The organism is Streptosporangium amethystogenes subsp. fukuiense (assembly GCF_042665875.1).
Lineage (GTDB): Bacteria > Actinomycetota > Actinomycetes > Streptosporangiales > Streptosporangiaceae > Streptosporangium > Streptosporangium fukuiense.
This window is the reverse complement of the sequence record NZ_JBHTEE010000001.1, coordinates 8,960,618-9,191,303: the sequence shown is the minus strand read 5'-3', so window position 1 is coordinate 9,191,303 and position 230,686 is coordinate 8,960,618. Positions and strand designations below refer to the sequence as shown.

Sequence of the window (230,686 nt, the reverse complement as noted above, 5' to 3'; positions counted from 1 at the left end):
CCCCGGCCTGCTGACGCTGTACGCCAGCTTTCGCCCGTCCGGTGAGGCGGCCAGCACATCAAGCGTCTCGGTTCGCAGATCGGCGGGGAGCGACAGCGCGACCCGCTCACCGATCTCGCCGTCCGATGTCAGGGTGATCCGATAGAACCGCAGCGGGGCACCCTCCCGCTCTCTCCCGGCCATGAAGAAGGTACGGCCGTCACCGAGTCCGGCGACCTGGCTGTGGGCAAGCGCGGGCAACCACGCCGTACGTTCACCGGTCCTGCTGTCGTAGACGCCCAGCGGGCCTCGGGTCGAGCTGGTGTGCGTCGCGTTCTTGGTCTCGACCGTGGAGGAGGTCACCACGGCCGCGACATAGAACGGCGGCGCGGGGGCGATCGCGGGCGCGAGCACCGGCGGCCGTCCGCTCTCCCCGCCCCGTAAGGTCACCCCGATTCCGGCCACTACGGCAACGGTCGCCACCGCGACCGCGAGCGGCAACGTCCACCTCCCCCACAAGGGGCGGCGCGGTCCGGGGAGAGGCGGGGGTGGACCATCGTCCCGCACGGTCCATGCCCTGGCGGCCATCGCGTCGCGCAGCCGGTCCTCGATGATCCTGCTCATGCGTTGCCTCCCAGCTCGCGGTGGAGTCTTGCCAGTGCCCTGACGGTCGTGGACCGGACGGTACTCGCCCTGACGCGCATGGTCCGGGCCGTCTCCGACTCGGACAGGTCCAGGTAGTAGCGGAGCACCAGAGCCTCTCGCTGCCGCTTCGGCAGCCTGCCCAGCGCGTCCAGCACCTCCCGGCGCGACTCCCCGAGCAGCACGGCCGTCTCCGACGAGTCGAGCGCCTCCTTGCCCCTCTCCGTCCAGCGCGACTCCACCATCCGTCGTCTGAGCACCGATCTGGAGCCGTTGAGCACACATGTTCTGACGTAGGCGAGCGTGAGAGTCTCAGGCCGGCGGCCGTGCAACCGGGCGAACACGTCCTGAACGATGTCCTCGGCTGTCTCCCGATCGCCGACAAGGAGTACCGCGAGCCGTATCAGGTCGAGCCTGTGGCTGCGGTAGAGGGCCGTCAGCAGCGCCTCAGCCGGGACCGCGGGCAGGCCCCGCGCCCGGGACGCCCATTTCGCCAGCCGCGATATCTCAGCGTTCATACTCTAGGAACGCTTGCCCTTCCCGATCCGCTGCTTCCCGGGACCGCTCAGTTCGTCGTTCGTCACCCCCTCGATCCCGCGCCCCGGAGATGCCTGCCCCGAGCTCTTCGGCGGCTTCCTGATCACCGAACTCTTACGGCTGTCGGCGAGGGGTGATCCACCTGCTTTCACCCTGCGATGGTGCAGGCCATGGCGGACAGCGCGGTTTCAAGGCATTGATCGGGCAGGGCGGTGTGAGCGGTGCGGGTCATCGCCGCGGTCGGGGTCCGGTCAGGGGATGCCGCCGACGAACCAGGCCGGCTCGCCGTGGCTGAGTCGTTCGGCGGTCTCGGGGAGAGCGAAGCAGAGCCGGCGCAGCGACTCCAGCGGATCATCGGCCATGGCCGGACGCTACTCTCCGGTGAGAGAATCGTGGATCATGATCGACAACCGCGTTGACCCTCCCTTCATCGGCGACGAGCGCGCCATGCTGAACAACTTCCTCGACTGGCACCGCGAGACCCTGGCCGTCAAGTGCGCGGGGCTCTCCCATGAGCAGCTCCGTGAACGCTCCGCGCCGCCCTCGCCCCTGTCGCTGCTCGGCCTGGTCCGCCACATGGCACACGTGGAGCGCGTCTGGTTCCGTCACGTGCTGAACGACGAGGACGTCCCCCTCCTCTACAAGACCGACGACCCCGACGCCGACCTCAACGACGTGGACACCGCCTCCGCTGAGGAGGCCTTCGCCACCTGGCGGGCCGAGATCGAGCACGCCCGCAAGCTCTCGGCCGAGGTATCGCTGGACGCCATCGGAAAGCGGAAACGCCACGGAGAGGACTGCTCCCACCGCTGGATCCTGGTCCACATGATCGAGGAGTACGCCCGGCACAACGGCCACGCCGACCTGCTGCGCGAGCGAATCGACGGCGTCACCGGCGAGTAGGGCGGCGCCCCTGCCGCTTCAGGCGTAGGCCGACTCCTCCGCCAGCTTCACCTTGTCCCGCCAACCACGCCGACCGGTTCCGGCCATGTACCCCTCCTGGCTTCGTGCGGTCGCCGGCCGGGGACGCCACGCCGGTGTTCGGCGATGCCGGGCCGATGACGGGACGTGCGGCCACCGCCGCCGGGTTGCGGGCGTTCTTCTCCACCATCGGCGGCCTACGGCACCGGTTCGCCGACCACCTGGTGGCGATGAAGGCCGGTCGCGTCGTCGCGGAGGGAGCCCCCGCCGACATCGTCGACGCCGAACTCATCGAAGAGGTCTTCGACCTGCCCTGCGTCGTCGTGCCCGACCCGGTCACCGGCACCCCCATGGTGGTGCCGACCGCCTGAGTTCCCCGTCAGTTCCAGGGATCCCAGAGGTCGTGGTCGACGATGGCCGGCGACGGTACGAGTTCGACCGGACGGTTACCGTATCCGGCGGGAAGGACGCCCCGCAGCAGGGCCAGCAGCTCCCTGTGGGTGAGGTCCGTCGTGGTGGCCCGCCACAGGACGCGCCCGCCGCTCAGCCGTACGACCGGCCGCTCCCCCTCCAGGGTCAGCTCCAGCCGGAGCACACCGTCCCCCGGGTGCTCCGGCAGCGCCGAGGCGAAGGCGGCGCGTACCGCGTCGAGCCCGCCCTCGCGGACCGCGGCCTCGGCCCGTTCCCTGTCGGCCAGTTCGGCGACCGCGGCCAGGACCGACTCCAACGGCGGCACCTGGGCCGGAGCCAGCGGGACCAGTTCCGCGCATTCGAGCGACCGTTCGTGCCGCGCCTCGGCGTGCCGATGGTCGTAGACGGAGTGGTGGGCGTACAGCGCGTCCCCCTCGACCCGGTACACCGTCACGTACAGCTCGTCCTCCAGCGAGAACATCCGGGTGTCGTACACCCGGTGCACCGCTCCCGAGGAGTCCAGCGCGTAGTAGGTGCGCACTCCCCCGCCGCCCGGGTCGACGGGCTCACCGCCGAAGACCTCGCGGAGGCCGGGTGGACCGGCACCCCACGGCTCCACCGGCCCGGCGACCAGCGTCCGCCCGTCCCGCGTTCGCCAGCCCCGGGCGAGCCCCGCCCGCCCACCGGCGGAACGATCGACCATGACGACACCTCCAGGTGAGCGGTGCGATCAGCTCGCCTTGAGCTGTTCGGCGCCACCGACCTTGTAGGTGTGGTCTCCGAAGTCGGCCACCAGATCGAGACGTCCGCCCAGCGCCTCGACATAACGGGCAATGGCCTCGACAGTGAAGACCTTGCCCTGCTCGATCTGGGAGACCCGGCCCTTGGTCACCCCCATCCGCTCAGCGAGCTGGGCCTGCGTGAGACCAGTCTGCTTACGGATCTCCGCAAGTTGGTAGGCGTCGACACGGGCGGTGACAGCACGATGCCTGCGTTCGGCCTCTTCGGCCCCTCCGACACGTTCCACGTAGGCATCCGGATCCCACCTGCTGTAACTGCTCATGGCCTGTCCTCTTCCGCGCGTTCCTTCACGTAGATCTCGTAACGATCTTCCGCTAGCGGGATCGCCGTGCGATACCACCTTCGCCAGTTTCCAGCCTTATCACCGGCTACGAGCAGGATGACCGATCGCCAGGGGTCGAACACAAAAAGGATACGAACCTCGCTGCGCCCCGAGGAACCGGGACGCAGTTCTTTCATGTTGGGCACCCGAGAGGATTCGATCTTACCGACCAGCGGTCGTTTGAGAGCAGGGCCTGTACGGCTCAACGCATAGATCGCGTCATCGATGAGTTCGAAGGTCTCCGGATCCGTCAGGCGCAGACCGTTGATCCAGTCCCGAACCTCATTGACGTGATAGACCTGCCAGTGACCATCCACGTCAGAAGGATAGCGATTCCTATACTTCATGTTCGCCGAACAGAGCACCCCGACAGCGGTTCCACCGCTTCAGGCGTGGGGCACGACGAGTCCCGACTCGTAGGCGTAGACGATGGCCTGGGCGCGGTCGCGCAGGCCGAGTTTGGCCAGCAGCCGGGCGACGTGCGTCTTGACGGTGTGCTCGGTGACGACCAGCTCCCCGGCGATCTCGGCGTTGGACAGACCTCTCGCGATCAGCCGCAGCACCTCCAGCTCGCGGGGGGTGAGGTCGGCGGGAGGGTGCGAGCGGGATCGCTGCCGGGCGAACTCGGCGATCAGCCGCCTGGTCACCTGGGGAGCGAGCAACGCGTCGCCCCGCGCGATCACCCGGACCGACTCCACCAGATCCATCGCCCTGACATCCTTGAGCAGGAACCCGCTCGCCCCCGCGGAGAGCGCGTCGTACACGTAGTCGTCCAGGTCGAAAGTGGTGATCATGAGGGCGCGGGTGGGCAGGTCGGCGACGATCCGGCGGACCGCCTCGATGCCGTTCAGCTCCGGCATCCTGATGTCCATCAGCGCCACGTCGGGCCGGAACTCCCTGGCCAGCCGTACCGCCTCGGCCCCGTCGGCGGCGGTGCCCACGACGGTCACGTCCGGCTGGGCGTTCAGCACCGCGGCGAAACCGTGCCTGACGCTCCTCTGGTCGTCGGCGACCAGGACACTGATCACGCCGCCGCCTCCACCTGCGTCAGCGGAAGGCCCGCCTCGATGAGGAAACCCCCCTCGGGCGCCGTACCGGTGTTGAGCCAGCCGCCCAGCATGACCACCCGTTCCCGCATCCCGATCAGGCCGTGGCCGCCCGCGTTCGGGGAAGGTCCGGGGCCGTCGTCGCTCACCCTGATGGCCAGCGTGTCCTGCAGGTAGGCGAGCTCGATGCGCACGTTCGCGTCCGGCGCGTGGGAGCGGGCGTTGGTCAGCGCCTCCTGCAGGATTCGGTACGCCGACAGGTCGACGGCCGTGGGCAGCGGGACGGCATCGCCGATGACATCGAGATCGACCGTCCCCCCTGCCTTGCGGTGCTCTTCCAGCAGTTCGGGTACGCGTGCCAGGCCCGGTTGCGGCGAGGTGCCGCCCGCCCCGCCGTCGGTGCGCAGCACGCCGAGCAGCCGCCGCATCTCCACCAGCGTCTCGCGGGCGGTGGTCGCGATCTGCTCGAAGCCCTCGCGCGCCGGCTCGCCGAGATCCTTGATCGTGTACGGGGCGGTCTCGGCCTCCACCGCGATCCTGGAGATGGAGTGCGCCACGATGTCGTGCATCTCCCGCGCGATCCTGGCCCGCTCGGCCATGGCGGCCTGCTCGCGCTGCGCGGCGATCATCTGCTCCATGCTCTCCTGGCGGACCTCCTTGACCTCGCCACGGGCGCGGGCGAGGTCGGCCAGGAGCGCGACACCGCCGACACAGAACGCGATCATGGGCACCGCGGTAAGGGCGAGTTCGAATCTGCCTCTCCAGAGCAGCAGCATGCCCAGTATGAACAGCCCGGCCAGGATAGTCCCGGTCACCCCCCAGGCCTGCGCCCGCGGCAGCGGCCTGAACAGGGTGTAGAGGGCGAGGGCGGCGGACGTGGCGATCGCGAGGTTGGACAGGGGATGGATCCCGCTGAGGAGCAGCCCGACACCGCCGACAGCCGTCGCGACCAGCGCCGCGGGCGGGTTCACCCGGCGGAAGGCCAGCGGCAGGGTCGCCAGCAGCAGGAACGGCACCGGCACGTCGTAACCGTTCCAGGCCGACCCGACGGCCCAGAGCGCGAGACCGATCGCGACGGCCGCATCGAGGACGGAGACCGGGCCGATCTTTCTTTCCAGTAGCAGGTCGCTCGAAGTCATGCCCAGAATTGTGCGGGCAGCCGAGGAGCGCCCGCGTCACTCGAAGGATTGACATTCACCCGCGCAGCGACGCGCCGTTCCCCGGCACATGCCTAAGGGGGCGGCGACCCGGGCGTACGGAATGGATGAGGCGGATATGGATCTACAGCCCTTCGCGATGACGCACGCGGCCACGGTCGCGAGCTGGCCCACCTCGTCGCGGGAGGTCGCGATGTGGTGCGGACGGCAGGAGTTCCCGCTGCCGGCGCGGGTCGTCGCCGACTGGCAGCGGGGGGAGGACGTACGGACCCACCTGCTCGTCGAGGGCAGCGACCCGCTCGGCTACGGGGAACTGTGGCTCGACGCCGAGGAGGACGAGGTCGAACTGGCCCACCTCATCGTGGCCCCGGCCGCCCGCGGCAGGGGAATCGGGCGGGAACTGGTGCGCGGGCTGACCGCGCTGGCCTGGGAGGCGGGCCGCGCGAACGTCTTCATGCGCGTGCACCCGGACAACGACCGAGCGCTGCGCTGCTACCGGGGAGCCGGTTACCTGCCGGTCGACGCCCACCTGGCCGCGGAGTGGAACACCGCCCAGCCGGTCGACTACACCTGGCTACAGCACAGGTGAGGGAGTCAGCTCCGCATCGCCGCCCCGAGTGAACGAAGTTCCGCGTCGACACCGTGCATGGTCGGCCTCCAGCCGAGTCCTTGTTCGGCGGCAGCGCTGGACAAGCGCTGGGAGTACGTCAGGGCCTCTGCGAACGGCCCCATGACGGCGAGGGCGGTCTGCAGGGGCAGTGAGGCGACGGCGCCGCCGGCGCCAAGTGCGGAACTCGCCCGCATGGCGAAGTCCCTGAAGGACAAGGATTCACCGTTGGCCGCCAGATACAGGGCGCCGGCCGGCGCTGCCTGCAACGCGCGGGCACACAACGTCGCCAGGTCCTCGACATGTACGAAGGCCAGCAGGTTGTCGCCGGCACCGACGTAGTGCGTCCGCCCGGAGGTTTTGACCTCGGCGAGAAGAGATCCCGCGATGAAGCCGTCGGTACGCCCGTACACCATGGGGGCACGCACGACCACCGACCGGACACCGCTGTGGGAGGAGCGGCGGATCTCGGCTTCGAGGTCGGAACGCCAGCGAAGAAAAGCCGGGGGGTTGTCAGGTGTGTCGACGTCGACCTCGACATCCGGACCGGTATCACCCGTACCCAGTGAGCCCGTCACATAGATGAACGCCTTTCCGCTGCCGGTCAGCCGGGCAAGCACCGCCCGAACGGCAGCGATGTCCATGTCCCGGAACGCATCGGAATCGGGTGCCAGCCAGGCGAAGACCACCGCATCGGCCTCTCCGGCCCTGTCGACCCACTGCGAGAGGTCCCCGACCTCACCTCGATGCGCTTTCACGCCCTTCCGGCGAAGGGCTTCCGCCGCTTCAGCCGATCTGGCGAGCCCGACAACCTGATGTTCCTGCTCGATGAGCTTGTCAGCGATCGCACCGCCGACATATCCGCTGGCACCGACAATGAAAACTTCCACACAGACCTCTCACGTCAGAAGGTGAAACCCGGCGAATCCCAGGATCGGGCAGGCTACCGCCGCATCCCGGGCACACCGAGCGGCTGAGAACCGCCATACGCGAAGCTAGACCTTGACGTTGACGTCAACGCAAGCCGGTGCGTCGCTCCAGCTCATCCGCGTGGGCGGTCAAACCCGACATTCGCCCGTACCCTCCCGCGGCAGGCGGCCTGGCTAGGCCGTCCGAGCCGTCATGGTGCGCCAGCCGAAGGTGGCGGTGCCGAGCAGGGTGAGAACCACACCGGCTACGGCGATGCTCCAGTCCTTCCACACAGGCGCCAACGCGACGAAGTGCACCCCGACCACGAACGCCACCCAGGCCACGTTGGTCTGCTCAGGACGTTCCCAGGCGGCGAGCACCCGGAGTCTGCCGAAGAGCAGGATCGCCTCGGCGGCGACGACGATCAGGTAGCCGCGGCCGAACATGTTCCGCTGCCGATCGGGGCGAACCCGTTGCTGTCCAGGATCGACCCCCGGCACGGGCCGCGGTTGTCGGCGTTGTCGTGCGACCTCGTGTGGGCGACGACATGGATGGCCGACGCGAACGAGGTGATCGGCCCGTTGCTCGGGCTGCCCGAGTTACCGGTAGTGGACTGGCCGGACTCGGAGGAGAAGGGCCCGCTGCACTGGAAGACCCGCGGCCTGGTCGACTGGGCGGCCGGACGCTCCTTCGTCTGGGTCGACGACGAGATCACCGACCCCGATCGTGCCTGGGTGTCCGCACACCATCACGGGCAGGCGCTCCTTCATCGCATTGATCCTCGCCGTGGCCTCACGCACACCGACTTCGTCGTCATCGCCGACTGGTTGGCACGGCTGTAGCCGATCCGGTCGCTGACTCGACCGGTTCGTTTCGCCGCCGCGGTAGATGGAGCCGTACAGGTTGGACACGACGTGAGGAACCCGTCATCACCGAGGCGGGGTGAGCTGAACGTGACCGACCCCCTTGGTGAGTTCCCTGGCAGGATGAATGAGAACTATCGTGACCAGCATGGAAAATCCCCCTCAGCGTAGGGACTCCCAGATGTCGCACCTGCGCGCCTCGGACAGTAACAGGGAGCAGGTCAGCACCCTGCTCGGTGAAGCCCTGAGCACCGGCCAGCTGAGCCACGAGGAGTACTCCGAGCGCCTGGACAGGCTCTACCAGGCCAAGACCGTGGGAGAGCTCGAAGTCCTCACCAATGACCTGCAGGTCGAGCGGCAGCGTCCGGCCGCGAACCCGGTGTCCTACCTGCCGGGGGCGAACTCCGAACCCGAGAACATCATCGCCATCTTCGGCGGTTCCGAGCGCAAGGGCCGCTGGCGGGTGCGGCGGCGGACCAGAGCGCTGGCCGTCTTCGGCGGCCTGCGGTTCGACCTGACCGACGCAGAGTTCGAGGCGAAAGAGGTCGAGATCACGGTTAACGCGATCTTCGGTGGGGCCGAGATCATCGTGCCCGAGGGGACGGAGGTGCGCTGCCATGGCGTCGGCATCTTCGGCGGTTTCGACGTGCACGGCAGCTCGGACGTCGACCCGTCGGCGCCGGTGGTCGTGGTGAGGGGCCTGGCGTTGTTCGGCGGAGTGGGCGGTAAGACCCGACGCCGGCGCGAGCGCTGAGCGACACGCCCGGGGCGCTCCGAAGGCGCCAGGACGTGATCACGTCCTGGGGCACCGCGATCGTCCGGCACATTTGCCGACACCGGCGTTCGCGGCCAGTCCGAGATCGTCTACCGGCGTCCACGGGCATCAGGCGGAGAGAGACCACGGTGCCCCACTTCACCGCCGTCACGCCGGTTTCATCGGTCGGCCTCCTCGAACTCGTCGGCGCTGTCCGCTCGGGCCGGTAGGAGCAAGGCGGTGACGACCACGACCACGGACAGCACCGCGCCGATGACGAAGGCCAGCCGCATGCCGTCCAGGTTGGCGAGCACCTCCGTGGCTCCCGCGGATCTCAGCGCCTCGGCTCGCGCGCTCATCACGGTGATCACGAGCGCGGTGCCGACGGCCGCGGAGACCTGTTGCAGCGTGCTCAGGATCGAGCTGGCGTGGGAGTAGAGCGGCGGTGGGACCGCTCCGAGCCCGAGGGTGAACACCGGGGTGAAGGTCGCGGCCAGGCTCACCATCAGCAGCGCGTGCAGACCGAGAAGCTGCCAGAACGGCATGGTCATCGTGACCTGGGTGAAGCCGGTGAGCGCGAGCGTGATCCCGATCGCGCCGGGGATGACCAGAACCCGGCCACCGAACCGGTCGAACAGGCGGCCGACGGTCGGACCGAGCAGCCCCATCGCGAGGCTGCCCGGCATCACGAGGAGTCCGGTCTGCAGGGGGCTGAGCTCGCGGACGTTCTGCAGGTACAGCGGCAGCAGGATCATCGAGCCGAGCATCGCCATGAAGGCCACCGACATCAGGATCAGCGCGACCGTATAGGTGCGGTGGCGCAGGGTACGCAGGTCCAGCAGCGGTACGCCGCGCTTCTGCAGCGCCAGCTGGCGGACGACGAAGACGGCGATGGCCACCAGGCCGACCGCCACGATCGCGACGGCGACGCGGACGTCACCACCCTCGAACCAGCTGAGCCCGTAGACCAGACCGCCGAAGCCGACGGCGGCGGTCACCACGCTCAACCAGTCGATGGTGCTGAACCGGGGCTCTCCGACGTTCTTGAGCTGCTTCAGGCCGCGCCATGTGATCACGGCGGCGATGGGGAGCACCACGGCGAACAGCAGCCGCCAGGACCCGAACTGGAGGATCACCCCCGAGACCGTCGGGCCCATGGCGGGCGCGACCGAGATGGCCAGGGAGACGTTGCCCATCACCCGGCCCCGGTCCGTCTCGGGCACCACCTGCATCAGCGTGGTCATCAGCAGCGGCATCATCACAGCCGTCCCGGACGCCTGGATGATGCGGGCGCCCAGCAGCACCTCGAACGACGGCGCGACGGCGGCCAACGCCGTGCCGAGCAGGAACAGGCCCATCGCGGTGGTGTACGCGCTGCGGGTGGACACCCGCTGCAGGAACCATCCGGTGATCGGGATGACGGCGGCCATGGTCAGCATGAAGGCGGTCGAGAGCCACTGTGCGGTCTGCTCGGTGATGTGCAGCGCCTCCATCAGCCGCGGGATCGCGTTGATCATGATCGTCTCGTTGAGGATGACCACGAACGTGGCGAGCACCAGCAGCCGGATCACGGCCGGGGTGCGACCTGAGACGGCGGTCGCGGGCTTGGCTGGTGAGTCGAGCTGTGGGCTGAGCACGGCACCTCGATCGGGGTTGTCGGACACGACGCGGTCATGGCTGGGCCGGCGCCCCGGCCTTGGGTCTCGCGAGAAGTCGTGGTTATGCAAAGACTGACGGACGCCACCGACAAAACTCATCGCCCGTCCCCAGCATTGCGGCAGGCGATGCGAGATGTCACCCGATTTTCACCGGCGGACGACGACCTCCAGATCGCCGGAAGGAGCCCTCGTATCGCTCCATGACCTGGGCGAACACCTCAGAGGACTGGGCCACCCCAGTGGCAGGCACCACGAACCGGGAAGGGCCGTCGCCCGCACCCGCGGTCGAACAACCTGATGATCCTCTGTAGTGGGGAACGGCCATCGACCGGCCAGGCCGACGGCCTCCTCACGGGTACCGGCGTGTGCCCGAGGGGCGACCGGAACCGTTCGTCCTCCTCGGTAGGGCACGGCCGGGTGGACCGTCACGGTCGCCGGCGCGTCTGCTCCTGTGAAGCCAGGTCCTGCTTCGGCGTCTCCGGGCGTTCGATGCGGGTGGGGTTGCCGCGTACGAGCTCGTCGTGGACGCGGCGGCGGGCGGTGGTGACGGCGCGCCCTGCCGTCTCGTCGCCGTCCTCGATGCGCTGTCGCAGCAACCGCATGGCGATGCGGCGGTTGAGGCTGAACCGCCGCTCGGTGTCGACCACGACGACGATCCCCGAGGGCCGGTGCGTCGCCCGTACCGCCGTGCTGGCCTTGTTCCGATGTTGACCGCCGGGGCCGCCGGTGCGGCAGGCGACGATGTCGACGTCCGCCTCCGCGAACGTCGTGCGCGGAATGTCGACCTGGCACGGTTGGGCGATGACGTACCAGTTCTTCCGGCCTGTGCCGGCCCGGTAGGGGCTGGGGGCCTGCCAGCACAGGGTTCCGGTCCACGAGGCGGCGAACGCCTCGGCACCGGCTCCCGATATCCGGATCAGGACCGATCGGTAGGTGCCGGGCCGGTCACCGGGAACGGTCTGGGCCCGATGGGTCTCCAGGTCCTGCCGGGTGGCGTCGGCTTCCAGGCGGCGCAGCAGCCGGGCCAGCGCCCAGGCGCACTCCTGCGGGCCACGCCCGGCCGACAGGAGCAGGTGGACGCTCACCGCGCGCCTCGCTCGCGGCGCCGGTCCCGCCGGGGCGTGGACCCGAGATCGGGCGTCTTGTAGGTGACCAGAGGGACCGTGGTGGCCACGGGCGTGGCCAGGTCATGGTCGACGAGGTCGGCGATCACCTGCTCGATGCGCTTGTAGGCCGTCGGCGCCTCCTCGAAGAGCAGTTGGCGGTCTCCGCACACCACCAGCGACCCCACCGGTGTGCGGCGCAGCTCCTCGACCGTGTGCTTGGCCCGGCCCCGGCGCAGGGCGTCCGCACGCGACATCTTGCGGCCCGCGCCGTGCGCGACGGAATGGCCGGCGTCCGGCCCGGCGTGGGCGGCCACGAGGTAGGAGGGGGTGCCTCGCGTACCGGCGATGAGCACGTCGCGGCCGTCACCCGGCGCCGCCCCCTTGCGGTGCAGGTAGACCCCGTCGCGCACCTCGACCAGGTTGTGGCACTGGTCGACGAGCGGCTCGGCGGGCTCGGCCCCCAGGGCATGGGCGACCCGGGCGGCCATCAACCGCCGGTTGAGCGATCCCCAGCGTACGGCGTCGTCGTGCATCGCCAGGTAGGCGCCGGGGTCGGGGGCGGGGCCCGCGCCGCAGGCCGCGGTGTGCGCCCGCAGGATCCGTTCGCCCAGCCCCCGGGAACCACTGTGGACGATGAGAACCAGGTCGCCGTCGGCGAGTCCGAGACGGCTCGCGTGGCCCGGATCGAAGACGGTCCCGATCCGCGCCAGCTCGACGAAATGATTGCCCCGGCCGACCGTCCCGAGGCCCTCGACGTGACCGGCGGGGATGTCGCCCTTCACCACGGCCCAGGCCGGGTCGTCGGCATCCTGCTCGGGATCCAGCGCGCGATCGAGGTCGGGGAAGCGGGCGGCGAGCTTCTCGGGTACGGCGCGCTTGAGCTTCATGGGGAACACGGCGATGCCGCAACCGATGTCGGAGCCCACCAGGAACGGGTACAGCACGGTCGACGCCATGGCGGCACCGATCGGGGCGCCCTTGCCGGGGTGCAGGTCCGGCATGGCGGCGACGTGCACCATACCGTCGAGGGCGGCCACCTGGTGGCACTGCGCGAGGGCGTCGGACTCGATCCAGCTCGCGGGGGAGGCGAACACGGTGACGGTGGCCGGACCCGTGGCCGTGGTGGACGGCGGCGGGGACTCCTGCCGGGAGTGTTGCTGAGACAAAAGGCTCTCTTCCCTAAAAGGGGTATGGGGTGACAGCGTTGCGGGGCGCGTCGGCGCCGTGGCATCTCGGAGTGGCGGGGTGCTGTCCGTCAGAGCGTCATGGACACCACGTTCCCCGAGCCCACCACGCGAGGCAAGCGATTTTCGGCCGTACCGGGCTGTACGCCTACACTCACCGCCATCTCATGAAGACGGTCCACGGCTTCGAGCCATCAGGCGTCACCGGCCGTGGCGCGGAACGTCGTACTCGATGAGTACGGACACGGCGACACGCCCTGACCGACAATCCCCGGCCATGCTCGTGCCGGCGCCGTGGATGCCCGTCATGGCCGGGTCGGCGATGAAGCCGGCCATGCGACGTCGTCGATCGCGAGCCACGGCGCGACGGCCACGGCCGTGAGTGTGAGCCCGGCGAACGCCTTGACCTCGCGGTGGAGATGCGACTGGTCGACGTAGCCGGTCCGGGTGGCGACGCCGGCCGCGGCGTGACCCGCCGCGAGAAGGTGGGCGGCGTGGTCGAAGCGCACGAGTCGGGCCCCGCGTTTGGGGGTGATGCCGAGCTGGGACCGGAAGCGGGACCACAGGCGCTTGCGGCTCCAGCCGACCTCGTCCGCCAGGCCGTCGATCCGCACTCGCCCCCGGCCGGCGAGTGTCCGCCGCCAGGTGTGGGCGACCTCCGGGTCGACCGGCGGGCGGTCGCCCAGCCGGCGGTTGAGGATTTCGACCGCGATCGTGAACCGTTCGTCCCACGACGCGGCGGCGCGCAGCCTGTCCTCGGCTCGCCCGGCGTCACGGCCCCAGACATCCTTGAGGGATACCACCGTCCCACTGAGCTCGGCCGATGTGCCGAGCATCGCACCCGCCACGACCGGCTCCAGCCGGATCTGGAGGCACTCGCCGGCCCCGCAGCCGGCTGCCCGAAGATCGCCGGGAAGGAGCCCGACGACGACACTGCCGCGCTCGCGCCGGCCATGGACGTCGTAAACGATGCCTTCTCCCTCGCTCAGGTCGACGATCAGGGTGACGGACGGGTGCGCGACCATGGCGATGTCCATGAGTCCGGGGGCACGATGGCGGAACCCGGCCATGGTGACCCCCGGCAGCCGACCTGACGGGCGCGGGACTGCGACGTCCACCGCCGCCCAGGGGAATGGCGTCCCGGTCGACAACACGTGACCAGCCTAGGTCTCAGGGATCATGGGCGGGCTGTCAGCGGCCGTTGTCGTGAAGCCCAGCAGCAGTTCGCCGGTCGTCTCGGGCGCTTCCAACATGGGTAGGTGCCCGACGCCGGGCAGCAGCTCGACCCGCGCGTTCGGCACCGCGTCGTACTGGTGCGCCGACGACGGCTCCCAGCGGGGGTCGGCAGCGCCGAAGATCACCAGCACGGGAACCCGGAGGGCGGCGAGACGCTCGGGCACGCCCCGCTCGGCGATGTACGCGGTGTTCCGGCGCAGCACCGTCCTCATCACGCGGTAGGTGATCCCCCGCACCTCGGCGACCACATCGTCCGGGACGTCCACCGGGCGAGCGGCCGTCGCGCTGATCCCCCTGCGGATCATCGCATCCGAACGCCTCGACCACAGGAGCGGGCCCAAAGGCGGGGCCAACAGGACCCGAAGGATGAACGGCTGCCGAAGGAGCGCATCAGGACTCGGGCCGCTGCTGATCAGTACGAGCGAACCCACCAGGTCGGGACGTTGTTCGGCAAGCGCGGTGGCGACGTAGCCGCCGCTGGAGTGCCCGACCACGGCGACGTGACGAAGGCCGAGCCCGTCGAGCAGCGCCGCCACCCGGCCCGCCTGCGCGGGCACGTCGTACGACGGCGCGGGCGGAGACTGGCCGCAGCCCGGCAGGTCGACCCGGATGACGTGATGACGGTCGGCCAGTGCCGGGACCATCGGGCTCCAGGTGCCGCTCGAGGCACCCGATCCGTGGATGAGCAACAGCGGCCGCGCCTGCCGAGGGCCGTCGTGGACCACGTGCATCCCATGCGAACGCTCAACGTCGTACTCACTCATGCGGAGAATATGCACGGGCGGTCGACTATCGGTCTTGGACAAATGTTCCCGCGCCATCACGAACCCGGGAGAATCGGTAGTCTGCGGCAATGTCATTCGATCATCGATCTATTGGCGCGACAGCGCTGATGGTGGCCGCCTCGCTCACCACAGCCGCCCCCTCGGCCGCGCGGGCGCACGAAGCGCCCACGACCACGGCGGATCGCGTCTTACGGGTCTACAACAACAACATCGAGAATCTGGTCAGGAACAACGCCGACGGCTCGTGCACCCGGGTCTCGGGTCCGGACCACCTCACGTCGATGCTGGTCGACGACAACGGCAAAACCGGCACCTCAGACGTGCAGGCACCCGACCTCCTGATCGTGCAACAGGTACGTGGCACCGGACAGGCCACGGCGTACGCCGATCAACTCTCGGCCAAGTTCGGCTATCCGGCGGGCACCTACAAGGCGATCGTGGCCTGGGACGACCCCGAGGTGTGGGGCGGCACGCACAAGTGCAGCCAGCAATCGCTCGGCGACCTGAAGAAGAAGCAGACCAACGGGATCCTCTACAACACCAGAACGCTGAGCCTCGCGGCGGGCGACATCTCGAAATACTGGAGCGCGGGCTGGCTGAAGCCCGGAACGTCCTACCGCGACGGGGCCGGGTGCACGCTGTACAAGCCGCCGAGCAACGACGCGAGCAGCGCCGACCAACACAAGTGGAAGCGCACCAGCGCCATCGCCGCGAAGTTCACCATCAAGGCGACCGGAACACCGGTGTTCGCCGCGACCATGCACCTCCCGGAACAGAACGGGGCGAACGCCTGCGCGGGTGCGGGCTCCGCGGGCATCGCGAAATCCGGCATCCATATCGGCGCGGACGCCACGAGCCTGATGAACGCATCAACGATCCGCGTGATCGGGATCGACGCCAATCGCACGGGCATCGCCCCGACAACGCTCGGCGGCTTCGGCATGACCGGTTACGGAACGAAGGCGACCTCCGGCTCCAGAAAGATCGACTACCTGTTCGTCAAGGGCACCGTGCAACCGTCGAGCATCGGCCACACGGTAGGCAGCACGAAGTCGAACCATCTCGCGCTGTACGGATTCGTGAAGTTCTGAATGGGTGAACCCGCAGGTCCTCCTGCAGGTGACCGCCGCCCCATACTCGGGCAAGGCGGCGATTGGACACGTACGTGCGCACCTCGTGCCGAGTTCGAAGCCGAAGGGCACGACACCGAGCCGGGCGCGGCGGCGCAGCACGCCCCGCGGTATATGCCGGGCATTCTGTGGAAGCGGCAGCCGGCGCCGCGGCCGCGCGACGCCGGAGCCGGTGGTACGGGACGGGGATATCTTCTTCACCATGAGTGCCCAGCACGCATGGTCTGAACGCTTCCCCGCAAGGCATCCGGTGACCAAAAGTTCTGATCACCCGGCGGTCGGTCCACTCGGCGATCTGTATCCCCCGGCTACCGAAGCAGAGGTCCGCCGGCTTGAAGAGCGGCTGGGTGTGGAGCTGCCACCGAGTTACCGGCGGTTTCTCCTGTTCGCCAACGGGTGGGGCAGCGACGACGACTGCTGTCTGCTGCGTGTCGAGGAAGTCGGCTGGCTCCGTGATGTCGATCCCTCGATCGCCGAGAGCTGGTCGGCACCCAAGCAGGAGAACTCATGGAGCGTGCCCGACGAGCTCTACTTCGTCTACGGACAGGAGCAGGACTCCATCCATTACAGAGGGGAGTATGTGCCCGACACCCTTCTGATCGGGTACTGGGATGACGGAGTGGCTCTCCTTAATCCCCACGTCCGCACCGCCGAAGGTGAGTGGGAAGCCTGGTATCTCGCGCCATGGCTGGCCGGCGCCAACCGTTACAGGTCCTTCTGGGACCTCGCAATGGACGAGCTGAGAATGCGATACGCGCGTTGATGTCCCTTTCGTCGTTGCGGTGTGACCTACGTTCCGCGTAACTCGTACTTGCTGGAGCCAAAGTAACCCTTGATCGGTTGTGACCGATCAAGGGTTACGCGGAAAGGTCCGGTGCCTGGGTGCCGAATTCGACACCAACCTCGAATCCGGTACCCAGCAGTGCGCCGACCACTATTCGGTCATCACCCAGAAAGAGTTCTCGTCGCCGACTCTGAGTTCGGCATAGAAGCATTGCCCTGGTCCTGGTTTTCCTTTGCTCTGATCGCACGGATTGAGAAGTCCCAGCCGGTACCCGCAGCCCCTCCAATGTATTCTTGAATGGATACTCATCGCAGTTCAGATCCTTGAACCCGACCTGGGCGATATATTTTTCCCACTGTGGGTCACTCGCGCCGAATGCGAGGCTGTCGCAACGGAAGTGAGGCATCCATCGTGTCAGGTCTCATGATCGGGTGATGGGCTGGGCGGTGGCGTGGTTGTGGCCGAACGGCAGCGCTCAGTGCCAGGAGGCGCTGAGCGATACCTGGTCCCTCGCACCGAGTTCGGGGTACGGGCGCGCCGACCTTACAGGGTGCCCTGTCGGTCCCAGGAACCCTCGATAATCTTCGGATGCCGCGATTACTCGTGATGCTCCTGATGTTGACTCTGCTCGTCAGCGGCGGCCACCTCCTCGTCGGACGGCTCACCTTCGATGACCACGCCGCCCGCGCCGTCTGGACCTGGCGGGCCAGCGGCGCGGCGGAGATCTGGCGCAACGGCTTCGTCCCGACGGAGGACCTGAGCAAGATGCCGCACGACGTGGAGCAGCGGATCTCCAGTGACGAGGAGTACGGCTTCGCCGTGGCCGGCCCGCTCCCCCCGACCCCGGACGAGGCGCGGATCCGCTGGGACGACGGTTCCACCACGCAGGTCCCCGTGATCAGCGCACGCCAGGCGCTGATCGCACTGTCCCCCTACGAGGAGGAGGCCTCCAGCCAGGACGATCGGGCGTACAAGATGACCGCCGCCACCTTCACGACCATGCGCCTGCGGACCCTGCGCGGCATGGCCACCGTCCCGGCGTGGCGGCTGTACTTCTCCAACCTGCCCGGCCCGATCGACCACGTCGCGGTCGACCGGGCCACGCTCGGCACCGTCGAAGACGCCATCGGTGACCACCTGTCCCCCGACGTCAGAGGCTTCGAGGTGCTCGACGAGCGCACGCTGCGGGTGAGCTACGACTACGGCGTCTGTCTCGGCCGAAAGATGCCGACCGTCCACCTGCGGGCCGACGAGCGGCCCGACGTCGTGGTCCTCGGAATCGAGGTCCACGAGCGCATCGGCAACGGCCTGTGCATGGGCGTCGGCGCATCCGGCAAGAGCACCGTCCGGCTCGGGGAACCGCTGGGCGACCGGGTGGTACTGGATGCGAAAAGTCGACTTCCCATCTGCCTCCATTGGTCGGCCCCCTGCCGCATCGGGTGACCTACGGGCGCAACCGGGCCACCGCCCAATCCATCACTCGATCAACTGATCGGACTTAGGACCTACTCGTTTAGGGGGAGGAACCCGTCCTGCGCGTCCGTGTAGAGCTCCGCCGCGCAGATCTCCCCGGTCTCCAACCGAAACACGCCCAAGGCTCGCGCTGCTCCTCGGGTACGTCGTCCGACGCCTCAAGCCGGATGCTCACGCGATCGGTGTCCGCGGAGACACGGCAGCAGTTCGTGACCGCTCCGAACCAGCCGCCGCCCGGGAAGTCGCCTATTCGTCCCTTTATCAGAACATCGAGATGTGCACGTGGTCGATGTGGTTGGCGGTGTTGCCGCCTCGGTTGGACATCATCTTCCAGCCGGCGCCGGTGCGGACGTCGTAGTACTTCTGCTGCCAGATGATGTACATGACCCCGTACTTGTTGCCGTTGTCGATGGCCCACTGGGCGAGGCGGTTGCCGCGCTCCAGGGCGTCGGGAGTGGGGACGCGGCCACCGGTGCTCATCATGAAGTCGCAGGCCCGGCCGGTGCCGTGGTCGCCCGGGTCGCCGGGGCGGAGGCAGCCGTAACCGTAGGGCATGGGGAAGGTCTGCAGCACGACGTTGCGCATGGTGACCGTGCGGGGGGTCAGGCCGCCGTTGCCCGAGGGGGTCTGGAAGCCGTACTTGGCCAGCAGCCCCTCGATCCTGACCCGCTGGCGCTTGAGGTCGGCGATGTCCTTCTTGAGCGCGACGATCTTCGCGTCGGCGGTCTTCTCCGCGGTCTTGGCCTTCTTGATGAGGTTCTTGACCCGGTTGAGCTGGGTGGCACGGCGGCTGGCCAGGTAGGACATGGTGGCGGCCTGGCTGAGGGCCATGGTGGGGTCGCCCTGGAAGCTCAGCAGGCTGCCGTCGTCCAGGGCACCGCCCATGTAGGCGGTCTGGGCGAAGCGCACGATGTCGGCCTCGGCCGCCGCCAGGGCGCGTTTGAGGCTTTTGGCGTTGACGGTGGCCTTGCTGGCCTGGACCCGGGTCTCCTCCAGGCTCTGCACCTGGCCGCGGTAGTTCTTGTTGATCTCGGCCGCCTCCCGGGTCAGCCTCTTGAGCTCGGCCTCCGGGTTGGGCTTGGCCGCGCGGAGCGGGGCCGCCCCCGCCACGGCCGGCGACAGGAGCAGCACCGCGAGCAGGGCTGCCAGGATCGCCGAGCGAGTCGGTCTCACGCTTCGCTCACCTCCGGCGCCCCCCTCATGGACGGAGCGAAACTATAGAAGACGATCTTGAGGCTCGCCACCGGAACGGAGGAACTCGCGCACCATTGACGAACCATCTGCCCATTTAGGGTGATTTGAGTAAACATTTCCTGACGTGTCACTGGTTTAACCCTGATGAATCCTCGCACAGGGCACCCCACCCCGCCCATCCGGCAGAGACTTCCGTCACCCTTGCCATCGGAGACAGAACATGATTCGGTCTCAAGCAGCGGTGGGGCTTGTGGCGCCCTTCCCCACGGATGACACACTGTCCAAGCAAGCATTCGCTCAAATTGTGACTCTGGCCCGCCACCAGGAGGCAACACATCATGCGCCAGCACGACACGCTCTTCATCGGGGGCGACTGGGTGGCCCCCGCCGGGACCGGCACCATCGACGTCATCTCCCCGCACACCGAGGAGGTGGTCGGCCGGGTCCCCGACGGCACCGCCGCCGACATGGACCGGGCGGTGGCCGCCGCCCGGCAGGCGTTCGACCACGGCCCGTGGCCCCGGATGACGATGCCCGAGCGCGCCGCCGTCCTGTCCAGGCTCGCCGAGCTCTACGCGGCCCGCCAGGGCGAGATGGCCGAGATCATCACGCTGGAGATGGGCTCCCCGATCACCTTCTCCCAGATGGCCCAGGCCCCGCAGCCGCTCGGCATGCTCCAGTACTACGCCGAGCTCGGCAAGACCTTCCCCGTCGAGGAGGAGCGTCCGGGCACGTTCGGCTCCGTGACCGTACGCCGCGAGCCGGTCGGCGTGGTGGCCGCCGTGGTCCCGTGGAACGTCCCGCAGTTCGTCATCATGATCAAGCTGGCCCCCGCCCTCCTCGCGGGCTGCACGATCGTGGTCAAGCCCGCGCCGGAGACCCCGCTCGACGCCTACCCGCTGGCCGAGATGGTCAAGGAGGCCGGTATCCCCGACGGCGTCGTCAACATCGTCGCCGCCGGACGCGAGGCGGGCGAGCACCTGGTCTCCCACCCGGGCGTGGACAAGGTCGCCTTCACCGGCTCCACCGCCGCCGGGCGCCGCATCGCGGCGATCTGCGGCGAGCAGCTCAAGCGCTGCACGCTCGAACTGGGCGGCAAGTCCGCGGCGATCATCCTGGACGACTGCGACCTGTCCGCCGCGATGGGCTTCCTGTCGATCGCCTCGCTGATGAACAACGGCCAGGCCTGCATCGCCCAGACCCGCATCCTGGCCTCGCGCAACCGCTACGACGAGGTCGTGGACGCGGTCTCGGGGATGGTGCGGGGCATGCAGGTCGGCGACCCGTCCGACCCGGCGACCGGTATCGGCCCGCTGGTCGCCAAGCGGCAGCAGGAGCGGGTCGAGGGCTACATCAAGATCGGCCTTGACGAGGGGGCCAAGGCCGTCGTCGGCGGCCTCGATCGCCCCCACGACCGCGGCTGGTACGTGGCCCCGACCGTCTTCGCCGGGGCGACCAACGAGATGCGCATCGCCCGTGAGGAGATCTTCGGCCCGGTCCTGGCGGTGATCCCGTACGAGGACGAGGCCGACGCGATCCGGATCGCCAACGACAGCGACTACGGCCTGGCCGGGACGGTGTGGACCGCCGACACCGAGCACGGCATGGACATCGCCCGCCAGGTGCGCGCCGGCACCTACGGCGTCAACCTCTACATGGTCGAGACCAGCTCGCCCTTCGGCGGTTTCAAGAGCAGCGGCCTCGGCCGCGAACTGGGCCCCGAGGGACTGTCGTCCTTCCTGGAGTACAAGTCGATCGCCCGCCTGGGCTGATCCGGAGCCTTCGGGGGTGCCCGTAAGCCGTACGGGCACCCCCGCCGGACGTACGGCCCAGCACGCCCCCGCGACGCTGGGCGACCGCCTGACCGTCCCACGGCCCGTCGAACGACGGTCCGTGTCCCCGGAGCACTCCCGGCGGATTTCGCACGTCCACCATGGGTAGACGTGCCCTATCCCCCGTTGGTTCGCGAAACCACCAGCAGAGTTTGCCTGGCGATCTCGAACTCCTCGTCCGTGGGGATCACCGCGACCCGCACACCGCCTCCGTCGGGGGAGATGATCGTGCCGCCCCGCACGTTGCGCGCCGGGTCCACGGTGATGCCGAGCGCCCCGAGACCGGCCAGCGACCGCTCCCTGACCAGCGCGGAGTTCTCCCCCACCCCTCCGGTGAAGGCGATGACGTCGACGGTGCCGAGGACCGCGTAGTAGGCGCCGACGTACTTGCGGAGCCGGTGGCAGTAGACCGACATGGCCAGCTCGGCGTCCGGGTCGCCCTCGCTCACCCGCTCCGCCACCGCGCGCAGGTCGTTGTCACCGCAGAGGCCGAGCATCCCGCTGCGGCGGTTGAGCAGCACGTCGATCTCGTCGAGGGACATGCCTCCGGCGCGCGCCAGATAGAGGACGATCGCCGGGTCCAGATCGCCGCTGCGGGTGCCCATGACGAGGCCCTCCAGCGGGGTCATGCCCATGGACGTGTCCACGCACCGCCCCGCGGCCACCGCCGAGGCGCTGGCCCCGTTGCCGAGGTGCAGGACGATCACGTTGGCCTCCGGCCGGTCCGTGAGGAGCGCGGCCTGGCGGGAGACGTACGCGTGTGAGGTGCCGTGGAAGCCGTAGCGCCGCACACCCAGCCGCTCGGCCACCGCCTGGTCGATCGCGTACGTCGAGGCGGCCGGGGGGATCGTCGCGTGGAAGGCGGTGTCGAAGACGGCCACCTGCGGCAGATCGGGGCGGAGCCGCCGCGCCACCTCGATCCCGGTCAGGTTGGCGGGGTTGTGCAGGGGGGCGAGCGGGATGAGCTCCTCGATCTTCCTGACCACCTCGTCGGTGATCAGCGTGGGCTCGGTGAAGGTCGTGCCGCCGTGCACCACCCGGTGCCCGATCGCGACGAGCTCGGGAGAGTCGAGCCCCAGCCCCTCGGCGGCGAGCAGGTCGGCGACCACCTTCAGGGCCGCCCGGTGGTCGGGCACCGGGGAGCCGAGCTCGCCGATCCGCTCCACCACTCCCGAGGCCAGGTGCTCGGCACCGCTCAGCAGCCGGTACTTCACCGAGGACGACCCGGAGTTGAGGACCAGCACCCGGCTCACAGCGTGACCTCCTGTGCCTGGATGGCGGTGATGGCGACGGTGCTCACGATGTCGTCGACCAGGGCGCCGCGTGACAGGTCGTTGACCGGCCTGCGCAGCCCCTGCAGGACCGGCCCGACCGCGACGGCCCCGGCCGAGCGCTGCACCGCCTTGTAGGTGTTGTTGCCGGTGTTCAGGTCCGGGAAGATCAGCACGGTCGCCCGGCCGGCGACCCGCGACCCGGGCAGCTTGGCCGCGGCGACGCGGGCGTCCACCGCCGCGTCATACTGGATGGGCCCCTCGACCAGCAGGTCCGGCGCGCGCTCGGTGACCAGGGCGGTGGCGGCGCGGACCTTGTCGACGTCGGCGCCGCTGCCCGACTCGCCGGTGGAGTAGGACAGCATCGCGACCCTCGGCTCGATGCCGAAGCGCTCCGCCGTACGGGCCGAGGAGATCGCGATGTCGGCGAGTTGCTCGGCGTCCGGGTCGGGGTTGATCGCGCAGTCGCCGTAGACGAGCACCCGGTCGGCCAGGCACATGAAGAACACCGAGGAGACGATCGAGGTGCCGGGGACCGTCCTGATGACCTGGAAGGCGGGCAGGATCGTCGCGGCCGTGGTGTGCGCGGCCCCGGAGACCATGCCGTGCACGAGGCCCCGGTGCAGCATCATCGTGCCGAAGAAGTTGGCGTCGGCGAGCACGTCCACGGCCCGCTCGAAGGTGATGCCCTTGTGCGCCCGCAATCCGGCGTAGTCCTGGGCGAACGACTCGCGCAGCGGCGAGGTCAGCGGGTCGACGACGGCCACACCCGACAGGTCGAGGCCGAGGTCGGCGATCCGCCGCCGCACCACGTCCTCCCTGCCCAGCAGGGTGATGTCGACGATGCGGCGCCGCAGCAGGATGTCCGCCGCCCGCAGGATGCGATCCTCCTCGCCCTCGGGCAGCACGATGTGCCGCCGGTCGGTCCGCGCCCGCTCCAGCAGGGTGTGCTCGAACATCATCGGGGTGACCCGCTTCGAGCGGGTCAGCTCGATCCGGTCGGCCAGGGCGGCGGCGTCCACGTGGGCGTCGAAGTGGCCCAGGGCCGTCTCGATCTTACGGGGGTTGTCCGCGGTGAGCCGCCCCTCCAGGCCCGCCAGGACGGTCGCCACCTCGAAACTGCCCCCGTCGGCCGCGAGCACCGGCATGCTGGGCGCCAGACGGGCGGTGAGCGCCCGTACGGTCGTCGTGGGCCGCTCCCCCACGGTGAGCACGACCCCGGCCGGTCTCACCGTACCGGCCGCCTCGGCGGCCAGCGAGACCAGCAGCAGGTCCGCGCGGTCGCCCGGCGCGATCACCAGCGCGCCGTCGGCCAGGTGCTCCAGGAACACCGGGAGCGTCGCACCGCCGAACACGAATCCGAACACGTCGCGGAGCAGGCTGTCCTCGTCGCCCTGGATCAGCTCCGCGTCCACCGCCCGCATGACCTGCCCGACGGTCGGCGCCGACAGCGACGGCCGCTCGGGGATGGTGTAGCAGGGGACCGGGAGCGCACAGTCGACGACCGTGCCCTCGGGCACCCGGTTGGCGATCACCGCGAGCACGGTGCAGCCCAGATCGGAGAAGACCTGGTAGCCGGTGCGCATCTCGGCCGCGATCTCCTCGGCGGCGTCGCCGTGCGCGCCCACCACCACGATCACCGGGGCGCCGAACTCGGCGGCCAGGCGGGCGTTGAAACCCAGCTCGCGCGGCAGGTCGTCGGTGTCGAAGTAGCTGCCGAGCACCAGCAGCGCGTCACACTCCCGCTCCAGCGTGTGGAAACGGGCGACCAGCCGGCCGACGAGATCCTCGACGCCCCGCTCCGCGTAGATCTCCGCGGCCTTCTCGGCGCTCACCCCCGTCGCCGCGGCGGCGGGCCGGTACCTGCTCCTGAGCAGGTCCAGGATGCGGTCCTCGCCGTCCCCGGTGATCGGCCGGAACACCCCCGTGCGACCGGCCCGCCGGGTGAGCAGCTCCATCAGGCCGAGCTCGACGATCTGCCTGCCGTCTCCCCGCCCGAGCCCCGCCACGTAGATGCTCCGCATGCGCCCCGTCCCCCGCTGTGACCGATCCTCAAGAGGAGTAAACACCCTCCGGCGGACCGAAACGGGCGACGGCCCACCCACCGATGCGGCGGACCAGCTCCGGGGTGGCCGCCGACTCCGCGTGGCCGTACCCGGGCTCGATCCACAGTTCCTTCGGCTCGCCCGCGTACCCGTAGATCTGGTACGCGTGGTCGAGGGGGAAGAACGGGTCCGCGTCCCCGTGCACGACGAGCAGCGGCGCCGGTGAGATCTGCGCGGCCGCCGCGTACGGCGCCAGCGGCAGCGGGTCCCACACACCCCTCATGATCCGGGTGTTCTTGCCCAGCCGGGTGAACAACCGCCCGACCGGCCTCTCGATCGCCCAGTGCACCTGGCGCATCGGCCTGGTCCCCCGGTAGTACCACCGCGCCGGCGCGCTCACCGACACCACCGCGTCCACCCCGCCGAGCACCCCCGCGTGCCGCAGGGCCACCGCCCCGCCCAGGGAGAACCCGACGGTCACCACTTTGCGGTAGCCGATCGCCCGCGCGTGCCGCACCGCCGCGTCCACGTCGAGGATCTCCAGGTCGCCCACCGTCGACAGTCCCCCCGAGCGGCCGTGCCCCCGGAAGTCGAACGCCACCACCCCGCCGAACCCGCTGAGCACGTGGGCGATGCGGCGGGTGGCGCGTTCCCGGTGCGATCCGGTGAAGCCGTGGGCCAGCACGATCCCGAGGTCGGCCGCCCCGCGCGGCGGGGTGTGCGCGGCGTCGATCCGCAGATTGTCCCGGGTCATCAGCATCACGGGGAACGACGGTGCGTAAGGCATGGAACCGAGCTTAGGGATCGCCCGTCCGGCGGCCGGTCGCGACCGGCCTCATCAGGCGGAAACAAGGGGCTCGGAGCGTGAATTGCCGCACTTCATCTGTCAGAGGCGTGAGAGCGATTGTCCGGATCAACTAAAATAGGAGGGCCGCAGGTTCCGCGGCCGCCTCCACGATCACAGAGTGAGACTCCATCATGCCTTTGAACAGCCGCGACGACCTGCGGAACATCGCGATCATCGCGCACGTCGACCACGGCAAGACCACTCTCGTGGATGCCATGCTCTGGCAGTCGGGCGCGTTCCGCGTCAACCAGGACGTGGACGACCGTGTCATGGACTCCAACGACCTCGAACGCGAGAAGGGCATCACCATTCTCGCGAAGAACACCGCGGTCAAGCACGGCGGTATGACGCTCAACATCATCGACACCCCCGGCCACGCCGACTTCGGCGGCGAGGTCGAGCGGGGTCTGTCCATGGTCGACGGTGTGGTGCTGCTGGTCGACGCCTCCGAGGGCCCGCTGCCGCAGACCCGGTTCGTGCTGCGCAAGGCGTTCGCCGCCAAGATGCCGGTCATCCTGTGCATCAACAAGGTCGACCGCCCCGACGCCCGGATCAAGGAGGTCGTGGACGAGGTCTACGAGCTCTTCATCGACCTGGACGCCACCGAGGAGCAGATCGACTTCCCGATCGTCTACGCCTCGGCCAAGGCCGGCCGCGCCTCGCTCAACCGTCCCGAGGACGCCGCCATGCCGGACTCCGAGGACCTGGAGCCGCTGTTCGAGGTGATCAAGAACACCATCCCGGCGCCGACGTACGACCCGACGGCCCCGCTGCAGGCGCACGTCACCAACCTCGACGCCTCCTCCTACCTGGGCAGGATCGCGCTCTGCCGCGTCCACCAGGGCACCATCAGGAAGGGCCAGCAGGTCGCCTGGTGCCGCACCGACGGCACCATCCAGCGAGTGAAGATCACCGAGCTGCTGATGACCGACGCGCTGGAGCGCAAGCCCGCCGAGGAGGCGGGTCCCGGCGACATCATCGCGATCGCCGGCATCCCGGACATCATGATCGGCGAGACCCTCGCCGACCCCGAGGACCCGCGCCCGCTGCCGCTCATCACGGTCGACGAGCCCGCGATCTCCATGACCATCGGCACCAACACCTCGCCGCTGGTCGGCAGGGTCAAGGGTTCCAAGGTCACCGCCCGCATGGTCAAGGACCGGCTGGACAAGGAGCTCGTCGGCAACGTGTCGCTGCGCGTCCTGCCGACCGACCGCCCCGACGCCTGGGAGGTGCAGGGCCGCGGCGAGCTGGCGCTGGCCATCCTGGTCGAGCAGATGCGCCGCGAGGGCTACGAGCTGACCGTCGGCAAGCCGCAGGTCGTCACCAAGCTCGTCGACGGCAAGGTGCACGAGCCGGTCGAGCGGGTGACCATCGACTGCCCGGAGGAGTACCTCGGGGCGATCACCCAGCTGCTGGCCGTCCGCAAGGGCCGCATGGAGCACATGACCAACCACGGCACCGGCTGGATCCGGATGGAGTTCGTGGTCCCGGCCCGCGGCCTGATCGGTTTCCGCACCGAGTTCCTGACCGAGACCCGCGGCACCGGCATCGTGAACCACGTGTTCGAGAACTACGAGCCGTGGTTCGGTGAGCTGCGCACCCGCAACAACGGCTCGCTGGTGGCCGACCGGCCGGGCCCGGTGACCCCGTTCGCCATGCTGAACCTGCAGGAGCGCGGCGTGCTGTTCGTGCAGCCGACCACCGAGGTCTACGAGGGCATGATCGTCGGTGAGAACTCGCGCTCCGACGACATGGATGTGAACATCACCAAGGAGAAGAAGCTCACCAACATGCGCTCCTCGACGAGCGACACGACGGAGACGCTGATCCCGCCGCGCCAGCTCTCGCTGGAGCAGGCGCTGGAGTTCATCCGCGAGGACGAGTGCGTGGAGATCACGCCGGAGAACGTGCGCATCCGCAAGGTCGTCCTCGACGCCTCGACCCGCGCCAGAACCACCGCCCGCGCCAAGCGCGCCAACTGATCACCACCGCCCCTGTCCGGCCCGCGTCACCACGCGGGCCGGACCTGTCCGGGGCCTGTGGCACCGTCACCCGCCGCCTTCCGGGTCCGGTGCCAGCGGGAGTACGGCGCCGAGCTGCCGTCGGCTGTGGACGCCCAGCTTGTGGTAGGCCCTCCCCAGGAGATTGGTCACGGTACGCACCGAGACACCGAGGTTCGCGGCTATGGCGGAGTCGCTGAGCCCCGCCGCCGCCAGCTCGCACATCTCCCGCTCCCTGCTGGTCAGGGCCGTGGCGTCCGCCGAGGACGGGGGCCACGGGGGACGGTGGCCGTCGCAGCGCTCGACGAGGTCGTCGAGGCGCCGCCGTGCCGCGTGGCCGCCGCCGGGCGCCGCACTCGCGGCCTCCAGGGCCAGTCCCAGGTAGCCGAGCTCGGCGAACCGGTCGGCGATGCCGCGCAGCACCGCGCCGTCGCGCGCGGTCAGCGCCTCGGCGTGGTCGGCGAAGAGTTCGAAGAGCGGGCTGTCGCAGGCGCCCGCTGCCTCCCGAAGGCGGGCCGCGGCCCTGGACGACGGGTGGAGCCGGACGTGGTAGTAGGCGCACTCGACCCCGGTGGTGAGCCGCGAGTCGCGTAGGTAGCGGTCGGCGAGCCGGTTGGCGAGATCGGTGGCGTGGGCCAGCCTGCCGGAGTGGGCGAGCAACCGGATCCGGCTGAACTCCAGCCTGTCGCGCAGTCCCAGGTCGCCGGGTATCAGCTCGCGGAGCCGATCCAGCTCCTGGAACGCCTCCTGCGAGTGTCCGAGGGCGGCGACGCACACGGCGTACTCGCAGCCGATGAAGACCCGCATCGGAAACGGTATGTGCTCGTCGACCAGCGCTCGTGCCTCCCGCAACGGGGCGAGCGCCCGCCGCGGTGAGCCCGCCCACAGCCGGCAGTGACCCCGCACGTGCCCGACGATGGCGACTTCCGACGGCTCCGCGCGTCGTACGGCCTCCTCGTAGTAGGTGTCGACGAGGAGAAGCGCCTCGCGGAGCCTGCCCGCCAGGACGAGCGCGTGAACGTGACAGGCCGCGGCCGAGCCCCGCATGGCGGGCCACCGCGCCGGCAGTCCCAGCGGTCCCCGGTCGAAGTCCTCCGCCGCCCGCGCCGGCCTGCCGCGGAAGGTGAGCCGGTAGGCCCGCAGGACCGTGGCGGCGTCGGCGACCAACGGGTTCAGCGGGCCGTGAGCGGGGGCCTCGGGCGGCCCGGCCCCGGACGCCGCCCCGTCGGGGAGCACCGCGGGCCCGGCCGCCGAGGTGGCCCTGGTGAAGAGCGCGAGTCCGAGTTCGGCCACGCGGAGGTCGGCGGATCGTTCCGTGCCCGGATGGCGTGCCATCGTCTCGTGCGCCTCACCGGGCCGGCTGAGTCCCCAGAACAGGTTCAGCGAGCGCAGCGCCACCGTCTCGGCGGTGCCTCCCCCGTGGTCGGCCAGCAGGCGTTCGCCGTCCGCCGCCCGTCCCTGGGCGATCAGCGCCTGGCCTCGGAGGACCGCGCCCGGCGCGCCGGGGACGTGATGGGCGAGACTCTCGGCGAGCACGGGGTCGCCCGAGGCGAGCGCGCGCCCACCCGCCACGAGCGCCTGTGACGCCGGGACGTCGAGGTCGGCCTCCAGTCGCCAGAGCACCGCCGCCGGGTCTCCGGGGTCGGGCACACCCGCCTCGCCCGCGGCTGCCACCAGCTCCCGGTATCTCTGCCTTCGCCGCAGGGGCCCGATCCCGGCGAGCAGGGCCTGCCGGTGAAGCGGATGGGACATGGTGACCTCGTCCGTCCCCCCGCGCGGGGTGAGGGTGATGACGGCCCGATGCGCCAGTTCCCCGACGATCGCCGGTCCGGCCAGGTGCTCGGCCGTCGCCCGGGGCAGGGAACCCGTCAGGGCGACGTATTCCAGCGCCTTCGTCTCCTCCGCGCCGAGTGTGGCGAGGTCGGCCGCGACGAGCTCGTGCAGGCGGGGATGGCCGCCGGGAGACCCGCGCCAGGACCAGACCTCGCGCGATCGCGCGAGGTCTCCGGTTTCGAGGCCGATGCCGACGACGCGCCGGAGCAGCAGCGGGTTCCCGCGGGTGATCCGCCACAGCACGTCGGCGGTGAGCCCGTCGACCGGCCCTTCCAGGACGTCGGTGAGCAAGTGGAGGACGACGGCGCGGGAGAGGTTCGCCACGGGCAGGACGACCAGCGGCCCCCTGCCGCACACCCGGGCGAGGGGTCCGTCGAGAGGCGCCCCGGAGCGCGCGGTGAGAAGCAGCGTGACGCCTCCGGTCCTGACAAGGTCGCCCACGACGGCGGCCGAGGCCGCGTCGAGCTGGTCGGCGTCGTCGATGCCGAGCACCACCCACCGGGCCGACCCCTCCCCCTCTTCCAAGGCGGCGTCGTGAACGCCCCGCGGAGCACCGGCCAGCAGGCCGGAAACAACGGAAAGCCCGGAAGGGGAACCGGTGGAACCACCGGAGACCCGCAGGCCGGCGATCCCCACCCCGGAGATGCCCCGGGTGGCCTCGGTCGCGGCACCCCGGATGATCAGGGCTCCCGCCGCGGCGGACAGGTCGAGGACGAGGTCCGCGAGGCGGGTCTTGCCCACCCCCGGTTCACCGGTGAGGAGCACCCCCGATCCCGGCGGCATCGCCAGCGCCGCGAGGATCTCGCGCACCTCCTCCTCCCGGCCGACCGTGGGCCATCCCCCGCCGGCGACGGGCCCAACGGCGTCGATGGCTCCGGAATCGTCGATCATGACCTCCGGATGTCCGGGCTTACTCCCGTCTGGCCGTTTCCCCGCCGATCGGTCCCCGCACCGGCTCCAGGCTCCGGTGAGTTGGATTATTCATGGCCGTCCACGGATTCCAAGCGGTATCCCGACCATAATCATGGGTAAAGGTCGATTCCTGATGAACTTCCGGTGTCAAGGAGGGTCAGGTGCGCCCGTACGGCGACGCGACGGAGGCGATGCCCCACGACGGGCCCCACGACGGGCCCCACGACGGGCCCCACGACGGCCCCGACGACGGACGCGGCGCCGGTGACCACCGCCCCGCCTGGCCCTTCGTCGGACGGGCGGCCGAGGTCCGGGCCGCCGTGGCCCGGCTCGGACGGCAGGGCGAGCCGGGCGTGCTGCTCGTCGGCGAGGCGGGAGTCGGCAAGTCCCGGCTGCTGGACCCGATCGTGCTCCGCTGCCGTGACGAGGGCATGCACGTCGCGGTGACGGCCGGGGCCGAGGCGTCGAGCGGCCTGCCGTTCGCGACGATGGCGGCCCTGCTGCCCGAACAGGTCCACCGGGACACGGCGAACGTCTTCGCCGCCGCCGCCGGCGCGCTGCGCGAGGCCGCCGGCGACCGCACGTGCGTCGTGGTCGTCGACGACGCGCATCACCTCGACGAGGTGTCCGTCGCCCTGGTCCAGCATCTGGCCGCCACCACGGGGGCGCGCGTCCTCGCCACGGCCAGGACCGGCCACACGGACGCACCGGCCGTCGCGGCGCTGCTGCGCCGTCCCTTCGTCCAGACGTCGACGGTGGAACCGCTGGACCGCGCGACGGTCGGCGCCCTGCTCGGCGCGGCACTGGACGGGCCGGTCGACGGGCTGACCGTCGACCGGCTGTGGCGCGTCACGCGAGGCAACCCGCTGTTCCTCCGCCATCTCGTGGAAGCCTGCCTGACCTCGGGAACCCTGCGCCGGGTCGGCGAGATGTGGCGGTGGAAGGGCCGGATACCGTCCCAGCACCGGCTGCGCGACCTGGTCTCGGGCCTGCTCGGCGGCCTCACCGGTGACGAGGCCCGCGCGCTGTCGTATGTGGCGCACGCCGAGCCGGTGTCGCTCGACGTGATCGAGGCGCTCGTGGACACCTCCGTACTGGTGGAGCTGGAACAGCGCGCGCTGATCGCGGTCGAGCGGGTACGTCGCGACCTCGTGGTCCGGCTGGGACATCCGCTGTACGGCGAGACCGTCCGGGCCCGATCCGGCGAGGACGAGCGTCGGGGCGTCTACCGCACGCTCGCCCGCGCGGTGCTCCACGGCCGGGTGCCCGTGGACCAGGCGCGGCTGCGAGCGGTGACGTGGCAACTGGCAGCGGGCGACCCGGTGCCCGGCGACCAGGTGGTGGGCGCCGCCTCCGACGCGCTGGCACGCTGCGACGCCCCGCTGGCCGAACGGCTGGCACGCCACGCCGGCACCACGGCGGGCACGGACCTGCTGGCGCGGGCCCTGGTCGCCCAGGACAAGGCGGCCGAGGCGGAGTACCTGCTGGGCAGGCGCATGTCCGGCGGGACCGGTTCGCCGGACGAACTCGCCAAGGTGGCGGCGTTGCGCGCGCTCAACCTGTTCTGGAACCTGCGGCGCCCCGCCGAGGCGGCGGAGATCGTCCGGCAGGCCCGCGCCGCGGGGCCCCTGGGCGAAGAGGCCACCGCCGAGCTGGCCGTCGCCGAGCTGGCGCTGATCGCCTTCGGCAACGGCGCGACGGGGCTCGTCTCCGAACTGGTCCCGGCCGACCTGGCCCGGCTGTCCGCCGGGGTGCGGGACGGCGTGATCGCGAGCGTCTGCGACCCGCTCCAGGCATACCTGAACATCTACCTCGGCCGGCCCTCGCAGGTGGCCGACGGTTACACGGCGGGGCGGCTGGGCGCCCCTCGGGTGTGGGGCGCGATGGGTGCCGCCACGGCGGCCTGCCACGTGCAGGCCCTCGCCCTGGCGGGCCGGCTCGACGAGGCGTTCGCCGTGGCCCGCTCCGGCTACCGGGCGGCCGTCGAGCAGGAGGTCTCGGCCGAGGCCGCGCTGCTCACCTTCGAGCTGGGCATCTGCGAGGTGTGGGCGGGACGGCCGAGCCGGGCGCTGCCCCACTTCCGGGAGGCCCGTACGCTCCTCGACCGCAACGTGCCCTTTCCGATCCAGATCTACGTCTTCGCCGAGCACGCCGCCTGCCTGGCCGCGGTGGGCCGGTTCGACGAGGGGCGCCGGACGCTGGAGGAGATCACTCGGCGGCTGCCCGCCACGTCGAACCTGCACAACCACCTGGAGCTGGCGAGGCTCCGCGTCGACGCCCTGGCCGACGGGAACCGGGCGGAGAGCGGGACCGGCGGAGAGACGGAGGCCGAGGCGGACCGGGCGAGGGTCGCGGCGGCCGGGGCCTCGCTGGGCACGCGTTACCGGTCGGCGGGGTGGTTCACCAAGGCGGTCGAGGCGTTCTACCACTCGGTACGGCTGCGCCCCTCGCACGCCGTCGCGGAGGCCCTGCACGAGGTCGTCGCCCGCTGCGACAGCGAGCTGTTCACCCTGTTCGACCGGCACGGCCGGGCGGCCGCCGGCGGGGACGTCGACGGCCTGGTCTCGGTGGCGGGCGAGCTGGCGGAGCGCGGGTACAACAGCCTGGCCAGGGAGGCCCTGTCGACCGCGACCGACCTCGCCGCCCGGCGGGGCGCGGACCGCCTGGCGGCCCGGTTACGGATCCAGGGGCGTGGCCTGGCCCGGCTGTGCGAGGGATACGGGCCGCCGTGGGCGGTGCGGGCCGAGCCGCAGGCGGCGCTGAGCGAGCGCGAGCGCGAGACGTGCGAGCTCGCGGCGGGCGGCATGACCAACGACGCCATCGCCGAGCACCTCGGCCTGTCCAGGCGGACGGTCGCCAACCACCTGCAACGCGCCTACGGCAAACTCGGTGTCCGCGGCCGGGAGGACCTGGCCGAGGCCCTCGGCCTGCCACGGCCGGTACCGCCGGTGGGCCTGACCTGGCTCTCACCGGATCCGCCGGGCGACGCGACCGGCCCGGACCGGCTCCCCTTCCCCTGACAGGACCGCCTCCTGGCGACGGGACCTCGGACGACCCCCACGGCCGGACCGGCAGCGGCGGTCCCTGATAGGGGAGGCCGGGCGGATGCCGTGACGGAACCCGGCCGCGGACTCCGCGGCGGGACCGGGCGGGTCAGCCCAGAGGGGCGGGGGACTCCGCGTCGGGGACCAGCAGGCGCGCGCGGCCCCCGCCGTCCGCGGGAACGGCCCAGACGTCGGAGTGCCGCGCGTCCCGCGTCACGCCGTACATCACCGTGCGGTCGTCGAGCCAGGCGGGCTGGTCGTCGACGGGGCGCGTCTCGGCCAGCGGGGTCTCGGACATGGTCGCCAGGTCCAGGACGGCGGGCCGCCACGTCCCGTCCGGCTGGGGTTTCTTGAAGGCCAGCCGGGTGCCGTCCGGCGACAGCGAGGGACACTCCACGTTCCGGCGGAGGGTCCGCACGCGCCGCGCCGCGAAGTCGCCCTCGACGAGGTAGGTCCGGCCGCCGGTCGACATGGTGGCGTAGAAGCGGTTGTCGTCCGCGGCGAACGTGACGCCCCAGAAGTTCACGTCGGCGGCCTCGTACGGGCGGCCGTCACGGGTGACGGCGAAGGTCTCCAGGGTGCCGGCCACGTCCCCGGTGCGGGTGTCGAGGATTCCCGAGCGGGTGGAGAACGCACCGGCGTCGCTGTAGGAGTCGCCCTGGACGAACACCGTCCACGACACCATCCGCCCGCTCGCCGACACTCTGGCGCGGCTGGGCACCCCGGCGAACGGGCTGGACCAGGTCTCCCGCAGGCGCGCGTCGAACAGCACGGTCTCGTAGGAGCCCGGCGCGTCCGCCTCCTCGCGCAGGCAGACGCCGGTGCCGCCCGCCACGTACGCGCGGACGCAGGCCAGGGCCAGGACGTCGCGCCGGCCCTGGCCCGCGACGACGAGCCTGCCGTGCTCCGGCCCCTCGGCGGTGCCGCGCACCAGCACGCCGGGCCCGGCCGGCAGGCCGGTGACGGGCGAGGAGGCCGGCGGCGCGGTGGGGGAGGCGGTGAACGGTGTCGCGGGCGCGGCCGGCCGCGCGGCGCCGGACAGCAGCGCGAACCCGACCGCCACCGCCGCCAGGACGGCGGTGGCCAGGATCGCGACGGCGACGCGGGCCCTCATCGCAGCCACCGCCCGCACAGCGGGAGCGCGAGCGCGACGGCCCCGGCGGCGGCCCAGCAGGCCGGGGCCGGTCCCCACATCTGCCACACCGCGCCGAAGGCCGCCGAGGAGACCAGGTAGGCCAGTGCCTGCCCGGTCTGCACGACCGCCATCCCGCTGGTACGCCACCGTTCAGGCACGACAGGCCCGGCGCACGCCATCAGTACCCCGTCCGTCGCGGCGTAGAAGGTCCCGTAGAGCAGCAGGACCAGCGGGATGGACCCGCCTCCCGTCGCGAGCAGCACGTACACGCCGAGCAGGGCCCCGCAACCGGCCATCACCGTCGTGCCGCGGCCCACCCGGTCGGCGAGCCAGCCCATCGGCGCCGCCAGCAGCAGGTAGGCCAGGTTCGTCCCCACCGCCAGCAGGGGGAACCACATGATCGACAGATCCTCGCGGCGCTGCAGGATCAGGTAGACGAACCCGTCACCGATCGTGACCAGGCCGAGGAGCACCGCGGCCGACCAGACCCGCCGCGTCCCCGGGGCCCGGAGCAGTTCCCACGGTGAGGTCCGGGCCCGCCGCTCGGCGGGCGGAGCCGGCTCGCGCCGGTCCCGGACGAACAGCGCCAGCAGCAGCACGCCGAGGGTCGCGGCGCAGAAGCTCGCCACGAACACCGCCGGGAACGCCTGGCCGGAGCCCGCCAGGGCCAGCACCCCGAGCGCGGCCAGCGGCCCGAGAAAGGCTCCCACCGCGTCCATCGTGCGGTGGACCCCGAAGGCCCGCCCCAGCATGGGTTCCGGAACCGACAGAGTGATCAGCGCGTCGCGCGGCGGGGTGCGCAGTCCCTTGCCGATCCGGTCGGCCGCCAGCGCGCCGCCGATCCCCGCCACGGACGACCCCGCCGCGAGCAGGCCGAGCCTGGCCAGGGCCGACAGGCCGTACCCGAGACCGGCGACCGCCTTGCGCAGGCGCCACCTGTCGGCCGCGTAGCCGCCGGCGAGCCTGAACACCGCGGTCATGCCGGCGTGGAGCCCGTCGAGCACGCCGTACTGGACCATGCCGAGGTGCAGCCCCAGCACGAGATAGGCGGGCAACACCGCGGTCACCATCTCGGCGGAGACATCCGTCACCAGGCTGACCAGGCCCAGTGCGAGCACGTTGCCCGACAGCAGGCGACGGATCGGGCCGCCCTCCCGTGCCACGGGCGCGGACCCGACGGTCGACAGGTACACGTGGAACCGCCTCCTCTGCGAGCGGTGCAGCGGTGACCGGGCCGGTCACCCGCGGGTGAGGACCTGGTCAGTTGCAGGAGACCGGACCCCCGCTGTCGAGGACCGCGCCGTCGTACCGCACGAACTGCCACGAGTAGCCGCCCGCGGCCAGGGTGAGCTTGAGCACCCCGTTCGCCAGCAGGCGCTTCTCGCTGTTGGCCCGGATCGTGCCGAAGGGTTTCGTCGACGCGCCTCCGGTGCCGACGATGAACTGCCGGATCCCCGACGAGGAGGGCTCGGCGGTCGGTTTCTGTTTCGCGAACCGCTCGTAGTCGTGGTCGTGACCGCTGAGCACCAGGTCCGCGCGGACGCCGTACAGGGCGTCCCAGAACGGCCTCATGTTGGGGAAGTCGCCGTGCGAGGAGCCGGAGCTGAAGAGCGGGCGGTGCCAGTAGGCCAGCACGCAGGGTTTGGTGTTGCGGGCGAGGTCGTTCTGGAGCCAGGTGACCTGCTCGCTGCCCGCGGTCCGGCTCGTCTCGGAGTTGAGCGAAACGATGTGCCAGTTGCCCAGGTCGAAGCTGTACCAGCTCTTCCCCGCGGGTTTGGCCGCCGCGCCGAAGTACTCGAAGTAGCCCGCCGCTCCGTCGCCGAGCCCGTACTCGTGGTTGCCCGGCGTCGGCTTGGTCCTCGCCTTGAACCGGCCCCAGGTCGGCGCGTAGTAGCGGGTGAACTCGTCATAGGTGCCGTTCTCGTACTGGTTGTCGCCCAGGGTCAGCACGACGGCGGGGTCGATGGCGAGGACCCTGTCGGAGGTGCGCGTGTGCGCGCATCCGCTGCCCTGGCAGGTGGTGACCATGTCACCCGCCGCCACGACCACCTGCTCGCCGCCCTGGCCCCCGTCGGGGCCGAGCGCGGCGGTCTCACTGACGCTGGCCCAGGAGCCCTCCAGGCTCTGCCAGAAGGAGATCCGCACGTAGCGGGCGCTGACCGGCGCGGCGTACGGGTAGCTCTCGAAGCCCGCGGTGCTCCCGGAGCTGCGGCCGGCCCAGACCTTGGTGTAGGCCGCGCCGTCCGGCGAGGTGTAGATGTCGAAGTCGTTCCACCGCAGGTCGCCCCGGTGCCAGGCGATCTTCAGGCCGCACATGGTGCGCGCCTGGCCCAGGTCGAGCACCAGGTTCGCGCCGAACCCCTCCCCCGACCACCTGGTGGAGGTGTCGCCGTCGACCGCCTGCCGCGGCGGGTTCACCGGCTCCCAGGTACTGGCCGTCACACCGGAGACCGGCTGGGCGGTGGTACACCCGGGAATGACCGGGACGACGTCGGAGGGGACGGCGACGGCCCGGCCTCGAACCTGCTCGTCGGCCTGTTCGTCGGCCTGCGCGGTGCCTCCGGCGCCGAGCGCCGACAGCAGCAGGAGGGCGCAGAGCGCGGCCCGTACGGGTTTCCTTCGTGACATATGTGATCTCCCTGTCGGCGGTGGGGGCCGCCCGGACCCCGGGTCGCGGAACACCGGCCGGGGTCCGGAAGGCGCGGGCGTGACGGTTCGAAGAGCACGGACGCGGGGATCAGGAGGCGCCGACGGCGGTGGCCTCGGCGATACTGGCCCAGCCGTTGCCCGCGGAGCTGTTCCACCACGAGATGCGGACGAACCGGGCCTGGTGCCGCGGGAAGCGGTACGGTTCCGCGTTCAGGGTGGTGCCCGAGCTGCGGCCCTCCACCACCTTGGTGTAGGTCACGTTGTCCGGCGAGGTGTAGACGGTGTAGTCGTTCCACCGTTGGTCGCCCTGGTACCAGGCGACGTCGACCCCGCACACCGGCCGCGAGGCGCCCAGGTCGAGCACCAGGTTCGCGCCGAACCCCTCCCCCGACCAGCGCGTCGCCGGCTTCCCGTCGATCGCGTTCGCGGGCGGGTTGGCCGCCTCCCAGGTGCTGGCGGTGGCACCGGCGGGGGTGAGTCTCACCGAACAGGGTTCCGCCTGGCCGGCGGGGTCGATCTCCCGGACGCTGAGCCTGCTCACGTCGACCCTGGTGGCGTCGTCCCAGCGGAACGCCGCCTTCGGGCCGCCCCAGGTCACCTTCTCGGTACGGGTGCCGCCGCAGGGGTTGTCCGTGTCGATGGACCATCCACCGGTGTCGTCACGGGAGGTGACGCGGGTCCAGGTGTTGTTCCCCGCCCGGTCGAGGTACGCCTCCACCCGCACGCCGCCGGGGATGTCGTACATGACGACCTTGAAACCGACCGTCTTGCCCTTGATCGAGGCACCGCCACCGGTGTAGGTGCCGTTCGCGTATCCGTCGCCCTTGCGGTGGTAGATCTCCTTCTCGATCTTGACGGCCCCGTCGGCGTAGCGCAGGTCCGCCTTGTAGGCGGTACCCCAGCACGCCTCGGGAGTCTGGCCGCTGCCGGTGTGCCGGGCGCCGCGGGCGTACCAGGTGAAGGCGTCCCCGTCGTCGGTGCCGCTGACGTAGCGGACGTATCCGGTGATCTCCACGTTCCGCCAGTCGTTGCGGTCGTGCATGAAGCCCCGCGAGCGCAGGTCGGGCTGGCGCCAGACGAGGTCGTCCTCGTGCTCGTCCTGGTCGTAGGTGGTCGTGGAGACACCGATCCGGGTGGCGGTGTCCCGCACGGTGAAGGTGCCGTCCGAGTTGGGCGCCAGGGTCGCCCCGTCGAGGCGGGGGTCGGCGGCGGGGGTCTTCGACAGGTGCCAGACCTGTCCCCCGGCCCTGGTCGGATAGATCATGGTCACCCCGTCGACGGGGTCGGGGCCGGCCAACGACGCCGGCGCCGGGGTGGGGGTGGAGGTGGGGGCACCGGTGGTGAACCCGGTGGTGGACAGGGTGCCGGCGGCGGCCAGCGCGATCATCAGGGAAAGGGGGCGGGGTCGTCGCATCGGGAGTCGCCTCTCCGTGGGGGGAATTCACCGGGGGAGCTCCCGTGCCGCGCGGCGGCACGGGAGCGGTGGGATCGCGTGGGACACCGGTCAGGAGCCGAGGACGGCCGCTTCGGTGATGCTCGCCCAGTCGTTCTGCGGGTTCTGCCAGAAGGAGATCTTCACGTACCTGGCGTCACGCGGACCGTTCGTGAACAGCTTCTGCTCAAGCCCGGTCGTCGTGCCCGAGCTCCGGCCCTCCCACGCCTTGGTGTAGGTCACGTTGTCCAGCGAGGTGTAGACGGTGTAGTCGTTCCACCGTTGGTCGCCCAGGTGCCAGGCGACCCGGGTGCCGCACGTCCGGCGCACCGAGCCCAGATCCAGGAACAGCGAGGCGCCGAAGCCCTGCCCCGACCAGCGGGTGGACAGGTTGCCGTCGATGGCCTGGGCCGGCGGGTTGATCGGCTCGAAGGTGGTCGCGGACGCGGACGCTATCGGGAGGGTGGCCGTACCGCAGTCAGTGCCGCCACCGGCCGGGTTCACGTCCTGGTAGCCGGCCCGCTCGTCGCCCAGCCGCAGCGCGTCGTAGAACATGACCCGCTGGGTGGTGGTGGACTGTGACTGCTCCTTGTTCCAGTCCCACTTGTAGATGCCGAACTTGAAGTACGGCGAGTACGGGCCTCCCGCGTGCGTGGCGCCGGTATACGACGGCATGGCCGGCTGCCCGTCGCGCCACACCTCCAGCACTCCCTTGTCGTCGGCGCGCCACTTGACGTGGAAGACCCAGTCGGTCCACCTGCCGGTGGCGTAGGGGCCGAGGTCGATGATGTTCCCCCGGAAGTCGATCTTCCAGTGTCCCTCGTCGGTGAGCAGTGCCAGCGGCGGCGAGCCCTTCGGGCAGTTGCTCTCGTCGCACTGGTGCCACTGGCTCACGATCTCGGCCGAGGGGTCGTGGACCCAGCTGCTGGGCAGGTTGATGCTGAAGCCGTACCACCGCTCGGCGTTGACGGGCTGCTTGTTGCTCTGGCTGATCTCGGCGCGCTTGCCGTTGGAGATCAAGGGATCGCTCTTGTTGAGCTGGAAGCGCGCCGCGTAGGAGCCGTCCCGCACCGGGCTGGTCACGGTGGTGGCACCGTGACTGCTCACCCACTGCTTGATGAAGCCGGGCGGCGGGGTTCCCGGTATGGTCCGGTCGGCGGCGTTCTCCCAGTTCAGGGTCCTGAAGACGCCCGCGGGATCGGCGCTCGCCGACTGCGCGGACAGCGTCGAGCCCCCGAGCGCCATCGCCAGCGCCGCCGCGGTCAGTGCCGCGGCCCTCTTCCAGATCACTGTCATCAGCTCCCCAGTGGCAACCCGTGCCCTCGCCACTCCGGCGCGGGCCGCGCGCTTGCCGGTATTCGTTGAGCACAGCGTTCCGGAGCACTCAGTGGCGGTCATGAGTAGGCAATGCTCAATGCCCGATGACCGCCTGTCAGGGGCTCCGGTAAGGCCGAAACCGCGAAAGCGCGGCGTGGTGACGCGGGCGCCCGCCCTTCCTGGGATATGAACCTGTGCTGGGGCCGCTCCCCTCCACAGCGGGGAGCCCGGGAACCGTACGGGGGATCTCTCATGTTTCGCAGGACCTGTCTCGTCCTGGTCGTCGCACTCGGCACGTCGGTGGTCGGCAGCGGCGCGAACGCTCAGGCGACCTCAGACGTACCGCGCCGGCCCTGGCCGTCGGCCGAGGCCGTCATCAAGGACACGGCCGGAAAGAATGTCGGCTTTCTGAGCATCGACCACAGGCTGTACAACAAGTCCAGGCTCACCGTCACCGTCAGCGGCCTGAACGCCGGCTATCACGGCTTCCACGTCCACACCCGGGGCGTCTGCGATCCCAAGGCGGTCGACCCGGTCACCGGCAGCCCCTTCTCCAGCGCGGGCGCGCACTTCGCCATCCACCCGGCCACGCACGGCGAGCACTCCGGCGACCTGCCCAACCTCCTCGTCGCCGAGGACGGCACCGGCGAGACCACGGTCGTGACCGACCGCTTCCGGGTGGGCCAGCTCTTCGACTCCGACGGCAGCTCCATCGTCATCCACACGCTGCCCGACAACCACGCCAACATCCCGGACCGCTACCGCCCCGCCGACCCCGGCGACCCGGCCGGCGGCAGCGGCCCGGACGCGGAGACCCTCAAGGCCGGGGACTCCGGCGGACGCGTCGCCTGCGGCGTGATCACCAGGAACTAGGATCCGCCGCCCGACGCGTTGTCGCCGGTCGCAGGCTCCAGCGGCTTCCAACCGTCCTCCAAGAGCGGCCGGGCAGGATTTCCCATGGAAAGGGGGATCATCGCCATGCAGGTCATGACCGGCCGGATACATCTGGCCCTGCTGCTCGCGTGGGCGGCCTTCGCCGCGCTCCTGCTACTGCTCACCTGAGCACACACCCGGTACGGCCTCCGCCCGGGGGGACGGAGCCGTACCGGATCCGTCAGGGGCTCTCGTGCGGCAGCTCGACGGTGATCGTCAGGCCGCCCTCCTCCCTGGAGCCGGCGATCACGACACCACCGTGCGCCTCGGCGACGACCCGGACTATCGACAGTCCCAGACCGCTGCCGCGATCGGAGCGCAGCCGGTCGCCGTGCAGCCGCCGGAACGGCTCGAAGATGGTCTCGATCTCGTAGTGCGGTACGGGCAACCCGGTGTTCGCCACCACCAGCTCCACCCGGTCGGCGCGCTGCCGAGTGGTCACCCACACCTGGCCGCCATCGTGGTTGTGCCGGATCGCGTTCTCCACGAGGTTCTGCACGAGCCTCTCGACCAGCACCGGCTCACCGGCGGTCGGCGCGGGGTCCAGCAGCCGGTGGATGGTCACCCCGCGCTCTCCCGCCTCCTTGCCCGCCAGGTCGAGCACATGCTCGACCACGTCGGTCAGGTCGAAGGGACGGCGGTCCAGGACCGCCTGCTCCCCCTCGGTCAGGGCGAGCAGGCCGTCGATCAGCCGCTCGTGGCGGGCGTTGACCAGCAGCAGGGACTCACCGAGCCGCTTGACGTCCTCCGTCGCATCGGGCCGCCTGACCGCCACGTCCACCAGGGTGCGGTTGATGGTGAGCGGGGTGCGCAGCTCGTGGGAGGCGTTGGCGACGAAGCGCCGCTGGCCGTCGAAGGAGCGGGCCAGGCGGCCGACGATGATGTCGACGATGTCGACGAGCTCCTTGACCTCGTCGTCCCGCCCGGCGTAGGTGATGCGCCCGGTGAGATCATGACTCTGGGCGATGTACCGCGCGCTCGCGGTGACCTCCCCGACGGGGCGGAGCGCCCAGCCTGCGGCCCGCCAGCCGACCGCCGTCGCGATCCCGGCGGCCACGAGCACCGCGAGGCCGCCCACGGTGAGGACGTTGTTGATCGTGTCGGCCTGGTAGACGCGCCTTACCTGCGCCACCCGCTGCTCCGCCACCCGGTACTCGGGATGCTCCGGCCTGTAGTAGAAGCCCGCGACCCGGATGTGCTGGGGATGCCGCAACCCGTCACGGGGCTCCAGGCTCTGCCGTACGAGGAAGGCGAGTCCCGCGACCAGAACGGCGCCGATGTAGAGGACCACCGTGCCGCAGACGACGGCCAACCGGAAACGAACGCTCATCCTCATGGAATGCGGTATCCCACTCCCGTGACGGTCTCGATGACCGGTGGATCGCCGATCTTACGGCGCAGCTTCATCATCGTGGTCCGCACGGTGTTGGTGAACGGGTCGGTGTGCTCGTCCCACACCTTCTCCAGGAGCATCTCGCTGGAGACCACCGCCCCGTCCGCGCGCAGCAGTTCGGCCAGCACGCCGAACTCCTTGCGGGCGAGCGGCACGTAGCGGCCGTCGCGGAACACCTGCCGGTGCGCCCGGTCCAGGCTGATGCCGGCCCGTACCAGCAGCGGCGGGTCGGCGGGGCGCACCCGGCGGCCCAGCGCGTGGACGCGGGCCGTCAGCTCCTCGAAGGCGAACGGCTTAGGCAGGTAGTCGTCGGCTCCCAGGGCCAGTCCCGCCACCCGGCAGCGCACGTCACCCGCCGCGGTGAGCATGATGATCCGCACCAGGCCGCCCTCGGCGACCACGGCCCGGCACACGTCGTCGCCGTGCAGGCCCGGCAGGTCCCGGTCCAGGACGAGCACGTCGTAGTCGTGGATCCGCAGCCGTTCCAGCGCCGCCTCCCCGTCGTAGGCGACGTCGACGGCGAGCGCCTCCCCGCGCAGCCCCTCCGCGATCGAGTCGGCGAGCATCCTCTCGTCCTCGACCACCAACACCCGCAAAACGTGCCTCCCCTGGCTCCGAGTCGCGCCAGCGTGCCACAGGCGGCATAACGCGGGCGTAACCGGATTCGGTGACGTCAAGGTTATCGATCACTCGCTGGACTGCTCCCACCGTGCCGGGAACCCCCCGGCCCCGGAACGGGGGAACCATCCATGCTCGCCTCACCCGGCGCCGTCACGACCGTACCCACCACGCCCGGCCGGAGCGGGCCGCGCGACCGGCTCCTCGGCGGTCACCTGCCGTTCGCCGTCGCGATCGCGACGGCGGCGGGGCTCCGCGTCCTCGTCATGCTCGGCTACGACACCGCCCAGCTCTACTGGTACGACTCCTTCACCTATCTGAACACCGCGGTCCATCTGGAGCCCTCCGGCGCGTTCCATCCGGCCGGGTACCCCTTCCTGCTCCGGCTGCTGCTGCCCTTCCACAGCGTCCAGCTCATCGCGGGTCTCCAGCACCTGATGGGCCTCGGCACGGCCCTGATGATCTACCTGGTGCTGCGCCGCCACGCACTCCCCGGGTGGGGGGCGGCCCTGGCCACCCTGCCGATCCTGTTCAACCCCGCGTTCCTGCGGCTCGAACACGCCGTGCTCTCCGACACCCAGGTCATCTTCCTCGTCACGGCCGCCCTGACGGTGCTCATGTGGCGGGAGCGCCCTTCGGCGCGGGCGGCCGCGGCCACGGGCCTGCTGCTGGCACTGGCCGGGCTCACCCGCACGGTCGCGGTGCCCCTGTTGGGGCTGGTCCTGCTCCACCTGCTCCTGCGGCGGGCCGGTCGGCGGCGGGTGGTCGCGCTGGTCGTCGCCGGGACGTTGCCGCTCGCCGCCTACGCGGGCTGGTATCAGCAGCATCACGGGCGGTTCGCGCTCAGCGGCTCCGACGGTGTGGCGCTGTGGGCGCGCACGATGACGTTCGCCGACTGCTCGGTGATCAGACCACCGGCCCGGGAGGCGGTTCTCTGCCCGAACGGCACGGTGGTCGACGCCGCGTCAGAGTACGTCTGGGCCGCCGGCGCCTCGCTCAACAGGTTGCCCGGAGGCCGGTTCGCCCACAACGACCTGGCCAGGTCCTTCGCGCTGCGTGCCATCGCCGCGCAGCCGCTCGACTATCTCCGCGAGGTCGCCCGCGACACCTCGCTCGCCTTCGCGGCGACCCCGGTGCGTCATCCCCTGCGGGTCTCCCCCGCCCTGACGTTCCCCGTCGGTTCCTGGCCGCTGCCCGCCTTCCCGCTGATCGACCAGGTGCGCCGGGAGTACGACGGCGGCATCCGGGGGATGTCGTCGGTCGAGCCCTACGGAAACCTCCTCGGCGGCTACACCTACCCCGGGGTCCTGCACGGCCCGCTGCTCGGCGCGCTCCTGCTGCTGGGCGGCCTCGGAGCCGTCGGGCGGCGGCGCCCGGCCCTGCTGCCGTGGGCGACGGCCGTCTTCCTGCTCGTCGCCCCGATCGCCGCGCTGGACTTCGACCACCGCTATGTGCTGCCATCGATCCCGATGGCCTGCCTCGCCGCGGCCCTGGCCGCGGCGGGTCTCAGCCACCGAGTTCGTGCCTGCGTCGCAGCAGGGCGGCGTGGTCGGCGCGGGCCCTGAGCAGGAACGTCACCGCGAGCATGGCCAGCGTCGCGGCGACGGCGACCCCCGCCGCGCCGGCCCAGGTCCCCCTGGTGATCGCGATCGCGGCCGTTCCCGCCGTCAGCAGGACGGTCGCGGCCACCGCCAGCCAGGCGGCGACCACCCGGTCGAGGGCGAACAGCGGCGTCCTGCGGGTCAACGCCCAGGCTCCGTAGCCGGCCCAGGCCAGGCCGAGCGCGACCATCGCGCCGAAGGCCAGGTGCGTACGACCCGGCAGGGTGGGTTCCGTGGCCCACAGCAGACCGGTGAACAGCGCCCCGCCCAGCCCGCCGAGCAGGGCCACGACGTTGCCGATCCGGCGGCGCAGCGACAGCGGCCCGGACAGCCTGCCGATCATGTCGTCGGGGTTCATTCTCGATATCCCTTCTCCGTGAGCCGGTCGCGCAGCATGCGCCGCGCGCGGGACAGGCGTGACTTGACGGTGCCGACGGGGACGGCGCAGATCTGCGCGCAGTCCTCCAGGGAGAGGTCGTGCAGGTAGAACAGCACGAGGATCTCCCGCTCCCTGACCGGCAGCTCCGACAGGCCCGCCAGCAGGCCGGCGCGGTCCGCGAGGGCGTCGGCCGGGTCGCCGGTCGCGCGTTCCTCCTCCGTCAGGACCTCGGGTCTGGCGTACTCCTCGCGGAGCCGGTCGGCCACCGCACGCCTGGCGATCGTGAACAGCCAGGGCGCGAACCTGCCCGGCTCCCTCAGCCGCGGCAGCCCGCGCACCACGGCCACCCAGACCTCCTGGGCCACGTCGTCGGCCTGCGCGGGTCCCAGCATGCGCCGCACGTAGTTCCAAACCGGATCGTGCCAGGCCCTCACCAGCTCGGCGAACGCCTCGCGCTCGCCGAGCCGGCACCGGACCACCAGCAGTTCGTCAGTCACCCTGCCTCCTCGAGGAGGAACAGTCGGGAAACAGGCGCGGGAGGTTCACGCTCCGCCGGACCCCCATCCGGCACGAGGGCCGGCTCGGAGGATCTCAGAAGCCGCTGTCGACGGGGTACTTCCTGCCCGACACCAGGCGCCTCCCGTACAGCTCGGAGAGCGTCACCAACCGGTAGCCCCTGGCGGCGAAATGGTGCAGCAGCCGCGGAACGGCCTGGACGGTGGAGGCATGGATGTCGTGCATCAGCACGATGGAGCCCGGTGTCGCCTCGGCCGCGCGGCGGGCGACGATCGAGGAGTCCCTGTCCCGCCAGTCGAGCGTGTCGACGTCCCACAGGATCTGGGCGAGCCCCAGGTGGCGGCTCTCCGCGGCGACCCGGGCATCGGTCGCCCCGTACGGCGGGCGCATGAGGTCCATCGTCACCCCCGTCGCGCGCTTGACGATCCACTGGGTACGGTTCAGCTGCTCTCTGATACCGGCCTCCGACAGCCCGGGCAGCTCCGGGTGGCTCCAGCTGTGGTTGCCCAGCTCGTGTCCCTCGGCCACCATCCTGCGGAGGATCCGCTCGCCGTCCCCGGGCACCATCTGCCCGACGACGAAGAAGGTCGCCCTGCCCCGGTGCCTGGCGAGCATGTCGAGCAGGGCGGCGGTGTAGGCCCCCGGACCGTCGTCGAAGGTCAGCGCCACGCATCTGACCCGCTCGCAGTTGATCCTGCGTGCCGGGCGCGGAACGGGGAAGTCTCCCACCGGCCAGTCCGGCCGGGCCTCGGCCTTCCTCGCGCCCGCCGTCCCCGAGGCGGTCGCCGAGGGCGCGCCGGCGGCGGGAGCGCCGGCAGGGGCACCGGCGGGCGCGGTACGCCCCGGGGGTCCGGTCGGCCCGGCGGGCACGATGGGCACGATGGGGGCGGTCGGCTCGTTCGGCCCGATCGGCGTGGCCCGCCCGGTGGGCGCGATGGTCGCGGTAGGCGGGGGCGCGCCTGTCGTGGTGATCGGAGAAGCGCACCCAGCCGCTGCGAGCAGCAGGGCCATCGACACCATCCGTACCCGCATGCTTCCCCCCGAAAGCAACGCGAGGACGGCGAGCGGCCCCGGCCGCGTCCCCCGCAAGGTCATAGCCGGGTCTTTCCCAGGATGGGACATAGACCGCCGATTAGCCTGTACCGACGCGCCACTTCGACGCCACATCGAATGAGATGCGCACCCGGGGGCGACGTCTCATCTGATGAGACCAGTTAGAGCCTTAAAAAGGCTCTTTCCAGCGGACATCTCATATCGGTCAGCGATCCGGCGTCTCGCGGGGCTCGGTCACGACCATCACGAACCGCAGCGGGACGTCCCCCTCGTTGGCGTACCGGTGCGGGCGGTCGGCGTTGAACACGACCGCGTCCCCCTCCTCGGCGATGTGGCTTCTGCCGTACACCGAGAGGGTGAGCCGCCCCTCCAGCACGGTCAGCATCTCGCGCGTGCCCGGTGGGTGGGCGTCGCCGTCGTGGTGGTCGCCGGGGGCCAGCCGCCAGTCCCACAGCTCCAGGATGGCGGGCGCGTCGGTGCCGACCAGCAGGCGCGCGGTGCTGGAGTCGCCGTGCGGGAAGGTGACCACGTCCGTGCTGTGGACGATCCGGACCACGGGTGTGTCGGAGACCTCCACCATCCGCGCGACGGTCACCCCGAGCGCGTCGGCGATGCGGGTGAGCGTGGTGATGCTCGGATTGGTCCTGCCCTGCTCGACCTGGACCAGCATGCCCCGGCTCACCCCGGAGCGCGCGGCGAGCTCGTCGAGGGTCATCTGCCGGTGCGCCCGCTGGGCCCGCACGTTGTTGGCGACCGCGGCGGTGATCGTCTCTGGGTCCATGAGTTCAGTCTAGTTAACTCGTTTTGCACTCTATTGCACTCCATATATTGTACTAGGAGTACATTTCATTGAACTGAGGTGACGTATGACCGCTGTGGTGCTGGCAACGGCCTGCGCGATGGTTTACGGCACCGCGGACTTTCTGGGCGGCATGGCCACCCGCCGGTCGCGGGTGCTCGCCGTGGTGGTCCTCTCCCAGATCACGGGGCTGGCCGTGGCCGTCGTGCTGCTGCCGATCCTGCCGGGGACCCCCGCGCCCGTGACGCTGGCCTGGGGTGCGGCCTCCGGGCTCTGCGGCGCGGCGGCGGTGGTGCTGTTCTACCGGGCCCTGGCCACCGGTGTGATGTCGGTGGTGGCGCCGATCACCGCGACCGTCTCGGCGGTGCTGCCCGTGCTGTTCGGGCTGGCCGTCGGGGAGCGCCCCGAGCCGATGGCGCTGGTGGGCGTGGTCCTGGCGCTACTGGCGGTGCTGCTGGTGAGCCGCGACTCCTCCGGCGGGGGAAGCGGCGGCGGGTACGGCCCGATCCTGGCCTCCCTCGCCGCGGGCGCGGGTTTCGGCGGCTTCTTCATCCTGCTCGCCCAGGCCCCCGCGGAGGGCGGCGCGTGGCCTCTGGTCGGGGCGCGTCTGGCCTCGGTCACCCTCATCGCCCTGCTGGCCCTGACCACCGGCCGCACCCTGCGCCCCGGGCCGGGCACGCTGCGCGTCATCATCGCGGCCGGAGTACTCGACATGGTGGCCAACGTGCTGTTCATGCTGGCCCAGCAGCGCGGGCTGCTGAGCCTCGTCGGCGTCCTGGTCTCGCTCTACCCGGCGAGCACGCTGCTGCTGGCCCGTCAGGTGCTGGGGGAGCGGCTCAACACCGTGCAGACCGTGGGCATCGGCTTCACGCTCGCCGCGGTCGCGCTGATCGCATCCGGCTGACCCCTTCGCCCCGTCAACGACTCAGACCGGCCGGGCCCGCTGCTCGATGGCCGAGCCCGGCAGACCCGTCCGCCCCATCGCCACCGCACAAACGACTCAGGCCACCTTGGCCTGCTCGATCGCCGAGCGAAGACCGCCCTCCTCGCGCGCGTAGCCCTCAAGCATGGTGCGGAGCTGGCGGCGACCCCGGTGGAGGCGGGACATGACCGTGCCGATGGGGGTGCCCATCCGTTCGGCGATCTCCTTGTAGGCGAAGCCCTCGACGTCGGCCAGGTAGACGGCGACCCGGAAGTCCTCGGGCAGGGCACGCAGGGCGTTCATGACCGCGCTGTCCGGCAGCTGCTCCAGCGCCTCGGTCTCGGCGGACTTGAGACCGCTTGACGTGTGGGACTCGGCGGCGGCGAGCTGCCAGTCCTCGATCTCCTCGGCGGCCGAGAGCTTGGGCGAGCGCTGCTTCTTGCGGTAGTCGTTGATGAAGTTGTTGGTCAGGATGCGGTGCAGCCACGCCTTGAGGTTGGTGCCCTCGCGGAACTGGTGGTAGGAGGTGAACGCCTTGGTGACGGTCTCCTGGACCAGGTCCTCCGCATCGGCGGTGTTGCGGGTCAGGCGCATCGCGGACGCGTAGAGCTGACTGGTGACCGGCACGACATCGCGCTCGAACCAGTCCTGGCGTTGCTCTTCCGTCATCGTGATCATTGGATCCCCCTCGTGCTTTTCCCCCCGCTACCGCCCGGCGAGACTGCGCTACACCCTTTCTGACGGCGTAGCCGATGCTCGCAGGCACCCCGTAAGGGGGCCGTTAAAAGCCCTGCGCGATCGGGAGACTGCTCGCTGACTGCGCCAACGGCGGGTACGACACGCCCTACAGCCGAACAAGTATCAATATCGTAACATCGTTCTCCAGATTCAGTCGAAGGTGTGTCTATCATCACATAACCCCAGGTAGCAGCAACTTTCGGGTTAGGAAAGATGTCAACCGCCACGCCCCCTGGACCCGTCACCGGGTCGGGGCCCGCGCCCGCAGAAGTTCCGAGACCCATCTCCACGTCTCCCCGCTTCCCACGCGTCGCGGAATTAATCACCACCTGGAAGACGGCCCGGCACCCCCTGGCGGTTCACCGCCCGCTTCCCCTGGCGGACACGGCTCGTACCGTGTTCGCATCCGAGTATGTGATGTGCGGGTACCCGAAATCGATCAGTATTTGAGAAGACCACGCCCGGGGGGGCGCCCCTGTCGCGGACCGGCCGCGACGCGCAGGGACCGGCACGGCTCGTCGAGCCCGTGCCGGTCCTGGCATCGGAAGGCGGGACAGGCGGCCCGCCCCTCCCGGCCGGTCAGCCGGCCCGGGCCGGGTCGACCTCGAAGATCTTGGCGAGGTCGTCGAGGATGGCGTGCGCGCCCTGGATGCCGACGGCACTCATCCAGACGGTGTCGTTGACGTCGTGCTTGGCGCCCTTGAGCTTGCCCCAGAGCGGGTTGGCCTCGAACTTCTCCTTGACCGGCCCGACCGCCGGGTCCTCGTAGGCCGCGACGAAGATGTGGTCGGCGTCGAGCTGGGAGATGTTCTCCTGGCTGATCGGAACCATGATCGCGTCGGTCACGGTCGGCTGGTCCTCGGGACGCGGGAAGCCGACGTCCTTGAGCACCAGGCCCGAGTAGGAGTTCTCCACGTACAGCCGGACCGTCGGCTCACCCGCGAAGCGGGCGATGGAGACGGTGGGCAGCTCGCCCTCCTTGGCCTTGATGGACTCGCCGATCTTACCGGCGCGGTCCTGGTATTCCTTGATCTTCTGCTCGGCGAGGTCCTCCTTGCCCAGGGCCTGGCCCACGAGCTGGAGGTTCTCCTTCCAGATGGCCCCGGTGGTCTCGCTGAACACCGTCGGCGCGATCTGCGACAGCTTGTCGTACAGCGCCTCGTGGCGAACCTTGGCCGAGACGATCAGGTCGGGCTTGAGCGCGAGGATCCGCTCCAGGCTGGGCTGTTCCAGGGTCCCGACCGAGGTGGCCTCCTTGGCGTGGCCGAGGACCGGGGTCAGGTAGTCGGGGAGCTCCCCTTCGATCCCCCGGTAACTGGTGAAACCGACGACCTCGGTCTCCAGGGTCAGCACCGCGTCGACGAAGCTCTGGTCGAGGGCCACGACCCGCTTGGGCTGGGCGGGGATCGTCGCCTCCCCCATGACGTGCTTCACGGTCCTGGGGAAGGCCGCCGCGTCGCTCGCCGCGGGAGCCGCGGACGCGCCGGAGGCACCGGTGGCCTCCGGGGTGCTCGACCCGCAGGCGGCGAGACCCGCGGACAGCACGGCTCCCGCCACCCCGACGGCCAGGGCGCGCAATGCTCTCATGATTCCTGGATCTCCTCACAAAGTTTAGGTAACCCTTATTTAGCTTAGCTATACCTAAACTGGCATACTCAGCCTCGATCACGCAAAAAAGGGGAGGTCAGGTGATCAATGCCATGTCCGTTCCACGGGCCGCCCCGCCCGGCACCATCCGGAGAATCCACCACCGCCGCCTCCTCGTGCTGGGTGGACTGCTCGCTCTCCTGGCGTCGGCGGTCACGCTGAGCCTCGCGTTCGGGGCCAAACCGATCCCGCCGGCCGACGTCTGGCACGCGCTCACCGGCCCCACGGGTACCGAGAACGACATCATCGTCCGGTCGCTGCGCATCCCCAGAACCGCCATCGGCGTCATGGCCGGGATCGCCCTCGGTGTCGCGGGCGCCCTCATGCAGGGCCACACCCGCAACCCGTTGGCCGACCCGGGACTGCTCGGCGTCACCCAGGGCGCGGCCTTCGCCATGGTCCTCAGCATCGTGGTCCTGGGGGTCGGCAGCCCGTACGGCTACATCTGGTTCGGCCTCGCCGGAGCCCTCGTCGCCAGCGCCGGGGTGTTCGCCCTCGGCATGGCCGGCGGCCGGGGCGGCCCCACGCCGGTGACCCTGGCCCTCGCCGGCACCGCCGTCAGCGCCTTCCTCTACGGGCTCACCTCGGCGCTGGTGCTGCTGGACGAGCAGGCCATGGACACCTTCCGCTTCTGGCAGCTGGGGTCGATAGCGGCCAGGGGCGCGGACGTGGCCTGGCAGGTGCTCCCCTTCATCGCCGTCGGCCTGATCGTGGCCCTGGCAGGCGCGCCCGGCCTCAACGCGCTCTCCCTGGGCGAGGACGTCGCCCGCGCGCTCGGCCAGAACGTCGCCGTCACCCGTGCCACCGGCATCGCCGCCATCACCCTGCTCAGCGGCGCCTCCGTGGCGGTCTGCGGCGCGCTGGCCTTCGTCGGCCTGATCGTCCCGCACCTCACCCGGCCGCTCTCCGGCCCCGATCACCGCTGGCTGCTGCCGTACTCCGGCCTGGCGGGCGCCTCGGCCCTGCTCCTCGCCGACGTCATCGGCCGCGTGGTGGCCCATCCCGGCGAACTGGAGGTGGGCGTGGTCCTCGCCCTCGCGGGCGCGCCGTTCTTCATAGCCCTGGTACGGCGCAGAAGGCCGGTGCGGCTGTGACCTCGACCGCGCCCCCTCGCCTCAGCAGGCGGGCGCTGCGCATCGGTCCCGCCTCCTGGCTGTTCCGGCCGCGCTCCGTGGCCGCCGCACTGGTCCTGCTGGGCACAACGGTGCTGCTCATGGCGCTCAGCATGCGCCTCGGCGACATCCCGATGAGCGTCTCCGAGGTCCTCCGCGCCATCACCGGCGACGGGCCCGACCATTTCGTCGTCATGCAACTCCGGCTTCCCCGCGCGCTGACCGGCGCCGGGGTCGGCGCGGCGCTCGCCCTGTCCGGGGCGATCGTCCAGGCCATCGCCCGCAACCCACTGGCCAGCCCGGACATCCTGGGCGTCACCACCGGGGCCAGCGTGACCGTGGTCGCGGTCATCGTGGCGGCGGGAAACACCTGGGGCGGCGTGAGCGGCGTCCTCGCCGAGGCGGGCGTCCCCGCGGCGGCCCTGCTCGGCGGTCTGGTCGGCGCGCTGACCGTCTACCTGCTGGCCTGGCGCAAAGGCATGGACGGCTACCGGCTGGTCCTGGTCGGCATCGGCGTCTCGGCGATCTGCACCAACCTCAAGTTCTGGCTGCTGACCGTCGGCGACGTCAACGACAGCAGCCGGGCCATGGTCTGGATCAGCGGCTCGCTGAACGGCCGGGGCTGGGAGCACGTGACGCCGGTCGCGATCGCGCTGGCCCTGCTCGTCCCACCGGCGCTGCTCGGCACCGCCTCGCTCGGCGCACTGCGCTTCGGCGACGACACCGTGACCGGCCTGGGGGTGCGGATGAACCTCACCAGGGGGCTGATGATCCTCGCGGCCGTACTCCTCGCGGCGACGGCGACCGCCTCCGCCGGGCCGATCGCGTTCGTCGCCCTGGCCGCACCGCAGATCGCGCTGCGCCTGGCCGGGGTGGCACAACCCCCGCTGGTCGTCTCGGCCCTGGCCGGCGCGGTCCTCACCGTCGGCGCGGACCTGGTCGCCAGGACCGCGTTCAGCCCCGTCGAGCTGCCGGTGGGCGTGGTCACCGGAGTCATCGGCGCCCCCTACCTGATCTATCTCCTCATCCGTGTGCGCAGGAAGGCCCGTACGTGAGACTCCAGGCCGTTGACCTCAAACTGGGGTACGGGGACCGCGTCGTCGTCGACGGCCTCGACCTCGGGATCGAGGCCGGGACGGTGACCGCCGTCATCGGGCCGAACGGGTGCGGCAAGTCCACGCTGCTGCGCGCCATGGGGCGGCTGCTCAAGCCGTCGGGCGGCGAGGTACTGCTGGACGGCAAGCGCATCGACAGGATGCCCGGCAGGGAGGTCGCCAGGGTCCTGGGCGTGCTGCCCCAGTCCCCCTCGGCACCCGAGGGGCTGACCGTCGCCGACCTGGTCTCCAGGGGACGGCACCCGCACCAGACCTGGTACCGGCAGTGGTCGTCCGACGACGAGTCCGCGGTCGGCGCGGCCCTGGCCATGACCGGCCTGCTCGACCTGGGCGACCGCCCGCTGGACGAGCTGTCGGGCGGGCAGCGGCAGCGGGCCTGGATCTCCATGGCCCTCGCCCAGGGCACCGACCTGCTGCTGCTCGACGAGCCGACGACCTTCCTCGACCTCGCCCACCAGATCGAGGTGCTGGAGCTGGTGCGCAGGCTCCACCGCGAGCTGGGCCGCACCGTGGTGATGGTCCTGCACGACCTGAATCTCGCCGCCCGCTACGCCGACCGCCTGGTGGCCATGCGAGACGGCAGGGTCGTCGCCGCCGGGTCCCCGTCCGAGGTGCTCACCGAGGCCCTGCTGGCGGAGGTCTTCGAGCTGGACGCCAAGGTCATCGAGGACCCGGTGGCCGGCACCCCGCTGGTCGTCCCCATCGGCACCCGGTCCCACGCCCCGCACTGAGAGCGAGGCTCGATCTCCGAGACCTCGGGATCGAACCGGGCCACGCCGGTCGGCCTCCCCCGAGACCGACCGGCCCGGCGGGGCTCACCCCCCGAGGAGCGTGTCCACGAAGACCTCGGGATCGAACGGGGCGAGGTCGTCGGGACCCTCACCGAGGCCGACCAGCTTGACCGGCACGCCCAGCTCGCGCTGGACGGAGATGATGATGCCGCCCTTGGCGGTGCCGTCGAGCTTGGTCAGGGCGATGCCGGTGATGTTGACCACCTCGGCGAACACCTGGGCCTGGCGCATGCCGTTCTGGCCCGTGGTGGCGTCGAGGACGAGCAGGACCTCGTCGACGGTGGCCTTCTTCTCGATGACGCGCTTGACCTTGCCGAGCTCGTCCATCAGGCCGGTCTTGGTGTGCAGCCGCCCGGCGGTGTCGACGATCACCACGTCGGCCTTCTCGCTGATGCCCTCGGCGACGGCGTCGAAGGCCACCGAGGCGGGGTCGCCGCCCTCCGGGCCGCGTACCACCGCGGCCCCGACCCGCTCTCCCCAGGTCTGCAGCTGGTCGGCGGCGGCGGCACGGAAGGTGTCGGCGGCGCCCAGCACGACCTTGCCGCCGTCACCGATGAGGACGCGCGCCAGCTTGCCCGTGGTGGTGGTCTTGCCGGTGCCGTTGACCCCGACCACGAGGACCACCGCGGGACGCTCACCGTGCGGCTTGACGTGCAGCGTACGGTCCATGCCGGCACCGATCTGGGTGAGCAGCTGCTCCCTGAGCAGGGCGCGCGCCTCCTCGGGTGTCCGGCTGCCCAGCACCTTCACCCGGGTACGCAGCTCGTCGACCATCGCCCGGGTCGGCGCCACGCCGACGTCCGCGGTGATCAGGGTCTCCTCGATCTCGTCCCAGGCGTCGTCGTCGAGACGGTCACGGGAGAGCAGCTCCAGGAGCCCCTTGCCCAGGGTGCTCTGCGACCGGGCCAGCCGGGCGCGGAGCCGCACCATCCGGCCGGCGGACGGCGGCGGGATCTCGATCTCCGGGATGACGACGACCTCGGGCTCGACCGGCCTGGCCGGCGGCGGCACGGTGGTCGTCGCCTCGTCGTCCATGACCGCGCCCTTGCCGGGGGCCCGCGTCTCCTCGGGGGCCGGCGGCGCCTCGGGCGCCTCGACCCGCGGCGGCGCGCTGGTGCCCCCCCTCCTGAACAGCAGGAGCATGCCGCCTGCCGCCAGCAGGGCGACGACGACGATGATCGCGATTATGCCGAGATAGGCTTCCACAAGACCACAGTTTTCCAGACGCCCCGGGATGCTCCGACCTCAAGGGGTCCGGACGGGTTCGCGGTTCCTCACCGTCGGTCACCATCTCACCGCGCGAACCGTCCTGGTTCGTCCTCGAAAACACGGTTTCGAGCACCGGAGCGGGCTCACGACCGCCCGGCCCCGCACCGGCCCTCCGGAACCGTCCCCGGAGACCCGGGCAGGCTCACGACCTCCCACCGCTCCGTCCCGGAGGACGCCCCCGGAGCACCGCCCGGCCTCTCCGGGAACCCGGGAGGTTCAGGCGGACTCGTTCTCCCTCAGGCGCTGGCTGATGACCTGGGTGACGCCGTCCCCGCGCATCGACACGCCGTACAGCGCGTCGGCGATCTCCATGGTGCGCTTCTGGTGGGTGATGATGATGATCTGCGAGGTCTGCCGGAGTTCCTCGAAAAGGGTGAGCAGGCGCTGGGTGTTGGTGTCGTCCAGCGCGGCCTCGACCTCGTCCATCACGTAGAACGGCGAGGGCCGCGCCTTGAAGATGGACACGAGGAACGCCACCGCGGTCAGCGACCGCTCGCCACCGGACAGCAGCGACAGCCGCTTGACCTTCTTGCCCGGCGGCCGGGCCTCGACCTCGACACCGGTGGTCAGCATGTCCTCCGGGTCGGTGAGCAGCAGCCTGCCCTCACCGCCGGGGAACACCCGCGTGAAGATCGTCTCGAACTCGCGGGCCACGTCCGCGAAGGCGGCGCCGAAGACCTGCTCGACCCGCTCGTCGACCTCCTTGACCACGAGCAGCAGGTCGCGGCGGGTCTTCTTGAGGTCTTCCAGCTGCGAGGTGAGAAACGAGTGCCGCTCCTCGAGGGCCGCGAACTCCTCCAGCGCGAGCGGGTTGACCTTGCCGAGCTGGGCCATCTGCCGGTCGGCCGCCCTGGCCCGTTTGAGCTGCTCCTCGCGGTCGTAGGGAACGGGCTCGCCGTCCGCCGTCGGAATCGGCTCACCGGGGCCGTACTCGGCGATGAGGGTGTCCGCCTCGACGCCGTACTCCTCCACCGCCCGCCCCTGGAGCTGCTCCAGGCGGAGCCGCTGCTCGGTGCGGGCCACCTCGCTGCCGTGTGCCCGGTTGACCAGCTTGTCCAGTTCACCGGTGAGCTCACGGACCCGGACCCGGATCGCCTTGAGCGAGGCGTCGACCTGCCCGCGGGCCCGCTCCGCCTCGTCGCGCTCTCCCGCGGCGGCGGCCAGGGAGGCCTCCAGCGTGCGCAGCGCCAGCTCCGCGCCCCTGACGACCGCCTGGGCCACCCGAGCCTGCTCGCGCCGCCGCTCCCTGCGCTCGGCCGCCCTGGACCTCTCCTCGCGCTCACGCTCCGCGGCGCGCGTCAGCTCCTCCGCCCTGCCGTCGATGCCCCTGACCCGCTCCTCCGCCGTCCGTACCGTGAGGCGGGCCTCCATCTCGTCCTGCCTGGCCGCCGCGCAGATCTCGGCGAGCTCGTCGCGCAGGTCGGTGCTGGGCTCGATCTGTCGCTCCTCGGCGGCCACGGCCGCGGCGAGCCGCTCCTCCAGCTCGGCGAGACCGGCCGCGTCGCGGTCCCGCGCCTCCTCGGCGGCCCGTACGCCCGCCGCCAGGCGCTCGCATTCGTCCCGGGCCGCCCTGGCGGCGGCGTCCAGCTGGGCGAGCCTCCTGGCCACCGCGGCGACCTTCTGGTCCGCGTCGCGCTGCCTCGCCCGGACCTGGTCCAGGACGGCCTGTGCCGCGTTGACCCCGGCCTGCGCGTTCTGCACTCCCGTCTGCGCTTCGGCGATCCGCGCCTGGGCGTTCTCGACCGCGAACTGCGCCTCCCCCTCGGCCTCCGCGGTCTCCTCCAGCTCCGTCGCCGCGAGTTCGGCGGCGACCCTGGCCTCGGCCAGGTCGGCGGTCGCCTCGTCGAGCGCGGCCCGCATCTGAATGGCGGAGGTGGCGCCCGCCGAACCGCCGCCGGCGGCGGCGTGGGCCCCCAGCAGGTCGCCGGAGCGGGTGACGGCCCGCAGCCCGGGATACTGTTCGACCGTCTTCCTCGCGGTCGCGAGGTCGTCCACGACCAGCACGTCCGCCAGCAGGTGGGTGGCGGCGGCCCGCAGCTCGGTGGAGACCGTGACCAGGTCGATCGCCCACTCCGCGCCCGCCTGCGGCACCTGGCCCGGCGGGACCGCCGCTTCACCGGCGGCGATGACGAGGCCTGCCTGGCCGCCGTCGCGGCCCCGGAGGAACTCGATGGCGTCGGCCGCGCTCTGCAGCGACTCGACGGCCACGGCCTCGGCGGCGGCCCCGAGCACGGCGGCGACGGCCACCTCGGCACCGGGCCGCACCGACAGCATGGTCGCCACCGGCCCGAGCACCCCGGCCAGGTCGGCGGCGAGCAGCGCGGCACCGCCGTCGGCACCGCCGGCCAGACCCATCTCCAGCGCCTCGAACCTGGCTTCCAGCGCGGCCACCTGGCGCTGCGCCTGCTGGTCGGCCTTGCGTGCCGCGGCGAGGGCGGCCCTGGCGGCGCCGAGCGCGGCGTTCGGGCCCGCGACGGCCGCCTTGGCCTCCTCGACCCCGGCCCTGGCCGACTCGACGGACTCCCTGGCCTGCTCGACCGTCTCCAGGGCGATCTCCAGCTCCTCGGCGAGGGCCGGATCGGCGGCCGGCTCGGCCGTCTCCTGGCTGTCGTGCTCGGCGCGGGCCTCCTCGGCGCGCTGTTCGGCCTCCTCCAGCGAGCGCCGCAACCGGCCGATCTCCTCCTCGGCGGCCCCCGCCCGGCTGCGCGCCGCCCCGGCCTGCCCCCTGATCCTGGCCAGGCCCTCGCGCCGGTCGGCGGCGGCCCTGGCCTCCGCGGCCAGCCGCCGCTCCTCCGCGGCGAGCGCGGCCTCGGTCTCGGTACGCCTGGCCACGGTTTCCGCGAGCGACTCCCGCTCCCCCTCCAGCAGCTCGACCAGGACCCGCTCCTGCTCGCGGACCTCCTCGGCCTCACGCTCGAAGTCCTCCGGGTCGCGCCCCCGCCGCTCCACCGCGGTGTCGACGGCGTGCCGGTGCCGCTCGGCGGCGAGGCCCGCCAGGCCCCTGAGGCGCTCGCGGAGGGAGGAGAGCCGGAAGAACGTCTCCTGCGCGGCGGTCAGGCGCGGCTGGGCCTCGGCATCGGCGGCCTCCAGCTCGGCCTCGGCGGCCTGGCCCTGCTCCAGCTCGGTCTCCACCGCGGTGCGGCGGGCGAGGACCGCCGCCTCGTCGGCCATCTCCCGTTCCAGGGTGGTCCGCAGGGTGAGCACGTCGTCGGCGAGCAGCCGGAGCCTGGCGTCGCGGAGGTCCGCCTGGATGACGGCGGCCTTACGGGCGATCTCGGCCTGGCGGCCCAGCGGTTTGAGCTGGCGGCGCAGCTCGGTGGTGAGGTCCTGTACCCGGGTCATGTTGGCCTGCATCGCGTCGAGCTTCCGCAGCGCCTTCTCCTTGCGCTTGCGGTGCTTCAGGACGCCCGCGGCCTCCTCGATGAACGCCCGGCGCTCCTCGGGTCCGGCGTGCAGCACCTGGTCGAGCTGGCCCTGGCCGACGATGACGTGCATCTCGCGGCCGATGCCGGAGTCGGACAGCAGCTCCTGGATGTCGAGCAGGCGGCAGGTGTCGCCGTTGATGGCGTACTCGCTCTGGCCGGCCCTGAACATCAGGCGGCTGATCGTCACCTCGGTGTAGTCGATCGGGAGCATGCCGTCGGTGTTGTCGATGGTCAGCGTGACCTCGGCGCGGCCCAGCGGTGCCCGCGAGGAGGTGCCGGCGAAGATGACGTCCTCCATCTTGCCGCCGCGCAACGACTTGGCGCTGTGCTCCCCCATGACCCAGGCCAGGGCGTCGACCACGTTGGACTTGCCGGATCCGTTGGGGCCGACGACCGCGGTGATGCCCGGCTCGAAGCGGAGCGTGGTGGCCGAGGCGAAGGACTTGAAACCGCGCAGGGTAAGGGTCTTGAGATACAAGGAGAACCCCCCATTCACGGTGTGGTCGCGCCGGTCCGCGTGTCGCGCCGTGCCCCCGGGCGCCGATGAACGCGTCTTCCCCCGTCAGCCCACGGCTTCGCCAACGCGGGAAGACTACCGTTCTTCACCCGCACCCGCCCGCACACCGCCTATGGTGCCCTGCATGAACGCGGAACGCGGTGCTGACGGAGCTCCGTCACGCCCATCGGGCGGCAGGGGTCATCTCGGGCGGCGTGCCTTCCTGGTGGGCGGCGGGCTGACCGCGCTGGGCCTCGGCGGCGCCGCGCTGGCGGCCGGCCCGGACGGCATCAGGGGGGCGTACGCCCAGATCGTCTGCGGCGCGGTCCCCGTGCCCCCGGTGACGTCTCCTGGAACGCTCCAGCGCAGCCGGGTCGACCGGCGCCGGGTCATCGTCGGGATGCCTCCGGGGGCGACGGACGGGCTGCCTGTGGTGATCATGCTTCACGGGGCCGCGGGTGACGCGCGCACACCGTTCGACGTCTACGCGATCGACCGCTACCTGGCCGCCGGGGGCGGGCGCTTCGCGCTGGCCGCCATCGACGACTGGCCCTCCGCCGACATCCCGGGAACCCTGCTGCCCTACCTGAGCATGAACGGGATGGACACCGCGAAGATCGGGCTGATGGGCTGGTCGGCGGGTGGCGCGGGGGCGCTGAGGCTGGCCGCGGAGCTGGGCCCCGCACAGGTGGGGGCGGTCGTCGCGGCGTCGCCGGCGGTGAGCGCGGCGCAGGCGCCGCTGCGCGAACTCGTGAACATCCCGGTCTGGCTGGGATGTGGGGAGCGCGACGCGTGGGCACGGCAGACCCAGACCATGCTGAAGGCCCTGAAGGCACTGGGTGCCACTGCCGAGGGAGGGATCAGCGAAGGATGCCAGGACACGGCCTACCGCCGCAGGGTGTTACCCGAGCAGCTGGCCTTCCTCGCACGACATATATGACATATATGACAAGGGACGCCCCGGTGAGGCGTCCCCGGACAGTGTTTCCGCCCCGACCCCGTTAGGTGAGAGCCGGCTCGCGATCCTGCAGACGGTTGAACTCCTCGTCGCGGGCGCTTGCCGCGAGTTCGTCGTTCTGGGCCTGGAGCCGGGTGAGCTCTCCCTCGAGATCACGGATGCGCTGCTGGAGACGACGCATTTCCGAGACCATACGAGGGTCGGGACCGCCGACGTGGCCTAGTAGAGCCTTCGCCATAGTAAAGGGTCCTCCACGCTGAGTGACCAGACTGGTTCGCGCACTTCTTTGCCGCGGGAGGGGTGCGCGTGGTTCTTTGTCAAGAGTCGCACCGGTGAGGGAGACGGTCAAGCTGAACGCTCCGAATGGATGCACCAGTAGGCACTCTCGACAGTCAACTATACCGTATTTTGGGCGGTTTAGGAAAGTGGTCAGCGCTCGACAAAACCCTCGAGACCGCCTTTGACCTCGCTCCAACGTTCGACGACCCCGTCCACCCTGCCGGGCGTCTCACCGCCCCTGAGCAGCTCGAGCAGCATCGCGCAGGACTTCTCAGCCCCCTGCGCGACCACCTCGACCCGGCCGTCGGCCGTGTTGCGCGCCCAGCCGACCAGGCCGAGCTCCAACGCCCTGGACCGCGTCCACCAGCGGAAACCCACACCCTGCACGCGACCCCTGACCCAGGCGGTCAGCCGCACGTCCGTCACGCCGCGGCCCTCCTCGGCCTGGGCTGGCAGCGAGGGCAGCTGTAGGAGGAACGGTTCATGAACGACTCGCGAACGATCGGGGCGCCGCACCGCGGGCAGGGTTCGTCACGCCTGCCGTAGACCGCGAGGGAACGGTCGAAGTAACCGCTCTCACCATTGACATTCACGTAAAGACTGTCGAAGGATGTGCCGCCCTCGGCCAGCGCGGCGGACATCACCGCCCTGGCGGCGCCCAGCAACTCGGAGATCTTCGGCTTGGTCAGCGTCCCGGTGGGCCGGGCGCCGTGCAACCTGGCCCGCCAGAGAGCCTCGTCGGCGTAGATGTTGCCGACACCGCTGATCAGCGACTGGTCCAGCAGCGCGCGCTTGACCTCGGTCTGCCGGGCGCGCAACCGGCGGGCGAACGCCTCGTCGTCGAAATGCTCCTCGAACGGGTCGGCCGCGATGTGCGCGATCGGCTCGGGCACCGCCCGGCCGCCGGCCCGGGTCATGGCGGTCACCAGCACGTGGCCGAAGGTCCGCTGGTCGACGAAGCGCAGCTCCGGGCCACCGTCGGTGAAGCCGATCCGGACCCGCAGATGCTTCTCCGGTACCGTGTCCGGCTCCACGACCAGCAGCTGGCCGCTCATCCCGAGGTGCGCCAGGATGGCGTCGGGGCCGTCCAGCGGCAGCCAGAGATACTTACCCCTGCGCTCCGCCGCACCGACGGTGCGGCCCTTCAGCCGGGTGGAGAACTCCTCCGCTCCGGGAAGGTGCCGTCTGATCGCCCTCGGGTGGAGCACCTCGGCATGGGCGACGACCCTGCCGGAAACCCACCGCTCCAGGCCACGGCGTACCACCTCGACCTCGGGCAGTTCGGGCATGCACCCCTCCTTGGGCGACGGTCAGCCGGCTTCGCGCCTGTCGCGGTCCTGGCGGATTCTGTTCCAGGCCGCCTCCGCCGCCTGCTGCTCGGCTTCCTTCTTCGAGCGGCCGGATCCCGAACCGTATCCCTCTCCGCCGACGCGAACGACCGCGGTGAAGGACTTGGCGTGGTCGGGGCCGCTCTCCTCAACATGATATTCGGGCACGCCGAGCGACTCCGAGGCGGTGAGCTCCTGCAGGGAGGTCTTCCAGTCGAGCCCGGCGCCGAGCGAGGCGGAGCGGGTGATGAGGGGGTCGAAGAGCAGGTGGACGACGCGGAACGCCTCGTCCAGCCCCCTGTTCACGTAGATCGCGCCGATCAGCGCCTCAAGGGTGTCCGCGAGGATCGAGGACTTGTCGCGCCCCCCGGTGCCCTCCTCACCCCGGCCGAGCCGCAGGAAACGGCCGAGACCCAGCGAGCGGGCCACGTCGGCGAGGGCGCGCATGTTCACCACCGCGGCCCTGAGCTTGGCCAGTTGCCCTTCGGGCAGGTCGGGGTGGTTGCGGTAGAGGGTGTCGGTGACGACCAGGCCCAGCACCGAGTCGCCCAGGAACTCCAGGCGCTCGTTGGTCGGCAGGCCGCCGTTCTCGTACGCGTAGGAGCGGTGCGTCAGCGCACGCTCCAGGATGGCGACGTCCAGACGCACCGACAGCAGGCGCTCAAGCTCGTCCTTGACGAACTCGACGGCGACCGGTTTGACACTCGTACCCACGGCTTCTCCTCGCACGCTCTCTCATCGAATGCGCGATGGCGAAGAAACGAGAGATGCCCGAAGATGTGGTGGGCGCCGGGAGGGCACGCGTTCTACCGCGAACCCCGGCGTCCACCACAACCGCGGGCGGACCGCCATCGCAGGGTGGGCGGACGGTGACGCCGACCGGGCCGGAAAGGACCCGGCCGGCATCCGTCTGTCAGACTGCGATCAGGCGGAGGGCTCGATCACCTGACGGCGGTTGTAGGTGCCGCAGGTCGGGCACGCCACGTGCGGACGCTTCGGCGAGCGGCACTGGGGGCAGCTCACGAGCGAAACCGCGGCGGCCTTCCACTGCGACCTGCGGGAGCGAGTGTTGCTCCGCGACATCTTGCGCTTGGGGACAGCCACGTCAGCTCTCCTGATCGTTGTTATGTTCCGGAATCAGACCCTGCAGCTTCGCCCAGCGGGCGTCGATCACCTCGTGGCCGTGGTCAGGCCCGGCATCCGCCAGCCTGACCCCGCACTCCACGCAGAGCCCGGCACAGTCCTCACTGCAGACCGGGCTCAACGGCAGTGTGAGCACCACCGCGTCGCGAAACGCGGGTTCGAGGTCGAGAAGTTCACCGTCGAGAAGCGAGTCACCCTCGGCAGCATCCTCTGCCGAGTAGAAGAACAGCTCCTGGAAGCCCACCTCGGCTCGCGAGATGACCGGCTCCAGGCAGCGTGCGCACTCCCCCCGCAGCGGGGCTTGCGCAGTGCCCGTGACGAGCACACCCTCCATGACCGCCTCAAGCCGGATGTCCAGCTCGACTTCGGCGTCCTTGGGAACGCCGATCATGTCGACGCCGATGTCCGCCGGTGCCGGGAGAACGAGGTCCATCCGCCGCATCGACCCTGGTCGTCGCCCCAGGTCATGGGTAGAGATCACCCATGGGGCTCGGGGGTCAAGGTTGGGATGAGTCATTTCGCTCTCGTTAGGCATGGCGCATCATCGCCATCGTGCAAGGCCGAAACAAGAGAATAGCAGGGCCTAGCCCCTGAGCCGTTCGACCAGGAGCTCCTGGACAAGATCGGGAACTAGCCCGGCCACGCTCCCACCATACTTGACGATCTCCTTGATGCGGCTGGAGGACAGGAAGGAGACCTCGGGCCCGGTGGCCATGAACAGGGTCTCCACCCCCGACATCCGGTAGTTGAGCTGCGCCATCTGGAGCTCGTAGTCGAAGTCGCTGATCGCGCGCAGGCCCTTCACGATGGCGGGGATCTCCTGCTGCCTGCAGTAGTCGACCAGGAGGCCGTGGAACTTGTCCACGCGGACGTTCCCGTACTCCTTGGTGACCGTCTGGAGAGTCTGGATACGTTCGTCCACCGTGAAGAGGCTCTTCTTCTCGATGTTGATCAGTACGGCCACGACGACCTCGTCGTACTGCCGGGAAGCCCGGCCGATGATGTCCAGATGACCGTTCGTGACGGGATCGAAGGATCCCGGACAGACAACGCGACGCAAGGTGGACTCCCTGCTCTTAAGGATTCCCGGCGGCGCGACCGTACCAAACGGCCGCTTCACCGTAACGACGGACCCTCTCCTCTTCGTACCCCGCCGGCCAGCGGAGGTCCCCTCCCCGGCTCTCCCTCTCCACCGCGACGAGCGCGTCCTCGGCCAGCCAGCCTCGGTCGCGCAGCAGTTCGAGCACCGTCCCCACCTCCTCGTCGCCCAGCGCGTACGGCGGGTCGGCGAGGACGAGGTCGTACGGCTCCCCGCTCTCTCCGACGCCCCTGGCCAGCAGCCGCTCGACCCTGTCGGCGGCGACCTCGGCCCCGGGCAGCCCCAGCGAGGTGACGTTCTGCCTGATCGTCCGGATCGCCCTGGCGTCCGACTCCACGAGAAGCACCCGGGCGGCCCCCCGGGAGAGCGCCTCAAGCCCGAGCGCGCCCGAGCCCGCGTAGAGGTCGAGCACCCGGCACCCCTCCAGCGGGCCGATCAGCGACCCCACCGTGGAGAAGATCCCCTCCCTGGCCCTGTCGCTCGTGGGGCGGGTCCCCCGCCCCGGCGGCACTGCCAGCCGCCGTCCTCCTGCGCTTCCCGCGATGACTCGGCTCACCCGGCCATCCTCTCAGTGCCATCGCGCGGCGCCACCGCGCGATGGCACCGCACGGTGCCGCCGCCCGTCCCCGGCGCCTGCCCCCGGAGCGGCCCGGGTGCGCCACACGCAGCACGGCGTGTCGCGACGCATCACATAACCGCAGGTCAAAAGGGTCCTGGTAGGTGATCTAGGTCAAGAGTGGGCAAGGAGTGGCGACGAAAGCGTAAGGGTCGTTCCGTCAGGTGCCGGTCCCTTGCATGATGATTCCTGCGGCCTCCAAGTGACCCAGGGGGAGGCCGACCGGCGTGATCGTGAGCCCTTCCGCACGCCGGTGCTCTCGGCACCTGACCCGGGAGTGGGCCCAGGCGGGGACGGCATTCGGGGGGAGGCCGTCCCCGCAGTTGGGCACGGCGCGTCCGCCGGCCCCGGCCACGAAGCCCCGCCGGGCATCGCCACCGTCGGCCCTCAGGTCTTCTCCAGGTACTCGGCGCGCTCGTCCGCCAGGAGCCTGTCGATCTCCGCGCGGAGCACGGGGTGCCCCGCCAGCTCGAGGTCGGCCTCCAGCATCGCCTCGGCGTCCAGGCGCGCGGCGTGGATGACGTCCTCGTCACGGAGGAGCCTGAGCATCTTCAGCGACGACCTGCGTCCCGACTGGGCCACCCCGAGCACATCACCCTCCCTGCGCTGTTCCAGGTCGACACGGGACAGCTCAAAGCCGTCCAGGGTGGCCGCCACGGCGTCGAGCCGCGCCCTGGCGGGCGTGCCGCCGGGAGAGTCGGTCACCAGCAGGCAGAGACCGGGCAGCCCGCCGCGGCCGACCCGGCCGCGGAGCTGGTGGAGCTGCGAGACGCCGAACCTGTCGGCGTCCATGATGACCATGACCGAGGAGTTGGGGACGTCGACGCCGACCTCGATGACCGTGGTCGCCACCAGCACGTCGATCTCTCCCCTGGTGAACGCCTTCATCACCGCGTCCTTCTCCTCGGGAGGGAGCTTGCCGTGGAGCACCTCCGTACGGAGCCCCAGCAGCGGCCCCCGCGAGAGCGTCTCCGCCACGTCGAGCACCGCCAGCGGCGGCCTGCGCTCGTCGTCGGACTTCGACATGTCGCCCTCGTCACCCTCCAGGTCGCCGATGCGCGGGCACACGACGTAGGCCTGGCGGCCCAGCCCGATCTCCTCGCGCAGCCGGGTCCAGGCGCGGTCGAGGAAGTGCGGCTTCTCCGCGGCGGGAACCACGTGCGTGGTGATCGGGGCACGCCCGGAGGGCAGCTGGGAGAGCGTGGAGACCGTGAGATCGCCGAAGACCGTCATGGCGACCGTGCGGGGGATGGGGGTGGCGGTCATGACGAGCACGTGCGGGCGGCCGGCCCCGGCCTTCTCGCGAAGCGCGTCGCGCTGCTCGACGCCGAACCTGTGCTGCTCGTCGACCACGACCAGGCCGAGATCGGCGAACTGGACCCGCTCCTGCAGGACCGCGTGGGTGCCGACGACGATGCCCGCCGTGCCCGAGGCCACGTCGAGCATGGCCGAGCGGCGGGCCGCGGCGCCCAGCGAGCCGGTCAGCAGGGCGACCGCGGTGCCGCCGAACATGCCCCCGCCTGCCAGGTCGCCGAGCATGGCCGAGATCGACCTGTGGTGCTGCTGGGCGAGCACCTCGGTGGGCGCCAGCAGCACGGCCTGTCCCCCGGCGTCGACCACCTGGAGCATCGCGCGCAGCGCGACGACGGTCTTGCCCGCCCCGACCTCGCCCTGGAGCAGCCGGTGCATGGGGTGGGCCATGGCCAGGTCGGCCGCGACCTCCTCGCCCACCTCGCGCTGCCCCTCGGTCAGCTCGAACGGCAGCCGCTTGTCGAAGTCGGCGAGCAGCCCGTCGGAGATCGCGGGCCTGGGGGTGGCGGGCCAGGAGGCCGCGGCCATCCGGCGCTGCAGCAGCACCGCCTGGAGCAGGAACGCCTCGTCGAACCTGAGCCGCTTGCGCGCCCTGGCCACGTCGGCGTGGTCGCGCGGCCGATGAACGGCCAGCAGCGCGTCCGACAGACCGGGGAGCCTGTGCCGGGCGCGCAGTTCCTCGGGAAGCGGGTCGTCGAGTTCGCCCATCGTGTCGAGGACGACGCCCAGCGCCCTGCGGATGGCCCAGGGCGTCACGTCCTTGCCCGCCGGATAGATCGGCACGAGCGCGGCGGCGAACTCCTCGGCCCCCGTCTCGTGCTCCTCGATCATCTCGAACTCGGGGTGGGAGAGCTGCCACTTGCGCTTCTCGCCCTGGCCGAAGGCGCCGACCTTCCCGGCGAACATGCCGCGCCTGCCCGGCCGCAGCCGCGTCTCCGCGATGTGGGACGCCTTCCCGAAGAACGACAGGTAGATCTTGCTGCGGCGGGCGTCGACGACCTCGACCTCCAGCCAGGTGCCGCCCTTGTTCCGCATCGGCCTGCGCATCGCCCTGGTCACCTCGCCCACCACCGTGACGTGCTCGTCGACCCGCAGGTCGTCGAGGTCGGTCAGCTCACCCCGCTCGGCGTAGCGCCGCGGGTAGTGCCGCAGCAGGTCGCCGACGGTGCGCAGGTCGAGAACGCTCTCCAGCAACTTGGCGGTTTTGGGGTCCAGCGCCTTCGCCAGCGGCTCGTCGAAGCTCGTCACCCCAGCTTTCTACCGTGTGCGGGGGACAGAAATCGCCCGGCCCGGCCCACGGAACGGTTCACGCGCGCCTGTCGGCGAACCCACGGCGCCCGCTCACCCACCCGGTTCACTCGACGCCGATGAGCAGCGGGTAGCCGCCCTGGCCGCCCTCGTACAGCACCACCTCGATGTCCGGCCTGGTCTCGGCCAGGTGGTCCAGCACCGCGCGCGCGAGCCCCTCGGGGGCGTCGACGCCCTCCAGAACGGTCACCAGCTCGCTGCTGGAGGACACCATGCGGCCCACGACCTCCAGGGCGGTGGCCCCGAGGTCCCTGCCGATCAGCGCGGCGTCCCCGTCGACCACCCCCAGGACGTCACCCGGCTCGGCCAGGCCCGCGCTCGTCATGACCTCGCGGTCGGCCACCCAGACGTGCCCGTGGCGGGTGTGCGCGGCCGCCTCGGTCATGGCCACCACATCGTCGTCGAAGCGGCGCAGCGGGTCGTGCACGGCCAGCGCCGACAGGCCCTGCACCGAGGCCCTGGTCGGCAGGACGCCGACCACCAGGCCCTCCTCCCTGGCCACCTCCGCGGCGGCCGCGGCGACCTCGCGCGTCCCGCTGTCGTTGGGCAGGACCACGACCTCCGAGCCGGCCTCGCGGATGGCGGCGAGCACCGCCGCCAGCGGCGGGCTGGAGCCCGGCTCGCGGCGGACGACCACGGCCCCCGACTCCTCGAACAGCGCGGCCAGCGCGGGTCCCGCCGCCACGGCCACCACTCCCCTGCCCCGCGCGGCCGGGTGGGTCCTGTCCGCGCCGACCAGATACGTCACCCTGATCCGGTGGGGCCGCCCCAGCCGGACCGCCGCCTCGATCGCCGCGCCCGCGTCGTCCACGTGAACGTGCACGTTCCACAGGTCGTCCCCACCCACGATCACCAGCGACTCGCCCAGCGCGTCGAGTTCCGCGCGAAGCGCCGCGACCTGTGCCGCTCCGGCCTCCAGGAGGTACATGACCTCGTAGCCGGGCCCGTCCGCGCTCTCCCCCGCGACCTCCGCGCCGATCCGGTGGGCCGGGGCGGGGATGTCCACCCGCCCGGTGTAGGAGTCGGTGACGATCGCGGCGAGGCTCTCCAGAATGATCGTCAGGCCCGCGCCGCCCGCGTCGACCACCCCGTTGCGGGCCAGCACGTCGAGCTGCCCGGGGGTACGGCGGAGCGCGGAGCGCGCCTCCTCGGCCGCCCTTCTCGCGATCGAGGCGAGATCTCCGCGGCCGTCGCGCACCGCCGCGGCGACCGCGGTCAGGACGCTCAGGATCGTGCCCTCGACCGGCCTGGCCACCGCGGCACGGGCCAGCTCGGCGGCTCTGACCAGGCCACGGCAGAGGTCCGTGCCGCGCCCCTCGGCCTCTCTGAACACCTCGGCGAGGCCGCGTAGCACCTGGCTGACGATCACCCCGGAGTTGCCCCGCGCGCCGAGCAGCGCTCCCTGCGCGAGCGCCTGCCAGGTGGCCGCCGTCCCCGCGTCCGCGGGCAGCCCGTCGAGCGCCTCGGCCGCGGAGAGCATGGTCAGGTGCAGGTTGGTACCGGTGTCGCCGTCGGGCACCGGGAAGACGTTGAGCGCGTCGATCTCCTCGCGCGCCTTCCCCAGCGTCTCCGCGGCCAGCCGCGACCACCTCCGCACCGAGGGCGGGTCGAGAACCTGCAGCATTCCTGCCCTCCTGCTCCTGCTCGCCCTCGTCGATCCCACCGGTCTCCCCTGGCAGATCCCGATGCCGCGACCGGTGGTCCCCCGTCCGCACAACCCGTCCGCACAACCCGTCCGCGCAGCCCGTCCGGCCCGGCCCGCACCGGCCGATCGCCGCCCGCCGGACGCGACCCGCCATGGCGCGTCCCGGGATGCGCTACGGTTGCCTCCGGAGATTATCCCCGTTCGACCGTTCACGGCGGCTCACGTTCGCCTGTAGGGCCGAACATCGGGTATCCTCGTGTGGCCAGCCGGTCGTCCCGGCATGCCCGATGACCGCCCGCCAGTGCGGCGGATCGAGCCTCTCGACTGATCTAAGGAGCGAACCGTGGCTTCCGTCTGCGACGTTTGCGCTAAGAAGCCGACCTTCGGCAACAACGTCTCCCACTCGCACCGCCGCACCCGCCGCCGCTGGAACCCGAACATCCAGCCCGTGCGCGCAGTGGTGAACGGCACGCCGAAGCGGCTGAACGTTTGCACCTCCTGCATCAAGGCCGGCAAGGTCACCCGCTAGTCGGACTTCCGCGAAGCCCGCCGCCCCTCTACGGGGTGGCGGGCTTCGCCGTTCCCAACGGGTCTCGCCGCCGGGGACGGGCCTGCCCGCCGAGGCCGGCTCTGCCGCGTTCGGTACGGCTCCACCGCGTTCGAGGCGGGTTCTCCGCGTTCAGCGGAAGCGCAGCCGCCAGGCGTGGTCCACCGGGCCGATGCCGGCCCCCAGGGGGAAACCGTGCTCGATCGCGCCGGTGACGTACGCCTTCGCCTTCTCCACCGCGGCGGGGACGTCCTCGCCGAGGGCCAGGTGGGAGGCTATCGCGGAGGCCAGGGTGCAGCCCGTGCCGTGGGTGTGCCGGTTGTCGTGGCGCTCCGCGGTGAAGCGGAACTCCCGCGTGCCGTCGGTCAGCAGATCGACAGGAGCCCCGGGAAGGTGGCCGCCCTTGATGAGCGCCCACTCGGGCCCGAGCGCCAGGACCGCGTCGGCGGCCCGGCGCAGGTCGGCTTCGTCGGTGACCTTCACACCGGTGAGCTGGAGCACCTCCCACAGGTTGGGGGTGACCACCGTGGCCGTGCGCAGCAGGCTCGACCTGACCGTCTCCACCGCCTCCGGGGCGAGGAGCGCGTCACCGTGCTTGGAGACTCCCACCGGATCGACCACGACGGGCACGTCCAGCCCTGCCAGCACCTCGGCGACCGTCTCCACCAGTACGGGCGAGGCGAGCATGCCGGTCTTGACCGCCTGGGCACCGATGTCACCGAGCACCGAGTCGAGCTGGGCGCGGACCGCCTCCGGGGGAAGCTCCCAGTAGCCCTGCACGCCCAACGAGTTCTGTGCGGTCACCGCGGCGATCACGCTCATGCCGTGGACGCCGAGGGCCAGCATGGTCTTCAGGTCGGCCTGGATGCCCGCACCACCTCCGGAGTCGGAGCCGGCGACGGTCAGCACGCGAGGGGGAGCCAGAACGGTCATGCCCCCATCCAACCAGCCCCGTGCCGACCGGCTGAGCACCCCCGTCCACTTCCCGCCACGCCTTGGCCGCGTGGAAGAGCCGCGGCGGCACCGGCTCGGGCGACCGAGGCCCGACCGGGCCGGATCCGACGGCACCGGCCTGGTCCGGGACGCCGGGTCAGACGCCGGGTCAGACGCCGGGTCAGACGACGGCGCACTCTCCCCGGTCGCTCCGACAGGTCTCCGGAATCCCCGCGTCACCGCTCGCGGTGAAGACGACGACGAGTTCCTCGCCCGCCTCCAGCCCCTCCGGCGAGTCGATCACCAGGCTGTCGTCGAGTTGCTCCCAGTCGGCTCCGTGCACCGAGGAGACCGTCCCGTTGACCGGCACGCTCACCCTCAGGTTCTCGACGCTCTCGTCCGCGGCGACCACGAGCCTGACCGTGTACGACTGTGCCCTGCTCTTCACGAGGGCGGCGCCCACCATGATCACGGCGCCTCCCGCGGCGGGCGCGGGCGCCTCGAAGGTGGCGGTGGGCACGGGGACGGGCGCCGTGGTGCTCGGGGACTGCTCGGGAGCGGGTGTTCGGTGGTTACCGACGACGAGGGGCTCGGAGGTGGGCGTGGGCTCCGGTTCGCCGGTGGGCGACGGCTCGTCGGAGGCCAGGGGCGCGCGGGTGGCCTTCCTTGTCGTGGTGGGCCTGGGGGTGGAGGTGACTCCGCCTTCCCTGCGGGTGGAGGCGGGAGTCGGGACGGGCGTGGCCTCCGTCGTCTCGTCGCCCGCCTCCTCGGGCTCGTCGGCCGGTACGGGGTCCTCGGTGGGCTCGGTCTCACCGACGGGGTCGGGCAGCGGTTCCGGCTGGTTCGACACCGCCGTGGCGCAACCGGCGACCGGGCAGTCGGCGGCGGAGCTCTCGGAGCCGGTCAGCGTCCGGATCCCGAACGCGGTCCCGCCGAGCACCACCGCCACCGCGGCGACGATCAGCAAGGTCATTCTGGTCCGTCCGCCGGACCTTTCCTCGTCCTCCGGCCATGTGACGGACGGCTCGGACTCCGACGTCCATCCCGAACCCAGGAAACCCGTCTGGGGCTCGGTGACCATCGACTCCTCGGGACGGAGCCGGCGCCCGATCGGCTCGTCCCGGTGACCGGGTGCCGGATCGGGCCCCGGCCCGCGTTTCCCCCGGTCCGGGGAAGCCGCTTCCCCGTTTCCACCATGGCGGCCCATATCGCCCCTTTCTCGGAGGGAATCTCGACCGCCCAACTTCATACCAGTTCAATAACCGTTTGTGGCAATTTTCGCAGATGTAACAACGAGTGGTAAAGGTCACTCCCGGAAGTGATCCCAGCCGCCACGGTCCAGCAACATGCCTTTGACCTGCACTCCCTCACCCTCGATGACATGGCCCACCACACTCCAGCCCTCCGGGAGCCGTACCCGGGCCGGGAAGGTCGCGGCGAGGGCGTGGTCGTCGCCGCCGGAGAGCACCCACTCCAGCGGGTCCGTGCCGAGCAGCCGGGCGGCCTCCCGCATCACCGGCGGGATGTGGAACGCCTCCGGGTCGAGCACGAGCGCGGTTCCGGCCGCGGCCGCCACGTGGCCGAGATCCTGAAGCAGGCCGTCGCTCACGTCGAGCATGGCGGTGGCCCCCAGTGCGGCGGCCTCGGGGCCGCGCGGGTAGGGAGGGCACGGGCGGCGGTGGGCGTCGATCAGCTCCACCGGCCCGGCCAGGCCCGCACGGAGCAGCGCGAGGCCCGCGGCGGCGTACCCGAGGCGGCCCGCGACCGCGACCACGTCACCGGGCCTGGCCCCGGACCTGGTGACCGGCGCCCGGCCGCCGAGGTCGCCGAGGGCGGTGACGGCGATCACGACGAGGTCGCAGCGGGTGATGTCGCCGCCCACCATGCTGGCGCCGACGAGGTGGCACTCGTCGCGAAAGCCGTCCGTGAGGTCGTCCAGCCAGCCGGTGGCGGCGTCGGCGGGCAGCCCGAGGCCGACCACGAGGCCGGTGGGGTCCGCTCCCATCGCCACGACGTCCGAGAGATTCTGCGCCGCGGCCTTGCGCCCGATGTCGTAGCCACTGGACCAATCACGGCGGAAGTGCCTACCCTCGAGTAACAGGTCAGTCGTCACGACGACCCGCCCGTCGGGAGCGCTCACCACCGCGGCGTCGTCCCCGGGACCGAGCAATACGGTCCCTCCCTGCGGCAAGCGTCCGGCAATACGTGCAACAACTCCGAATTCGCCGAGATCTCCGACTGTGATGACACACCTCCCGTTCATCACAGGGTACGGTGGCCCTTCGGCACTGATCCAATCGCCCCGGAGGTCGTTGTGGTGCAGGCCTACATCCTTATTCAGACCGAGGTCGGCAAGGCCGCGAACGTGGCTTCGGAGATCTCCGGCATTCCTGGTGTCACCCAGGCCGAGGACGTCACCGGACCCTACGACGTGATAGTGCGGGCGGAGGCCCGCAACGTCGATGAGCTGGGAAAGCTCGTGGTGGCGCAGATTCAGGGTGTGGAGGGGATCACGCGTACACTGACGTGTCCCATCGTCCATATCTGAGTCCGTATCTGACCGTCGGGAACGTGACATGCCACTGCGGTCCATCCGCCTGGCGGGGTGCGCCTGCGCCCTGCTGATCCTGGCGGGATGCGGCGGCGCCGTCCGGGTCGAGCCGCCCGTCCCCGAGGGACCCGCCGCCGCCGCGTGCCAGGCGCTCGCCGAGCGGCTCCCGCGGAGACTCGACGGCGCGGACCGGGTCGAGTCCACCCCCGCCTCCCCCTACGTCGCCGTGTGGGGGCAGGGCCGCATCGCGCTGCGCTGCGGGGTGCCGCGGCCGGTGACGATGTCGCCCACCGACCAGGTGCCCGAGATCAACGAAGTGGCGTGGTACGCCGACCCGGCCCGACCGACGCTGTTCACGTCGGTCGGCAGGGCGGCCTACGTCGAGGTGACGGTCGCGCGGGAGCACACCCCGCAGAACGTGCTGGTCGATCTCGCGGCACCGATCAAGGCAGCGCTACCGCAGACCGGGTGAGCGGCGCAGCGCGAGCTGGATCAGCCGGTCGACCAGCTCCGCGTAGGGCACCCCGGTGGCGGCCCAGAGCTGCGGTGCGACCGACATCGCGGTGAAGCCGGGCATGGTGTTGATCTCGTTGACGATCAGTCGCCCGTCGGTGGTGTAGAAGAAGTCGACCCGCGACAGGCCCTCGCAGCCCAGCGCCTCGAAGGCGCGCACGGCCATCGCCCGCAGCTGCTCGGCCGTCTCCTCGGGGATGTCCGCGGGCACCGACAGGGACATGTCGTCCCCGAGGTACTTGGCCTCGAAGTCGAAGAACTCGTGGTCTCCGTGAACCAGCACCTCACCGGGCATGCTGGCCCGGGGCGCCTCGTCGCCCGGCGACTCCAGCACGGCGCACTCGATCTCGCGGCCGGTGATCGCGGCCTCGACCAGCACCTTGGGATCGTGCTCGCGGGCGAACTCGATGGCCCGCTCAAGCTCCTCCAGGTCGGCGGCCTTGGAGATGCCCTGGCTGGACCCGGCGCGGGCGGGCTTGACGAAGACCGGCCAGCCGAGCTCCTGGACCTCCTTGAGCACCCGGCCGCGGTCGGTCCGCCAGTCGCGGTCGCGGATCGCGACATACGGCCCGACGGGCAGGCCCGAGGCGGCGAGGACCATCTTCATGTACGCCTTGTCCATGCCGACGGAGCTGGCCAGCACCCCGGAGCCGACATAGCGGACCCCGGCCATCTCCAGCAGCCCCTGGATGGTGCCGTCCTCCGCGAAGGGGCCGTGCATCACCGGGAAGACGACGTCGACGTGGCCGAGCTCGACGGGAATGCTGCCGGGGTCGTACGCCACCAGCGAGCCACTACCGGATGTCAGCGCCAGCGTCGCGCTCGCCGCGTCGACGGCGGGAAACTCGCCGCTCTCGATCCCATACTGCTGCTCCCCGGAGGCGAGCACCCACCGGCCGTCCTGGGCGATCCCGATCGGGACCACCTCGTACTTGGACCTGTCGATGGCCTCCAACACGCTTCCCGCTCCGAGAATGGAGACGGCGTGCTCGGAATTGCGACCGCCGAAGACGACGGCGACCCTCGGTAGAGGTTCGTGCTGCTCACTCATGATGCTCGAATCTACCCCCTGTTAGGGGGCAATCCGGCTGTTAGACGCGCCTATCTACTCGATGCGGGTAGTGAGTCGAGTGCCTTGGTCACGTCCATGATGAGATCTTCCGCGTCCTCGAGCCCGATGGAGAACCGGACGGCCGCCTCGTCGATCCCCGCCGCCCCGCCGAGCCGCCGGTGGGTGGTCGAGGCCACGTGCGCGGCCTTGGTGTGGATTCCTCCGGCGGAGGGGGCGATCGAGGCGAGCCTGAGGGCGTCGGCCAGGGCCACGCCGGCGTCGTAGCCACCGCGCGGAGTGATCGTCACGCAGGCGCCGTACCTGGTGCCCTCGGGTCCCGAATCGAACAGGTGCCTGGCGAGCTGGTGTCCGGGGTGTCCCGGCAGCCCCGGGTAGTCGACCCGGCGCACGGCGGGGTGCTTGGCCACGGCCGCGGCGAAGACCATCGCGGTGGAGCACATCCGGCGGACCCGCAGCGGCAGGGTCGCGAGCCCCCGGCGGAGCAGGAAGGCGTCGTCGGGGGAGAGCGTGCCCCCGGTGTCGATCCTGACCTCGCGCAGCTGGGCGATCAGGTCGGGACGGCCCACCGCGACGCCCCCGGCGCAGTCGTCATGGCCGCCGAGGTACGTGGTCGCGGAGTGGATCACCAGGTCGGCGCCGTGTTCCAGGGGACGGCACACGATCGGGGTGGCGAAGGTGGAGTCGACCACCAGCAGCGCCCCCGCGGCGCGGGCGATCCGGTAGAGGCCGCGGATGTCGGAGACCGCCATGGTCGGGTTGGAGAGCGTCTCCGCATAGATGATCTTCGTGTTGGGCCTGATCGCCGCCTGCACCCCGGTCAGGTCGCCGTAGCCGACGAAGTCCGCGCTGACCCCGAACCTGGACAGCACATTGGTGATCAGCGAGTGGGTCCCGCCGTACAGCGGGGTGGGCGCCACCAGATGCGCGCCCGCGCGCAGGAACGTCATCAGGACGGCGTTCACGGCGGCCATCCCCGAGGCGAACGCCTGCCCGGCCACGTCCTCGGGCGCCGCGGCCCCCTCCAGGGAGGCCACCGCCGAGGCGAACGCGGCGGTGGTGGGGTTGTCGATCCGGCCGTAGACGTGGCCGGACCCCTTCTCCTCCAACACCTCGGCGTACTCGGCGGAGTCGCCGAAGCCCCAGGCGGAACTGCGCCACACGGGGAGACCGAAGGGTCTCTGCGGGGGCGGCTCGGGAGCCGGCAGGTGCACCGACCGGGTGTTCTCCCCCCTGCGCCTGCGCATCCGTCTGTTCATGGGCCACACCGTGTCTTCACAGGCCGTACCGTTCCGGCTTGGGAGTCCGCGACATCAGGAGCACCGCGGCCTCGCTGGGAGGCATTGCGTCATGGACGACGGCCACCACCACTTCGGTGATCGGCATCTCCACGTCGTGCTTTCTGGCCAGTTCGAGCACCGACTCGCAGGATTTGACCCCCTCGGCGGTCTGTTTCGTGGCGGCGATGACCTCGGCCAGGGTCATACCCCGCCCAAGATTCTCCCCGAAAGTACGGTTCCGCGACAATGGGGAGGTACAGGTCGCCACCAGATCGCCCATGCCCGCCAGCCCCGCGAAGGTGTGCGGGTCCGCGCCGAGCACCGTGCCCAGCCTGGAGATCTCGGCCAGCCCGCGCGTCATCAGCATCGCCCCGACGTTGTCGCCCAGCCCCATCCCCGCCGAGATGCCGACCGCGAGGGCGATCACGTTCTTGACGGCCCCGCCGAGCTCGACCCCCACGACGTCGGGGTTGGTGTAGGGGCGGAACCAGGGCGGCAGGTAGCAGGCCTCCTGAAGGCGCTCCATCGCCCGCTCGTCGGTGCAGGCGACCACGGTGGCGGCGGGCTGGCCCCGGACGATCTCCCCGGCCAGGTTGGGGCCCGACACCACCGCGACCCGCTCCTGGGGCACCCCGGCGACCTCGCAGATCACCTCGCTCATCCGCTTGGTGGTGCCCAGCTCGATGCCCTTCATCAGGCTGACCAGCACCGCCTCCGGCGGCAGGTGCGGCTTCCAGCGGGTCAGGTTCTCCCTCAGGGTCTGGGAGGGCACCGCGAGCACCACGAAGTCGGCGCCGTCGAGAGCCTCGGCCGGGTCGGTCGTGGCGCGCAGCGTCTCGGGCAGCACCGCGCCCGGCAGGTAGACGGGGTTCTCGTGCCGCCGGTCGATCGCCTCGACGACCTCCGCGCTGCGGCCCCACAGGACCGTCCGGGTACCCGCCCCCGCGAGGATCATGCTGAAGGTCGTCCCCCACGATCCCGTGCCGAATACAGCCGCCTTGGTCATCGGTTCTCCTTGGGCGTGGAAACCTCCGCCTCCGGGCGGGGGAGAAGACACGGCGCGACGCCGTACGGTTCGGCACCGTGTCCGGCGGTGGCGACAGCCGGGCCACTACGAGTGTGACCGGCTAGGTCCTCACCGCCGGGCTGGCGGAGAGGTGAAACGCCTGTGGAGCTGGTGTAGGACCTCAAGGGATTTCTCCTGGCGGGCGACCGGCGGTGATTCAGGAACTCTCACGGGCGACCGTGGGAATCCCCTCCCTTCGGGGAGGGGAGGATGTCAACACCGTACGCCGAAGTCAGTTGTCGGAAGGTCGCTTGAACGGCGCCTTGGGCGCCTTCTCCCCGCGGAGTTCGGCCAGCTGGGCCGTGATCGCCGACATGATCTCGGTCGTCGCGGAGCGCAGCACGTCGGCCTGGAGCGGCTGCCCCCGGTACTTCGACAGGTCGACCGGTGGCCCGGTCAGCACGCGGAAGGTCTTGCGCGGCAGCAGGCTGGGCCTTTTGGCACCGTACGGCAGGATCTCCTGGGCGCCCCAGTGCGCGACGGGGATCACCGGCGCGCCGGTCTCCAGCGCCAGCCTGGCCGCGCCGGTCTTGCCCTCCATCGGCCAGAAGTCCGGGTCGCGGGTGCAGGTACCCTCCGGATAGAACATCACGCACGCCCCCGCGGCGAACCGGCGCCGCGACTCCTCCAGCGAGCGTCCCGCGTCGGAGCTCCCCCGGTAGACGGGAATGACCTGGAGCGCCCTCAGCAGGGGGCCGAGCAGCGGCACCGCGAAGAGACCCGACTTGGCCAGGATCACCGGCCAGCGGCCGTTGTTGTAGAGGAAGTGCGAGATGAGGATCGGATCCAGCCACGACAGGTGGTTGGTCGCCACGATGATTCCGCCCGTCCTGGGCAACCGGTCGCTGCGACGCCAGTCCTTCTTGACCAGGAGCCACGAGATCGGCTTGACGATCGCGACGGCGAAGGCGACCCAGAATCGTGAGGGCCAGCCGGGGCGTCTCATGGGCTCCTCCGTATGAGCGGTTTGCGCACCAAGTCTCCCGGTTGGCTCCCCGAGATGTCGAGACGGGATGCTTAACGCTATGCCTGCTCAGGAAAGTTCCGCCTGGACCCTTGTCGTCCCGGTCAAGACGCTGGTCGCCGCCAAGACCCGCCTGTCTGCGGCGGCGGGCCCGCACCGGGCCGCGCTGGCCGTGGCGATCGCCTGCGACACCGTCGAGGCGGCGCTGAGGTGCGCGCTCGTCACGCGGGTGGTCGTGGTGACGGGTGACCCCGTGGCCGCCGAGGCGCTCGGCGGGGTCGGCGCGCACGTGGTCGGCGACCCGGAGGCGGGGCTGAACGCCGCCCTGCGGCACGGCGCCCTGGAGGCGGCCCGGCTGGCGCCCGGCGACGCCGTCGGCGCCCTCCAGGCCGACCTCCCCGCCCTCCGCCCCGCGGAGCTGGCCCGCGTGCTGACCGCCGCCGCGGAGTTCGACCAGATGTTCCTGCCCGACGCCTCCGAGATCGGCACGACCTTCTACGGCGTACGGCCCGGCACGCCGTTCACGCCGGGGTTCGGCGGCGAGTCGCGGGACCGGCACCTGCGGCGCGGCGCCAAGGAGCTCTGTGTGGCGGGCGTGGAGTCGGTCCGCCATGACGTGGACACCCCGGACGACCTCCGCCAGGCGCTGGTCCTGGGCGTCGGCCCCCGCACGCTGGCCATGGCGGAAAGGATCTCGGTGTCCGGCGGCCCTTCGCGGCCGGAGGAACGCGACAGGGACCGATAGTCCCGGGTTGGGGCGGGATTCCCGTCCGGGGGCTACCCTGGGCGTGTGCAGGCGACGGTGCGGAGCTTCGAGGAGGCGACCCGGTCGGGGTCGGTCTTCCTGGACGACGGGACCGAGATCCCGTTCGGCGCGGCGGCCTTCGACGCGGGGCCGCTCCGGCTGCTCAGGGCGGGTCAGCGGGTCAACATCGTCATGAACGGCGACGACGTCTCCTACATCACCCTCTCGACTTTCCCCGTACCCGGCCGGTGAGGCGGCCGGGTAACCGGCTTCCCCGGCGGTCCGAGCCGCGATCATCTCCGCGGCGCCCCGCCGACGAGTCCGTCGAACGTGGCGGAACACTTTTCGACGGCTCCGGCCGGGCGTCCCGATCCGGCGGCGCCGGTCGGAAAGCCGGACGCCCGGGCTCCCGCTTCGGGAGTCCGGGCGTCTACGCCGAGACCTATTTCTTCTTCGATGCCTTCTTGCCGCCGTTGTTGACGAGTTCCTTGAAGTCGGAACCGGGCCGGAATTTCGGCCCCCAACTCTCGGCGACGTGGATCTCGGCACCCGTCGAGGGGTTGCGGGCGGTGCGGGCCGGCTTGTGCACCATCTCAAAGGCACCGAACCCCGTGATCGAGACCTTGTCACCACTCGCGACGGTGGTCTGGATCGTGTCGAGCACCGCGTTCACGGCTTCGGTGGCCGTCTTCTTGTCGCCCACCCGATCCGCGATGGCGTCGACGAGTTCCTTTTTGTTCATAAGGTTGCTCCCCCTGCTTACCGATGTCCGGGAGTGGGTCACGGGGCAGAAAACCCGTCTCACCCGATTTGTCACGGCGAGGGGTCTCATCACAGATCTCTCATCAACGATCACGATGAGAAACCCCCTGCTCGCTTGAAATTAGGGGACGGAGCCGTATGACTCAATCACCTTCCGCAATGTTTCCAGTGCTCGGCGTATCTGAAACCACGACATCAATACTGAGAAGGAACAAATCAAGACGCCCTGTGGCGTGATCGAGGTCGCGCTTGGCCATATCGCAGATGGCCAGCAGGCGCCTGGTGAGACGTTTTCTCTCCTCGACGGAGACAGGCAGGGACCGGACGCGGCGGTGCGCCTCGCGCAGCCGCCACGCCAGCTCGTCTTCTGAACTCGTCAGACGGTCGTCGGCAGCCATGGCTGCCGACCATTCTCGTATGTCCCGATGGCGTCGGCGTTGCGCAGGGTCAGCCCGATGTCGTCCAGGCCCTCCATCAGCCGCCAGCGCGTGTAGTCGTCGATCTCGAAGGCGGCGGCCTCCGTGCCCCAGCGGACCTGACGTCCTGCCAGGTCAACGGTTATCTCAAGGGTCGGGTCCGCCTCGACCGCGGCCTGCAGCGCCTCGACGATCTCGCCCGGCAGGACGACCGGGAGCAGGCCCATCTTGGTGGAATTATTACGGAAGATGTCTCCGAAACGGGCCGCGATCACGACGCGGAAGCCGTACTGCTGCAGGGCCCAGACCGCGTGCTCCCGGGAGGAGCCGGTGCCGAAGTCGGGGCCGGCCAGCAGGATCGAGGCGCCCTCGTGAACGGGGTCGTTCAGGACGAAGCCGGGGTCCTCGCGCCAGGCGGAGAACAGGCCGTTCTCGAACCCGGTCCTGCTGACCTGCTTGAGCCAGACGGCGGGGATGATCTGGTCGGTGTCCACGTTGCTGCGGCGCAGCGGCACGGCCCGGCCGGTGTGGGTGGTGAACGCTTCCATCGCGAGGGCTCCTTACAGGTCGGCGGGCGCGGTGAGTTTGCCGGTGACGGCGGTCGCGGCGGCGACCTGCGGGGACACGAGGTGGGTACGGCCACCCTTGCCCTGCCGCCCCTCGAAGTTGCGGTTGGAGGTCGAGGCGCTGCGCTCGCCGGGGGCGAGGGTGTCGGGGTTCATCCCCAGGCACATGGAACAGCCCGCCTCGCGCCATTCGGCGCCCGCGGCCTTGAAGACCTCGTGCAGCCCCTCCTGTTCGGCCTGGAGCTTGACCAGCATCGAACCGGGCACGATCAGCGTGCGCGTCACGACCTGGCGCCCGCGCAGCACCTCGGCCGCGGCGCGCAGGTCCTCCAGCCTGCCGTTGGTGCAGGAGCCCACGAAGACCGTGTCGACCTTGACCTCGCGGAGCGGGGTGCCCGCGGTCAGGCCCATGTACTCCAGGGCACGCGCGGCGGCGGCCGGGTCCTCGGTGTCCTCGGGACGGGGCACGGACGTGCCCAGCGGGGCGCCCTGACCCGGGTTGGTGCCCCAGGTGACGAACGGGGTCAGCGTCGCGGCGTCGATCTCCACGACGGTGTCGAAGACCGCGTCCTCGTCGCTGACCAGCGACCTCCAGTACTCGACCGCGGCGTCCCAGTCGGCGCCGGACGGCGCGTGCGGACGGCCCTTGAGGTATTCGAAGGTGGTCTCGTCCGGGGCGATCATGCCCGCACGGGCGCCCGCCTCGATGGACATGTTGCAGACCGTCATCCGGCCCTCCATGGAGAGCTTGCGGATGGCCTCGCCCCGGTACTCGACGATGTGGCCCTGGCCGCCGCCGGTGCCGATCTTGGAGATGATCGCCAGGATCAGGTCCTTGGCGGTGACGCCGGGGGGCAGCTCGCCGGAGACCTCGATGGCCATGGTCTTCGGCCGGTAGGCGGGCAGTGTCTGGGTGGCCAGCACGTGCTCCACCTCGGAGGTGCCGATGCCGAACGCGATGCCGCCGAAGGCGCCGTGGGTGGAGGTGTGAGAATCACCACACACGATCGTCATGCCGGGCTGGGTCAGGCCGAACTGCGGGCCGATGATGTGGACCACGCCCTGCCCCGCGTCGCCCATCGGGTGCAGCCGGACGCCGAACTCCGCACAGTTCTTGCGCAGCGTCTCCACCTGCGTCCGCGACACCAGGTCGTTGATCGGACCGCGTACGGTCGGGACGTTGTGGTCCTCGGTGGCGATGGTGAGGTCGGGCCGCCTGACGGGGCGACCCGCCATGCGCAGGCCGTCGAACGCCTGCGGGCTCGTGACCTCGTGAATGAGGTGAAGGTCGATGTAGAGCAGGTCGGGCTCTCCCTCCGCACGTCGCACGACGTGCTGCTCCCAGACCTTCTCCGCGAGCGTGCGGCCCATGTCGCCTCCTTGCGATCGGCTATCCCGCACCCACTTGCTTTCTCATATGTCGAGACGGCAGTATCGGTGTATGGACAACTCTAGCGGAGTCGGCGTACTGGACAAGGCCGTCCTCGTGCTCAACGCCCTTGAAGCCGGCCCGGCGTCCCTCGCACAGCTCGTCCACGCCACCGGCCTGGCCCGTCCCACCGCCCACCGGCTGGCCGTAGCCCTGGAGCACCACCGCATCGTCTCCCGCGACACCCAGGGTCGTTTCGTCCTGGGCCCCCGCCTGTCCGAGCTGTCCACCGCCGCCGGCGAGGACAGGCTGCTGGCCGTCGCCTCACCGGTTCTCACCCAGCTGAGGGACCTGACCGGGGAGAGCGCGCAACTCTACCGGCGGCAGGGTGACGAGCGGGTCTGCGTGGCCGCCGCCGAGCGTGCCAGCGGGCTGCGCGACACCGTACCGGTCGGCTCGGCCCTGCCGATGCTCGCGGGGTCCGCGGCGCAGATCCTGCTCGCCTGGGAGGAGCCCGACCGCCTGCACCGGGGCCTGCGCGGGGCCAAGTTCACCGCGGCCACGCTCGCGAGCGTGCGGCGCAGAGGCTGGGCGCACAGCGTCGGCGAGCGCGAGCAGGGTGTGGCCAGCGTCTCGGCGCCGATCAGGGGCGCGGGCGGCAAGGTGGTCGCCGCGGTGTCGGTCTCCGGCCCGATCGAGCGTCTGACCCGCACCCCCGGCAGGCTGCACGCCGCCCCCGTGGTCACCGCCGCCGAGCGGATCACCGAGTCGATGCGCCGCGCCAACTGACCTCCGCGGCGACTGACACCGAGCGACCTGTGGGCGATCTGTGGGCGATATGAGGAGGCGAGCACCCCTGCGGCCCCCTAGGCTGGGCAGGTGACAGATCGCATCGAGGCAGCCGCGGCTGAACTGCGTCCCCTGCTCCAGAACTTCATCCTGTGGGCGCGTGAGAACGCGCCCGGCAGCGATTCCAACCTGGTCGGCTCTGTCGCGCTGTGGCACCGGCTGATCGCCTCCGACGACGTCGGCCGGTGGAGGCAGTCCGACCTGCGCACGGTTCTCCTCGATCGGATGCCCCAGGTCGTCGAGGACCCGGACGCCGCCGCCGACGGCATGGTGCCCGCGGTCCGCGCCTATCTGACCTTCCTGTCGGAGTCCGACCGCCTGGCCAAGGGCTCCGCGCCGCTGGGGGACCTGCTCGCCGAGCTCGACCGCCTTGAGGACGACTTCGTCGACGCCATGGAGGATCTCGTCGTCGAGGAGGACGAGGACGACGAGTACGACGAGGAGGAGTCCGAGGGGCTCGGTGACTTCGAGCCGTTCGCCGACGAGCTCTCCGAGCTGCCGACGATCAGGCTCCGCCCGGACTCCGAGCTGGCCGAGGCCACCCGCAGGACACCCCTGATCTCCAAGGCCCGCGACCTCGCGATCTGGGTCGGCTCGGAGCGCCGGGTGGGCGAGACGAGCCTGCTCGACGACGCCGAGATCACCGAGGCCCTGGCCGTCCTCGGCATCCCGGTTCCCGAGAAGGGCGACAAGTCGCTGGCCGACTCCGTCCCCGCGCTCTGGAACATCTGGAACCTCGCGATCGACCTCGACTTCCTCCAGCCCGAGGGGGAGGACACGGTCAGCATCGACGCCGACACCGCGGAGTGGCCCTTCGAGGAGGACGACGACGCCCTGGACGCGTGGATGGCCGGTCTGCACTCCATCGACTACGGCGACCCGGAGCTGGCGGACGAGGAGGCCACGATCGCCCTGTCCGGGCTGACCAGGGCGCTGCTGGTCCGGGTGCTGCTGGCGACCGGCTCCAAGCCGCTGGCCGAGCTCCGCACCGAGCTGGCCGAGGCCGCCGCCGAGTACGACGACCTGGGCGCGGAGGCCTGGGCCGCCGCCACCGCGCAGTACGGCGACCCGCTCAACCCGGTGCTCGACTGGCTGGCCGGGTACGGCATGGTCGAGGTCGAGCACGACCAGGTGCGGCTGACCCCGCTCGGCATGGAGGGCGTGGTCCACCTCGTGGACGAGGCCGACATCGAGCTGGACGCCCGGCCCGCCATCGACGCGATGACGGCCCTGGACCTGCTCTCCTTCGGCTCCGAGCTGCCCGAGGAGGAGGCGGACGCCGAGTTCGAGGCCTGGATGGAGCTGCGCGCCCCCGAGCAGGCCGCCAGGGACCTGCTGGAGGCCGCGGCCGAGGACGACGCGAACGCGCTGATCCGGGTCCAGGCGGCCAGCATGGTCGGCTCGCTCGGCGAGGTGGCCGTCACCGCCTGGCGGGAGGCCCTCGACGAGCCGTCCCTGCGCCCGTACGCGGCCACCCACCTGGCCCAGCTGGGTGTCGAGGACGCTCCCACGCCCACCCAGGCCGACACCCACTGGCTGATCCTCGACATGCTGACCATCTCCGCCGGCCTGGGCCGTCCCGAGTTCGTCAGCAGCCTGGACGACATCGGCAACGTGCCGAACCTGGTCAGCCTGCTCGAAGTGATCTGGAAGGTGCCGCACCCGCACCTGGAGGAGCTGCTGGAGGCGATCGGCAAGGCGCATCCGGACAAGCAGGTGGGCAAGGCCGCCAAGCGCGCCCTGTTCAAGGCCCGCTCGGGGCAGAACTAGGAACGGAACCGGAAAGGGACGGGGCGCCGCCCCGTCCCTTTCCGGTTCCACCGTGGCAGGAGCGTTCAGGCGTCACCTGGCCGTACACCGGGAGTGGAAGGCGATCTGAGAGATTCACCTGTCAGGCGGGCTTCATATGCCCCTGAAACGACAAAAACCCCCGGGAACCGTTGCTCCCGGGGGTTTCGCACTTGTAGCCCCGACCGGATTCGAACCGGCGCTACCGCCTTGAGAGGGCGGCGTCCTAGGCCACTAGACGACGGAGCCTTGCGAGAGACAGTGGTAGTCCCGACCGGATTCGAACCGGCGCTACCGCCTTGAGAGGGCGGCGTCCTGGGCCACTAGACGACGGGACCCTACACACTGTCATCAGATTCGGAGGGAGCCGAATCTGCGGCATCTTCCTGAGAAGATGCAGCTGGGGTACCAGGACTCGAACCTAGAACAACTGAACCAGAATCAGCCGTGTTGCCAATTACACCATACCCCACCGCGCTGGACTCCCTTGCGGGACTCGCTGGCGCCTCCGAAAGAATAGCCCAGGTTGGGGGTCAAGACCAAAACGATTGCCGGCGGCCGAATCGCGGTATCACCGGGCTGCCGCAACGAAGGTCGGTTGTGTAACCCTGCTGAGAGATCCGTCCACCCGAGAGGAGTCCCAGCCTTGGCCGAGAACCCGTTCTTCGAACCCAGCACGCTGCCGTACGGGCTGCCGCCGTTCGCCCTGATCAGGGAGGAGCACTACCTTCCCGCCTTCGAACGTGGCATGGCCGAGCAGCTGCGCGAGGTGCGGGAGATCGCCGACAACCCGGAGCCCGCGACGTTCGGCAACACGATCGAGGCCCTGGAGCGCTCGGGCCGGATTCTCAAGCGGACCGTGACCGTCTTCAGCAGCATCTCCGCCTCCGACACGACCGACGGCATCCGGGAGATCGAGACCCAGGTCTCCCCCCGGCTGACCCAGCACGCCGACTCCATCCGCCTGGACCGCTCCCTGTACGCCCGGATCAGACAGGTGGCCACCGACGACCCCGAGGAGGCGTGGCTGCTGCAGAAGTACCGCGTCGACTTCGTCAGGGCCGGCGCGGACCTGTCCGAGGACGACCAGGATCGCCTCAGGGCGCTCAACGAGGAACTGACCAGGCTCGCCACGACCTTCTCCCAGAACCTGCTCACGGCCTCCACGGCCTCCGCGCTGGTCGTCGAGGACGTCAAGCTGCTGGACGGGCTCGCCGAGAGCACGATCAAGGCGATCGAGAAGGACGGCAGGTACGTCCTGCCGCTGTTCAACTACACCAACCAGCCCGCGCTGGCCGAGCTGACCGACCGGGAGACCCGCAGGAGGCTGTACGAGCTGTCCATCGGCCGGGCGCCGGAGAACTTCGAGCTGGCGGCCAGGATGGCGGCGCTCCGCGCCGAGCGGGCGGCCCTGCTCGGCTTTCCCGACCACGCCGCCTACTCCGTCGCCGACCAGACCGCCAAGACCACCGACGCCGTCGAGGAGATGCTCGGCAAGCTGGTGGGCCCCGCGGTGGCCAACGCCCGCCGGGAGGCCGAGGCGCTGAGCGAGCAGGCCGGCTTCCCCCTGGAGCCGTGGGACTGGTCCTTCTACGCCGAACGGGTGCGCAAGGCCCGCTACGACTTCGACGCCGCCGACCTTCGCCCCTACTTCGAGCTGGACCGGGTGCTGCGGGACGGTGTCCTCCACGCCGCCGGCGAGCTGTACGGGATCACCTTCGCCGACCGGGACGACCTGGCCGGGTACCACCCGGACGTCCGGGTCTTCGAGGTGTCCGACGCGGACGGCTCACCGCTCGGCCTGTTCCTGTTCGACCCGTACGCCCGGCCGACCAAGCGCGGCGGCGCCTGGATGAACAACCTGGTCACCCAGTCGCACCTGTTCGGCGAGCTGCCCGTGGTGATGAACAACCTCAACATCACCAAGCCCTCCGAGGGTCCGACGCTCCTGACGTTCGAGGAGGTCAACACCGCCTTCCACGAGTTCGGCCACGCCCTGCACGGCCTCTTCTCCGACGTGCGCTTCCCCCGGGTCTCCGGCACCGACGTGCCGCGCGACTTCGTGGAGTACCCCTCGCAGGTCAACGAGATGTGGGCCACCTGGCCCTCGGTCCTCGCCAACTTCGCCAGGCACCACGAGACCGGTGAGCCGGTACCCGCGGAGCTCCTGGAGAAGATGAGGGCCGCGGAGAAGTTCAACCAGGGCTTCGCCACCGTCGAGTATCTCGCGGCGGCGCTGCTGGACTGGGCCTGGCACAGGCTGGCCGCGGGCGAGACCGTCGAGGACGCCGAGGCGTTCGAGAACGCGGCCCTGGAGCGCGCCGGGATCGCCTACGACCTGGTCCGCACCCGCTATCGGACCAACTACTTCGCGCACATCTTCGTCAGCGGGGTGGGCGGCTACAGCGCCGGCTACTACTCCTACATCTGGAGCGAGGTGCTGGACGCCGAGAGCGTCGACTGGTTCACCGAGAACGGTGGCCTGACCCGCGGCAACGGCGACCACTTCCGCTCCACCCTGCTGTCGGTCGGCGGCTCGCGGGACGTGATGGACGCCTTCCGCGACTTCCGCGGCCGCGACCCGCGTATCGAGCCCCTGCTGAAGCGCCGCGGCCTGCTGGTTTAGCCCTTCCTCCCGCTGTGGGGTGCGGGAAACCGCACCCCACCCGGGTACGTGCCCTCAATGCGCTTCGCACGGGCGGTACACACACTGAACATCGTGAAACGACCATGGAAATGGAACATGACGGGCGCCGCGCTCGTATCCGGCCTGGCCTGTGCCCTGCTGCTGGTACCGGGGGCCGCGGGAGCCGGGGCCGCGGCGGCACCCGCCGGCACCGCGCCGCCGGGGGGCGCGGCGCCGGCCACCGCGGGCGGCGCGAACCCGATGACGGTACGTACCGACTCAGGATGGGTGCGGGGCAGGGCCGGTAAGGATCACCTGTCCTTCCAGGGCATCCCGTACGCCGCGCCACCTGTCGGTGAGCTGCGCTGGCGGTCGCCGCGGGCCGTCACCCCGTGGCAGGGAGTGCGCGACGCCACCGCGCCGGGCGACCGGTGCGCGCAGACCGCCGACATCTGGGGCCTGCCGGGAAGCGAGGCGGAGGACTGCCTCTACCTCGATGTGACCGCCCCCGCGGGCGGCAAGCGGCCCAGGCCGGTCATGGTGTGGCTGCACGGCGGGAGCCTCACCAAGGGGGCCGGCAGCGACTACGACGCCCGCAGGCTGGCCGTACGGGGCGATGTCGTGGTGGTGACGGTCAACTACCGGCTGGGCGTCTTCGGGTTCTTCGGGTATCCCGGGCTGGAGAACCCGGGAGCGTTCGGGATCGAGGACCAGCAGGCGGCGCTGCGCTGGGTGCGGCGCAACGCGGCGGCGTTCGGCGGCGACCCGCGCAACGTCACGCTGTTCGGCGAGTCGGCGGGGTCGCACTCGGTGTGCGCGCAGCTCGCCTCCCCCTCCGCGGCGGGTCTGTTCCACCGGGCGATCACCCAGAGCACCCCGTGCGGGACCGGGACCTTCGAGGGCACCGCGCTGCGGCCGGTCCTGGACATCCCGCTCTGGGTGCCCCGGGCCGCCCACGACGGCCACGGACAGGCTCTGGCCGCCGCGCTGGGGTGCGCGGACCCCCAGACCGCGCTCGCCTGCCTGCGGGACAAGCCGGTGGCCGACCTGCTGGCCCAGCAGCCGCTCCCGTTGCCCGCGTACGGTAACGCGGTGCTGCCCGAGGATCCCTCGAAGGTGTTCGAGGAGGGCCGCTTCCACCGCGTGCCCATGCTGACGGGCATCACCAGGGACGAGGGCACGCTGTTCACGTCGCTGCTGTTCCCGCCGATGACGGCCGAGGAGTACGAGGCCGCCGTCAACGACAGGTACGGCGCCGCGGGACCCGACATCCTGGCGCGTTACCCGCTGAGCGCCCACGGCGGCTCGCCCCTCCAGGCGATCTCGGCCATCATGAGCGATCTCGACTGGGCGTGGCCGGCGCGCGACACCGATCTGCTGCTCGCCCGGCACGTGCCGACCTTCTCCTACGAGTTCACCGACCGTACGGCGCCCGAGCTCTTCCCGTTGCCCAACGGGATCAGGCCGCTCGCCTCGCACGGCTCCGAGCTGTCGTTCCTCTTCGGGGTCGGCTGGGAGTCCGCCCCGCTCACCCCCGAGCAGCGGCGGCTCGGCGACACGATGATCGACTACTGGTCCAGGTTCGCCGCCGCCGGCGACCCGAACCGGCCGGGACTGCCCGTCTGGAAACGCGTGCGTCCCGGACACGGCACGCCGTACGTGCAGGAGCTGTCCCCGGGACGGGACGGTATCAGGCCCTTCGACCGCGCCTCGGCCCACAACCTCGGCTTCTGGGACGAGCTCGCCGGGCGGGGCACGAAGCAGGGACGTCCCTCGGGCTCCCCGTCCTGAGGCCCTTCCCGTGGCCGCGGTCACGGGAGAAAGTGGTGGCCCGCCCCGGGCAGAGACCAGGGCGGGCCGTCATCCTTTTCAGGCCGTGCAGGCCATGCAGGCCGGAAGCCTCTCCAGAGCCCCGGGCTCGGCCGGGCCTGGGACCTCTTTCTCTTCCGGGCCCCTCGAGACATCCGATCGGGTGCGAAAGCCCGCTCGAAGCCGCGAAGCCCGATCAGGCCTTGAGCCTCGCGAGGGCGGCACGGAGACGCTCGATGGAGCGCTCACGGCCGAGGACCTCGATCGACTCGAACAGCGGCAGGCCCACGGTCCGGCCGGTGACGGCGACGCGTACGGGCGCCTGGGCCTTGCCGAGCTTGAGGCCCTGTTCGAGGCCGACCTCCTCCAGCGCGGTCTTCAGCGACTCGGGATCCATGTCGACCGTCTCCATACGGTCGAGGTAGCCGGTGAGGATCTCCACGGCGGAGTTCTTCATGGCCTTGTCCCACGACGCCTGGTCGAAGACGGGCTCGTCCAGGAAGAGGAAGTCCACATTCGCGGTGATCTCGGACAGGACCGCGATGCGGGTCTGGGCGAGTTCGGCGACCTTGGCGAAGGTCTCGCGGTCCCAGCTCGGGTCCAGCCACGGCTCGCAGCGGGTGACGAACTCCGCCAGGGGCAGCGCCCTGATGTACTCGCCGTTGAACGCGCGGAGCTTCTTCTCGTCGAAGAAGGCCGGGGAGGGGTTGACGTCCTCCAGCCTGAACAGCGGCACCATCTCCGACCAGGGCATGATCTCCCGGTCGTCGCCGGGGCCCCAGCCGAGCAGCATCAGGTAGTTGACCATCGCCTCGGCCAGGTAGCCCTCCTCGCGGTAGGACTCCAGGGCGACCTTGTCGCGGCGCTTGGACAGCTTCTGGCGCTTCTCGTTGACGATGACCGGCACATGCGCCCAGGTGGGCGGTGCGACGCCGAGCGCCTCCCAGAGCAGCTGCTGCTTGGGGGTGTTGGACAGGTGCTCCTCGGCGCGGACCACGTGGCTGATCCGCATCTCGACGTCGTCGACGACGTTGGCCAGCACGAAGAGCGGGGAGCCGTCGCCGCGCGCGATGACGAAGTCCTCCATCGCGTTGTTGGGGAACTCGACGGTGCCGCGGACCAGGTCGGAGATCACGGTGACGCCCTCGTCGGGGGTGCGGAAGCGGACCGCGCCCTCGGACAGGCCCCGGTCGCGGCAGAAGCCGTCGTAGCCCTGGTGCTCGGACCCGGTACGGGCCTTGACCTCGTCGCGGGTGCACGTGCAGTAGTAGGCCCGGCCCTCGGCCAGCAGCCTGGCCGCGGCCTCGCGGTGCTGCTTCTCGTACGAGGACTGGAAGTAGGGTCCCTCGAAGGCCGGGGCGCCGTCGTTGATCCCGATCCAGGCCAGCGCCGAGATGATGCCCTCGGTCCATTCCGGCCGGTTGCGGGCGGCGTCGGTGTCCTCGATGCGGAGCACGAACCTGCCGCCGGCCCTCTCGGCCAGGGCCCAGTTGAACAGCGCGGAGCGGGCGCCGCCGACATGGAACATGCCGGTCGGCGAGGGGGCGAAACGAACCCTAATCACGGGAGACCACCCGGTTGCTGAGAGTGCCGATTCCTTCGATGAAGACGCTGACCTCGTCGCCGACGCTGAGCGGGCCGACCCCTTCCGGCGTCCCGGTGAGGATGACGTCGCCGGGGATCAGGGTCATGACCGCGCTCACGTGGGCGATCAGCGCGGGGATGTCGTACATGAGCTTGGAGGTACGCGAGCTCTGCTTGACCTCGCCGTTCACGGACGTGACGATGCCGACGTCGCTCGGGTCGAGCTCGGTCTGGATCCACGGGCCGAGCGGGCAGAACGTGTCGAAGCCCTTGGCCCGGGTGAACTGGACGTCTTTCTTCTGCAGATCCCGCGCCGTGACGTCGTTGGCGCAGGTGTAGCCGAAGATGACCTCGTGGGCCCGTTCCCGGGGCACCTCCCGGCAGAGTCTGCCGATCACCACCGCCAGCTCCCCCTCGTAGTCGACCCGCCGGGACAGGGTCGTCGGGTAGGCGATGGCCTCACCCGAGCCGATCACCGAGGTCGACGGCTTGAGGAAGACCAGTGGCTCGTCGGGAACCTCGCCGCCCATCTCGTGGGCGTGGTCGGCGTAGTTCTTGCCGATCGCGACGACCTTGCTGGGCAGCATGGGCGCGACCAGCTTGACCTGGGAGAGCGAGTGACGCTCACCGGTGAACTGGATCGGCCCGAACGGATGACCGGAGATCGCGGAGACGAACTCCTCCCCTGGGCCACCCTCGACCACCCCGAACCCGACACCGTCTCCTGTGGAGAACCTCGCTATACGCACACGACAAGGCTAGTAGGGCTCGGGGTCTCGGCTGACCGCACCCGCGTCTCCGGGAGGTTCGCGCCCCCGCCCGACCGGTCCCTCCACCACACTGCCGAGCCCTCTGGGCTATATACAGCCAAAAATACCTATAAAGGCCATTTTCCCGATACGACCATGATTGAGTTAAAAATAAGTATGTCATGGTTAGTGGCAATATGAGGGGTATGACCGTTTCTGTCAGCACCGGGGAGGCCAGCAGAAGGTCTTCCCTCGGGGGAAGGAACGGACGTGACTGAAGCCAGCACGGCGAACAGGCTCAAGGGCGAAGAGATGCCTGTGCCCCGGGCACGCACCGACAGCCCCGGGTCCCAGGGTGGCCTGGTCACTCCCAAGGGAACCACCACCATCGAGAGCGGCGTCGTAGCGAAGATCGCGGGCCTGGCGGCCAGGGAGATTCCCGGCGTGCACAACATGGGCGCGAGCACCGCGCGAGCCATAGGCGCGGTACGCGGCATGGTCGGCGTCGACCAGAACATCACCCAGGGGGTCTCCGTCGAGGTGGGCGAGCGTCAGGCCGCCGCCGACCTCGAAGTGGTCGTCGAGTACGGCATGGCCATTCCCGACCTGGCCGCCGCCGTACGCCGCAACGTGATCACGGCGATCGAGCGCATGTGCGGGCTCGAGGTCACCGAGGTCAACATCAAGGTCTCCGACGTCCACATGCCCGGCCAGGACAAGGACTCCGCGGAGGAGTCGTCCGAGCCGGGGCCGCGCGTCCAGTGAGAGATCCGGCGCGCGGGCCCGGGGATCCGGCCCGCGAGGAGACGACGCGTCCGGTGACGGCGGGGTCCGGCCACCGGATGGCCGCGCCCGCGAACGACCCGGGCGATCCGGCCCGCCGGCCGCCCACCTCGGCCCCGGCGACCGCCGCGCCCGCGCACGGACCGGAGCATCCGACCCCGGCGACCGCCATGCCCGCGCACAGGCCGGAGCACCCGGTCCACCCGCCCGCCACCCAGGCCCCGGCCGGGGCCGTACCCGCCCAGAGACCACGGGCCCCGGCCCGCACGACGGCCGCCGCACCGGGCGAGACGGGTCCGCCCCGCGAGGAACCGGCCACGGCCGCCGAGCGGGAACCGGTCCGCCGGGGGGCGGGTCTCGCGCACGGGATAGCCGACGCCGTACGGCGCTGCCCCGATGTCGTCGACCTCTCGGGCGGCCCGTTCGGGACGGTGGCGACCTACCTGCCCGGCGAGAGGGTGTCCGGCGTCGCGCTGCACGAGGACGGGATCGAGATCTCGGTGGTCGTCAGGCTGGGGCGCCCGCTGCCGGAGATCGCCGACGAGGTACGTGCGGCGGTCGCCCCGCTGGCGGATGACCTGCCGGTGAATGTCCATATCGGAGGTTTGACATGAACAATTTCCCAGTGTGGTCCGTGCTCGGCACGATCGTCGGCGTTCTGCTGGGCTTCGCCGGAGCCTTCGGCGGCTTCTGGGCGTTCCTGCTGGTGCTGGTGCTCGGTGCCATCGGATTCCTGCTCGGCCACTTCGCCGAGGTCGGCGAGGTCAACCTGTCCAGGATCTCGGCGAGACGGCGATGAACACCCCCGTCGAACACCGCGCCTCCTCCTCGGAAACGGCCGCGGACTCAGGCGGCCTGCCCGCCGAGCGGGCGGGCTCCGCCCCCGCCGGAACCGGGCGGTCCGCGCCACCCGCCGTACCCGCCCAGCCGTCACAGCGGGCCGTACCGGCCGAACTGCGTGGCAGAACCGACATATCCGACCGGGTGGTGTCGCGTATCGCGGCCGGTGCGGCCAGGGAGGTGGCACGGGTGCGGAAGGTCGGCGAGCGTGGACCGCTGTCCCTCCGCGGAGGCACCCGCGCCGCCGTCGACGGCACGCTCGCGACGCTCCGGCTGGACGTGACCATGGAGTACCCGGCCCCGATCCGCGAGGTGGCCGACGAGGTCCGGCGTCACGTCGCCGAACGGGTCACGACGCTGACCGGCATGGACGTCGGCCACATCGACATCGACGTCACCAACGTGATCCGCGCTCCGGAGAGCCCGCCCGAGACCTCGTACGAGGTCTCGCGTGAGACCTCACCTGAGACCTCGCCCGAGACCTCGGGGGCCGAAGGCGGGAGCCGGCCCGACTTCCGGACACCGGACGCGGCGGCCCACGGGACCGACGTCCCGTCGCGGGAGGAGGAGCGATGACCTCCCAGACCCCCGACCCGGCCGAGTCCTTCTCCGGCAATGTCTCCGAAGTCTCCGAGACGGGGCCGACCGAGGAGATTCCGGCCGCACCCGGCGCGGCGTCCGTGGCGCCGTCCGCGCCGCGGGCACCCGACGAGGTGGTGAGGAACGCCTCCGCCGACCGGGCGGCGGTCAGAGCCTTCCGCCCGCGCCGGGTGATCCCCGCCGTCATCACCGCCGTGGTGATGACGGCGATCGGCGTCCTGGTGGCGCTGGAGGTCATCTCCGCCCTGGTGGGCCACCCGCTGCGCCTGCTGCCCTACGACCGGATGCTCACCTGGGCGTCGTCGACGCCGTGGAGCGACCGGCAGGTGATGGCGGGCGCGGGCCTGGTCGGCCTGCTGGGCCTGCTGCTGGTGCTGTTCGCGCTCATCCCGGGGCGGCCCACGCTGATCCCGGTGCGGACGGGCGACAAAGACCTGGTCATCGGCATGCAGCGCCGGGGCTTCGCCCGGTCACTGGCCCACGCGGCCGAGCGGGTGCGGGGAGTGGACCAGGCCAAGGTACGGCTGGTGGGAAAGACCGTCCGAGTGGACGCCCACAGCGCCGTCCGGGACACCACCGGACTGGCCGACGCCGTACGGGAGGCGGTGACCGCGCGGATCGCCGCGCTCTCCCCCGTCTGGCACCATCCCGTCCACGTGCACCTGCGAGGGAAGTGAGCGCCATGGACGACAAGACCGCCCGGGGCAACCGGCTGGGGCTGCTGCTCGTGGGACTGGCGCTGATGGCCCTGAGCGCCCTGGTGATAGCGCGCGGCGCGGGGGCGTTCCCTCAGGCCGTGGCCTCCGCCCGCGGACCGCTCGTGGACGCCCAGACGCGTGCGGCGTTCGCCCGCTACGACCCGTGGTTGTGGTGGGTGGTCGCCGCGGCGGCGATAGTGCTCGCGCTGTTCGGCCTGCGCTGGCTGCTGGTCCAGGGACGCAGCCGGAGGCTGAGCGGCATCCGCCTGGACGGCGGTCCCGCCGGGATCACCGAGGTGGACGCGCACAGCGTGACCGACGCGGCGGCCGCCGAGGCTGGCTCGCATCCCTCGATCATCGGCGCCACCGCCGCGATGACCGGCACGAGCGAACACCCCGCCGTACGGATGCGGGTGGCGATCGTCGAGGACGCGCCGATGAGCGCGGTCCGCGAGCAGCTGAGCGGGGTGGTCATCCCGCACATGCGCCAGACCCTGGAGACCGAGCGCATACCCGCCGTCGCCCGGGTGAGCCTGGGGGACGCGCCGCACCCCCGCAGGACCGTCACCTGACGGAGCGCCGCATAGGGTGATCGAGGAAACCAACGCTTCGAGGAGACGATGTGCCTTCGGTCGTGAAGATAAACGTGCTGACGGTGTCCGCGGAGATGCGCGAGGAACTGGAGCGCCGCTTCTCGGGACGGGCGGGAGTGGTCGAGTCCGCGGACGGGTTCGAGTGGTTCGAACTGCTCCGCCCGGTGGACGGCACCGACCGCTACCTGGTCTACACCCGCTGGCGTTCCGATGAGGACTTCAAGCGCTGGACCGAGAGCCAGGCCTTCCAGCGGGGTCACGCCCAGGCCACCGCCGAGGCCGGCCAAGGCCAGGGTCACGGGCACGGGCAGGAGGCGGCCGGCCCGGCCCAGGGGCACGGCCACGGGCAGGGCCCGGCGGCCTCCGGGGCCGAGCTGTGGTCGTTCGAAGTCGTACAGAGCACCGGGCCCGCGCCCGGAGCCTGATCGCTCGCCGAAGGGCGCCCGGCCGGCCCCGCTCCCCTCGTTTCCGGGAGCGGGGCCGGTGCGCTCAGCGGTCCAGGGGGTTGGCGGCGATCCGCTCGGCGATCCCCGAGCGGACGAACCGCCCGGCCAGGCTGTCCGGCTTGCGCGCGGCCTGGTCCGCGAAGCATCCGGCGAACTCCGGGCCGATCCCCAGCCTGGGGTAACGCTCAAGCACCTCGGCCCGGAGCCCGGCGGGGAAGTCCTCCGACCGCCGCCCGGAGATGTCCAGCCCGGTGGACAGTTCGAGCAGGTGCCCCTCGGGATCCGCCCCGGGGTCCACGCTGTCCCACATGTGGCGTACGACGATCTCCGACGCGCGCACGCGACGCTCGACGGGCCACCCGGCCCCGGCGGCGAAGACCCAGGCGACATGGCCTCCCGCCTCCTCGAACGGCACGGTGTGGCTGTCGAACTCCTTGACCAGGCCGATGTCGTGCATCATCGACGCGACGTACAGCAGCTCGGCGTCGAAGGCGATGTCGTTCATCGCACCGTAGGCCGCCGCCCACAGGTAGGCGCGCACGGAGTGGTTGAGCAGGGCGGGCGAGCAGTAGGCGGTCGCCACCTCCAGCGAGCCGCGGGCGGCCGGGGTGTCGGGGATCGCGATGTCGGCGAGTCTCATGCCGCTCAGCCTGCCGAAACGCGGCGGCGCCCGCGAGAGGCGGCCGGGACATCGACCGGCAGGATCAGGCCACGCGTGCCGGGAAACCTGGGAAACCCGCATCTAGTTGCTAACGATGTCCCGGAAGCACCCATCCCGACTTGACCGGTTTGGTGGGATTCGGACAGCATGATCCGCCCTCTTCGTTTGGCCCGGAAGGAACTGGCGTGCGCCGCCGCACACAAGCACTCGCTCTCTCCCTTGTCCTCCTGACGACCTGCGGCGCCACAGTCGGCACCGCGGAGGCACGGGAGGTAAAACGCACCGCCGAGTGTCAGGGGGACTGGCTGCCGGCCACGCCCACGGCGACGGACATCATGAACGGCGAGGTCGCCTTCCTCGACCTGGCCCCGGTGAAGATCGGCAAAAACGTCGACTGGCGCACCGACCCCTACCGGAACCGCTCCTGGAGCATGGTCTTCCACTCGCTGCGCTGGATGGGCCGTCTCGTCGCCGACTACGAGACGAACGGCAACGAGGCGTACCTGACACGGGCCACCGAGATCGCCAAGGACTGGGTCGCCGACAACCCACGCGGCGGCGCGGGGGCCAGCCCGTACGCCTGGCAGGAGCACCCGATCGCGCTGCGCGCCCCCGCGCTGGTCTGCCTCAGCAAGCACGTCAACGAGTCGTGGCTCTCCCGCAGCCTGGCCGAGCACGCCAAGATGCTGTCGGACCCGAAGCTGTACGAGAAGGGCCACAACCACGGCATCGACCAGGACATCGCGCTGCTCGGCATCGGCTGCCGCTACGGCCGGGACCAGTGGTCCAGCCTCGCGATCAGGCGGCTCACCGAGACCGTGAAGCTCGACGTCGACTCCCAGGGCGCGCTGCGCGAGCAGGCCCCCCGCTACGCGATCTACGTCTACGAGCGGCTGAAGGTCGCGATGGAGAACATCAAGTCGTGCGGGCGGAAGGTGCCCGCCGACATCTCACGCCGCTGGGAGTCGCTGGAGGACTTCATCTCCCACTCCACCCAGCCCGACGGGTTCATGGTCCCGATCGGTGACGGCGGCGCGGACGTGCGGCCCGTCGGCTACTCCCACCCGAAGAAGACGGTGCGGGTGTTCGGCAACGGCTACGTCTACGGGCGCACCGCCTGGAACAAGCCCGAGTCGGCTTTCTACTCCATCCGCTTCGGGCCCGGCATGAAGTACCACGGCCACGAGGACCACCTGGGCGTGACCTACTACGCCCAGGGCCGCGACGTCCTGGTCGACGTCGGTTTCGACTCGTACGAGAACAGCGGCTACCGGCACTGGACGATGTCGGCCGAGGCGCACAACACCTCGGTCGTGTCCGGGGCCAGGTTCCGCGGCAAGACCGCCACCACCCTGAGCAGATCCTCGATCGGGTCCGAGCGGCAGAGCTACCGGCTGACCGACCGGGCCTACGGCGTGCCCAGGACCCGCTCGGTGCTCGTCAACCACGAACGGGACCTGATGGCCGTGCTGGACACGGTCCCCAAGGGCTCCTCGGTCCGCAACCTCTGGCACTTCTCCCGTGACCTGTCCACCGTCTCGAACAGCGGCGGCCAGGTCGTGGTGAAGGACAAGGCCGGCTGGAAGGCGACGCTCGTGCAGGTCTCGATGCCCTCCTGCAAGCCGGTCGGCGGGCTCAAGGTGGTCCGCGGCCAGAAGAACCCCTACCAGGGCTGGGTCTCCTCCGCCTACCTGCGGCGGCACCCCGCGCCCGCGGTCGTCGCACCCGCCTCGGGCGACTCCGTGCTGACCGTGCTGGTGCCCGGCACCGACAAGCCGTCGCTCTCCTGCTCCGGCGGCAAGGTCAGCGTGGAGACCTCCGAGGGCCCGGTGAGTTTCCGCGTCGGCGGCGCCGACCTCTCCTGACGACCTCGCCCCGGCGGGACCGACCTGGCCCGCCAGGTCGGGAGGGCGGTCCGGGGGGCACCCCCCGGACCGCCCTCCGGCTCTCTTTCGGGTGCCGCCTCAGCCGGTGTGGCCGGCGCGCAGCAGACCGTAGGTGACGGCCTGCTCCAGCGCCTGCCAGGACGCCTCGATGATGTTCTCGTCGACACCGACGGTGGACCACTCCCCGGCCGCGTCGCTGGAGGTGATCAGCACGCGCGTGACGGCGTCGGTGCCGTGCGTGCCCTCCAGGATGCGCACCTTGAAGTCGATCAGCTCGACCCCCGCCAGCTCGGGGTAGAGCCGCTCAAGTCCCTGCCGTACGGCCCGGTCGAGGGCGTTGACCGGGCCGTTGCCCTCGCCGGTGGCGACGATCCGCTCGCCCTTGGCGTGCAGCTTCACGGTGGCCTCGCTGACGACCTCGCCGCCGCGGGTCCGCTCGACGATCACCCGCCAGGACTCGACCTGGAAGTGGCGCCTGCGCTCGCCCGCGACGGTGTCGCGGAGCAGCAGTTCGAAGGAGGCGTCGGCGGCCTCGAAGGTGTAGCCCTTCGACTCCATCTCCTTGACCCGCGTCACCAGCTCCCGCGAGGTGTCGGCAGCCAGCTCGTAGCCCAGCTCGCGGCCCTTGAGCTCGACCGAGGCGCGTCCGGCCATGTCGGAGACGAGCATCCGCATGTCGTTGCCGACCTCGGCGGGGTCGATGTGCTGGTAGAGGTTGGGGTCGACCTTGATCGCGCTGGCGTGCAGCCCGGCCTTGTGCGCGAAGGCGGAGACCCCGACGTAGGGGGCGTGGGAGTTGGGGGTGACGTTGGTGACCTCGGTGATCGCGTGGGCGATCCTGGTCATGTCGGCCAGCGACTCCCTCGGCACCAGCTCGAACCCCCGCTTGAGCTGCAGGTTGGCCACGACCGTGAACAGGTTGGCGTTGCCCGAGCGCTCCCCGTATCCGTTGGCGCAGCCCTGCACGTGCGTCGCGCCCGCCCGCACCGCGGCCAGGGAGTTGGCGACCGCGCAGCCGGTGTCGTCGTGGCAGTGGATGCCGATCCTGGCGGACGTGCCGACGGCGGCCTGCACGACCTCGGCCAGCTCGTCGGGGAGCATGCCCCCGTTGGTGTCGCAGAGCGCGACGACCGAGGCCCCCGCCTCGGCGGCGGTGCGCAGCACCTCCAGCGCGTACGCCGGGTTGGACTTGTAGCCGTCGAAGAAGTGCTCGGCGTCGAGGAAGACCCGCTGCCCCTCCGTGTGCAGGTGGGAGACCGTGTCGCGGATCATCGCGAGGTTCTCCTCCAGGGTGGTGCGGAGGGCCAGTTGCACGTGCCGGTCGTGACTCTTGGCGACAAGGGTCACGACCGGCGCGCCGGATTCGCGCAGCGCGGCCACCAACGGGTCGTCGGCTGCCTTCACACCTGCCCGGCGGGTCGCGCCGAACGCGGCGAGCTGCGCGTGCTTCAGGTCGAGCTCTGTTTGAGCTCGCCGGAAGAACTCTGTGTCCTTGGGATTGGCCCCCGGCCAGCCACCCTCGATGAAACCGACGCCCAGGCCGTCCAGGTGACGCGCGATGGCCAGCTTGTCGGCCACCGTGAGGTTGAGCCCCTCCTGCTGGGCCCCGTCACGGAGGGTCGTGTCGTACACGTGGAAGCGGTCGTCGGCCATGTCGTTCTCCTTCGCGGTTCGATGATTCGCCGCGCGCTCATTCGGCTTCGAGAAACAAAAAAACCCCTCACGGACGTGAGAGGTCTGCGCGCTGGCGGTGTCCCTTTTCAGCCAGCGCGCCTGCCGATAATGAGCAGACCGTAGAACATGATGCTCTGGAGTCTGCCACACGCTGACAGCATCTGACACATCGATCTTAGGATTCGAGACTCGCGACCTGCCGACACGGCTCGGCTTCACCCCCCGCGACCATCTCCCACCGACCAGAATGGGGCTCATGAAGGCGACCTATCTCGACCCCGCCGTGGGGCAGTATCTGCTCGCGCACACCACCCTGCCCGACGACGTCCTCGACGCACTCGCCGTCGAGACCCGCGAGCTGACCGGCGACAGCGCGGGAATGCAGATCTCTCCCGACCAGGGGCGGTTCCTCACCATGATCGCCCAGATCGGCGGCGCCAGGAACGCGGTGGAGGTGGGCACCTTCACCGGCTACTCCTCCATCTGCCTCGCCCGCGGGCTCGCCCCCGGCGGCGGGCTCACCTGCTTCGACGTGAGCGAGGAGTGGACCGCGATCGCCCGGAGATACTGGGAGAAGACACAGGTCTCGGACCGCATCGAGCTGAGGATCGGCCCGGCGGCCGAGCGGCTGCACGAGCTCCCCGAGCATCCCGCGGTGGATCTGGCGTTCATCGACGCCGACAAGGTCAACTATCCCGTCTACTACGAGATCCTGATGTCGCGGCTGGCCCCCGGCGGGGTGATCCTCGTCGACAACACGCTGTGGAGCGGCCACGTCGCCGATCCCGCCAGGGACGACGAGACGGTCAGGCACATCCGCGAGTTCAACGACATGGTCAGCGCCGACGTGCGGGTCACCTCGATCATGCTCCCCATCGCCGACGGCCTCACCATGATTCGAAAGCACTGACGAGAACTTTTCCGAATCCGGGGCGGGCGGGAATCTTTCCGATTACTTTAAGCGATGTGGCAAACACGTTGCGCCCACCTGTACGGAGGGAAGGATGACCACATGGCCAAGACCTTGGACCGTCGCGAGGCAAAGCCCATGTCCGCCAACCACCAGGAGCTCGAACGGCACTATCAGAAGACCTGCGATCAGTGGCCTGACCGCAAGGTCGAAATCATCAACGGCCGGATCGTGGTGAGGGAGTTGCCCACACTCAACCACGCCAAGAGCATTCTGCAGTTGCTGATTCAGCTCATCCCGTTCGCCACGGAACAGGGCTGGCATCCCGTATACGACGTCAAGATCTTCTTGGGCGTCCAGAAAGATCGTTACCGACCCGACCTTCTCGTTCTCCCGAAGTTTCCCCGTATGTGGGACGACGAGAACGTTTACGCCGAGGAGGCCCTTCTCGTCGTGGAAGTCGTGTCTCCCAGCAGCCGAGACGACGACCATGTCACCAAGCCCCAGAACTGCGCGATCGCGGGTGTCCCGCTCTATCTGGTGATCGACGCCACTCAGAACCTCGTCCGATTGCTCAGCCATCCCGGGGAGAGGGGCTACCAGCAGCAGCACCAGGTAATCATCGGAGAACCACTTGAGTTGCCCGCACCGTGGAATCTCACGATCGACACCGGCAAGCTGAGCGAAGGATAGGCCCGCTCACGGAGGAGGCCCGGCCAGTCGGAGGCCGGACCTTCTCCCGGGGGCCATCGCGGTGACCGACCGTAAACGTGTTGACCGGGTCTCTTCGCACCCTTGGCGGCACCTGTGAGGCGACGTCGCAGTTCAGATGCCGGATGAGAGCCAGGATCGCGGGTGACCGCCCGGATCGACCGAGGCCGTACCCGAAACGCGGGACTAGCAGATCTTGTGGACCCAGTTGTGCGGGTCCGGGCGGGAACCGTACTGGATGCCCACCAGCTCCTCGCGGATCCTCCCGGTGACCGGCCCCTGGGTGCCGTCACCGATCGTCCAGGCGCGGTCGGCGCCCTTGACCGAGCCGACCGGGGTGACCACCGCGGCGGTGCCGCAGGCGAAGACCTCGGTGAGCTCGCCCGACTCGCAGCCCCGCTGCCACTCCTCGATCGACAGCCGCCCCTCCTCCGCCCGCAGGCCGAGGTCGGCGGCCAGGGCGAGGATCGAGTCGCGGGTGATGCCCGGCAGCAGCGTGCCGGTGAGCGCCGGGGTCAGCAGGCGGTCGCCGTAGACGAAGAACAGGTTCATCCCGCCCATCTCCTCGACGTAGCGGTGCTCGCTCGCGTCCAGCCAGACCACCTGGTCACAGCCCTGCTCGACGGCCTGGCGCTGGGCCACGAAGGCCGCGGCGTAGTTGCCGCCGCACTTGGCGAAGCCGGTGCCACCGGGGGCCGCGCGGGTGTACTCGGTGGAGAGCCAGACGCTGACCGCCTGCCCGCCGCCGAAGTAGGCCGCCGCCGGAGAGGCGATCACCATGTACTTGTAGGTCCTGGAAGGGTAGTTGACCCCGAGCGCCGGCTGCGTGGCGATCATGAAGGGGCGCAGGTAGAGGCTGTGTCCGGGCGTGGTCGGCACCCACTCGCGGTCGGTCTGGACGAGCAGTTCCAGCGACTCGACGAACGTCTCCTCGGGCAGCTCGGGCATGGCCATCCGCAGTGCGGAGGTGTTGAAGCGGGCGGCGTTGGCCTCGGGGCGGAACGTCACGATCGCACCGTTCTGCTGGCGGTACGCCTTCATGCCCTCGAAGAGCTCCTGCGCGTAGTGGAAGACCGCGGTCGCGGGATCGAGGCTGAGCGGGCCGTACGGCATGAGCCGGGCGTCGTGCCAGCCCTCGCCCTCGGTGTAGTCGATCGAGATCATGTGGTCGGTGAAGACCTGGCCGAACCCCGGAGCCGCCATTACCTGCTCGCGCTCGGCCGCGGTGCGCGCGTGGTCGGAGAGCTGCACGTCGAAGCTGAGCTTCTGAGCGGTGGTCATGACGCGGATCCTTACCTTGGTGTCTGGCTTACCCTTGGGTCCATTGTGCGTTGGACCGGGTAACGGGAAACTACTGCATCCATGCCGAAAACCGGCAGTGCGTGGGAAACAAAAACGCGCCCGGCGGCTCGGAGGAGCCGCCAGGCGCGTCGGGGTCGAGGGGGCGGCTTCCTCAGCCGGCTACTCGCGCGGTGATGTCGTCACCGATCTCCTGGGTGGTCCGGCCAGCCCAGCCGGCCAGCCGCTCGAGCAGGTCGTCGGCGACGGCCTGCTCGACCCGGGCCGCCTCGTCGGCCAGGCCCAGGTGGTCCAGGAGCATGGCGACCGACAGGATCGTGGCGGTCGGGTCGGCCTTGCCCTGGCCCGCGATGTCCGGGGCGCTGCCGTGCACCGGTTCGAACATGCTCGGCGCGGTGCGGTCGGGGTTGACGTTGCCGCTGGCCGCCAGGCCGATGCCGCCGGCGATCGCCGCGCCGATGTCGGTGAGGATGTCACCGAAGAGGTTGTCGGTGACGATCACGTCGAAGCGCTCCGGCTGGCTGACGAAGAACATCGAGGCCGCGTCGACGTGGCAGTAGTCGGTCTGGACCTCGGGGTACTCCACGCTGATCCGGTCGAACGTGCGGGCCCAGAGGTCACCGGCGTAGGTGAGCACGTTGGTCTTGTGGACCAGCGTCAGCTTCTTGCGGGGGCGGGCCACCGCCTTCTCGAAGGCGTAGCGCACCACGCGCTCGACACCGTAGGCGGTGTTCAGCGACTCCTGGGTGGCGATCTCGTGCGGCGTGCCGCGGCGCATGACCCCTCCGGCACCGGCGTATGGGCCCTCGGTGCCCTCCCGGACGACGATCATGTCGATGTCCTCGGGGCGGGCCTTGCCCAGCGGCGTCTCGACGCCGGGGAAGAGCTTGACCGGGCGGAGGTTCACATAGTGGTCGAGCTGGAAGCGGAGCTTGAGCAGCAGGTCGCGCTCCAGGATGCCCGGGGGCACGCTGGGGTCGCCGACCGCGCCGAGCAGGATCGCGTCGTATCCGCGTAGCTCGTCGAGCAGCGGGTCGGGCAGGGTCTCACCGGTCTCGTGGTAGCGCTTGGCCCCGAGGTCGTACGTGGTGGTCTCCACCTTGGTGCCGACCGCTTCGAGGACCTTCAGGCCCTCGGTGACGACCTCGACTCCGATCCCGTCCCCGGGGATGACCGCCAGGCGAATGTTACGCGAATCCATGCAGGCACCTTACCTGTCCGTCTCGGTGATCGAACACCGATCTCACCCTTCGGACGTGTCCGCACGTCCGCCCGTGTGATCACTTTGTCCTTTTTTGCTCCCTATTGACCGTTTCGTGAGGTTTCGTTATCGTCCTCCCCATTCACATTGATGCCTAATCCGTACGGACCATCCCCCTACCGGCCCGTACGGAGCCGGGGAACCACTTTTTTCGGGATCCACCGGGCCCCCGGGAACCTCGCTCCGCCCCGGAGCGCGTTCCCGGCTGCCATCACGGGATTCCTTGGGGCGAATCGGTGCGCTTTCGCGCCGTAGGGCGGCCTCCACGCCCGAGCCCGACAGCTCACCCGGCCGGCCTTATGGAAGGAATCATCCTGTCCGGCAAGATGTACTCTCGCGTCCTGTCCCTCCTCGTCTCAGGCGCCGCGGTGTTCGCGGCCTCGGCCATGGCGCCGACGGCGGCACTGGCCGCCTCCCCTCTCCCCTCCCCCGAGGCTCCCACGCTCGGCACCGTCAGGTTGAAGGCGGCACTGAAGAGCGCGGCCCCCAAGCCCGCCTGGCAGACGGCCGTCAAGTGGGCCATGTCCAAGCGCGGCACGCCCTACGTCTGGGGTGGCACCGGCAACGGCGGCTTCGACTGCTCGGGCCTGATGCTCCGCGCCTACGGCGCCGCCGGGATCAAGCTGCCCCGTGTCACCAACGACCAGTACGCCGCCTTCTCCAAGAAGATCGCCTGGAAGGACCTCAAGGCCGGTGACCTGGCCTTCTTCAGCGGTCTCGGCCATGTCGGCATGATCACCAGGCCCGGCTACATGGTCCACGCCCCGCGGAGCGGCGACGTGGTCAAGGAGGAGAAGCTCAGCGCCTGGCGCCGGTCCTCCTTCGTCGGCGCGGTGCGCCCCGATCCGCAGGGGGTCAGGTTGACCGAGCAGATCAAACTAGCGACCGACGGATGAGACACGCCGGCTGATCGGCCGAGGGAACCCCGTCGGCGCCGGGAACCGGTTCAGCGGATGGGAGAACCACCGTTGTCCCGGCGGTCCAGGGCGGTCTGGAGCGCCTCGGCGGCCTCGTCCTTGACCTCTTCGGCGTGGTTCCAGGGATACATGTCGTACATGGCGAATCTCGTCTCGGTCGGATGCGAGCAGGGCGATGGTCGAGACTCCGATCAGGGCTCCGACCAGGCCTGATGTCACGGGTCCGGATCACGGACCGGTGATCTGGGCGTGGCACCGGAGAGTCGCCGGCCCACCCCTGTCAGACCCCGTCGCGGCAGGTTGGGACCTGGCGCATTTCATCTCAGGCTACCTGGCGGCCGGAACGCCGTCTCGCCCGGCGTACACACTTCTCACATATCGAGACGAAAGGTGGCCGTCGCCCCGCGGTGCGGGGCGACGGCCACCTCGGTGAATCCTTTGCCTGCCGCTAGTCGGCCAGGTCGACCGAGCGGCCGCTGTCGGCGCCGATCTCCGCGCCGATCTGGTCGATCACGTCGGCCGGGATGGCGGTGTCGACGGTGAGCGCGATGAGGGCCTTGCCGCCCTTGACGTCCCGGGCCACCTGCATCGAGGCGATGTTGATCGAGTGGTCGCCGAGGATGCGGCCGACCACGCCGACGACGCCGGGGCGGTCGGTGTAGGTGAAGAACGACAGGTGGTCGGTCGGCTCGATCTCCATCTGGTAGCCGTTGACCTCGACGATCTTCGTGATCTGCCTCGGACCCGACAGGGTGCCGGAGACCGAGACCGCGCGGCCGTCGGCGAGGACGCCGCGGACCGTCACCACGTTGCGCCAGTCGGGGCTCTCCGCGCTGGTGACCAGCTCGACCGAGACGCCGCGGTCCTTGGCCAGCAGCGGGGCGTTGACGTAGGTGACGGAGTCCTCGACCACGTCCGTGAAGACACCCTTGAGCGCGGCCAGCTCCAGCACGCGGACGTCGTGGGCGGCGATCTCGCCGCGCACCTCGACGTCGAGCTTGGTGGCGACCTCGCCCGCGAGGGCCGTGAACACCCGGCCGAGCTTCTCGGCCAGCGGCAGACCCGGCTTGACGTCCTCGGCGACGGCGCCGCCCTGGACGTTGACCGCGTCGGGCACGAACTCCCCGGCGAGGGCGAGCTTCACGCTACGCGCCACCTGGGTGCCGGCCTTCTCCTGGGCCTCGTGGGTGGAGGCGCCCAGGTGCGGGGTGACGACCACCTGGTCGAGTTCGAAGAGCGGGCTGTCGGTGACCGGCTCCTTCGGGAACACGTCGATGCCGGCGCCGGCGACGCGGCCCTCCTTGATCGCGGAGTAGAGGGCGTTCTCGTCGATGATGCCGCCGCGGGCGACGTTGATGAGGCGGACGTTCGGCTTGACCGCGTGCAGTTCCCTGTCACCGATGAGGCCGATGGTCTCCTTGGACTTGGGCAGGTGCACCGTGATGAAGTCCGCCTCGCGCAGGGCCTCCTCCAGCGTGACCAGGCGGACGCCCATCTGCGCGGCGCGGGCCGGCTGCAGGTAGGGGTCGTAGGCGATCAGCTCGACGCCGAACGGCTGGAGGCGCTGCGCGACCAGCTGGCCGATCTTGCCGAGACCGAGGATGGCGACGACCTTCTCGTCGAGCTCCACGCCGGTGTACTTCGAGCGCTTCCACTCGCCGCCCTTGAGCGCGGAGTGCGCCTGGGCGACGTTGCGGGCGGAGGCGAGGATCAGCGCGACGGTGTGCTCGGCGGCGCTGGTGATGTTGGAGGTCGGCGCGTTGACGACCATGACGCCCGCCTTGGTGGCGGCCTCCACGTCGACGTTGTCCAGACCGACACCGGCGCGGGCGACGACGCGGAGCTTGGGCGCGTGGGCGATCGCCTCGGCGTCGACCTGCGTGGCGCTGCGCACGATGAGCGCGTCCACGTCGGCGAGCGCGGGCAGGAACTGGGCACGGTCGGCGCCGTCGGTGTGGCGGACTTCGAAGTCCGCGCCCAGGACCGCGAGACCGGCCTCGGAAAGTTCCTCGGCGACCAGTACGACGGGCTTGTTCACAGGCTGGATCCTTACTAGGCGGTGAGGGTGCACGGACCTCACGTAGTCTATCGACGCTTGTGAACGTATTCACGAGTGTCCCGAGATGCGAGACGCGACCGCCCCATGATCCAGCACGCCGGTACCCGCTCCTGACACATCCCATGCACCAAAATTCAAGTTGGTCTTGATCCTAAGAAAACTTCCCGATTACCCTGATAAGCCGTGGGTCACTACCTATCGTTCCTCATATGAGCATCGGGAACCCCGCTCTCGGCAACGTACTCGCGCAGCACGGCGAGCCACACCGGCTGCTGGCGGCGCTTGCCGAATGGGGACTCCTGGTCGCCGTGCGACCTGACCGCTCCGTCGTGCTCGGCACGACGCAGGCCGGTGAGCGTGTCCTGCTCGGATACACCTCGGCGGACACCTACGCGCGGCACCGTGGCAGCCACTCGCTGTCGGCGTGCGACGCCGACACAGTCCTCGACATCCAGCGGGTCACCGGCGTGCGGGAGATAGTGATCGACGCGGCGGGACCCGCGGCCGCGGCCGTACCGATCGAGGATCTCCAGCGGTACCTGCTCTCGAAGCGCAGCGGCCCCGCGCCCGTGCTGTCGAGCACGACGCCGACGGCATACGCGACCGGGGCGATGGCCACGGTCTCGCGTCCCGCGCCGGCGCGCCCGCAGAGAACGCCGGTGCCCGCCGCGCCCGCCCAGCCGTGGATCCCCGCGCCCCGGCCCCACCTGTCGGGGCCGATGCAGATGGTGGATCCCGGCTACCGGCGGTGCGAGCACCCGATCCTGCCCGCGCTGCGCGCCGCGATCTCGTACCTGCTCGTCGACTACCCGCTCGTCCATCACGTGTGGATCTCCGAGGCCAGCACCTCCTCCGGCGCTCCGGGAATCATGCTGCACGTGAAGGTGCACATGTCGGCGGCCGAGGACGTGGTCAGGGACATCCATCGCGGGGTGCGCGCCCGGTTGCCGCAGCTCGCCGCGAGCGAGGCGCCGATCCTGATGGCCAGGGTCGCCGACGCCCGCAGCGAGCAGCGGATGATCGAACTGGGCGCCCACGTGGTCTGCGCCGACGTCACCGACTGAACCGGTCCGCGGGGCACGGGCGCTGAGCACCCGCCCCGCGGGCCGGCCCGGCTACCCCAGCCGCCGGGTCGGTGTCACCCTGGTCCTGGCGGACGCCATCGCGATCAGCGCCGCCAGCAGCGGCAGGCCGATGCCCACCACCAGCAGCGTCTGCCACGGCACGCTGAGGATGACGCCCAGCTTCTCGAACGGGACCCCGTTGAGTGCGATCTCACGCTCGGCGTCACGCCGCAGGCTCACCTGACTCGCCAGCGCGAGCCCGGGGACCAGCCCGGCGAGTAGTCCCAGGGGCACACCGAATCCGGCGACGACCGTCGCCTGCCCCGCCGCCACCAGCCTGCGTGTCAGGGGACGCGCCCCGACCGCCGAGAGCGTGTCGAGGTCGGGACGGGCGTCGGCCGCGGCCAGCCCGGAGGCGGTGAGCGTTCCGCCGAGCACCACCAGCGAGGCGAGGCCCGCCATGACCCACATGATTCCGGTGACCCTGTCGGCTCTGTTCCGCCGGACCCCCCGTTCGGTCTCGACCGCGACGTTGGGGGTGACGGCGCGCACCGGCCCGCTGAGCCGCTGCTCCTGCTCCGGGGTCAGCGATGCGACCGCCGGATCCACAAGCAGGTGGCTGAGCTTGGGGATGAACCCCGCCCTGGTGATCGCGGCGACCGGCAGCACACCGCGCACGTTGAACGGTCCCGGAACGGTGACCAGCACCGCGGGCACGGTGAGGACCTGCTCCTTCTCCTGGTCGCTGCCACGTGTCCAGGTTCGGAGACGGAGCCTGCCGTCCCTGATCGCTTTCGGATTGAAGACCACGGCCTTCCCCTCCGCCAGCGCCGCCTCGGCCGCCCGGTCGGTGCGGCCCAGCAGGAGGCGGAGCAGGTCCGGCCCGCCCACGGGGATCTCGTTCAGCGGGCCCGTCGAGGTCATGCAGCGGCTGCATTTGCCATCTCGCGCGCGGAAGTCCACCGTCCTGCCCTTGGCGTCGATGGGCCGGTAGGTCTCCACCAGCGGCACGCCGGGAAGCGTCCGATCGACGATCTGCCGGATCTCCTTCCAGGACTCCTCCGTCACGTCGTCGCCGTGGATCGCCGTGGTGCCCGTCGGATAGGCCGGCCGGTAGTACTCCTCCGACGCCCGCTCGCTGCTGGCGACGCCGACGGCGACCGTGCTGAACGCCGCCGCCGCGGCCAGCACCGCCACGACGGCGGGAGCCGTACGGCCGCGGTTGCGGGAGGCGTCGCGGACGGCCAGCCGGAGGGGCAGTGGGAACCCTCCGGCCAGGCCGCCGATCCGCCGAATGAGCCATGGCGTCACCATGACCAGGCCGAGCAGCCCGAGCACCGCGCCGAAAAGGACCACCGCGTCGGTCGACCGGACCCCGTAGACCATGGCCCCGGCCCCCGCCGCCAGCAGGACCAGTCCGAGCAGCGGCCATCCGGTCCGGTCACGAGCCTCAACCCGCCGGCCGGCGAGTGCCGCGACCGCGTCGGCCCGGGCGGCCTGTACGGCGGGCACCACGGCCGCCGCCACCCCGCTGACCACGGCGAGCGCCGCGACCAGCACGATCTGCCCAAAGGGAATCTCGAACGCCCCAAGACCACCGGCCGGCCAGATCCCCGCCCAGGCCACGATCCCCCTGGCGACGGCGATCCCGAGGGCGGCTCCCAGCACGGCGGCGGCCAGGCCCAGGGTCAGCCCGTCGGCCAGCACGACCAGCCTGAGGTGGCGGGCCGAGCCACCCTGGGCGGTGATGAGCGCGAGTTCCCTGCGCCGGCGCCGCAGGCCGACGGCGAAGGCGGGCCCGGCCAGCAGCACGACCTCCAGCACGGCCAGGGTCACCCCGGAAACGGCTGCCAGGACGCCGCTGCGCGTGATGGTGGATCTCGTCCCGGGCTCTTCGACCGCCTGGTCCGGACCGCCTCCCACGGGCGGCGGGTTCTCCAGCACCGCCCGCGACAGCACGGTCACCCCCGCCTGGTTGAACCGGCGTGTCTCGGTCCAGGTGACCGGCGCCGGAGCGTCCAGCAGCCAGGACCGCTCGGCGTCGGTCACCCCCGAGCCGGGGTTCAGCGAGCCGGGCAGCCCGATGATCGCGCGCCTGCGGTTGCCCGGCTGCGAGACCACCGTTCCCACCACACGCTTGGGCACGTCGTCACGGGTGTAGCGGAGGGTCGAGCCCACGGCCGGCTCCATGGAGTCGGTGACGACCACCTCGTCGGCGGCCTGCGGGTAGCCCCCCCGGACAAGCGGGAACATGGCGCCCGCCATCGGGTCGCGCAGGTCGACCTCCAGGACCTGCGCGAAACCGTAGGCGGTTCCCGTCCAGTATTCCGCTGAGCCGCTGTTCATCGGGATGATCCGGCTGCCGGGTCCGGCCAGGGCCAGGATCTCCGCCCGGGACCGTGGCGACCCACCGTCCTTTCGAGGTCGCCAGTCGTAGCCCGTCGCGTCCTGCCTGATCGGCCCGGCGGCCCCGGTGTCCGTCAGCTTGGCGTCGGCCGCACCCAGGTCCATGGTCAGCCGCTCCTCCGGCCGGAGGTTCTCGGTCGCGGAGAAGGTGAGCACGGCGGTGACCGCGAGGACGGGCAGGCCGATCATCACGATGATGAGCGCGCTACGCGCCTTCGCCCGGATGATGCTCCGGCGGGAGATCCGCAGTGCGGCGAGGAGGGCGCTCATGCCTCTCCTCCGCTCCGCGGCCCCGAGGTGGGGGTGCGTTCCGCGCTCAACCGAGCACTCTCCAGGGGCGTGGCGGTGGAGTCGGCGATCTCGCCGTCGCGCAGGAAGACCACACGGTCGGCCCAGGCGGCGTAGCGGGGTTCGTGCGTGACGAGCAGCACGGCGGCTCCCGCGTCGCAGCGGACGCGCAGCAGCTGGAGGATGTCGTCGCCGGTAGGGGTGTCGAGGGCGCCGGTGGGTTCGTCGGCCAGGATCAGCCGCCGCTCCCCGACCAGGGCACGGGCGATCGCCACTCGCTGGCGCTGGCCGCCGGAGATCTCGTCGGGGAAGCGGTCGGCGACGTCGGCCAGACCGACCTCGGCGAGGGCGTCCCCCGCCTCGCGGCGGGCCTGCCCGGCCCTGACGCCGTCCAGCTCGCGCGGGAGCATGACGTTCTCCGCCGCGGTCAGCGACGGGATCAGGTTGAGGTCCTGGAAGACGTAGCCGACATGGCGGCGGCGGAGCCCGGCGAGCCCCCCGGCGGTCATGCCGGAGAGCGGCGTGCCCGCCACCACGACCTCACCCGAGGTGGGCCGGTCCAGGCCGCCGGCGAGGTTGAGCAGAGTGGACTTGCCTGACCCCGACGGCCCCATCACCGCGACCAGCTCGCCTGCGGCGATGTCCAGGCTCACCTCCCGCAGCGCCGGTACGGCCTGCGGCCCGTCTCCGTGTACGCGGCTCACGTCCATGAGCCGTACGACCGGATCGAAACTCATTTCTGCTTCTCCTGCGTCTGGGGGGAGGCAGTGAGCACTGCCTCGCAGTGGTCGAGCCAGCGCTGCTCGGCCTCGGCCTGGAAGATCATCGAGTCGAGCACCAGCCGCTGGGCGGGACCCTCGACGTTCGCCCGCTTGGCTCGGACGAACTCCTGCAAGGTGCGCATGGTCGCGGTGCGCTGGGCCTGGATGATCGGCCGTATGTCCGCGGCGGCGGTGACCGCCATCGCGAGCTTGATGACCAGCTCGTCCCGAGGCCGGTCCGACTGGGCGACGGGGGTGCCGAACCATCGCTCCATCTCGGCCAGACCGGCCTCGGTGATCGAGTAGACGACCCGGCCCTGCTCGTCCTGCTCGCCGGGGCTCACCAGGCCGTCGCGTTCCATCCGGGAGAGCGTCGTGTAGATCTGGCCGATGTTGAGCGGCCAGGTCGCCCCCGTCGACGCCTCGAACTCGGCGCGCAACTGGTAGCCGTAGCGAGGTCCCTGGCTCAGCAGGGCGAGGAGCCCGTGTCGGATCGCCATGCATACTGAGTATGCATACTCAGTATGCCCGCTGCAAGAGATCTGCATATTCTGGACAGGTTCCACCCTTGGGGCCGATACTCGGAGGATGAGCTCGACGCATCCCCCGTCCCGCGCCTCCGACGGGGATCGCGATCGTGCGATCAACGAGCTCCGTGACCGTGCTGTCGAGGGGCATCTGTCGCACGACACGTTCCTCGGCCGCGTCGACATGGCCCTGCGTGCGCGCAATCAGGGCGAACTCGACAATCTCGTCGCCGACCTGCCGCAACGCGGCCGGTTCCGCCGCATGGTCACCGAGGTCGTCGCCTCGGCCTCCGACTTCACCAAGCGGGTGGAGTCGGCCTGGCGGCGTCCCAGGCTGCCCAGGCTGGCACTGCCCGCCGACGACCGGACCCGCTACGTGGTGGGCCGGGGCTCCGCCTGCGACCTGGTCCTCGCCGACCTGACCGTCTCCCGGGTGCACGCCGAGCTCCGCCGCGACGAGGACGGCTGGGTCCTCGTCGACCTCGGCTCGTTGAACGGCACCCGGCTGAACGACTGGCGCCTGGTGGGCCCGGCGAAGGTCCGGCCGGGCGACGTCGTCTCCTTCGGCGACTGCGGCTTCCTGATGATCACGCCTCAGCTGCTGTCATGACCTCGCGGCCGAAAGCGCTCAGCGGAGCCGGAGCCCGGGGGCTCCCGGCGGACGCTCCCTGAGGGGTGCTCCGAACGGCTGCCCTCGACCTCACACCATGATCACCCCGAGGCCGTTCCTGCCCCTGGCCGCGCCTCAGCCGTTCTGGGTCTCTGTCGCTCCGGTCTCGGCCGCCCCCGCCCCGGCCTTCCTGAGTTTCTCCGCGGTCAGGGTGTAGCGCGTGGTCAGCACGATGCTGACCACCATCAGCAGCGCGGGCAGCAGCGTCGTGCCGTACAACACGGCCGTGGTCGCCGACTCGGGCTGCGCGACCGGCGTGGCGGGGTCGGACTCCACGAACCCGGTCGCACCGAGCAGCCAGCCGAGGATGAACGCGCCGAACGCGAAGACCACGGTCTCGGCGGCGGTCCACAGCCCGGTGAACACTCCGGCACGCCGCTTTCCGGTGACCAGCGTGTCGTGGACGATCACGTCCGAGAGCATCGAGAACTGCAGCAGCTGGAACCCCGCGTAACCGATGCCGACGAGAAGCACGCAGGCGTGCGCGTACGCCGAGCCGAGCGGTCCGGAGAAGGCCATCCCGACGGTGCCCACCGTGAACAGCGCCGACGACAGGATCATCGCCCCGCGCTTGTCGTAACGCTTGGACAGCCAGACCCAGAGCGGCATGGTGATCAGCAGCGGGCCGACGATGCCCAGGAAGAGCGTGGTGGTCGCCGCCGGATCACCCAGCGTGTAGGTGGCGAAGTACGGTGAGCCGGCCAGCATGATCCCGGCCGCGAGCATCTGGGCGCAGCTCAGGCCGAGCAGCACCATGAACGTCCGGTTCGAGCGGGCGGCGGTGAACTGGGCGCCGAGCGACGACTCCGCCTCGGCCCGCGCGACCATCGGGGCGCGGGCCGTGCCGAAGAAGGCGGCGAGCATCGACAGCAGCAGCACCCCGCCGACGACCAGCCCCATGGTCCGGTAGCCGGAGACCTCGGTGCCCGCGATCATCGGCGCGACGGCCCCGGAGAGCAGGATCCCCAGGCCGACGAAGACCATCTTCCACTGCAGCAGGGAGGAGCGCTCGTGGTAGTCGTCGGTCATCTCCGCAGGCATGGCCTTGTACGGCACCTCGTAGAAGGCGTAGGCCGTCGCGGTGAGGAAGTAGCAGAGGCCGACGTACAGCGCGGCGGACAGGCCGGTGAGCGGAGGGCCCGCGAAGGTGAGCGTGAAGGTCACCGGCAGGGTGAGCGCGCCCAGCAGCATCCACGGGCGGCGGGCCCCGAAGCGGGAGACCGTCCGGTCGGAGCGCTGGCCCACCCAGGGGTTGATGAACATGTCCCAGAGCTTGGGGAGGAAGGCCACCACCCCGGCGATCCAGGCGGGAACCGCCAGCACGTTCGTCATGTAGAAGAGCAGCAGCAGGCCGGGGACGGTGGAGAAGGTCGCGGTGCAGATTGAGCCGACACCGTAGCCGATGCGCACGCCGCGCGGCACGGTGACGACGGCGGGTGAGGGCGCCGGGGAGATCATGCCACATTCAATCGCAGCGAGTGACCGCTTGGTAGGCCCAGGGAACGTGAATATTTTACCTTCCCCGCCGGGGAGCCCCCTTCGCCTCACCCGGCCCAGTCGATCTTCATACCGGCTGATGTGATGAATGTCCAGCTCAGGCAGGCCACAAAGGGACTTCCTGGGGGGGAGATGAGCCCCGACTTGGACCGGTGCATCGTCAGCCCCAGACGCCTATGTGATCACTCTGGTTTACCTGGAGCCCGCAATTAATGTCGGTAATGTGCTGACAAAGCCGACCTGCCCCCGACAGAATGCGGAACCGTCCAGCGTCTCACCAACTGGAGGAACCGACATGCGCAGACCACTAGGGGTACTGCTGTGCCTCGGGAGCCTGGCGGCCCTCAGCACGCCGATCGCCACCGCGCACGCCGCGTCCGCCCCCTTGGCCGAGTGTCGCGTGTACGCCGCCAAGCCCTACGTCACCGCGGCGGGACGGATCCAGGCCTCCGCCGCACGGCTGGGCTGCGACGACACCGCGCTGGTCCGCGTCCGCATCAAGCGCGCCGTGGCCGGCGCCGACCCGGTCGTCAAGAGCGCCTCCCTGCGCGGGACCAACGGGCGGGTGACCGTGAGACTGTGGTGCGCTCCCGGCGTCTACTACTCCGTCGCCACCGACTACCGGGGCAACGTCAGCCGTTCCAAGGCCGTCAGGCTCGCCTGCTCCCCCGCGGCCACCCCGGCCCCGAACCCCACCTCCACCGCCCCGACCCCCGGCCCGGTCCCCACCCCGACGGCCACCACCAAGCCGACACCGGCTCCGACCTCCACCGCTCCCACCCCCGCACCGGGAGGGTCCACCACCTCCGAGGAGGTGGTGCGCCTGACCAACGCCGAACGGCAGAAGGGCGGCTGCGCCCCGCTCGTCTCCGACCCCCGGCTGCGCTCGGCCGCGCAGGGCCACTCCGACGACATGGCGGCCAAGAACTACTTCAGCCACACCTCGCCTGACGGCACGGACATGACCGCCCGCATCAAGGCGAGCGGGTTCAGCCCGATGCGTGCCTGGGCGGAGAACATCGCGATGGGCCAGCGCACCCCTGCCGAAGTGGTGCGGGCCTGGATGAACAGCTCCGGTCACCGGGCCAACATCATGAACTGCGCCTACACCCATCTCGGAGTGGGCGTGGCCGACAGCTCACGCGGCATCTACTGGACCCAGAACTTCGCCAAGCACTGAGCATCACCGGGGACCGGATCCGGCCGCCCGGCCGGACCCGGCGTCCGACCGGCTCTCCCGCCCCGGCCAGGGTGGGAGAGCCGGTCGGCCATTCTCACCGGAACGGCCCGCGCCCCCGCGACGTGAACTCGTCGCGGGGGCGCGGGCCGTTCCGAGGTGCCCGGTGCGGGCAGCCCCTACTTCAGCCAGCTCATCATCGGGCGGAGCTTGGCACCGGTCTTCTCGATCGGGTGCTCGGCGAGCTCCTCGCGGTAGGCGGTGAACTTCTTCTGGCCGCTGTCGAACTCCTCCACCAGTTCCCTGGCGAACTCGCCGGACTGGATCTCGGCGAGGATGCGCTGCATCTCCTTCTTGGTCTCCTGCGTCACCACGCGCGGGCCGCGGGAGTAGCCGCCGTACTCAGCGGTGTCGGAGACCGACCAGTACATCTTGTGGATGCCGCCCTCGTACATCAGGTCGACGATCAGCTTCATCTCGTGCAGGCACTCGAAGTAGGCGACCTCGGGCTGGTAGCCCGCCTCGATCAGGGTCTCGAAACCGGCCTTGATCAGCTCGGACACGCCGCCGCAGAGCACGGCCTGCTCACCGAACAGGTCGGTCTCGGTCTCCTCCTTGAAGGTCGTCTTCAGCGCGCCGGCGCGGGTGCCGCCGATGCCCTTGGCGTACGACAGGGCGAGGTCCAGGGCGTTCCCGCTGGCGTCCTTCTCCACCGCGACGAGACACGGCACGCCGCGGCCCGCGGTGTACTGGCGGCGCACGAGGTGACCGGGGCCCTTGGGGGCGACCATGGCCACGTCCACACCCTCCGGCGCCTCGATGAGGCCGTAGCGGATGTTCAGGCCGTGCCCGAAGAAGAGCGCGTCGCCCTCGACCAGGTTCGGGGCCACGTGGTCGGCGTAAAGGTGGCGCTGGATGTGGTCCGGCGCGAGGATCATGGTCAGGTCGGCCTCTTCGACGGCCTCCGAGGGCGTGAGCACCCGCAGGCCGTCGGCTTCGGCCTTCTCCCTGCTCTTGGAACCCTCGGGCAGGCCGACCCGGACGTCCACACCGGAGTCGCGCAGCGAGAGCGCGTGGGCGTGGCCCTGGCTGCCATATCCCAGAACGGCGACGTGCCGGCCCTGGATGATCGACAGGTCGGCCTGGTCGTCGTAGAAGATCTCAGTCACTTGCTTAACCTTTCGGGTTTCTCGGGTGCGTTACGCGGTCCGGTCCAGGGCCCGGAGAGAACGGTCGGTGATGGAACGGGCGCCGCGGCCGATGGCCACCATGCCCGACTGGACGAGCTCCTTGATGCCGAACGGCTCAAGGACCTTGATGAAGGCCTGCAGCTTGTCCGGCGTGCCGGTGACCTCGATGGTCACCGCGTCCGAGGAGACGTCGACGCAGCGCGCCCGGAACAGGTTGACCAGCTCCAGCACGCTGGAGCGGTTGTCGGCGTCGGCCCGCACCTTGATCAGTGTGAGCTCGCGCTGCACCGACTGCGCCGGGTCGAGCTCCACGATCTTCAGCACGTTGACGAGCTTGTTCAGCTGCTTGGTGACCTGCTCCAGCGGCAGGTCGGCGACGCTGACCACGATGGTCATCCGGGAGATGTCCGCGTGCTCAGTCGGCCCGACCGCCAGCGAGTCGATGTTGAACCCCCTGCGGCTGAACAGCGACGCGACGCGCGCGAGCACGCCGGGCTTGTTCTCCACCAGCACGGAGAGCGTGTGCCTGCTCATGCCTAGTCCTCGCTGTCCCAGACCGGCGCCATGTCGCGCGCGAACTTGATGTCATCGTTGCTGGTCCCGGCCGCGACCATCGGCCACACCATGGCGTCCTGGTGCACCACGAAGTCGACGACCACCGGCACGTCGTTGATCTCCATGGCCTTCTTGATCGTCGCGTCCACGTCCTCGGGGCGCTCGCACCGCAGTCCCACACAGCCGTATGCCTCGGCGAGCTTGACGAAGTCGGGGATGCGGCGGACCGTCTGCAGGTCGGTGTTGGAGTAACGCTCGTTGTAGAACAACGTCTGCCACTGCCGGACCATGCCCAGGTTACCGTTGTTGATGATCGCGACCTTGATCGGCACGCCCTCGATCGTGCAGGTGGCGAGCTCCTGGTTGGTCATCTGGAAGCAGCCGTCACCGTCGATGGCCCAGACCGTGGTGTCGGGCCGACCCATCTTGGCACCCATCGCCGCCGGCAACGAGAAGCCCATCGTGCCCGCGCCGCCGGAGTTGATGAACGTGCCGGGGTTCTCGTAACCGATGAACTGGGCGGCCCACATCTGGTGCTGGCCGACCCCCGCGGTGTAGATCGCGTCCGGGCCGACGATCGCTCCCAGCCGCTCCATCACGTACTGCGGGGCGAGGGAGCCGTCCTCGAACTCGGTGTAGCCCAGCGGGTAGGTCGCCTTGTAGGTGTTGAGCGCGGTCCACCAGTCGGCGTAGTCGCCCTTGCGTCCCTCACCGCGCACCGCGGCGATCAGGTCGGAGATGACCTCCTTGCAGTCGCCCACGATCGGGACGTCCGCGTGCCGGTTCTTGGAGATCTCCGCCGGGTCGATGTCCGCATGGACGATCTTCGCGTACGGCGCGAAGGTCGACAGGTCTCCGGTGACCCGGTCGTCGAAGCGGACACCGAGTCCGATGATCAGGTCGGCCTTCTGCAGCGCGCCGACCGCCGACACCGAACCGTGCATGCCGGGCATGCCCATGTGCTGCGGATGGCTGTCGGGGAAGGTGCCCCGCGCCATCAGGGTGGTGACCACCGGGATGCCGGTCAGCTCGGCGAACTCCAGCAGCTGCGCCGACGCGCCGGCCCTGTGCACGCCGCCGCCCACGTAGAGCACCGGCCTTCCGGCTTCGACGATGAGCTTGGCCGCCTCGCGGATCTGCTTGGAGTGCGGCCGGGTCACCGGCCGGTAGCCGGGCAACTGCATGACGACCGGCCATTCGAAGGTCATCTTTGCCTGGAGCGCGTCCTTGGCGATGTCGACCAGCACCGGCCCCGGGCGCCCGGTCGAGGCGATGTGGAATGCCTCCACGATCGTCCTGGGGATGTCGTTCGGGTCGGTGACCAGGAAGTTGTGCTTGGTGATCGGCATGGTGATGCCGGAGATGTCGGCTTCCTGGAAGGCGTCGGTGCCGATGGCGGCACTGGCCACCTGACCGGTGATCGCGACCATCGGGACCGAGTCCATGTAGGCGTCGGCGATCGGGGTGACCAGGTTGGTCGCGCCGGGACCGCTGGTGGCCATGCAGACTCCGACCTTGCCGGTGGCCTGCGCATACCCCTGGGCCGCATGCCCCGCGCCCTGCTCGTGCCGTACAAGCACGTGCCGGACCTTGGTCGAGTCGTAGAGCGGATCATAGGCGGGGAGAATCGCGCCGCCCGGGATCCCGAACACAGTGTCGACCCCGACGTGCTCCAGCGCCCTCACGAGGGCCTGGGCTCCTGTCATCTGTTCGGTCATCGGCTCGTTCCTTGTGGCTGAACATGCTTAATGGCATAAAAAATGCCCCATTCCGCTTGATCGGCGGAGCTGGGGCGGCGCGCAGGTCAGAGTACTTCGCTCAGCGACCTGCGCGCCGGTGAAGTACTACAAGAATCCCACGGTCAATCTGCATGCCTCCACCTTGGCCGACGGAGTGGCTCCACGTCAAATTCATGGGACAGATATCTCAGAGTCCGAGATGTGAGGTCACGCGTGAGTCCCCAGGCTGGAGAGGCTGGTGCGCATCAGCGAGTCGACGCCGCGCGCGGCCATCGGGCGCGCCACCAGGAATCCCTGGCCTCGGGTGCAGCCCATCTCGCGCAGCAACTCCAGCTGCTCGGGCCGCTCGATGCCCTCGGCGACCACGATCAGCCCCAGGTCGTGGCCCAGCCGCACGATCGTACGGGTCAGCAGGGTCAGCGTCTCGTCGCAACCGAGCCCGGACACGAAGGAGGGGTCGATCTTGATCATGTCGACCGGGAGCTGCCGCAGCAGCGCCAGCGAGGCGTAACCGGTGCCGAAGTCGTCGATGGCCAGCCGGACCCCGAGGGTGCGCAGCTCGGAGAGCCGGGTGATGGTCTGCTCGGCGTCCTCGACCAGCATCTCCTCGATGACCTCCAGGGTCAGCGCGCTGGGCGGCAGCCCGCTCTCGACCAGGGCGGACTCGACGGTCTCCACGAAACGCGGCGCCATGATCTGCCGGGCGGACAGGTTGAGCGAGAGCCCGATCTCCCACGCGGAGGCGCGCCAGACGGCCACCTCCCGGCATGCCTCGCGCAGGATCCACTCGCTCAGCGGCACGATCAGGCCGGTGTCCTCCGCCGGACCGAGGAACTGCTCGGGCGGTACGAACTCGCCCCCCTGACACCAGCGCACCAGTGCCTCGACGGCGGTGACGCGCGAGGTGGCCAGGTCGACCACCGGCTGGTACTCGATCACGAACTGGTCTTCCAGCAGCGCCCGCTGCAGGTCGGCGGCGAGCTCCAGGCGCCGTACCACGTCGGCGTGCATGTGCGCGGCGAACACCTCGACCCTGCGCCCGCCCAGTTCCTTTGCCCTGGCCATCGCCACGTCGGCGTTGCGGATCAGGTCGGCGGAGGAGACGTCGTCGGCCGCGAAGGCCACCCCGACGCTCGCGGTCAGCGCGATGTCACGGTCGGCCACCCGGAACGGCTCGGACGAGACCGTGCGGACCAGTCGCTCGGCCAGGTCCACCGCGGTCTGGGCGTCGACCGCCTCGAGCAGCACCGCGAACTCGTCTCCGCCCCAGCGCGCCAGGGTGTCGTCGGTCCGTACGGCGGCGCGGAGCCTCCTGGCCGCCTGGCCGAGCAGGTAGTCGCCGCTGGCGTGGCCGACCGAGTCGTTCACCGCGGTGAAACCGTCCAGGTCCAGGAAGACCACGGCGACGCTGCTCGCGCCGGGACGGCCGAGCACCTCGCGGGTGCGTTCCTCGAAGTAGGCCCGGTTGGGCAGGCCCGTCACCCCGTCGTGGAAGGTCAGGTGGGCGACCTGGCTGCGCAGGGCCTCCTGGTCACTGATGTCGCGGGTGGTGACGAGCAGCAGGCCCTCGCCGCGCACGTGCCGGGTGGCGACCGACTCGGCGGGGCGCCAGGTACCGTCGGAGGCTCGGACCCGGCAGGCGACCATGCACGCGCCAGGCCCCTCCTCGGCCTCCTCCTCCAGGCTCATCGCGCTCAGCGCTCCCTGGATTCCCGGCACGTCCTCCGGGTGGATGTAGTCGAAGATCTTCCCGCCGACCAGTTCCTCGGGGCGGTACCCGTACGTGCTCTCGACCCCCTCGCCGATCTGCCGCACCACACCGTCGTAGTCGCAGAGCAGCACCACGTCGCCGGCGCTCTCCGCCAGGTCGTGCAGCTGCCGCTCACCGAGATGGAGCAGGCTGCGCAGCCGCCCGGTCTCCAGCAGCATCACGAACATGCGTACCAGCAGGACCGCGACGATCGACGCGCACACCGAGGCCAGCACCACCGGCGGTCCCTGTACCCCGCCACCGATCACCTTCAGGAGCACGACGACGGTGGCCGCCGCGACCAGGAACAGCGGCACCGCCGCGATCAGCGAGGACGTGCTCTCGCGGAGGAGGGGCTCGTCGTCCTCCAGGTCCGGCGGTCGCTCCGCGCGCCCGCTCCACGGGACCACGGCGAGCACCAGGAACGCGACGGGGGCCAGCCACACCCAGGTGAGCGACGGCGTGTCGCCGCTCACCCGAGCCAGCGCGGTGGTCGTCTCCGAGGTCGCGACGGCGGCCAGCACGGCCAGCGCCGCCAGACCGACCGGCCAGGCCGACCGCCTGATCGGCACCACGGCGGGGCCCACGACACAGGCGAGGATCAGGCAGAACAGGGGTGAGGCGAAGGTGACCGCGGCGTTGCCCGCGTCGCCGGCGTCGCGGTAGACCGGCCCCACCAGCGTCACCCAGATGATCACCAGAATGGAGGCGGCGCACACGTAGGAGTCGGCGAGATCGCGCAACAGGGCATGCCCTCGGGCGGGCCTGACCGCCGACAGCGCGGTACCGACGGCGATCATGGCCGTACCGGCCAGCAGCACCAGGTCGGCGAAGGTCACCACGAACGGCGCGCCGTCCGCGATCGGCCGCACCCCCACCCCGAGCAGCCAGGTGACCGAGCCACCCGCCAGCCAGCGCCAGGCCAGTGCCCTGCGCCTGCTGATCACCCTGGAGGCCGCGGCGAACAGTGAACCCGCGGCGGCCGCAGCGGTGACGACGCCCGCCACCGCCTCGACGACCACGGCGGGAGCGCCGCTGACAAGAGCGGCAACGAGCCCCACCACGCCGACGGCGGCGGCGGTCAGCGGTACCCGGGGGTCACGCCAGCGGATCAATGTCGTCTGCCTATCGGTGTCGTTTCAGTGTGCTCTGCTCCCGCAGCATCCCTTACTCACTGCGCTCGTGTCACCGGCGCGAGCACGTCGTTCTTCGTCCTCGGCGCTCGTACCGGCACACGGCCAGTGTGGGCCGTCCGGCCCGCGCGAGGAGTGACAACGCCATAGTCGTCACCGATCTGATAACCGCGCGGGCGATGCAAATCGCTCCTGCCGACGGTACGCACCGCAGGTCACGAGGTAGCCACAGTCCGGATTCCTTTGCCGGTCAGTAGGAACCCGTGATCACGTTTTTGAGCGGCTCGCCCGCGAGGTAGCGCAGCAACTGGGAGCGGAGCAGCTTCAGCGTGCGCCGTACGGACGCCGGGCTGCTGCCCGCGACGTGCGGGGTGATGAGGACCCCCGGCGCGCTCCACAGCGGGTGCCCCTCGGGCAGCGGCTCGGGATCGGTGACGTCGAGCGCGGCCAGGATCCGGCCGCCGCCCAGCTCGGCGACGAGAGCCGCGGTGTCGACCACCGACCCCCTGGCCGCGTTCACCAGGACGGCGCCGTCCTTCATCGCCGCCAGGAAACCCGCGTCCACCATGCCCGCGGTCTCGGGGGTGGACGGTACGAGCAGCACCACCACATCCGCCGCGGGCAGCAGGGCGGGCAGCTCGTCCATGCCGTGCACACCTGGCCTGGCGGTCCTGGCCACCCGGACGACGTCCACCTCGAAACCGTCGAGCCGCCGCTCCAGTGCCTCACCGATCGAGCCGTAGCCGACGATCAGGACCGTGGAGTCGGCCAGCACCCCGGTGTGGTGGTAGGTCCACTCGCCCTTCCGCTGCGCGTGCACGAATCCGGGAAACTCCCGAAGCACCGCGATCATGGCCCCCACCGCCCACTCGGCGGTACCCGCGTCGTGCACTCCCCGGGCGTTGCACAGCGTCACCCCCTCCGCCAGGTGCGGCCGGTAGGCGTCGACACCCGCCGTGACGGTCTGCAGCAGCCGCAGGCCGGTCATCCTGGCGAGCAGATCGGGGAGACCCGCCACCGGCGTCAGCGGCGGAATCCAGACCTCGACCCGCTCCGCCCCCTCCGGCACCGGCTCCGTGCCGTCATAGACGGCGCACTCCACTTCGGGCAGATCACACAGAACGTCGGCGGCGGCTTTCGAGGGGACCCAGATCTTCATCCCCGCATTATCCAACCACTCCCAGAAAGGTCACCCCAGCGACCACCCCGAGGACGTACCCCACGTTCCATCCCCGAGGGACTCCCCGTGAGGCCGCGCCGGCGACTGGACTGAGGAGAGGAAGGTCGTGAGGAACGAGCGGCCTTCCTCGACGAGGGAAGGAGCCGGGTAAGAGCGGCCTCACTGCGACGCGTCAGCGTCGCCATCGGCACGCACGCACTTCAGGTCGAGTTCGGGGCGGTAGACCGTGGTCTCCTTGACGCGCTTGATCTCCTTGCCGTTCTGCTTGAAGACGCGCCAGACGTCGATCGTGAACCCCTGCTGGCCGACCATCGGGATGCAGTTGGGGCCGCTGTCGGTCGCGCTCTTGAACGGGGTGATGTTGTAGCGCTCGGACGAGATCGACTCGATCTCGTACCGCTTGGTGCTCCAGAAGGCGACGGTGACCCCGTTGTTGTCGAAGGAGGTCTTCACCAGCACCCCGTACGGCGAGTCGTTCTTCCAGCGGAAGTCGGGTTCGGGCCAGGAGACGGTGGACTCCCGTCCGGCGGGGTAGCGGGAGATGTAGAACTCGTGTGCCATGTGCTGGACGTCCTCAAGGCCGCCGAAGAACACCGCGTTGTACATCGTGGTCACGAACTGGGAGATGCCGCCGCCGACCGAGTCGACCAGCCTGCCGCCCTGGATCATGGGAGCGGGGACGAAACCGCGGGCGGTGTCGCGCTGGCCGATGACGCCGTTGAGCGAGAAGGTCTCGCCCGGCTTGACCAGGTAACCGTCCAGCAGCTTGGCGAGCGCCCTGATGTTGGTCACCCGTGGCGGGCAGCACTCGTAGGGCGTGGTGAACTGGCTGATCCGCTCCTTGATGCCGAGCTTGCGCGCCTCGGCGTCGGACATCCGCGGCCGGACCGTGGCCATGGCCACCGGGATCGTCCGCTCTCCGTTACGGGAGACCATCTCGGCCACGTCGGCCGCGAGCCGTTCGTCGTCGACGCCCTTCCCCTTGCGGCCGGGCACCAGTTTCGGCTTGCCCGCGACGATCTGGAACGTGGGGTCGCGCGGGGCCAGCACCGGGTCGATGAGCTTGTCCTCCACCGAGGCCACCGCGCTCCTGGCGTCGAACACCGGGCGCATGCCGCCGGAGCTGTCCGGCTCGAAGGACAGGTGCGCGGCGAGGGTCTCCACCGGCAACTGGACCTGCTTGCCGGCGAAGGTCAGGGTGACCGGCCCGGACAACGCCTTGCCCGCGTCGTTCGCGGCCTTCTTGACCGTCTCCGCGCCGACCTTGGGCTTGATCACCGAGACCGGAAGCCTGACCTCCTTCGCCGGACCGAGGAAGGCGTCCGTGATCGCGGCGACCGCGGCCTCCCTCTCCAGCTCCCTGCCGTCGCGGGGCGTCACGACGACGGGCTTGACGCCCTCGAACGTGACCGAACCCTCGCGGACCTTGAGGTCGATCTTCTTGGCCAGGCCCGCGACCGCGGTCTTCATGGCCTCGGCGTCGGAGGAGATCTTGGGCTCCAGCTCGGTGGTGCCGGTGAAGGCCCGCCACACCTCGGCGGGATTGGGGAAGTCGCTGGGCGCCTGGTCGATGGTGTCGACCACGTTGAACTCCAGACCCGCCTTGCCCGGTTCGAATTCGTAGCGCTTGCCCGCGGCCAGGAGGGTCATCTCCTCCGAGGCCTCACCCGCCAGCCGGTCTCTGAGCTTGTCGGCCGCCTCGGTCGCGGTCAGGCCGCCGATCTCGACACCCCGCACCGTGGTGCCCGGCAGCATCTTGCCGGACATGACGACCGCGGGCACCGCGTAGGCGAGAGCGGCGACGAACAGCACGGCGAGGATGATCAGGGCGATCCTGCGGCCCTTGCGCCGGCCCGGGGCGGGCTCCTCGTAACGGAGGCCGCTGGGCTGCGGGAACCCCCCGTCGCCACCGGGGACGAGCGAGGGCTCGTCCCGCCGGAACGAGGGCTCGGGTGGAGCCGCCATCTGCCAGGGTTGCGGTGGCTGTGCCACGGGCGGAAGCGCCGTCGCCCCGCGGGCCGGTGCGGCGGGACCGCCGAAACCGGTGGGGCCGAAGATGTCGGGCGAGACTCCCGGGGGGAGGCGCGAGCCGTCCTTGGAACGGCCGCCCGGTGCTCCCGGAGGGAGGCGTGGATCACGGGCACCGGGCGGGACTGGACGCGAGGGAAGCGGTATCGCCTCAAAGGGGTCCGTCGGCGGGTCCACAGACGCTCCGGCGTTCCGCACGGCCTCCGTCTCCTCCTGCTTCGCAGCTTCCACCTCCCGCAACCCTAGACCACACCGGTCAACCGACACCCAAAAATAAATAACAAATCAACCAGTCCAGCGGTAGCGGTGCTCGGGCCGACCAGCGGTGCCGTACTTCGGACGGAGCTCCGCCTGACCCGCCGCGCACAGGTGCTCCAGGTACCTGCGGGCGCTGACTCTGGAGAGGCCGGTGATCACCGCCGCCTCGGCCGCCGACATGTCGGTGCCGCTCTTCCTGAGCGCGGTGGCCACCAGGGTGCACGTGGTGGCCGACAACCCCTTGGGCAGCGGCAGCGGGACTCCCTTGACCGTGCCGAAGAACTGGTCGACCTCGTCCTGGCGCGCCTCGTTCCCGAGAGTGGCGAGCCTCCGGTGCATCTCGGCGTACTGTCCGAGGCGGTCACCGAGAACGCGGGCGGTGAAAGGTTTGATCAGGTAGTTGACCGCGCCGCCGCGCATGGCCGCCCGGACCGTGGCCACGTCACGCGCGGCGGTGATCACCAGGATGTCCACCGGGTGCGAGGCTCCCCTGAGCGTCATGAGTACATCGAGTCCCGACATGTCCGGCAGATAGATGTCGAGCAGCACCAGGTCGGGCCGGTGCGTCATGACCGACTCGATGGCGGCGCTCCCGGTGTGCACGATGCCGGTGACCGTGAAGCCGGACAGCCTGGCGACGTAGCCGCCGTGGATCCTGGCCACCATGAAGTCGTCGTCCACCACCAGTACGCGGATCTCCTCCGCGCACCCGTCCCCGGTCATCTCCGCACCTGCCGTTCCGCGGGCTCCCCGGGGCCGGCGGGCTCCCCCTCGGGAGACGGCGGGGGCTCACCCGTGGGGAGGAGCGCGGTGAAGACGGCGCCGCCCGCGTTGTGCACCCGTACCCAGCCACCCCGGCGCGAGCACGTCTGGCGGGTCAGCGCCAGCCCCAGGCCCCGTGGCCCGGCATGGGCCACCTTGGTGGTGAAGCCCTCCAGGAAGACCTCGTGGACCAGGCTCGGGGTGATCCCCGGACCGGAGTCGCCGACCCGGATGTGCAGCCCGTCCGCCTCGGTACGGACCGAGACCTCCACCGTTCCCCCACTCTCCTGCAGCGCGTCGAGGGCGTTGGCCACCAGGTTGCCGACGACCAGGACCGCGTCGTGCGGATCACCGATCATGCCCTCCTCCACCCGGGAGTCGTCGGACAGCACCAGGGTCGCGCCCCGCTCGGCCGCCTCCGCCGACTTCGCCAGCAGCAGCGCGGCCAGCGTCGGGTCGGCGACCTTCTCCCGGACGCCCGCGGCGTGCCTGCTGTACGCCTCGGTGGTCTGGGTGATGTAACTGACGGCCGTCTCGTACTCGCCGAGTTCCAGCAGGCCGACCACGGTGTGCATCCGGTTGGCGAACTCGTGGGCCTGCGCGCGCAGCGCGCCGGTCGTGGTGCTGGCCTGGTCGAGCTCGCGCGCCAGTCGTACCAGCTCGGTCCGATCCCGCAGGGTGACCACCCAGCCGCTCTGCCGATCCCGCACCGCCACCGGGGTCCGGTTGAGCACCAGCACCCGGTCACAGTGGAGCACCACCCGGTCGTCGCCGGGGTCCGCACCGTCCAGCACGTCCCGCATCCGGTCGGAAAGCCGCATCTCTCCCAGACTCCGGCCGACGTCGTGCTGGGAGAGGCCGAGCAGGTCGCGTGCCGCGTCGTTGACCAGCGTCACCCGGCCCGCCAGATCGAGGGCGAGCACCCCCTCCTTGACGCCGTGCAGCACGCCCTCACGCTGTTCGAGCAGGGCCGCGATCTCCGCCGGTTCCAGGCCGAACGTCTGACGGCGGACCCTCTGAGCGATCAACGCGGCGGCGGCCGACCCGGCGACCAGGACCGCGAGCACGGTCCAGAACAGTGGCGGCAGCGCCACGCTGAGCTGGTCGGCGACGGTCTCCTCCAGGATCCCGACCGAGGCCAGACCGATGACCTTCCCCGCGGAGTCGAAGATCGGCGCCTTGCCGCGCACCGAGCGGCCCAGCGTTCCCGTCTGGATGCCGGTCCAGGGCCGCCCGTCCGTCATGACCTGCGAGCCGTCGGTGGACAGCCGCTTGCCGATCAGGGCCGTGTTGGGGTGGGCGTAGCGGATCTGGTCCCGGTTGGCGATCACCACGTAGTCGGCGCCGGTGGCCGCCTGCACCCCGACCGCGATCGGCTGCAGGCTCAGTTCGGGCCGCGCCCTGCTGAACGCCTCGCGCACCTGGGGAAGCCCCGCCACGGACTCGGCGATCGCCAGGGCGCGCTGCTGATACTGCCAGTCCAGCAGCTCACGGGTGTGCTCCATCCAGACAGCCGCCGTACCGCCGACCGCGAGAAACACGATCACCGTCTGCAACACGAAGAACTGGGTGCCGAGCGAGGCGTTGACCAAGCGTCGCACGAGTTGACTCCCTTGTCAGGGAAGATCGATGAAAGCAGTCCGAGATAACGGTGAGATCGCGGAGACGCGTGACCAATATGACCGATACGACGGCAAACACGCAAAGGATCGACACGGCGACCGGCTGCGGTCACCATCCTCACCACGCTCTGTTCATGTTGTTGGGAGTTCGACCATGCGTCTTCGGAGATTCGCCACCCTCGCGGTGCTGTCCCTCGCCGCCCTCACCGCCTGCGGTTCCGGTGGGGGCTCGGGTACCAGCGCGCTGAGAATCATGGCTCCGGCCTCACCGGGAGGCGGCTGGGACCAGACCTCCCGCGTCGCGGGAGAGGCGTTGAAGTCCGCTGCCCCGTCCCGCAAGGTCGAGATCTACAACGTGCCAGGCGCGGGAGGCACCATCGGCCTCGCCCAGCTCGCGGGCGAGAAGGGCAACGGCAATCTGCTGATGACCATGGGCCTGGTGATGGTCGGCGCGGTGGAGCAGAACAAGTCGAAGGTCACCCTGGCCGACACCACGCCCATCGCGAAGCTGACCGAGGAGTACGAGATCGTCGTGGTTCCCGCGGGGTCGCCCTACCAGACGCTGGCCGACCTGACGGCGGCGTGGAAGGCGGACCCCGCGAAGATCGCCATCGCGGGCGGCTCCGCCGGGGGTACCGACCACATCGTGGCGGGCCTGATGGCCAAGGCCGCGGGTATCGACCCCAAGCAGGTCAACTACATCGCCCACTCCGGCGGCGGCGAGGCGCTCAACGCGCTGCTCGGCGAGAAGGTGGCGGCCGGGATCTCCGGTATCGGCGAGTTCGCCGAGCACGTGAAGTCCGGCAAGCTACGCGCCCTCGGTGTCAGCTCGCCCGCCCGGCTGGGCAACGTGGACGCCCCGACCCTCAAGGAGGGCGGCCTGGACGTGGAGCTGGCCAACTGGCGAGGCTTCGTCGCGCCCGGCGGGCTGGACGACGGGACGAAGCAGGAGCTCATCGAGCTGGTCACCAAGATGCACGACTCGCCGGCGTGGAAGGACGCGGTGATCAAGAACGGCTGGGCCGACGTCTTCCAGACCGGCCAGCCGTTCGCCGACTTCCTCGCGGCGGAGCAGACCAAGGTCAAGGCGGTCATCGCGGAGATGGGCCTCGTCTCCTGATGCTTCCCGTAGAAGACCAGTCTGATCGCACCGGCACCGGCACCGGCGCGACCGGTGCCGGTGCGACCGGCACCGGATCCGAACCCGCCGCCGTCGCCCGCGCGGGCGACGGCGGTACCGGCGCGCCCCCCGGCCCCGGCCCGGATTCCGGTCCTGATCCCGTCCTGGATTCCGCCCCCGGTCCCGTCCCGCATTCGGGAGGCGAGGCGGCGCCCGAGAGCGCGACCGGCTGGTCGTGGCGGCGGCCCGAGCTGGGGCTGGCGGTGCTGGTCCTCGCGCTGGGGGCGTTCGTGATCGTCGGCACCGCGGACGTGGCCGCCGCGGGCTCCTCCTTCGGTCTCGGTCCCCGGTTCTTCCCCGCCCTGGTCGGGGCGGCGATGCTGCTGATCGGACTGTTCTACGTGATCGACGTGCTCAGGGGGGGCCACGGCGATCCCGAGGACGCCGAGGACGCCGACTCCGGCGCGCGGGCGGACTGGCGCACCGTCGCGCTGGTCAGCGTGATCTTCCTGGCCTTCGCCGGGCTGCTCGACCTGCTCGGCTGGGTCGTCGCGGGCGCGCTGCTCTTCTTCGGCCTGTCCGTGACGCTCGGCGCCCCCCACCGGCTGCGCGCGGGCGTCATCGCGATCCTGCTGTCCACCGCCACCTACCTGGCCTTCGTCAAAGGGCTCGGTGTGACCCTGCCGGCCGGGCTGCTGTCCGGGGTGATCTGAGTGGACTCGTTCCAGTTGCTGCTGGATGGCTTCGCGACCGCCCTCACCCCGGTCAACCTGCTGTACGCGCTGGTGGGCGTCACGCTGGGCACGCTGGTGGGTGTGCTGCCCGGCATCGGCCCGGCCATGACCGTGGCACTGCTGCTGCCGATCACCTTCACCGTCCCTCCGGCCAGCGCGTTCATCATGTTCGCGGGCATCTACTACGGCGGCATGTACGGCGGGTCGACCACCTCGATCCTGCTCAACACGCCCGGCGAGAGCTCCTCGATGATCACCGCGCTGGAGGGCAACAAGATGGCCAAGCGGGGCCGGGCCGCCCAGGCGCTGGCGACCGCCGCCATCGGCTCGTTCGCCGCGGGCACCATCGCCACCGCGCTACTGGTCGTCGCGGCCCCCCTGGTGGTGGACTTCGCCATCTCCTTCGGCCCCGAGGACTACTTCGCACTGGCCCTGCTGGCCTTCACGGCCGTCTCGTCCGTGCTGTCCCGCTCCGTGGTGCGGGGACTGGCGTCCCTGGGGCTCGGCCTGGTCATCGGGCTCATCGGCATCGACCAGCAGACCGGCCAGGCCCGGCTGACGCTGGGCGTGCCGCAGCTGCTCGACGGCATCGACGTGGTGATCGTCGCGGTCGGCCTGTTCGCCGTGGGCGAGGTGCTCTACGTCGCCTCCCGGCTGCGGCACGGCCCGCCGGAGGTGATCCCGGTCGGCCGGGCGTTCCTCGGCCGCTCCGACTGGTCGCGTTCCTGGCGGCCCTGGCTGCGCGGCACCGCACTCGGCTTCCCCTTCGGCGCGCTGCCCGGCGGCGGAGCGGAGATCCCGACGTTCCTGTCGTACTCGATCGAGAGACGCCTGGCGCGCGGGATCGCCCGCGAGGAGTACGGCAAGGGCGCCATCGAGGGCGTCGCGGGCCCCGAGGCCGCCAACAACGCCTCGGCGGCGGGCACGCTGGTCCCGCTGCTCACCCTGGGCCTGCCCACCTCCGCGACGGCCGCGATCCTGCTGGCGGCCTTCCAGCAGTACGGGCTGCAGCCGGGGCCGCAGCTGTTCGACCACAATCCGGCACTGGTCTGGGGCATGATCGCCTCACTGTTCGTGGGCAACACCATGCTGCTGGTGCTCAACCTGCCGCTGGCCCCGCTCTGGGCCCGGGTGCTGCACATCCCCCGCCCCTACCTCTACTCGGGGATCGCGCTGTTCGCGGCGCTCGGCGTCTACGCGCTGAACTCCTCCTGGGTGGAGCTGGTCATCCTCTATCTCCTGGGCCTGCTCGGTTTCGCGATGCGCCGCTTCGGTCTGCCGGTCGCCCCGGCGGTGATCGGCCTGATCCTGGGCCCGATGGCCGAGATCCAGCTCCGCCGGGCCCTGGCCATCGGCGCGGGCGACGTGACGGTCCTGGTCAGAAGCCCGATCGCGGCGACACTGCTGGCCGTGGCGGTACTGGCGTTGTTCACGCCCCTCATCAGGAAGGCGGCCGCCCGCCGCGGCGTCTGATCGGAACCGGCCGCACCGGGTGCGGCACACGCGGGCACGGACGGACGTCCGTGCCCGTTTCCGCGCCTGTTTCGGCTTCCGTTTTCTCGTGCGGGCGTACCCTCCGTCTCCGCCCATCCCCGCGCGGAGCGTACGCCCGCGCGAACCACCGGAAGACTTCCGGGCGCTCAGGGGGTGAACGCGGCCAGCAGGTCGTCCAGCCCCGCCTTGACGCGCTCGACCGTCACCCCGTGCTCGCGCAGGCGGTGGGCGAGCAGTGGCGCGGCCAGCGGGGCGAGAAGTGCGTCGGCGAGGACGTAGGCGTCGGAGCCGGGGCCGGCCTGGGCGACGAGCATCGACAGATGGGCGTGGTAGGCGTCGTAGGCACCCCCGAAGCGCGCGAACGGTGTCGCCGTCTCGGCCATCACCAGCAGGTCCAGCTGTTCCACCGTCCTGTCAGCGAGGGCGTGCAGGAAGCCGCGGATGCGGGCGGGCGCGTCGGCACCTGGCCCCAGGGGCGGCGGCCCCTCGATGAAGGCCGCCTGGAACTCGCGTTCCCGCTCGTCGATGAGCGCGTACGCCAGCCCTGAGCGGTCGCCGAACCTGCGGTACAGCGTGCCGACGCCGACCCCCGCGGCGGCGGCGACCTCCGCCATCGACAACCCCTCGACGCCGTGAGCGGCGACGATGCCGGCGGCCGCGGCGAGGATCTTCGCCCGGTTGCGCGCCGCGTCGACCCGCTCGCGGCGGGGATTCGTGACGACGTCCACGATCACAGGCTACTGGAGACTTGTAAGCGGAATCAGTTCCGCTTTATGGTTAAGCGGAACTGATTCCGCTTAAGGAGTACAGCATGACACGCAGGGTCGCCCTCGTCACCGGGGGAAGCCGTGGGATCGGCGCCGCCATCGCCGTACGCCTCGCCACGGAGGGCACCGACGTGGTGATCACGTACGCGCGCTCGGAGGAGCGGGCGGCGACGGTCGTCAAGAAGATCGAGGCCGCCGGCGCCCGTGGGCTGGCCGTGGTGGCGGAGGCCACCGACGCGGGCGCGCTCGTCGCCGCGGTCGAACGGACGATCACCGAGTTCGGGCGGATCGACATCGTGGTCAGCAACGCCGGCATCGCCCCGTTCGGGCCGCTGGAGGAGGTGACGCTCGCCGAGGTCGACCGCACCCTCGCGATCCACTCCCGCGCCTCGTTCGTGCTGGCCCAGGCCGCCGCCCGGCACATGGGCCGGGATGGCCGGATCATCTGCATCGGCAGCAGCCTCGCCGAACGCGTGCCGTACCCGGGGTGGACGCTCTACGCGATGAGCAAGTCCGCGCTGGTCGGCCTGACCAAGGGCCTAGCCAGGGACCTGGGGCCGAGGGGCATCACGGCCAACCTCGTCCAGCCCGGTTCGACCGACACCGAGATGAACCCGGCCGACAGCCCCGAGGCGGAGGAGGAGCGGCGCTTCACCGCCCTGGACCGCTACTGCGACCCCGGCGACATCGCCGCCACCGTCGCGCACCTGGCGGGAGAGGGCGGCAGGAACATCACCGGCGCCACCATCACCGTCGACGCCGGCACCACGGCCTGACCGCCATGGCCTGGGTTCTGCTTCTCACGGCGGCCGCACTGGAGATCGTCTGGGCCACCGCGCTCGAACGCTCGGACGGGTTCACCCGGTTCTGGCCGGCGTTCGTCGGGGTGACGGCGGCGGTCCTGAGCTTCGTCATGCTCACCTTCGCGCTCAGGACCCTGCCCCTGGGCACCGCGTACGCGGCCTGGGTCGGACTCGGTGCGCTCGGGGTCGCCGCCGTAGGCATCGTCGCCCTGGGCGAGAGCGCGGCACCCGCCAGGCTCGGCTGCCTCGCGCTCGTCCTGGCCGGCGTCATCGGTCTCAAACTCCTGGACGGATGACGCGACGGCGGGGCTTCACGACGCGATGCCGGGACCCGGCGACGGAAAGGGGTCGGCGAGAAACGGCCGCCCGGCCGTGGGGAGCCGGGCGGCCGGGTCTGTCGTCCCCGCTGTCCCCGCTATCCCCGCAGGGTGTCGACGTTCAAGCCGTCGGCACCCAGGCCGTCCTCCCTGGCCAGGTAGCTGCACGAGACCCATCCCGTGGTGCCCGCCGCCAGTCCCGAGGCCGATCTGCCGCCCAGCCGGAAGTTGCACCAGCCGCTCGTCGAGTTCGGATTCAGCACCTGCCCGTAATCGCCGTAATAGAGATAGCCGATAACCGTCGACCCTCCGGCGCTGGCCCGCAGGCGCACCCCGTTCGCGATCACCACGGCGTCCACCGCGGGGAGCGCCGACAGGACGGAAAGCCTGTTCACAGGGGCTGCCTGGGCGGGAACCGCCGCGACGGCCATTCCCGCCGCGGCCGTCAACGTCGCGGCGGCGAATGCCAGGAACCTTCTCATTTTTCGTGCTCTCCGAATGTGAGGTCAGGTCGTACCAGAGTGAACGGCGGGACTGTAGTGATCACTTTGCAAGTCATCAAGAATTTCGTCAATACCTGTTGAATTTCAGAAATATGAATTACCACATGAAAAAATCCCGCCGATCGCCGGACACTTTTCTTCGCGTTTCCCGGATTCAGGGGGACCGGGACCGCTTCGGCGGGCCGGGCCGCGCGGATCGCCCGGAGGCGGCCAGGACGGTCGAGAACCTCCGGCCCCGGACACAACCAGGGCACAAGTGGCCCGCAAGTGTCCGTTCCTAGGGTCCTCCACACGACCGGGGCCGAGAACAAGGACCTGGTGACCGGCTCCCGATCCCGGGAGCGGAAGACCAACGGGGGTCGCGACGACGCGGCCGAAAGGAGTGATCATGTCGAAGATCACGATCGACGACCTGCCCTTCGAGGGCGCCGAGCTGACCGAGGCCGAGCTGGGCGAGGTCGACGGCGGCCAGAAATGGTCCGTCAGCGCATGGAAGAAGAACCTGCCGTGCGAGTGGTGGCAGTACTAGTCCGAGCACACGACCGCTAGTCCGATACGACCGCGCCGCCTCACGCGGCCAGAAGGAGCGATCATGTCGAAGATCACGATCGACGACCTGCCCTTCGAGGGCGCCGAGCTGACCGAGGCCGAGCTGGGCGGGGTCGACGGCGGCCAGGGCGGATGGGTGCTGACCTACGACGGGGCGGGACCCTGCCGCCGCGAGTGGGTCGGCTGACCAGGCCACCCCGCCGGTGCCGGGAGGCCGTCTCACCATAGGACAGGCCGCGCCCCCGATCGGCGTACTGGATCGAACACGGCGCGGCGGGACGGGAAACCGGTCCCGCCGCGCCTGCGCAGATGGGACCGGGCAGTGATTCTGATAGTCAGCAGCCGTGGGGACGGGGCCGCGGAAAGAGTGCTGGCCGCGCTCCGGCGGCGCGGCGCCCGGCTGGTGGGTGACGATACCGGTGACGGCACCGGCCCGCCGGTGCTGTGGTGGGACACCGCCGACTTCCCCGGGCGCAGCCGGATCACCGCCTCGTTCGCCGGCGGGCAACGGCGGCTGATGCTGGACACCGGTACGGAGACGGTCGACCTGTCCCGGGTCACCGCGGTGTGGCGCAGCCGGCCGGGCAAACCCTCGGCCGCCGGCACCGTGACCGAACCGAGCCACCGCGCGCACGTCGACGAGCAGGCGGAGTTCATGCTGGACGGGGTGTGGAGCCTGCTGACCGCGCGCTGGCTGCCCGGCCGCCGGGCGGACGAGCGCCGCGCGCACAACAAGATCTTCCACATGGCGCGGGCGATCGAGCTGGGCTTCTCCGTACCCGACACGGTCTACACCAACGACCCCGCGGAGCTGGCGGACGCGTACGAGTCGGCGGAGGGGCGGCTGGTCGCCAAGCAGATCACCGCCGAGCCGTTCCAGATCGACGGTGCCGAGCACCGCGCGTACACGACCGTGGTCACCCGCCGCCACCTGACCTCCCGGCACCGGATCCGGCACGAGCCGGTCATCCTGCAGCCCTACGTCCCCAAGGCGGTCGAGCTGCGGGTGATCGTCGTGGGGGCGCGGGTGTTCGCGGCCGAGATCGACGCGTCGGGCTCCCGGGCGGCCAGGGACGACTGGCGGCACTACGACAACGACCGGGTCAGGTACGGCGTGCACGAGCTGCCCGCCGAGGTGTCGCTGCGCTGCGCCCGGCTGGTCGCCGACGTCGGGCTGACCTACGCGGCGCTGGACTTCATCGTCACCCCCGGCGGCGAGTACGTCTTCCTGGAGCTGAACTCCAACGGCGCCTGGGGGTTCGTCGAGCTGTGGACCGGGCTGCCCGTCAGCGACGCGATCGCGGGCTGGCTCATGGACGGAGGAACACCGTGACCGATTTCGCCGAGGCCCTGGAGGCAGGGGTCTCCCTGCTCCGCGCGCTCCCCCGCCGCAGCGTAGACGTCGCCGACGCCCGCCGCACGGCCGGCGAGTGGGCCTTGCGGCACCCGGAGACCCGGGCGCGGCTCGTCGTCGACCGGCGCCCCGGTACCCCGGTGGTCGACTACGACCTGCTCCTCGACCATCCCGACGGCGGCACGGTCGCGCTGACCGCCCCGCCGGAGGACGGGGTGCCCTGGCTGATCGACCACTCGACGCACTGGGCGGCCGGATACCTGGTCAGCGTCAACGACGTGGACGTGACGGTCCCCCAGGCGCTGACCATGCTGCGCACGCTCTCCCGGGGTGACTCGTCGCCGTACCGGGAGATCGTCGACCAGTGCCTGCTCGTCGAGGCCACCGGCGACACCGAGTCACCTGCCGGTTCGCCCGCCGAGCCGCTCACCGCCGCCGACCTCCAGGCGACGGCCGACGAGTTCCGGCGGGGCCGGGGACTGCACGACCGCGCGTCGACGCTCGCCTGGATGACCGAGGCGGGCATGTCGGGCGAACAGTTCGAGGCGTACATCACCGAGATCGCCCGGCGCCGCCGGTTCCGCCGGGACAGAGAGGCGGAACTGGCCCCGGGGTACCTGGCCGCGAACCCCGGCGACTTCGTCCGGACCAGGGCCGTGTGGGTCACCGGCGAGCAGAAGGTGACCGCCGGCACCGTGTCCGACCTCCTGACCGGTCTGGCCTCGCTCGGGGACACCGGAGAGGCCACGGTGACCTTCGCGACCCGCTGGGAGGCGGACCTGCCCACGCCCCTGCGCGGTACGCCGCCCGGCGGGATCGTCGGCCCGGTGGAGCTGCCGGACGGCGGCTTCCTGACCGGTGCCGTCCTGCACAGGAGCCCGGCCACCGGCGACCGGGAGACGCTGGCCGCCGCCGGGCGCGCCGCGTTCGCCGGCTGGCTGGCGGAGCGCCGCGCCGCGGCCACGGTCGAATGGCACTGGTCGTGATCGATCCGGACCGCACCCAGGCCGTTCCCGCGCCCGGCCGGCACAGGGCCGGCAACTGGGAGGACACCGAGGGGTACCGTCCCCGGGCACCGTACTCACCTCCGCCTCCTCGGCAGCGCCCGCCCGCGGCGGCCCCGCCCGGCCACCGGCCGCATTCCCCGTCAGCGCCTCCGGAAGGGCAGCCGACGGGGTCCCCGCCGGGACGTCTCATCTACCGGACGGAGGCGTTGCGCCGGCATGCCGAGGCCCGCTCCGTCGCCCGGATGCCGCTGGTGATCAGCGGCCCGTCGTTCCTGCTGCTGTGGATCCTGGTGGCCGCCGTCCTGGCGGCCGGCGCCACGCTGATCGCGCTCGCGCTGGGAGCCGGCGGATGAGGAGCCGCGTACCGGTCCTGCTGCAGAACACCGTCACCGAGTGCGGCGCCGCGTGCCTGGCCATGGTGCTCTGCCACCACGGCCAGCGCACCACCCTGCACCAGGTGTCCGAACGGCTCCAGGTCGGCAGGGACGGCCTGAGCGCCAAGGCCATCGTGGACGGCGCCCGCGAGCACGGCCTGAAGGCGCGCGCCTTCTCGCTCGCGCCCGAGGACCTGGCGCGCGTGCCGCTCCCCGCGGTCGCGCACTGGGAGTTCAACCACTTCGTGGTGGTCGAGCGCTGGTCGCCCGACCGGGTGGACCTCGTCGACCCGGGGCGGGGCCGCCGCAGGCTGACCGCGGAGGAGTTCAGCGCCGGGTTCACCGGCGTGCTGCTGGTCTTCGAACCCGGCGAGGGATTCCACCGCGGCACGTCCTCGATGGCGAGCGCCTGGCGGCGCGAGTTCGTCCGTACCCTGTTCCGGCGCCGACGCGGCCTGCTCGCCCAGGTCGTCGCGGCCTCGCTGCTGCTGCAGCTGCTGGGGCTGGCCCTGCCCTTCTTCTCCCAGCTGCTGATCGACAGGATCATCCCGTCCCAGGCCGCGGACCTGCTGCCCCTGCTCGGCGGGGCCGTGCTGCTGGCCGGGCTGGCCCAGTTCGTGATCGGCTATCTGCGGGCGGCGCTGCTGGTGGCGGTACGGGCCCGCGCCGACCAGGAGCTCACCGAGGGGGTGATCGGCCACCTGGTGACGCTGCCGTACCGCTACTTCGCGCAGCGCGGCAAGGGCGACCTGCTGACCCGGGCCGCCAGCGTCTCCACGCTGCGCGACATCCTCACCGGCCAGATCGTGGCGGCGCTGCTGGACGGTCCGCTCGCCGTCGGCTACCTCGTGCTCGTGTACGTGTGGGATCCCGTCTTCGGGCTGGCGCTGACCGGCGTGGTCGCCTTCCAGGGGTTGCTGGTGCTGGCCACCACCCGCCGGATCAACCTGCTCACCCAGCAGGAGCTGACCGCCTTCTCCGCGTCGCAGAGCAGCCTCATCCAGGCCATCACCGGCATCGAGACGCTGAAGGCGTCCGGGGCCGAGAAGCGGGCGGTGGAGCAGTGGTCGGCCCACTTCGCCCAGCAGCTCAACGCCGACGTGCGCAGCGGCCTCACCCAGGGCCTGGTGGAGGCCGCGCTGTCCGCGAGCCGGGTGATCGCCCCGCTCGGGCTGCTCTGGCTCGGCGCGTGGCGGGTCCTCGACGGGCAGCTGACCGTGGGCGCGCTGATCGCGCTCAACGCCATCGCGCTCGGCGCCCTGACCCCGCTCGGCTCGCTGATGACCGGCCTGCAGAGCCTGCAGCAGGTGGGCGCGCACTTCGACCGCCTGTCCGACATCCTGGCCTCCGAGCCCGAGCCCAGCGAGGGCATCGAGGTGCTGCGGCTGCGCGGTGCGGTGGAACTGCGCGGTGTGAGCTTCCGGCACGACCCCCGCGGCCCGTGGGTGGTGCGGGACGTCTCGGTCTCCATCCGGCCGGGGCAGAAGGTGGCGCTGGTGGGCGCCTCGGGCTCGGGCAAGAGCACGCTGGCCAGGCTGCTGCTGACACTGCACATCCCGGTGGAGGGCGAGATCCTCTACGACGGCGTCCCGGCCTCCGAGCTCAACCTGCGCACCCTGCGCCGCCAGTTCGGTGTGGTCGGCCAGGCCACCTCCCTGTTCAACGGCTCGATCCGGGAGAACATCGCGCTGAACCTTCCCGACGCGCCCCTGGAACGGGTGATCGCCGCGGCAGAGGTGGCGGCGCTGCACGAGGAGATCATGGCGATGCCGATGGGGTACGAGACGGTGCTGACCGACGGCGGCGGTCTCTCCGGCGGTCAGCTCCAGCGGCTCTCCCTGGCCCGTGCCCTCCTGCCCCGGCCGAAGATCCTGCTGCTCGACGAGGCCACCAGCAACCTGGACAGCACCACCGAGGCGACCATCGAGGCCAATCTGTTCTGGCTCACCCAGACCCGGATCGTCATCGCCCACCGGCTGAGCACCATCCGGGACGCCGACCTGATCCTGGTGGTCGACTCCGGCCGCATCGTGGAACGCGGCACCCACGACGAACTGATGGCCATCGGCGGCAAATACGCACAGCTCGTCGCCGCCCAGGCCGCCCCCGCCTGACCTCGCCTTTCACACGATATGAGACCGGCGTAAATTGATCAAAATCTCGAGGTGGCGCAGTCAAGGGGAGCGGCCCATGGTTGCCATCCGGACGCCCGGTGGCCCATCATGGCGGGCATGACCTACGGGAAGGGCGGCCACCGCCCCAGCCGGTGAACCCCGGCACGTGGAAGCTGGGTGACGATCCCCTCGACGATCGCCCCACCTTCCTCGCTCACGCACTCGCGATGTCCCTGCGCTACGGGCCCGGCCCGTGGCCCGAGGACGCCTACCGGCTCCCAGATGACCCGCCCCGCCGTGACCGTGAGCCGTTCATCACCAGCGTCGTCATGGACGGCATCCAGAGCCACCACTTTGGTATCGAGCCCGACAACAACGCCGTCGTCGAAATCGCCGACCTGATCAGCAGGCTCGTCACCGGCGACCCCGCCCGTGAAGATCTTCTGCGGCTACATGATCGGCTCGGCACCGTATCAGCACTCGGCATCGCCGACGACCTCGTCGACCAGATCCGGCGACGGCGGCTCCCCCGTAATCGAATCGGCGAAGTCGGGCGGCATCTGACCGAGCACGGTACCCGGCGCGACGCTGTCAAGATCGGCATTGTGCTGCTCGGCGTCTGTGGAGACGAGCGGGACAGGGAGCTGCTGCTCCTGCTCGGCACGCTGGAGGAGCTCACCCTGTACGCGGTAGTGGCCCTGCAGCACACTCAGCCCGACCGCCAACGTGCCGCCTACGAACTGGCCCGCCGAGTGCGGGACTGGGGCCGCATCCACGCGGTGGAACGGCTCAAGGGATGCGACGATCCACAGATCAAGGCCTGGTTGCTGAGGGATGGTTTCCGCAACGGGATCATGAACGAATACCTGGCCCACCTCGCGGCCACGACCGGCGACCTGTACTCGGCCCTGCTGGAGCCGGACATCGACGACACCCTGCTCGACGGCGCCGCGGACATCCTGGCCGCCCTGGCGCTGGGTGGTCCGGCCAAAGACATGGGCGACTACGCCGACGCCGTACCGGCCATGCATCGCTTCGCCGACCTCCTCGCCGACCGGCAGGCCACGCTCGACAGGTTGCACGCCGTGCTGAGAATCCTGGCCTTCCTGCGCGAGTCCGACGACGATTCGCCCTGGCCGCCCGACATGATCGCGCAGCTCCGCCGCCGCTACGAGGAACTCACCACCCAACCTCGGTGGAACGACCTCGTGCTGGGGTGCCTGGCCGATCCACACCATGTCGATTTCAGCCATGCGATGTGGGCTGCCGACGAACTTCATCTACAGGTGGTCGAGCAGATCATCGCCCGCCTGAAGATTGATCCGCTGGATGAGTTCGCCTGGCACCACGCCATCCGGCTCGCCACCGCCGAGGAAGCCGAGCAGCTCAGCCACCTGGCCGAACGACTTCTTCCCCTGGCCGATCTGGCCAACGGGCCAGAGGACAGCCACGACATCGGCGAGGAGTACGGGCCGGATCGAGCGCTGGAGTCCATCGTGGGCGGGCTGGAGGCCTTCCCCGGCATCGGGCTGGCGCTGATCGACGTGGCACTGCGCAACCGGGTCACTCGGATCCGGCGCGCCGCCCTGGCCGCGTTGACCACCTGGCCGGCCTCAGCCGTACCGGACGAGGCAAGGCACTGGATGCGGCAGGCGGCATCGGTCGAACCGCACGAGGAGACCAGAACCGAGATGATCGATTTCCTTCGACGCTGACGCTGGTCAGCTGGTCAGCTGGTCAGCGGGGTGTTATCACCACACGCGCAGGACGTTGAGAGTCCGCCACTCCTGAGACGTTCATGCGCTTTTCCACCGAGGCGCTCGCCTCGGAACTGTCCGTCCAGGTCGAAAGACTGCACAGCGCGCGGGCCCGGCACACCTTCACCGCCCCGTGAACAGCCGCGACAGCACGGACCCTTTCGTGCCGTCGCACTGAACTCCCGCGAGCGGTGGCGCGGATACCAGGGGCCGCTCGTGGGTCAGACGCGACGGTACAGCGCTTCGGGTCAGGTCGTTACGGCTCCGTGCTTTTCGGTGATTTCGTTGATCCGGTCGGCAAGAAGAAAGTCCAGCTCCGTTACGACATCGCCTGCCGTGTGAGTGGTCATGGCGATCCGCAGATGGTCCCATCGGATATCGATGTCTGGCCGATGTTCCAACTCGATGGCAGCCTGTGCGATTTCGGTGACGGCGCGCATCGCGCTGTCGTAGTCGATCGAGAAGTTCTTACTGATCTCGTTGGTGTCGCCGGACCAGCCGCTTGATGCCAGGCGCTGCGTAACCTCTTCGGCGGGCAGAGGGTCACGAAGACCCATGTTCACCACCTCCCTATCTCGCAGGGTTCCTGCTAGGTGATATTCATCAGGGCCTCAGTCGTCTCACGCCTTTATGCACCCATGCGAGTCCAGGTCGAGACTGATGGCTGGCGCGAGGATGCTCGAAAGGCTGTTTGTTCAGGCACTCTGCAAGGCCTCAGTGGTCAGCACTTCGTGAAAATCGCCGACAGCCGGGCGGGCCTGCTGATCGCGAGGTACGGCGCGCAGCAGTATTTTCCCGGTTTCGATGATGTGGTTGCTGCGGTAGGCGGGCGCAAGAGGGGCTATCACCGTTGCCGCCCGCCGCATGCCCTCGTCGATGTCCCCCCTGACGACCATGCAGAGTGCCTCGTGGAGCGCGACGTTGGCCTGGTACTGGTAGTCGCGGGTCAGTCTGAGCACATTGGTCCGGGCGGTGTCCGCCCTGGCCTCGTCACCCGCACCGGCGTAGACCCAGCTCTCGGCGAAATGGATCTGGTTCGGCTTCCAGAAGCCGAGGGAGTCTCCGGTGCTGCCCTTCGCCGCCAGGTCGAGAAGGGCGTTCAGCGTTCCGAGCGCCTCATCGTGCCTGCCAAGCAGGGAGAGGGCCTTGGCCTGGGTGGTCAAAAGGTCGACGGAGGGTCCACCGGCGATCTGTTTCGCGTCGTGCACGAGGCGGAGGACCGTCCCCGGGGCGCGCTGCCCGTAGAGTCCGTGGCCCGCCTCCTCCGCCCGGACCAGCAGGCGGAGTTCTCGATCCCCGGATGCGTCAGCCGCGTGACGGGCCGTGTGCCACCAGCGGACGGCGGCCCCGTGATCGCCTAGGCGGGTCAGCGCGTTGGCATGGACGGTGGAAAGTGCGGCCATGGTCCTCTGCAGTCCGGCGACCTCGGTGGGAGCCGACGTCTCCAACTGCCGTCGCACCAGGAGCAGATCGATGATGAGATCGGCTGCCACCTGTGCGGGAGGTCGGGTCCGGAGCGCGTAGAGGTGATCGCCGCAGGCCAGTTCCCATTCCTCGGCGCTGCGGAAATCATGTGCGAGAGACAGGTCAAGCAGTTGGCGAACCGCTTCGCCGGACAGGCCGAGTATTCCGAACCCGGTGGCGGCGAGCTGTAGAAGTCGTCGGCGTTCCATGTCGTCTCCATCTGGCGCCTTCTCTGCGAGGCTACCCCGGGTCGGGTGCTCAGAGGCAGAGACATTCTGCGGATCGTCGAACAGGTCGGCCTCGGGGATGCCGAACGCTCGTGCGTACAGCACGCGGTACGGATCACCGGGCCGGTTGTGCCCGGCCTCGTACGCCTTGATCCGGCGGATCAGGGTCTCCCGGGTGGGCAGGTGGTTGCGGGTTTCCTCGTCGGCCGCCTCGACGAGTCGGCGGGCCATCTCGCGCTGGGGCCACAGCCGGTCGCGTCGTTCCTTACGGAGTCGTACGGCCCACACGGGGAGATCAGCGGCCATCACGTACACCTCTTCGCCGCACTTGGGGGCGGTTCTGTCGCCCCCAGTGTCCTCCAAACGCATCTGTGCCGAAGGGATTACGCAGCGTTGTGATGAGAGGAGTCGCAAAAGAAACGGGACCCGTAGGCGCTGACACGCCGTACGGGCCCCTTGACCAGGAAGCGAGTCCTGATCCATGGCCAAGATTAGAGCCATCCGGATCCGTTGGAACGCGGATTCCCCGCCGCTGCCGCTGGGCTTCCGGTGGTGCGGGCATGCCCCCTATGCCCACGAGGCGCGCAGCCTGCCGCATCGTCGTGACCACCTGTGGGAGCAGCCCACGCCCCGGCAGGTGTGCGCCCGGATGGCCACGCGGCGGCGTCTGGGCCTGGGCGATCGGCTACCGGTCGCGGCGCCGTCGCGCCCATCGAAGGTCCACCCGCCCGTCACTCCGTCCCAGGTTCGTCCCGGACGTCACGCGCGTCCGGCGGCGATCACCGATGCCTATGGCGGAGGCCGCTCGCCGGACACCACCTCCCCGCCCCGGCGGCGTGAGCCGTACCGGCGAGGGGTTGCGGCATGAACTCGGCCCCGAAGCGTAGTGACGCTCTCGTGAGCAGGCGCGGCGGTCTCCCTCCCCCGGTGCACGCCGCCGCGCCGCCGACCACCGCCCGGCTCCGCGCCGAAGAACTGGTCGCCGAACTGGATCGCGCCCATGGCATCTCGGCCGACATCCATGAGCTCCGTTCCGGCAACGCCATCGTGTCCGTCTATCGCGGGCTCCTGGCCTACAGCGACGGTGAGAACTTCTGGTGGACCAGTCCCAAGCTTGACGGATCCGGCGATCATCTACTCAGCGCCGCCTCAGACTCGACCACGGCCGCCGAACGGCTCGCCGAGCACTACGAGATCCTGCGCGCCCGCCCCCTCACCACGCTGCTGGGCTGCGAGTTGCCGCTGCTGGCCGACGTGATCCTGGCAGAGCATGTCGACCCACGCTGACGCCGACGCGGTGCTGGCCGCCGGGCAGGTGCAGACCTACGCGTACGGGTGGCTGGTCTGGTGGAGCCTGAGATACCGGCGGTTCGAAGCCTGGGATTGCCGGGACGTGGCGTTTTTCCGCACCGTCTACGCGAACAGCGCCGCCGAGCTGTGGGACCGCATGCAACAGGTGGAATTCGACCTTTGGCGAACCTCGTCCCCAGGTGCCACGCCGCTCGTGGCCATCGCGGCCGACCACCTGAGCCCGTCGGAGTCATGTTCTCAAGCAGATGAGAGGAGTTGACGGTGATCCCGTCCTACGGCACACCGGCGGGCGACCGGCTGGGCGCCGCCATCCGGCGGCCCGCCGCCGTCGCGGCTCTGCAGCGCCTACGCGTGGAATTGCACACTCACCGGATCTATCCGGCGATCTCCTACGACGAGGGACAGCCTCGCCTCGTGGTCAGCGCCGATCTGACCGTGTGGGCCGATCGCGCAGGAACCGTCTTCTGCTGGGGCGCCGCCTACCAGGAGGAGCCCGCCGAGCATGCTCCGGTGGACGACCTGACGCAGGTCGCGGTCCGGATCGCCGAACGGCTCGGTGAGCACTACGCCGAGCCGCCGAACTCACCATGAGCAGCGCGGCGGCACGGAGAGACGACTCCCGTGCCGTCGCGCCCAACTTCTCGCGAGCGGTGGTACGCAACCACGGGCCGCTCGTGGAGCTTGGACGCGATCGGATCACCCGGGCGCGAGCGCGGCCCCGCCAGGGCGGCGGGGTTTTCACGCGGACTCCCGGAAACCCTTCGCACGGGCTCTCCGTAAAACCTTCAGCGTGAGTTCCCCGGAAACCTTACGCGCGGGCCACTCGCAGACCCTTCGCTTGAGCTCCCGGGAAACCCTACGCGCGGGTTGCCCGGAGACGCCGATTACCCGGAGACGCCGAGGCGCTCCAGGATGAGCTCCCTGGCCCGGCCCGCGTCGGCCTTGCCCCGGCTGGCCTTCATGACGCCGCCGACCAGGGCGCCGACAGCGGCGACCTTGCCGCTGCGGACCTTGTCCGCAGCGTCGGCGTTGCCGGCCAGGACCTGGTCGATGATCTCCATCAGCTCGCCCTCGTCGTTGACGATCTGCAGGCCGCGGGCGGCCACCACCTCGTCCGGGGAGCCCTCACCGTTCAGCACGCCCTCCAGCACCTGGCGGGCCAGCTTGTCGTTCAGCGCCCCCCCGGCGACCATCGCGCACACCCTGGCGATCTGGTCCGGGGTGATCCGCAGCGCGCTCAGCGGGAGCCCCGCCTCGTTGGCACGGCGGGCCAGCTCGCCCATCCACCACTTGCGGGCGTCCGCGGGCGGGGCGCCGGCGGCCACCGTCGCCTCGACCAGGCCGATGGCGTCGGCGTTGTGCATGGACGTCATGTCCAGATCGGACACGCCCCACTCCTGCTGGAGCCGCTTGCGCCGCACGCCCGGCAGCTCCGGCAGGGCCGCCTTGAGCTCGGCGACCCACGCGGGGTCGGGGGCGATCGGCACCAGGTCGGGCTCGGGGAAGTAGCGGTAGTCCTGCGCCTCCTCCTTGGACCGTCCCGAGGTGGTGGTGCCGGTGTTCTCGTGGAAGTGGCGGGTCTCCTGGATGATCCGGCCGCCGTCGGCGAGGATCGCGGCCTGGCGCTCGATCTCACCCCGTACGGAGCGCTCGACGCTGCGCAGCGAGTTGACGTTCTTGGTCTCGGTGCGGGTGCCCCACTCCGAGGAGCCGCGCGGCATGAGCGAGACGTTGACGTCAAAGCGCATGGAGCCCTCCTCCATGCGTACGTCCGAGACGCCGAGACCGCGCACCAGCTCGCGCAGCTCGGTGCCGTAGGCGCGGGCGACCTCGGGGGCGAGCCTGTCGGTCCCCGGGATCGGCTTGGTGACGATCTCCACCAGCGGAATGCCGGCCCGGTTGTAGTCGACGATCGAGTAGTCGGCCCCGTGGATGCGGCCGGTCGCGCCACCCACATGGGTGGACTTGCCGGTGTCCTCCTCCAGGTGGACGCGCTCGATCTCGATCCGTACCGTCCTGCCGTCGACCTCGACGTCGAGGTAGCCGTCGAAGCAGAGCGGCTCGTCGTACTGGCTGATCTGGTAGTTCTTCGGCATGTCCGGATAGAAGTAGTTCTTCCGGGCGAAGCGGCACCATTCGGCGATGGAACAGTTGAGCGCCAGGCCGATACGGATCGTCGACTCGATCGCGGCGGCGTTGGTCGTGGGCAGCGAGCCGGGCAGCGCCAGGCAGACCGGGCAGACGTGCGTGTTCGGCGGGGCGCCGAACGTGGTCGGGCAGCCGCAGAACATCTTCGACGCCGTGCCCAGCTCGACGTGTGTCTCCAGGCCCAGCACCGGTTCGAAGCGCTCCATCGCCTCGTCGTACGGCATCAACGTCTCAGCGCTCATCGTCGTTCACCGCTCCTCATAGAAGACGTCATAGATATCCAAGTCCCTTCAACGCGTTCCTCGTCTCGGCCACCCAGTTCGCGTAGGCGGGCACCTGGGCCAGAACGGCGAGGTCGATGTTGCGTCCTATGTATTCGAAGTAGTCGCGGACCGGTTTGCCACGCCGGGGGACGGTCACGGCCAGTACCCCCGCGGGATCGGCGATCCTCTCGACATCGCGGGGCCGCGCGGGCAGCCCGCCGAGGTCACTGCCCGCCAGCCCCGCCCACACGGCGCGGTCGGCGAGCAGCCAGGCCTCGGTGTCGCCAAGTCCGATCACCGGCACCAGGTAGTGCGAGTGGTAGCGGACGCCGTCGCTACGGCGGCGCTCCCGCCCGTCATCGTGGGTGAAGAGCAGGTGGCAGTCGGCCGCGAGCTCCTCCAGCGCGGTGACCATGTGCTCCCGGTCGTGGGAGACGACCTCGGTCTCCTTGACGTCCACCGCGTACGGCGACATCCAGGTGAGCTCGCGCAGCTGCCTGGCGATCACGATGCTGAGGAAGCCCTCGTCGGTCTCCCCTTCCGCGATGAGTCCGGGAACCAGCGGGCGGCTCATGCGGCCGCGCCCAGGTACTTGCGGACCTGCCGGGGTGAGACGAACGTGCCCGGCTCGCCGTCCGGCTGGATCGGCTTGGCCACGGTCACCCTCGACACCCGGTCGTTGTCGGGGTCGACACGGACCGCGGTGTCGAGGAACGTCAGCGCGTCCGGCTCGGTCCGGTAGACCTCCGCGACGACGATCGGGGACTGGCTGGTGAGGATCACCTGCCTCGGCGGCTCGGCACCCCCCGGCCCGGAGGTCCGCTGGCGTACCCGCCGCAGCAGCTCGCCGAGGCGCCCCGGGTGGACGCCGCTCTCGATCTCCTCCACCAGCAGCGTGCCCGGGTGGTCGGGGTCGTACAGGGCGGTCAGCAGGCCGAGGACCCGCAGGGTGCCGTCGGAGAGCAGCGTGGCCGGCACCGCTCCCTGGCCGTCGACGAGCAGGTCGAAGGAGCACTCCCTCCGGTCGGTGCGCGGCACCAGCCCGGTGACGTCGGGTAGCACTCCCGCGAGGTCGACCACGAGGTCGGCCAACGCCTCCGTACCGGCCATCCGCGCGAGCACCGCGGCCAGGTTCGCGCCGTCGTCCGCGAGTGCTCCCCGGTCGGCCGAGGGGCAGCGGCGGCGCATCGCCGCCGGGGACGGCGAGTAGCGGCGCCACGAGGAGACCGTACGGCGGGGCGTGCCCTCCGGATCCGGGTCCTCGACCAGGAGATCCAGCAGCTCGTGCGGGATCCGCTGGGCCACGTGGCTGACCACGGCCCCGCTGGATCTGGGGATCTTCAGCACCATCTCCGCGCCCACGTCGAACCTGACCGGCACCACGGAGCCGGGCTCCGGGGTGACCAGTGCCTCCACCGAGACGACGAACCCGCCCACGGCGGAACCGTGGGCGACCCGGTGGAACTGCTCGCCCGGCAGCCCGCGGGTCGCGCCCAGCAGCCCGCCCGGCCCCTCGATCTCAGCCGCCACGAACCCCACGGCGTCGAAGAGGTTCGACTTGCCGCTCGCGTTGGGTCCGACCAGCGCGAGGAAGGGCGGCACATCGAGATCGAAGCTCAAGAAGGACTTGAACCCGTCGATCTCGATCCGAGTGATCATGCCGCCGTTCTCCCTGTCACCTGTCGCCCCCTCGCCCCGAAATCCAGAAAACCCTTATAGCTCCGGGGCTCTGGACAGCAGGCTGCCGCCCCACCGCGCCTGGAGGGCCTTCTCGACCGCGGCACCGACCCGGTAGCAGCGGTCGTCGCCGAGCACCGGAGCCATGATCTGCAGACCGACCGGCAGGCCGTCCTCGTCCGCCAGGCCGCACGGCACGGAGATGGCCGCGTTGCCCGCCAGGTTGGCCGGGATGGTGCACAGGTCGGCCAGGTACATCGCCATGGGGTCGTCGGCGCGCTCGCCGATCGGGAACGCCGTGGTGGGCGTCGTCGGCGAGATGAGCACGTCCACCTGCTGGAAGGCGGCCTCGAAGTCGCGCGCGATGAGCGTGCGGACCTTCTGCGCCTGACCGTAGTAGGCGTCGTAGTAACCGCTGGACAGCGCGTATGTGCCGAGGATGATGCGGCGCTTGACCTCGGGGCCGAAGCCCTGTGCCCGGGTCAGGGCCATGACCTCCTCGGCGCTGCGCGTGCCGTCGTCACCGACGCGCAGGCCGTACCTCATGGCGTCGAAGCGGGCCAGGTTGGAGGAGCACTCCGAGGGGGCGATGAGGTAGTACGCCGGGAGGGCGGTGGTGAACGAGGGGCAGGAGACCTCGAAGACCTTCGCGCCCAGCGACTCCAGCAGCTCCACGGTCTCGTGGAAGCGCGCGAGCACGCCCGCCTGGTAGCCGTCGCCGCCGAACTCCTTGACCACGCCGATGCGCAGCCCGGCCACGTCGCCGCTGCGCGCCGCCGCCACGACCGAGGGCACCGGGGCGTCGACGGAGGTCGCGTCCATCACGTCATGGCCGGAGAACGCCTCGTGCAGCAGCGCGGTGTCCAGCACGTTGCGGGCGAAGGGGCCCGGCGTGTCGAGCGAGCTGGCGAAGGCGATCAGGCCGTAGCGGGACGAGCCGCCGTAGGTCGGCTTCATGCCCACGATGCCGGTGACCGCGGCGGGCTGGCGGATCGAGCCGCCGGTGTCGGTGCCGGTGGACAGCGGGGCCTCGTAGGCGGCGACCGCGGCGGACGAGCCGCCGGAGGAGCCACCGGGGATGCGGGACAGGTCCCACGGGTTGCGGGTGGGGCCGTAGGCGGAGTTCTCGGTGGAGGAGCCCATCGCGAACTCGTCCAGGTTGGTCTTGCCGAGGATCACCAGGCCGGCCTCGCGCAGACGGCGGGTCACGGTGGCGTCGTACGGCGGGCGATACCCCTCAAGGATCTTGGATCCGGCCGTGGTCGGCATGTCGACGGTGGTGAAGACGTCCTTGTGCGCGATCGGCACGCCGGCCAACGGGCCGAGCTCCTCGCCGGCGGCCCGGCGGGCGTCGACGGCCCGCGCCTGCTCCAGGGTCGTTTCGGCGTCGACGTGGAGGAAGGCGTTGACCTGCGGGTCGACGGCGGCGATCCGGTCGAGATGGGCCTGGGCGACCTCGACGGCGGAGACCTCTCCGGCGGCGATCAGCGCACCCAGATCCGCGGCGGTCTTGTGGATGAGGCTCATGCTTCCTCCCCGAGGATGCGCGGCACGCGGAAGCGGTCGTCCTCGACTGCCGGGGCGCCTGACAGCGCCTGTTCCGGCGTCAGTCCCGGCCGTACCTCGTCGGGGCGGTAGACGTTGGTGAGCGGCAACGCGTGCGAGGACGGCGGAATGTCGTCGGCCGCCACCTCGGCGACGCGGGCGACCGCACCGATGATCACATCGAGCTGGGCGGCGAAGTGGTCGAGCTCCTCGTCGGCCAGCGCCAGCCGGGACAGCCGGGCGAGGTGAGCGACCTCGTCGCGGGTTATGGCGGACATGAGTCGTTGAACCCGTTTCGTGGAATGGCAATTGGACAGTGTCATCCTATGGCTCGCGACCTGAGGGTCCCGACTCATTAACACCGTCGCAACCAACCGAAGATCTCTTACTCGAAGCGGTCAGACCGTCCCCGGCCCGCCAGGCCGGAGAAATCGGCCCCCGGCATGACCCGCCTCCCGCCCGAATCGATCTTGAACGCTTCCTCGCGCGGCCCCGGAAAACACTTGCCGGGAGGCGGACCGGCCACACACGAGATCATGGTGACAGGGAGGACCAGGCCCGCTGGGAGTCGAGGATCTCGGTGGGACGCAGGAAGCCGAAGTCGTGCGGGGCGAGCCCTCGATGCTTGCGCAACCATACTGTCGCGTCAGCGGCCGACATGGGCTCGGCGAACAGCCAGCCCTGGCCCAGATCGCACCCCATGTCGGCCAGGCGCTCGGCCACCTCGGCCGACTCGACGCCCTCGGCGACCGAGCGCAGGCCGAGGGAGCGGACCAGATCGACGATCGAGCGGACGATCCGCTCGTCGTCCTTGGACTCGCCGATCCGGCGGACGAACGAAGAGTCGATCTTGACCTCGGCCACCGGCAGACGCTGCAGGCGGACCAGCGAGGAGTAGCCGGTGCCGAAGTCGTCGAGCGCGAGCGGCACGCCCAGCGAGGCCAGGGCGCGGACCGCGTCGGCGGTGTACGCCTGGTCGGTCATCAGGATGCGCTCGGTGACCTCCAGCTGGATCGCCTTGGGCGGCAGCCGGTATCGCGCCAGGCCCGCTCCCAGCTGGTCGGAGAGCGCCGAGTCGAGCAGGTCGCGGGCCGAGACGTTGACGGAGATCTGCTCGTGCAGGCCGGTGTGCCACCAGTGGGCGGCCTGCTCCAGGGCCGCGTCGATGACGTATCCGGTGAGGTGGCGCATCAGATACGACTGCTCGGCCATCGGCACGAACTCTCCGGGGGAGATCATCCCTCGCTCCGGGTGGCGCCATCGCAGCAGCGCCTCCACGCCCCGCACCTGCCCTCCCGACAGGTCGAGCTTGGGCTGGTAGTGCAGCCGCAACTCGGAGCGGTCGATGGCCCTGCGCAGGTCACCGAGGAGGGTGAGCCGCTCGGGACTGTTGCGGTCCTTGTCGGCGGCGTAGATCTCGACCCCGGTCCTGCTCTCCTTCGCCAGGTACATCGCCACGTCCGAGCGCTGCAGGAGCATCTCGAAGTCCGGTGCGTGGTCGGGGTAGATGGCGATGCCGAACGAGGCGTCCAGGTCGAAGCTCATGCCCTCCAGCCGTACCGGCTCGGTGATCGCCACCCGCAGGCGCGCCGCCACCTCCCTGGCCGCCGCGGCGTCCCTGACCGAGGGCAGCAGAACGGCGAACTCGTCGCCGCCGAGCCGGGCCACCACGTCGCCGGGGCGGACGCTGTGGGTGAGCCGGTGCGCGACCATCTGCAGGAGCCGGTCGCCGACCGGATGCCCGAGGGTGTCGTTGATCTCCTTGAACCGGTCGAGGTCGAGCAGGAACAGGCCGACCCGCTCGCCCTCCCGCGCCTCGGCGAGCGCCTCCTCCGTGCTGAGCACGAGCATCTTGCGGTTGGGCAGCCCGGTAAGACCGTCGTGCATCGCCTGGTGGTCGCGGCGGACCGACATGCTGGCCGTGAAGTAGACGGCCAGCACGGGCGCCAGAAAGAGCGGCACCAGGGCCGGCGAGTGGTTCATCACCACCACGACGAGCGGGGCCATGCCGAGCAGCCCGGCGTAGACGAGGCTCTGGTGGCCGATCGTGGTCTTGATCACCCGGTGGATCGACCTGCGCTCGTGCAGCGCCACCGCGCCGGAGACCAGCGCGGCCCGGACCACGAAGTAGGCCAGCCCGGCCAGCCCGATCGCCAGCAGGTCGGTGCCGTCGGGCACTCCGGCGCCCACCGTGACGGGCTGGTCGCCGAAGAGGCCGAGCACCATCCCGGCGGCGGTGTAGGCCAGGGTCACCTGGGCGATGTTGAACATCACCCGGTGGCACGCCTTACGGGTGACCGCCCCGTTGACGACCATGGCGACCGCCTGCAGCAGCACCGCGATCGGCAGGCCGTAGTGGAGCAGCGCGGCGAAGGTGAACATGGTCGACGGGTAGGTGCCGCCCACGGTCAGCGACGCCGACAGGATCACCGGCCGCAACTCACCCAGCACGACAAGGACCGTGAGCATCCAGAACAGCGGGCTCCGGGCGAGTTCCACGACCTCGGCCGTGTCCATGCGCAGCTGGGACACGACGAGGGCGACGAACCCGACCGCGATGACGGCGGCGAGATAGGCCCAGAGGGGCGATCCCAGACGCGGTCCGGTATCGCGAGTGTCGGTTGGGTCGGCCATGAGTAACAAAACCCCCATTAGTTCACTATGGGAGAGTACGGCCTACGGGCCACTTCGCGAAACCGATTGCGCACGTTCCGTCACTGAAAATTCACGCGTCCTCGCACACGGCGGCGGGGCGGTTCCATCACTTTTCGGGCTGCACCGTCACCTTCGCCGCCGCCTCGGGCCCCTCGGCCAGCAGGACCCGCAGACCGGCCTCGTCGAGGATCGGCACGCCGAGCTTCACGGCCTTGTCGAACTTGGAACCCGCGTTCTCCCCGACCACCACGAAGGAGGTCTTCTTCGACACCGACGCCGAGACCTTGCCGCCTCGGGCGGCCAGTGCCTCACCGGCCTCGTCGCGGGTGAAGTCGGCGAGCGTGCCGGTCACCACGAAGGTCAGCCCGGCCAGGGTCTGCGGAAGCTGCTCGGCCGGCGGGTCGTCGACCATCCGGACCCCGGCGCCCGCCCAGCGCTCGACGATCTCCCGGTGCCAGTCGACCTCGAACCAGTCGCGGATCGCCGCGGCCACTCGCGGGCCGACGCCCTCGACCGCGGCGAGCTCCTCCTCGGAGGCCTTCGCGATCGCGTGGATGGAACCGAACTCCGCGGCGATCGCCTGGGCGGTCGGGGGGCCGACATGCCGGATGGAGAGCGCGACGAGCACCCGCCAGACCGGCTGGCCCTTGGCCTTCTCCAGCTGCTCCAGCATCTTCTCGGCGTTCTTGCTCGGCTCGCCGCTCTGGTTGGCGAAGAAGGTGACGACCTTCTGCTCGCCGCTCTCCGGATCGGTCTTGGGCAGCCCGGTGTCGGGGTCGCGGACCACCGACCTGATCGGCAGCAGCCGCTCGATCGTCAGATCGAACAGGTCGGCCTCGGTGCGGACCGGCGGCTCCTGCGGCGGCAGCGGCTGGGTCAGCGCGGTGGCCGCCACGTAGCCCAGCCCCTCGATGTCGAAGGCCCTGCGACCGGCCGCGAAGAAGATGCGCTCGCGGAGCTGGGCGGGACAGGCCCTGGTGTTGGGGCAGCGCAGGTCGGCGTCGCCCTCGTTCTCGTACGCCAGCTCGGTGTCGCACTCCGGACAGCGCTCCGGCATCGTGAACGCCCGCTCGGTGCCGTCGCGCAGGTCGACGACCGGGCCGACGATCTCGGGGATGACGTCACCCGCCTTGCGCAGCACCACGGTGTCGCCGATCAGCACACCCTTGCGCGCGACCTCGGAGGCGTTGTGCAGCGTGGCCCGCTCGACGGTGGAGCCGGCCACCACGATCGGCTCCATGACCCCGTACGGCGTGACCCTGCCGGTGCGGCCCACCGCGACCTGGATGTCGAGGAGCCTGGTGTTGACCTCCTCGGGGGGATACTTGTAGGCGATCGCCCAGCGGGGGGCCCGGCTGGTGGAGCCCAGGTTGTGCTGGAGCTCGATGCGGTTGACCTTGACCACGACGCCGTCGATCTCGTAGGCCGGGTCGTGACGGTGCTCGCTGTAGAAGCCGACGAAGTCGTTGATGCCCTCAAGGTCGTCGACGACCCGGTAGAGGTCGCTGACCGGCAGGCCGAACGCCGCGAGCCGGTCGTAGATCTCCGACTGGGTGCGGGGCGGGGCGGTCCCCTCCCACTTGCCGATCCCGTGGACGATCATGTGCAGCGGCCGCTGCGCGGTGACGCGCGGATCCTTCTGCCGCAGGGAGCCCGCCGCGGAGTTGCGCGGGTTGGCGAACGGAGCCTTGCCCGCCTCGACCAGCTGCTCGTTGAGCTTCCCGAACTCCTCGACCGGGATGTAGACCTCGCCCCTGACCTCCACCAGGTCGGGCACGTCGTCGCCGGTCAGGCGGTGCGGCACGTTGGCGATCGTGCGGACGTTGGCCGTCACGTCGTCACCGACCCGGCCGTCGCCCCTGGTGGCCCCCCTGGTCAGGCGGCCCTTCTCGTAGACCAGTGCGATCGCCAGACCGTCGATCTTCAGCTCGCACAGGTAGGGCGCGGGGTCGCGCTCGGCCAGCCGCTCGGCCCTCGCCCGCCAGGCGGCGAGATCCTCGGCGTTGAAGGCGTTGTCGAGGCTCTCCATCCGCTGCAGGTGCTCAACGGGATTGAAATCGCTGGAGATCGGCGCGCCGATCTTCTGGGTGGGGGAGTCGGGCGTGCGGAGGGACGGGCTCTCCTCCTCCAGCTCGCGCAGCTCGCGCATCCACCCGTCGTACTGGGCGTCGCTCACGGTGGGCGAGTCGAGCACGTGGTAGCGCCAGTTGGCCTCCTCGACCAGCTCGGTCAGCTCCGCGTGCCGCTCCAACGCACGCACCGGCACGCCCTCGACCTCAGCGCCCATCGCCCGCCTCTCCCCTCGTCGTCGGCCAAGCCAAACGTATCCTTGAGCACCGACAGTCCGTGCCCCTCCTTACCCCGAGTTGGCACGCCCGGCGGCCGGGATCACTCGCCGGGGTCGTCCTGCAGCACCCGGGCGGCCTTGCGGCAGGTGGCCAGGGCCGCCCTGGCGTAGGCGGGCGAGGCTCCGGCCAGGCCGCAGGCCGGGGTGAGCACCACCTGCGAGGCCAGCGTCGCGGCGGGAAAGCCGAGACGGCGCCAGAGCTCGACGGCCGGTCCGGCGACCACGCCGACATCGGGAAGCCTCGCGTCCACGCCCGGCACGACACCGAGGAACAGGGCCGTCCCCGCCTCGACGGCCTCGCCGATCGCGTCCTCGTCGCGCCTGTTCAACCGGCGGGCGTCGAGCGAGACGCCCGCCGCCCCCGCCGCGCGCAGCACCCGGAAGGGCACGTCGGGGGCGCAGCAGTGCACGACGACGAACGTCCCCGCGGGGAACACCGCGCCGAGCCGGTCCGCGGCGACCTGGCGGTCGACGGCGGTCAGCCGCCCGAAGCCCGAGGCGGTCGGCACCGTGCCCGCGAGGACGCCGGGCAGCCCCGGCTCGTCGATCTGGACCACGATCTCCGAGGCGCCGGGCACCCTGCGGCGCACGTCGGCGATGTGCGCGGCGAGCCCCTCGGTCAGGGAGTCCACCAGGTCACGCACCGCCCCCGGATCGGCGAGCGTCTTGTCGCCGTACTTGAGCTCGACCGCTCCCGCCAGCGTCCACGGGCCGCATACCTGGATCTTGAAGGGTCCCTCGTATCCCTGGGCCGCCTCTTCCAGGGCGTCGAGGTCGCGTACCAGGTGGTCTCGGGCGCGCTTGAGATCGCGGCCCGGCCGGTCGGCGAACCGCCAGCCCGAGGGCTGCACCTCCACCGGCATCTCCAGCAGCAGCGAGGCGGTGCGCCCGATCATGTCGGCGCCGACGCCTCTGGCGGGCAACTCCGGCAGATACGGCAGCGCGGGCGACTCGCCCAGGACGACCCTGACCGCCTCGGCATGGTCCTCCCCCGGATGCGACCCGATGCCGGTCGCGGTCGCCTCGCCCCACGGATATCCACTCATGCCCGCTCCTGGCCACGCTCGTCGGGGAGGTCTGAGCGATCGCTGCAGTACACGTCGACTCGCTCGCTTCGCTCATTCACATCAGCCAGCTTAGGACCGCGAGCGCCGCCTCCATCTGAGCGAGCTCTCTGCCTGACGAGGCTTGATCAAGTTGAGTAGGGTTCTGTCGGTTATTCACCCGTTTTGGGGGACGCATGGTGATCGGTCGGACACTTATCGCGGTGTCACTGCTGCTGGCGGTCACGGTCCCGGCGACTCCCGCGGGCGCGGCCGGGACGGCGGAGCCCGACAAGTGCTCGCTCAAGCAGGGCACGACGAGCATCGCGGAGTCCTGGGCCCAGCGGCGGCTCAACCTACCCGAGGTGTGGCGGCTGACCCAGGGGGCCGGGGTGACCGTCGCGGTCGTCGACAGCGGCCTGGACACCAGACACCCCCAGCTGACGCGGGGCATCGTGGAGGACGTCACCAGCACCGGGGGACGCGACTGCCTCGGCCACGGCACGGAGGTGGCGGGCATCGTCGCCGCGGCCCGGATGAGAGGGGTCCCCTTCGCCGGGGTGGCACCGGAGGCGAAGTTGATCTCCGTCAAACACACCAATGACGGCAAGGGACAGGTGGCCATGCTGGCGCTGGCCATCGTGAAGGCCGTCGAGCTCGGCGCCGGTGTGATCAACGTGTCGGCCCAGGCCAGCGACCATCCCGACCTGCGCAACGCGGTCGCCTACGCGCTGGCCAAGAACGTGGTGGTGGTCGCCGCGGCCGGCAACATCGACAAGGAGGACGGCTCTCCGGCTCGCGCCTACCCGGCCTCCTACCCCGGGGTCCTGTCCGTCGGTTCCGCCGGCCCCAACGGGAAGAGGGCCGACTCCTCCAACCCGGTCACGCCCATCAACGTGCTGGCACCGGGCACCGGAGTCACCTCCACCTGGCCCGGCCAGGCCTACCAGGAGAACCTGGAGGGCACCAGCTACGCCACGGCGTACGTGACCGGGGTCGTCGCGCTGGTCCGCGCCCGCTATCCGAAGCTGACCTACGAAGAGGTGGGGCGGCGCATCACCTTGACCGCCGACGGCGGCTCCGGGAGCGGGACCGGCGAAGGAATGGTCAACCCGCTGCTGGCCGTCTCGGCGATCCTGCCCTCGGAGGCGGTGGCACTCGCGCCGGCGGAGCCCGCTCCCCTGCCACTTGACGCGATAGTGCACGCCCCGCCGGAGGACACCCAGAGCATCTCGGTCGCGACGTGGGTCGCCTTGCTCTCGCTCGGCGGAGTCGTGCTGGTCACTCTGGGGAGCATCGCGATTCCGTTGGGACGCCGTCGCAGGTGGCGGGCGGGCCCCTTGGAGAACGGGTCATGAAAGTGATGCGAAATCAGTGAACTACAAGGCCGATATTTGCTTTGATAGTCGTAGATCACCACATTAAGCGTTTTATCATTATTTGAGGTGGAAGGAATGCAATGGGGGATTTGAATCCGTTACTGCCAGAGGATCCAGAACGCGTAGGCGTTCACATCCTCGTCGGGCGACTCGGCCAGGACCCCCAGCAGACCGTCTACCTGGGCCACCTCCCCGATGACGACACCCTCCGCGTCATCCGCCTGCTCACCCCCCACCCCGGAGCCGACCCCCAAACCCGCGAGCAGATCACCAACACCCTGTACGCCGCCAAACGCGTCTCCGGCGCCCACACCGTCAAACTCATCGAAGCCGGCTGGTCCGACGATCGCCCCTACATCGTGCGCGAACACGCCGAAGGCCACTCCCTGCGCCAGACCGTCACCACCGACGGCCCCCTGAACGGCGACGCACTCGAACGACTGGCCGTCAGCACCCTCACCGCGCTCACCGCCATCCACCTGGCCGGACTCACCCACGGCTCCCTCAGCCCCGACACCGTCATCCTCGGCCCCGACGGACCCCGCGTCTGCGACATCGGCCTCGGCATCACCGCCCCCGAACCCGACTACCGCGCCCCCGAGACCCTCAACGCGGAAACAGAACCCTCCCCGAACACCCCACCCCAACCCGGCAGACCCGCCGACCTCTTCTCCTGGGCCACCACCATCGTCTACGCCGCCACCGGGCAACCACCCTTCGGCGGGGAGATCGACAGGGTACTGAAAGGCCCGGCCAACCTCGGCGGCCTCACCCCAGAACTCGTCGCCCTCCTCACCGCCTGCCTCGACAAACACCCCTACGAACGCCCCGACACCAAGGCCGCCATGCTCCGCCTACTCGGCGAGGAACCGGCGATCCGGATCACCGGGGACGTCGGGTGGCAGGAGGAGGGGCTGCCGGCCCTACCGCAGCAGCCCGGCGTCACCGCCTCGCAGCCGGTGCCGCCGTCCGGCTGGGGCGTGCCGCCGCTCCCGCGGAGCGCGGCTTCCGCACCGCAGGGGCCGGTCGTGCTCCAGGCGGCCGCTGAGACCAGGAAACGGCAGAAGACCGGCGGCTTCTCCATCATGCTGGCCGCCTGCGTCGGCGTGGTCGCCCTGCTGTCCGGACTCGGACTGTGGGCCGCCGGGAGATACACCTCCCTCGACGCGCAACGGGCATCCGCCGACGGAGCGGCCCCCCAGGCGAGCCTGAGTCCCTTCGACCAGTCCTGGGCGAAGGAACAGAACCTCTGGGAGAACCCGGCGGACACCGGCAAGGTGGCCGTGCCCTGGGGCACCACGACGGACCCGCAGACCCCTGACGTCGAGCCGCTGCGGCTGAGCACCGAGGTCCCGACGATCTCGCCGCCGGTCCCGTCGACGACGTCGTTCGTCACCTCGCCGCAGATCCCGGCGACCACCGCTCCGGCGGTGCCGACCACCACCGGCGCGCCGTCCACTCCGACACCGACGGCCGAGCCGACGCCGACGGCCGAGCCGACACCGGCCCCGACGGCCACGCCCACGCCGAGCGAACCGCCGACCCCGACCCCGACCCCGACCCCGAGTGAGTCCGCCACACCGAGCGTGACCCCGAGCGCGACTCCCACCCCGACCGCCACCCCCACGCCGCCGAGCAAGCCCACGGTCAAGCCGACTCCGGCACCGTCTCCGCCGGCCGCTTCGCCCTCCGTCGAACCTTCATCGCAGCCGTCCTCACCACCGCCTGCGGCTTCGCGTCCCAACCCCTACACCCCGCAGCAGGTCTGCGGATCGGGCTACTACGTGCAGCGCTCCGACTCCTTCAGCGGCGGAACCACCTACCAGCTCTACAACGCCTCCGCCGGCTCCAACTGCGTGGTCACCATGAAAAGCGCGAATGTGGGCACCGCCACCTCCATCTGGGCCACCCTGGAGGTCCAGGGCGGCGGAAGCAGGACCGACCGGGGCAACTACGAGTACTACGCCGGACCGGTCATCCTCTCCGCCAAGGGCAAGTGCGTCCGCTTCAGCGGCGGTGGACCGGGCGGCAGCACAGGCGCCGACTGGGCCAACTGCGGATGACACCCTCGATCCGGAGCGGTCAGGTCCCACCTGGCCTGGATCGGGAGGCGTACCGGAGTTGACCGCGCCCCGTCGCCGGAAGGCCACCTCCCTCGTACGGGGAGGTGGCCTTCTCCGTTGTCCGGACATTCTTGCTGAGGGGTGAGCAGGGATCGCAACCGATTCGAATCGGAACTGCCATCTGAAACCAGCCATCCCAATGGGATGGGTTTGGTTATATGTTGCTTGATCGTCCGGTAGTAACACTTGTTCGGTAGTTGAGGTGGAAGGAATGCAATGGGGGATTTGAATCCGTTACTGCCAGAGGATCCAGAACGCGTAGGCGTTCACATCCTCGTCGGGCGACTCGGCCAGGACCCCCAGCAGACCGTCTACCTGGGCCACCTCCCCGATGACGACACCCTCCGCGTCATCCGCCTGCTCACCCCCCACCCCGGAGCCGACCCCCAAACCCGCGAGCAGATCACCAACACCCTGTACGCCGCCAAACGCGTCTCCGGCGCCCACACCGTCAAACTCATCGAAGCCGGCTGGTCCGACGATCGCCCCTACATCGTGCGCGAACACGCCGAAGGCCACTCCCTGCGCCAGACCGTCACCACCGACGGCCCCCTGAACGGCGACGCACTCGAACGACTGGCCGTCAGCACCCTCACCGCGCTCACCGCCATCCACCTGGCCGGACTCACCCACGGCTCCCTCAGCCCCGACACCGTCATCCTCGGCCCCGACGGACCCCGCGTCTGCGACATCGGCCTCGGCATCACCGCCCCCGAACCCGACTACCGCGCCCCCGAGACCCTCAACGCGGAAACAGAACCCTCCCCGAACACCCCACCCCAACCCGGCAGACCCGCCGACCTCTTCTCCTGGGCCACCACCATCGTCTACGCCGCCACCGGGCAACCACCCTTCGGCGGGGAGATCGACAGGGTACTGAAAGGCCCGGCCAACCTCGGCGGCCTCACCCCAGAACTCGTCGCCCTCCTCACCGCCTGCCTCGACAAACACCCCTACGAACGCCCCGACACCAAAGCCGCCATGCTCCGCCTACTCGGCCAGGAGTCGGCGGCCCTCACCCCCGACGAGGGCGACCGTACGGCCGACTCCGGGCCGGAGCGGAACTCCCCGGACGGAGCCGTTCCCGCGGCCGTAGCGGACGCACCGGCGCGGCCGCGCTGGGGGCCACCGGTACTCCCGGGAAGCACGCCTCCGGCGGGCGCGGTCGCGCCGCCCGATGCCGCGCCCATCCGGGAACGGCAGAAGGCCGGTGGCTTTCCCCTCATACTGGCCGCCTGCGTCGGCGTGGTCGCCCTGCTGTCCGGACTCGGACTGTGGGCCGTCGAAAGCTACACCTCTCTTGGCCCCATGGGACGAACGGCCGCCGGGGGAGAGGTTTCCAATGTCCTCTCAGCGTCGCCGGGCCAGGGACGTGGCCTGCCGCCGGGAGACGGGCAGGGCGGCGAGGACATGTCGGCGGGCAAGGTGACCGTCCCCTGGGGGACCACGACGGAGCCGCAGGTCCCGGACGTCAGACCGCTGCGGCTGAACATTGAGGACCCGGCGGCGACGTCCCCTGCCCCGGCACCGACCTCGCCCGTCACCCCACCGTCGATTCCGTTGCCGGCGCTCCCGGCCACCACCGCGCCGGCGGCCCCGCGGAAAGCCGACCCCAAGGCACCGCCCACGGCCAGACCCAAGAAAACATCCGGGAACACCCGGGCCGCCAAGCCGACCGCCGAACCGACCGCCAAACCGGCGCCCAGACCCACAACGACGACGCGGAAGGCGAGCCCGACACAGAAGCCTTCGCAGACACCGACATCGACCAAACCCTCACAAGAACCGACATCAGCCAAACCCTCACAAGAACCGACCAAACCCTCGCAGGCACCGACATCAACCAAACCCTCACAACCCGCTAAGGCCGCGCAGACGACCGCCCCCGCGCCGAAGTCGACCCCGCCGGCTTCGCGTCCCAACCCCTACACCCCGCAGCAGGTCTGCGGATCGGGCTACTACGTGCAGCGCTCCGACTCCTTCAGCGGCGGAACCACCTACCAGCTCTACAACGCCTCCGCCGGCTCCAACTGCGTGGTCACCATGAAAAGCGCGAATGTGGGCACCGCCACCTCCATCTGGGCCACCCTGGAGGTCCAGGGCGGCGGAAGCAGGACCGACCGGGGCAACTACGAGTACTACGCCGGACCGGTCATCCTCTCCGCCAAGGGCAAGTGCGTCCGCTTCAGCGGCGGTGGACCGGGCGGCAGCACAGGCGCCGACTGGGCCAACTGCGGATGACATCCGGGGGACGGCCGATTCCTCGGCCGTCCCCCGGGTCCATTCCGGCTCTCGGCCGGGAGCCTCCGCTCGGCGGGCTCAGCCCCGGCTGGTCAGGCCTCCTCGGTCAACGATCGTCCCGTGATGTTTCCCGTCACTCCGTCTCGACCGATCCACGCGCTCGTCTTGCCTGTTCAACAGGCTTTCGATGATCGGAGACTTGGCGGACGGCCGCCGTTCGCCCCGTGCTCCCACGAGGCCGTTCGGTGATCACGCTTCTATGCTGTGGACTACCGCGCACCCGGCGAGGCGGAGGTGTAATGCAGACCCGTCGCGATCTTTACCAGGCGTACAAGCTGATGACCCAGCGCCTGGGAATGGCCCTCCTACAGGGCGAACCAGACCTTCCCGAGTCGCCGATGCGCAGGCACAACGTGGCGATGTTCGGCAGCGTGCTGGTCGCAGTGCTGGTGACGGCCGTCTTCGGCGTGCTGGGACTACTGAGTCCCGGCAACGGTACCGGGCTCACCGATCCAGGGGTCGTGATCATAGAGGAGGAATCAGGCGCGATCTTCATCTACAGCGCCCCACAGGGGAAGATGATCCCCGTCGACAACATGACCTCCGCCCGGTTGCTGCTGGGCGAGTCGGAGGTGAAGGTCAACTCGGTCACCGCGGCTTCGCTCGCACAGTTCCAGCGCGGCGTACTGGTGGGCATTCCGGGTGCGCCCAAGTCCCTGCCCGCCCACGACAACCTGGTCCGCACCCCCTGGTCGGCCTGCGTGCTGGAGGCCGCGGACACCAACGGTGAGCGCAAGCCGTACACCACGCTGATCGGCGGCCTCGACGTGGGCGGCGGGCCGATCGAGCCGGGCGCGGGCATCCTGGTCGAAGAAGGGGGGCAGGCCTGGCTGCTCTGGTCGAACCAGCGGATGCGCGTACCGGCCAAGAGCATGCGGGCGCTGTCCCAGGAAAAGCCCCGCCAGGTCCCCGCCGCATGGCTCAACGCGCTGCCCGTCGGGCCCGACTTCCAGAGCCCGTCCATCCAGGGCCTCGGCCGCACGGTGCGTGGCCCCGACGGCAGGAAGTCCGCGGTCGGCATGGTGTTCAAGGTGCCATCGGTGACCGAAGGACCCCCGAAGTGGTACGTCCTGCTCGCCGACGGGCTGGCGGACCTCACCCCCGCCCAGGCCGCCCTGCTGCTGGAGGATCCCGCCATCAAGCAGGCGTACGGCCGGAAACAGCCCCTGCCCGCCGACATGGCTCCCGCGATCGCGAACGGGATGAAGGAGTCGAAGACCCAGCTGGGCGTAAGCGGGCTTCCCACGACCATGCCGAAGATCATCCCGTCGCCCTCGGCGAGCCCGCTCTGCGCCGTCTATCCCGACACCGAACGCGGTTCGACCCAGGCGGTCCTGACGGTGGGCAGCACGATGCGGATTCCCCCACCCCCGAAGGGGTGGTTCAATCAGGACGTGGTGGATCAGGTGGTGCTCCCCCCGGGGCGCGGCGCCCTGGTGGGACTGCTGCCGGGAAACGGCAGGCTGGACGCGGTCGGGCCGCTCTTCCTGATCGGCGATCAGGGGCGGCGGCACTCCCTGCCGTCCTCGGAGGCGCTGACGAGCCTCGGCTACACCCTTGCGGAGGTCGCTCCGCTCCCGGCACACCTGGTGAAGCTGATCCCGGAGGGGCCGACGCTCGACGCCGCGGCCGCGAGCACGCCCATACAGGTCAGCAGACCGGCACCGGCCCGCTCTCAGGGATAGTCGCGGTGCGGCCGGGCGGAGCGTCACGGACCGTCCGACCCACGTGTCCGGCGCTCACGTCCGGCCTCGGCCCGGAGAGGGCGCGAGCACCGGACGCGCGGGCCGGACGGCCTCCGCTCAGCCGCGGTCCGGCCGCCCGGCTCCCCCCATGCGCTCCTCCATGGAGCGGGCGAAGGAGTCGTAGGCCTGTGTCAGCTGCTGCTCCGTCTTGGTGAAGTCGAACGGCTCCCGCGGGAGCTGCATGTCCTCTCCCAGCGCCCCGCCCAGCAGCTCACGTGCCTGGCGCTCGCCGTCCTCCTGGGACTCGCGAAACGCCTTCGTCAGCTCGTCGGCGAGGGCATGGCTGTCCAGGCGCATCACACGCGGGTTGAGTTCGATCTTCTCCAGATGGCCGGATCCGTTGGTGATCACACTGATCAGGCCGTCCGCGCCCGTTCCCGTGCCGCGGATCCCCTCAAGCTCCCCCTGGACGTTGGCAAGACGCTCCATCGCCTTCTCGGCTTCCCTGCCGATTCTTTCCAGGTCTTCCAGGTCGAAATTATCGGGATCAAATATCATACACCCTCCATCGAACCCTGTGTGATCAAAAATAACCCAAACCGCTCCTGACACGGAAGAAATTAACCGATACCGTCCTGTCAGTGCTAACGGCACACCATGAGCCGGTAACACCTGGCTTGACGTCGAGCGTGATACGGACCGGAGGAGAGTCAGGACATGGCCCAGGACAAGTACGTCACCTCCTCCAGCATCGGGAACATCCAGCGGAACCTCGGCGAGAAAGTGATACCGGGCCTCAGGGAGCTCAAAAGTGACATCGACTCCACCGATGTGGGCTTTCCCGGATTCGGGCTGATCGGCGCGCTGACGGGCAGCAAGTACAGCCAGACGCAGGACGACATCAAGAACATGGTCGAGGACGCCATCACCTCCGTCGAGGCCTGGATCGCCGCCCTGGAGACCATCAAGAAGAACTGGCGTGCCGCAGAGGACGCCAGCACCGTCGTCTACAGGTGACAACCGAGAAGAGGAGGGGAAGGCATGACCTTCGCCCTGGCCACGGTGGCTCTCGACAGGCTCAAGGCCGCCGCCAAGCTGGACCCTCGACTCTGGTTCGCGATAGCCGTCGTCACCCCGGCACTGGCCAACGTCCCGGGCATGGGTGACGCCAAGGCGAACTGGAACGGCCTCGCCAAGGACCTTGAGGTGAAGTACCCCAACATGGTCGGCAACGCGGTCTTCCTGTCCCGTGGAAACTGGATCGCCGAAGACGCGGAGGCCTTCCTGCACGCGACCGCGGTGTTCAGCGGCGAACTGCAGAGGCTCAGCGGCATCTGTTACAACGTGGAAGGCCAGCTCGACAAGGTGCGCGGCGCCTACTACGACTATTGGCTGGGAGTCGTCAAGATCGCCGGCGTGGCCCTTCTCTTCGCCCTGACCACCAGCGCACTGAGACTCACGCCGTGGGGGCTCAAGGCGCAGGAGTTGATGACCAAGCTCGCCATCACCGAGCAGGTGCTTCTCGCCAAGATGACGGGGCTTCTCCTGACCCACCTCCAGCTGTCGGGCGACACCCTGGTCACCCTTCTCAAGTCGATGGGCGATCTGTTCAACATCAAGCCGACCGGCGGTCTCAAGATCGACTTCCAGCAGGCCGTGATCGACACGAAGCCTCCCTCCCAGTGGGTGGCCCCCAAGCGCGACATCCCCGCGCCGTACCAGGCCCCCCCGGCCACCACCTGACCTCGGCGGCCACGGCCCGCGCGCCCGCCGGCCCCGCACGACAGGGGGAAGGCGGGCGGCGGCGGCTTACCGCGGCACGGTGCCCACGGGGTCGGCCGCGACGGTGCCCGGCCCGCCCGGACGGTCTGCGGACCGGCCAGGCCCCCGCCCCCGGCGGCGGCTACCAGCCGAACTCGGGGAGAAGTGAAGGTTGCTCCGTCTTGGGCATTTCGGGGGTAGGAGGAGTCAGCCCTCCTGTGGTCGAGTCGTACTTGAGGGCCTGGGTGAAGCTGGGCGTCTCTCCCTGGATGGCCTGCACGCCGGGCAGTTTCTGAGTCTGCTGCTGGACGAGAATGGCCACGGCGGTGAGAATCGCGGTGAACTTCCAAACTCCCTTACGAAGGGTGCTCACCAGCCCTGTCGCGAATTTCGAAAGACTGGCCACGATTTCTACCGCCGTAGCCTCTGCGGGCAGTGCGGCAACGGCACTGGAGCGAGCGGACATAACATAGGTCGCCAATCCCATCAGAATCGTTGCCAAGGACAGGCAGACCACGGCACCCACATAGAAGAGCGATGCCGCCGAGTCAAGGCTGTCTCCCATACCTTTACGGCGATCATCAAGTAACGCCAGCTCTTGGTCGAACTTATTGAAGTTCTCCATGAATGTGTTGTAGGACTGGCCCGCCCACTCCTGGTTGCTGCCGACCGCCTTCGCCAGTTTCCCCAGCTCCTGACGGATAAAAGCGATATCGCCGTCCGCCACGTTATCCGGTGCGGCCATCGGAGGGTGCCATTCCCTGGTCTCGGTTGTGAAGAGGGACGAAGAAGGAGCAAAGAGCGGCGTGACGCCGACGGGTGACTTTTCGCGCCACTGCGCCGCGGCTCTCTCCATCTCGGCCGGGTCGGAGACCATCGTTCCCATGATCACCACGAGGGGCCGCGCGTATGGCATGACGACCGACGCCCTTGTGGCCAGGGCGATTGCAGATCCGTACATGACAGAACCATCGACGTGCATTATTACGACAACCCGCCCTACTCGATCACAGAAGGCGCGACGTCACCGTCGCCGCCCCAGATGTCCTCTTCCACAGCGAGCCATGTGGAGCGTTCACGGTCCTTGTCGCCTTCGCCGCCCACCCCTCCGGCCATGGGGGCCATCGGCATCATGGGCATGCCGCTGGAACCCAGGCCCCGTCCCAGGCCGGCGCCCTGACCGGTGAGGCCGCCGGCGTTCGCGCCCCCGGCGGCACCTCCCGCATAGGTGCCTCCGCCCGTGCCGCTCCCTCCGTCGAGGCCCCGCTGTCCCGCGGACAGACCTTCCAGTCCGGGCGACCGGAGATCCGTCGTTCCCGGCATTCTGGGTGTGTTGGACAGAGCATCCGCCACGGCCGTCTTCGGGTCGTACCCGGCGAGCTGAGTTCTGAGCGGGTCCTCCAACGTGCCGGTACCCGGCCTGTTCTGGTCGAGACCGTTCAGATCAGGCGGATTGACGTTGCCCGCCGCCCCCGTCCCGTCCTGGCCCTGACCGAGGCCAGGGGTCTCGGGGAGGTCGTCGATCCCGGGGGGCTTAGAAAGGTCGTCGATCCCGGGGGTCTCGGGAAGGTCGCCGGAGCCGGGGAGCTCGTTGTCGAGACCTCCCAGCTCGGGGTCGAACGAGGGGGTCTCGCCGGCCCCCAGGCCACCCAGTTTCGACGGGTCGAACGAGGGACCGCCCCCGCCGGGCGGGGTTTCCTCCGGATCCCCGCCGCCCTCTCCGGCCTTTTCGGCTTCTTTGGCGTTCTTCGCGGCGCTGGAGAGCGCCACTTTCCAGGACTCCAACACCTCTCTGGCCTTTTCCAGGGCATCGGCGGCACCGTCACGCACCTGATCGTGCACCACATTCAGACCTCCACCGATGACGCCGAAGGTGAGCATGTGCATATTGATGGCCTTGGTCTTGCCGCTGAGATCCGTCATGAACCCGGCACGTTTCCCCATGCTGTCGCCCAGGCCCTGGACCTTGTCATGGTTCATCTTGAACTCGGAGTCCATAAGACGCGGGTCGACGACGCCGGGTTTCGTCGTGCTCTGGGTCGGAAAACCCCCGGGAAAGCCGTAGGGATTATTTCCAGAGGAAGCGGAAGAGTCAGCCACAAGGACCTCCACCACGGGAATGAGCCCCGTGAAAGCTGATCGCGTCGACCACGCAGACTACGTCAGTTGTTCGGCCTCCGTACAGGGCGATCCCCCACCAGCCACTTCGTAAGGGAACATCCATGCAGAAGATGGATCTCCCTCCTCGGCCACCGGTGCGATCGTCACCCTCGCCGCGACATCCCTCCGATTAAACGGGCGACCTCAATACGGACTTTAGTTCACATTTCCGACATAAACCCCGAACATCAATGATAGCTGCAGTTCCTAGCGAGCTGCACATATACTAAATATATATACAATTGCAATCAAATATTAACTTGATCACCCGTGGGCGGTGTGACGCTTGATCGCTAGTGTGGTTCTCTGTCGTCATTGCCTGACCGTCCAAGGGCGGGCGAGTGCGAGCAGATCACGTGGAGGTGACCGTGGCGCAGCAGGCACAGGTAAAAGAGCAAGATCTCCAGGACGCCATCAACTGGATCGGAGACGCCGCGGAGAGAATCCGCGCCATCCAGAGGAACCTGGACACGGCGGGCGCCGAGCTGCGCGTCAACTGGCAGGGCCAGTCACATCACGCCTTCAACAAGGTCCACCTGCTCTGGCACGACCGCATCGACGTCATCCTGGAGAGTCTCCAGAACCTCGCACGGAGCATCCAGGCCAACAACAAGAACTACAGGGCGTTCAACGAGGCGGCGACAGCCGAGATCAGCAAGCTCGAAGGCCTCATCAACGCCGCCGCGCCGGCCAGCTTCAACAGGTAAGTCCTCTCAACCTGCCCTTCGAGAACGAACGGAGACCGTGATGGATGACTTCGACGTCACCAAGGTCAACTTCAGCGGGCTGGACCTGGGCGAAAGCGCCTTCCAGTCGGCCTTCAACAGCCTGGTCGGCGAGCTCGAAGACCTGGAGACCAAGCTCAACCAGAAGACCGCGATCTGGGAGGGCGGCGCGCGGGAGGCGTACAACGTCACTCGGGCGACCTGGCAGACCGAGGCGAAGGGGCTGGCCGACATCGTGTCGATGATGGCCAAGAACATCAACATCACCAGGATGAACATGCAGGACGTTGAGCGGATCAACACCGCCATGTTCGACGGCAGGTGATCGAAGGCACACCTGTGCAGCCCTCTCGGCCACTAGAGGGTGTGAGACGTGACCGTGAACGGGGTGTTTGCGAATGGGTCGCGACGGTGGAGTCGAAGTCAGTCACCAGGCCGTCAACAACGCCAAGGCGGACCTCGAAGAAGTGCTCAAGCTGTTGAATCCCGGCTGGGACAAGGGCACGGAGACACCCGCCTTCCCCGAGGGCGGCGCCGTCCGGCAACTGAGTCACGATTCCGAGGCGGTCGGTGGCTTCTGGCCTGCCGCGCAGGGCTACCACACGAGCTTCCGTAATGCCGATCTCGCGGTCAGCGGCGCCTACCTCGAGATCACACTTCAGCTCGAACACGCGATCACGCTGCTCAAGACGGCGGTCACGAACCTCGAAAACGCCGAAGGCGCGGGAGCGGCCCACGCCGGTCAGGCGCAGGTCTAGGTCTGGGCCTGACCGGCATGGTCCCCATGTGCGGCGGAACAGACGGCAGGTCGGCTCAAGAAGACGGGTGAGGGCTCATGGTTGTCAGAGAGACGCCGATCAAAACAGAGATCAGCACATCCGAGGCCGTCATCACGCTGGACTTGCTGAAGGACGCATTCGACAAGGTCAAGCCGGAGCTGATCCAGAGCGCGGCGGGAGAGTTCAGGTCGGTGATGGCCAACCTGAAGACCCTGATCGCCTGTCTCGACCGGCACCTCGACTCCTTCGACAAGAAGTGGACCGCCGGCGAGGACGCCAAGATGGTGAAGGCCCAGCTCCGGCGGCTCCGCGAGTCGGCGCAGAGCGTGGTCGACGCGATCGTGACACCCAATCCGCCGGGCAAGACGGGCCCCTTCCCACCCAAGGGGATCGCCCCGGCCCTGGAGATGTACAGCTCCACGCTGAAGGCGTTCAGGGGTGACCAGCCGGACAGCGTGGACCGGGACGTCTCCTTTCTCGAAGGGGCCGCACAGGGCGGGACGATCGGCCTCACCGGAGGCGCGATATTCGGCGGCGTGCCCGGAGCGGTCATCGGGGGCGTGAGTGGCGCGGTCGTCGGAGGCGTCACGACGCTGTTCACCGACGGCCCTTTCCAGAACCTGTTCGGCGACTCGAAAGAGGAACAGGAACTGAAGGCAGCCAAGAAATACCTGAAGAAGCTGACCGCGGCCACCGCCCAGAACAATGAGGCGTTTCCGGACTCGGTCAGGACCGACACCCCGGAATTCTCCATGCCCAACCCCTACCTCCCCCCCGGTGCTCTCCCGGTAGGCACCTACCCACCCGGTGGCGGTGCTGGGCAAGTCCCGGGCGGAGTCCCGGCATACGACCTGACCGCCGGGAACGACTTCACCGTGCCCGGTTCCGGTCTCGACGGCCTGAACGGTGACGGTTTCGGCGTCCCGGGGGTCAACGCGCCCGTTTGGAACGGCTCCGGCGCGAACGGGCCAGGCTGGAACGTCCCCGGCCTGAACGGAACCGATCTGAACGGGACCGGCCTGAACGGGACCGGCGTCAACGGCGGCTACCCCGACGGCTCGGGGACCAACGGCACGGGCAAGGACGGCGGTTCATCCGGGGATCCCGGAAACGACACCAGACTGGCCGGCTACAACTCGCACGTGCCCGACTTCGCCGGCCAGCAGAGTTCCCCGGGCAGCGGCTCCGGGTACTCCGCCTCGGTAGGCGGAGGGGTCGGCTACGGAGGCATCGGGGCGGGAGGCGACTTCAGGGGCGCGGGTACCGCACGTGCCCTCAGCGCGGGCACCGGGTCGATGATGCCCCTCGTCCCGCACAGCGGGGCCGGTCGCGAGGACGACGAGGAGCGTGAACGGTCCACGTGGTTGCTGGAGGACGAGGACCTGTTCATGAGCGACCGTCCGGTGACGTCGCCCTTCATCAACGGGGCACCGAAAGGTAAGGCATGAGTAGCGAGGATCTCGGCACACCGGCTCCCGAGCTTGAACTCGAGAAGAACTGGCCGGGACTTGACGGGGCGCCCGCGAACGGCGGTCCCAACGCCGATCATGCCCGGATCAAGAAGATCGCCGAGGCGCTGAGACATGAGGTCGACACGCTGAAGGGCTCCATGGATCAGGGGGGTTACCGCGACTGGTTCGGCCCCCAGGTGGGTCCCGCCGATACCGGCAAATGGAAGGCGGCCGACTACTTCGGCCAGAACGTCACGCAGGGCTACCGGGTACTGACCGGAAAATATCAGGCATTGCTCGAACAGTACGAGGCTCTGGTCGTGGCGATCGAGAAGGCCGTCAAAAATTACGAAAAGAGTCACGACGCCAGCAGCGCGTGAGGTTATGGCGGGGGTGTCACCATGGGATCCAACCGCGGCTGGGAACCGATCAAGGTCCACGCGAATCTGCACGGCATCGACGAGGGGCCGCTCACAAGGGACGATATCAAGGCGAAGTTCGACGCCACCAACCCGGACCGGTTGGAGCAGGCGGGGAATGCCTTTCTCGCCTGCTCCGAACTGCTCGGCGGCAAGTCGGGAGGTAACGGCGCATCCGAGTTCGGGATCCAGGCCACGATCACCAGTGCGGCCAGGGAACTGGCGGACGCGTGGAGCGGCGACGGTGCGGCCAAGGTGCAGACCGCACTCCGCCAACTCCATGCCACCGCGGGAGCACTCGGCGACGCGATGCTGGCGACCGGCGCGCCGCTTTCCTGGTACGCGCTGCGGCTCAGGCACTACCGCGACACGGTGCCGCCCCTCCCCCTGACCCCGAGCCAGAATCCCTCGGAGGGCGCCGGAGGTGGCAACACGGGTATCCCGCGCGACTACTCCGGCAGCTCCCAAGGGGGCGCCGGAGGCGGCAACACGGGTATCCCGAGCCAGAATCCCTCGGAGGGCGCCGGAGGTGGCAACACGGGTATCCCGCGCGACCACTCCGGCAGCACGGGTACGCCACCCCTCGACCCGAACGAACCGGCCCGGGCCCATCTACGCGCCTTCAACGAGGAGATCGTCGAGATAAACACCACCCTCGCCGAGGGACTGGCCTTCGATTTCCCCACCATCGAGCCGATCGACTTCGCCCCGGAGCGCAAGGCTCCGCCGGTCACCGTAGGCGGTTCCGGTGCGCCTGACACGCGCTCCGACGGGACGTGGAACGGCGGCTACAACACGTCCGGCGGGTCCCCGGGTCAGGACGGCTCCGGCGGAACGAGCGGCACGAACGGCCCCGGCGGAACGAGCGGGCCAGGTGGCTCGGACAGCCCCGGCGAGCCCGGCGGGCCGGAGGGCTCGGACGAGCCGGACGCCCCCGGCGAATCCGGAGAGCCGGACGGCCAGGGCGAGCCGGACGGTCAAGGCGAGCCGGACGAGCAGGGCGACGGGACCACCGGTCCCGGCGGGGAGGACGGGACGGGGCAGGAGGTGCCGCCCGTCATCGGCGCGATGGACGATCCGTCCCAGCAGACCGAGCTGGCCAACGCCTACCAGAACCCCTGGACCGCAAGCCCCGGCACGAACGGCCAGACCGGGCCGAGCACGCTGACCAACCCCTTCGACAGCCGCGCCCTCACCGGGGTCGGCCCCAACACACTCAACCCCAACGGGATGATCAGTCCTGTCCAGGAGGGCATGGGTGGTGTCCGTCCCCCCGGCATCGTGTTCGGCGGTCAGGGGTCCGTCGGGGCGCACATGAGCGAGACGGGCGTTCTGCGGGCGGGCACGAGCACGGCGGGCTCCTCGTTCATGCCGTTCATGCCGGGCGCCGGCGCCACCGGCGAGGGGGAGCAGGAGCGCGACCGGACGGTCTACGCACCGGAGGGCGACGTGTGGACCTCCCAGCATCAGACGATCTCTCCCCTCATCGGCCACGAGTGATCGGCGTGCGCCAGGAGGGGCAGCGCCTCGGCGAGCTACCGGCCAGGAGCAGGCGGTTCCTCGTCGGACGCCGGCCAGGGGATCCCGGTGAGGTTGAGGGCGACTGCGAGTTCGGCCGACGATTGCAGCGCCACGACGGTCTACCTGCTCAGAGGTCGAGGCGGCGGCTGATGCGGTCGAGTTCGCCCATCACATCCTCGAAGGTGCGATTGTAGGCCGTCTCCATCTCCCTGACCTGGTCCAGTACCGCGTCGGGGTCGTTCATGTATTTCATGGGGTTGCCCTCCTCGCCGAACGCCCCCTCCATGACCTCGCCCGTCTGCTTCTGGAGATCCTGGGCCGCGTCCCGGACGGCCTCCTTGATCTTTTCGGAGAGCTCGCTCGAGCTCAGGCGCATCGCCTTGGGATGGAGTTCGAGTTCACGCAGCCCGTCGCCTGCGTACTCCACTCTGACCAGGCCGTCTTCGTCCTGCGCGTGCCCGACCAGCGTGGCCATGCTTTTCCGGACGCTCTCCATGCGGGCCAGGTAACCGTCGGTGCTCTTTAGCAGCTTGTCGATGTCAATGTTCGCGAAATTCCCGAGCTCCGTCATCGGCTGTCCCGTTTTCTCCCGCGGCCGCCCGGCCGCATATCCGCCCAAAGGCACATGTAGCCATTTTCGCAACAACCTAGCCTCGCGGTGGATACGCAAGCAATCCACTCGCCGTGTCGGCCGCTCAGCCGGCCAGGCCGCGCACCCAGGAGTAGACGTCCAGCACGCCCAGGGCGAGCGGGAACAGTGCGACGATCAGCAGGAGTTCCAGGATGTCCCCCGCGCGTCCCCAGAACGGGGAGGGCCTCCCGTACGGCAGCCACAGACCGATGCCCGCCGAGAGCAGCGCGATGAACAGCATCCCCATCACCGCGGCGATCGCCGCGACGCCGCCCGCACCGGCGACCTTCGAGATCATGAGAATGACGATCCCCGCGGCACCGGAGATCAGCAGCCAGAGCCGCTGGCCGAGCCCGTGGAAGACACGGGCCCGCATGATGAGCGTCAGCGACAGCGTCAGCGCGGTGGCCACGGCGGCCCAGCCGTCGCCCATCGCGAGACACACCAGGGCGGCCAGCGCCACCATGCCCGTCCCTGCGACCAGCCCGGTCGCGTAGCGCTGCGCGTGGAGGGTGCGCTCCCGGACGGAGGCGCCGTCGATCTGCTCGTTGTCGTTGCGCAGTTCCTCGGCGCTGGTCGGCATCGTGGGCATCGGCAGACGGGCGAGCCGGAACGACAGCATCGGGATCAGCGGGCTGAAGGCCAGCAGGATCGCGATGGTCATCGCCGCGACTCCCGAAGGGGAGGCCCCGGAGACCATCACGACGGCGGCGCTCACCGATCCGGTCATCGAGGCGATCGCGGTGCCGAGGAAGCCCGGTACGCCGTCGGCGATCGCGATCACACTGATGGTGGCCACAAGGCCGACGCAGGCGAAGGCGGCGAGCAGGTTCGGCGCGCTGAAGCCGAACGCTCCCCCGGCGCTCGCCGGCGCCATGAACCCGGCGAAGAAGCCGTACGGCAGCGCCGCATAACCGATCAGCGCGCCCGCCCCCGAGTCGCCCATGGCCCGGGACAGCACGGTGCCCGCGACGATCAGAAGGACCGCGAACACCCCGGCCAGCACGGCGGAGACCACCCACGGAGGCCCCGCCAGCGCCAGGGCGGCCGACCCGGTGACGAGAACGGCCGTCGCGATCCCCACCCCCACCAGGCGGGTGTGCCTGTCACTCCATTTCCCCGGCCCCTCCGAGACACCCGTGGCGACCACGTCGGCCACGTCGTCGAACATGGCCGGAGGCAGCACGGCCTCGAGCGGCCGGAGGTAGAGCACCTCGCCGTCGAGCACGCCCAGGGTTCCGAGGCTCTGTCCGATGTCGAGCGGGGTGCCGCCTGGCCGCTGCAGCACCCACCCGGGGGCCGACGCCGAGTCGCCTCCGACCTCGCCCACCGCGCGCAGCAGGCTCGGCAGCACGTGGGGCAGCGGGATGTCCGCGGGCAGCGCCAGGTCGACCTTTCTGCTGGGAGCCACGATCGTGACATGACACAGCGCCGGCAGCGGCGCGGCGAACTGTGCCAGCGCGCCCTGTGGCATCGGCCCCTGAGCGGGCGGTTGAGCCAGCGACCTCACAGTCGTACTCCCTCTTACCACAGACATCGCGGACATCAGGGATACGGTATCGAGGAGATTGGGATCATGCGCTACAGCCTCACATAGCCGTTTTCTGGTAGGAAGTAGCGCAAACGATCAAGGGGACGGTTCCAGGATGAGCATCGTCATCGTACGGCGCCCGGAGCGCCGTCCAGCACCCAAACCTCCCCGGGGTGAGATCCTGCTCGAATCACCGCCCGAGATCCCCGAGGTCCAGTCGCAGGGCTTCATGGCAGTGCTGACCTACCTGCCTATGATCGCGGGCGGCGCCGCGATGGGCCTGATGTTCACCGCCGGCGGCAATTCCAATCCGATCATGTACGTGGCGAGTGGCCTGTTCGCCGTGTCCATGATGGGAATGACGCTGGGCCAGATAGGCCGCCAGTCCGGTGAGCGCAAGCAGCGGCTGAACGGCCTGCGCCGCGACTACTTCCGCTACCTCTCCCAGGTCCGCAAGAAGGTACGGCGTGCTGCCGTACAGCAGCGCGAGGCCCTCGAATGGAGCGGCCCCGCCCCCGACTCCCTGTGGTGGGTCGCCATGAGCCAGCGCCTGTGGGAACGGCGGCCCCGCGACGACGACTTCGGCACGGTACGGCTCGGCACGGGTGTGCAGAAGCTCGCCATCCAACTGATCCCACCCGACTCCAAACCGGTTGAGGACCTGGACGCCCTGTCGGCCGGTGCGCTACGGAGATTCGTCCGGGCGCACTCGACGGTGGCCGGGCTGCCGGTGGCCGTGGCCCTGCACTCCTTCGCGCGGATCAAACTGACGGGTGACCCGCCGGCCGTACGTGAGCTCGTGCGGGCGATGATCGCCCAGATGGCCGTGTTCCACTCCCCGGACGACATGCGGATCATGGTGTGCGCGAGCAAGGAGTGGATGCCCCAGTGGGACTGGGCCAAGTGGCTGCCCCACACGCTGCACCCGGAAGAGACCGACGCCGCCGGCCAGGTGCGGCTGATGGCCGAGGATCTCGGCGAGCTCGACCGGATGCTCGGCTCGGAGCTGAAGGAACGCGCACGGTTCAAGCCCGGCGCCTCCTCCGACGCCCTGCCGTACCACGTGCTGATCATCGACGGTGGCCACGTGCCGCATGACTCCCAGCTCGGCACCGATGCCATCCAGGGCGTCACCGTGATCGACCTGTCCGAATCGGCGGGGCCGATCGAGGAGAAGAGCACCCTCCGGCTGGACATCCAGCCGGACGGCTTCCACATGATCAAGATCGATCACGCGGGCAAGGAGAGCTCGACCCGCCTCGGTGATCCCGACCAGCTGGACTTCCTGCGGCTCGAAGGTCTGGCACGGCAGCTCGCCCCCCTGCGGGTGTCGACCGCCAAGGGAGGGGAGACGCAGGACGTGCTCGCGATGAACACATCCCTGACAGACCTGCTCGGCGTCGGTGACCCGACCCGCCTCGACGCGTCAGTGGCGTGGCGCCCCCGGGCCGGCCGCAACCGGCTGCGGGTGCCGATCGGTCTCGGCGTGGACGGGCGCCTGGTCGAACTCGACATCAAGGAGTCGGCGCAGGGCGGCATGGGCCCGCACGGCCTGGTCATCGGCGCCACCGGCTCGGGCAAGAGCGAACTGCTGCGGACTCTGGTGCTCGGTCTGGCGATCACCCACTCGTCGGAGATCCTGAACTTCGTCCTGGTCGACTTCAAGGGCGGCGCCACCTTCCTCGGCCTCGACACCCTGTCCCACGTCTCGGCGGTCATCACCAACCTCGAGGACGAGCTGCCACTCGTCGACCGCATGTACGACGCCCTGCACGGGGAGATGGTCCGGCGCCAGGAGTTGCTGCGCGCCGCCGGCAACTACGCCTCTCTGCGCGACTACGAGCGCGCCCGCGAGCAGGGCGTCGACCTGAAGCCGATGCCCACCCTGTTCGTGGTGATCGACGAGTTCAGCGAGCTGCTCTCGGCCAAGCCCGAGTTCATCGAGCTGTTCGTGATGATCGGCCGGCTCGGCCGCTCCCTCGGTGTCCACCTCCTACTGGCCTCCCAGCGCCTGGAGGAGGGACGGCTGCGCGGCCTGGACACCCACCTGTCCTACCGGGTCGGCCTGCGCACCTTCTCGGCGATGGAGAGCCGGGTCGTGCTCGGCGTCGCCGACGCCTACGAACTGCCGTCCGCTCCGGGCAACGCCTATCTCAAGTTCGACACCACCGGGATGACCCGGTTCAAGGCCGCCTACGTGTCCGGGCCCTACCAGGTGGATCCCCATAACGTGGCGACGCCGGACGGGCAGGGACCCGTGCGGCAGGTCGTGGAGTACGGTCCGGAGTTCGTTCCGGTCCCCGTCGTGGAAGAGCCCAGGAAGGAGCTGCCTGCGGCGGACGGACCGGCCGACCGGAGCTTGGTCAGCCTGCTGGACGTCGTGGTGAACAGGCTGAACGGCCAAGGGCCGCCCGCCCACCGGATCTGGCTGCCCCCGCTGGGTGACCCACCGACCCTCGCTCACCTGCTCCCGCCGCTGTCGGTCACGCCGGAGTTCGGGCTCAGCACGACCGGGTGGGGAGGCCGGGGCCGGCTACACGCCGTCGTGGGCCTCATCGACAAGCCGTTCGAGCAGCGTAGTGATCCGTACTGGCTGGACATGTCGGGCGCCACCGGTCACGTCGGCGTCGCCGGAGGAACACAGAGCGGCAAGAGCACGGTGCTGCGCACGCTGGTCACCAGCATGGCACTCATGCACACCGCGCGCGAGGTGCAGTTCTACTGTCTGGACTTCGGCGGCGGCTCCCTTGCCTCGCTGGAGGGGCTCCCCCACGTGGGCGGGGTCGCCAGCCGTCTCGACGGCGATCGCGTCCGCCGCACGGTCGCCGAGATCGCCACCCTCCTCGAACAGCGAGAACGCGACTTCACCGAGCAGGGGATCGACTCGATCATCACCTATCGCAGGCAGCTCGCCGACGGCACGATCGAGGGTGACGGGTACGGCGACGTCTTCCTGGTGGTCGACGGCTGGCTGACCATCAGGCAGGACTTCGAGACACTCGAGCCCATCATCACCGACCTGGCCGCGCGCGGGCTCGGCTACGGCATCCACGTCGTGGCCTCCACCAACAAGTGGTCGGAGTTCCGTCCGGGCATCCGGGATCTGTTCGGCACCCGGGTGGAGCTCAAGCTCGGTGACGCCTACGAGTCGGAGGTCAACCGCAAGTCGGCGCTGGCCGTGCCCGAGGGCATACCGGGCCGCGGGCTCACCAAGGAGGGACTGCACTTCCTGTCCGCGCTCCCCCGGATCGACGGCGTCCGGAAGGCCGACGACCTGTCCGTCGGCGGGCGCGCGCTCGTCCACGCGATCAGAGACGCCTGGCAGGGCCCCTCCGCCCCCGGCGTGCGACTGCTGCCGCCGGTGTTGCCCGCCGAGACACTGCCCGACGCGACACAGACCGGTCCAGGCCGGATCCCGGTCGGCATCGACGAGGCCACCCTGATGCCCGTCATCCTCGACTTCGACACCGACCCGCACTTCATCGTGGTGGGGGACACCGAGAGCGGGAAGTCCAACCTGCTGCGCCTGATCTGCGAGAGCGTGGTCGCCCGGCACACGCCGTACGAGGCCAGGATGATCGTGATCGACTACCGGCGGTCGCTACTGGACTCCGCCGTCACCGAGCACCGCATCGGCTACGCCGCCTCCAGCGCGGCGGCGCTCGAACTGATCAACGACGTGCGCAGCGCGCTGCTCAAGCGGCTTCCTCCGGCCGACCTCACGCCCGAACAGCTCCGGGCGAGAAACTGGTGGCAGGGTTCGGATCTGTACATCGTCGTCGACGACTACGACCTCGTCGCGACCTCGTCCAATCCGCTGCAACCGCTGGCGGAGCTACTGCCGCAGGCCCGTGACATCGGGCTGCACCTGATCATGTCGCGTGCGATGGGCGGCGTCGGGCGGGCGATGTACGACCCGATCATCCAGCGGATGAAGGACATGGCCAGCCCCGCCGTGATCCTGTCGGGCAACAAGGACGAGGGCTTCCTGTTCGGCAACGTGCGGCCACATCCGCTCCCGCCGGGCCGGGGCTACTTCGTCGACAGGAAGTACGGCGCACGCCTCACGCAGACCGCCTTCATGCCGCCTCAGGCGCCTCCGGAAACCGGCTGACGGACCGAGGCCGGCCGGCCTCGGTCCGTGGCAGACTGATCGCCGTACCACAGATATGCATTTATTTTAAAACACGGTCTTTCGTGATGACATAGAGCCCATCTTCATAGATCATGTTTTGGGCGAACGGCGCCATCCCTGCCCGAAAGCCCCTCATTCGCAGACACATCATGCGAAATCCGATTAATCAGGCTAAGTACGTGAACGGAGCTGGATGGCGACCCACAACGGCTACGAGGTGTACCCACAGGCCATCCGGCTGAGAAGCCCCGACTTCACCGCTCACGGCAGGACACTCGAAGACGCCAGAGGCTCGCTTAAAACCACGCTGGCCGCCGCGGGCTCACCCTGGGGCGACGACCACTTCGGCAAACAGTTCGAGAAAGGTTATCTGCCGCTCATGGAAGCCGTCCTCCAACGACTGGACGAGGCGGCCAAGGCGTTGTACGAGCTCAGGACCGGACTCGACCTGGTGGCGACACGATACGAGGAAGCCGAGCGGCAGAGCACGATAAGGCCGTGACCCGAGATGGACCGCCACCTTGAGGCACTGGTTCCTCCGATCGTGCGGCCCTACGTGGGCTGGATCGTCGGAATGGACTGGCCGAAAGGCGATGAGGAAGGCTGTTTCCGCCTGTCCGACGCCTATCGGGAGATCGCCGCGACGATCACGGCCCTGATCGAGGACGGCAACACCACCTGCCGCGACATACGAATGTACATGGACGGATCGGCTTCCGACGCCTTCGAAGAATACTGGAAGACGTTCACCACGACCGAGCCGTTCATACTGCCCCGTCTGAAAGAGGCCTGCGAGAAAGCCGGTAAACAACTCAACGCGGTAGGCCTGGAGATCGAGTACGCGAAGTACATGATCCTGCTGTCCCTGTTCCTGCTGGCGGCGCAGATCACCTACTTCGTCTACCTGGCCGCACCGTCGTTCGGGCGGTCGCTGAGCCTCATCCCCATGGCGTGCAGGTTGACGCAGATGACCGTGCGGCAGATCGCCATGAGATTGCTGCGCAACATCGCGCTGTTCGGCGGGGTGATGGTCGGGATGGACGGGCTCATCCAGACCGTGCAGGTGGCCGGCGGGCGGCGGGAGGACTGGGACTGGATGAAGACCGGCATGTCGCTGGCAGGTGGCGCGCTGGCGGGGTTGGCGTTCACCGGGTTCGGTGTGGCGATCAGCAAGCTGGGCGGATCACGCATCGCGAGCGAGACGGTGGAGCGCATCGCGATGACGTGGAGGGAGAAGGCCGCCGCCCTCCTGGACCAGTCGGCGCTGGGCATGGCGACGCAGAGCATGACGGCCAATACCTTCGCCAGCATGCCGATGCTGGCCGCGAGCGGCCAGCTGAGCTGGGAGACTCTTGCCAAGAGCGCCAGCGCGGGCTTCCTCGGAGGCGCCGACGGCCACCTCATCGCCCCGACCGGTCACCAGGGCGCCAACCCCCTCGCCCCCCTGACCGGCCGCTTCCCGGAGAACGGGATCCTCACCTCGCTTGGTGATCGTCACGGCGCCGGTGGTGACACCCCCCTGGCAACCGCCCTTGCCGGGAACGACCCGATTGCCGGCGCGCCCCGTCAGAGTGATGCCGCCGCAGGGCCCCTTCCCCATCCCGACGCGGCCGACTCGACGGCGGGCGGCTCCACACTCCAGGGCATCGCGAGACCCGATCCGGTGCCGCCCGCAGACAGGCCTGGACCTCCACAGGGCCGGCAGGCACACGATGAAACGGGGATGACCGCCCGCCCGCCCGGAGGCACGGAGGTACAGGCGGCTCCCGCTGTCCGCCCGAAAACGCAAGCGGATATTCCCACCACAGCCCACCCCAACGCCGCCCGCCCAGACACCCCCACCACAGCCCACCCCAACGCCGCCCGCCCAGACACCCCCACCACAGCCCACCCCAACGCCGCCCGCCCGGACACTCTCGTCGCCGCCCGCCCGGAGACGCCCTCGCCGGCCGGGGAGCGCCCTGGGCCGAGTTACATCGATCGGATGCTCAACCCGGATTCACCTTCCGGGCCGCCGAAGGTCGCCACCCACCTGGCAGGCGACCCCTTGGCTTCCGCAAAGCCCCACGAGGCCCCTGCCCCAGCGCCTCGCGACGCGGCCCCCCCGCGCGATCCCGCCGCGTCCGGCGCCGTCCCACCACGAGGGCCCGGGGACGGGGCACCTCCCCCGGCGGACCCTCCCCGATCCTCGGGTTCGGGTCACGGCGTTCCTCCGGACGACAAGACAGCACAGCTGCGCCCCCGGGAAGACGACAAGACAGCAGATCTGCGCCCCCGGGAAGACGACAAGACAGCAGGCCTGCGTCCCCGGGACGACGACGCCTCCGCTGCGAGAGGGGCGGATGGCCCTCACCGCGATGGGGACGGTCCCGCGTCGCCCCGGGTGGCGGAACTGCTCACCGAATTGACAGCGGCAAGGGAGCAAGAGCCCCGCGTACCGCCGTGGCTGAACCGTGGAATCCATTCCGGCATCGCCGGAGAGCCCGTACTGCTGGGCGGCAAAACCGGGGGGGCGGACGGCGTAAGGGCGACCTGGTCCGTGCTGGTAGAGAAATGGACGTTCAACGACGGTTCCCACATGATCCGAAAGGTCCTGGCGACCTCACAGGAGGCAGACGCCGAGGTGCTGGCTGCGATAGTGGGGACCTCCTTGGGGGCCGACGTCCCCGGGGTTTACCGGGCCGACGACAGAGTCGTCTATCAGGAGTTCAAGGAGGGGCAGCACAGAGCGGCGTTACCAGATGAGGAGGTGCCGACGAGACCCGAGTTGACGCGGAGCGGCATGCGCGTCAGTCTGCTCGACGTGCTGATCACCAACCCTGATCGTCACTCCTTCAACTGGTTTCTGAGTTCTGACCCGGAACTGAGATCGCCCACCGGCCAGAGGCTCGGGGTCATCGGCATCGACCACAACCTCTCGTTCGAAGACCCCAAATTCTGGGCTCCCAAAGGGGAATTCGGAACTCAGTTCGTCCGTGGTGAGCTCACACCCGACGGTGCCCGCCAGATCTACGTCGGGAGGCCCAACCCACTCAGCCCGGAGGACGTCCAGGGCATCAAGCGGGTGCTCAAAGATCCCAAGATGAGATCGGAGTTCGAACGGCGGGGACGGTTGGACTGGTACAACAACATGCTCTCCCAGCTCAATATGATCGAGAGGAACGCGGTCGGGACGGAGCCGAGGATGCCGATGCCCGTACGAGTAGTGCCCAAGGTGATCACACGCCCCGAGAGAAACCCTCTCAGCTGGGAGGAGTGATCCGGATCACAACCCCAGGGAGCAACACCAACCATGGAACGGATACTTCGACTATGACGAGACGGATGCTGAAAGTCGTGACGGTAGACACCGACACGGTCCTGGGGACGATCGAGCTGACGGAGGCGGGCAAGTTGGCGGGTAGCTCACCCGATATCCAGGACATGGTCGACACCATGTCGAGCAGCAGGCGGGCAAGCCCGCAGGAGGCGTTCGAGGGCCTGACCTTCTGGAGCAACGGCTATGTCAAGGTCGTCCCTGTCGAGGACTGATCTCGACCTGCCCCGTATCAGCCGTCACCTACGCTCCTCCGACGGCAGGTTCGCGGGAAGGAACGATTCAAAACTCGCCTGCTCTCCGAACAGCTCGTCGAACGGCAGGCCCTCCGGCGCGAATGGTTCCATCAGCTCCCGCGTCCGCTCCGAGACCTCGCCGACGGCCAGTCCGATCTGCTCAATGATCGACTGCGACAACTCGGAGGGCGACAGCTTCCGGTAAACGCGGGGATCGAACTCGATGCTCCGTATCTGGCCGTTCAAGCCCACCGTCACAGTCACCATGTGGTCGTCCGACTGCGCGGTCGCCGTTAGTTCCCCCAGTTTGGCGTACATCTCCCGAAGCTGTTCGGCCTGCCGGGTGTACTCCTCGGCAAGCTCTTCGAACGCGACGCGAAACTCATCCATCACCGACGGTCACTCCCCGCAAGCCGCATGGACCACAGAGATTCACCATCCCAGACATCCCCCCCTCTTTATCCGGAAAACAGCCTTAAGCGCTTCGGATCGCTCCCCTCACCCGGCGATAAATCCCTGCGGGAACAGAGCGGCACCGCCCGCAGAGGGCCACGCAGGGATCTGTCCAACGCCGGACAGGCCCCGGCACGACCGCGGGGCGTCGTGACATTGCCTTTCCTCGAAGATCTCCGTCCACTCGGATCGATTTCCGATGCTTTGCGTCACGACGGCGGATCCACCGGCCGGGGGAGGAACGACTCGAAGCTCACTCCCTCCCCGAATATCTCCTCATAGGGCAGACCCTCCGGCGCGAAAGGGGCCATCAACTCCCGGGTCCGCTCCATGATCTCCGCCGTCGCCACACCGATCTGCTCCATGACCGACCGTGACAGCTCCGGCGGTGACAGCCTGCGGTAGACCCGGGGATCGAGTTCGATGTCCCGCACCTGGCCGCGCGGCCCCACCGTCACGGTCACCATCCGGTCCTCCGAGCACGCGGTCGCCGCCAGCTCATCGAGCCGGCCGTACATGTCGCGTAGCTGCTCGGCCTGCTGGTTGTACTCCTTGGTGAGCCCGTCCATCACGAGCCGGAACTCGTCCATCATGAGATCATTTCTACCCAGAACCCCAGGTATGTCGCCCACTATTTATCGAACCTGGTGAACGTGGCCGGACACCCTGTCCAGGCCACGGACGACCGGACCCGGCGCCGTGCCGAGACGGTCGGCGAGGAAGCCCCTGGTGTCGCCGTCGGCGATGAAGCAGATGTCGTGGCTGTCGGGTTTGTCGGCCACCATGAGCCCGCGCCGCGCGGCCTCCTCGCGGACCTGGGCCTTGGTGGAGTCACCCAGCGGGAAGATCGCATGGCCGAGCTGCTCCCTGGTGAGCACGCCCAGCACGTACGACTGGTCCTTGCCCGCGTCGGGGCTGCGGCTCAGCACGCCGTCGGAGGTGTAGGTCACGTGGCCCTTTCGCGCAGGCCCGTCTCCGCTATGCTCGATCTTGATCGGTTCGGGGGTGGCGCCGAGGAGGAGAGAGTCATATGGAAGGCATCGATCTCCATTTTCAGGCGCTCGAACGGTGCCGTACGAAGGTGGGAAAGCTGGCCAACCGGATTCGTGACGAGCTCAGCGATGATCACCCCGCCCCGCCGTCCAACACCTCCGACTACGGCGACCTCACCGGATCCGCCGCGCTCGCCGGTCTCGTCGACACCCTTGAGGGGTTGATCCACGAGGAGCTCCAGCAGGTCAGAGAGAAGCTCGGAGGCGTCGAACACGCCCTGGAGACGGTGCAGAACAACGTCAGGGGGGCGAACGACGCCAGCGGACCCGGAGAGCGGTAGTGGCCGCCTTGGACGATGTCGCAGTGGCTCTTGGCAAGCTGCCCGGCGGCAGTGATCTCGCCGATCTCAGGGAAAAGGTGAGTGGCGCCCCGGCGGTGATCCGCACGGTCATGACCCGCTGGCGGGGGACGGCGAATGGGGCGAACGAGCTCATGGGCAATCTGAAGACCACGGTGCTCGACGTGGACCACGCCTGGCAGGGTGCCTCCGCGGATGCCTTCTGTGCCTACATGCAGATGTACGACAAGGCCGGCGACGGATTCCACGACGCACTGAACAACTGCGCGGCCTCCATCGGAGAGGTCGCCACGAAACTGACGGACGCGAGCTCGAAGGTCAACGGCATCTGCGCCACCCTCCTCAACCAGGTGGAGACCCACCGTAGGAACAACCCCGACACGGAGGAGGAAGACCTCAACAAGACCTTCGGGCCATGGGTCACGACGGCCGTCTCCGACGCTCGCGAGGCTGTCAAACCCGCCGAGGAAGCCGTGGGCAAGGCCCTGACCACCCTGCAGACACACGCGAAGGACAAGCTTGCCCACTTCGCTCTCATCAGGTCACCGGGCAGTGACTCCTCCATACCCACCTCCGGCTGGCAACGGACCCCCGGCTATCGGCCGCAGATCGAAGGCGGCGGTCCCGACGGTTCCGGCGGCAACGGCTCGGGCGGGTACGGCGGCGCGCCCTCGGGCGGCGGGGTCCCCGCGCCGAAGGAGGAGGTCGTGGAGTGGATCAAGGAGGCGCTCACCATCCTGCGGGACCACGGCGTGGCCGTGAACCCGGACGACCCGGCGACCATCGACAAGATCTGGACGGTCATCTTCCACGAGTCGGGCGGCAACCCACAGGCGATCAACAACTGGGACTCCAACGCCGCCGCAGGCATCCCGTCCAAGGGACTCATGCAGACGATCGACCCCACGTTCCAGGCGCACAAGCAACCCGGCTACAACGACATCTGGAACCCGGTGCACAACATCATGGCCGGTGTCCGCTACACCATCAGCCGCTACGGCTCCCTGGACGGTCATCCCGGCATCGCCTCCCTCAGCGATGGCGGCGGCTACAAACCGTACTGACCCCTCACCGAACATGAGCGGCCCTCCGGCCACCGGCGGCACGGCGAAGATCGGCGTGCCCCTTAGGGTGAGGGAATGAGACTCACGAAATTCGGGCACGCGTGTGTTCGCCTGGAGAAGAACGGTTCCACGCTCGTGATCGACCCGGGCTCCTTCAGTGAGGAGTCCGCGCTCGACGGGGCCCAGACCGTGCTCATCACCCACGAGCACTTCGACCATGTGGACGCCGACCGGCTGCGCCGGGCGGCCGAGGCCAACCCCTCCCTGGAGATCTGGACCAACGAGGGCGTGGCCGCCACGCTGACCGACGTCCCCGCGAAGACCCAGGTGGTACGGCACGGCGACGCGTTCGACACGGCCGGCTTCGGGGTGCGGGTGGTCGGCGAGTGGCATGCCCCCAACCACCCGGACCAGCCGATCGTGCGCAATGTCGGCTTCCTGGTGGACGAGGAGGTCTTCTATCCTGGCGACGCGTTCACCCCGCCGGGCGTCGAGGTGCCCACGCTCCTGGTGCCGACCAACGCGCCATGGATGAAGCTGGCGGAGATGGTGGAGTACCTGCGCCTGGTCCGCCCGGCCCGCGCCTTCTCCACCCACGACGGCCTGCTCAACGACATCGGGCTCGGCCTGGTCGACAGGTGGCTGGAGATGGAGTCGGAGAGGCAGAAGGCCGAGATGCGCCGCCTCAAGCCCGGCGAGTCGGTCACCCTGCCCTGACCGGAGCCCTGACCTGGGCCGACCTCATGCCCGGGTGGGGCATGTCCCGGCCTGTCGAACGCCCGCCCGTATCGGGAGGCGACCGGCACGGACGCGTTCCCGCGGCCGCGGGACGAACGCCACCGGAGCGCGGGCCGGTGCTCCGCCCCGCACTCCTGCGATCGGGTCAGGAGGCCGAGGCGATGGTGGCCGAGCCGATCACGGTGTCACCGAGGTAGAGCACCGCGGCCTGGCCCGCCGCCACCCCGGTGGCCGGGGCGTCCAGTGCGATGTGCACCTCCCCGCCGGAGAGCCGGGCACGACAGCCGTACACCTCGCCGTGCGCGCGGAGCTGGACCGTGCAGGTCAGCGGCTCGCGCGGCTCGCCGGTCGGGCCGTTCCAGACCGGGCGCTCCGCAACGATCTCCGAGACCGCCAGAGACGAGCGCGGACCGATCGTGACCGTGTTGGAGACCGGCTCGATGGACAGCACGTAGCGCGGACGGCCGTCGGGGGCCGGCCGGTCGATGCGCAGGCCCTTGCGCTGGCCGACCGTGAAGCCGTAGGCGCCCTCGTGGCCGCCCACCACCTCGCCGGACTCGTCGACGATCGGACCCGGCGCCGTGCCGAGGCGGTCGGCGAGGAAGCCCCTGGTGTCGCCGTCGGCGATGAAGCAGATGTCGTGGCTGTCGGGTTTGTCGGCCACCATGAGCCCGCGCCGCGCGGCCTCCTCGCGGACCTGAGCCTTGGTGGAGTCACCCAGTGGGAAGATCGCGTGACCGAGTTGCTCCCTGGTGAGCACGCCCAGCACGTACGACTGGTCCTTGCCCGCGTCGGGGCTGCGGCTCAGCACGCCGTCGGTGACGCGCGCGTGGTGCCCGGTGGCCACCGCGTCGAAGCCCAGCGCGAGGGCGCGGTCGAGCACCGCCTCGAACTTGATCTTCTCGTTGCAGCGCAGGCACGGGTTGGGCGTGCGGCCGGCGGCGTACTCGCTGACGAAGTCCTCGACCACGTCGCGATGGAACCGCTCAGCCATGTCCCAGACGTAGAAGGGGATGCCGATCACGTCGGCGGCCCTGCGGGCGTCTCGCGAGTCCTCGACCGTGCAGCACCCGCGGGCGCCGGTCCGATAGGACTGGGGGTTGGCGGAGAGGGCGAGGTGGACACCGGTGACGTCATGGCCCGCCTCGGCGATGCGGGCGGCCGCCACGGCGGAGTCGACGCCGCCGGACATGGCGGCAAGCACACGAAGACTCATAACCCCTTGAGCGTACCCGCGTTGGCGGGCGCCCCGTCGGGCTGGGAGAATCCGGGGTCATGCGACTGTTCGGGCGGAAGAACGAGCCCGCCGCCGACCCTGCTGACGGTATCGGCGAGTTCTGGGCGTGGTGGGCGGAGGCGAGACCGGAACTGGACGCGATGGTCGCCGCCGGCGAGGCCGAGCGGCTGGCCGAGTGGATCGGGCCCGCGGTACTGGTCGTCCACCCATCGCTGGTGTGGGAGATCGCCCCCGGCCTCGACGCCGACCAGGCCCTCGTGGTCACCTCGGCCGGCGACCCCGAACTGCGCCCCATCGCGCACCGCTGGGCCGCCGCCGCACCGCCCGCCGACGCCCTGTGGGAGTTCCACCCGTCCCGGCGGGCCAATCCGCACGCGATGGACCTCACGCTCGACGTGGGCGGCTACGAGTTCGCGCTCGACAAGCTCGTGCTCGGCCTGCGCGCCCCGCACGGCAACCCCCGGGTCGACGTGGTCGCCTACCATCCGATCTTCACCATTCTCGACGACGAGACGCGCACCGAGGCGGCACTGCTCGCCCTCGACTGGCTGCTCGGCGAGGACGACGTGGCCCGCTGGGTGGGCGACATCTCCGCCGCGGCCTTCGAGCCGATCGACGCGGTGCCCGCCGTGCACCTGCCGAGCGTGGTCTCCGATCTGGCCTCCGGCTACCGGGACGAGCAGTGGGCGCTGCTGGAGGGTGAGACCGCCACCGGCGCCCGCCTGATCGCCACCGCCCGGTACCCGCTCCGCCCGGTCGACCACCCGCTGTTCGACCAGCACATCGCCATCACGCTGCCGTACGCGCACCGCGACGCCGAAGGGCTGCCCACCGGCCCCTCGCTGGAGGCGCTGCGCGACTTCGAGGAGCGTCTCGCCGGGCGGATCAGCAGGCTGAACGGCCAGGCCCTGCTCGCCGCGCACATGAGCGCCGAGGGGCAGCGGGTGCTGCACGTCTACGCCGACCCGGTGAGCGAGACGGCCATCCACGCCAAGGAGCTCATCGTGAGCTGGGAGGAGGGGCGGCCCCGGGTCGACGTGGTCGGCGACCCCGGCTGGATCGCCATCTCGCCCTTCCTGACCTAGTGCCCTGAGTCAGAGGTTCGCCGACAGGCCGACGGTATGAGGCGAGAGCGCCGAGGACTTCTTCGGCGGTCTTGGTCCAGGCGAAAGGCCCGGCCCTCGACGTCAGGTCCTGGACACCCTTGCGGGCAGTGACTCGCAAGAGGGTTCCAAGTCGTCTCACGTATCACTGGTGACGGATCATCCGAGCCGAGAAGCACCGGAAAGAGGAGAGACGATGCGCAGGATCGTCCGTGGAACGCTGCTGGCCACCGCGCTCGTGCTGGGACTGCCCGCCGCGGCGAGCGCGACGGCCCAGGGCGACTTCCATCTGGGGACGGTCAGCTCCGGTTCCGGGCATTCCGGGTACGCCAAGGCGCGACTGTGGGTCACCGGCTTCAACCAGAGCCACTTCACCGCGTACGGCAGGATCTACGACCGAGACCGCCACCCCGGTCACTGCGCCTGGGTTCGTGCCAGGTTCCACTACCAGAAGGGCGGGCCGTCCTGGTCGCCGGTGCGCTGGTCCTGCGCCTCCTCCGGGTACAAGGGCTACCTTTTCGAGACCAAGGGCCAGGTCAAGAGGATCGATCTCAAGGTCTGTGTCTACCAGCCGAAGCGGAACACGCTCTCGCACTGTCGGGTCGAGACCACCAGGGACGAGGACCTCGCGAACTGACCCACTGAGGCGGTGCCCGGGCACCGCCTCAGTGGAGCCGCTCGAAGAGCGTCCGCCACCGGTCGGGGTGGACGAACGCCACCACCGTGCCGCGGTCCGGTCCGGCCTCGTCGAACACACCGCCGCCCCGGAGATCGACATGGAGATCGTTCGCCGCAACCCGGCCACCAGAGGATTCATCCCACTGCCGCGCCGCTGGGTCGCCGAGCGAACCCCGCGCCAGCCAGTGCTCACCGGTGCTTGGCCCGTGACCACGAAACCCTGCCCACCAGTTCCGAAGCCGTGATCCATCTCGCGGTGATCGGCAACATGACCCGCCGCTCAACTGGTGAGAACACCTCAACCTGGCGCGACACCTGAAGCCGAATCAGACGGAACCCGTAGGATCAAACACCCCTTCAAATGGGGTGCAAGTCGTACACCAGCGCTGATCCCTAGCGTTGCCGCAGGTTCGCGCGCCCGACGTTTCCGAAGGACGGGCCTGGACCGGTACGGCTCGGGCGCCCCCGGGCCCGCGGTGACGATGAGAGGAAAGTGCATGACGGACTCCAAGACGGGCCAGGACGTCGCCCTCGCGCGGATCGGCGACTGCCTGCGGGACGGATCGACGGACCTCGATCTGTCCGGACTCGACCTGGACACGCTGCCTGGCCCCCTCGGCGATCTCACACACCTCACCGCACTTGACCTGAACCACAACCAGCTGACCGCCCTGCCCGAGTCGCTGGGCAACCTCACCGGACTGACCTGGATCAACCTGAACTGGAACCGGCTGACCGCCCTCCCCGGGTCGATGAGGAACCTGACCCGTCTGGACCAGCTCGGCCTGGCCAGCAACCAGCTGACCGCCCTGCCCGAGTGGCTGGGCGACCTCACCGCCCTGACCTGGATCAACCTCGGCGCCAACCAGCTGACCGCACTACCCGAGTCGACGGGAAACCTCACCGCCCTGAGCCGGATCACTCTTTACGACAACCGGTTCACCGCCTTCCCCGGACCGCTGGAGAACCTCACCGCCCTGAGCCGCATCGAGCTGGACGGCAACGGACTGGCCGCACTGCCCGAGTGGCTGGGCGACCTCACCGCCCTGACCTGGCTCGACCTCAATGACAACAGGCTGACCGCACTGCCCGAGTCGCTGGGAAACCTCACCAAGCTGGGCGGACTCGGGCTAGGCGGCAACGAGCTGACCACACTGCCCGAGTCGATGGCGAACCTCCCCCTCACCAAGCTCAACCTGAGCCAGAACCGATTCACCACCCTCCCCGGATGGCTAGGGGGCCACCCCGTGAGCGAAGGCGACTATATCTACTTCAACATCATTTGAGAGCCCGTGACGAGCGGCGCGGCGCGGCCATCCTGTCCCTGCCACAGCGTCCGCAGGCGGTGAAGGGGCCTCCCGCCGTACGGAACCGTTCGGAGCTGTACGGATCAGCTCAGACCCGCGCGGCGGGCGCGCTCGACGGCGAGGCCGATGATCTCGGCCAGCCGGTCCACCTCGGCCTCGGTCGAGGTGTGGCCGAGGGAGAAGCGCAGCGAGCCGCGCGCCCGGAATCCGTCGGCGCCCATCGCGAGCAGGACGTGGGAGGGCTGGGCGACCCCTGCCGAGCAGGCCGAGCCCGTCGAGCACTCCACGCCCTTGGCGTCCAGCAGCATGAGCAGCGCGTCACCCTCACAGCCGGGGAAGGAGAAGTGGGCGTTGCCCGGGAGGCGGTTCACCGGGTCGCCGTTGAGGATCACATCGGGCACCGCCTCACGGACCCGGCGGATCAGGTCGTCGCGGAGCGCGGCCAGCCGGGTCGAGGTCTCGGCCTGCCGGGCCACCGCGGTCCGCACGGCCGTGGCGAAACCGGCGATGGCGGGGGCGTCGAGCGTGCCGGAGCGGACGTCCCGCTCCTGACCGCCACCGTGCAGCACCGGCACCGGGTCGACGCCCCGGGCGAGCAGCAGCGCGCCGACGCCCATCGGGCCGCCGACCTTGTGACCGGAGAGCGTCAGCGCGTCGATCCCCGAGTCGGCGAAGACCACCGGGATCTGACCGACCGCCTGGACCGCGTCGGTGTGAAAGGGGACGCCGTACTCGCGGGCCACCTCGGTGAGCGCGTGGACGGGCTGGACGGTGCCGACCTCGTTGTTGGCCCACATGACGCTGGCCAGCGCGACGCTGCCCGGGTCTCGCTCGATGGCCTCGCGCAGGGTCTGCGGATGCACCCGGCCGAACTCGTCGACGTCGAGCAGTTCGACGGTCGCCCCCTGGTGATCGCTCAGCCAGTGCGCGGGGTCCAGGACGGCGTGGTGCTCGACGGCGCTGATCAGGATCCTGTCCGCGCCCCCGGCGCGGCGGGCCCAGTACAGGCCCTTGATGGCCAGGTTGTCGGCCTCGGTGCCGCCCGCGGTGAAGACGACCTCGCTGGGACGGACGCCGAGCGCGGCGGCGATGGTCTCTCGCGACTCCTCCACGACCTGGCGGGTACGACGGCCGGCGGCGTGCAGGGATGACGCGTTGCCGACCTGGCCCAGTTGGGCGGTCATCGCCTCGATCGCCTCGGGAAGCATCGGCGTGGTCGCCGCGTGATCGAGATAGGCGGACTTCACGGCCGCATCCCCTCCCCCACATCGCTGTCAACCTTCCAAGGGTATCCGTGCCCGCGAAGGGCCTCATCCCCGGAGTTGACCACTAAACCGTCCAGACGGTACAGTAACTGGCATGAGACGGGGTGAACTGTTGGACGCGGCAGAGGATCTGCTCTCCGACCAGGGCTCCCAGGCGCTCACCCTGGCGACCGTCGCCGAGCGCGCCGGATGCAGCAAAGGCGGCCTGCTCTACCATTTCAGCACCAAGGAAGCCCTGATCAAGGGCATGGTCGAGCGGCTGATCGAGGAGTTCGACGAGCTCATCGCCGCCCAGGGCCACGACACCTACACCAAGAACTACCTGGCGGCCACGTTCGCCGCCGTACGGAGCGGCAGGCTGCGGCGCTGGGCCGTGGTGACCGGAGCCTCCGGCAACCTCTATCTTCTGGCACCGCTGCGGGTGGCGATGGCCCGGTGGCATCGCGAGGGGCTCGACAGCGAGCCCGACCCGGAGGCGGCGCAGATCGTGCGCCTCGCCTGCGAGGGACTGTGGGACGTGGCGAGCCACGACCCCGATCTCTATGACGACGAGCACTACGAGACTCTGAAACGGCGCCTGCTGGCCATGCTGCCTTAATAGGCCCCCGACACCTTTTCCCTGGTTCCCCTGGTTCCCCTCACTCGCCCGCGCGCCTGATCGCGGGCCCGGCCAGGGAGAACCCATCACACAGATTGGTGGTCGCTTCCGCACGCGCGAAAGCGACCGTCTTTGGTGTGCCCGTTCACCGGTTTGTCAAAACATTTATTGAAGGGATTGAGCATGACCCGCGACCTGAGAACAGCTCGAACCGGGGCGGTTCTCACATTCGTGCTGGCCGGTCTGATGTGTGGATCGATGACCGTGCGCATTCCGGCGCTCTCCGACAAGCTCGGCCTGTCCGAGGCGTCGGTCGGTGTCACCCTCCTCGTATGGGGGCTGGGAGCGCTCGTCACCATGCAGTCGATGCGCGCCGTGATGGCACGCTTCGGCAGCCGGAGCATCCTCCGGGTCGCAGCCCCCCTCACCGCGACCGCCCTGGCCCTGCTGGCCGTGGCGCCGTCGTTCCCCCTGGCCGTGGTCGCGAGCGGCCTGTTCGGCATGGCGTTCGGCGCGGTGGACGTCGCGATGAACGCGCAGGGATCGGTGGTCGAGCGCGCCTACGGCCGCCCGCTGATGAACGGCATGCACGCCGGCTGGTGCGCCGGAGCGATCGGCGCCGGCCTGCTGGGCACCGCGGCGATCGCGGCAGGACTCTCGATCACCACCCACCTGGTGCTGGTCGCCCTGCTCGCGCTCCCCGCGACGGTCCTGGTCAGCCGCACCTACCTGCCCGACCCGGTGGCGGCGGCCGGCGCCGCCCCCGCCGCGCCCCGCCGCCGGATGCCTCCGATGATCTACCTGCTCGGCGTGATCGCCTTCTGCGCTTTCATGGTGGAGGGTACGGTCGCCGACTGGAACGGCCTGTACCTGCGGGACGCGCTGGGCGCTCCGGAGGCGGTGGCCGCCCTGGGTTACCCGATCTTCGAGGCGGGCATGCTGGCCGGGCGCCTGGCCGGTGACCGGGTCCGGGCCCGCTTCGGCGCCCGCGGCATGATGGCCGCCTCGGGCCTGGCCACCGCCGCGACCTTCGGCGTGGTCATCACGGCCCCCAGCGCGCCGGTCGCCCTCGCGGCCATGCTGTTCGTGGGCGTCGCCGTGGCGACGGTCTCGCCGATGGCCATGTCCCTGGCGGGCGAGGCGACCGACACCCCCGGACCCGCCATCGCCCAGACCGGTGCGATGGGCTACGCGGGACTTCTGCTGGGCCCGGTGATCATCGGTTTCCTCTCCGATCTGGCCACGCTCAGGGTGGGCCTCGGCATCGCCGTGCTGCTCGGTGTCCTGATCGCCGTGGTCGCGCGCTTCCTGCCCCGCCACCGCGCGGCGGCCGTCCCCGCCGAGACCGCCAGGCGGGAGCTCTCGATGGCGGCCTGACCCGGGAACGCGAGACGGCACCGCACATGTCGTGCGGTGCCGTCTCACGTTCGCGTCACCCCGCGGGTAAGCCGTACCCCTGCCGGATCACTTGCGCTTGGTGACCTCCTGGGTCAGCTGCGGAATCACTTCGTGCAGATCGCCCACGACGCCGAAGTCGGCGAGCTCGAAGATCGGCGCCTCGGGGTCCTTGTTGATCGCGACGATCGTCTTGGCGGTCTGCATGCCGGCCCGGTGCTGGATGGCACCGGAGATGCCCGCCGCGATGTAGAGCTGCGGCGAGACGGTCTTGCCGGTCTGGCCGACCTGGAACTGGTGCGGGTACCAGCCGGCGTCGGTGGCGGCGCGGGACGCGCCGACGGCCGCGCCGAGCGAGTCGGCCAGCTCCTCGATGATCGAGAACTTGTCGGCCGAGCCGACACCCCGGCCACCGGAGACCACGACCGCGGCCTCGGTGAGCTCCGGGCGCGCGCCCTTCTCCTGCTTGACCCGCTCCACGATCCTGGCGCTCTTGGCGGCCTCGGACACGGTGAAGGAGACCTGCTCCTCGGTCCCCGCACCCGCGGCGGCCTCGACCGGCGTCGAGTTGGGGCGGACCGCGATGATCGGGGTGCCCTTGGTCACGCGCGACCTGACGTTGACGCCGCCGCCGAAGATGGACTGGTCGGCGACCAGGCCGTCCTCGATGCCCACGACGTCGGTCAGCACACCAGAGTCGATCTTGATGGCGAGGCGGCCGGCGATCTCCTTGGCCTCGGCGGTGGCGGCCACGAGCACCACGCTCGGCGACTTCTCGGCCACGAGGTGGGCGAGCAGCTCGGCCTTGGGGGCGACGACGTAGTCGCTGACCTCGGCGGAGTCGGCCACATAGATCTTCTCCGCGCCGTACTCGGCCAGCTTGGCCGCGGCCTCGGGCGAGTAGCCGGCGCCGGTCCAGACCGCCGACGGAGCGCCAAGCTTCCTGGCGAGGGTCAGCAGCTCAAGGGTGACCTTTTTGACCTGGCCCTCGACGTGCTCGACCAGAACGAGAATCTCAGACATTTCCAGCTACCCCCGTTCTCAGACGAACTTCTTCGACGCGAGGAAGTCGGCGGCCTTCACGCCACCGTCGCCCTCGTCCTTGACCACCGTGCCCGCCGCGCGCGGCGGAGCGGCCGCGAAGTCGACGACCTCGCTCCAGGAGCCGGCCAGCCCCACCTGGGAGGCGTCGACCTCGGCCTCGGCGACGCCGAGCTTCTCGACCGGCTTCTTCTTGGCGGCCATGATGCCCTTGAAAGACGGGTAGCGCGGCTCGTTGATCTTCTCCACCACGGAGACGACGGCGGGCAGCGAGGCCTCGACCCTGTCGTAGCCGTAGTCGGTGACGCGCTGGATGGAGATGGCGCCCTTGTCGATCTGGACCTGGTTGGCGAAGGTGAGCTGCGGCACGCCGAGACGCTCGGCCAGCATGGCGGCGAGGACCCCGGTACGGGCGTCCGTCGACTCCGAACCGAGTACGACCAGGTCGAAGCTGATCTTCTTGAGAGCCTGCGCCAGGGCGTGCGAGGTGCCCAGCGCGTCCGAGCCGTGCAACGCGTCGTCCACCAGGTGGACGGCCTTGTCCGCCCCCATGGCCAGGGCCTTGCGGATGGTGTCGCTCGCCTTGTCGGGACCCATGGTGAGAACGGTCACCTCACCGCCATGAGCCTCCTTCAGACGTAGCGCCTCCTCGACCGCGTATTCGCACAGCTCGTTGATGACGCCGTCGGCGGCGTCGCGATCGAGCGTCTTGTCATCGGACCTCAGCTTGCGCTCGGTCGCCGTGTCGGGGACCTGCTTCACGCAGACGACGATGTTCATGGCTGGTGGCCGACCTCCCGTGGTCGCTTACGCCACCGCGTCACTGCGGTTGGCGCCGGATACTCGGTGCGTACACGCGGGGCACGTGCACACTGTGCCAAGACTGCCAGGTGCCCGAGAGCGCCGTGGCAGCGGGTGGCCCGGTTGGGACACGCCCGTCCCTACCCCGAGCCTATGTTACTTATCAGTAGCTTGGCCGCAAACCGCCAGGCAGGACGGCCGGCGACCGGGACCTCGGAGCCCCCAGGGACCCCCGGACCACCATACCGAACTATATTCCGGTGCCTGCTCGCGGGCCCCTTACTCCGGAAACGTACCCCGGGAATTGGCCTGACTAGCTTCGTGCGCTCAGCTGGCCACCAGGATCCCGACCAGGACGAAGACGACGGTGCCCAGCGCGAGCGCCAGGGTGATCGTGCTGAAGAACGCGCTGAGGGCCGCCCACAGCGCGACGGCCCCGGCTCCCGCGGACAGGTCGAGGATCGTGCGTCCGCGGTCCCCGCGGGCGAACAGGGCGATGCCCGCGTCGACGAGCATCGCCGAGCCGTACCCGGTCAGCAGCAGCAGCGCCACCTCGGGCAGCGGTTCCCTGGCGGTCGCGGCCATCAGCGAGACGAGCAGGCCGGTGCCGACGACCCAGCGGCGGTGCAGCACGACTCTGCGACGCTCGCGGGCCTCCTCCAGTGTGGGCCTGCCCTTCTGCGGGCGGGGGCGGTCGCCCGGCCGCCACTCCCGGGTGGTGAGGCCGTGCATCCCGTTCTCCACCACCGCACGGGGCCGTGGCGGACCCACCACCGGGGCCGCACCCAGCCGGGCCGGCAGCGCGCCCGCGTCAGGCCGGGCCGCGGGGTCGCGCAGCAGGCACTCCCGCAGCAGCGGCTCCAGCCACCCGGGAACACCTTCGAGGTCGGGAGGGTGGTGGACGACGCGGTAGCCGATCGCCGACGCCGGGCCCGTGCCGTAGGGGTGCCGCGCCGTGGACGCGTACGCCAGCGTCGCCCCGAAGGCGAAGACGTCGGCCTCGGCACCGGATCCGGTGCCCTCCAGCACCTCGGGCGCCAGGTAGCCGGGCGTGCCGAGCACCGCTCCCGAGGCGGTGACCGAGGGCGAGTCGAGCGCGCAGGCGATGCCGAAGTCGATGACGACCGGCTCGCCGTCGCTCAGGATCACGTTCGCGGGTTTGAGGTCGCGGTGCACCACCCCCGCGGCGTGCACGGCCGCCACGGCCTCGGCCAGACCGCGTGCCAGCCGTACGAGATCGTCTCCCGCGACCGGCCCGTCCGCGCCGACCACCTCGCTGAGCGGGCGACCCTGCACGTAGCGGGTGACCAGGTAGGGGCGCGCCCCGTCAAGGGAGGCGTCCAGGACCTCGGCGACGTGCGGGCCCCGGACCAGCCGCATGGTCTCCACCTCGCGGGCCAGCCTGGTCAGCGCCGTCGCGTCGGCCGCGACGTGGGGATGCAGGATCTTGACCGCCACCGTACGCCCCTCGGGGTCCAGAGCCAGGTGGACCTCGCCGAAACCTCCGGCCCCCAGTCTCGACAGCAGGCGGTAGGGGCCAAGACGTTCACCGTCCGGTGCGACCATGCGACTCCTTCCGGTGGATCTCCTCCATCGTGCCGCAGAGAGGGCGATCCCGCATCGGCTGGATGTCAGGAAACCCCCATCAATGGACGCGGGATACAAACCAGAGGTTTCCCATCGACCACATCCGGTAACCGGGCTTGGGACCGGCTTGGTATCGATCTTCAGGAATCGCCCAGGAGGCCGGGGCCGGCCTCGCCCCGGAGAACGCCGGTGCCCGGGGGTCTCACCCGGCGGGACCGGCCGTCGCGTACGACCTCGACCGGCCCGCCCGCGCCGGCGGGATCGTCACTTCCAGAACGTCAGGAACCCGAGGCCGAGGCTTGTCATCAGGTCGTCGAGGAGGCCGCCGACGAGATCGAGCGCGCCCATCGCGCCCTCGTTCGCCGACTGCCGCCACTGCGCCGTGAGGTTGTCGACGACATCGGTCGGCTGCTGCCACGGGGAGAAGGAGGGAACCACGCTCAGCGCGGCCATCACCGCGAAGAACGCCAGCGTGCCCAGGACGATCGTGGTCACCATGCCCGCGCCGGGGCTCCGGATGATCCCGCTCAGCGCGCGGGCGACGGCCTTGCGCGGCTTGCCGCCGCCGGGCAGGACGAACAGCCCGGCCGCGAAGGCGCCGGCCGCGTAGGCGGCCGCGTGGTTCTTGTTCATGTCGCCCGCGTAGACCAGGACCCCCCACACGCACATGCCGAACATGGCGGAGAGCAGCGAGGTGACCAGCGTCGCGAAGGTGGCCCTGATCAACGCCCACGGGGTGCCGAGCAGCGCGAGCAGCGGGTCGGTGGCGCTGCTGCCCCTGATGGAGCGGCGCTGGACCAGGTCCCCGAACAGGTACTCCCCCACCCGCAGGCAGAGCGCGGCGGCCAGCGCGAACACGCTCACCACCACCGGCAGCATGCAGGCCACCGCCACCAGGATCGTCAGCAGCAGGAACGCGGCCAGCGGGTGGCTGGCGCGGTAGCGCTCCTGCGGCGGGGTCCTGGGCGCGGGTGCGGGCCGCTCCTGCGGCGGGGTGTGCGGCCGCGCCTGGACCGGCGGCGGATAGTGCCTCGACGGGCCGGTCGGCGGCGGCGCCGGGTATCCGGCCACCCGCTGGTCGGGGTAGGGCGGCGGTGCCGCCCCCCTGGCCTGCGCCGAGGGCGTCGCGGGGACGTAGGGCGGCGGCTGGGGGGCCGGGACGTACGGCGGCGGGGCGGTCCCCGCGCCGGACGCCTGGCCGGACGCCTGCCTCGGCCTGCGCTCGCGCCGCTCCGGCTTGGCGTACTCGACCGGCGGGAGCAGGTCGGCGTAGCCGTCGTCCTGCGGCAGGACGCGGGTGCCGTTCGGCGGGGGCGGCGGGGGCGGCGGACTCTGGCCGTCCAGAATCCTGGTGCCGTCGGCGTTGAGGACCTTCGTCCCGCCGTCGAGGACGGCGGTGGGCGGCGTCTCGTGGAAGGTCGTCACCGTCGGGTCGAGGGCGCGGGCCATCCGGTGCAGCTCCGTCGCGGACGGCCGGGCGGCGGGGTCGACGGCCAGTGCCCGCTTGAGCCAGCCTCGCAGCCAGACAGGGGCCTTGTCGACGTTCGCCCGGCCCTCCATGATGTTGAAGCAGACGACTTCGAAGCTGCCCGTGCCGAACGGCGGCTGACCGGTCGCGCCGAAGAAGACCGTCGAGGCCAGCGCGTGCACGTCGGCCGCCTGGGTGATCTCGGAGTCACGGATGATCTCCGGGGCGAGGTAGCCGGGGGTGCCGACGAACATGCCGGTCTGGGTCAGCCTGGTCGCGTTGACCAGGTGCGCGATGCCGAAGTCGATGACCAGCGGGTCACCGTTGACGATCATCACGTTGGACGGCTTGAAGTCGCGGTGGATGACATCGGCGGCGTGGATGGCCACCAGTGCCGCGCACATGCCCTGCGCCAGCCGGATGACCTGGTCCGCGGGGAGCGGGCCGTCCTGCAGGACGGTCTCCTCCAGCGTGCGCCCGGGGGCGAACCGGGTCACGATGTAGGGCTGCCTGGCCGTCAGTTCGGCGTCGAGCACCTCGGCGACGTGCGGGCTGCGCACCCGCCGCATGGTCTCCACCTCGCGGGTGAGCCGGTCGCGGGCCTTGAGGTCGGCCGCCACGTGCGGGTGCAGGACCTTGACGGCCACCTCGCGCCCGTCCTCGTCGATCCCGAGGTGGACGACGCCCATGCCGCCCTCGCCGATCTTTCTGAGCAGCCGGTACGGGCCCAGCCTCTCGGGCGCCCGCGTGTCCCCCGTCATCACGCCGCCTTCTTTCGTAGGTCGCTCAGTTCGTCCACCACCGTTCCGACGTCGACCGGTGTCCACACCGCCGGCCGTGCCCTGTCTCCCACGGTGCCGATCGCCAGGAAGACCATCAGCGCCGCCACCGCGCCCAGCGCCGCGGCGGCGATCATGGCCGCGCCGCGGGACGGCAGCAGTGATGCCAGCGTACGTCGCATCTGGCGGCTGGGGCCCTCCACACCGGGTCCGGCGCAGACGGTCCAGAGCGCGACGGCCGCACCCCAGCTCAGCGTGTTGGCGATGGGCATGCTCCCGACCAGCACGGCGAGCAGGAGCGTCACCGGCAGGCCGAGGATCAGCGCGTACGGCACCAGGGCGACGGTGATGCCGATCGACTTCAGGAGCGCGGCCGGCTGGCCGAGCACCCGGAGGACGTCGGTGGCCGCCTCGCCGGCGGTCCTGCGGGCGTTCAGGGCCGGCTGGGCGATGTCGGCGGCGCGAAGCAGGATCGCCACCGGGATGGCCACCGCGGCGACGATCAGCGGGGCGATGACCGCCGCGATCGTCATGATGACCAGCATCAGCACGCTCACCACCCCGTACGCCCTGGAACGCTGCAACGCGTGCCCCGGCCGCTGCCCGGGGTGGAGCGGCGACGGCGCGGGGTACTGCTGGGCCTGCTGGGGGTACTGCTGGGCCTGCGTGGGGGGCTGGGGGTGCGAGTAGGGGTAGGGCGGGGGTGCGGGGGTACGGACGTGCGGGGTCTGCTGCTGATCGAACGGGGCCTGCCGCTGCGGGTAGGGCTGCGGGGTGCCCGCCTGCGGCGCCCGGCCCTGCTGGCCCGGCTGCCCCTGGTAGCCACCCTGCTGGTTCTGGTGGCCCGGCTGGCCCGGCTGGCCCGGCTGGTTGGTGTACTGACGGATGTATTCCTGCAGGTCCTGAGGGCGGACCCGCTGGGTGGGGATGTCCCCGTCGGGGACCGGCGCGGTGAAGCCCCGGTCATCGCCCCTGGCCCCCGGCTGGTCACGGACGGCGGAGACGGGCGGGGAGCCATGGACCGCGCCCGGGGTGCGGGTGGGCACGTCCTCCGGAGCGAGCATGCCGGTGGGCAGGTCGTGCGCGGACTGCTGGGCCGCCGCCTGGCGCAGTTCCTCGGGGGTCACCCGGCGGGTCGGCCACGGGTCGGCCTGCTCCTCGCCGAGCAGCGAGACGTACTCGTGGGGCTGGGCCATGGGGGTGGGCGGCCAGGGAGTGGGCGGGACCGCCGGGCGGGACGCCACCGGGGTCGGCACGTCGCCGGGATCGCCGCGGAACCCGGGATCACCGCGGAGACCCGGGTCAGGGGCGGCGCGAAAGCCGGGAGCGGGGGCGTCGAACTCCGCGACCGTGGTGATCTCGTCCGGCACCCGGGGCCGGCCGGTGTCCGGCAGCAGACGCCCCACCTGCGCCGCCAGCTCGGCGGCCGAGGGTCGCCTGGCCGGGTCGCGCTGAAGCGCGGCCCGCAGCACCGGCTGGAGCTCACGCGGGACGGCCTCGACGTTCGCCTTGCCCGCGGTGATGTTGTAGAAGATCATCTCCAGCGTGCCCTTGCCGAAGGGCGGCTGGCCGGTGGCGGCGAAGACCAGGGTGCCCGCCCAGGCGTGCACGTCGACCTCGGGGCCGGCCTCGTGTCCCTCGATGATCTCGGGGGCGAGGTAACCGGGCGTGCCGATGAACATGCCGGTCTGGGTGAGCCTGGTCGCGTCGACGGCCTGGGCGATGCCGAAGTCGATGAGGACCGGCTGGCCGTCCAGGATGAGGACGTTGCCGGGCTTGAGGTCGCGGTGGATCACGCCGACCGAGTGCACGGCGGCCAGCGCCGACGCCACACCGTGCGCGACCCGCAGCAGCGCGGGCAGCTCCATGGGGCCGTCCTGCTTGACCACCTCGTCCAGCGGCCGACCGGCGACGTACCGCGTCACGATGTAGGGGCGGTGGCCGGTCACGTCGGCGTCGATGACCTCGGCGATGTGCTCGCTGCGCACCCGCCGCATCGTCTCGACCTCACGCGAAAGGCGGCGACGGGCGACGTCGTCGCCCGCCACCTCGGCGCGGAGCACCTTCACCGCGACCTGTCGGCCCTGTGGGTCGACCGCGAGGTGAACCACCCCCATACCGCCCTCACCGAGCCGCCGCAGCAGCCGGTAAGGGCCCAATCGGTCGTCCTGATTCATGGCATGAAGCACCATATCGGCTTAGACCCCGCCCATGAGATGAACCATCGGGCCACATTTTCCGACTGAATAACGTTCACAGAACCCCGACGGTTTCCCGATTCCCGCTCTCACTTAATCTCATTTTCGCTTCAGTTCGCCAGACGGAGAACCTGCGCCGTTTTCAACCCTGCCAGCAGGGAGCCCGGCACCGCCAGCTTGGAGCGGCGGACCCCGCTGCCGATCACGACCTCCGGATGGGCCGCCACCGCCTCGTCGACGAGCACCGGCCAGTCCTCGGGCAGTCCGAGCGGGGTGATCCCGCCGTACTCCATGCCGGTCAGCGTGACCGCGTCGTCCATCGGCGCGAACGAGATCTTCCGCGCGTCCAGGTGACGCCGGACCACGCCGTTGACGTCGGCCCTCGTGGTGGCGAGCACCATGCACGCCGCGTAGCGGACCTCCCCCGCGCGCCTGGCCGCCACGATCACGCAGTTGGCCGACTCGCCCAGGCCCACGCCGTAGCGCTCGCAGAAGGCCGCCGTGTCGGCCAGTTCCGGGTCGATCTCGGCGACCTCGATCTCGCCGAGGCCCCCGTCGGGCCCGCCGACCGCCCGCGCCACCGGCTCGGCCAGCAGGTCCGGCCGCTCGGCGGCACTCGTCCAGTCAAGTGTTCCGATCGCCATCGCCGTCTCATCTCCCTTGGTTTTCCTTCGCACCGAAGACCTTACGGCCGCGCCGGAGAACTCAGGAGGTCGCGCTCAGCACCCGGCGGTGCAGCTCGGTGACCGTCCTCCTCGCCGACTCCATCGCGCCGGCCTGCCAGGCGATCAGCTGGGTGAGCCAGTCCCCGGCGAAGTAGACCCGCCCCGCCGGGCGCTGGAGGAGGGCGAAAGCACCCTCGTGGGAGGGCCAGCCCACCCAGCCTCCCTCGATGTACGGCGTGCGCCGCCAGGCGATCGAGACGCTGGAACGCAGCTCGGAGCGGTACTTCTCACCGTGGATCTTCTTGCCCTGGGTGAGCGCCCGCTTTCGACGATCACTGTGGGAGAGCGCGCCGTAGAGGTCGGCGTTCGGTCCGACGTTGTAGTAGCCGACCAGCAGGCCACCGCGGGAGTGGTAGCCGTGGGAGGGGTACCAGATGTGGGTGATGTCCAGGTCGGTCTCGGTGACACCGCCGTAGATGCGGTCGTCGATCTCCCACCAGCGTCTGCCGTACTCCAGACCGATCTTGCCCGCGGAGACCGGGACGGGCGTGCGGAGCGCGGCGGTGACCGGGGTGCCGAGGTTGTGCGGCAGGCGCGCGAGCAGGTGGGGCGGCAGGGTCGCGATGCAGTAGTCGGCGCGGACCGTGCCGCCCCGGTGGGTCACCTCCACCCCGTCGGGCAGGTTCCTTATCCCGGTGACCGGGGTGCCCGTCCTGATCCGGTCTCGGCCGACCGCGTCGGCGAGCGCGCCGGCGATCGTGTCCATGCCGCCCACCGGCTGGAACATCGGCATCGCCTGGTCGTAGCCGAAGTCCATGGTGACGGCCCTGCCGGTGCCCGCGGCGAGCACGTCCCGCAGCGAGGGCGTCGCCCCCAGGGGAACGCCCCGGTCCACTCCCGGATAGGTCTCGAAGCCCCGCCGTTCCGAGCCTCGGTAGGTGAGGTCGGAACCCAGGTCGCCGAAGCGCCGCAGGAACTCCGCCAGCCGCTCGCGGTCGTCGGCGGTGAGCCTGCGGTTCAGCGCGCCGGCGTTGCTCGCCTTGGCCAGCAGCTCCGCGACGTAGCCGTACAGGTCCGCGCGGGCGGTACGCGCCCGGACCGGGGCGGTCATGTTCTCGTTGTAGACGTACGCCGAGGCGTTGTTGTTGACGAACGTCTCGATGGGGACGCCCAGCTCGCGGCAGTAGTCCATGGTGACCATCCACGGCGCGATCCGCCCGGCCCCCGCGTTGAAGTAGGTGCCCTCCTCGAACGCGGCGGTCTGCGGCTCGCCGCCCAGTTCGTCCAGCCGGTCGCCCGTGCGCAGCGTGATGGTCCTGCCGCCCACCCGGCCGGACGCCTCCAGGACCGTGCAGTCGTATCCGGCCTTGCCCAGCTCGTAGGCACAGGTCAGCCCGGCGATACTGGCACCGAGGACGACCACCTTGGCCGCCGCCTTCCCGCTGAGGGAGAAGTCGGAGGGCTGCGGGGGGGTGAAGTCCTTCTCCTGGGACTCCGGGGCGAGGCCGAGCGCGCCCATGGCCGCGAACATGGCTCCGGCACCCCCGGCCGCGCCCACCCCGACCAGCAGTGCCCTGCGCGTCAGTCCTCCGCCTCTGCCGGGGGCGGCCTGGGCGGCGGGCTCCGTCTCGTCACTCATCGAAGGTCTTCAAGGACATCGGGCACCGCCGGGGGTCGGCTCGAAGGGGACATGGAAGGAGGATCAGCCGTAGATGCCGCTGCCGCAGGCGACCTGGCCGCCGATCATGGCGAAGACTCCCAGCAGGGCCATGATCTGGGAGAAGTCGTCCGTGGTGAACTCGGTGTGCCGGGGGCCCACCGCCCGCACACCGGGAATGAGCGCGCATCCGGCCGCGATGGCCGTGGAGTTCCACTCGACGCCGAGGGTGAACGGCGGCTCGGGGGCGCAGAGGCGGAAGTCGGCCACCCGGTCGAGCGCGCGGGCGGTGGCCTCGCGGATGCGGGCCTGGGCGACGGCGGGCGGCAGGAGTTCGGCGGCGAACCTGTCGATCCCCTTCTTGACCGCGACGGTCTCCACGTCACCGAGCAGTTCCCTGGCCTCCTCGCAGACCGCCTCGTCCCCGGTCACCAGGACCACCGGCACGCCGAGCGTCCCGGCGAAGGAGGCGACGAGGCGGGTCTCGCCGCAGACCTCGCCGTTGAGGTGGACGTTCTGGATCTCCCTGCCCATCCAGGTGTGGTTGAGGACGCCGTGCTGGACACCGGCCCGCGCGTGGTAGCCGACGAAGCAGGCCGCCCGGTGGCTCGCGTCGAGTCCCTGCCCCATCCGCAGCGGCTTGCCGGGACCGCGGAGCAGGGTCGCCCGCTCGTCGAGCAGGTCGATCCTGAGGTTCTTGGTCGAACCGTGCGCGTCGTTGACGCGTACCGCGGTGGCGCCCGCGTCGAACGCCCCCTCGATGACCGCGTTGGCGTCGCCGGTCATCAGCTCGCAGCCGCGCTCGTAGCCCCGCCCCCCGGCCTGCATCTCCTCGGGGTCGGTCAGGCCGGTGACACCCTCCATGTCGACCGAGACGTACACCTTCACGCCGTCCCCCACGTCTCGACGCGCCGCGCCTCGTCCTCGGTCATGAAACCGATCTCCCCATCCATGAAGTCGTGAACCTGCTTGCGCCACGCTTCGGGAATCTCCGCGATCGCCGGCCGGTAGCAGCGGTCCAGCCAGGCGGTGGAGGACTCGGTCGCGCGCAGGTACCCGGCCGCCGCGCCGAAGACGGTGTCCTCGATGCCGGGCACCCTGGCGCAGCCGTACTCGATCATCTCCTGGCCGCCGTACGGCGGCGGCTGCTGCCACCTGCGGGCGACCGGGCGGCCCGCGGTGATCGTGGTGCGGAGCGGGCGACGCTCGACGGCGGCCTGGATGAGCTCCTTGTACAGGCACTTGCCGCAGGTCCCGCAGGGGCCGTTCACCCCGCGCAGGCACCAGCGGACCTGCTCACGCAGTTCGGAACCGAGGGCGAGCCGCATCGTGACGGCCTCGCTCACCCCGCCCACCGGGAGCACGATGTGCAGACCGGCCGCGGCGAACGCCCGCCCCCAGGCGCCGTGCGGCGCCCACATCGGGTTGTCGGGTGTGTAGCGGAGCAGGTAGCGGTCGCCTCCCAGCCAGCGCGAGCCCAGCTCGTAGCCGAAGGCCAGGCCCCCCAGGTCGAGCTCGTCCGCCAGCAGCAGCGCGCCGGCGGCGACCGCGTGGTGCTCGGGGTAACCGGGGCGCGGCTCGGCGAGCGTGAACTCCAGGTCGGAGCGGACGACGGTCAGCTCGCGCCCGGTCCTGGCGGCCAGCGCGGCCAGCACGTCGGAGCGGTAGTGGGTCCACCGGTTGGGCACCCGCGGGTGGGAGACCCGCTGGAAGTGCACGAAGGACGCGTCGGGCAGCATCGCGGCCACCGCGACCGAGTCCGCCCCGCCGCTGTAGGAGATCGCCAGCCTGTCACCCGACCGCGCCCGTCCCCCTTCGGGGCCGGCCTCGATCCCCCAGCCGTCGCCGATCGCCCCCGCGAGCTCCGGTGAGATCGGCCGGTCGAAGGTGACGCGGCGCCGGGTCCACGGCGCGACCACGGTCCACGCGGCGAGGGCGAGCAGGTCGGGGTGGATGTCACGCGGGGCTCGCGGCAGCTCGACCCGGAACGAGTTCGTGGCCAGCTTCAGCGGCTGGCCGTCGGCGCAGCGGCCGGTGACGTCGTCCTCGGGGTCCAGCCGGAACGACAGGTGCCAGGTGCCGTCGTCCGCGCTCCAGGTCACTCTCACGCGGTGCCCCCGGCGGTCCTGTCCGGAATGCTCCCACGCTCCCCGGAACCCGCGGCGCGGTCCACGGCCTGCCAGAGCAGCACCTCGTTCTGCAGGACCCCGTCCAGCGCGACCGCGGTCTCCTGGGCCAGCCGGTGGGCGTCGTCCCAGCGTCCGGCCCGCGCGGGGTCGAGAGCGACCCCGGCCACCCGCGCGCGGAGCTCGACGACCTCCGCGCGCAGCGAGGTGACCTCCCTGGCCAGCGTCTGGACCTCCCAGAGCGCGTCCTTGACGTCCTGCCGGTGATCCGCCCTGGAGATGTACCGGGAATCGAACCAGCCGAGGACCGCCCGCCGCAGCGGAGCGGGCACCAGCGCACGCTTCACCAACCGCACCATAATCCGGCACGATACCGGCAATTTTTCATCACCCATCACCGATCCCGGCAAGCCGGATGAGTGCCTCAGCGGCCGGTGAACTCGGCCTTCGACCTCTCGGAGAAGGCGCGCATGCCGATCCCGGCGTCGGCGGTGGCGAACATGCCGGAGAACTGCAGGCGCTCGATCTCCAGGCCGGTGTCCAGGTCGGTCTCCAGGCCGTGGTCGACCGCCTGCTTGGCGGCGCGCAGCGCCAGGGCCGGCCCCCCGGCGAACTGGGCCGCGTACGCGAGGGCCTCGGTGTGAACGTCGTCGTCGGGGACCACCCGGTCCACCAGGCCGATGGCCAGCGCCTCGTCGGCGGCCACATGGCGTCCGGTGAAGATGAGGTCCTTGGCCTTGGCCGGGCCGATGAGCCTGGGCAGCCGCTGGGTGCCCCCCGCGCCGGGGATGATGCCGAGCAGGACCTCGGGCTGGCCCAGCTTGGCCGACTCTCCCGCGATCCTGATGTCGGCGCACAGGGCCAGCTCGCAGCCGCCACCGAGCGCGTAGCCGGTCACGGCCGCGACGACGGGCTTACCGATTCTCGCGACGGCGGTGAAGCAGTCCTGCAGGGTCCGCGAGTGGACCGCCATGTCCGCGTACGACATGTCGGCCATCTCCTTGATGTCGGCCCCGGCCGCGAAGACCCGTCCCCCGTAGAGGACCACGGCGCTCACGTCCCCGTCGGCGTCCACCTGCCGGGCGCACTCGGCGATCTCCAGCTGGACCTGCCGGTTGAGCGCGTTCATCTTCGGCCGGTCGAGCCTGATCGTCGCGACCCCGTCGGCCTTCTCCACCCGCACGAACTCACCCATGGACGTCCCTCCGTCAAGATTCACAACGCGACCGGTCCGGTGCCGGTCGCGCCGTGATCCAACATAGAGCGCCGCTCAGTTGACGGGCATGGCCAGGTCCCTGCTCCCCGCCGCGCTCCCCGCCGCACTCGCCGCCGCACTCGCCGCGACGCGCTCTTCCGCCCGCCTCGACGGCCCGGCGATCACCCTGCGGTAGATCGCCTCGTACGCGCGGGCCATCGTCTCCAGCCCGAAGAAACGCTCCGCCCGGGAGCGGCAGGCGTGCGGGTCGAGCACGTCGGCCGCCTCGATGGCGGCGGAGAGCTCCGCGGGGGTGCCGCGGATGAATCCGGTGACCCCGTCCACGACCACCTCGGGCACCGCGCCCCTGCCCAGGGCGACCACGGGCGTGCCGCAGGCCATGGCCTCGATCATCACCATCCCGAACGGCTCCTCCCAGACGACCGGGAAGACCAGACATCTGGCCGCGGCCAGCAGTTCGCGTTTGCGGGCGGTGTCGGCCTCGCCGACGTATTCGGCGTCGGGACCCAGGCGTGGCCCGACGTGGGCGTCGAAGTAGTCGTGCTCGGTCTTCTCGGTGAGCTTGCCGGCCAGCAGGATGCGCCGCCCGGCCGCGCGAGCGGCGTCGATGGCCAGGTGGGCGCCCTTGTCCTCGCTGAACCTGCCCAGCCAGAGCGTCCAGTCCTCCTTGCGTTCCCTGAAGGGGAACGCCTCGACGTCGACGGCGTTGTGGACGACCCCCGCCCAGTTCAGGTCGGGGGCGATGCGCCGCTGGGCCTCGGAGATGGCGACCATGGACATGCCCGCGCCGAGCACCCGGTAGTACTCGCCGTACTCGCCCCCCACCTCGCCGTGGCAGGTGATCACGGTCGGCGCGGCCTGCGCGGGCGCGGTCAGCGGGCCGGCCAGGGAGTGGTCGTGGATCACGTCCACGACGAGCTTCGAGCTCATCGCGTACGCCCTGGCGGCGTGCAGGACCTCGGGCAGCGCCTCGCCGATCCGCTCGGACGGCGCCCGCCCGTAGGTGGCCAGGAAACGCGCCGGCGTCCCGGCCGTGCCCGCCCCGATCATCGTGACGTCGTGCCCGCGCCGGGTCAGCCCGGCGACGAGGCCCGCCACCATCGACTCGATGCCCCCGTAGCCGCTGGGCGGTACGTCGTACCAGGGCGGCGCGACCATCAGGATGCGCATGCCGTTGGACCACCCCGGGACAGCTCTGGAAGAAACCATGGCGACCTCACCTGGAGAGAGACGAAGGAAACGGTCAGTGCACCTGCCTCAGGGCGGCGGTCAGCGGCCTGCGCGGCGCGTTGATCAGGGTGATCCCGTCCGGCAGCCCGCTGATGGTGGCCCCGGACGCGCCGACGTCGATCGTGACCCTGGCTCCCGCGAGCGGCAGTCCCTGGATCCGCAGGCCCTCCAGCCCGACGGGATCCAGCCACACCCGCCCGTAGGGAACCCACGGCTCGAAGCGCAGCAGACTCCTGACCAGCTGGATGGGGCTCGCCGCGGCCCACGCCTGCGGGGAGCAGGAGGTGGGGTACGGCACGGGCCAGGTGAACTCGGCCCGGTCGAACCCGCAGAACAGCTCGGGCAGCCGCCAGCCGAACGCCTCGGCCGCGTCCAGCAGGCCGTAGGCGATCCGCTGCGCGTCCCGGGTGAAGCCGTAGCGCATCAGCCCGGACGCGATCAGGGCGTTGTCGTGCGGCCAGACCGAGCCGTTGTGGTAGCTCATCGGGTTGTAGGCGCCCATGGTGGAGGCGAGGGTCCGCACCCCGTACCCGGTGAACATCTCCGGCGAGAGCAGCCGCTCGGCGACCTGTGCCGCCCGGTCCTCGTCGACGATGCCGGCCCACAGGCAGTGCCCCATGTTCGAGGCGAGACTGTCGATGGCGCGCCCGGCGCCGTCGAGACCGACGGCGTAGTAGCCCCGGTCCGGCAGCCAGAAGCGCTCGTTGAAGGCGTCCCTGATCCGGCTCGCGCGGGCCGCCCACTGTTCCTCCAGAGCCGTGTCGCCGACCTCGTGGGCGAAGTGGGCGCGGGCGATGTAGGCGGCGTAGACGTAGCCCTGGACCTCCGCCAGGGCGATGGGCGGGCGGGCCAGGGTGCCGTCGGCGAAGTTGATGCCGTCAAAGGAGTCCTTCCATCCCTGGTTGACCAGTCCGTGGTCGGTCTTGCGCCGGTAGGACAGGAACGGGTCGGCGCACCTGTTGATCCAGTCGAGGGCGGCGTCGGCGTGCGGCATGAGTTCCTCGACGGCCTCCCTGTGCATGCCCCACCGGCGCAGCTCGCCCAGGACCATCACGAACAGCGGGGTCGAGTCCACCGAGCCGTAGTAGGCGCGGCCGGCCTGCGGCGAGGCGCCGACCTGGGTCCCGAAGCGGAGCTCGTGCAGGATCTTGCCCGGCTCCTCCTCGGTGAGCGGGTCGTCGACGGTGCCCTGGAGCCTGGCCAGGCGGCGCAGGGTGCCCAGCGCCAGGCACTGGTCCATCTGCAGCGCCATCCACGAGGTCAGCAGCGAGTCGCGGCCGAACAGGGTCATGAACCACGGCGCGCCCGCGGCGATGGTCGGCGGCTCGTCCGGCCTGTCGGACTCGAAGAGCCGGAGCGCGCCGAGATCCTCCTTGGAGCGTTCCAGCGCCTTCGACAGGAGGCGGTCGGAGGTGACGACGACCGGGCTGAGGCGCTCCCAGTCGGCCCGGCGCCTGGCGGGCTCCGCGTTCTCCAGGGGACAGCGCGTGGAGAACCAGGCCGGTGACTCCTCGCCCTCCAGGATCGGGTTGACCTGCAGGCTGACGGTCCACTCACCCCGGGCGGGCACCACGACCCTGAAGATGAGCATGCCCGGCACGGCGAACGGCGACGGTTCGGCCACCACCCTGGTGCCGCGCGAGCGGCAGGTGGAGATGATCAGTAACCCCGACCTGTCAGCGGTCATCTCCACGTCGGCCACGTGCCTGACCCGGCCCGCCTTCACCTCGAACAGGTCCGCCACATCGGAGGCCACGTGGATGTCGACGACGCATCCGGCGGGCTCGTCGGCCAGGTTGCGCAGGGTCACGTCCTCGCGGAGGCCGCCGCCGACGTAGCGGTCCCTGATCACGAGCAGGCTGCTCTCGGCCCGACCCGGACGAGGGCCGGTCCTGCCGAGGAACGTCGCGTGGTACGGCTCGGCCGGCAGCACCCTGAGAGGCTCCACCGCCGTCTCGTCCACCCTGAGCTCCCAGCGCGAGAGCAGCCGGGTGTCGGCGTGGTAGACGCCCTGCGCCCCGCCGGGCCGGATGTCGCCGTTGCGCGCGCACACGCAGAAGGAGCCACCCTCGACCAGGGTGACCGTGGTGTCGCCCAGCGGGCCCGGCTGGCCCTCGAACGTCCATGCGTTCAATGCTCACTCCAGCCTGTGCGATATGTCGGCTATCAAGCCATTCCCGAATAAAAGGAGAGGGAACTAGACAAAAGGGGTCCATTGTCACGTTTTGCCCGATAAAAGAGCTTTTGTCCGACTCTGCTTGATATTTCGCCCCCGCGCACCATCGGCCACCCACCCGCCTGTTGCGACAAAAACCGCAAAAAACCGGCTCTGTCACATCGGTTGGAGTCACAACCGGGAAGATCCTGGCACGCCGGAAGGTAAACCGATAGTAGTCATTTCATTACCTAGAGTGACTAGCGACAGGAGGATGCCGTGACAGGCATCGACCGGCGAGGATTCGCCAGGCTGGCAGGGCTGGGCGCGGTGGGGGCCATGGCCCCCGCGGTCCCGGCCGCCGTCTCGCTCACCGGCCCGGCCCCCACCGGCCCCCGGCGGGAGCCGCGTGACGGAGAGCGCTGGGACACCTGCCTGAAGGTGGCACGGGATCTGCTGCTGATCGACGAGAACGGCGCGGACCTCAAACTCGAATACCTCAGGGTGCTGATCGACAAAGGTCTGCCCAGGACCCGCAGCCCGAAGAGGATCCTGGTCGTCGGCGCCGGGATCTCCGGGCTGGTGACCGCCACGCTGCTGAAGCGGGCCGGGCACCGGGTCACCGTCATCGAGGCCAACGGCAACCGGATCGGCGGCCGGATCAAGACCTTCCGTACCGGTTTCGCCGACCGGCGGCAGTACGCCGAGGCGGGGGCGATGCGCATCCCCGACTTCCACCCGCTCACCCTCGCGCTGATCGACAAGCTCGGCATCTCCCGCCGCCTGTTCTACAACGTCGACGTGCGGCCCGGCGACGCGGCGAGCGGACCGACACCGCCGGTCGTCTACACCTCGCGCCGCGGACCGGTCTGGCGCTCCGGGCCGTCCCGCGGGGAGTTCACCGCACCGCGGCGGGCGAACCACACCTGGATCCGGGTCAACGGCATCTCGCAACGGCGCGACGAGTACGCCAGGGACCCGCGAAAGATCAACGCCTCGTTCGGGCTCAGGGACGACAGGACCGCGGGAAGGATCCTGGACGAGGCGCTGGATCCGGTCAGGGACTACTTCTCCGTCGTCCGCGGCTCCGAGCGGGTCGACAAGCCGCTGCCCGAGCTGATCGAGGGCTGGGCCCGCGTGCTGTACGACTTCGACGACCACTCCATGAACCGCTTCCTCCGGGAGCACGCCAGGTTGAGCGACGCGGCCATCGACGCCATCGGCACCATCGAGAACCTGACCTCCCGGCTGCCGCTGTCGTTCATGCACACCTTCCTCACCCGGAGCCTGGTCAACCCGTCGGCGACCTACTGGGAGATGGCCGGAGGCAGCCGGGAGCTGCCCTACCGGCTGGAACCCGGGCTGCGCGGGAACATCCGGATGGACCGCCGGGCCGTGCGGATCCGGCACACCGCCCGGGGGGTGCGCGTGGAGACGGTCACCGAGACGGGCAGCACCGAGTCCGTCTCCCGGCCCCAGGGCAGGGGTGAGACGTTCGAGGGAGATCTCGCGATCATCACGATCCCGTTCTCCGCGCTGCGCCACGTGGAGATCACCCCGGCTCTGCCGTACCCGAAGCGGCGCGCGGTGATCGAGCTGCACTACGACTCCGCGACCAAGGTGCTGCTGGAGTTCCGCAGGCGCTGGTGGGAGTTCGACGAGCGAGACTGGAAGCGCGAGCTGGGCCCCCGCTACCGCCCTGGGCCCGCGAGCCACGTGACGGGCGGCGGCTCGGTCACCGACAACGCCAACAGGTTCGTCTACTTCCCCTCGCACCCGGTGCGCGGCAGCGAGGGCGGGGTCGTGCTGGCCAGCTACGCGTGGGCCGACGACGCCTCCCGGTGGGACTCCATGGACGACGCCGAGCGCTACGGCCACGCGCTGCGCGGACTTCAGGAGGTGCACGGGGAGCGCATCGCCGACTTCTACACCGGCCACGGCCAGACCCAGAGCTGGCTGCGCAACCGCTACGCCTTCGGCGAGGCCGCGGTCTTCACCCCCGGCCAGATGACCGAGATCCACCCCGCCATCACCGCACCCGTCGGGCGGCTGCACTTCGCGGGCGAGCACACCTCGCTCAAGCACTCCTGGATCGAGGGCGCCCTGGAGTCGGCCGTCCGCGCGGCCCTGGAGGCCAACGCCTGACGCCGCCGTCCACCCGGCGTGTCCACCCGGCGCGCGCCGGGTGGACACGCGCTCAACGGAGGGTGCCGTTGGTCATGCCGACGGGCTCCTCGGGCACCGCGACCAGGCCGAGCTCCGCGGGCGACGCCACCAGGGAGTGGTCGGGAACGATCCGGACCGTGTAGCCGAACGGGCCGGTGCGCTCCAGGGGGATGGTCCCGCCGAAGACGGCCCTGCCGTCGTCGCCCACGTTCTCGACCGTCAGGTCGGCGTAGGCGGGCGCGACCAGGTCGTCGTGGTCCCCGACCCGTCCGTAGGCCGCCTGGACCCGGATGTCACCGGGCTCCAGCTCGCCGAGGGCGACGGTGGCCTTCAGCCCCAGGGACGATCCGAGCTCGGGGGTGTCGCCGAGACCCGCGGCCTCCACATGCTCGACCCGCACACCCGGCCAGGCCCTGCCGACCCTGAGCTTCCACGCCGCGAAGCTCCTCGCCTGCTCGTACCCGTCGCCGGACAGGGCGCGCGCGGAGGAGGCCGCGGGGGCGTAGAGACCCACCACGTAGTCGCGGAGCATCCGCCCGGCGAGCACCTTGGGACCGAGCGAGGTAAGGGTGTGCCTGACCATCTCCAGCCAGCGCCGGGGCAGGCCGTCCGCGCGGTCGTAGAACCGGTCGGCCACCTCGTGCTCGATCAGGTCGTAGAGGGCGGTGGCCTCCAGCTCGTCGCGACGGTCGGGGTCGGCGACGCCGTCGGCGGTGGGGATGGCCCAGCCGTTGGTGCCGTCGTACCACTCGTCCCACCAGCCGTCGCGGATGGACAGGTTGAGCCCGCCGTTGAGCGCCGCCTTCATGCCGGACGTGCCGCACGCCTCCAGCGGGCGGAGCGGGTTGTTCATCCACACGTCGCAGCCCTGGACGAGCAGCTGCCCCAGGGCCATGTCGTAGTCGGGCAGGAAGACGATGCGGTGCCGCACGTCCTCCGCGTCGGCGAACTTCACGATCTGCTGGATGAGCTTCTTGCCGCCCTCGTCGGCCGGGTGCGCCTTGCCCGCGATCACGATCTGGACCGGCTTGACCGGGTCGAGCAGCAGCGCCCGGAGCCTTTCGGGGTCGGACAGCATCAGGGTGAGCCGCTTGTACGAGGGCACCCTGCGGGCGAAGCCGATGGTCAGCACCTCGGGGTCGAGGGCCTCGTCGATCCAGCCGAGCTCGGGCGGGGAGGCGCCCCGGTTGAGCCACGACTGGCGGAGCCGGGCGCGGGCCGCCCTGACCAGCTTCTCGCGCAGCCTCCCCCGGATGCCCCAGACGTCGCCGTCGGAGATCTTGGTGATGCTCTCCCAGCCCTGGGCCTGCTCGACCAGCGTGGGCAGCTCCTGACCGGCCAGCTCCATGATCTCGCGGCCCACCCAGGTGGGCGCGTGCACGCCGTTGGTGATGAACCCGATCGGGACCTCGTCGGCGTCGAAGCCGGGCCAGAGCCACTGGAACATCTCCCGGCTCACGGCGCCGTGCAGTTCGGAGACGCCGTTGACGCGCTGGGCCAGCCGCATGCCCATCGCGGCCATGTTGAACTTGCCCGGCTCGTCCTCGGCGCCGAGCGTGAGGATGCGGTCGGTCGGGACCGTGGGCCACGCGTTGTCGCCGCCGAACTGGCGGGCGATCATCTCCGTGGGGAAGCGGTCGATCCCGGCGGGCACCGGGGTGTGCGTGGTGAAGACGGTGCCGGCCCGCACCGCCTCCAGCGCCTCGTCGAAGGAGAGCCTGGCCTCGGTGAGTTCGCGGATGCGCTCCAGGCCGAGGAAGCCGGCGTGCCCCTCGTTGGTGTGGAACACCTCGGGCTCGGCGTGCCCGGTGACCCGGCAGTAGGCCCGGATGGCGCGGACGCCGCCGACGCCGAGCAGCAGTTCCTGGAGCAGGCGGTGGTCGGTGCCGCCGCCGTACAGGCGGTCGGTGACGTCACGGGCCGCGGTGTCGTTCTCGGCCACGTCGGAGTCGAGCAGCAGCAGCGGCACCCTGCCGACCTGGAGCACCCAGACCTGGGCGTGCAGCGTGCGCTGTTCGGGAAGGCTGAGCTTGATCCGTACCGGGGTGCCGTCCTGCTCCTTGAGCAGGGTCAGCGGCAGGCCGCCCGGATCGAGGGAGGGGTAGTGCTCAAGCTGCCAGCCCTCGGGCGAGAGGGACTGGGTGAAGTAGCCGTGCCGGTAGAGCAGGCCGACGGCCAGGATGGGCACGCCGAGGTCGCTGGCCGCCTTGAGGTGGTCGCCGGCGAGGATGCCGAGCCCGCCGGAGTACTGCGGCAGCGCGGCGGCGATGCCGTACTCGGGTGAGAAGTAGGCGATGCTCCGGGGAGCGTCGGGGATGGTCTGGTACCAGCGGGGAGCGGTCATGTATTCGCGGAGATCGTCGGCCGCGTCGGCCAGCCGCCGCAGGAAGCGGCGGTCGGCGGCGAGCTCGCGGAGCCTGTCGGCCTCCACGGCACCCAGCAGGGCGACGGGATCATACCCGACACGCCCCCAGATCGCCGGATCGACCTCGCCGAACAGGTCCAATGTCTCCGGGTGCCACGACCAGCGCAAATTCAGCACGAGCTCCCCGAGGGGTGCCAGCTCGGGGGGCAGGACGGTGCGGACGGTAAACCTGCGAATAGCTCTCACGGTGCCAGACCCTAGTTACTCAGCGCCACGAGGGCGACTCAAACACTCACGCGTCTCCCCCTCACCGCTATCAATCTCCCCCAAACACATCAAAGGCAGGTGATCGACTGTTAGGACAACTCGCCGAAGAGTAAGAGGTCCCGCACTCTATCCACCGGCACGCATGAAGATGGACTATTAGGGCACCGGACATACGAGCCAGAATGCGCTGCCCTCGGAATCGGCCGTCCCGGCGGGGCAGGGCTCCGCCTTGCCCCGAGAGCGGCCGCCGGGGACGCTTGAAAATCGAAGATCTTTCCTTGCTGACTTCCCCGGCGGCACCGGGCGTGCCGCCGCTACCTTGAGACGCGATGATCGGACGAATCCCAATCCTGGACATCTACCCCACGGTCGAATGCGGGCGTTACCCCGCGAAGGCCGCCGCGGGTGAGACCTTCGAGATCTCCGCGACCGTGTTCCGCGAGGGACACGACGCGGTCGCCGCAGGGGTCGTGTTCACCGGCCCCGACGGCGTGCGCGGGCCGCTGCTGCCCATGGGCGAGCTCGGGCCCGGCACCGACCGCTGGGGCGTGGAGGTGACGCTGCCCACCGAGGGCGAGTGGCGCTTCCGGGTGGAGGCCTGGGGCGATCCCCTGGCCACCTGGCTGCACGACGCGGGCATCAAGATCCCCCGTGACCTGGACGCCGACCTGATGTGCGAGGAGGGCGCCCGGCTCTTCGACCGCGCGGCGCGGGCCGTACGGGCCGCCGACTGCGAACCGGCGACCGGCACCGTCGCGACCGGCAGGCCGGTGAGCGGCAGGACCCCCGCGGCGAGGACGGCGAAGCGCGGCAAGGTCACCCAGGCACACGCGTGCGGGCACCGCGCCGCGCTCCAGGCGGTCGCGGCCAGGCTCCGCGACACCCGGATCGACCCGCGTGCCCGGTTCACCGTCGCCCAGCTTCCGGAGACGGCGGCGCTGCTGCGCGCGCACCCCCTGCGTTCGCTGATCACGAGATCGTCCCCGCGCTCGGTGGTGGTGCACCGCCGCAGGGCGCTGTTCGGGTCGTGGTACGAGTTCTTCCCGCGCTCCGAGGGTGCGATCATCGAGCGGGACGCAGCCCCCAAGTCCGGAAATTTCCAGACTGCCGCGAAGCGGCTGCCGGCCGTCGCGAAGATGGGCTTCGACGTCGTCTACCTGCCGCCGATCCACCCGATCGGGCAGAGCTTCCGCAAGGGGCGCAACAACACCCTGACGCCCGAGCCGTACGACCCCGGCTCGCCCTGGGCGATCGGCTCGCAGCAGGGCGGTCACGACGCCATCCACCCCGACCTGGGCACCTTCGAGGACTTCGACGCCTTCGTGACGAAGACCCGCGAGCTGGGCATGGAGGTCGCCATCGACCTGGCCCTGCAGTGCGCGCCCGACCACCCGTGGGTCACCGAGCACCCGGAGTGGTTCAACATCCGCGCCGACGGCTCGATCGCCTACGCGGAGAACCCGCCGAAGAAGTACCAGGACATCTACCCGCTGAACTTCGACAAGGATCCCGAGGGGATCTACGAGGAGATCAGGCGGGTGGTGCGGCTCTGGATGGAGCACGGCGTGCGGATCTTCCGGGTGGACAACCCGCACACCAAGCCGGTGGCCTTCTGGGAGAGGTTGCTGGCCGACATCAACGCCACGGACCCGGACGTGCTGTTCCTGGCCGAGGCGTTCACCCGGCCGGCGATGATGCGGACGCTGGCCAAGGTCGGTTTCCACCAGTCGTACACGTACTTCACCTGGAAGAACTCGCGCTCGGACGTCGAGGATTACCTGAGCGAGCTCTCCCACGAGACGTCGTCGTACATGCGGCCGAACGTGTTCGTTAACACTCCAGACATTCTCCACGAGTACCTTCAACATGGGGGTGTCCCGGCATTCCGTATCAGAGCAGTACTTGCGGCGATGGCGATGCCGACCTGGGGCGTCTATGCGGGCTATGAACTTGCGGAGAATGTACCGGTTAGACCAGGCAGCGAGGAATATCTAGATAGTGAGAAATATCAGTACAAACCCCGTGATTGGGTAGGGGCTGAGCGGGAAGGTCGTAGCCTTGCCCCGTTCATCACGCAACTCAATTTGTTCCGAAGAGCACACCCGGCGCTCCAGGAACTGCGTAATCTACGATTTCACAGCGTTAACCATCCGGACATGGTCTGCTTCTCCAAGCGGCTGCCCGGCGCCTACGACACGGCCACACGACGGCACGGCCTGGGCGACGTGGTCCTCGTGGTCGTGAACCTGGATCCGCACAACACCCACGAGGCGACGGTGTCGCTGGACATGCCCGCCCTCGGTCTCGACTGGCAAGCCGAGTTCGTCGTGGACGACGAGCTGTCGGGCGAGTCGTACCGGTGGCGGCAGGACAACTACGTGCGCCTCGATCCCCACATCCACCCAGCGCACGTCTTCACTCTGCGTGCAGCGGCGGCGAACCAGCGGTGAGCCGGCCGGGTACGCGTATACCGGCAGAACAGCGGGGAGTCCACTGGTGAGTCAGCTACCTGAGCCAATTCCGAACACCTTCGACGAGGAAGAACCGCGCGATCCCTACTGGTTCAAGCGCGCCGTCTTCTACGAGGTTCTCATCCGGGGTTTCGCCGACTCCAACGGCGACGGCACCGGAGACATCCGCGGTCTCATCCAGAAACTGGACTACCTCCAGTGGCTCGGCGTCGACTGCCTCTGGCTGCTGCCGCTGTACGAGTCACCGCTGCGCGACGGCGGGTACGACATCGCCGACTTCATGAAGATCCTTCCCGACTTCGGGGACCTCGGAGATTTCGTGAAGCTGGTCGACGAGGCGCACAAGCGCGGCATGCGGGTCATCGCCGACCTGGTGATGAACCACACCAGCGACCAGCACCCGTGGTTCCAGGCCTCCCGGCACGACCCCGAGGGTCCTTTCGGCGACTTCTACGTCTGGAACGACCACGACGAGCTCTACAAGGACGCCCGGGTCATCTTCATCGACACCGAGACGTCCAACTGGTCGCACGACCCGGTCCGGGGACAGTACTACTGGCACCGCTTCTTCTCGCACCAGCCGGACCTCAACTACGAGAACCCCGACGTGCAGGACGCGATGCTGGAGGTACTCCGCTTCTGGCTGGACCTCGGCATCGACGGGTTCCGGATGGACGCCATCCCGTACCTGTTCGAGCAGGACGGCACCAACTGCGAGAACCTGCCCAGGACCCACGAGTACCTGAAGCGGGTCAGGGCGGAGGTCGACCGGCTCTATCCCGACCGGGTGCTGCTGGCCGAGGCCAACCAGTGGCCCGCCGACGTGGTCGAGTACTTCGGCGACCCCGCCACCGGGGGCGACGAGTGCCACATGGCGTTCCACTTTCCGCTGATGCCGCGCATCTTCATGGCGGTCAGGAGGGAGTCGCGCTACCCGATCTCGGAGATCATGGCCCAGACGCCGAAGATCCCGGAGAACTGCCAGTGGGGCATCTTCCTCCGCAACCACGACGAGCTCACGCTTGAGATGGTGACGGACGACGAGCGCGACTACATGTACTCGGAGTACGCCAAGGATCCCCGGATGCGGGCCAACGTCGGCATCCGGCGGCGGCTGGCGCCGCTGCTGGAGAACGACCGCAACCAGATCGAGCTGTTCACGGCGTTGCTGCTCTCCCTGCCCGGTTCTCCCGTGCTGTACTACGGCGACGAGATCGGGATGGGGGACAACATCTGGCTGGGCGACCGCGACGGGGTCCGCACCCCGATGCAGTGGAGTCCCGACCGCAACGCGGGATTCTCCGACTGCGACCCCGGCCGCCTGTATCTCCCGGTCATCATGGACCCGATCTACGGCTACCAGGCACTGAACGTCGAGGCCCAGCAGCGGAGCGCGGGCTCGCTGCTGCACTGGACCAAGCGGATGATCGACATCCGCAAGCGGCACCCGGTCTTCGGCCTCGGCGCTTTCACCGAGCTGAACTCCTCCAACCCGAGCGTCCTGGCCTACGTGCGGGAACTCGGCGACGACCGGATCCTGTGCGTCAACAACCTCTCCAGGTTCCCTCAGCCGGTGGAGCTGGATCTCCGCCGCTTCGAGGGGTCGATTCCCGTGGAGACGATGGGCGGAGTTCCGTTCCCACCGATTGGCGAGCTTCCGTATCTTTTGACGCTCCCGGGGCATGGGTTCTACTGGTTCACCCTGCCGCCCGTATCCCAGGAGGCGTAAAGCCGTGTTGACGGAGCTCCTTACCGGTTGGATCACCCATCAACGATGGTTCGCCGGTAAGGGGCGTCCGATCGACAATCTCGTCGTCGACTCGGACGTGCAACTCGCACCACGCCTGCGCCACGTGATCATCTCGGTTCACCAGGCCGGGGCATGCGACCGGTACCAACTGCTGCTCGGCACCGACGCGCCCGACGAGTACCGCTTCAAGCCCGCCCACATCGGCGAGGACTACTACGACGCCGCCTACGACGCCGACCTCACCTGCGTCCTGCTGACCGGCATGGCGGAGAACCGTGATCTGGGCCCGCTCCGCTTCCGCCACCTCGACGGGGTGGAGATCAACACCTCCCTGCGGAGCCTGGTGCTCAACGCCGAACAGTCCAACACCTCCCTGGTGTACGGCGACACCTACATCTGCAAGCTGTTCCGCCGGCTGACCCCCGGGGTCAACCCGGAACTGGAGATCGTCACCGCCCTGGCCCGCCGTGACGGCACCCACATCGCGCGGCCGTACGGCTGGATCGAGACCGACCTCGACGGCGAGCCCACCACGCTGGCGATGACCCAGGAGTTCCTGTCGAACTCCAACGACGGCTGGGCGCTGGCGCTGACCAGCGTCCGCGATCTCTACGGCACCCTGGAGTGCTCGGCCTCGGAGGCGGGCGGCGACTTCAGCGCCGAGTCCTTCCGCCTCGGCGTGGCCACCGCCCAGGTACACCACGAGCTGGCCGCCGCCTTCCCGGTCGACGTGATCGAGTCGCAGGAGGTCAAGCGGATGGTCGAGGAGTTCGGCCGCCGCCTGGCCGTCGCGGTCGCCGAGGTGCCCGAGCTCCGCGAGCACGCCCATGTCGCCGAGGAGGCGTACCAGCGGGTCTCCGAGGTGGCCAGGGAGATGCCGGTCCAGCGCGTCCACGGCGACTACCACCTCGGCCAGGTGATGCGGACCCCCACAGACTGGATCATCCTCGACTTCGAGGGCGAGCCCGGACAGCCCATCGCCGAGCGCCGGGCCCTGGCCTCACCGCTACGCGACGTGGCCGGGATGCTCCGCTCCTTCGACTACGCGGCCCGCCACCTGCTGGCCGACCACGTCGACGCCGACGAGCTGCGCCCCCGCGCGGTCGAGTGGGCCGAGCTCAACCGCTCCTCCTTCCTGGCCGGCTACTCCGCCGGGGGCGGCCATCTGCGCGCCGAGGACGCCGTCCTGCTCCGCGCCCTGGAACTCGACAAGGCCGCCTACGAGGTCGTCTACGAGGCCCGCAACCGCCCGACCTGGCTGCACATCCCGATGGCCGCCTTCCAGCTGGACCGCTGACGGGTTCACTTCGAGCGGGGCAGCAGCACCTTGTCGATGATGTAGACGGTGGCGTTCTTGGTGGCGATGTCGCCGCAGACCACCTTGGCCCTGCCGGAGACGACGAAGTCCTGCCCCGAGCCCTTGACGGTGATCTGACCGCCCTGCATGGTCTTCAGCGGGGCCGCGGTCAGCTGGGACGGGCTCTTCCTGCCCTCGACCACGTGGTAGGTCAGCAGCTTGGCCAGTTGCGGCTTGTCGGCCATCAGCTTCTTGAGGGTGCCGGGCGGCAGCTGGTCGAAGGCCGCGTTGCTGGGAGCGAAGATCGTGACGCCCTTGGCCGTGTAGAGCTTGTTGGTCAGACCCGCGTCCTTGATGGCGGTGCTCAGGGTGGACAGCTCGGGGTTCTCGGCCACCGCGGTGGTGACCCGCTCCCTGGCCGCGTTGCCGAGGCTGCCCTTGCCGGTGGCCGGCAGGGCGGAGCAGCCGGGGCCGACCGGCTTGCCGCTCACGCCGGGCGAAGGTGACGACGTGTGGCCCGGGGGCGACGCCGACGGCGTCGGGGTGGGCGCGGACTGGGTGGCCGCCCCCGCGGCGACAGGGAGCGCGCTCAACATCAGCACGCTCAGCCCGGAGACGAGAAGTTCCTTCTTCATGGGACCTCCTGATTCGGATGCATGAGCCGCCGGGGTACTCCCGGCGGCTCATGCCGCCTGCTCACTGGCCACTTTCCCCCCAGATAGTCATCTATCGGACATATGGCCATTAAATTCCTAAAACAGATCAGAATGTTCACCAGCAAGACGGCATCCCGGGCCACCCTCACACCGAATCGGGGCACAGAGTAATCAAACAACCCCATAGAGTGACAGTATGGCTCCACCGCTACCCGGCCCGCTGGCCCATCTGGCACCGCTGCTGGACCAGTACGGCTACCTGGCCGTCGGCACGCTGATCTTCATGGAGGACTTCGGCGTTCCCGTCCCCGGGGAGACGATCCTGCTCACCGCCGCGATCTACGCCGGGGCCGGGCAACTGCACCTCGCCGCCATCGTGCCGATCGCGGTGCTGGCCGCGGTGGCCGGGGACAACCTCGGCTACCTGATCGGCCGCACCGGCGGTCGCGCCTTCATCCGCCGCTGGGGCCACTATGTCCTGCTGCCCCCGGAACGCTTCCAGAAGGCGGAGCGGTTCTTCGAACGGCACGGCGGCAAGGTCGTCGTCGTCGCCCGCTTCATCGCGGGACTGCGCGAGGTCAACGGCATCGTCGCGGGCACCATCGGCATGCCCTGGCTCCGTTTCCTGGCGTTCAACACCCTCGGCGCGGCGCTGTGGGTCACGGTGTGGACGGTGCTGGGGTACACCGTGGGCAACTACATCGGCGAGGTGTACGACGAGATCGCCCGCTACTTCGGCTACCTGCTCCTCGCCCTGGTCGTCCTGGCCGCCGGGCTGATCGTCCGGCACCTGCTACGCCGCCGCCGCGACCGCCGGTGACACCGGGGAAGCACATCGGCCACAGGGCCCGGGACATCGGGCCGGTCTCCGGTGGCCGAAAAGACGGATGATCACAAAAGGATGTTCGCGATCATCCGCCTGCGGCGTCACGGGACGGTTCGGCAGGCCCGTGCCCCGCCGTGTTCGGCCGCCTCGGTGTTCTCAGCCGCCTCCGTGTTCTCAGCCGCCTCCCGGAACGGTCCAGTAGATCCGTGTCCCGGTCGTCCGCCCCGTGGGCGGCGTCAGATTGACGAAAGCGCCGCAGTTGCCGGGCCATGCCGGGTTTCCCCCGCGGCCGGGGACCGGCCTGATCCTGCAGGTCGTCTGCATGACCCTGCCGTCGGTGCTCAGCATGTCGACGTACAGGCTGCCTCCCAGCGCCGCCAGGGTGATACCGATCACGTTGCCCGGATAACCGGGCACGGACGAGAGGTCGTGCCAGTTCGGGGTGGTCCTCGGATCCCTGAGCAGGGTCCGGCCGTCGCCCGGCACATAGCCGAGGTATTCGGTGTCGCCCTGGATGGCCGAGTCGATACCGCCCCCCGGCCCCGGCGGCCCCATCGGCCCCGGATCCCCCTGCTCGCCCTTCTCCCCCTGCGGACCCGCCGGACCCTGAGCGCCCGGATCACCCTTCTCACCCTGAGCCCCCGGCGGACCCACCGCCCCCTGCTCACCCTGCGGACCCGCCGGACCCTGGGTACCCGGATCACCCTTCTCACCCTGAGGACCCGCCGGACCTTGCAGACCTGTCAGACCCTGCAGACCTGTCAGACCCTGAAGACCCCGCACCCCCTGAGCACCCGCCGGACCCGGATCGCCCTTCTCACCCTGAGCACCCGCCGGACCCTGAGCGCCCGGATCACCCTTCTCCCCCTGAGCACCCGCCGGACCCGCCGGACCTTCCGAACCCGGGTGGCCCTGTGGGCCCCTCTTACCTTCCGGCCCCTGTTCGCCCTGCGGTCCCGGAAAACCCATCGGGCCCCTCTCGCCCTCCGGCCCCTCCGGTCCCTGGGGACCTCGGCGTCCCGGAACGCCCTGTATCCCCTTACGCCCCCGCCGTCCGCGCTCGCAGAATCCGTGACAACGGTGGCACGGACGGCCGCAACGGCGGCAAGGTCTGTGACGGCACTCCCCGTGGTGATCGACGGATGCGACGGGACCGCCCCCTTTGACGACCGCTCCGGCCGAAGCGCCCGGCACGGGCTCGGCCATCGCGCTCACCGGCGCCTGGCTCAACAGCACCGTCCCCGCCGTGGTCACGACGACGGCATACTTCAAGAGGCGGCGGCCGGCAGGACCCCCGGCCGGCTCACTCCCATGAGGAATCAACTTGTTTCCCTTTGCAGCGAGAATCCGATTTTTTATCATTTCCAGCGATCCGAATCGGAAATACCCGCACACCAAAAAGGAAAACGCGCCCCCCATTTTCGAGTCAGCAAACAGATGGCATTTCAGAGAAAACCGAATCCACCCTACAGGGCTTCTTCGCATTTTATGTACGACTAGACAATTCACCTTAAATGCCGGTTGCCGCGATTCTGTTCCGTGAAACGTGCCGAACGCGATATCACGGGAGCCCTGCGGCATGATGCGTCGGCCGAGCCGAGGTCGCCGCCGCCCCGTACCCGGTCACCGTCGAGGCGACCGTCGCCCGAGGCCATGGCCGCCGAGGCCCCTGTCCTCCCGGCGGCCATGGCCTCAGAACACGACCCTCGCGCCTTCCGGCTCCGCACCGGGGTCCGGCCGCCGGGTCCGCAGCGCCCAGCGCACAGCCGGTCCCATGGCCAGGCCGGAGAGCAGGAACAGGCCGCCCAGCACCAGCCAGCCCGGAGTCCCCCAGGTGACGATCAGCGTGGTGAGCAGCAGCGGGCCGAGCATCCTCGCGACCGCCGCACCGGATCCGAAGAAGCCCTGGTACTGGCCCTGTTTGCCGACCGGGGCGAGGTCGAATCCGATCTCCCAGGCGCCGGAGGCCTGCATCATCTCACCGAGCACCTGCAGGCAGGCGGCCACGAGCAGGACGAGCCCGGCGACCCACGCCGAGGATCCGGCCGACGACAGGGCGAACGCCACGCACGAGGCGAGCAGCACCGCGCCCGCCCACCGTACGGACCGGGCGGCGGTCTCCAGGTCACTGACCCGCCGGGCCACCCGTACCTGGAACAGCACGACGCCCAGGGTGTTGAGGACCAGCAGTGCGGCGACCGTCCAGCTCGGGGCCTGGGTCCGCTGAACGATCCAGAGCGGGATGACCAGGCTGAGCAGCGGCATGTTCAACAGCGCGATCATGTTGAGGAACGAGATCAGCGCGTACGGCCGGTCTCTGAGCACCGCCAGCGCCGGCTCGCCCGCTCCGGCGGCCGGCGTGGCCGGCACCGGAGCGAGGCGGAGCAGGATCAGCGCGGAGAACAGGAAGCTCAGCGCGTCCATCGCCAGGACCGTCAGGTAGGCCGCCGGGGTGTCGAGGTGCAGCGCCGCTCCCCCGAACGCGGCGCCGACCGCCAGCCCCGCGTTGACCGTCGCCTGCAGGTGGGCCCGGACCCCGGTCCGCCGCGCCCTGTCCACCAGCCCGGCGAGCAGTGCCTGCCTGGCGGCGGCGAGACCGCACTGGGAGATCGCGTACAGGCAGGCGACCAGCACGAACAGCGGGAAGGACCGGACGAACAGGAACGAGCCGACCGCGACGGCGGTGGCGACGGCCAGCAGGACCGCCGTGCCGCGCGGTCCCCGGCGGTCGGCGAGGTGCCCGAGCGGGACCCCCGCCACGAACCCGACGGCCCAGCCGAGTGTCAGCCCGAAGCCGACCTCGGTCGGCGACAGCCCCACGATCCGGATGAAGTAGAGCGCCGAGCACACGTAGTAGGCGCCGTCTCCGATCGAGTTGGTCAGCTGCGCGAGGGCGAGGATCCTGGGCGGCCCGGAAGGCGGCATGATCCGGCTGAACATCGGACTCCTTGGTGGTCACCGCGCTGAGGTCTCCCGTGTTGGGAACAGCGTGACTCTATTGAGGGGATTGGCCCCATATAAGATCCAATGGAAGACAGAATCATTGGGCCAATACGAGGACGGTCGGGTGGACTTCCATGTGAGCCTCGCCGGGCGCGGCGATCTGTCCGCCCGCATCTACCGGCAGCTTCTGGACGCCGTCCTCGACGGCCGCCTGCGCCCGGGGGAGCGCCTGCCGCCGACCCGCGAGCTGGCGCGACGGCTCGGCGTGTCACGCAACACCGTGGCCGGCGCCTACGAGCGGCTGACCGCCGAGGGCGTCCTCGTCGGTCAGGTCGGCGCGGGCACCTTCGTGTGCGCCGAACCCCTCGGCCGCACCCGCTCCCGGGCCGCGCCGGCGGGCAGCGGCGTGCGCCCCCGCCGCCTCTGGCGGTCCCTGCCCACCCCGCCGAGCGAACCGGCCACGGAACCGGTCTACGACTTCAGGGTGGGCGTCCCCGACGCCCGGCTGTTCCCGCTCGAAACGTGGCGCAGGCTCGTCGCCCGCGAGTTGCGCCCGGCGCTGGTGCGCTCCACCGGCTACGGCGACCCCTCGGGACATATGGGCCTGCGGGAGGCCGTCGCCCGCCACATCGGGATCTCCCGCTCGGTACGGGCGAGCGCCGCCGACGTGCTCGTCACCCAGGGTGCCCAGCAGGCGCTCGACCTGATCGGCCGCGTGCTGATCGAGCCCGGCTGCCGCGTGGCGGTCGAGGAACCCGGCTACCCGCCGGCCAGGCTGCTGTTCCGGTCACTGGGCGCGCGGGTCACCGGGGTGCCGGTCGACGGTGAGGGCCTGGACGTGTCCGCCCTCCCCGACTCCGCCCGCCTTGTCTACGTCACGCCCTCGCACCAGTTCCCGCTGGGCACCCCGATGTCGCTCGGCCGCCGCGCCGCGCTGCTCGAATGGGCCGAGCGGCGGGGTGCCGTGGTGATCGAGGATGACTACGACAGCGAGTTCCGTTTCGAGGACCGCCCGCTGGAACCGCTGCAGGGCCTGGACCGCAGCGGCCACGTCATCTACGTCGGTTCCTTCTCCAAGACGATGCTGCCGATGCTGCGGCTGGGCTTCCTGGTCGCCCCCGCCTCGCTCCAGCCCGCGCTCCGCAGGGCCAGGCAACTCACCGACTGGCACGGCGAGCTTCCCACCCAGGCGGCGCTGGCCGGGTTCATCGGCGAGGGCCTGCTCGGGCGACACGTCCGCAAGGCGACCCGCGAGTACGCGGCCCGCCGCGAGCGGATCCTCGCCACGCTCCGGCGGGACTTCCGCGACTGGCTGGAGCCGATCCCCTCGGCCGCCGGCCTGCACCTCTGCGCCCACCTGACCTCGGACGCCGGGGTCGACATGAACCGTGTCACGGCGTACGCGAACCAGGCGGGGATCGCACTGCAGGACCTCGCCCCCTACTATGGCGAGGCCCCCGCGCGGGCGGGGCTGGTGCTCGGGTACGGCGCCATCCCGGCGGAGCGGATCGAGCCGGGGCTACGACACCTGGCGGAGAGCTTCCGAGCCGCGTGGAACTCACGCGACGTCTGAACGCCTGGTCCCGCTGGAAGCAATCGCCGGTCTGATGTGAGTGCTCACCTCGTTCGCCGACTCGGGCGTCCGGGATGGGTTCTCGCCCTGCGGCCGAGGCACCCGGAGATTTCCGGCGGATCTCCTGACCGGACGGCAGGAAATCGTTACCGCCTCCGGATACCGCGGGCGATGTACCCGACATACCGCTGCAGTTGTAGGAATAGATCAATCTTTCATGGTATGTCGCCTTAAAAACCATTCATATAGCTTCGTAGCGGATCTTGAACTCTGATGCACGGCGATTAGTCATGTGCGGCAGCACCTGTGATCGTGAGCATCATCGAGGAGGCCGGCGTGCGTGGATGGTCATCGTCGAAGCTTTCCTGGCGGAACGCTCTGCCCTGGGTCGCCCTGCTCGCGACCGCAGGACTGCTGCTGGTTCTCAGCCCCGCCCTGCCCTATCGGCTGTCCGCCGCCGCGGCCGACCTGGCCGACGGGGTGGGCCGGCGACTGGCGAACACCAACAGCGGGCTGTGCCTGGACGTGCCCGCGGCGTCACAGGCCGACGGCATCAAACTGCAACAGTGGGGATGCACCGGCGCCACAGCACAGAGTTGGACGTTCACCGCGACGCCCGCCGGCTTCTACGCCCTGAGGAACGTCAACTCCGGCAAATGCCTGGACGTGCCCTACGCCAGCCCCGACCCCGGAGTCCAACTCCAGCAGGTCGTCTGCAACGGCTCCGACGCCCAGAACTGGCAGACCGTCGAGTCGGCCACCGGATTCCAGGTGAAGAACAAGGCCAACGGCCTCTGCATGGCGGTCAAGGACGCGGCCCTGACCAACACCGCCCAGATCGTCCAGATCGCCTGCGCCGGCCAGCCCGCACAAATCTGGACGATCAGCACGTCGGTGAACCTGGCCGACGGGGTGAGCCGGCGGGCGGTGAACGCCAACAGCGGGCTGTGCCTGGACGTGCCCGCGAGCTCGCAGGCCGACGGGATCAAGCTGCAACAGTGGGAGTGCAACGGCGCCGCGGGACAGAACTGGACCTTCACCGGAACAGGCGACGGCTTCTACACCCTGAGGAATGTCAACTCCGGCAAATGCCTGGACGTGCCCTACGCCAGCCCCGACCCCGGAACACAACTCCAGCAGGTCGTCTGCAACGACGCCGACGCCCAGAGCTGGCAGGTGCTGGAACTGTCCGGCGGAACCCGGCTGAAGAACAAGGCCAGCAACCTCTGCGCGGCCGTCAAGGACGCGGCCCTGGCCGACATGGCACAGATCATCCAGATCGCCTGCGCCACCAAAGACGCACAACTCTGGGCGGTCATCACCCGGGCGCCACTCGATCTGGCCGACGGGGTGGGCCGGCGGGCGGTGAACATCAACAGCGGGCTGTGCCTGGACGTGCCCGCGAGCTCGCAGGCCGACGGGATCAAGCTGCAACAGTGGGAGTGCAACGGCGCCGCGGGACAGAACTGGACCTTCACCGGAACAGGCGACGGCTTCTACACCCTGAGGAACGTCAACTCCGGCAAATGCCTGGACGTGCCCTACGCCAGCCCCGACCCCGGAACACAACTCCAGCAGGTCGTCTGCAACGACGCCGACGCCCAGAGCTGGCAGGTGCTGGAACTGTCCGGCGGAACCCGGCTGAAGAACAAGGCCAGCAACCTCTGCGCGGCCGTCAAGGACGCGGCCCTGGCCAACATGGCACAGATCATCCAGATCGCCTGCGCCACCAAAGACGCACAACTCTGGGCGATCACCGCACTGGGTGGTCTGCCCGGCGCACCGACCGCGGTTCAGGGCACCGCGGGTGACAGGCAGGCCACCGTCACCTGGACCGCCCCGACCGACACCGGGGGGATGGCCCTCACCGGCTACACCGTCACCGCCACGCCCGGCGGCCGGACCGCCACCGTATCCGGCCAGGCGACCACCGCCACCGTCACCGGCCTGACCAACGGCACCAACTACACCTTCACCGTCGTCGCCGCCAACGCCGCGGGTTCCGGCCCGGCCTCCCAGCCCTCGCCCGGCGTGACGCCGGTCGGCCCACCGGCTCCGCCCACGGCGGTGACCGCCACGGCGGGCGACCGGCAGGTCATCGTCACCTGGACCGCCCCGGCCGACACCGGCGGCTCGCCGATCACCGGCTACACCGTCACCACCACGCCCGGCAACACCGCGACCACCGTCGCCGGCACCATCCTGACCGCCACGATCACCGGGCTGACCAACGGCACCTCCTACACCTTCACCGTCAAGGCGAAGAACGCCGTCGGAACCGGTACCGCGTCGGCGTCCAGCTCGCCGGCCACCCCGAACACCACACCTGGTGCCCCCACCAACGTCACCGCGAACGGCGGCGACGGCAAGGCCACGGTGTCCTGGACCGCCCCGGCCGACACCGGCGGCTCACCGATCACCGGCTACACCGTCACCACCACGCCGGGTGGCACGACTCTCGTCGTCACGGCCGACCGCACCTCCGCCACGGTCACCGGACTGGCCAACGGCACCACCTACACCTTCACCGTCACCGCACGGACCACCGCCGGCCCCGGTCCGGAATCGGCTCCGTCCAACCCCGTCATCCCGGCGGCGGGGCTGGAGGCGCCCACCGACGTCACCGCGGTCCCCGGCGACCGGCAGGCCACGGTGTCCTGGACCGCCCCCGGCGGAACCGTCACCGGCTACACGATCACGGCCGCGCCCGGCGGCCGGACCGCCACCGTATCCGGCCAGGCGACCACCGCCACCGTCACCGGCCTGACCAACGGCACCGCCTACACCTTCACCGTCGTCGCCACCAACGGCCAGACCACCGGCCCCGCCTCACAACCCTCGACCGCCGTGACGCCGGCCGGGCCTCCGGGCGCCCCCACCACCGTCACCGTCGAAGGCGGCGACGGCAAGGCCACGGTGTCCTGGACGGCCCCGGCCGACACCGGTGGAAAGCCCGTCACCGGCTACACCGTCACGGCCGCGCCCGGCGACCGGACCGCCACCGTATCCGGCCAGGCGACCACCGCCACCGTCACCGGCCTGACCAACGGCACCGCCTACACCTTCACCGTCGTCGCCACCAACACCGCCGGCACCTCCGAGCCGTCCGCTCCCTCGGCCTCGGTGACCCCGATCGGCAAACCGTCCCCGCCCACCGCCGTCACCGCGACCGCGGGTGACGGCAGCGCGACCGTGTCCTGGCAGGCACCCGTCAACGGCGGTTCGACGATCAGTGGCTACACGGTGACCGCGACACCCGGCAACGCCACGGCCACCGTAGCCGGCACCACGCTGACCGCCACGGTCGGCGGACTGACCAACGGCACCGCGTACACCTTCACCGTGACGGCGACCAACGCGGCCGACACCTCCGAACCGTCCGAACCGTCCAACCCCGTGACACCCGCCGTGCAGGCCCCGCCCGGTGCTCCGTTCATCACGGACGTCTACCCCCGGGACGGTGCGGTGCGTGTGTCCTGGACGCCCCCCGACACCGGGACCTCTGGCCTGACCAGGTACGTGGTGACCGCCACTCCGGGGGCGGCGAGTGTGGAGACGGCGCCCGACGCGACGGAGACGATCGTGACCGGGCTGACCAACGGCACCGCGTACACCTTCACCGTGACGGCGTTCAACGCCGTCGGGGAGGGCAGCGCGTCCTGGCCGTCCAACCCGGTGACGCCCGAACCCGCCAAGGTCCCGCTGCGGCCGGCCGGTGTGCAGGCGTTCCCGCTCGACCGGCGCGTCGACGTGCGGTGGGTGCCGGTCGGTGACGGAGGATCGCCCATCACCGGCTATGTGGTCACCGCGCAGCCCGGCGACGTGACCGTGGAGGTGGAGGCCACCGACACCACCGCCTCTCTGACCGGATTGACCAACGGGACGGCCTACACCGTCACCGTCGTGGCCCGCAACAGCGCGGGAGACAGCACACCGTCGGCCGTCGAGGCGGTCACCCCCTCGGCCAACCGGCCCCCCGGGGCGCCGGAGCAGGTCCTGGTCGGCGTGCCCACCACCGGGACGGCCGAGATCTCCTGGAAACCGCCGGTCGACACCGGCACCGGCCCGGTCACCGGCTACACGGTGACCGCCGCCCCGGGCGGTCACAGCGTCACCACCTCCGCCGCCACCACCACCGCCACCGTCTCCGGGTTGAATCCGGAGACCGCCTACGCCTTCACCGTGCGGGCCGCCAACGCCTCGGGAAACGGGACGGCCAGTGGCGCGACCGGGAGCATCATCCCCAAGGTGACGGTGAAACGCGATCCCGTCCTGCTGTCGCAGGCGGCCCTCGCCACCCTGCGTGACGTGCGCGACGGCCGGACCCTGGTGTTCCACAATCCCCCGGCCCAGGTCACCGGGCTCACCCTCGGGGACATCGTCATCATCGAGGACAGCCCGCACGCCCCGGAGGGATTCCTCGGCAAGGTGCTGAGCGCCGCCGCCTCCGGCGAGGAGTTCATCGTCAGCACCACGACGTCGTCCCTCGACGAGATCTTCACCGACGCCGCCTTCTCGATGGACACCCGCCTGGACGCCGACCAGATGGAGTTCATCCCGGCCGGTCCCGGCGCGCGGGTGGCCGCCGCCGGTCCCGGCACCCCCAGGGCGTTCATCAGGCCACCGGGAGTGCTGGTCGTCGACCTCAGCTGGACGCTGCGGGACAGGGGCAGAACCACCACCCAGCTCAACGGCTGGGTCACCGTGGACCCCTCTTTCAAGATCACCAACACCCTCACCAGCAATCTTCTCGACTACCGCCCCAAGGTGGTCACCGAGACCAGCGTCAAGCTCTCGTCGGAGCTCCGGCTGGACCACGGATTCAGAAGGGGGTTCCAGGAGAAGCTCACCCTGGGCGTGGTGAAGGGCCCGTGCTTCAAAGTCAAGATCAGGGGTGTTCCGGTAAAGGTCTGCACCCGCTTCTACATCAACTACACGGTGTCCGGCGAGGTGTCGGTCGGCCTGAGTTACGCGGCCCACCTCGACAGGGAGGTAGGCGTCCGATGCACCGCCTCCGGTACCGCTACGGAGAACGGTTGTGAGATCTTCGAGAACGAGGGGCCGGGGTTCTGGCTTGACGACTGCACCGGACCTTCGGTGGTGAACTGTGTGGGTCTCTACGGCGACGGCCAGATAAGCACGGGGATAGAGACCGATGTCGCGCTCATGCTGTACGGAGGAGTCGGCCCCGCGCTGACCTTCACGTTCCCCAGGTTCGACCTGAAGACGAGCACCACCCAGAATCCGTGGTGCGAGCTCGCGGGCCTGGTGAGGGTGGGCGCCGCACTGGACGCGAGGATATTCAACAAAACGTACTCGCCCTGGCGTAATCCCGACCTCATACCCCTTGCCGGGAAGTCCCTCGTCTGCGGGGACACCTTCCAGGGCCTGAAGATCAACCCTCAGGTCGGCCAGGTGGCGCCCGGACTGAGTCTCCAGTTCGACGCCACGGTGTCCGGCTACCCCGACAACGTCACCAAGAACTGGGCGGTGCTCAAAGGCCCCGGCACCATCAACCAGGACGGGCTGTACACCGCGGGCACGGAGCAGGGAGTGGCCGAGATCGAGGTGGTCAGTCCGGCCACCGGCGGCCACCCCGAACTGCGTGCCCGGGCGGCGGTGGAGGTCGGCACCGTTTACGGCACGCCCAGCGCACCCCGCCGGGACGGCTGGAGCCGCCCGGGGCAACGGTCGATCACCGCGAGCTGGCAGCGACCGGTGTCGCAGGGCAGCAGCGCGATCAGCGGCTACGTCGTCATCGCACAACCCACGGCCTCCGACGACGCTTCCGATGCCGTAACGGCCTACGCCCCCGGCAACGCCACGCACGCGCTCGTGCAGAATCTCGCGCCTGGCGAAACGTACCGGATCACCGTGTACGCGCGGAACGCGCAGGGCACCAGCCTCCCTTCGGAGAGCGAGGAGATCACCACCCTCGACCTCACCTTCCCCGCACCGATGACGCAGGGCAACGACCTGGCGACCAGCAACGAGGTGCCCCGCGGCCGGCCCGACTCCACCAACTCGTCCTTGGGAGTCATCTCCGGCGACGGCCGATACCTGTTCTACCTCACCCAGGGCAGAAGCAAT

Annotated in this window: 198 protein-coding genes, 3 tRNA genes, 2 pseudogenes and 1 riboswitch (2 of these 204 cut by a window edge); of the genes and pseudogenes, 87 read left to right on the top strand and 116 right to left on the bottom strand. The window is 70.1% G+C overall.

Annotated elements, in window-relative coordinates:
* Positions 1-603, bottom strand: partial view of a hypothetical protein gene (locus ACFQVD_RS40805; protein ID WP_343963010.1) — the 5' portion only. The gene continues 519 nt to the left of window position 1, outside the view; the window shows 603 of its 1,122 coding nt (coding positions 1-603); its start codon is at positions 601-603; its stop codon lies beyond the left edge, outside the window.
* Positions 600-1,139: a sigma-70 family RNA polymerase sigma factor gene (locus tag ACFQVD_RS40800; RefSeq protein WP_343963011.1), complete on the bottom strand. Its 540-nt coding sequence runs from the start codon at positions 1,137-1,139 to the stop codon at positions 600-602. Before ACFQVD_RS40800 ends, ACFQVD_RS40805 begins: the two co-directional genes overlap by 4 nt.
* Before the next feature lie 418 nt (positions 1,140-1,557).
* On the opposite strand from ACFQVD_RS40800, the gene ACFQVD_RS40795 reads away from it, so the two are divergent.
* On the top strand, positions 1,558-2,061 hold the full coding sequence (locus tag ACFQVD_RS40795) for a DinB family protein (protein ID WP_343963012.1): 504 nt from the start codon (positions 1,558-1,560) through the stop codon (positions 2,059-2,061).
* A 155-nt stretch (positions 2,062-2,216) separates the two neighbouring features.
* On the top strand, positions 2,217-2,450 hold the full coding sequence (locus ACFQVD_RS40790; RefSeq protein ID WP_343963013.1) for a hypothetical protein: 234 nt from the start codon (positions 2,217-2,219) through the stop codon (positions 2,448-2,450).
* A gap of 8 nt (positions 2,451-2,458) precedes the next feature.
* Here ACFQVD_RS40790 and ACFQVD_RS40785 read toward each other — a convergent pair whose 3' ends face one another.
* The 5 genes from ACFQVD_RS40785 to ACFQVD_RS40765 form a co-directional block, all read right to left on the bottom strand.
* Positions 2,459-3,193, bottom strand: coding sequence for a hypothetical protein (locus ACFQVD_RS40785; protein ID WP_343963015.1), 735 nt, complete (start codon positions 3,191-3,193; stop codon positions 2,459-2,461).
* A 27-nt stretch (positions 3,194-3,220) separates the two neighbouring features.
* On the bottom strand, positions 3,221-3,553 hold the full coding sequence (locus ACFQVD_RS40780) for a helix-turn-helix domain-containing protein (RefSeq protein ID WP_343963016.1): 333 nt from the start codon (positions 3,551-3,553) through the stop codon (positions 3,221-3,223).
* The gene (locus tag ACFQVD_RS40775) at positions 3,550-3,930 is read right to left on the bottom strand and encodes a type II toxin-antitoxin system RelE/ParE family toxin (RefSeq protein WP_343963017.1); all 381 of its coding nucleotides are present in this window, start codon (positions 3,928-3,930) and stop codon (positions 3,550-3,552) included. The genes ACFQVD_RS40780 and ACFQVD_RS40775 overlap by 4 nt, the downstream gene beginning before the upstream one ends.
* A gap of 69 nt (positions 3,931-3,999) precedes the next feature.
* Positions 4,000-4,641, bottom strand: a complete 642-nt coding sequence (locus ACFQVD_RS40770; RefSeq protein WP_343963018.1) for a response regulator transcription factor — start codon at positions 4,639-4,641, stop codon at positions 4,000-4,002.
* On the bottom strand, positions 4,638-5,798 hold the full coding sequence (locus ACFQVD_RS40765; protein ID WP_343963019.1) for a sensor histidine kinase: 1,161 nt from the start codon (positions 5,796-5,798) through the stop codon (positions 4,638-4,640). The genes ACFQVD_RS40770 and ACFQVD_RS40765 overlap by 4 nt, the downstream gene beginning before the upstream one ends.
* 136 nt (positions 5,799-5,934) lie before the next feature.
* On the opposite strand from ACFQVD_RS40765, the gene ACFQVD_RS40760 reads away from it, so the two are divergent.
* Positions 5,935-6,405, top strand: a complete 471-nt coding sequence (locus ACFQVD_RS40760; protein WP_343963020.1) for a GNAT family N-acetyltransferase — start codon at positions 5,935-5,937, stop codon at positions 6,403-6,405.
* Positions 6,406-6,410: 5 nt separating this feature from the next.
* Here the strand turns inward: ACFQVD_RS40760 and ACFQVD_RS40755 are convergent, their stop codons facing one another.
* A complete protein-coding gene (locus tag ACFQVD_RS40755) occupies positions 6,411-7,313 on the bottom strand; it encodes an NAD-dependent epimerase/dehydratase family protein (protein WP_343963021.1) in 903 nt (300 codons plus the stop codon).
* A gap of 213 nt (positions 7,314-7,526) precedes the next feature.
* The gene (locus ACFQVD_RS40750) at positions 7,527-7,778 is read right to left on the bottom strand and encodes a hypothetical protein (protein WP_343963022.1); all 252 of its coding nucleotides are present in this window, start codon (positions 7,776-7,778) and stop codon (positions 7,527-7,529) included.
* A 27-nt stretch (positions 7,779-7,805) separates the two neighbouring features.
* On the opposite strand from ACFQVD_RS40750, the gene ACFQVD_RS40745 reads away from it, so the two are divergent.
* Together ACFQVD_RS40745 and ACFQVD_RS40740 are read left to right on the top strand one after the other, a co-directional pair.
* On the top strand, positions 7,806-8,174 hold the full coding sequence (locus tag ACFQVD_RS40745) for a hypothetical protein (RefSeq protein ID WP_343963023.1): 369 nt from the start codon (positions 7,806-7,808) through the stop codon (positions 8,172-8,174).
* Between the two features lie 169 nt (positions 8,175-8,343).
* Complete coding sequence (locus ACFQVD_RS40740; RefSeq protein WP_343963025.1) at positions 8,344-8,949, top strand: DUF1707 SHOCT-like domain-containing protein; 606 nt, start codon at positions 8,344-8,346, stop codon at positions 8,947-8,949.
* Positions 8,950-9,128: 179 nt separating this feature from the next.
* Here ACFQVD_RS40740 and ACFQVD_RS40735 read toward each other — a convergent pair whose 3' ends face one another.
* From ACFQVD_RS40735 to ACFQVD_RS40715, 5 genes are all read right to left on the bottom strand, one after another.
* Positions 9,129-10,613, bottom strand: coding sequence for an MDR family MFS transporter (locus ACFQVD_RS40735; protein WP_343963026.1), 1,485 nt, complete (start codon positions 10,611-10,613; stop codon positions 9,129-9,131).
* Positions 10,614-11,032: 419 nt separating this feature from the next.
* Entirely contained in the window at positions 11,033-11,692 is a 660-nt protein-coding gene (prfH, locus tag ACFQVD_RS40730) for a peptide chain release factor H (protein ID WP_343963028.1), read from the bottom strand.
* Positions 11,689-12,879: an RNA ligase RtcB family protein gene (locus ACFQVD_RS40725; protein WP_343963029.1), complete on the bottom strand. Its 1,191-nt coding sequence runs from the start codon at positions 12,877-12,879 to the stop codon at positions 11,689-11,691. Before ACFQVD_RS40725 ends, prfH begins: the two co-directional genes overlap by 4 nt.
* Positions 12,880-13,202: 323 nt before the next feature.
* Complete coding sequence (locus tag ACFQVD_RS40720) at positions 13,203-14,015, bottom strand: helix-turn-helix domain-containing protein (protein WP_343963030.1); 813 nt, start codon at positions 14,013-14,015, stop codon at positions 13,203-13,205.
* Positions 14,016-14,060: 45 nt separating this feature from the next.
* On the bottom strand, positions 14,061-14,897 hold the full coding sequence (locus ACFQVD_RS40715) for an alpha/beta fold hydrolase (protein WP_343963032.1): 837 nt from the start codon (positions 14,895-14,897) through the stop codon (positions 14,061-14,063).
* A gap of 89 nt (positions 14,898-14,986) precedes the next feature.
* Here ACFQVD_RS40715 and ACFQVD_RS40710 point away from each other — a divergent pair, with 89 nt between their 5' ends.
* The 3 genes from ACFQVD_RS40710 (at position 14,987) to ACFQVD_RS40700 (ending at position 18,275) form a co-directional block, all read left to right on the top strand.
* Entirely contained in the window at positions 14,987-16,009 is a 1,023-nt protein-coding gene (locus tag ACFQVD_RS40710; RefSeq protein ID WP_343963033.1) for a hypothetical protein, read from the top strand.
* Between the two features lie 241 nt (positions 16,010-16,250).
* Complete coding sequence (locus ACFQVD_RS40705) at positions 16,251-16,811, top strand: SMI1/KNR4 family protein (protein ID WP_343963035.1); 561 nt, start codon at positions 16,251-16,253, stop codon at positions 16,809-16,811.
* 636 nt (positions 16,812-17,447) lie between these two features.
* Positions 17,448-18,275, top strand: a complete 828-nt coding sequence (locus tag ACFQVD_RS40700) for a hypothetical protein (protein WP_343963037.1) — start codon at positions 17,448-17,450, stop codon at positions 18,273-18,275.
* Positions 18,276-18,566: 291 nt separating this feature from the next.
* On the opposite strand, the gene ACFQVD_RS40695 is transcribed toward ACFQVD_RS40700, so the two are convergent.
* Complete coding sequence (locus tag ACFQVD_RS40695; RefSeq protein ID WP_343963038.1) at positions 18,567-19,478, bottom strand: coiled-coil domain-containing protein; 912 nt, start codon at positions 19,476-19,478, stop codon at positions 18,567-18,569.
* Positions 19,479-19,837: 359 nt separating this feature from the next.
* On the opposite strand from ACFQVD_RS40695, the gene ACFQVD_RS40690 reads away from it, so the two are divergent.
* Positions 19,838-21,271, top strand: a complete 1,434-nt coding sequence (locus tag ACFQVD_RS40690; protein ID WP_343963039.1) for an aldehyde dehydrogenase — start codon at positions 19,838-19,840, stop codon at positions 21,269-21,271.
* Between the two features lie 176 nt (positions 21,272-21,447).
* Here the strand turns inward: ACFQVD_RS40690 and ACFQVD_RS40685 are convergent, their stop codons facing one another.
* Genes ACFQVD_RS40685 through ACFQVD_RS40675 form a run of 3 tightly spaced genes read right to left on the bottom strand, consistent with a single transcriptional unit; the run spans position 21,448 to position 25,434 of the window.
* Positions 21,448-22,584: an acetate kinase gene (locus ACFQVD_RS40685; protein ID WP_343963040.1), complete on the bottom strand. Its 1,137-nt coding sequence runs from the start codon at positions 22,582-22,584 to the stop codon at positions 21,448-21,450.
* Positions 22,581-24,626, bottom strand: a complete 2,046-nt coding sequence (gene pta, locus ACFQVD_RS40680; protein ID WP_343963041.1) for a phosphate acetyltransferase — start codon at positions 24,624-24,626, stop codon at positions 22,581-22,583. Before pta ends, ACFQVD_RS40685 begins: the two co-directional genes overlap by 4 nt.
* A gap of 28 nt (positions 24,627-24,654) precedes the next feature.
* Positions 24,655-25,434: an alpha/beta hydrolase gene (locus tag ACFQVD_RS40675; protein WP_343963042.1), complete on the bottom strand. Its 780-nt coding sequence runs from the start codon at positions 25,432-25,434 to the stop codon at positions 24,655-24,657.
* 191 nt (positions 25,435-25,625) lie between these two features.
* Between ACFQVD_RS40675 and typA the strand changes: the two genes are divergently transcribed.
* Positions 25,626-27,479, top strand: coding sequence for a translational GTPase TypA (gene typA, locus ACFQVD_RS40670; protein ID WP_343963043.1), 1,854 nt, complete (start codon positions 25,626-25,628; stop codon positions 27,477-27,479).
* 66 nt (positions 27,480-27,545) lie between these two features.
* Here typA and ACFQVD_RS40665 read toward each other — a convergent pair whose 3' ends face one another.
* Positions 27,546-30,221, bottom strand: coding sequence for a helix-turn-helix transcriptional regulator (locus ACFQVD_RS40665; protein ID WP_343963045.1), 2,676 nt, complete (start codon positions 30,219-30,221; stop codon positions 27,546-27,548).
* A gap of 182 nt (positions 30,222-30,403) precedes the next feature.
* Here ACFQVD_RS40665 and ACFQVD_RS40660 point away from each other — a divergent pair, with 182 nt between their 5' ends.
* Positions 30,404-33,262 (top strand): LuxR C-terminal-related transcriptional regulator, encoded by a 2,859-nt coding sequence (locus ACFQVD_RS40660; RefSeq protein ID WP_343963047.1) that lies wholly within the window; start codon positions 30,404-30,406, stop codon positions 33,260-33,262.
* 133 nt (positions 33,263-33,395) lie between these two features.
* Here ACFQVD_RS40660 and ACFQVD_RS40655 read toward each other — a convergent pair whose 3' ends face one another.
* From ACFQVD_RS40655 to ACFQVD_RS40635, 5 genes are all read right to left on the bottom strand, one after another.
* Positions 33,396-34,400 carry a TolB family protein gene (locus ACFQVD_RS40655; protein WP_386273750.1) on the bottom strand — a complete coding sequence of 335 codons (1,005 nt, stop codon included), beginning with the start codon at positions 34,398-34,400 and terminating at the stop codon, positions 33,396-33,398.
* The gene (locus ACFQVD_RS40650) at positions 34,397-35,614 is read right to left on the bottom strand and encodes an MFS transporter (RefSeq protein ID WP_343978707.1); all 1,218 of its coding nucleotides are present in this window, start codon (positions 35,612-35,614) and stop codon (positions 34,397-34,399) included. Before ACFQVD_RS40650 ends, ACFQVD_RS40655 begins: the two co-directional genes overlap by 4 nt.
* 67 nt (positions 35,615-35,681) lie before the next feature.
* Positions 35,682-37,049, bottom strand: coding sequence for a discoidin domain-containing protein (locus ACFQVD_RS40645; protein ID WP_343978710.1), 1,368 nt, complete (start codon positions 37,047-37,049; stop codon positions 35,682-35,684).
* Positions 37,050-37,158: 109 nt separating this feature from the next.
* Positions 37,159-38,484, bottom strand: coding sequence for a discoidin domain-containing protein (locus ACFQVD_RS40640; RefSeq protein WP_343978713.1), 1,326 nt, complete (start codon positions 38,482-38,484; stop codon positions 37,159-37,161).
* 90 nt (positions 38,485-38,574) lie between these two features.
* Positions 38,575-39,798, bottom strand: a complete 1,224-nt coding sequence (locus tag ACFQVD_RS40635) for a heparin lyase I family protein (RefSeq protein ID WP_343978716.1) — start codon at positions 39,796-39,798, stop codon at positions 38,575-38,577.
* 273 nt (positions 39,799-40,071) lie between these two features.
* Between ACFQVD_RS40635 and ACFQVD_RS40630 the strand changes: the two genes are divergently transcribed.
* On the top strand, positions 40,072-40,692 hold the full coding sequence (locus tag ACFQVD_RS40630; protein WP_343978719.1) for a superoxide dismutase family protein: 621 nt from the start codon (positions 40,072-40,074) through the stop codon (positions 40,690-40,692).
* A 241-nt stretch (positions 40,693-40,933) separates the two neighbouring features.
* Here the strand turns inward: ACFQVD_RS40630 and ACFQVD_RS40625 are convergent, their stop codons facing one another.
* Both ACFQVD_RS40625 and ACFQVD_RS40620 read right to left on the bottom strand, forming a co-directional pair.
* The gene (locus tag ACFQVD_RS40625) at positions 40,934-42,082 is read right to left on the bottom strand and encodes a sensor histidine kinase (RefSeq protein WP_343978722.1); all 1,149 of its coding nucleotides are present in this window, start codon (positions 42,080-42,082) and stop codon (positions 40,934-40,936) included.
* 2 nt (positions 42,083-42,084) lie between these two features.
* Positions 42,085-42,741, bottom strand: coding sequence for a response regulator transcription factor (locus ACFQVD_RS40620; RefSeq protein ID WP_343978725.1), 657 nt, complete (start codon positions 42,739-42,741; stop codon positions 42,085-42,087).
* A 153-nt stretch (positions 42,742-42,894) separates the two neighbouring features.
* On the opposite strand from ACFQVD_RS40620, the gene ACFQVD_RS40615 reads away from it, so the two are divergent.
* A complete protein-coding gene (locus tag ACFQVD_RS40615; RefSeq protein ID WP_343978728.1) occupies positions 42,895-44,328 on the top strand; it encodes a hypothetical protein in 1,434 nt (477 codons plus the stop codon).
* Here the strand turns inward: ACFQVD_RS40615 and ACFQVD_RS40610 are convergent.
* The 4 genes from ACFQVD_RS40610 to ACFQVD_RS40595 all read right to left on the bottom strand — a co-directional run bounded on the left by ACFQVD_RS40610 (position 44,270) and on the right by ACFQVD_RS40595 (position 47,093).
* The gene (locus ACFQVD_RS40610) at positions 44,270-44,722 is read right to left on the bottom strand and encodes a hypothetical protein (protein ID WP_343978731.1); all 453 of its coding nucleotides are present in this window, start codon (positions 44,720-44,722) and stop codon (positions 44,270-44,272) included. The two genes, ACFQVD_RS40615 and ACFQVD_RS40610, sit on opposite strands and share 59 nt — an antisense overlap.
* Complete coding sequence (locus tag ACFQVD_RS40605) at positions 44,719-45,240, bottom strand: RNA polymerase sigma factor (protein WP_343978734.1); 522 nt, start codon at positions 45,238-45,240, stop codon at positions 44,719-44,721. Before ACFQVD_RS40605 ends, ACFQVD_RS40610 begins: the two co-directional genes overlap by 4 nt.
* 94 nt (positions 45,241-45,334) lie before the next feature.
* The gene (locus ACFQVD_RS40600) at positions 45,335-46,291 is read right to left on the bottom strand and encodes a polysaccharide deacetylase family protein (protein ID WP_386273744.1); all 957 of its coding nucleotides are present in this window, start codon (positions 46,289-46,291) and stop codon (positions 45,335-45,337) included.
* Positions 46,292-46,517: 226 nt separating this feature from the next.
* Positions 46,518-47,093, bottom strand: coding sequence for a helix-turn-helix domain-containing protein (locus ACFQVD_RS40595; protein WP_343978741.1), 576 nt, complete (start codon positions 47,091-47,093; stop codon positions 46,518-46,520).
* A gap of 85 nt (positions 47,094-47,178) precedes the next feature.
* On the opposite strand from ACFQVD_RS40595, the gene ACFQVD_RS40590 reads away from it, so the two are divergent.
* Complete coding sequence (locus ACFQVD_RS40590; protein WP_343978744.1) at positions 47,179-48,015, top strand: DMT family transporter; 837 nt, start codon at positions 47,179-47,181, stop codon at positions 48,013-48,015.
* A gap of 96 nt (positions 48,016-48,111) precedes the next feature.
* On the opposite strand, the gene ACFQVD_RS40585 is transcribed toward ACFQVD_RS40590, so the two are convergent.
* Together ACFQVD_RS40585 and ACFQVD_RS40580 are read right to left on the bottom strand one after the other, a co-directional pair.
* A complete protein-coding gene (locus ACFQVD_RS40585) occupies positions 48,112-48,711 on the bottom strand; it encodes a sigma-70 family RNA polymerase sigma factor (protein ID WP_343978747.1) in 600 nt (199 codons plus the stop codon).
* A gap of 639 nt (positions 48,712-49,350) precedes the next feature.
* A complete protein-coding gene (locus tag ACFQVD_RS40580) occupies positions 49,351-50,358 on the bottom strand; it encodes an ABC transporter substrate-binding protein (protein WP_343978750.1) in 1,008 nt (335 codons plus the stop codon).
* Positions 50,359-50,471: 113 nt separating this feature from the next.
* On the opposite strand from ACFQVD_RS40580, the gene ACFQVD_RS40575 reads away from it, so the two are divergent.
* The 3 genes from ACFQVD_RS40575 to ACFQVD_RS40565 are packed head-to-tail and all read left to right on the top strand — an operon-like array spanning position 50,472 to position 53,376.
* Positions 50,472-51,512 carry a FecCD family ABC transporter permease gene (locus tag ACFQVD_RS40575; protein WP_343978753.1) on the top strand — a complete coding sequence of 347 codons (1,041 nt, stop codon included), beginning with the start codon at positions 50,472-50,474 and terminating at the stop codon, positions 51,510-51,512.
* Entirely contained in the window at positions 51,509-52,585 is a 1,077-nt protein-coding gene (locus ACFQVD_RS40570; protein ID WP_343978756.1) for a FecCD family ABC transporter permease, read from the top strand. Before ACFQVD_RS40575 ends, ACFQVD_RS40570 begins: the two co-directional genes overlap by 4 nt.
* On the top strand, positions 52,582-53,376 hold the full coding sequence (locus ACFQVD_RS40565) for an ABC transporter ATP-binding protein (protein ID WP_343978759.1): 795 nt from the start codon (positions 52,582-52,584) through the stop codon (positions 53,374-53,376). Before ACFQVD_RS40570 ends, ACFQVD_RS40565 begins: the two co-directional genes overlap by 4 nt.
* An 84-nt stretch (positions 53,377-53,460) precedes the next feature.
* Here ACFQVD_RS40565 and ftsY read toward each other — a convergent pair whose 3' ends face one another.
* Together ftsY and smc are read right to left on the bottom strand one after the other, a co-directional pair.
* The gene (gene ftsY / locus ACFQVD_RS40560; RefSeq protein ID WP_343978762.1) at positions 53,461-54,642 is read right to left on the bottom strand and encodes a signal recognition particle-docking protein FtsY; all 1,182 of its coding nucleotides are present in this window, start codon (positions 54,640-54,642) and stop codon (positions 53,461-53,463) included.
* Positions 54,643-54,921: 279 nt separating this feature from the next.
* Positions 54,922-58,608 (bottom strand): chromosome segregation protein SMC, encoded by a 3,687-nt coding sequence (gene smc, locus ACFQVD_RS40555; RefSeq protein WP_386273737.1) that lies wholly within the window; start codon positions 58,606-58,608, stop codon positions 54,922-54,924.
* A 163-nt stretch (positions 58,609-58,771) separates the two neighbouring features.
* Between smc and ACFQVD_RS40550 the strand changes: the two genes are divergently transcribed.
* The gene (locus ACFQVD_RS40550; protein WP_343982344.1) at positions 58,772-59,566 is read left to right on the top strand and encodes an alpha/beta hydrolase-fold protein; all 795 of its coding nucleotides are present in this window, start codon (positions 58,772-58,774) and stop codon (positions 59,564-59,566) included.
* A 61-nt stretch (positions 59,567-59,627) separates the two neighbouring features.
* Here the strand turns inward: ACFQVD_RS40550 and ACFQVD_RS40545 are convergent, their stop codons facing one another.
* The 10 genes from ACFQVD_RS40545 to ACFQVD_RS40500 form a co-directional block, all read right to left on the bottom strand.
* Positions 59,628-59,822 (bottom strand): hypothetical protein, encoded by a 195-nt coding sequence (locus tag ACFQVD_RS40545; protein WP_084195478.1) that lies wholly within the window; start codon positions 59,820-59,822, stop codon positions 59,628-59,630.
* Between the two features lie 191 nt (positions 59,823-60,013).
* Complete coding sequence (locus ACFQVD_RS40540) at positions 60,014-60,289, bottom strand: acylphosphatase (RefSeq protein WP_343982339.1); 276 nt, start codon at positions 60,287-60,289, stop codon at positions 60,014-60,016.
* Positions 60,286-61,152 (bottom strand): bifunctional DNA-formamidopyrimidine glycosylase/DNA-(apurinic or apyrimidinic site) lyase, encoded by an 867-nt coding sequence (gene mutM / locus ACFQVD_RS40535; protein ID WP_343982337.1) that lies wholly within the window; start codon positions 61,150-61,152, stop codon positions 60,286-60,288. Before mutM ends, ACFQVD_RS40540 begins: the two co-directional genes overlap by 4 nt.
* Positions 61,153-61,173: 21 nt before the next feature.
* Entirely contained in the window at positions 61,174-61,848 is a 675-nt protein-coding gene (gene rnc, locus ACFQVD_RS40530; RefSeq protein WP_051752506.1) for a ribonuclease III, read from the bottom strand.
* A 267-nt stretch (positions 61,849-62,115) separates the two neighbouring features.
* Positions 62,116-62,295: a 50S ribosomal protein L32 gene (rpmF, locus tag ACFQVD_RS40525; protein WP_012894381.1), complete on the bottom strand. Its 180-nt coding sequence runs from the start codon at positions 62,293-62,295 to the stop codon at positions 62,116-62,118.
* 1 nt (position 62,296) lies between these two features.
* Positions 62,297-62,851 carry a YceD family protein gene (locus ACFQVD_RS40520; RefSeq protein ID WP_343982332.1) on the bottom strand — a complete coding sequence of 185 codons (555 nt, stop codon included), beginning with the start codon at positions 62,849-62,851 and terminating at the stop codon, positions 62,297-62,299.
* A 66-nt stretch (positions 62,852-62,917) separates the two neighbouring features.
* Positions 62,918-63,394 carry a pantetheine-phosphate adenylyltransferase gene (gene coaD / locus ACFQVD_RS40515; protein ID WP_030913570.1) on the bottom strand — a complete coding sequence of 159 codons (477 nt, stop codon included), beginning with the start codon at positions 63,392-63,394 and terminating at the stop codon, positions 62,918-62,920.
* Between the two features lie 16 nt (positions 63,395-63,410).
* On the bottom strand, positions 63,411-63,989 hold the full coding sequence (gene rsmD / locus ACFQVD_RS40510; RefSeq protein WP_343982328.1) for a 16S rRNA (guanine(966)-N(2))-methyltransferase RsmD: 579 nt from the start codon (positions 63,987-63,989) through the stop codon (positions 63,411-63,413).
* Positions 63,990-64,436: 447 nt separating this feature from the next.
* The gene (gene recG / locus ACFQVD_RS40505) at positions 64,437-66,608 is read right to left on the bottom strand and encodes an ATP-dependent DNA helicase RecG (RefSeq protein WP_343982325.1); all 2,172 of its coding nucleotides are present in this window, start codon (positions 66,606-66,608) and stop codon (positions 64,437-64,439) included.
* 106 nt (positions 66,609-66,714) lie between these two features.
* Positions 66,715-68,292 carry a DAK2 domain-containing protein gene (locus tag ACFQVD_RS40500; protein WP_343982319.1) on the bottom strand — a complete coding sequence of 526 codons (1,578 nt, stop codon included), beginning with the start codon at positions 68,290-68,292 and terminating at the stop codon, positions 66,715-66,717.
* A 364-nt stretch (positions 68,293-68,656) separates the two neighbouring features.
* On the opposite strand from ACFQVD_RS40500, the gene rpmB reads away from it, so the two are divergent.
* On the top strand, positions 68,657-68,842 hold the full coding sequence (gene rpmB / locus ACFQVD_RS40495) for a 50S ribosomal protein L28 (protein WP_012894387.1): 186 nt from the start codon (positions 68,657-68,659) through the stop codon (positions 68,840-68,842).
* 150 nt (positions 68,843-68,992) lie between these two features.
* On the opposite strand, the gene thiD is transcribed toward rpmB, so the two are convergent.
* From thiD to ACFQVD_RS40480, 3 genes are all read right to left on the bottom strand, one after another.
* Positions 68,993-69,793, bottom strand: coding sequence for a bifunctional hydroxymethylpyrimidine kinase/phosphomethylpyrimidine kinase (thiD, locus tag ACFQVD_RS40490; protein ID WP_343982299.1), 801 nt, complete (start codon positions 69,791-69,793; stop codon positions 68,993-68,995).
* A 181-nt stretch (positions 69,794-69,974) separates the two neighbouring features.
* Entirely contained in the window at positions 69,975-70,766 is a 792-nt protein-coding gene (locus ACFQVD_RS40485) for a hypothetical protein (protein WP_343982296.1), read from the bottom strand.
* A gap of 333 nt (positions 70,767-71,099) precedes the next feature.
* Positions 71,100-72,056 (bottom strand): thiamine-phosphate kinase, encoded by a 957-nt coding sequence (locus ACFQVD_RS40480; protein ID WP_343982293.1) that lies wholly within the window; start codon positions 72,054-72,056, stop codon positions 71,100-71,102.
* Between the two features lie 51 nt (positions 72,057-72,107).
* Between ACFQVD_RS40480 and ACFQVD_RS40475 the strand changes: the two genes are divergently transcribed.
* Both ACFQVD_RS40475 and ACFQVD_RS40470 read left to right on the top strand, forming a co-directional pair.
* Positions 72,108-72,341, top strand: a complete 234-nt coding sequence (locus ACFQVD_RS40475; RefSeq protein ID WP_030913587.1) for an Lrp/AsnC family transcriptional regulator — start codon at positions 72,108-72,110, stop codon at positions 72,339-72,341.
* Positions 72,342-72,369: 28 nt separating this feature from the next.
* Positions 72,370-72,816 carry a DUF3515 family protein gene (locus tag ACFQVD_RS40470; RefSeq protein ID WP_343982287.1) on the top strand — a complete coding sequence of 149 codons (447 nt, stop codon included), beginning with the start codon at positions 72,370-72,372 and terminating at the stop codon, positions 72,814-72,816.
* Here the strand turns inward: ACFQVD_RS40470 and ACFQVD_RS40465 are convergent.
* From ACFQVD_RS40465 to ACFQVD_RS40450, 4 genes are all read right to left on the bottom strand, one after another.
* Entirely contained in the window at positions 72,799-73,908 is a 1,110-nt protein-coding gene (locus ACFQVD_RS40465; protein ID WP_343982284.1) for a D-alanine--D-alanine ligase family protein, read from the bottom strand. The genes ACFQVD_RS40470 and ACFQVD_RS40465 overlap by 18 nt on opposite strands.
* A 50-nt stretch (positions 73,909-73,958) precedes the next feature.
* Positions 73,959-75,185, bottom strand: a complete 1,227-nt coding sequence (locus ACFQVD_RS40460; protein ID WP_343982281.1) for a trans-sulfuration enzyme family protein — start codon at positions 75,183-75,185, stop codon at positions 73,959-73,961.
* Between the two features lie 16 nt (positions 75,186-75,201).
* The gene (locus ACFQVD_RS40455; RefSeq protein ID WP_343982278.1) at positions 75,202-76,212 is read right to left on the bottom strand and encodes an NAD(P)H-dependent glycerol-3-phosphate dehydrogenase; all 1,011 of its coding nucleotides are present in this window, start codon (positions 76,210-76,212) and stop codon (positions 75,202-75,204) included.
* Between the two features lie 292 nt (positions 76,213-76,504).
* On the bottom strand, positions 76,505-77,218 hold the full coding sequence (locus ACFQVD_RS40450; RefSeq protein WP_343982275.1) for a lysophospholipid acyltransferase family protein: 714 nt from the start codon (positions 77,216-77,218) through the stop codon (positions 76,505-76,507).
* A gap of 67 nt (positions 77,219-77,285) precedes the next feature.
* Between ACFQVD_RS40450 and cofC the strand changes: the two genes are divergently transcribed.
* Positions 77,286-77,981, top strand: coding sequence for a 2-phospho-L-lactate guanylyltransferase (gene cofC / locus ACFQVD_RS40445; protein WP_386273726.1), 696 nt, complete (start codon positions 77,286-77,288; stop codon positions 77,979-77,981).
* Positions 77,982-78,026: 45 nt separating this feature from the next.
* A complete protein-coding gene (locus ACFQVD_RS40440; protein ID WP_343982269.1) occupies positions 78,027-78,233 on the top strand; it encodes a hypothetical protein in 207 nt (68 codons plus the stop codon).
* Between the two features lie 190 nt (positions 78,234-78,423).
* Here the strand turns inward: ACFQVD_RS40440 and ACFQVD_RS40435 are convergent, their stop codons facing one another.
* The 4 genes from ACFQVD_RS40435 to leuC form a co-directional block, all read right to left on the bottom strand.
* Positions 78,424-78,723, bottom strand: coding sequence for an HU family DNA-binding protein (locus ACFQVD_RS40435; RefSeq protein ID WP_030913604.1), 300 nt, complete (start codon positions 78,721-78,723; stop codon positions 78,424-78,426).
* 163 nt (positions 78,724-78,886) lie between these two features.
* A complete protein-coding gene (locus ACFQVD_RS40430) occupies positions 78,887-79,141 on the bottom strand; it encodes an SCO5555 family protein (RefSeq protein ID WP_343982264.1) in 255 nt (84 codons plus the stop codon).
* The gene (gene leuD / locus ACFQVD_RS40425; protein ID WP_343982262.1) at positions 79,120-79,707 is read right to left on the bottom strand and encodes a 3-isopropylmalate dehydratase small subunit; all 588 of its coding nucleotides are present in this window, start codon (positions 79,705-79,707) and stop codon (positions 79,120-79,122) included. The genes ACFQVD_RS40430 and leuD overlap by 22 nt, the downstream gene beginning before the upstream one ends.
* A 12-nt stretch (positions 79,708-79,719) precedes the next feature.
* On the bottom strand, positions 79,720-81,096 hold the full coding sequence (leuC, locus tag ACFQVD_RS40420) for a 3-isopropylmalate dehydratase large subunit (protein ID WP_343982259.1): 1,377 nt from the start codon (positions 81,094-81,096) through the stop codon (positions 79,720-79,722).
* A gap of 70 nt (positions 81,097-81,166) precedes the next feature.
* On the opposite strand from leuC, the gene ACFQVD_RS40415 reads away from it, so the two are divergent.
* Positions 81,167-81,883 (top strand): IclR family transcriptional regulator, encoded by a 717-nt coding sequence (locus ACFQVD_RS40415; protein ID WP_030913609.1) that lies wholly within the window; start codon positions 81,167-81,169, stop codon positions 81,881-81,883.
* 90 nt (positions 81,884-81,973) lie between these two features.
* Positions 81,974-83,713, top strand: a complete 1,740-nt coding sequence (locus tag ACFQVD_RS40410; RefSeq protein ID WP_343982254.1) for a hypothetical protein — start codon at positions 81,974-81,976, stop codon at positions 83,711-83,713.
* A 194-nt stretch (positions 83,714-83,907) separates the two neighbouring features.
* On the opposite strand, the gene ACFQVD_RS40405 is transcribed toward ACFQVD_RS40410, so the two are convergent.
* The 3 genes from ACFQVD_RS40405 to ACFQVD_RS40395 all read right to left on the bottom strand — a co-directional run bounded on the left by ACFQVD_RS40405 (position 83,908) and on the right by ACFQVD_RS40395 (position 84,203).
* Positions 83,908-83,980, bottom strand: a tRNA-Glu gene (locus ACFQVD_RS40405).
* Positions 83,981-83,993: 13 nt separating this feature from the next.
* Positions 83,994-84,069 (bottom strand) — tRNA-Glu (locus ACFQVD_RS40400).
* A 62-nt stretch (positions 84,070-84,131) separates the two neighbouring features.
* Positions 84,132-84,203: transfer RNA gene (locus ACFQVD_RS40395), tRNA-Gln, on the bottom strand.
* A gap of 174 nt (positions 84,204-84,377) precedes the next feature.
* On the opposite strand from ACFQVD_RS40395, the gene ACFQVD_RS40390 reads away from it, so the two are divergent.
* Together ACFQVD_RS40390 and ACFQVD_RS40385 are read left to right on the top strand one after the other, a co-directional pair.
* A complete protein-coding gene (locus tag ACFQVD_RS40390; protein WP_343982251.1) occupies positions 84,378-86,357 on the top strand; it encodes a M3 family metallopeptidase in 1,980 nt (659 codons plus the stop codon).
* Positions 86,358-86,450: 93 nt separating this feature from the next.
* Positions 86,451-88,148 carry a carboxylesterase/lipase family protein gene (locus ACFQVD_RS40385; RefSeq protein ID WP_386273720.1) on the top strand — a complete coding sequence of 566 codons (1,698 nt, stop codon included), beginning with the start codon at positions 86,451-86,453 and terminating at the stop codon, positions 88,146-88,148.
* Positions 88,149-88,362: 214 nt separating this feature from the next.
* On the opposite strand, the gene gltX is transcribed toward ACFQVD_RS40385, so the two are convergent.
* Both gltX and ACFQVD_RS40375 read right to left on the bottom strand, forming a co-directional pair.
* On the bottom strand, positions 88,363-89,694 hold the full coding sequence (gene gltX / locus ACFQVD_RS40380; RefSeq protein WP_343978020.1) for a glutamate--tRNA ligase: 1,332 nt from the start codon (positions 89,692-89,694) through the stop codon (positions 88,363-88,365).
* A 28-nt stretch (positions 89,695-89,722) separates the two neighbouring features.
* Positions 89,723-90,499 (bottom strand): fumarylacetoacetate hydrolase family protein, encoded by a 777-nt coding sequence (locus ACFQVD_RS40375; RefSeq protein WP_343978017.1) that lies wholly within the window; start codon positions 90,497-90,499, stop codon positions 89,723-89,725.
* Positions 90,500-90,811: 312 nt separating this feature from the next.
* Here ACFQVD_RS40375 and ACFQVD_RS40370 point away from each other — a divergent pair, with 312 nt between their 5' ends.
* Genes ACFQVD_RS40370 through ACFQVD_RS40340 form a run of 7 tightly spaced genes read left to right on the top strand, consistent with a single transcriptional unit; the run spans position 90,812 to position 94,438 of the window.
* Complete coding sequence (locus ACFQVD_RS40370) at positions 90,812-91,264, top strand: Asp23/Gls24 family envelope stress response protein (RefSeq protein WP_343978023.1); 453 nt, start codon at positions 90,812-90,814, stop codon at positions 91,262-91,264.
* A 53-nt stretch (positions 91,265-91,317) separates the two neighbouring features.
* Positions 91,318-91,896 carry a hypothetical protein gene (locus ACFQVD_RS40365; protein WP_386273717.1) on the top strand — a complete coding sequence of 193 codons (579 nt, stop codon included), beginning with the start codon at positions 91,318-91,320 and terminating at the stop codon, positions 91,894-91,896.
* Positions 91,893-92,081 carry a hypothetical protein gene (locus tag ACFQVD_RS40360; protein ID WP_343969890.1) on the top strand — a complete coding sequence of 63 codons (189 nt, stop codon included), beginning with the start codon at positions 91,893-91,895 and terminating at the stop codon, positions 92,079-92,081. The genes ACFQVD_RS40365 and ACFQVD_RS40360 overlap by 4 nt, the downstream gene beginning before the upstream one ends.
* Positions 92,078-92,698 carry an Asp23/Gls24 family envelope stress response protein gene (locus tag ACFQVD_RS40355; RefSeq protein ID WP_343969893.1) on the top strand — a complete coding sequence of 207 codons (621 nt, stop codon included), beginning with the start codon at positions 92,078-92,080 and terminating at the stop codon, positions 92,696-92,698. Before ACFQVD_RS40360 ends, ACFQVD_RS40355 begins: the two co-directional genes overlap by 4 nt.
* Positions 92,695-93,399: a DUF6286 domain-containing protein gene (locus ACFQVD_RS40350; RefSeq protein WP_343969896.1), complete on the top strand. Its 705-nt coding sequence runs from the start codon at positions 92,695-92,697 to the stop codon at positions 93,397-93,399. The genes ACFQVD_RS40355 and ACFQVD_RS40350 overlap by 4 nt, the downstream gene beginning before the upstream one ends.
* Positions 93,400-93,404: 5 nt before the next feature.
* The gene (locus ACFQVD_RS40345; protein ID WP_343969899.1) at positions 93,405-93,992 is read left to right on the top strand and encodes an alkaline shock response membrane anchor protein AmaP; all 588 of its coding nucleotides are present in this window, start codon (positions 93,405-93,407) and stop codon (positions 93,990-93,992) included.
* A 50-nt stretch (positions 93,993-94,042) separates the two neighbouring features.
* Complete coding sequence (locus ACFQVD_RS40340) at positions 94,043-94,438, top strand: antibiotic biosynthesis monooxygenase family protein (protein ID WP_343969902.1); 396 nt, start codon at positions 94,043-94,045, stop codon at positions 94,436-94,438.
* A gap of 64 nt (positions 94,439-94,502) precedes the next feature.
* On the opposite strand, the gene ACFQVD_RS40335 is transcribed toward ACFQVD_RS40340, so the two are convergent.
* Positions 94,503-95,099: an HD domain-containing protein gene (locus ACFQVD_RS40335; protein ID WP_343969905.1), complete on the bottom strand. Its 597-nt coding sequence runs from the start codon at positions 95,097-95,099 to the stop codon at positions 94,503-94,505.
* A 206-nt stretch (positions 95,100-95,305) separates the two neighbouring features.
* Between ACFQVD_RS40335 and ACFQVD_RS40330 the strand changes: the two genes are divergently transcribed.
* The gene (locus ACFQVD_RS40330; protein ID WP_343969908.1) at positions 95,306-96,985 is read left to right on the top strand and encodes a heparinase II/III family protein; all 1,680 of its coding nucleotides are present in this window, start codon (positions 95,306-95,308) and stop codon (positions 96,983-96,985) included.
* 99 nt (positions 96,986-97,084) lie between these two features.
* Here ACFQVD_RS40330 and cimA read toward each other — a convergent pair whose 3' ends face one another.
* A complete protein-coding gene (gene cimA / locus ACFQVD_RS40325; protein WP_343969911.1) occupies positions 97,085-98,659 on the bottom strand; it encodes a citramalate synthase in 1,575 nt (524 codons plus the stop codon).
* Positions 98,660-98,936: 277 nt separating this feature from the next.
* Between cimA and ACFQVD_RS40320 the strand changes: the two genes are divergently transcribed.
* Positions 98,937-99,590, top strand: coding sequence for an O-methyltransferase (locus ACFQVD_RS40320; protein ID WP_343969914.1), 654 nt, complete (start codon positions 98,937-98,939; stop codon positions 99,588-99,590).
* A 102-nt stretch (positions 99,591-99,692) separates the two neighbouring features.
* A complete protein-coding gene (locus ACFQVD_RS40315) occupies positions 99,693-100,283 on the top strand; it encodes a Uma2 family endonuclease (RefSeq protein WP_343969917.1) in 591 nt (196 codons plus the stop codon).
* Positions 100,284-100,487: 204 nt separating this feature from the next.
* On the opposite strand, the gene ACFQVD_RS40310 is transcribed toward ACFQVD_RS40315, so the two are convergent.
* On the bottom strand, positions 100,488-101,582 hold the full coding sequence (locus tag ACFQVD_RS40310) for a branched-chain amino acid aminotransferase (RefSeq protein WP_343969920.1): 1,095 nt from the start codon (positions 101,580-101,582) through the stop codon (positions 100,488-100,490).
* A 172-nt stretch (positions 101,583-101,754) separates the two neighbouring features.
* Entirely contained in the window at positions 101,755-102,801 is a 1,047-nt protein-coding gene (locus tag ACFQVD_RS40305) for a 3-isopropylmalate dehydrogenase (protein ID WP_343969923.1), read from the bottom strand.
* A 141-nt stretch (positions 102,802-102,942) separates the two neighbouring features.
* A riboswitch (cyclic di-AMP (ydaO/yuaA leader) is annotated at positions 102,943-103,173 on the top strand.
* A gap of 14 nt (positions 103,174-103,187) precedes the next feature.
* Here ACFQVD_RS40305 and ACFQVD_RS40300 point away from each other — a divergent pair.
* Positions 103,188-103,757: a C40 family peptidase gene (locus ACFQVD_RS40300; protein ID WP_364148421.1), complete on the top strand. Its 570-nt coding sequence runs from the start codon at positions 103,188-103,190 to the stop codon at positions 103,755-103,757.
* Positions 103,758-104,226: 469 nt separating this feature from the next.
* Here the strand turns inward: ACFQVD_RS40300 and serA are convergent, their stop codons facing one another.
* Positions 104,227-105,816 (bottom strand): phosphoglycerate dehydrogenase, encoded by a 1,590-nt coding sequence (gene serA, locus ACFQVD_RS40295; RefSeq protein ID WP_343969929.1) that lies wholly within the window; start codon positions 105,814-105,816, stop codon positions 104,227-104,229.
* Positions 105,817-106,046: 230 nt separating this feature from the next.
* On the opposite strand from serA, the gene ACFQVD_RS40290 reads away from it, so the two are divergent.
* Positions 106,047-106,901 (top strand): hypothetical protein, encoded by an 855-nt coding sequence (locus tag ACFQVD_RS40290; protein WP_343969932.1) that lies wholly within the window; start codon positions 106,047-106,049, stop codon positions 106,899-106,901.
* A gap of 51 nt (positions 106,902-106,952) precedes the next feature.
* Here ACFQVD_RS40290 and ACFQVD_RS40285 read toward each other — a convergent pair whose 3' ends face one another.
* The 3 genes from ACFQVD_RS40285 to ACFQVD_RS40275 are packed head-to-tail and all read right to left on the bottom strand — an operon-like array spanning position 106,953 to position 110,856.
* Positions 106,953-109,577 (bottom strand): FtsX-like permease family protein, encoded by a 2,625-nt coding sequence (locus ACFQVD_RS40285; protein WP_343969935.1) that lies wholly within the window; start codon positions 109,575-109,577, stop codon positions 106,953-106,955.
* A complete protein-coding gene (locus tag ACFQVD_RS40280; RefSeq protein WP_343969938.1) occupies positions 109,574-110,332 on the bottom strand; it encodes an ABC transporter ATP-binding protein in 759 nt (252 codons plus the stop codon). Before ACFQVD_RS40280 ends, ACFQVD_RS40285 begins: the two co-directional genes overlap by 4 nt.
* On the bottom strand, positions 110,329-110,856 hold the full coding sequence (locus ACFQVD_RS40275; protein WP_343969941.1) for a PadR family transcriptional regulator: 528 nt from the start codon (positions 110,854-110,856) through the stop codon (positions 110,329-110,331). The genes ACFQVD_RS40280 and ACFQVD_RS40275 overlap by 4 nt, the downstream gene beginning before the upstream one ends.
* An 88-nt stretch (positions 110,857-110,944) precedes the next feature.
* Here ACFQVD_RS40275 and ACFQVD_RS40270 point away from each other — a divergent pair, with 88 nt between their 5' ends.
* Positions 110,945-111,493, top strand: a complete 549-nt coding sequence (locus tag ACFQVD_RS40270) for a DUF1707 and FHA domain-containing protein (protein WP_343969944.1) — start codon at positions 110,945-110,947, stop codon at positions 111,491-111,493.
* Between the two features lie 135 nt (positions 111,494-111,628).
* Here the strand turns inward: ACFQVD_RS40270 and ACFQVD_RS40265 are convergent, their stop codons facing one another.
* Positions 111,629-113,011, bottom strand: a complete 1,383-nt coding sequence (locus tag ACFQVD_RS40265; RefSeq protein ID WP_343969947.1) for an MFS transporter — start codon at positions 113,009-113,011, stop codon at positions 111,629-111,631.
* A gap of 334 nt (positions 113,012-113,345) precedes the next feature.
* On the opposite strand from ACFQVD_RS40265, the gene ACFQVD_RS40260 reads away from it, so the two are divergent.
* Positions 113,346-114,230: a CAP domain-containing protein gene (locus tag ACFQVD_RS40260; RefSeq protein ID WP_343969950.1), complete on the top strand. Its 885-nt coding sequence runs from the start codon at positions 113,346-113,348 to the stop codon at positions 114,228-114,230.
* A gap of 176 nt (positions 114,231-114,406) precedes the next feature.
* Here the strand turns inward: ACFQVD_RS40260 and ilvC are convergent, their stop codons facing one another.
* The 8 genes and pseudogenes from ilvC to ACFQVD_RS40220 form a co-directional block, all read right to left on the bottom strand.
* Complete coding sequence (ilvC, locus tag ACFQVD_RS40255; RefSeq protein ID WP_343970053.1) at positions 114,407-115,387, bottom strand: ketol-acid reductoisomerase; 981 nt, start codon at positions 115,385-115,387, stop codon at positions 114,407-114,409.
* 39 nt (positions 115,388-115,426) lie between these two features.
* Positions 115,427-115,951 (bottom strand): acetolactate synthase small subunit, encoded by a 525-nt coding sequence (gene ilvN, locus ACFQVD_RS40250; protein WP_343969953.1) that lies wholly within the window; start codon positions 115,949-115,951, stop codon positions 115,427-115,429.
* 2 nt (positions 115,952-115,953) lie between these two features.
* A pseudogene (locus tag ACFQVD_RS40245) lies at positions 115,954-117,693 on the bottom strand (acetolactate synthase large subunit); the annotation flags it as partial.
* A gap of 225 nt (positions 117,694-117,918) precedes the next feature.
* Positions 117,919-120,576: a putative bifunctional diguanylate cyclase/phosphodiesterase gene (locus tag ACFQVD_RS40240; protein WP_343969957.1), complete on the bottom strand. Its 2,658-nt coding sequence runs from the start codon at positions 120,574-120,576 to the stop codon at positions 117,919-117,921.
* Between the two features lie 268 nt (positions 120,577-120,844).
* Complete coding sequence (locus tag ACFQVD_RS40235) at positions 120,845-121,753, bottom strand: 2-hydroxyacid dehydrogenase (RefSeq protein WP_343969960.1); 909 nt, start codon at positions 121,751-121,753, stop codon at positions 120,845-120,847.
* A gap of 180 nt (positions 121,754-121,933) precedes the next feature.
* Entirely contained in the window at positions 121,934-123,739 is a 1,806-nt protein-coding gene (locus ACFQVD_RS40230; RefSeq protein WP_343969963.1) for a VanW family protein, read from the bottom strand.
* Positions 123,740-124,087: 348 nt separating this feature from the next.
* Positions 124,088-124,783 (bottom strand): response regulator, encoded by a 696-nt coding sequence (locus ACFQVD_RS40225; protein WP_343969965.1) that lies wholly within the window; start codon positions 124,781-124,783, stop codon positions 124,088-124,090.
* Positions 124,780-126,423, bottom strand: a complete 1,644-nt coding sequence (locus ACFQVD_RS40220) for a sensor histidine kinase (protein ID WP_343969968.1) — start codon at positions 126,421-126,423, stop codon at positions 124,780-124,782. The genes ACFQVD_RS40225 and ACFQVD_RS40220 overlap by 4 nt, the downstream gene beginning before the upstream one ends.
* Before the next feature lie 175 nt (positions 126,424-126,598).
* Here ACFQVD_RS40220 and ACFQVD_RS40215 point away from each other — a divergent pair, with 175 nt between their 5' ends.
* Genes ACFQVD_RS40215 through ACFQVD_RS40205 form a run of 3 tightly spaced genes read left to right on the top strand, consistent with a single transcriptional unit; the run spans position 126,599 to position 129,771 of the window.
* Positions 126,599-127,564, top strand: a complete 966-nt coding sequence (locus ACFQVD_RS40215) for a Bug family tripartite tricarboxylate transporter substrate binding protein (protein WP_343969971.1) — start codon at positions 126,599-126,601, stop codon at positions 127,562-127,564.
* Positions 127,564-128,277, top strand: a complete 714-nt coding sequence (locus tag ACFQVD_RS40210) for a tripartite tricarboxylate transporter TctB family protein (RefSeq protein WP_343969974.1) — start codon at positions 127,564-127,566, stop codon at positions 128,275-128,277. Before ACFQVD_RS40215 ends, ACFQVD_RS40210 begins: the two co-directional genes overlap by 1 nt.
* On the top strand, positions 128,278-129,771 hold the full coding sequence (locus tag ACFQVD_RS40205) for a tripartite tricarboxylate transporter permease (protein ID WP_343969977.1): 1,494 nt from the start codon (positions 128,278-128,280) through the stop codon (positions 129,769-129,771).
* 167 nt (positions 129,772-129,938) lie between these two features.
* On the opposite strand, the gene ACFQVD_RS40200 is transcribed toward ACFQVD_RS40205, so the two are convergent.
* Entirely contained in the window at positions 129,939-130,520 is a 582-nt protein-coding gene (locus tag ACFQVD_RS40200; RefSeq protein WP_343969980.1) for a TetR/AcrR family transcriptional regulator, read from the bottom strand.
* 83 nt (positions 130,521-130,603) lie between these two features.
* Here ACFQVD_RS40200 and ACFQVD_RS40195 point away from each other — a divergent pair, with 83 nt between their 5' ends.
* Both ACFQVD_RS40195 and ACFQVD_RS40190 read left to right on the top strand, forming a co-directional pair.
* Complete coding sequence (locus ACFQVD_RS40195; RefSeq protein WP_343969983.1) at positions 130,604-131,335, top strand: SDR family NAD(P)-dependent oxidoreductase; 732 nt, start codon at positions 130,604-130,606, stop codon at positions 131,333-131,335.
* Positions 131,336-131,340: 5 nt separating this feature from the next.
* Complete coding sequence (locus ACFQVD_RS40190; protein ID WP_343969986.1) at positions 131,341-131,658, top strand: DMT family transporter; 318 nt, start codon at positions 131,341-131,343, stop codon at positions 131,656-131,658.
* Between the two features lie 119 nt (positions 131,659-131,777).
* Here the strand turns inward: ACFQVD_RS40190 and ACFQVD_RS40185 are convergent, their stop codons facing one another.
* A complete protein-coding gene (locus ACFQVD_RS40185; RefSeq protein WP_343969989.1) occupies positions 131,778-132,161 on the bottom strand; it encodes a hypothetical protein in 384 nt (127 codons plus the stop codon).
* 409 nt (positions 132,162-132,570) lie between these two features.
* Here ACFQVD_RS40185 and ACFQVD_RS40180 point away from each other — a divergent pair, with 409 nt between their 5' ends.
* The 7 genes from ACFQVD_RS40180 (at position 132,571) to ACFQVD_RS40150 (ending at position 139,295) form a co-directional block, all read left to right on the top strand.
* Positions 132,571-132,711 (top strand): putative ATP-grasp target RiPP, encoded by a 141-nt coding sequence (locus ACFQVD_RS40180; protein WP_343969992.1) that lies wholly within the window; start codon positions 132,571-132,573, stop codon positions 132,709-132,711.
* A 63-nt stretch (positions 132,712-132,774) separates the two neighbouring features.
* The gene (locus tag ACFQVD_RS40175; protein WP_343969995.1) at positions 132,775-132,918 is read left to right on the top strand and encodes a putative ATP-grasp target RiPP; all 144 of its coding nucleotides are present in this window, start codon (positions 132,775-132,777) and stop codon (positions 132,916-132,918) included.
* A 135-nt stretch (positions 132,919-133,053) separates the two neighbouring features.
* Complete coding sequence (locus tag ACFQVD_RS40170; protein WP_343969998.1) at positions 133,054-134,064, top strand: MvdC/MvdD family ATP grasp protein; 1,011 nt, start codon at positions 133,054-133,056, stop codon at positions 134,062-134,064.
* Positions 134,061-135,071 carry a TIGR04500 family putative peptide maturation system protein gene (locus ACFQVD_RS40165; RefSeq protein ID WP_343970001.1) on the top strand — a complete coding sequence of 337 codons (1,011 nt, stop codon included), beginning with the start codon at positions 134,061-134,063 and terminating at the stop codon, positions 135,069-135,071. Before ACFQVD_RS40170 ends, ACFQVD_RS40165 begins: the two co-directional genes overlap by 4 nt.
* A complete protein-coding gene (locus ACFQVD_RS40160) occupies positions 135,056-135,445 on the top strand; it encodes a hypothetical protein (RefSeq protein WP_364158534.1) in 390 nt (129 codons plus the stop codon). The genes ACFQVD_RS40165 and ACFQVD_RS40160 overlap by 16 nt, the downstream gene beginning before the upstream one ends.
* Positions 135,442-137,580, top strand: coding sequence for a peptidase domain-containing ABC transporter (locus tag ACFQVD_RS40155; RefSeq protein ID WP_343970004.1), 2,139 nt, complete (start codon positions 135,442-135,444; stop codon positions 137,578-137,580). The genes ACFQVD_RS40160 and ACFQVD_RS40155 overlap by 4 nt, the downstream gene beginning before the upstream one ends.
* 152 nt (positions 137,581-137,732) lie before the next feature.
* Positions 137,733-139,295, top strand: a complete 1,563-nt coding sequence (locus ACFQVD_RS40150) for a hypothetical protein (RefSeq protein ID WP_343970007.1) — start codon at positions 137,733-137,735, stop codon at positions 139,293-139,295.
* Between the two features lie 290 nt (positions 139,296-139,585).
* Here ACFQVD_RS40150 and ACFQVD_RS40145 read toward each other — a convergent pair whose 3' ends face one another.
* Positions 139,586-139,894 (bottom strand): 4a-hydroxytetrahydrobiopterin dehydratase, encoded by a 309-nt coding sequence (locus ACFQVD_RS40145; protein WP_343970009.1) that lies wholly within the window; start codon positions 139,892-139,894, stop codon positions 139,586-139,588.
* Between the two features lie 138 nt (positions 139,895-140,032).
* Positions 140,033-141,334 (bottom strand): hypothetical protein, encoded by a 1,302-nt coding sequence (locus ACFQVD_RS40140; RefSeq protein ID WP_343970012.1) that lies wholly within the window; start codon positions 141,332-141,334, stop codon positions 140,033-140,035.
* Positions 141,335-141,925: 591 nt separating this feature from the next.
* Here ACFQVD_RS40140 and ACFQVD_RS40135 point away from each other — a divergent pair.
* From ACFQVD_RS40135 to ACFQVD_RS40125, 3 genes are read left to right on the top strand one after another with little or no spacing between them, the layout of a single operon-like run.
* Positions 141,926-142,315, top strand: a complete 390-nt coding sequence (locus ACFQVD_RS40135; RefSeq protein ID WP_364158542.1) for a hypothetical protein — start codon at positions 141,926-141,928, stop codon at positions 142,313-142,315.
* Positions 142,299-142,598, top strand: coding sequence for a hypothetical protein (locus ACFQVD_RS40130; protein WP_343970019.1), 300 nt, complete (start codon positions 142,299-142,301; stop codon positions 142,596-142,598). Before ACFQVD_RS40135 ends, ACFQVD_RS40130 begins: the two co-directional genes overlap by 17 nt.
* 2 nt (positions 142,599-142,600) lie before the next feature.
* Complete coding sequence (locus ACFQVD_RS40125; protein WP_343970022.1) at positions 142,601-142,930, top strand: hypothetical protein; 330 nt, start codon at positions 142,601-142,603, stop codon at positions 142,928-142,930.
* Between the two features lie 293 nt (positions 142,931-143,223).
* On the opposite strand, the gene gatB is transcribed toward ACFQVD_RS40125, so the two are convergent.
* The 8 genes from gatB to ACFQVD_RS40085 form a co-directional block, all read right to left on the bottom strand.
* A complete protein-coding gene (gene gatB, locus ACFQVD_RS40120) occupies positions 143,224-144,729 on the bottom strand; it encodes an Asp-tRNA(Asn)/Glu-tRNA(Gln) amidotransferase subunit GatB (RefSeq protein ID WP_343970025.1) in 1,506 nt (501 codons plus the stop codon).
* A gap of 28 nt (positions 144,730-144,757) precedes the next feature.
* Complete coding sequence (locus ACFQVD_RS40115; RefSeq protein WP_343970028.1) at positions 144,758-145,324, bottom strand: hypothetical protein; 567 nt, start codon at positions 145,322-145,324, stop codon at positions 144,758-144,760.
* Positions 145,321-146,409 carry an AAA family ATPase gene (locus tag ACFQVD_RS40110; RefSeq protein ID WP_343970031.1) on the bottom strand — a complete coding sequence of 363 codons (1,089 nt, stop codon included), beginning with the start codon at positions 146,407-146,409 and terminating at the stop codon, positions 145,321-145,323. The genes ACFQVD_RS40115 and ACFQVD_RS40110 overlap by 4 nt, the downstream gene beginning before the upstream one ends.
* 54 nt (positions 146,410-146,463) lie before the next feature.
* Positions 146,464-147,954, bottom strand: coding sequence for an Asp-tRNA(Asn)/Glu-tRNA(Gln) amidotransferase subunit GatA (gene gatA, locus ACFQVD_RS40105; RefSeq protein ID WP_343970034.1), 1,491 nt, complete (start codon positions 147,952-147,954; stop codon positions 146,464-146,466).
* A complete protein-coding gene (gene gatC, locus ACFQVD_RS40100; RefSeq protein WP_030913706.1) occupies positions 147,951-148,250 on the bottom strand; it encodes an Asp-tRNA(Asn)/Glu-tRNA(Gln) amidotransferase subunit GatC in 300 nt (99 codons plus the stop codon). Before gatC ends, gatA begins: the two co-directional genes overlap by 4 nt.
* 256 nt (positions 148,251-148,506) lie before the next feature.
* Positions 148,507-150,606 carry a putative bifunctional diguanylate cyclase/phosphodiesterase gene (locus tag ACFQVD_RS40095; protein WP_343970041.1) on the bottom strand — a complete coding sequence of 700 codons (2,100 nt, stop codon included), beginning with the start codon at positions 150,604-150,606 and terminating at the stop codon, positions 148,507-148,509.
* A gap of 127 nt (positions 150,607-150,733) precedes the next feature.
* Positions 150,734-152,914, bottom strand: coding sequence for an NAD-dependent DNA ligase LigA (gene ligA / locus ACFQVD_RS40090; RefSeq protein WP_343970044.1), 2,181 nt, complete (start codon positions 152,912-152,914; stop codon positions 150,734-150,736).
* 101 nt (positions 152,915-153,015) lie between these two features.
* On the bottom strand, positions 153,016-154,020 hold the full coding sequence (locus ACFQVD_RS40085; protein ID WP_364158556.1) for a methionine synthase: 1,005 nt from the start codon (positions 154,018-154,020) through the stop codon (positions 153,016-153,018).
* Positions 154,021-154,241: 221 nt separating this feature from the next.
* Between ACFQVD_RS40085 and ACFQVD_RS40080 the strand changes: the two genes are divergently transcribed.
* From ACFQVD_RS40080 to eccB, 4 genes are all read left to right on the top strand, one after another.
* On the top strand, positions 154,242-155,375 hold the full coding sequence (locus ACFQVD_RS40080; protein WP_343970050.1) for a S8 family serine peptidase: 1,134 nt from the start codon (positions 154,242-154,244) through the stop codon (positions 155,373-155,375).
* 101 nt (positions 155,376-155,476) lie between these two features.
* Entirely contained in the window at positions 155,477-157,459 is a 1,983-nt protein-coding gene (locus ACFQVD_RS40075) for a serine/threonine protein kinase (RefSeq protein ID WP_386273694.1), read from the top strand.
* 276 nt (positions 157,460-157,735) lie between these two features.
* A complete protein-coding gene (locus ACFQVD_RS40070; RefSeq protein WP_386273692.1) occupies positions 157,736-159,760 on the top strand; it encodes a protein kinase domain-containing protein in 2,025 nt (674 codons plus the stop codon).
* A 299-nt stretch (positions 159,761-160,059) separates the two neighbouring features.
* Entirely contained in the window at positions 160,060-161,505 is a 1,446-nt protein-coding gene (gene eccB, locus ACFQVD_RS40065; RefSeq protein WP_343976769.1) for a type VII secretion protein EccB, read from the top strand.
* A gap of 117 nt (positions 161,506-161,622) precedes the next feature.
* On the opposite strand, the gene ACFQVD_RS40060 is transcribed toward eccB, so the two are convergent.
* The gene (locus ACFQVD_RS40060; protein ID WP_343976772.1) at positions 161,623-162,063 is read right to left on the bottom strand and encodes a YbaB/EbfC family nucleoid-associated protein; all 441 of its coding nucleotides are present in this window, start codon (positions 162,061-162,063) and stop codon (positions 161,623-161,625) included.
* Positions 162,064-162,222: 159 nt separating this feature from the next.
* Here ACFQVD_RS40060 and ACFQVD_RS40055 point away from each other — a divergent pair, with 159 nt between their 5' ends.
* Both ACFQVD_RS40055 and ACFQVD_RS40050 read left to right on the top strand, forming a co-directional pair.
* Positions 162,223-162,522: a hypothetical protein gene (locus ACFQVD_RS40055; RefSeq protein WP_343976775.1), complete on the top strand. Its 300-nt coding sequence runs from the start codon at positions 162,223-162,225 to the stop codon at positions 162,520-162,522.
* A gap of 24 nt (positions 162,523-162,546) precedes the next feature.
* Complete coding sequence (locus ACFQVD_RS40050; RefSeq protein WP_343976778.1) at positions 162,547-163,248, top strand: hypothetical protein; 702 nt, start codon at positions 162,547-162,549, stop codon at positions 163,246-163,248.
* A 160-nt stretch (positions 163,249-163,408) separates the two neighbouring features.
* On the opposite strand, the gene ACFQVD_RS40045 is transcribed toward ACFQVD_RS40050, so the two are convergent.
* On the bottom strand, positions 163,409-164,227 hold the full coding sequence (locus ACFQVD_RS40045) for a hypothetical protein (protein WP_343976781.1): 819 nt from the start codon (positions 164,225-164,227) through the stop codon (positions 163,409-163,411).
* Between the two features lie 38 nt (positions 164,228-164,265).
* Positions 164,266-165,246: a hypothetical protein gene (locus ACFQVD_RS40040; protein ID WP_343976784.1), complete on the bottom strand. Its 981-nt coding sequence runs from the start codon at positions 165,244-165,246 to the stop codon at positions 164,266-164,268.
* A 521-nt stretch (positions 165,247-165,767) separates the two neighbouring features.
* On the opposite strand from ACFQVD_RS40040, the gene ACFQVD_RS40035 reads away from it, so the two are divergent.
* The 6 genes from ACFQVD_RS40035 to ACFQVD_RS40010 all read left to right on the top strand — a co-directional run bounded on the left by ACFQVD_RS40035 (position 165,768) and on the right by ACFQVD_RS40010 (position 170,300).
* On the top strand, positions 165,768-166,133 hold the full coding sequence (locus ACFQVD_RS40035) for a WXG100 family type VII secretion target (protein ID WP_343976787.1): 366 nt from the start codon (positions 165,768-165,770) through the stop codon (positions 166,131-166,133).
* A gap of 40 nt (positions 166,134-166,173) precedes the next feature.
* Positions 166,174-166,476 carry a WXG100 family type VII secretion target gene (locus ACFQVD_RS40030; protein WP_343976790.1) on the top strand — a complete coding sequence of 101 codons (303 nt, stop codon included), beginning with the start codon at positions 166,174-166,176 and terminating at the stop codon, positions 166,474-166,476.
* Positions 166,477-166,549: 73 nt separating this feature from the next.
* Positions 166,550-166,909, top strand: a complete 360-nt coding sequence (locus ACFQVD_RS40025; protein WP_343976794.1) for a hypothetical protein — start codon at positions 166,550-166,552, stop codon at positions 166,907-166,909.
* 77 nt (positions 166,910-166,986) lie between these two features.
* Entirely contained in the window at positions 166,987-168,378 is a 1,392-nt protein-coding gene (locus ACFQVD_RS40020) for a hypothetical protein (protein ID WP_343976797.1), read from the top strand.
* A complete protein-coding gene (locus ACFQVD_RS40015) occupies positions 168,375-168,761 on the top strand; it encodes a hypothetical protein (RefSeq protein WP_343976800.1) in 387 nt (128 codons plus the stop codon). The genes ACFQVD_RS40020 and ACFQVD_RS40015 overlap by 4 nt, the downstream gene beginning before the upstream one ends.
* A gap of 21 nt (positions 168,762-168,782) precedes the next feature.
* Positions 168,783-170,300 (top strand): WXG100 family type VII secretion target, encoded by a 1,518-nt coding sequence (locus tag ACFQVD_RS40010; protein ID WP_343976803.1) that lies wholly within the window; start codon positions 168,783-168,785, stop codon positions 170,298-170,300.
* Between the two features lie 148 nt (positions 170,301-170,448).
* On the opposite strand, the gene ACFQVD_RS40005 is transcribed toward ACFQVD_RS40010, so the two are convergent.
* Together ACFQVD_RS40005 and eccD are read right to left on the bottom strand one after the other, a co-directional pair.
* Positions 170,449-170,892: a YbaB/EbfC family nucleoid-associated protein gene (locus tag ACFQVD_RS40005; protein WP_343976806.1), complete on the bottom strand. Its 444-nt coding sequence runs from the start codon at positions 170,890-170,892 to the stop codon at positions 170,449-170,451.
* Between the two features lie 124 nt (positions 170,893-171,016).
* On the bottom strand, positions 171,017-172,462 hold the full coding sequence (gene eccD / locus ACFQVD_RS40000; protein WP_343976809.1) for a type VII secretion integral membrane protein EccD: 1,446 nt from the start codon (positions 172,460-172,462) through the stop codon (positions 171,017-171,019).
* 136 nt (positions 172,463-172,598) lie between these two features.
* Between eccD and eccCa the strand changes: the two genes are divergently transcribed.
* From eccCa to ACFQVD_RS39980, 4 genes are all read left to right on the top strand, one after another.
* Positions 172,599-176,597, top strand: coding sequence for a type VII secretion protein EccCa (eccCa, locus tag ACFQVD_RS39995; protein ID WP_343976812.1), 3,999 nt, complete (start codon positions 172,599-172,601; stop codon positions 176,595-176,597).
* A gap of 214 nt (positions 176,598-176,811) precedes the next feature.
* A complete protein-coding gene (locus tag ACFQVD_RS39990; protein WP_343976815.1) occupies positions 176,812-177,120 on the top strand; it encodes a hypothetical protein in 309 nt (102 codons plus the stop codon).
* A gap of 6 nt (positions 177,121-177,126) precedes the next feature.
* Positions 177,127-179,877 carry a WXG100-like domain-containing protein gene (locus ACFQVD_RS39985; RefSeq protein ID WP_343976818.1) on the top strand — a complete coding sequence of 917 codons (2,751 nt, stop codon included), beginning with the start codon at positions 177,127-177,129 and terminating at the stop codon, positions 179,875-179,877.
* A gap of 77 nt (positions 179,878-179,954) precedes the next feature.
* Complete coding sequence (locus ACFQVD_RS39980; RefSeq protein ID WP_343976821.1) at positions 179,955-180,149, top strand: hypothetical protein; 195 nt, start codon at positions 179,955-179,957, stop codon at positions 180,147-180,149.
* A gap of 24 nt (positions 180,150-180,173) precedes the next feature.
* Here the strand turns inward: ACFQVD_RS39980 and ACFQVD_RS39975 are convergent, their stop codons facing one another.
* The 3 genes and pseudogenes from ACFQVD_RS39975 to ACFQVD_RS39965 form a co-directional block, all read right to left on the bottom strand.
* Positions 180,174-180,560, bottom strand: a complete 387-nt coding sequence (locus ACFQVD_RS39975) for a YbaB/EbfC family nucleoid-associated protein (RefSeq protein WP_343976824.1) — start codon at positions 180,558-180,560, stop codon at positions 180,174-180,176.
* A 272-nt stretch (positions 180,561-180,832) separates the two neighbouring features.
* On the bottom strand, positions 180,833-181,216 hold the full coding sequence (locus ACFQVD_RS39970; RefSeq protein ID WP_343976827.1) for a YbaB/EbfC family nucleoid-associated protein: 384 nt from the start codon (positions 181,214-181,216) through the stop codon (positions 180,833-180,835).
* 90 nt (positions 181,217-181,306) lie between these two features.
* Positions 181,307-181,558 (bottom strand): annotated as a pseudogene (locus ACFQVD_RS39965) (tRNA 2-thiouridine(34) synthase MnmA); the annotation flags it as partial.
* A 95-nt stretch (positions 181,559-181,653) separates the two neighbouring features.
* Here ACFQVD_RS39965 and ACFQVD_RS39960 point away from each other — a divergent pair.
* The 3 genes from ACFQVD_RS39960 (at position 181,654) to ACFQVD_RS39950 (ending at position 183,755) form a co-directional block, all read left to right on the top strand.
* Complete coding sequence (locus ACFQVD_RS39960) at positions 181,654-181,956, top strand: hypothetical protein (protein WP_343976830.1); 303 nt, start codon at positions 181,654-181,656, stop codon at positions 181,954-181,956.
* Between the two features lie 23 nt (positions 181,957-181,979).
* Complete coding sequence (locus ACFQVD_RS39955) at positions 181,980-183,038, top strand: transglycosylase SLT domain-containing protein (protein ID WP_343976833.1); 1,059 nt, start codon at positions 181,980-181,982, stop codon at positions 183,036-183,038.
* Positions 183,039-183,113: 75 nt separating this feature from the next.
* Positions 183,114-183,755 (top strand): MBL fold metallo-hydrolase, encoded by a 642-nt coding sequence (locus ACFQVD_RS39950; protein ID WP_343976836.1) that lies wholly within the window; start codon positions 183,114-183,116, stop codon positions 183,753-183,755.
* Positions 183,756-183,921: 166 nt separating this feature from the next.
* Here the strand turns inward: ACFQVD_RS39950 and mnmA are convergent, their stop codons facing one another.
* Positions 183,922-184,992 carry a tRNA 2-thiouridine(34) synthase MnmA gene (gene mnmA, locus ACFQVD_RS39945; RefSeq protein ID WP_343976839.1) on the bottom strand — a complete coding sequence of 357 codons (1,071 nt, stop codon included), beginning with the start codon at positions 184,990-184,992 and terminating at the stop codon, positions 183,922-183,924.
* Positions 184,993-185,051: 59 nt separating this feature from the next.
* On the opposite strand from mnmA, the gene ACFQVD_RS39940 reads away from it, so the two are divergent.
* The 3 genes from ACFQVD_RS39940 to ACFQVD_RS39930 all read left to right on the top strand — a co-directional run bounded on the left by ACFQVD_RS39940 (position 185,052) and on the right by ACFQVD_RS39930 (position 188,080).
* Positions 185,052-186,098 (top strand): DUF695 domain-containing protein, encoded by a 1,047-nt coding sequence (locus ACFQVD_RS39940; protein ID WP_343976842.1) that lies wholly within the window; start codon positions 185,052-185,054, stop codon positions 186,096-186,098.
* A gap of 214 nt (positions 186,099-186,312) precedes the next feature.
* Positions 186,313-186,753: a hypothetical protein gene (locus ACFQVD_RS39935; RefSeq protein ID WP_343976845.1), complete on the top strand. Its 441-nt coding sequence runs from the start codon at positions 186,313-186,315 to the stop codon at positions 186,751-186,753.
* A gap of 538 nt (positions 186,754-187,291) precedes the next feature.
* Positions 187,292-188,080: a leucine-rich repeat domain-containing protein gene (locus tag ACFQVD_RS39930; RefSeq protein WP_343976848.1), complete on the top strand. Its 789-nt coding sequence runs from the start codon at positions 187,292-187,294 to the stop codon at positions 188,078-188,080.
* A 104-nt stretch (positions 188,081-188,184) separates the two neighbouring features.
* Here the strand turns inward: ACFQVD_RS39930 and ACFQVD_RS39925 are convergent, their stop codons facing one another.
* On the bottom strand, positions 188,185-189,348 hold the full coding sequence (locus tag ACFQVD_RS39925) for a cysteine desulfurase family protein (protein ID WP_343976851.1): 1,164 nt from the start codon (positions 189,346-189,348) through the stop codon (positions 188,185-188,187).
* A 112-nt stretch (positions 189,349-189,460) separates the two neighbouring features.
* Here ACFQVD_RS39925 and ACFQVD_RS39920 point away from each other — a divergent pair, with 112 nt between their 5' ends.
* Both ACFQVD_RS39920 and ACFQVD_RS39915 read left to right on the top strand, forming a co-directional pair.
* On the top strand, positions 189,461-189,964 hold the full coding sequence (locus ACFQVD_RS39920; RefSeq protein ID WP_343976854.1) for a TetR/AcrR family transcriptional regulator: 504 nt from the start codon (positions 189,461-189,463) through the stop codon (positions 189,962-189,964).
* Between the two features lie 183 nt (positions 189,965-190,147).
* Positions 190,148-191,341: an MFS transporter gene (locus ACFQVD_RS39915; protein ID WP_343976857.1), complete on the top strand. Its 1,194-nt coding sequence runs from the start codon at positions 190,148-190,150 to the stop codon at positions 191,339-191,341.
* An 87-nt stretch (positions 191,342-191,428) separates the two neighbouring features.
* Here the strand turns inward: ACFQVD_RS39915 and ACFQVD_RS39910 are convergent, their stop codons facing one another.
* The 13 genes from ACFQVD_RS39910 to ACFQVD_RS39850 form a co-directional block, all read right to left on the bottom strand.
* Positions 191,429-192,382 carry an electron transfer flavoprotein subunit alpha/FixB family protein gene (locus tag ACFQVD_RS39910; protein WP_343976860.1) on the bottom strand — a complete coding sequence of 318 codons (954 nt, stop codon included), beginning with the start codon at positions 192,380-192,382 and terminating at the stop codon, positions 191,429-191,431.
* 18 nt (positions 192,383-192,400) lie between these two features.
* Positions 192,401-193,180, bottom strand: coding sequence for an electron transfer flavoprotein subunit beta/FixA family protein (locus tag ACFQVD_RS39905; RefSeq protein ID WP_343976863.1), 780 nt, complete (start codon positions 193,178-193,180; stop codon positions 192,401-192,403).
* Between the two features lie 348 nt (positions 193,181-193,528).
* Positions 193,529-194,767 (bottom strand): serine/threonine-protein kinase, encoded by a 1,239-nt coding sequence (locus tag ACFQVD_RS39900; protein ID WP_343976866.1) that lies wholly within the window; start codon positions 194,765-194,767, stop codon positions 193,529-193,531.
* A gap of 285 nt (positions 194,768-195,052) precedes the next feature.
* Positions 195,053-197,017 carry a serine/threonine-protein kinase gene (locus ACFQVD_RS39895; protein ID WP_386273674.1) on the bottom strand — a complete coding sequence of 655 codons (1,965 nt, stop codon included), beginning with the start codon at positions 197,015-197,017 and terminating at the stop codon, positions 195,053-195,055.
* Complete coding sequence (locus ACFQVD_RS39890; RefSeq protein WP_343972872.1) at positions 197,017-199,212, bottom strand: serine/threonine-protein kinase; 2,196 nt, start codon at positions 199,210-199,212, stop codon at positions 197,017-197,019. Before ACFQVD_RS39890 ends, ACFQVD_RS39895 begins: the two co-directional genes overlap by 1 nt.
* 131 nt (positions 199,213-199,343) lie before the next feature.
* Positions 199,344-199,877, bottom strand: coding sequence for a YbaK/EbsC family protein (locus ACFQVD_RS39885; RefSeq protein ID WP_343972876.1), 534 nt, complete (start codon positions 199,875-199,877; stop codon positions 199,344-199,346).
* A 61-nt stretch (positions 199,878-199,938) separates the two neighbouring features.
* On the bottom strand, positions 199,939-201,537 hold the full coding sequence (locus ACFQVD_RS39880) for a flavin monoamine oxidase family protein (protein ID WP_343972879.1): 1,599 nt from the start codon (positions 201,535-201,537) through the stop codon (positions 199,939-199,941).
* Positions 201,538-201,600: 63 nt separating this feature from the next.
* Positions 201,601-202,443: a M55 family metallopeptidase gene (locus ACFQVD_RS39875; protein WP_343972882.1), complete on the bottom strand. Its 843-nt coding sequence runs from the start codon at positions 202,441-202,443 to the stop codon at positions 201,601-201,603.
* On the bottom strand, positions 202,440-203,663 hold the full coding sequence (locus ACFQVD_RS39870; protein ID WP_343972885.1) for a DUF6395 domain-containing protein: 1,224 nt from the start codon (positions 203,661-203,663) through the stop codon (positions 202,440-202,442). The genes ACFQVD_RS39875 and ACFQVD_RS39870 overlap by 4 nt, the downstream gene beginning before the upstream one ends.
* The gene (locus ACFQVD_RS39865; RefSeq protein WP_343972888.1) at positions 203,660-204,028 is read right to left on the bottom strand and encodes a hypothetical protein; all 369 of its coding nucleotides are present in this window, start codon (positions 204,026-204,028) and stop codon (positions 203,660-203,662) included. The genes ACFQVD_RS39870 and ACFQVD_RS39865 overlap by 4 nt, the downstream gene beginning before the upstream one ends.
* A 77-nt stretch (positions 204,029-204,105) precedes the next feature.
* The gene (locus ACFQVD_RS39860; RefSeq protein ID WP_343972891.1) at positions 204,106-204,876 is read right to left on the bottom strand and encodes an enoyl-CoA hydratase/isomerase family protein; all 771 of its coding nucleotides are present in this window, start codon (positions 204,874-204,876) and stop codon (positions 204,106-204,108) included.
* Between the two features lie 75 nt (positions 204,877-204,951).
* Positions 204,952-206,067, bottom strand: a complete 1,116-nt coding sequence (locus tag ACFQVD_RS39855; RefSeq protein WP_343972894.1) for a glycosyltransferase family 4 protein — start codon at positions 206,065-206,067, stop codon at positions 204,952-204,954.
* Between the two features lie 73 nt (positions 206,068-206,140).
* Positions 206,141-208,261 carry an amylo-alpha-1,6-glucosidase gene (locus ACFQVD_RS39850; protein WP_343972897.1) on the bottom strand — a complete coding sequence of 707 codons (2,121 nt, stop codon included), beginning with the start codon at positions 208,259-208,261 and terminating at the stop codon, positions 206,141-206,143.
* A gap of 300 nt (positions 208,262-208,561) precedes the next feature.
* On the opposite strand from ACFQVD_RS39850, the gene ACFQVD_RS39845 reads away from it, so the two are divergent.
* Positions 208,562-210,427, top strand: a complete 1,866-nt coding sequence (locus ACFQVD_RS39845) for a flavin monoamine oxidase family protein (protein ID WP_343972900.1) — start codon at positions 208,562-208,564, stop codon at positions 210,425-210,427.
* 52 nt (positions 210,428-210,479) lie between these two features.
* Here the strand turns inward: ACFQVD_RS39845 and glgP are convergent, their stop codons facing one another.
* A complete protein-coding gene (glgP, locus tag ACFQVD_RS39840) occupies positions 210,480-213,059 on the bottom strand; it encodes an alpha-glucan family phosphorylase (RefSeq protein WP_343972903.1) in 2,580 nt (859 codons plus the stop codon).
* Positions 213,060-213,409: 350 nt separating this feature from the next.
* On the opposite strand from glgP, the gene ACFQVD_RS39835 reads away from it, so the two are divergent.
* From ACFQVD_RS39835 to ACFQVD_RS39825, 3 genes are read left to right on the top strand one after another with little or no spacing between them, the layout of a single operon-like run.
* Positions 213,410-215,530, top strand: coding sequence for an alpha-1,4-glucan--maltose-1-phosphate maltosyltransferase (locus ACFQVD_RS39835; RefSeq protein WP_343972906.1), 2,121 nt, complete (start codon positions 213,410-213,412; stop codon positions 215,528-215,530).
* A 46-nt stretch (positions 215,531-215,576) separates the two neighbouring features.
* Positions 215,577-217,280, top strand: coding sequence for a maltose alpha-D-glucosyltransferase (gene treS, locus ACFQVD_RS39830; RefSeq protein ID WP_030913794.1), 1,704 nt, complete (start codon positions 215,577-215,579; stop codon positions 217,278-217,280).
* Positions 217,281-217,284: 4 nt separating this feature from the next.
* Positions 217,285-218,598 carry a maltokinase N-terminal cap-like domain-containing protein gene (locus ACFQVD_RS39825; protein WP_343972912.1) on the top strand — a complete coding sequence of 438 codons (1,314 nt, stop codon included), beginning with the start codon at positions 217,285-217,287 and terminating at the stop codon, positions 218,596-218,598.
* 5 nt (positions 218,599-218,603) lie between these two features.
* Here ACFQVD_RS39825 and ACFQVD_RS39820 read toward each other — a convergent pair whose 3' ends face one another.
* Complete coding sequence (locus ACFQVD_RS39820; protein ID WP_343972915.1) at positions 218,604-219,233, bottom strand: fasciclin domain-containing protein; 630 nt, start codon at positions 219,231-219,233, stop codon at positions 218,604-218,606.
* Positions 219,234-219,450: 217 nt separating this feature from the next.
* Here ACFQVD_RS39820 and ACFQVD_RS39815 point away from each other — a divergent pair, with 217 nt between their 5' ends.
* The gene (locus ACFQVD_RS39815) at positions 219,451-220,074 is read left to right on the top strand and encodes a DedA family protein (protein ID WP_343972918.1); all 624 of its coding nucleotides are present in this window, start codon (positions 219,451-219,453) and stop codon (positions 220,072-220,074) included.
* Positions 220,075-220,254: 180 nt separating this feature from the next.
* Here the strand turns inward: ACFQVD_RS39815 and ACFQVD_RS39810 are convergent, their stop codons facing one another.
* The gene (locus ACFQVD_RS39810) at positions 220,255-220,734 is read right to left on the bottom strand and encodes a hypothetical protein (protein WP_343972921.1); all 480 of its coding nucleotides are present in this window, start codon (positions 220,732-220,734) and stop codon (positions 220,255-220,257) included.
* Between the two features lie 1,038 nt (positions 220,735-221,772).
* Positions 221,773-223,020, bottom strand: coding sequence for an MFS transporter (locus ACFQVD_RS39805; protein ID WP_343972924.1), 1,248 nt, complete (start codon positions 223,018-223,020; stop codon positions 221,773-221,775).
* A 127-nt stretch (positions 223,021-223,147) separates the two neighbouring features.
* Between ACFQVD_RS39805 and pdxR the strand changes: the two genes are divergently transcribed.
* A complete protein-coding gene (gene pdxR / locus ACFQVD_RS39800) occupies positions 223,148-224,596 on the top strand; it encodes a MocR-like pyridoxine biosynthesis transcription factor PdxR (RefSeq protein WP_343972927.1) in 1,449 nt (482 codons plus the stop codon).
* 312 nt (positions 224,597-224,908) lie between these two features.
* On the top strand, positions 224,909-230,686 hold the 5' portion of the coding sequence (locus tag ACFQVD_RS39795) for a fibronectin type III domain-containing protein (RefSeq protein WP_386368801.1). The gene runs 1,008 nt beyond the window's last position; the window shows 5,778 of its 6,786 coding nt (coding positions 1-5,778); the start codon lies at positions 224,909-224,911; its stop codon lies beyond the right edge, outside the window.

Coding starts and splice junctions, on each gene's coding strand:
- ACFQVD_RS40800 (WP_343963011.1), bottom strand. CDS start 1,139: ATGAACGCTGAGATATCGCGGCTGGCGAAATGGGCGTCCCGGGCGCGG.
- ACFQVD_RS40795 (WP_343963012.1), top strand. CDS start 1,558: ATGATCGACAACCGCGTTGACCCTCCCTTCATCGGCGACGAGCGCGCC.
- ACFQVD_RS40790 (WP_343963013.1), top strand. CDS start 2,217: ATGACGGGACGTGCGGCCACCGCCGCCGGGTTGCGGGCGTTCTTCTCC.
- ACFQVD_RS40785 (WP_343963015.1), bottom strand. CDS start 3,193: ATGGTCGATCGTTCCGCCGGTGGGCGGGCGGGGCTCGCCCGGGGCTGG.
- ACFQVD_RS40780 (WP_343963016.1), bottom strand. CDS start 3,553: ATGAGCAGTTACAGCAGGTGGGATCCGGATGCCTACGTGGAACGTGTC.
- ACFQVD_RS40765 (WP_343963019.1), bottom strand. CDS start 5,798: ATGACTTCGAGCGACCTGCTACTGGAAAGAAAGATCGGCCCGGTCTCC.
- ACFQVD_RS40760 (WP_343963020.1), top strand. CDS start 5,935: ATGGATCTACAGCCCTTCGCGATGACGCACGCGGCCACGGTCGCGAGC.
- ACFQVD_RS40750 (WP_343963022.1), bottom strand. CDS start 7,778: ATGTTCGGCCGCGGCTACCTGATCGTCGTCGCCGCCGAGGCGATCCTG.
- ACFQVD_RS40740 (WP_343963025.1), top strand. CDS start 8,344: ATGGAAAATCCCCCTCAGCGTAGGGACTCCCAGATGTCGCACCTGCGC.
- ACFQVD_RS40715 (WP_343963032.1), bottom strand. CDS start 14,897: ATGAGTGAGTACGACGTTGAGCGTTCGCATGGGATGCACGTGGTCCAC.
- ACFQVD_RS40710 (WP_343963033.1), top strand. CDS start 14,987: ATGTCATTCGATCATCGATCTATTGGCGCGACAGCGCTGATGGTGGCC.
- ACFQVD_RS40705 (WP_343963035.1), top strand. CDS start 16,251: ATGAGTGCCCAGCACGCATGGTCTGAACGCTTCCCCGCAAGGCATCCG.
- ACFQVD_RS40700 (WP_343963037.1), top strand. CDS start 17,448: ATGTTGACTCTGCTCGTCAGCGGCGGCCACCTCCTCGTCGGACGGCTC.
- ACFQVD_RS40690 (WP_343963039.1), top strand. CDS start 19,838: ATGCGCCAGCACGACACGCTCTTCATCGGGGGCGACTGGGTGGCCCCC.
- pta (WP_343963041.1), bottom strand. CDS start 24,626: ATGCGGAGCATCTACGTGGCGGGGCTCGGGCGGGGAGACGGCAGGCAG.
- ACFQVD_RS40675 (WP_343963042.1), bottom strand. CDS start 25,434: ATGCCTTACGCACCGTCGTTCCCCGTGATGCTGATGACCCGGGACAAT.
- typA (WP_343963043.1), top strand. CDS start 25,626: ATGCCTTTGAACAGCCGCGACGACCTGCGGAACATCGCGATCATCGCG.
- ACFQVD_RS40665 (WP_343963045.1), bottom strand. CDS start 30,221: ATGATCGACGATTCCGGAGCCATCGACGCCGTTGGGCCCGTCGCCGGC.
- ACFQVD_RS40655 (WP_386273750.1), bottom strand. CDS start 34,400: ATGAGGGCCCGCGTCGCCGTCGCGATCCTGGCCACCGCCGTCCTGGCG.
- ACFQVD_RS40645 (WP_343978710.1), bottom strand. CDS start 37,049: ATGTCACGAAGGAAACCCGTACGGGCCGCGCTCTGCGCCCTCCTGCTG.
- ACFQVD_RS40640 (WP_343978713.1), bottom strand. CDS start 38,484: ATGCGACGACCCCGCCCCCTTTCCCTGATGATCGCGCTGGCCGCCGCC.
- ACFQVD_RS40635 (WP_343978716.1), bottom strand. CDS start 39,798: ATGACAGTGATCTGGAAGAGGGCCGCGGCACTGACCGCGGCGGCGCTG.
- ACFQVD_RS40630 (WP_343978719.1), top strand. CDS start 40,072: ATGTTTCGCAGGACCTGTCTCGTCCTGGTCGTCGCACTCGGCACGTCG.
- ACFQVD_RS40625 (WP_343978722.1), bottom strand. CDS start 42,082: ATGAGCGTTCGTTTCCGGTTGGCCGTCGTCTGCGGCACGGTGGTCCTC.
- ACFQVD_RS40615 (WP_343978728.1), top strand. CDS start 42,895: ATGCTCGCCTCACCCGGCGCCGTCACGACCGTACCCACCACGCCCGGC.
- ACFQVD_RS40610 (WP_343978731.1), bottom strand. CDS start 44,722: ATGAACCCCGACGACATGATCGGCAGGCTGTCCGGGCCGCTGTCGCTG.
- ACFQVD_RS40600 (WP_386273744.1), bottom strand. CDS start 46,291: ATGCGGGTACGGATGGTGTCGATGGCCCTGCTGCTCGCAGCGGCTGGG.
- ACFQVD_RS40595 (WP_343978741.1), bottom strand. CDS start 47,093: ATGGACCCAGAGACGATCACCGCCGCGGTCGCCAACAACGTGCGGGCC.
- ACFQVD_RS40590 (WP_343978744.1), top strand. CDS start 47,179: ATGACCGCTGTGGTGCTGGCAACGGCCTGCGCGATGGTTTACGGCACC.
- ACFQVD_RS40585 (WP_343978747.1), bottom strand. CDS start 48,711: ATGATCACGATGACGGAAGAGCAACGCCAGGACTGGTTCGAGCGCGAT.
- ACFQVD_RS40580 (WP_343978750.1), bottom strand. CDS start 50,358: ATGAGAGCATTGCGCGCCCTGGCCGTCGGGGTGGCGGGAGCCGTGCTG.
- ACFQVD_RS40575 (WP_343978753.1), top strand. CDS start 50,472: ATGTCCGTTCCACGGGCCGCCCCGCCCGGCACCATCCGGAGAATCCAC.
- ACFQVD_RS40550 (WP_343982344.1), top strand. CDS start 58,772: ATGAACGCGGAACGCGGTGCTGACGGAGCTCCGTCACGCCCATCGGGC.
- ACFQVD_RS40545 (WP_084195478.1), bottom strand. CDS start 59,822: ATGGCGAAGGCTCTACTAGGCCACGTCGGCGGTCCCGACCCTCGTATG.
- mutM (WP_343982337.1), bottom strand. CDS start 61,152: ATGCCCGAACTGCCCGAGGTCGAGGTGGTACGCCGTGGCCTGGAGCGG.
- ACFQVD_RS40520 (WP_343982332.1), bottom strand. CDS start 62,851: ATGACTCATCCCAACCTTGACCCCCGAGCCCCATGGGTGATCTCTACC.
- ACFQVD_RS40500 (WP_343982319.1), bottom strand. CDS start 68,292: ATGCTGCAGGTTCTCGACCCGCCCTCGGTGCGGAGGTGGTCGCGGCTG.
- thiD (WP_343982299.1), bottom strand. CDS start 69,793: ATGACCGTTCTGGCTCCCCCTCGCGTGCTGACCGTCGCCGGCTCCGAC.
- ACFQVD_RS40485 (WP_343982296.1), bottom strand. CDS start 70,766: ATGACCTTGCTGATCGTCGCCGCGGTGGCGGTGGTGCTCGGCGGGACC.
- ACFQVD_RS40480 (WP_343982293.1), bottom strand. CDS start 72,056: ATGAACGGGAGGTGTGTCATCACAGTCGGAGATCTCGGCGAATTCGGA.
- ACFQVD_RS40470 (WP_343982287.1), top strand. CDS start 72,370: ATGCCACTGCGGTCCATCCGCCTGGCGGGGTGCGCCTGCGCCCTGCTG.
- ACFQVD_RS40465 (WP_343982284.1), bottom strand. CDS start 73,908: ATGAGTGAGCAGCACGAACCTCTACCGAGGGTCGCCGTCGTCTTCGGC.
- ACFQVD_RS40460 (WP_343982281.1), bottom strand. CDS start 75,185: ATGAACAGACGGATGCGCAGGCGCAGGGGGGAGAACACCCGGTCGGTG.
- ACFQVD_RS40455 (WP_343982278.1), bottom strand. CDS start 76,212: ATGACCAAGGCGGCTGTATTCGGCACGGGATCGTGGGGGACGACCTTC.
- ACFQVD_RS40450 (WP_343982275.1), bottom strand. CDS start 77,218: ATGAGACGCCCCGGCTGGCCCTCACGATTCTGGGTCGCCTTCGCCGTC.
- cofC (WP_386273726.1), top strand. CDS start 77,286: ATGCTTAACGCTATGCCTGCTCAGGAAAGTTCCGCCTGGACCCTTGTC.
- ACFQVD_RS40435 (WP_030913604.1), bottom strand. CDS start 78,723: ATGAACAAAAAGGAACTCGTCGACGCCATCGCGGATCGGGTGGGCGAC.
- ACFQVD_RS40430 (WP_343982264.1), bottom strand. CDS start 79,141: ATGGCTGCCGACGACCGTCTGACGAGTTCAGAAGACGAGCTGGCGTGG.
- leuD (WP_343982262.1), bottom strand. CDS start 79,707: ATGGAAGCGTTCACCACCCACACCGGCCGGGCCGTGCCGCTGCGCCGC.
- leuC (WP_343982259.1), bottom strand. CDS start 81,096: ATGGGCCGCACGCTCGCGGAGAAGGTCTGGGAGCAGCACGTCGTGCGA.
- ACFQVD_RS40415 (WP_030913609.1), top strand. CDS start 81,167: ATGGACAACTCTAGCGGAGTCGGCGTACTGGACAAGGCCGTCCTCGTG.
- gltX (WP_343978020.1), bottom strand. CDS start 89,694: ATGTTCCATGTCGGCGGCGCCCGCTCCGCGCTGTTCAACTGGGCCCTG.
- ACFQVD_RS40370 (WP_343978023.1), top strand. CDS start 90,812: ATGCCTGTGCCCCGGGCACGCACCGACAGCCCCGGGTCCCAGGGTGGC.
- ACFQVD_RS40360 (WP_343969890.1), top strand. CDS start 91,893: ATGAACAATTTCCCAGTGTGGTCCGTGCTCGGCACGATCGTCGGCGTT.
- ACFQVD_RS40355 (WP_343969893.1), top strand. CDS start 92,078: ATGAACACCCCCGTCGAACACCGCGCCTCCTCCTCGGAAACGGCCGCG.
- ACFQVD_RS40350 (WP_343969896.1), top strand. CDS start 92,695: ATGACCTCCCAGACCCCCGACCCGGCCGAGTCCTTCTCCGGCAATGTC.
- ACFQVD_RS40345 (WP_343969899.1), top strand. CDS start 93,405: ATGGACGACAAGACCGCCCGGGGCAACCGGCTGGGGCTGCTGCTCGTG.
- ACFQVD_RS40335 (WP_343969905.1), bottom strand. CDS start 95,099: ATGAGACTCGCCGACATCGCGATCCCCGACACCCCGGCCGCCCGCGGC.
- cimA (WP_343969911.1), bottom strand. CDS start 98,659: ATGGCCGACGACCGCTTCCACGTGTACGACACGACCCTCCGTGACGGG.
- ACFQVD_RS40320 (WP_343969914.1), top strand. CDS start 98,937: ATGAAGGCGACCTATCTCGACCCCGCCGTGGGGCAGTATCTGCTCGCG.
- ACFQVD_RS40315 (WP_343969917.1), top strand. CDS start 99,693: ATGGCCAAGACCTTGGACCGTCGCGAGGCAAAGCCCATGTCCGCCAAC.
- ACFQVD_RS40310 (WP_343969920.1), bottom strand. CDS start 101,582: ATGACCACCGCTCAGAAGCTCAGCTTCGACGTGCAGCTCTCCGACCAC.
- ACFQVD_RS40305 (WP_343969923.1), bottom strand. CDS start 102,801: ATGGATTCGCGTAACATTCGCCTGGCGGTCATCCCCGGGGACGGGATC.
- ACFQVD_RS40300 (WP_364148421.1), top strand. CDS start 103,188: ATGTACTCTCGCGTCCTGTCCCTCCTCGTCTCAGGCGCCGCGGTGTTC.
- ACFQVD_RS40290 (WP_343969932.1), top strand. CDS start 106,047: ATGAGCATCGGGAACCCCGCTCTCGGCAACGTACTCGCGCAGCACGGC.
- ACFQVD_RS40285 (WP_343969935.1), bottom strand. CDS start 109,577: ATGAGCGCCCTCCTCGCCGCACTGCGGATCTCCCGCCGGAGCATCATC.
- ACFQVD_RS40280 (WP_343969938.1), bottom strand. CDS start 110,332: ATGAGTTTCGATCCGGTCGTACGGCTCATGGACGTGAGCCGCGTACAC.
- ACFQVD_RS40275 (WP_343969941.1), bottom strand. CDS start 110,856: ATGGCGATCCGACACGGGCTCCTCGCCCTGCTGAGCCAGGGACCTCGC.
- ACFQVD_RS40270 (WP_343969944.1), top strand. CDS start 110,945: ATGAGCTCGACGCATCCCCCGTCCCGCGCCTCCGACGGGGATCGCGAT.
- ACFQVD_RS40265 (WP_343969947.1), bottom strand. CDS start 113,011: ATGATCTCCCCGGCGCCCTCACCCGCCGTCGTCACCGTGCCGCGCGGC.
- ACFQVD_RS40260 (WP_343969950.1), top strand. CDS start 113,346: ATGCGCAGACCACTAGGGGTACTGCTGTGCCTCGGGAGCCTGGCGGCC.
- ilvN (WP_343969953.1), bottom strand. CDS start 115,951: ATGAGCAGGCACACGCTCTCCGTGCTGGTGGAGAACAAGCCCGGCGTG.
- ACFQVD_RS40235 (WP_343969960.1), bottom strand. CDS start 121,753: ATGAAGATCTGGGTCCCCTCGAAAGCCGCCGCCGACGTTCTGTGTGAT.
- ACFQVD_RS40230 (WP_343969963.1), bottom strand. CDS start 123,739: ATGGCGGCTCCACCCGAGCCCTCGTTCCGGCGGGACGAGCCCTCGCTC.
- ACFQVD_RS40225 (WP_343969965.1), bottom strand. CDS start 124,783: ATGACCGGGGACGGGTGCGCGGAGGAGATCCGCGTACTGGTGGTGGAC.
- ACFQVD_RS40215 (WP_343969971.1), top strand. CDS start 126,599: ATGCGTCTTCGGAGATTCGCCACCCTCGCGGTGCTGTCCCTCGCCGCC.
- ACFQVD_RS40210 (WP_343969974.1), top strand. CDS start 127,564: ATGCTTCCCGTAGAAGACCAGTCTGATCGCACCGGCACCGGCACCGGC.
- ACFQVD_RS40195 (WP_343969983.1), top strand. CDS start 130,604: ATGACACGCAGGGTCGCCCTCGTCACCGGGGGAAGCCGTGGGATCGGC.
- ACFQVD_RS40190 (WP_343969986.1), top strand. CDS start 131,341: ATGGCCTGGGTTCTGCTTCTCACGGCGGCCGCACTGGAGATCGTCTGG.
- ACFQVD_RS40185 (WP_343969989.1), bottom strand. CDS start 132,161: ATGAGAAGGTTCCTGGCATTCGCCGCCGCGACGTTGACGGCCGCGGCG.
- ACFQVD_RS40180 (WP_343969992.1), top strand. CDS start 132,571: ATGTCGAAGATCACGATCGACGACCTGCCCTTCGAGGGCGCCGAGCTG.
- ACFQVD_RS40175 (WP_343969995.1), top strand. CDS start 132,775: ATGTCGAAGATCACGATCGACGACCTGCCCTTCGAGGGCGCCGAGCTG.
- ACFQVD_RS40160 (WP_364158534.1), top strand. CDS start 135,056: ATGGCACTGGTCGTGATCGATCCGGACCGCACCCAGGCCGTTCCCGCG.
- ACFQVD_RS40155 (WP_343970004.1), top strand. CDS start 135,442: ATGAGGAGCCGCGTACCGGTCCTGCTGCAGAACACCGTCACCGAGTGC.
- ACFQVD_RS40145 (WP_343970009.1), bottom strand. CDS start 139,894: ATGGGTCTTCGTGACCCTCTGCCCGCCGAAGAGGTTACGCAGCGCCTG.
- ACFQVD_RS40140 (WP_343970012.1), bottom strand. CDS start 141,334: ATGGCCGCTGATCTCCCCGTGTGGGCCGTACGACTCCGTAAGGAACGA.
- ACFQVD_RS40130 (WP_343970019.1), top strand. CDS start 142,299: ATGTCGACCCACGCTGACGCCGACGCGGTGCTGGCCGCCGGGCAGGTG.
- gatB (WP_343970025.1), bottom strand. CDS start 144,729: ATGAGCGCTGAGACGTTGATGCCGTACGACGAGGCGATGGAGCGCTTC.
- ACFQVD_RS40115 (WP_343970028.1), bottom strand. CDS start 145,324: ATGAGCCGCCCGCTGGTTCCCGGACTCATCGCGGAAGGGGAGACCGAC.
- ACFQVD_RS40110 (WP_343970031.1), bottom strand. CDS start 146,409: ATGATCACTCGGATCGAGATCGACGGGTTCAAGTCCTTCTTGAGCTTC.
- gatA (WP_343970034.1), bottom strand. CDS start 147,954: ATGAGCCTCATCCACAAGACCGCCGCGGATCTGGGTGCGCTGATCGCC.
- gatC (WP_030913706.1), bottom strand. CDS start 148,250: ATGTCCGCCATAACCCGCGACGAGGTCGCTCACCTCGCCCGGCTGTCC.
- ACFQVD_RS40095 (WP_343970041.1), bottom strand. CDS start 150,606: ATGGCCGACCCAACCGACACTCGCGATACCGGACCGCGTCTGGGATCG.
- ligA (WP_343970044.1), bottom strand. CDS start 152,914: ATGGGCGCTGAGGTCGAGGGCGTGCCGGTGCGTGCGTTGGAGCGGCAC.
- ACFQVD_RS40085 (WP_364158556.1), bottom strand. CDS start 154,020: ATGAGTGGATATCCGTGGGGCGAGGCGACCGCGACCGGCATCGGGTCG.
- ACFQVD_RS40075 (WP_386273694.1), top strand. CDS start 155,477: ATGGGGGATTTGAATCCGTTACTGCCAGAGGATCCAGAACGCGTAGGC.
- ACFQVD_RS40070 (WP_386273692.1), top strand. CDS start 157,736: ATGGGGGATTTGAATCCGTTACTGCCAGAGGATCCAGAACGCGTAGGC.
- eccB (WP_343976769.1), top strand. CDS start 160,060: ATGCAGACCCGTCGCGATCTTTACCAGGCGTACAAGCTGATGACCCAG.
- ACFQVD_RS40060 (WP_343976772.1), bottom strand. CDS start 162,063: ATGATATTTGATCCCGATAATTTCGACCTGGAAGACCTGGAAAGAATC.
- ACFQVD_RS40055 (WP_343976775.1), top strand. CDS start 162,223: ATGGCCCAGGACAAGTACGTCACCTCCTCCAGCATCGGGAACATCCAG.
- ACFQVD_RS40050 (WP_343976778.1), top strand. CDS start 162,547: ATGACCTTCGCCCTGGCCACGGTGGCTCTCGACAGGCTCAAGGCCGCC.
- ACFQVD_RS40045 (WP_343976781.1), bottom strand. CDS start 164,227: ATGTACGGATCTGCAATCGCCCTGGCCACAAGGGCGTCGGTCGTCATG.
- ACFQVD_RS40040 (WP_343976784.1), bottom strand. CDS start 165,246: ATGAACCATGACAAGGTCCAGGGCCTGGGCGACAGCATGGGGAAACGT.
- ACFQVD_RS40030 (WP_343976790.1), top strand. CDS start 166,174: ATGGATGACTTCGACGTCACCAAGGTCAACTTCAGCGGGCTGGACCTG.
- ACFQVD_RS40025 (WP_343976794.1), top strand. CDS start 166,550: ATGGGTCGCGACGGTGGAGTCGAAGTCAGTCACCAGGCCGTCAACAAC.
- ACFQVD_RS40020 (WP_343976797.1), top strand. CDS start 166,987: ATGGTTGTCAGAGAGACGCCGATCAAAACAGAGATCAGCACATCCGAG.
- ACFQVD_RS40015 (WP_343976800.1), top strand. CDS start 168,375: ATGAGTAGCGAGGATCTCGGCACACCGGCTCCCGAGCTTGAACTCGAG.
- ACFQVD_RS40010 (WP_343976803.1), top strand. CDS start 168,783: ATGGGATCCAACCGCGGCTGGGAACCGATCAAGGTCCACGCGAATCTG.
- ACFQVD_RS40005 (WP_343976806.1), bottom strand. CDS start 170,892: ATGACGGAGCTCGGGAATTTCGCGAACATTGACATCGACAAGCTGCTA.
- eccCa (WP_343976812.1), top strand. CDS start 172,599: ATGAGCATCGTCATCGTACGGCGCCCGGAGCGCCGTCCAGCACCCAAA.
- ACFQVD_RS39990 (WP_343976815.1), top strand. CDS start 176,812: ATGGCGACCCACAACGGCTACGAGGTGTACCCACAGGCCATCCGGCTG.
- ACFQVD_RS39985 (WP_343976818.1), top strand. CDS start 177,127: ATGGACCGCCACCTTGAGGCACTGGTTCCTCCGATCGTGCGGCCCTAC.
- ACFQVD_RS39975 (WP_343976824.1), bottom strand. CDS start 180,560: ATGGATGAGTTTCGCGTCGCGTTCGAAGAGCTTGCCGAGGAGTACACC.
- ACFQVD_RS39970 (WP_343976827.1), bottom strand. CDS start 181,216: ATGATGGACGAGTTCCGGCTCGTGATGGACGGGCTCACCAAGGAGTAC.
- ACFQVD_RS39960 (WP_343976830.1), top strand. CDS start 181,654: ATGGAAGGCATCGATCTCCATTTTCAGGCGCTCGAACGGTGCCGTACG.
- ACFQVD_RS39950 (WP_343976836.1), top strand. CDS start 183,114: ATGAGACTCACGAAATTCGGGCACGCGTGTGTTCGCCTGGAGAAGAAC.
- mnmA (WP_343976839.1), bottom strand. CDS start 184,992: ATGAGTCTTCGTGTGCTTGCCGCCATGTCCGGCGGCGTCGACTCCGCC.
- ACFQVD_RS39940 (WP_343976842.1), top strand. CDS start 185,052: ATGCGACTGTTCGGGCGGAAGAACGAGCCCGCCGCCGACCCTGCTGAC.
- ACFQVD_RS39935 (WP_343976845.1), top strand. CDS start 186,313: ATGCGCAGGATCGTCCGTGGAACGCTGCTGGCCACCGCGCTCGTGCTG.
- ACFQVD_RS39930 (WP_343976848.1), top strand. CDS start 187,292: ATGACGGACTCCAAGACGGGCCAGGACGTCGCCCTCGCGCGGATCGGC.
- ACFQVD_RS39920 (WP_343976854.1), top strand. CDS start 189,461: ATGAGACGGGGTGAACTGTTGGACGCGGCAGAGGATCTGCTCTCCGAC.
- ACFQVD_RS39915 (WP_343976857.1), top strand. CDS start 190,148: ATGACCCGCGACCTGAGAACAGCTCGAACCGGGGCGGTTCTCACATTC.
- ACFQVD_RS39910 (WP_343976860.1), bottom strand. CDS start 192,382: ATGTCTGAGATTCTCGTTCTGGTCGAGCACGTCGAGGGCCAGGTCAAA.
- ACFQVD_RS39905 (WP_343976863.1), bottom strand. CDS start 193,180: ATGAACATCGTCGTCTGCGTGAAGCAGGTCCCCGACACGGCGACCGAG.
- ACFQVD_RS39900 (WP_343976866.1), bottom strand. CDS start 194,767: ATGGTCGCACCGGACGGTGAACGTCTTGGCCCCTACCGCCTGCTGTCG.
- ACFQVD_RS39895 (WP_386273674.1), bottom strand. CDS start 197,017: ATGACGGGGGACACGCGGGCGCCCGAGAGGCTGGGCCCGTACCGGCTG.
- ACFQVD_RS39890 (WP_343972872.1), bottom strand. CDS start 199,212: ATGAATCAGGACGACCGATTGGGCCCTTACCGGCTGCTGCGGCGGCTC.
- ACFQVD_RS39885 (WP_343972876.1), bottom strand. CDS start 199,877: ATGGCGATCGGAACACTTGACTGGACGAGTGCCGCCGAGCGGCCGGAC.
- ACFQVD_RS39880 (WP_343972879.1), bottom strand. CDS start 201,537: ATGAGTGACGAGACGGAGCCCGCCGCCCAGGCCGCCCCCGGCAGAGGC.
- ACFQVD_RS39860 (WP_343972891.1), bottom strand. CDS start 204,876: ATGGGTGAGTTCGTGCGGGTGGAGAAGGCCGACGGGGTCGCGACGATC.
- ACFQVD_RS39855 (WP_343972894.1), bottom strand. CDS start 206,067: ATGCGCATCCTGATGGTCGCGCCGCCCTGGTACGACGTACCGCCCAGC.
- ACFQVD_RS39835 (WP_343972906.1), top strand. CDS start 213,410: ATGATCGGACGAATCCCAATCCTGGACATCTACCCCACGGTCGAATGC.
- ACFQVD_RS39820 (WP_343972915.1), bottom strand. CDS start 219,233: ATGAAGAAGGAACTTCTCGTCTCCGGGCTGAGCGTGCTGATGTTGAGC.
- ACFQVD_RS39815 (WP_343972918.1), top strand. CDS start 219,451: ATGGCTCCACCGCTACCCGGCCCGCTGGCCCATCTGGCACCGCTGCTG.
- ACFQVD_RS39805 (WP_343972924.1), bottom strand. CDS start 223,020: ATGTTCAGCCGGATCATGCCGCCTTCCGGGCCGCCCAGGATCCTCGCC.